This is a genomic window from Telluria sp. GW821-FHT07G12, from assembly GCF_059418525.1.
This window is the reverse complement of record NZ_JBWKQA010000004.1, coordinates 230,687-453,305: the sequence shown is the minus strand read 5'-3', so window position 1 is coordinate 453,305 and position 222,619 is coordinate 230,687. Positions and strand designations below refer to the sequence as shown.

Sequence of the window (222,619 nt, the reverse complement as noted above, 5' to 3'; positions counted from 1 at the left end):
GTTGATCAGGTCTTCCAGCACCGCCGCCGACTGCGTGCGGGTGATGCGGTCGCCTTCGGCCAGGTTGTTGGTGTCGCCGCCGGCTTCGATGCCGACGTACTGTTCGCCCAGCAGGCCGGAGGTCAGGATCTTCAGCGAGCTGTCTTTCGGAAACTTGTAGGCCGGATTCATGTCGAGACGCACCATTGCGGCGAAGGTCTTGTCGTCGAAGCTGATGTCGCCGACGCGGCCCACGACCACGCCTGCGCTCTTGACCGGCGACTGTGGCTTCAAACCGCCGATGTTGTCGAACTTGCCAATGATCGCATACGTCTTCGTGAACGAAATAGTGCTCATGTTACCCGCCTTAAGTGCGAGGAAAAGGAGCGATACCGCACCCAACAGGACGAAAAGTCCGACCCAGACGTCAATAGTTTTGCGATGCATAAGATTTCCTAATATATAGCGGCGATTAATCAGCCAAAGTTCTAATTACTTGTTGAACATTAACGCAGTCATGACGAAGTCGAGCGCCAGGACCATCAGCGAGGCGATCACCACGGTGCGGGTCGTCGCGCGCGACACGCCTTCCGGCGTCGGCTGCGCTTCATAACCCTGGAACAGCGCCGTAAAGGTGACGGCCACGCCGAACACGAAGCTCTTCAGGACGCCGTTCAGGATGTCGCGGCGCACGTCGATATTGCCCTGCATCTGGGACCAGAACGCGCCCTCGTCCACGCCGATCAGCTGCACGCCGACCAGGTAGCCGCCGATGATGCCGATGGCGGAAAAGATCGTCGCCAGCACCGGCATGGCGATCATGCCGCCCCAGAAACGCGGCGCCAGCACGCGCTGGATCGGGTTCACGGCCATCATTTCCATCGCCGACAGCTGCTCGCCGGCTTTCATGAGGCCGATTTCAGCGGTCAGCGAAGTGCCGGCGCGGCCCGCGAACAGCAGCGCGGTGACGACCGGGCCGAGTTCGCGCAGCAGCGACAGCGCCACCAGCTGGCCGAGTTTCTCGTCGGCGCCGAACTGGCTCAGCGTGTAATAGCCCTGCAGACCCAGCACCATGCCGACGAACAGGCCGGACACGACGATGATCAGGAGCGAATAATTGCCGATGAAGTGGACTTGTTCCGAGATCAGGGTCGGGCGCTTCAGCGCGCCGGGCAGCCGGCCCAGCAGCTTGACGAAGGAGCGGGTGACGAAGCCGATGCGGGCGATGGTGTCCAGCACGAAGGCGCCGATGAAGGCCAGGAAGCGCGCGATCATTGCTTGCCTCCCAGGCCCAGGTCTTCCGCCAGCGATTTACCCGGATAGTGGAAGGGCACCGGACCGTCCGGCTCGGCATTGACGAACTGTTTTACGTACGGATCGTTTGAAGCGCGCATTTCCGCCGGCGTGCCCTGGGCGACGATCTTGCCGCCGGACAGGAAGTATACGTAGTCGGCGATGCTGAAGGTTTCGTTCACGTCGTGCGAGACCAGGATCGAGGTCGAGCCCAGGGTGTCGTTCAGGTTACGGATCAGGTTGGCGGTCACGCCCATCGAGATCGGGTCCAGGCCGGCGAAGGGCTCGTCGTACATGATCAGTTCCGGATCGAGTGCGATCGCACGGGCCAGCGCCACGCGGCGCGCCATGCCGCCCGAGATCTCGTTCGGTTTCAGCTTGGCGGCATTGCGCAGGCCCACGGCGTTGAGGCGCATCAGGACCAGGTCGCGCAGCACTTCTTCCGGCAGGTCGGTATGTTCGCGCAGCGGGAAGGCCACGTTTTCGAACACCGTCAGGTCGGTGAACAGGGCGCCGAACTGGAACAGCATGCCCATCTTGCGGCGCAGGCGGTACAGGTTTTCCGTATCGAGCTGGTGGACGACTTCGCCATTCACCGAGACCGTGCCGCGCTGGGGACGGATCTGCCCGCCGATCAGGCGCAGCACCGTCGTCTTGCCGGAGCCGGAACCGCCCATTACGGCAATCAGCTTGCCGCGCGGGAAATCCATGCTCAGATTCGACAGGATGGGGCGATCTCCATACGAAAAATGCAGATCGCGGATTTCGACAAGGTTGGACACAGTGAATATTGGTATTTGGTGAATCTCGTATTGTAGTGCAGAAACGTTAATCCCTGCTGGAGGCAGCCCAATTCCGGCGCGTCAATCGACGTGATATTACAACATTGCTGAACAATGAGTCAGATAATTTCTTTACGTAAGTATTTGTTTTAAATGAGATATGCATACCTCACATTGTTGCATCATGATAAATTTTCTTAACAAATTCCCTATGGAAACAAGGACATAGTCTAGCGCGCCGTGGCCCACAATTCCCCTATCAAAGGGGGCGTACGTGGGCTGAATTTTTGGGCGTATCATGGGTCGAATGAGGTGGGAGGGCGCCGTGAACGCCAAGGCCTTGATCCACATCCAGCACGACGACACCAACATGGAAGGCATGCTGGAGCTTCCGCACGAGCCGCTCGGCATCGTCCTGTTCGCCCATGGCAGCGGCAGCAGCCGGCTCAGCCCGCGTAATAACTACGTGGCCCGCATCCTGCGCGAGGCCGGCATCGGCATCCTGCTGCTGGACCTGCTCAGCGCCGAAGAAGAAACCCACCCCGACACCCGCTTCGACATCGCCCTGCTGACCCTGCGCCTGCGCACGGCGGCGCGCTGGCTGGCGCGCGAAACGGCCACCGCGCAGCTGCCGCTGGGCCTGTTCGGCGCCAGCACCGGCGCCGCCGCGGCCCTGCGCCTGGCGGGCGAGCCGCATCTGGGCGAGCCCTACCTCGGCCAGCTGATCCCCGGCCATCCCGGCCCCTACCCCTCGATCGCCGCGGTGGTCTCGCGCGGCGGCCGGCCGGACCTCGCCGGCCTCTCGGCCCTGCATGGCGTGACGGCGCCGACCCTGCTCATCGTCGGCGGTAATGACGATGGCGTGATCGACCTGAACCGGCACGCCTTCGATCAGTTGAACTGTCCGCGCGAACTGGCGATCGTCCCCGGGGCCACCCATTTGTTCGAGGAGCCCGGCACCCTGGAAGAAGTGGCGCGCCTGGCGAGCGTGTGGTTCAGCGGGCATTTTGCCCGCACGGGTGTGTCAGGTGACGCAGCTCATTGATGTCAGCTTGAAGCCGCAATCCCGTTCAGCTTTTGCACAGCGTCGGCCGGCAGTTGCAGACTTGCCGCCGCGATGTTCTGGCGCAAATGGGCCACCGACGATGTACCGGGAATCAGCAGGATGTTCGGCGAACGCTGCAGCAGCCAGGCCAGCGCGGTTTGCATCGTGGTCGCCCCGAGTTCTTCTGCGACCTCCGCCAGAATCGAGGACTGCAAAGGCGAAAAGCCGCCCAATGGAAAGAAAGGCACGTAGGCGATGCCATCCTTGGCCAGTTGGTCGATCAGTGCATCGTCGCCGCGATGGACCAGGTTGTACTGGTTCTGCACGCAGGCGATATCGGCAATGCCGCGCGCCTGCCTGACCTGGGCCGGCGTAGCATTGCTGAGGCCAATGTGGCGGATCAGGCCGCGCTGTCGCATCTCCGCCAGTTTGCTGATCTGCGCTTCGATGTCGCCTTCCGCCGGGCCCATCACATCGAACATCAGGCGCATGTTGACCACATCGAGTACGTCCAGTCCGAGATTGCGCAGGTTGTCGTGGACCGCCGCCTCCAGTTCTTCCGGCGATTGCGCCGGCAGCCAGGCGCCGTCGGCGCCGCGCCGCGCGCCGATCTTGGTGACGATGGTCAGATCCTCGGTGTACGGATGCAGGGCTTCGCGAATCAGCTGGTTGGTGATGTGCGGGCCGTAGAAATCGCTGGTATCGATATGATCGACGCCGCTGGCCACCGCTTCGCGCAGGACATCCAGCGCTTCCTCGCGATTTTTCGGCGGCCCAAAGACGTGGGGACCGGCCAGTTGCATGGCGCCGTAGCCCATGCGCTTGACGCTCAGATCGCCGATGTGAAACCTGCCTGCCTGTTTTGCCGTGTCCATGTTTTCTCCTTGAAGCGTGAGTGAATGAACGCAGTCTAGGCCGCTGGGTGTTGTGCGACAATATCTAGCAATTGCACAACTTGTGCCGAAATCAGGACAATCACCATGGCCGATCTGCAGGATATCGGCGCCTTCGTCGCGGTCGCCCGGTATGGCGGCTTCCGCGAAACGGCGCGCATCACGGGCAGCAGCGCCTCCCAGCTGAGCGAAGCGGTGCGGCGGCTCGAGAGCCGGCTTGGCGTGCGCCTGCTGAACCGCACCACGCGCAGCGTCGCCGCGACCGATGCCGGCCAGCGCCTGCTCGAGCAACTGACGCCGGCGCTCGATGCGGTGGAATCCGCGCTCGACGTCGTCAATGGCTTTCGCGACCGGCCCGCCGGGCGGCTGCGGCTCAACGTGCCGCTCAGCGCTTCCCGGCTTGTGCTGCCGCGTATCGTCCCGCCCTTCCTGGCGGCCTACCCGGATATCGTCCTCGATGTGGTGGTCGAGGACAGCTTCGTCGACCTGCTGCGTTCGGGCTGCGACGCCGGCATACGCTACGAGGAGCGGATGGAGCAGGACATGGTGGCGATACCCATTGGCCCGCGCCGCCAGCGTTTCGCCCTGGCCGCAGCGCCAGGCTATCTCCAGAAGCATGGCCATCCGAAGCGGCCCGAAGATCTGCTGGACCATGTCTGCCTGCGCGGACGCTTTCCCAGCGGGTCCATGCCCGCCTGGGAGTTCGAACAGAAAGGCAGGAAAGTGAGCATCGAACCCAAGGGGCCGCTGATCGTCACCCTGGGCGCCGCGGCCGATCTGGCCGTCGATGCCGCCACTGCCGGCAGCGGCCTGGTGTATCTGTTCGAGGACTGGCTCAGGCCCAGCTTCGATCACGGCGAACTGGAACCGGTGCTCGAGAGCTGGTGGCCTTCCTTCTCCGGACCGTCGCTGTACTATCCGGGACGCCGCTACCTGCCCGCACCCTTGCGCGCTTTCGTCGATTTCATCCAGACCATGCGCTGGTAAAAAAAAGCGGCCCGAAGGCCGCTGAAAAGGGAAAGCCCTTTACTGCAATCAGCGCGGCAAGTCCGACGTCCCCATCAGGAACTCGTCCACTGCCCGCGCGCACTGCCGTCCTTCGCGAATCGCCCACACCACCAGCGACTGGCCGCGGCGCATGTCGCCCGCGGCGAATACCTTGGCCACAGAAGTCTGATACGAGGTCTCGCCGTCGACGGTCGCACGCGCATTGCCGCGCGCATCCTTCTGCACGTCGAAGGCGTCCAGCACCTGCTGCACCGGCGATACAAAACCCATCGCCAGCAGCACCAGGTCGGCCTTCAGTTCGAATTCGGTGTTCGGGACTTCGCTCATCTTCCCGTCCTTCCACTCGACGCGGCAGGCGATGACCTTCTCGATCTTGCCGCCCTTGCCTTCGAAGCGCTTGGTCGCGACCGCGAAATCGCGCTCGCAGCCTTCTTCGTGCGAGGACGAGGTGCGCAGCTTGGTCGGCCAGTAGGGCCAGACCAGCGGCTTGTTCTCGTGCTCCGGCGGCATCGGCATCAGTTCGAACTGGGTGACGCTTGCGGCGCCATGGCGGTTCGAGGTGCCGACGCAGTCGGAGCCGGTGTCGCCGCCGCCGATCACGACCACGTGCTTGCCGGTGGCCTTGATCTGGTCCTTGACCTTGTCGCCGGCGTTCACGCGGTTCTGCTGCGGCAGGAAGTCCATCGCGAAATGCACGCCCTTCAGGTCGCGGCCCGGCACCGGCAGGTCGCGCGGCTGCTCGGCGCCGCCGGCCATCACGATCGCGTCGTAGTCCTTGACCAGGTCTTCCGGGAAGATGGTCTCGCGCGCCATGTTGCTGACCGTGGTCGGGAAGTCCTTGCCGATCAGGGTGCTGGTGCGGAAAGTCACGCCCTCGGCCTGCATCTGTTCGACGCGGCGGTCGATCAGGCCCTTCTCCATCTTGAAGTCGGGGATCCCGTAGCGCAGCAGGCCGCCGATGCGGTCGCTCTTCTCGAACACCGTCACGTCGTGGCCGACGCGCGCCAGCTGCTGGGCCGCGGCCAGGCCGGCAGGGCCCGAGCCGACGACCGCGACTTTTTTACCCGTCTTGGCCGCTGCCGGTTGCGGCACGATCCAGCCGTTTTCCCAGCCCGCATCGGCGATCTTGCGCTCGATCGACTTGATGCCGACCGGGTCCTCGTTGATGCCCAGCGTGCAGGCGGCCTCGCAGGGTGCGGGGCAGATGCGGCCCGTGAATTCCGGGAAGTTGTTCGTCGAATGCAGGTTCTCGACGGCGTTGCGGTAATTGCCGTGATAGACCAGGTCATTCCAGTCGGGGATCATGTTGTTGACCGGGCAGCCCGTGTTGCAGAAGGGGATGCCGCAGTCCATGCAGCGCGCACCCTGGACCTTGGCCTGGTCGTTGGTGAGCGTCAGCGTGAATTCCTTGTAGTTCTTCAGGCGCGCGGCAGGTTCCAGGTGGTCTTCTTCCTGGCGCTGAAATTCCATGAAGCCGGTGATTTTACCCACAATATTTTCCTTATCAGTTCTTAGGCAGCCAGCTCGATCTTGTCGTTCGCCTCTTCCATGCTGGAGTTGTGCATCTCCTCCAGCGCGCGCTTGTACTCGGTCGGGAAGACCTTCACGAACTTGCCGCGGCTGGTGGCCCAGTCGTCCAGCAGGTTGCGGGCGCGGGTCGAGCCGGTGTGCTTGAAGTGGCGTTCGATCAGGCGCTTCAGGATCGCTTCGTCGGATTCGCGCTCGCCGTTGCGGGTCTGGGCGTGCCAGGTCGACTTGTCGCCCTGCTCCTTGGTGGACAGCACGCGCTCCAGGTTCACCATGGTCATGTTGCACTTCTGCTCGAACTCGCCCTTCGGGTCGTACACGTAGGCCACGCCGCCCGACATGCCGGCTGCGAAGTTGCGGCCGGTCTCGCCCAGCACGACCACGGTACCGCCGGTCATGTACTCGCAACCGTGATCGCCCAGGCCCTCGACGATGGCCGTCGCGCCCGAGTTACGCACCGCGAAGCGCTCGCCGGCCACGCCGTTGATGAAGGCTTCGCCGGAGATGGCGCCATACAGCACCGTGTTGCCGACGATGATGTTGTCGACCGCCCAGCCGCGGAATTCCGTGTTCGGACGCACGATGATGCGGCCGCCCGACAGGCCCTTGCCGACGTAGTCGTTACCCTCGCCGACCAGGTCGATCGTGATGCCGGCTGCCAGGAAGGCGCCCGCCGACTGGCCCGCGGTGCCCTGCAGCTGGATGTGGATGGTGTCGTCCGGCAGGCCGGCATGGCCGTAGCGCTTGGCGACTTCGCCCGACAGCATGGTGCCCACGGTGCGGTTCAGGTTCCGTACCGGCGAGATGAAGGACACGCGCTCGCCGCGCTCCAGCGCCGGTTTCGCCTGCGTGATCAGCTTGTGGTCCAGTGCGCGGTCCAGGCCGTGGTCCTGGCCTTCGCTGTGCAGCAGGGCGCGCGGGCTGTCGACCTTCGGCTGGTAGAAGACGTTGGTGAAGTCCAGGCCCTGCGCCTTCCAGTGCTTGACCGCCTTCGACTTATCCAGCAGGTCGGCACGGCCGATCAGTTCGTCGTAGGTGCGGATGCCCAGCTGCGCCATCAGCTGGCGCGCTTCTTCGGCGACGAAGAAGAAGTAGTTCACCACGTGTTCCGGCTTGCCCTGGAACTTGGCGCGCAGGACCGGGTCCTGGGTTGCCACGCCCACCGGGCAGGTATTCAGGTGGCACTTGCGCATCATGATGCAGCCCTCGACCACCAGCGGCGCGGTGGCGAAGCCGATTTCGTCGGCGCCCAGCATGGCGGCGATGACGACGTCGCGGCCGGTGCGCATCTGGCCGTCGGCCTGCACGCGGATGCGGCTACGCAGGCCGTTCAGCACCAGCGTCTGCTGGGTCTCGGCCAGGCCCAGTTCCCACGGCGTGCCGGCATGCTTCACCGACGACAGCGGCGAGGCGCCGGTGCCACCATCGTGACCGGCGACGACCACGTGGTCGGCCTTGGCCTTCGAGACGCCGGCGGCGACGGTGCCGATGCCGACTTCCGACACCAGCTTCACCGAGATCGAAGCGCTCGGGTTGGCGTTCTTCAGATCGTGGATCAGCTGTGCCAGGTCTTCGATCGAATAGATGTCGTGGTGCGGCGGCGGCGAGATCAGGCCCACGCCCGGCACCGAGAAGCGCAGCGAGGCGATGTACTCGGACACTTTATGGCCCGGCAGCTGGCCGCCTTCGCCCGGCTTGGCGCCCTGCGCCATCTTGATCTGGATCTGGTCAGCCGACGCCAGGTACTCGGCGGTCACGCCAAAGCGGCCCGATGCCACCTGCTTGATCTTCGAGCGCAGCGAGTCGCCCGCTTCCAGCGGGATGTCGGCGACCACGCGGTCCGAGCCCAGGATCGAAGCCAGGGTCTCGCCCTTGGCGATCTTGATGCCCTTGAACTCGCCCATGTAGCGCGCCGGGTCTTCACCGCCTTCACCGGTGTTCGATTTGCCGCCGATGCGGTTCATGGCGATCGCCAGGGTCGCGTGGGCTTCGGTCGAGATCGAACCCAGCGACATCGCGCCGGTGGCGAAGCGCTTGACGATTTCCTTGGCCGGCTCGACTTCGCCCAGCGGGATCGCCTTGCTCGGATCGATCTTGAATTCGAACAGGCCGCGCATGGTCAGATGGCGCTTGCTCTGGTCGTTGATCAGCTGCGCATACTCTTTATAGGTGCTGAAGTTGTTCGAGCGGGTCGAGTGCTGCAGCTTGGCGATGGCGTCCGGCGTCCACAGGTGGTCTTCGCCGCGCACGCGGTAGGCGTATTCGCCGCCGACGTCCAGGTTATTCGCCAGCACCGGGTCCTTGCCGAAGGCCAGGTGGTGCAGGCGCAGAGCTTCCTCGGCCACTTCGAACAGGCCGATGCCTTCGACCGTCGACGAGGTGCCGCGGAAGTATTTGTCGACCAGCGACTTGTTCAGGCCAATGGCTTCGAAGATCTGCGCGCCGCAGTAGGACATGTAGGTCGAGATGCCCATCTTCGACATCACCTTCATCAGGCCCTTGCCGACTGCCTTGGTGTAGTTCTTGGCCGCGTCTTCGGCCGACATCGGGTGCGGCAGGTGGGCCGCCAGGTCGACCAGGGTTTCCAATGCCAGATACGGGTGCACGGCTTCGGCGCCGTAACCTGCCAGCAGCGCGAAGTGGTGGGTCTCGCGTGCCGAACCGGTTTCGACGACCAGGCCGGTCGAGGCGCGCAGGCCGCGCATCACCAGGTGCTGGTGGACGGCGGACGTCGCCAGCAGGGCCGGGATCGCAACCTGCTCGGCCGACATGCCGCGGTCCGAGACGATCAGGATGTTGTGGCCGGATTTGACAGCATCGACGGCTTCCGCGCACAGCGAGGCCAGGCTCGCTTCGATGCCTTCCTTGCCCCAGCTGACCGGGTAGCAGATGTTCAGCTCATACGACTTGAACTTGCCGCCGGTGTGCAGGCTGATCGAACGCAGGCGCGCCATGTCGTTGAAGCCGAGGACAGGCTGCGACACCTCGAGGCGCATCGGCGGGTTGACGTTGTTGGTGTCCAGCAGGTTCGGCTTCGGGCCGATGAAGGACACCAGCGACATCACCATCGCTTCGCGGATCGGGTCGATCGGCGGGTTGGTCACCTGCGCGAACAGCTGCTTGAAGTAGGAGTACAGCGGTTTCAGCTTGTTCGACATGACCGCCAGCGGCGAGTCGTTGCCCATCGAGCCGGTCGCTTCCTCGGCCAGCACGGCCATCGGCGCCATCAGGAACTTCAGGTCTTCCTGGGTGTAGCCGAAGGACTGCTGGCGGTCCAGCAGCGAAATGGCGGCCTTCTCGCCCTGGGCCGGCGTGTCCTTCACGCGGCTCTGCGCCAGCTGGCTCTCGGTGACCTTGATTTCGTTGAGCTTGATGCGCACCGACTTGATCCAGGCCTTATACGGCTTGGCGTTCGAATAGGTGTCCTTCAGTTCCTTGTCGTCGATGATGCGGCCGGCTTCCAGGTCGATCAGGAACATCTTCCCGGGCTGCAGGCGCCACTTCTTGACGATGCGCGATTCCGGGATCGGCAGCACGCCGGATTCGGAGGCCATCACCACCAGGTCGTCGTCGGTGACGACATAGCGCGCTGGGCGCAGGCCGTTGCGGTCGAGGGTGCCGCCGATGTGGCGGCCGTCGGTGAAGGCCATCGCGGCCGGGCCGTCCCACGGTTCCATCATTGCGGCGTGGTATTCGTAGAAGGCGCGGCGGTTCTCGTCCATGGTCGCATGGTTTTCCCAGGCTTCCGGGATCATCATCATCATCGCCTGGCCGATCGGGTAGCCGGCCATCACCAGCAGCTCGAGCGCGTTGTCGAAGCAGGCGGTGTCGGACTGGCCTTCATAGATCAGCGGGAACAGCTTGGGCAGGTCCTCGCCCAGTACGGCCGACTTCAGCATGCCTTCGCGCGCGCGGGTCCAGTTGAAGTTGCCCTTGACGGTGTTGATCTCGCCGTTGTGCGCGATCAGGCGGTACGGGTGGGCCAGCGGCCATTCCGGGAAGGTGTTGGTCGAGAAGCGCTGGTGCACCAGGGCCAGCGCGGAGACGCAGCGCGGATCCTGCAGGTCCTTGTAGTAGACGCCGACCTGGTCGGCCAGCAGCAGGCCTTTATAGACCACGGTGCGCGCCGACATCGACGGCACGAAGAACTCCTTGCCGTGCATGAGCTTCAGGGCCTGGATCGCGTGGCCCGACGATTTGCGGATCACGTACAGCTTGCGCTCGAGCGCGTCGGTGACCATCACGTCCGGGCCGCGGCCGATGAAGATCTGGCGGATGATCGGTTCCTTGGCGCGCACGGTCGGGGACATCGGCATTGCGTCGTCGACCGGCACATTGCGCCAGCCCAGCACGACCTGGCCCTCGGCGCGCACGGCACGCTCGATTTCCTGTTCGCAGGCGATGCGCGACGCGTGCTCCTTCGGCAGGAAGACCATACCGACGCCGTATTCGCCGGGCGGCGGCAGCTCGACGCCCTGCTTGGCCATCTCGTCGCGGTAATACTGGTCAGGGATCTGGATCAGGATGCCGGCGCCGTCGCCCATCAGCGCATCGGCGCCGACCGCACCGCGGTGGTCCAGGTTCTTCAGGATCATCAGACCCTGTTCAATAATCGAATGACTCTTGTTGCCCTTGATGTGGGCGATGAAACCGACGCCGCAGGCATCGTGTTCATTGGCGGGATCGTATAAACCTTGGGCAATCATGAGGGACTCCACGGCATTTTGAATAAGTTGAGGACCGAGAATAGTGCAGAGCACAATAAACATCAACCATAACAATTAGGGTCGGAGTCGAATTAAATTTGGAAACTCGTCCTTTAAAAATAAATAGGGACACAGTCGATTCGGGTCTGATCCGGGCTTGCTCAGTACTTGAATCGCAAATTAAATCAATGACTTAGGAGGCGTCGACCGTCTTATCGGAGGTCTGTTCTACGGTTTTCACTTTGAAAGGCCTGCCACGCTTGGCTGGCAGAATCTGCCGTTTGGTCTTTTTTTCGAGCTCGGTCTTGAACGCCAGCGAACCCACAGGCCAGCCTTTCGACAAGGCAGTGCCGATCAACGTCTCCTCGTCGCGGCCGCCGCCCTGCTGCACCAGTTCCGTGTAGGCGGCTTCGCGCTGGAAGGGGGTATTACCGAGGCCCCAGTACAGCATGTGGTCGGTGATCAGCGGATCGGCGCGCACGCCGGCATGGTGGGCGTAGCTCGACCAGCGGTAATCGACGGGGTCGGCCACGAGGCGGGCCTGCACCGGCGCCAGCTCGAGGTAGTGGCTGCAGGCCAGCAGGTAGGATGCGGCGTCGACCAGCGAGGTCCGGAAGCGCCCCTCGAACAGGGTGCCCGAGCGGCCGTACTTCTTGTTGAACCAGGGGACGTAATGGCGGCCGACCTTCTGCATCATCAGCGCCAGCCCGTCTTCGTCCTGGGGCGTGGCCAGCAGGATGACGTGATTCGGCATCAGGACATAGGCATGCACGGCCACCCTGTACAGCCGGGCGCATTCCTGCAGCCAGCCGTGGAAGCGTTCCTGGTCTTCGTCCTCGCGGAAAATCAGCTGGTTGTCGTTGCCGCGCTGGAGGATGAGGTGGGGCTGGTTCGGCAGGATCAGTCGGGGTTGGCGGGCCATGGCGTCTTGGGAAATGAACTCTGTCCCCAATTATATTGGAATGCACGAAAATTGTGCACCGCTATGTCCCTAATTATCGAAAATCGGCTTGAAGATGCCGTCGAAGGGCGGTTCCGGCCACACCAGGCGCCAGGTTTGCCGGCTCTGCAGGTGGATGTACCAGACCTCGACCAGCATGAGGCCGCCATCGCCGTGGCGGTAGGGACTGCCGACCGGCACCTGCCTGGCCAGCCCGCCGCTGACCTGGCCGGTCAGCCAGCGTTCGAAGCTGCGGAATTCGGCCAGGCTGCGGAATCCGTCGACTTCTTCCCAGGGACAGGGAAACCTCATGGCCAGCCTCGTTCGATGACGCGCGAGGTCCCTACTCTAAATGAAGAACCTCGCCGGCCGCATCATGCCAGCGTAAACCCGGCCGACAGGCTGTAACCCTCGCCGTAGGCGCTGCGCAGCGGCAGGTCCTGGCCAAGGCCGGTTCTCGCCTTCTTGCGCAGGCGGTAGACCAGCATGTCCACGCGGCGGCTGGCGTCCGGGTCGTCGCCGCCCATGCCGGCCACGATCACCTGGCGCGGGACCGGCCGGGTATTGATGGTCAGCAGGTGCAGGAAGTTGCATTCCTTTTCGGTCAGGTCGATGACCTTGCCCATCAGCTCGAGCTGGCGGGCGGACACGCGCAGCGTCCACTTGCTCGGCGCCGGCGCCGGCTCTTGCGGGCGCACGCGGCGGTCGAGCGCCTCGATGTGGGCGGCAAGCTCCGGGAACTTGATCGGCTTGGTGAGATAGTGGTCCGCGCCCAGGCGCAGGCCGAGGATGCGGTTGTCGAACGCCACCCGTCCCGTCAGGACCAGCAGGCCGATCTCGGGATACAGCTGGCGCATCCGCGGGATGACATTGAATCCGTCTTCGTCGGGCAGGCCGAGGTCGAGCACCACCACTGCGGCGGGCGTGCGGGTCAGCGCCGCCCACATGTCGCCGGCGGTCGTCGCGATCGTGACCTCGTGGCCGAGCTCCTTGAGGAAGTCAGCCATGTCGCCGGCGTACTCGCCATTGTCTTCAACTATCAGTATTTGCGTCATGGGTTCTTATTTATTATTCCCGAATCTCTCTCGTCGGGCGGCTACCCCCGTAGGCCGCCCCGATTATCACTGCTGGTTTCGCTTGAGGCAAGACCTTTCCCCGGAACATCCTGTACCGGCAGCCACAAGCGGAACTCCGCCCCACCCTCCGGCGGTGTCACGTGCTCCAGCGTGCCGCCATGGACCTCGATAACGGAACGGGCCATGTACAGGCCCAGGCCGCTGCCCGGCAGGCCGGCGGCATTGCTGCCACGATAGCCCTTGTCGAAGATGCGCGGCAGGTCGGCCGCAGGTACGCCCCGGCCGGTATCGCGCAGCGCCAGCTCGACACCATTGCCGGCGCGCCGCCCCAGCACGGCAAGAACACTGTCGGGCGGCGTGTAGCGCACCGCGTTTTCCAGCAGGATCTTCAGCGCCAGGCGCAGGCCGGCGGGTTCGCCGCGCAGCTGCGCGGGCAATGCATCCGCCGCCAGCGTCACCTTGCGGCCGGCCACGCGCGCCTGCGCCACCACTTCTTCCAGCAACAGGCGCGGCGCCACGGTATTCGCCTGGCGCTGGCGCCCGATCGCCGCCATCCGCTCCGGCGACAGGTACTCGTCCATCATCGCGATCAGGCGGTCGGTGGCGGTAGCGATCTTGCGGTGGCGCTGGCGCGTCGGCTCGTCGGCGTTCGCGTTCGTCGCTTCCAGGCGCTGGATGGCGCCGTCGATGGTCGACAGCGGTGTGCGGAACTCGTGGTTCAGCATGCTGGCAAAGCGCTTTTGTTCGCGTTCCTGCTCGCGCCGCGCCGACAGGTCGCGCACGACGCCGGCCAGCGCCTGCGCCCTGCCCGTCTCGTCCAGCAGCAGGGTCGAGATCACTTCCACCGGCACCTCGCGTCCATCCGGGCGCCGCAGGTCGAACTCGCGCGCGACGCGCAGGCGCGAGCCGTCGCCGGCGGCGAAGCGGCGCAGGCGTTCCTGCAGGCCGGCACACAGCGGCGCCAGAGGGCCATCGGCATTAGTTGACAAATGTTCATGAACATCAGGAACGCCATAGCCCAGCATATCGTTGACATGCGGGCTCAAATACACGGGCAGGCCGCTGGCGCAATCGATGATGAAGACGAGATCGCCGCCGAGTTCGGCGATGGTGCGAAAGGCATCGGCTGTGGCCAGCGTGGTCGTGGGCTGCGCATCGTCGGGCGGAAGAACGGAAGCGCTGCGGGCCATGGATACCTTCACGAAAGTTAATAAATTTCAGTCAAGAAGTATAGTGCGCTGTTTAGCGATTTGTATAGAACAGCTGCTCCAGACGTTGCTTTGGGCACGCAGAGTGCATATTTTGGCATGTTTTGTAAGGACAAAAGCAACATTAGAGGTGCTGAGCCTTGCAAATCGGGAGTTTTCGAGCAGATTGTTAGCGCAAAGATGCTAAGTACGCGGAGGCGGGGAGTCGTGCCGGGCGATGCCCGCCACGACGATCGATCAGTCTTCCAGCGGTGCAAAAATCGCCTGCAGGTCTTCCTGCGTCAGCGCCATCTTCTGCGATTCGCCTTCGGAGAGGATGGACTGCGCCAGCTCCGACTTCTTCTGCTGCAGCAGCTGGATTTTCTCTTCCAGCGTGCCCTTGGCGATCAGCTTGTAGACGAACACCGGCTTGTCCTGGCCGATGCGCCAGGCGCGGTCGGTGGCCTGGTTCTCGGCGGCCGGGTTCCACCACGGGTCGTAGTGGATCACGGTGTCGGCCGCAGTCAGGTTCAGGCCGACGCCGCCGGCTTTCAGGCTGATCAGGAAGATCGGCACCGCGCCTTGCTGGAAGGCGGCCACCTGGGCCGAGCGGTCGCGGGTTTCGCCGGTCAGCAGCGCGTAGCGGATGCCGCGCGCTTCCAGCTCTTCCTCGATCAGCGCCAGCATGCTGGTGAACTGCGAGAACACCAGGATCTTGCGGCCTTCGCCCAGCAGGTCGTCGATCATCTGCATCAGGTCGATCAGCTTGGCCGACACCGCCGCAGTGTTCTTCTTCCCCGGCATGGCTTTCACCAGGCGCGGGTCGCAGCAGACCTGGCGGAGCTTGAGCAGCGCCTCCAGGATCACGATCTGGCTGCGCGCCACGCCCTTGCGGTCGATTTCCTCGCGCACCTTCTTGTCCATCGCCAGGCGCACGGTCTCGTAGAGGTCGCGCTGCGGACCGGAAATCTCGATGCGGCGGATCATCTCCGTCTTTTCCGGCAGTTCCTTGGCCACATTGTCCTTGGTCCGGCGCAGCAGGAAAGGCTTGATGCGGCGGTTCAGCAGCATGCGGCGCACCGGATCGTCCTGGCGTTCGATCGGGTGGCGGAACTGGCTGTTGAAGGTCTTCTCGTCGCCGAGCAGGCCCGGCAGCAGGAAGTGGAACTGCGACCACAGCTCGCCCAGGTGGTTTTCCAGTGGCGTGCCGGACAGGCACAGGCGGTGGCGCGCGTTCAGCGAACCGGCCGTCTGCGCCGCCTTCGAGCGGGTGTTCTTGATGTAGTGCGATTCGTCCAGGATCACCAGGTGGTACTGGTGCTCGCGCAGCTTTTCCTCGTCGCGCGGCAGCAGGGCGTAGGTGGTCAGCACGATGTCGGCGCTGTCGATCTGGTCGAACAGCTCCATGCGCTCCTTGCCCTGCAACAGCAGCACTTTCAGGCTGGGGGCGAAGCGCGCGGCTTCTTCCATCCAGTTCATCATCAGGCTGGTTGGCGCGATGACGAGTGCCGGGCTGGTCAGACGGCCCGCTTCCTTTTCGGTCAGGATGTGGGCGATCGTCTGCACGGTTTTACCGAGACCCATGTCGTCGGCCAGGATGCCGCCCAGGTCGTACTCGCGCAGGAATTGCATCCAGGCCAGGCCGTCCAGCTGGTAGTCGCGCAGGGTCGCCTGCAGGCCGGCCGGAGCGTCGACCTTTTTCACCTTGCCGAACTGGCTCAGCTTGCGGCCGGTTTCGCGCAGGCGTTCGCCGCCGGTCCAGGTGAACTCGGCGCCGCGCGCCAGCTCTTCCAGGCGCGCCGCGTCCAGCGTCGACAGCCGGACCTTGGCCTTGATCTTGTCGTTGAAATACAGCTCGCCCAGGGTCGACAGGATGGGTTTGACGCGGCCCCAGGGCAGCGCCACGCGCACGCCGTCGGGCAGGGTCGCCAGCATCTGGTCGGCTTCCTGGTGCGCGGCCAGCACTTCCGGATTGAAATCCAGCGGCGCATTGCGGATCAGCTGGACCAGCACCGGCAGCAGCGGCACCCGCTTGCTGTTGACGACGATGCCCAGTTCCAGCTCGAACCAGGCATTGCCCGCTTCCGCCGGCTCGTCGATGTCGGCATACCAGTCCTCGACCGGCACCACATCGTAGCGGTACTTGGCCGATTTCTGCACTTGCCAGCCGAGATCGGTCAGGGATTCGAGGTCGTTGCCGGCAAAGCGCAGCCACTGCGCCTGGCCGTCCAGCAGCAGCGCGCCGGACAGGGTGCTCAGCGGCGCCGTGGCCGGCTTGCGGAAGCCCATCTTGTTCAGGATGTCGAGCGCTTTCGCCTCGGCGGCTTCGTCGCGCGCGATGATCTCGGTGACGTCGCCGATCTGGCGCACCACGCGCTGGGCCGGGTCGAAGGAAATGCGCTGGCCGTCGTAATCGAAGGCCAGGACCGCGAAGTCCTGCCAGCGCTGGCCGGTGCCCTCCGCGACAGGGATGGCGTCCAGCATCAGGTGCGGCACCGGTTTGACGTCGTCGCGCAGGCGCTGGGTGAGCGGCTGCGGCAGCGGCATCAGCTGTTGCAGGCCATGCGCCAGCAGCAGCTGCGAGACGCGCTTCTTGTCGTTGCCACCCAGCGCCGGGGCTTGCGCCACCAGTGCCTGCAGCTCGGCCAGCGAGATGTCGATGCCGCCACGGTTGAGCTCGAGGGGACCGCAGGACAGGTTGTCGATATACCACGGCGGATCGGTCGGCAGCATGTAGTCGACCAGGTCGGCGCCGGCATGGGTCGCGCCCTTGGCCGGTTCCACCGACCAGCCGAGCTTGGCCGTGCGGCCTTCGTCGCGCCAGGCCAGGCTGGCCTTGCGGATCGGACCGGCCTGCAGCGGATACAGCAGGCCATTGGTCATGTCCGACCACGAATTCGCCCACAGCAGCTTGCCCTGCGCCAGCAGCTGCTGCAGCAGGATGGCGCCGACTTTACCCTTGGGCTCGGTGGCGCTGGTGCTCTGGTTGGAACCGCTGCGCATGGCGATGAAGAAACGGACCAGGTCCTCGTCGTCACCTTCCAGGTAGGCGGGCGGCGCCGACAGCAGCGAAAACACTTCGCCGACCGGGCTGGCCGCGGCCACGTCGCCGTTCGGGCGCAGGCGCGCCTTGCACAGGCACACCGCGACATGGCGGCCGCCGCTGGTCGGGGCCATGACATAAACGAATTTGTACTGGACGGCTTTGGGGTCGGCGACTTCCGCGGTCAGCTTGGGCTGGGGATGTGCTGCCGCTTCGACCCTTTGCAGCCAGCTCAACACCGGGGCGGGCAAGGCCGGGGCGCGGGCAGGCGCTCGGGCTGGTGGTGCCTCGCTGGTGTCGTCGCGATGAAGATCAACTGTGTGCATGGGTCTCACGAGTCTGTATGAAGAAAAACAACAACCGATATTATCGTTCATGCGATCCGTTCTGTTTTGTTCGGAATCGCACCTTGCCAAGAAATCTTTACCGCTCGAAAGAATGCAAAAGAGAGAAAAGTTACACGGTTCCGCGCTTTTGCACCACCCCCACACGAACGAGCACGGCCAATATATTGATGGACAACGACAGGCTTTCTGCGGTTCCGTTAGTTTCCTGCCTGAATTTTAAGCAGGACCAGTCCGGCAGCCCACGCATGACTGGAAAGGGCTGTCAAGACTGGCGCATCCGGCGGGTTTGCGTATCATTGCCCGTCTGACTCACGCTCATCGTCCCTGATATCCGCACCATGCTGCCTTCGATCGAACAACGCCTCGCCCAAGAACTGTCCGCCAAACCGGCCCAGGTGGCTGCCGCCGTCGCCCTCCTCGACGAGGGTGCAACGGTCCCCTTCATCGCCCGCTACCGCAAGGAAGCCACCGGCGGCCTGGACGACATCCAGCTGCGCCTGCTGGAAGAACGCCTGCGCTACCTGCGCGAACTCGAAGAGCGCCGCGCCGCGGTGATCGCCTCGATCACGGAACAGAACAAGATGACGCCGGAGCTGCTCGAGGCCATCGCCCACGCGGAAGACAAGACCCGCCTCGAAGACCTCTACCTGCCCTATAAGCAGAAGCGCCGCACCAAGGCCCAGATCGCGATCGAGGCCGGGTTGGCGCCGCTGGCCGATTCGCTGCTGGCCGACCCGGCGCAGACGCCGGAAGAAGTGGCCGCACGCTATATCCGCGACGCCTTCACGAATGCCGACGGCGTGAACAACCCGGGCGTGCCGGACACCAAGGCGGCGCTGGACGGCGCGCGCCAGATCCTGATGGAGCGCTTTGCCGAAGACGCGGAATTGCTGCAGTCGCTCCGCGAATACGTGCAGGATCACGGCGTGGTCGAATCGAAGGTGGTCGAGGGCAAGCAGGAAGAAGGCGAGAAGTTTGCCGACTACTTCGATTATTCCGAGCCGCTGTCCAGCGTGCCCTCGCACCGCGCGCTGGCGCTGATGCGCGGCCGCCGCGAAGGCATCCTGGACGTGACCCTGCGCCTCGACACCGAAGAGGAAAAGCCGAAGTGGGACGCCCCGCTGAACCCCTGCGAAAACCGGATCGCGGCGCGCTTCGGCATCAAGGGCGCGGGACGCCCGGCCGACAAATGGCTGCTCGACACCGCGCGCTGGACCTGGCGCGTGAAGAGCTTCATGTACATCGAGACGGAACTGATGGGCGCCTTGCGCGACAAGGCGGAGCTGGATGCGATCCAGGTCTTCGCGCGCAACCTGAAAGCCCTGCTGCTGGCGGCGCCGGCCGGCCCGCGCGCCACCATGGGCCTGGACCCGGGCCTGCGCACCGGCGTGAAGGTGGCCGTGGTCGACCCGACCGGCAAGGTGGTCGACACCGCCACCATCTACCCGCACGCGCCGCGCAACGACTGGGACGGCGCGCTGCACGTGCTGGGCAAGCTGGCGGCGAAGCACAATGTGTCGCTGATCTCGATCGGCAACGGCACCGCCTCGCGCGAGACCGATAAGCTGGCCCAGGACCTGATCAAGCAGAATCCCGAGCTCAAGCTCACGAAGATCGTGGTGTCCGAGGCAGGCGCCTCGGTGTATTCGGCTTCGGAATTCGCTTCGCGCGAACTGCCGGACCTCGATGTCTCGATCCGCGGCGCGGTGTCGATCGCACGCCGCCTGCAGGACCCGCTGGCGGAACTCGTCAAAATCGACCCGAAGAGCATCGGCGTCGGCCAGTACCAGCACGACGTCTCGCAGACCCAGCTCGCGCGCCAGCTCGACGCCGTGGTCGAGGATTGCGTGAATGCCGTCGGCGTGGACGTCAACACGGCCTCGGCGCCGCTGCTGGCGCGCGTGTCGGGCTTGTCGAGCAGCGTGGCGCAGAGCATCGTCACCTACCGCGACATGAAGGGCGCGTTTGCCTCGCGCGCGGCGCTGAAGAACGTGCCGCGCCTGGGCGACAAGACCTTCGAGCAGGCGGCCGGCTTCCTGCGCGTCATGAACGGCGATAACCCGCTGGACGCCTCGGCGGTGCACCCGGAGTCGTATCCGGTTGTGGAAAAAATCCTGGCCGACATCAAGCGCGACATCAAGACCGTGATCGGCGACGGCTCGCTGGTCAAAACCCTGAACCCGGCCAAGTACGCGGACGAGAAATTCGGCGTGCCGACCGTCAGCGACATCCTGAAGGAACTGGAAAAGCCGGGCCGCGACCCGCGTCCGGAATTCACCACCGCCACGTTCAAAGAAGGCGTGGAAGAAATTGCGGACCTGCGCCCGGACATGATCCTGGAAGGCGTGGTGACCAACGTCGCCGCTTTCGGGGCTTTTGTGGACATCGGCGTGCACCAGGATGGCCTGGTGCACATCTCGGCGCTGTCGAATACCTTCGTCAAGGATCCGCACACGGTGGTGAAGGCCGGCCAGGTGGTGAAGGTCAAGGTGCTGGAAGTCGACGTCAAGCGCAAGCGCATCGCGCTGACCATGCGCCTGTCGGATTCGGCGCCGCAGGCGGGTTCGCAGCCGCAGCAGCGCGGCGACCGTGACGACCGCAAGCGCATGGGTCAGCAGCAGCAGCGCCAGGAACGTGCGGCGCCGGCGGCGGGCGGTGCGATGGCGGCGGCGTTTGCCAAGCTGAAGAAGTAGTAGGGTGGGCACACCGTGCCCACGCGAACGCTGGCATAACGCGAACGTACGCGTGGGCACGGGGTGCCCACCCTACCCCCGTTCAGGTTTTCTTATAAAATGCCGCCATCACCCAAATTTCACCCCGAAGGCAAAACCAAATGAGCGACGTACAAAACTGGATCAAAGAGACCGTGACCAAGACGCCGGTCGTGCTGTTCATGAAGGGCACCGCCCAGTTCCCGCAATGCGGCTTTTCCGGCCGTGCGATCCAAATCCTGAAGGCTTGCGGCGTCGATAACATCGCCACCGTGAACGTGCTCGAAGATGCGGAAGTCCGCCAGGGCATCAAGGAATTCTCGAACTGGCCGACCATCCCGCAGCTGTACGTGAACGGCGAATTCGTCGGCGGCTCGGACATCATGACGGAAATGTACGAATCCGGCGAACTGCAAGCCCTGATCAACAAGCAGCAGAATGGCTGACCCACGGCCGCGCCGTATCGTCGTTGCCATCACCGGCGCGACCGGCGCGGTCTACGGCGTGCGGCTGCTCGAGCGGCTGCGCGCCATTCCCGGCGTCGAGACCCACCTGGTCATTTCCGACGCCGCTACCCTCACCCTGCATCAGGAAGTCGGCCTGCAAAGGCGCGACGTGGAAGCGCTCGCCCACGTGGTGCACAAGAATCGCGAGATCGGCGCCTCGATCGCCAGCGGCTCGTTCCAGACCGACGGCATGGTGATCGCGCCCTGTTCGATGAAGACCCTGGCGGCGGTCGCCCATGGCATCTCGGATAATTTGATCGCACGCGCGGCCGACGTGATCCTGAAGGAACGCCGGCGCCTGGTGCTGATGGTGCGGGAGACGCCGTTCAACCTGGCGCACCTGCGCAATATGACGTCCGTCACCGAGATGGGCGGCATCGTGTTCCCGCCGCTGCCGAGCTTTTATAACAAGCCGGGCAGCATAGACGAGATGGTCGACCACACGGTGGCCCGCGTTATCGACCTGCTGGGGATCGAGAACGATCTCGCGCCGCGCTGGGGCGGCATGTAGAGCGCGCTTTAATCAGCGCGGCTCCCCGTACCTTTCCTGCTCTTCTTTCCTTGCTTCTCGTGCGTCTTCGATTTTCCTGCGTTGCTCGTTCCGCTTACGCATGATTTCTGCGTGTTGCGCCGCTGTCATCGGCGGCGCGGTCATGAGGTCTTTCAACTGCGCGGTACTGCTGTAGTTATTAATCATGAGGGCACTGCATCCTTATATGACCGATAACATTGAGGGCGACACATGCTGATTATGCGCGAGACTCGGCCATTTGTGCCGTCCCGTTGAACAAAAATTGCAGCTAGGAATAAAAATGACAACGGCCCGGCCAGGAGAGCGTCTCCGGGCCGGGCCGTTCTTCTATGGACAGGAATTACTTCGGCTGGTGGTTCATGCGCACCAGCATGCGGATGAACTCGCGCGCCAGCTGCTTGTGATGCTCGTCCAGGCGCTGCAGGTCGGCGATCAGCTTGACGTCGGCCGATTCGAAACGCGCCGAGGTGTCGGCGGACTCGCCGTTGGCCGGGGCATTCTCGGAACCGCCGAAGCGCAGCCAGTCGGCCGGCACGCCCAGCCACTGGGCGATCATGCGCAGCTTTTCCTGGGTCGGAATGGCTTCGCCAACCAGCCATTTGCGGGCGGCGTGGACCGTGATCGGGCGGCCTTCGAAACGAATGTTAAATTCGCGCGCCAGCCGTGTCGGGCTGTCCGGCGAGTAGTGGGCATTCTTCAGCGCTTGCTGTAAACGCTCGCTGAAGCTCTCACGCTCGTTGGTCGAATTCATCGGGGGTACTAGTGGTTCATGCAGGGCTGTCATGGTTTCTCCATGGTTCAGACCTTATGTAAAGCGGGAAAGTCTGAAAGTAACAAACATGTGAGTATTGACCGATTCTCACAGTGCTGTCCAGCAATTATCGTGCTTTCAGGTAAGAGAATAGGTAAGTGTGAAAAATATCCTACAGGAAAAAGAAAACGTTTGCTTGCGGAAATTCAGTCGTGTAAACGAAAACGGGCAACCACAAGGATTGCCCACAGGAATTCCCGACAGCCGAAAGCGGCTGAAATCAGCTTAATTGAAAGCGAATAATGCCGTCGGCGCCGGTTACACGCGTGAGGATACCGCTGTACCAGAGCGTATGCAGGTGAGCCAGCGCTTCGCCGACTGCAAAGCTGAGCTGGTGGGCGTCCAGTTGGCGCCGGAACATCAGCGGGACAATGTCAACTGCGGAGCGCGGTTCGGTGCAGGCGGCGCGGACTTCTTCCAGCCGCGCAACGTGGTGTGCGCGCAACTGTTCGATGCGCACGTGCAGGCCGCGGAAGGGTTTACCGTGCGACGGCAGTACCAGGGTGTCGTCCGGCAGGCCGGCAAACTTGTCCAGCGAGCCGAGATATTGTGCGAGCGGATCGCCTTCCGGCTCGACCGCGAACACCGACACATTGGTGGAAATGCGCGGCAGCACCATGTCGCCGGAGATCAGGATCCTACCCTCCTCCGCATACAGCGACACGTGCTCGGGCGAATGACCAAAGCCCGTGATCACGCGCCATTCGCGGCCGCCGATCTGCACCCGCTGGCTATCCTGCAGCCGGGTATAGGCGGACGGCACGGCCGGCACCAGGGACGGGTAATAATTACGGCGGCCCTGCATCTGCTCGAGCATGCCCGGATCGACCAGGCCGTGGCGCTGGAAATGCGGGATCGCCGAGGGCCCGTCGACGCCAGGCAGTGCGGCCGCCATCATGCGCGCAAAGCCGAACTCTGCGGCACTGGTCCAGAACGGCGCCTTGAAACGCTCGCACAGCCAGCCGGACAGGCCGACATGGTCCGGGTGGCAGTGGGTGGCGAACACGCGCAACAGCGCCTGGCCGCCCATCGCTCCTTCGAACAATTGCTCCCACGCGGCACGGGTGGCGTCGGTGCTGGCGCCGCAATCGACCAGCGCCAGCCCTTCCCTGCCCTCGACCCGGTCGTCCATCAGCCACAGGTTGATGTGGTCGAGGGCGAAGGGCAGCGGCATGCGCAGCCAGCGCAGGCCGGGAGCGATGCCGTGCACGGTGCCGATGGGCGGGATGGTGTCGCCGAAGGGATAGCTGAGCTGGGATTCGAGTGGGTTCATGCCGAGAATCTTTCGTAACAGGACGGCGCCGCAGGCTACAATGCAATCAACATTGACGTTGACGTTGACGTAAACGGAAACAGAGGCGCAGACTGCGATTCTATGTGATTTTCGACCATGCAGAATAATATGGGCACTACCTACACCATCGCCGAACTGGCGCGCGAATTCGACATCACCGCCCGCGCCATCCGCTTCTACGAAGACCAGGGCCTGCTGAGCCCGATGCGCGAGGGCCAGGGCGGCCGCAACCGCGTCTACACCCCGCGCGACCGCACGCGCCTGAAACTGACCCTGCGCGGCAAGCGCCTGGGCCTGACGCTGTCCGAGATCAAAAGCATCGTCGACATGTACGAGTCGCCCAAGGACACGGTGGCCCAGATCGACCGCTTCCTCGGCGTCCTGGCGCACCAGCGCGATACGCTCGAGCAGCAGCGGGCAGACATCGAGATGTCGCTGGCCGAGATCGCCGTCCACGAGGAAGAATGCCGGCGCCTGCTGGCGGATGCAGCCCCGGACGATACCCAGCGCGACGCAGCCTGACGAAACAAGGCCACGGTTTTCGATCAATCGTCCGCGCTGTACTGGTACGCCAGTTGGCGTGCCTACCCCACGTTTGCATGGATTGCGAGTGCCGTCCGGTCGCTCAGGGTATTGCGCTGGCCGGGCCGGCATCGCGAGCTGTGCAGTCTTGACATCTACCGGCGCTACATCGCCACCGGAGGCAACCATGACATCTTCCACCACCTGAGTCACCGGCATTATCTGTCCCGCCACCTGCGCCCCGCCCAGCGCGTCGCCTGCATTCTCGACCACTACCATTTCGAGAACGCCGCATTCGACGACGACTACAAACGCAAGGTCTACCGCGGCCGCGGCCTGCGCCTGTGGCAGCATGCTGCCGGCGTACACCTTTGTTCGATATGGCTGAGGGCAGGCCAGTCCTATCTCGGTGAAGGCGACCTGGACCTGGTCTTGTATCTTGGCGAAGAACTCTTGCACCGGATCGGTTTCAGCTGGGTCAAAGCCAGCATCGCCGGCCTGCGACCAGCCGTCGTCCCCTTCATCGCGCGTAACCAGGGCCGCTGGCGCGACGACAAAACCGATGCGTTGTACGCGGCATTCGCCGCGGCCTTTCCTCACAATTCACCCGCGTATTTCTGTGCCTCAGCCATGCACGGACTGGCGCTGGGCGTGGCGGCGCCGCAGCTGCTGTGCGTCCGGAGCGAACTGGCGCCCTCCTTCCGGCCCGGAGCCGGCGACGGGCTGGCGGCCGCCTATGACCAATTCTGGGATGCATTCGGCGGCGCCAGGCCCGGCGCTGGGGTGCACGTGATCCCGGTCCCCTTCCAGTTCAAGGACCTCGCCGAGCTGGCAAACAAGCATCGCAAGCGCGCCGCCACCCGCCGTGCATACTGGAACGGGATCGGCGAGGCGGCACGGTCGACCTTGCAGCAATACCTTGTCTCGCCAGAACGAACAACACAGGATGTCGCTTGACGTTTACGTTAACGTCACTCCGCGCTATCATCCCGTTTAGCCATTCCAGCCATTCCAGCCATAACGACACACGAGACAACGAGAGGACGACATGCTGCATCTTCCAGGCTTGACCTTTGACCACGGCGAAGACATCGCCGCGCTGCGCGAAGCAGTACAACAGTTCGCGGCCAGCGAGATCGCGCCGCGCGCTGCCGAGATCGACCGTACCGACCAGTTCCCGATGGACCTGTGGAAGAAGATGGGCGAACTGGGCCTGCTGGGCATCACCGTCGGCGAGGAATACGGCGGCGCCAACATGGGCTACCTGGCCCACATCGTCGCGATGGAAGAGATCTCGCGCGCTTCGGCCTCGGTTGGCCTGTCGTATGGCGCCCACTCGAACCTGTGCGTCAACCAGATCAAGCGCAACGGCAGCGAAGAACAAAAACAGAAATACCTGCCCAAGCTGATCTCGGGCGAGCACGTCGGCGCACTGGCCATGTCCGAGCCGAACGCCGGCTCCGACGTCGTCAGCATGAAGCTGCGCGCCGAGCTGAAGGGCGACCGCTACGTCCTGAACGGCACCAAGATGTGGATCACCAACGGCCCGGACGCCGACACTCTGGTCGTCTACGCCAAGACCGACATCGAAGCCGGCCCGCGCGGCATGACCGCCTTCCTGATCGAAAAAGGTTTCAAAGGCTTCTCGATCGCGCAGAAGCTGGACAAGCTGGGCATGCGCGGCTCGCACACCGGTGAGCTGGTGTTCCAGGATTGCGAAGTGCCGGTCGAGAACGTGCTGGGCGGCGTGGGTAAAGGCGTCAACGTGCTGATGTCGGGCCTGGACTTCGAGCGCACCGTGCTGTCCGGCGGCCCGCTGGGCATCATGTCGGCCTGCATGGACGTGGTCGTCCCCTACATCCACGAGCGCAAGCAGTTCGGCCAGGCCATCGGCGAGTTCCAGCTCATGCAGGGCAAGATCGCCGACATGTATTCGACCATGATGGCTTGCCGCGCCTACGTCTACGCGGTCGGCCAGGCCTGCGACCGCGCCGACAACGCCGCCGCCGTGCGTGCGCTGCGCAAGGACGCCGCCGGCGCCATCCTGTACAGCGCCGAGAAGGCCACCTGGATGGCAGGCGAAGCGATCCAGACCCTGGGCGGCAATGGTTATATCAACGAGTATCCGGTCGGTCGTCTCTGGCGCGATGCGAAGCTCTACGAAATCGGCGCAGGTACCAGCGAGATCCGCCGCATGCTGATCGGCCGCGAGCTGTTCGGCGAAACCGCGTAACTCCTTCAAGGCGAGAGCGGAGAGGAGACGCGGGCTGGCGATAGAGCTGTAAAAGCCGCCGCCAGCCCGCAACCCGATTACAAGCCAAAACCGCAGCATTACAATAGCCGCCCACCTTACACCGCGCGACAGACACCGATGACACAGGCAAGTTTCCCCAAACTGCTCTCGTCGCAGATCGCCTTCGACATCGCGCGGACCATCCTGGACGGCTTCGACCGCCACTACTCGCTGTTCCGCCAGGCCAGCCAGGCGGCCAAGGGCCATTTCGAGAACGCCGACTGGGCCACCGCCCAGCGCGCCGCGCGCGAGCGCATCGATTTCTACGACAGGCGCGTGAAGGAATGCGTGCAGGCCCTCGAGGACGAATACGCGCCCGAAGAGTTCAAGGACGGGACCTGGCGCGAGACCAAGCTCCATTACATCGGCCTGCTCACTGGCCACAAGCGCCCGGAACTGGCCGAGAGCTTTTTCAATTCCGTCAGCTGCCGGCTGCTGCACCGCAGTTACTACCGCAACGAGTTCATCTTCGTGCGCCCGGCCGTCTCGACCGAGTACATCGAGACCGACGAATTGCAGCCGACCTACCGCGTGTACTATCCGGCGGCGGACGGCCTGCGCTTTGCGCTTCGCCGCATCGTCACCAACTTCCAGCTGGCCTGTCCGTTCGCCGATCTCGATCGCGACGTCGCCCTGGTCGAGCAGCGCATGGTCGACCAGTTCGGGCTGAACAAGGCGGAGCCGAACCAGCAGTTGCAGGTGCTCTCCAGCCTCTTCTTCCGCAACAAGGGGGCGTACATTGTCGGCCGCGCCATCAACGGCGCGCGCGAATATCCCTTCGTGGTGCCGGTCCTGCACGGCCGCGATGGACAGCTTGCGCTCGACACCGTGCTCACCGAGCCGGACCAGGTGCTGACCCTGTTCTCGTTCACGCGCGCCTACTTCATGGTCGACATGGAAGTCCCATCGAGCTATGTGCAGTTCCTGCGCAGCCTGATGCCCAGGAAGCCGAAAAGCGAGATCTACACTGTGCTCGGCCTGCAGAAACAGGGCAAGACCCTGTTCTACCGCGACTTCCTGCAGCACCTGAAGCACAGCTCGGACGAGTTCCGCATCGCCCCCGGCATTCCCGGCCTGGTGATGCTGGTGTTCGAGCTGCCGTCCTTCCCCTACGTGTTCAAGGTGATCAAGGACTGGTATCCGCCGCCCAAGGACACCACGCGCGCGCAGATCAAGGAAAAATACCTGCTGGTGAAGCACCACGACCGCGTGGGCCGCATGGCCGATACCCTCGAGTACTCGGACGTGGCCTTCCCGCTGGCGCGCTTCTCGGACAAATTGCTCGAGCAGCTGCGCCGCGACGCCCCCTCGCTGCTCGAGGTCGAAGGCGACCGCATCGTCATCAAGCACCTGTACATCGAGCGCCGCATGCTGCCGCTGAACCTGGCCTTGCAGGACGCCGAGCGCAGCGGCGACCAGGCGCGCCTCGAACATGGCGTGATCGAATACGGCAATGCGATCCGCGATCTGGTGGCCGCGAATATCTTCCCCGGCGATATGCTGTACAAGAATTTCGGCCTCACCCGCCAGGGCCGCGTCGTGTTCTACGACTACGACGAGATCGAGTACCTCACCGACTGCCAGTTCCGCGACATCCCTGCCCCGCGCAACGAGGAGGACGAGATGGCGGCCGAGCCCTGGTACCCGATCGGCAAACACGACGTCTTCCCCGAGCAGTTCGAGCGCTTCCTCCTTGGGAATCCGAAGATCCGCACCATCTTCATGCAGCACCACGCCGAACTGCTGACGCGCGCCTGGTGGCAGTCGCACAAGGAGCGCATCCAGGCAGGCATCGTCGAGGACGTGTTCCCGTATCCGCAGCAGATCCGTTTTAACAAGACCAACCCGGCGGCCAGTCCGCAACCTTCCTTTTTGGAGCACACACAATGAATGATCCAGTCGTTATCGTCGGCGCAGCCCGTACCCCGATGGGCGCCTTCCAGGGCGATTTCTCCTCGAAGACCGCAAGCGATCTGGGCGCAGTGGCCATCAAGGCCGCCGTCGAACGCGCCGGCGTCGATCCGCAAAAGGTCGAACACGTCTACTTCGGTAACTGCCTGATGGCCGGCCAGGGCCAGGCCCCGGCGCGCCAGGCGCTGATCAAGGCCGGCCTGCCGATGTCCACCGGCGCCGTGACCCTTTCCAAGATGTGCGGCTCGGCGATGCAGGCCGCGATCTTCGGCTACGACGCCCTGGCGGCCGGCAGCGCCGACGTGATCGTCGCCGGCGGCATGGAGTCGATGACCAACGCCCCCTACCTGATCCCGAAAGCACGCGGCGGCTACCGCATCGGCCACGCGCCGATGTTCGACCACATGATGCTGGACGGCCTCGAAGACGCCTACTCGCGCAACGAGAAGACCGGCGAAGGCCGTTCGATGGGCACCTTCGCCGAAGAGTGCGTGGCCACCTACCAGTTCTCGCGCGAAGACCAGGACAACTTCGCGATCGAATCCGTCAAGCGCGCGCAAGCCGCCAACGCCGACGGCAGCTTCGCATGGGAAGTCGCGCCGGTCACCGTCGCCAACCGCCTGGGCGAGCAGATCATCGAAAAGGATGAAGGCCCGCTGAAGGCCAAGGTCGACAAGATCCCGTCGCTGCGTCCGGCATTCAAGAAGGACGGCACCGTGACCGCCGCCTCGTCCTCGTCGATCAACGACGGCGCCGCCGCACTGGTCATGATGCGCGAGTCGACCGCGAAGGAACTGGGCCTGACCCCGATCGCCCGCATCGTCGGCCACGCCACCCACGCGCAGGAACCGAACCTGTTCACCACCGCGCCGATCGGCTCGATGCAGAAGCTGTTCAAGAAGACCGGCTGGAAGGCCAGCGACGTCGACCTCTTCGAGATCAACGAAGCCTTCGCCGCGGTGCCGATGGCCGCCATGCGCGACCTCGACATCCCGCACAGCAAGGTCAACATCCACGGCGGCGCCTGCGCGCTGGGCCACCCGATCGGCGCTTCGGGCGCACGCATCATCGTCACCCTGCTGGGCGCGCTGAAGAAGACCGGCGGCAAGCGCGGCGTGGCGTCGCTGTGCATCGGCGGCGGTGAGGCGACTGCGATGGCGATCGAGATGGTGTAAATGTAGGGTGGGCACACCGTGCCCACGTTCGGCGTTTGCGTGGGCACGGTGTGCCCACCCTACGCTATGCTGGCGGTTTCGAACATTCCTCCAAGGAGAAGTCCCATGTCCACCGCACTCATCATCGGCGCTTCGCGCGGCATCGGCCACGAAATGGTCCGCCAGTACCGCGCCGACGGCTGGCGCGTGATCGCCACCGCCCGCAAGCCGGAAGATTGCGAGGAACTGCGCCAACTGGGCGCCGAGGCGCATCAGCTCGACGTGACCGATCCGGAAGCGATCGGCGGCCTGGGCTGGAAACTGGACGACGAGAAGATCGACCACGCCTGGCTGGTGGCCGGGGTCTACGGACCGCGCCATGACGGCTTCCCGACCCAGCAGGAATTCGACGAGGTCATGCACACCAACGTGCTGGCGGCGATGCGCCTGCTGCCCATCGTCGGCCCGCTGGTGGCGAATGCGCGCGGCAAACTCGCGGTGCTCTCCTCGCGCATGGGCTCGATCGGCGAACGCACCAGTACCTCGGGCTCGCTGTACCGCGCCAGCAAGGCCGCGCTGAACTCGGTGCTGAAGGATGCCGCGCTGAGCTTCGGGCCGCAGGGCGTCACCTGCCTGAGCTTCCACCCGGGCTGGGTGCAGACCGACATGGGCGGCGCCGGCGCTGCGCTCAGCGTCGAAGAAAGCGTGCGCACGCTGCGCGCGACCCTGGCGGGCGCCAACCGCTCGCAGAACGGCGCCTTCCTGAATCACGACGGCACGCCCATCGCGTGGTGAGCCGTTACTGAATAACGATAACGACACACGAGACAAGATGATCTTAAGCGAAGAACACCAGATGATCCGCGACGCCCTCCGCAGCTTTTCGCAGGAGCGCCTCGCGCCGCAAGCTGCGCGCTGGGACCGCGAACAGCATTTCCCGAAGGACGAGCTGAAGGAACTGGCCCAGCTGGGTGCCTTCGGCGTGGCGGTGCCGGAACAGTACGGCGGCGCGGGCCTCGACTACGTGTCGCTGGCCCTGGTGCTGGAAGAGATCGCGGCCGGGGACGGCGGCACCTCGACCATCATCTCGGTGAACAACTGCCCGGTATGCTCGATCGCGATGATGTACGCGAACGAGGCGCAAAAGGAAAAGTGGCTGCGCCCGCTGGCGCAAGGCGAGATGCTGGGCGCCTTCGCCCTCACCGAACCGCACACCGGCAGCGATGCCGCCGCGCTGCGCACCACCGCCGTGCGTGACGGCGACCATTACGTCATCAACGGCACCAAGCAGTTCATCACCAGCGGCAAGAACGGCGACGTCGCCATCGTCATGGCGGTCACCGACAAGGCCGCCGGCAAGAAAGGCATCAGCGCCTTCTGGGTGCCGACGAATACGCCCGGCTACATCGTTGCCGGCATCGAGCACAAGATGGGCCAGCACTCGTCGGACACGGCGCAGATCGTGTTCGAGAACTGCCGCATCCCGCCTGAAAACCTGATCGGCGAAGAGGGACAAGGCTACAAGATCGCCCTGTCCGGCCTCGAGGGCGGCCGCATCGGCATCGCCTCGCAATCGGTCGGCATGGCGCGCGCCGCCTTCGAGGCGGCGCTGGCCTATGCCAAGGAGCGCGAGAGCTTCGGCACCCCCATCTTCGACCACCAGGCCGTGCAGTTCCGCCTGGCCGAGATGGCGATGCAGATCGAAGCCGCGCGCCAGCTGATCCTGCACGCGGCATCGATGAAGGACGCGGGCCTGCCCTGCCTGAAGGAAGCGGCGATGGCCAAGCTGTTCGCTTCCGAGATGGCCGAGAAGGTCGTGTCGAGCGCGATGCAGGTGTTCGGCGGCTACGGCTACGTGGCCGACTTCCCGGTCGAGCGCATCTACCGCGACGTGCGCGTGTGCCAGATTTATGAGGGCACCAGCGACATCCAGAAGATCCTGATCGCGCGCGCATTGTGAAGATCCGGCCGGCGGATGCGGCCGATCTGCCGGCCTTCTTCATCTACCTCGACGACCATCTGCGCGACAACGGCCGCGATGGCGCGCCGCTGTTCCAGCCTTTGTCACGCGCGCAGTCGCAGCTGCCGCCGGGTTTGAAAGTGTCTTTCATCGAGGGCATGGCGATTCCGGTTGGCGAAGCACGCTGGCGTCGTTTGTGGCTGGCGCTGGATGTGCGCGGGTCGATTGCCGGCCACGTCGATTTGCGCGGGCGGCCGGAACCCGGCGCGCGGCACCGCGCGATGCTGGGGATGGGCGTGCATCGGGCTTACCGGCGCCGCGGTTTGGGCGCTCAGCTTTTGAGCACCTCGGTCGATTGGGCGCGTGCCGAGGCTGGGCTGAAGTGGATTGACCTCGAGGTGCTGTCCGAGAATCGGCCGGCCGTCGCGCTCTACCTGCGTTCAGGGTTCACGATGACGGCGCGGATCGAGGACATGCTGGAGATCGATGGGGTGAGCCATGATCTCAGCTACATGAGTTATCACCTGCGGTAGTTCAGAAGCCCTCCAACACAATCTTCCCCTGCGCCGTATTCGACTCGATCAGCGCATGCGCCCGCCGCAGATTCTCCGCATTGATACGCCCGAAGTTCTCGTTGGCCGTCGTCCGGATCGTCCCCGCATCCACCAGCTCCGCCAGACGGTTCAGGATGTTGTGCTGTTCGATCATGTCCGGCGTGTTGAACAGCGAGCGCGTAAACATCAGCTCCCAGTGCAGAGAAATCGCCTTGCGCTTGAACTTCATGATGTCGAGCGGCGTGGTCGGATCGTCGATCAGGCTGTACTTGCCCTGCGGTGCAATGGCTTCGACTACCTGGTCGAAGTGAAGGTCGCTGTGAGTCAGGCTGGTCACGTATTCCGGCGCAGGCAGCCCGGCGGCGGCGATTTCCGCGGCCAGCGGCTTGCTGTGGTCGATCACGTGATGCGCGCCGAGCTCGCGCACCCATTCACGCGTCTCGGCACGCGAAGCGGTGCCGATGATGGTCAGCTGCGTCAGCTGGCGCGCCAGCTGCACCAGGATCGAGCCGACGCCGCCGGCCGCGCCGATCACCAGCAGGGTCTTGCCCTTGCCTTCGGGACCGGTCGGCACCTGCAGGCGGTCGAACAGCATCTCCCAGGCCGTCAGGCCGGTCAGCGGCAGCGCCGCAGCGGGGCCGAAGTCCAGCGAGGCCGGCATGCGGCCGACGATGCGCTCGTCGACGAGCTGCAGCTCGCTGTTGCTGCCGGCGCGGGCGATCGAGCCGGCGTACCAGATGCGGTCGCCCGGCTTGAACAGGGTCACGTCCGGGCCGACTGCTTTCACGATGCCGGTAGCATCCCAGCCCAGTACCTTCCATTGTCCCGATTCCGGCTTGGCGCTTTTTCTCACCTTGGTGTCGACCGGGTTGACGGATACGGCGCGCACCTCGACCAGCAGGTCGTGGCCCTCGGCGACAGGGTCGGGCAGTGTGATGTCGACCAGCGATTCGGCCTGGGCGATAGGGAGGGGGTTCTGGTATCCGACGGCTTTCATGTTGAAACTCCTGATCTGGTTAAGCTTGCGATGGATGCCATTCTGACCAGCCGGCGCTTTTTGATAAACTGGGCAATCCCGAAATCACTTTCAATATTCCTTTGAAAATCCCGCTGTGAAGATCAATAAGCTCCAGGATCTCGCCACCTTCGTCGCCACCGCCGAGCAGGGCAGCCTGTCCGCCGCGGCAAGAATGCTCGACATCTCCCCCGCCGTCGCCAGCGCCAGTCTGAAGCGCCTCGAGGCCGACCTCGGCGTCGCGCTCTTCATCCGCAGCACCCGCAGCATGCGCCTGACCCTGGCGGGCGAGCGCCTGCTCGGGCGCAGCAAGGCTTTGCTGGACGGCCTGCGCGAAGTGGAAGACGAGGTGCGCGCCGGTCAGGACGCCATCGCAGGGCAGTTGCAGATCTCGATGCCGTCCGACCTCGGCCGCCATGTGGTGCTGCCCTGGCTGAACGAGTTCCAGGCGCGCTACCCGGGCATCAAGCTGCGCCTGCAGCTGACCGACCGCCTGGCCAACATCTACCGCGAGCCGGTCGACATCGCGCTGCGTTTCGGCGTGCAGCCGGAGTCCAGCATGGTGGCGCTGCCGCTGCTGGCCGAGAACCGGCGCGTGCTGTGCGCCTCGCCTGCCTATCTGGCGCGGCGCGGCGTGCCGGCCTCCCCGCATGAGCTGGAAGGCCATAACTGCCTGTGCTTCATGCTGGACGAAAGCGTCAACGACCGTTGGCGCTTCCGCAAGGGAGACGAAGAGGTCGAGATCGCGGTGCAGGGCGACCGCCTGGCCGACGATTCGGAGGTGGTGCGGCGCTGGTCGCTGGCGGGACTCGGCATCTGCTACCGCTCGCGCATCGACGTGCACGCCGACCTGGCCAGCGGCCGCCTGCGCCTGATCCTGCCGGAGTGGGAGGGCGTGAATGCGCCGCTGACCATGCTGGTGGCGAATCGCAAGCAGGTGTCGCCGGCGGTGCGGGTGCTGCGCGAATTCCTGGTGGCGCGCTGCAAGACGCTGCTGGGCGCCTGAAGACGCCACCACAGGACGCGACTACAAGGCTTCCAGCGCCAGTGCGATGCCCTGCCCGCCGCCGATGCACAGCGTGACGACGCCGCGCCGTGCGAGGCCGCGCCGCATCGCGTGCAGCAGGCGCACCGTCAGAACTGCCCCGGTGGCGCCGATCGGGTGCCCATGTGCGAGCGCCCCGCCGTCGACATTGATCACCTCTTCCGGCAAGGACAGCTTGCGGGCGACGGCAATCGGCACCGCGGCGAAGGCTTCGTTGATCTCGTAGCGATCGACGTCGCCGACGCCCCAGCCGGCGCGCTCCAGCGCTTTACGCACGGCCGGCACCGGTCCCAGGCCGAACATGCCGGGTTCGACTGCCGCCACGCCTGACGCGACCAGACGCGCCAGCGGCTGCAGGCCGAGACGCTCCGCTTCCGCCCGATCGGTCACGATCATTGCGGCGGCGCCGCTGTTCAGTCCCGGCGCGTTACCGGCGGTGATGGTGCCGTCGGGACGGAAGGCCGGCTTGAGCCTGGCCAGCGCCTCGGCGGTGGTGTCGGGGCGATTGGCCTCGTCGGTGTCGAATACTTCCACACCCTTGCGGCCGCGGATCTCGACGCCAACGATCTCGTCCCTGAATGCGCCGGCCGCCTTGGCCGCGGCGAAGCGCTGCTGCGAGCGCTCCGCCCAGCGGTCCTGGGCAAGGCGGCTGATGTCGGCTTCCTTCACCATGTCTTCCGTATGCCAGCCCGAGTGCTTGCCCGAGAAGGCGTCGTTCAGGCCATCGTGCAGCAGGCTGTCGTAGGCCTGGATGTCGCCCATCCGTGCACCCCAGCGCGCCTGCGGCATCAGGTAAGGCGCCTGGTCCATGTTCTCCATGCCGCCGGCCAGCACGATGCGGGATTCTCCTGCCAGGATCTCGTGCGCGGCCGAGACGATCGCCTGGGCGCCCGAGCCGCAGACGCGGTTCAGGGTCATTGCCGGTACGCTGACAGGCAGGCCGCCGTGGATGCTTGCCTGGCGCGCGGGGTTCATGCGGTTGCCCGCCTGGACCACGTTACCCATCAGGACCGAATCGACCTGCTCGGGCTGGAGCCCGGCGCGTTCGAGCGTGGCGCGCACCACGGCCGCGCCCAGCTCGACGGCCGGTACGGTTTTCAAGGACCCATTGAAGGCGCCGATGGCGGTACGCACCGGTGCACACAAGACGATCTCACGGGAAGACATGACCACTCCTTTCAGGTTGAGGACAACACAAATAGGAGTATATACACTTATTTCGGGTTCGATCGCGGCGCGGTCGATTGCATGGCCGCGGGGCTTATTCTTCTTCGGTATCCGGATCGACGATGCCAATGGCGACGACGGCGCTCAGCACCTCGCGCAAGTCCTTGGCGCGCGATGCGCCAAAGCGCTCCTCGAAGCCCTGCTGGGCCTTGCGCCACAGCGGCAGTGCGGCCTTGACTTTGAGCTTGCCGGCCGGGCTGAGCGAAATCACGCGCTCGCGCCGGTCCTGCTCGCTGGGGCCCGTCTGCACCAGGCCGTCGCGCTCGAGAGGCTTCAGATTCCGGGTGAGCGTGGTGCGGTCCATGACCAGTTCACGCGCCATCTGGTTGACGGTCATCGGCCCGAGGTGCGAGAGCTTGAACAGGATCGAGAACTGGGTCACGCGCAGCCCTGCTTCGCCCAAGGCCTGGTCGTAGGCGGCGGTGATGGTGCGCGACGCCTGCCGCAAGGCCAGGCAGTTGCAGATCAAGTCGGTCGGTTTGGCGTGGGCGTTCATGGTGACGGCAGTATATACCGGCCTTCCGGCGGCGTTTGCCGACACAGGCTAGAATACCTGCATATACACCCAAATCGGCACAGGAGGCAGCATGGATGCACAGGCGACGATCGATCAATGGCAGCAGGAGCTGGACGCGGTACGTGCGCGCGCGCAGGACAACGGCGCGCAGGCCGGCGTGGTCCCCTTCGCACAGGCACGTGAGATGACGGGCCTGGACATCATGCAGGCCCTGCTCGAAGGCCGCTTCCCCTATCCGCCGATCGCCGAAACGCTGGATTTCTTCCTGGTGAAGGTCGAACGCGGCCAGGCCACCTTCCAGGGCACGCCGCAAATGAAACACCTGAACCCGATGGGCACCGTGCACGGCGGCTGGTACGCCACCCTGCTCGACTCGGCGGTCGGCTGCGCGGTGCAGACCATGCTGGCGCCCGGCCAGGGCTACACGACGGCGGAACTGAGCGTGAACCTGGTGCGCGGCGCACGCCTGGATGGCGGGCCGCTGCGCGCGATCGGCACGGTCCTGCACTGCGGCCGCCAGCTGGCCACGGCCGAGGGAAAAATCGTCGATGCGCAGGGCCGGCTGATCGCCCATGCGACCACTACCTGCCTCGTCTTCGAGACGAAGGCCAGCTAATCAGCTGACCGCCGGCTCCAGCAGGGTCAGCGTCTGCCGCTCGGTATCGAGCGTGGCGCGCACGCCGACCGGCATCGTGAACTGGTTGCGGATGTGGCCGAAGGAGTAGCCGGTCACCGCCGGCACGTGCAGCGGCTGCAAGTGCACGTCGAGGGTCTCGTCGAGACTTAAAGACGAACCGTTGCCCTGCGGGCCGCAGTTCTCACAGATGCCGATCATGACGCCGGCCGCCTTGTCCAGGCCGACGGCCAGGTCGAGCTGGGTCATCCAGCGGTCGATCCGGTAGGGTTCTTCGTTGACCTCTTCGATGAACAGCAGGCTGTCCCTGAAATCCGCCGCATAGGGCGTGCCGGCCAGCGCGGCCACCAGCGACAGGTTGCCGCCCATGAGCGGACCGGTCGCCGTGCCGCCGTGCACGGTGCGCACCGCGTAGTGCGGTTCCAGCGCGGCGCGACGGGCATTTTCCGGCGCCATCGGAATCGTGTAGGTCGCGCGTGGGTCGCTCAGCACCGCCAGCATGTGCTCGTTCGAATACTCGGACGGCGTGCTCGATGCCACCGGGCCGTGGAAGGTCACGACGCCGGCATGGCGGTGGATGGCCAGGTGCAGGGCCGTGATGTCCGAGTAGCCGAGCAGGATCTTCGGGTGCTTGCGGATCAGTTCGAAGTCCAGGTGCTTCAGCAGCGAGATGCAGCCGGAACCGCCGCGGATCGCCCAGATGGCCTTCACTTCCGGGTCGCGGAACATGCCGTGCAGGTCGGCGATGCGGGCCGCGACGGTGCCGCCGTAATTGCCCCAGACCTCGCGCAGGTAGTTGCCCGGCTTGACGCGGAAGCCCAGCGCCTCGATGTTTTTCACGGCCTTCTGAATCGAGGCGTCGCTGGTGTAGCCGCCGGGCGCAATCAGGCCGACCATATCGCCTTTCTTGAGGCGTGGAGGTTTGATCAGGTGTGTCATGGAAGATGAGCGCGGGCGTTTGGCCGCGGCGCTGGAGAATGAGGCCGGCAGCAGCAGCGATGCAGCCGCCAGCTTGCCGAAACCGCGCCTGCTGATTCTGCTATTGCTCGACATGTCCGCGAAAGTCCAGGTTAAACAATGAAAAACGGCCCGTGGGCCAGGGAGACGAACTCCCCGGTCGACGGGCCGCAGCTGGCAATACCGATCAGAAGAACTTGTGGTTCACCATCAGCGTGAACGAACGGCCACGCGGGTCGGCCACACGCGGCTCCCAGGTGCTGCCCGCACCCGAGTTGCTGTCGTAGGTGATCGCGAACGGCGGATCCTTGTCGAGCAGGTTCTTGATGCCGGCCGTGATCGACGTGCCCGGCACGCCGGTGTAGGTCAGCGACAGGTGGAAGATCGAGTACGGCTTGACGTCCGGATCGAGGTCGGCCGGCTTGACCACACCGTTGGCCACGCCCGGCAGCACCTGGTCCTTGTAGCCTGCACGGTAGACGTTGGTCAGCGTGGTGCTCCAGTCGCCCTGCTTGTAGGTCACGAAGGCGGTGTGCTTCCACTTCAGGCCCAGATCGCCGGTGAACAGGAACTTGCCGATTTCGCTAGGACCGAAATCGCTGGTCGTGGTGGCGCGCGATTTCTTCTCCAGCAGGCGGGTGCCGTCGATGCTAGCGGTCCAGGTGCCCAGACCCAGCTTGCCGTTGGTGCGGGCGCCCAGTTCCAGACCGCGGGTGATGCGCTCACCGGCGTTGACCCAGCGCTGGTCGACGGCGATCAGGTTGCCGGATGCGTCACGCAGGAACTGGTCCTTGAACAGGCCGTAGTTCGCGGTCATGGTCGCCAGCGTGAACGAGTCGATGGTGTTCTGCTTGCGGATTTCCCACAGGTCGGCATTCATCGAGAAGTTATCCAGCGGCTGCCAGACCACGCCCAGGGTACCCTGCTTGGCGGTCTCCGGACCCAGGGTAGTTTTGCCACCCGTCAAAATCACCGGGGTGATCGATTCGCAGCCCGGCTTGGTGCTATCGACCTTCAGGGTCGGGCACTTGGCCGGATCGGCCAGGTCCTTGCCGGCGTACTGCGACTCGGTCACGCCGTTGAACAGCTGGTTGAACGACGGTGCGCGGAAGCCGGTGTTGTACGAACCACGGAACATCAGTGCGTCGATCGGCTGGAAGCGGAACGAGTACTTCGGGTTGAAGGTGTTGCCGAAGCCCGAATAATGGTCCTGGCGGCCGGCAATGTTCAGCTCGAACGACTTGGTGACCGGAATCAGGAATTCGAAGTACACGGCCTTGACGTCGCGGTGCTTTTCGTTCAGCGCGTTCTGGTCGTCGAAGGGCGCGTTCAGGATGGCCGGACGGGCTGCGGCTGCGCGGCCGTCGCCGTTGAACTCATAGCCTTCGCGGCGCAGGTCGGTACCGATCGCGGCCATGACGGCGCCGGCCGGCAGGTTGAAGATTTCGCCCGACAGCGCGGCGTCGGCCTGCGTCAGGGTGGTCTTGCCGCCGTACATGGTGACGCCTTCGGCCGAGGTGCTGTTGATCAGGTCGATCGCGGCCTGGCTCTGCTTCTCGCCCGGCAGCAGGAAGGGGTTGATGATGCCGGTGCCCAGCGCATTGGCCAGGGCGACGGTGTAGTTATAACCCTTGCCCAGGTGCGATTCGGCTTCGCTGTAGGCCTTCGACGCGCCGATGCGGTAGTCGAAGCGGCGGCCGAACAGGGTCAGCGGACCATCGGCGCCGACTTGCAGGCGGCCTGCCTTGCTTTCGGTCTCGATCTCGCGGTTGCCGCACTCCATGCAGCGCCAGCGGTAGGCGATCGGCGCACCGTAGTTGGCGGCGATGCTCGGGAACACCTTGACCAGCTCGTTGTACACCATGTTATAGGCGGAGCCGGTGCTCGGGTAGAACGAGCTGTACGGGAAGTTGGTGGTCGACGGCGAAATCTGGTTCGGCGAGAAGCTCTTCTTCGAGGTCACTTGCGAACCGACCAGTTCGGCGAACAGCTGATGCTCGCCGCGCTGGATGGTCAGGCGCGCCAGGCCGTTGTTGCTGGTCACCGGCTGCTGCAGGACGGCCGCACGGCCCGTGTCCCATGCGCAGCCGTAGGCGGCGCCCGGGGTATCCCACAGTTTCTCGTCATAGGCCTGCATGCCGTCGATGCTGTTGCAGCCTTTGCCGCCCGGCAGGTCGAGGATGCTGATGCCGTTGTACAGCTGGGTGCCGCCCGGCAGCGCCACGCCGCTGGCGTTGGTGCCCAGCAGGGTCTTGCCGTACGAAGTCGGCGAGACGCCGAACACGTTCGCGAAAGGCGCGCCACGGGTGTCGACCGACACGCCGCGGTTCGGCTGGAAGGTCTGGACGAAGTCGCGCTGGTTGCCTTTCAGGGCATTGTTCTCGGCGCGCGCGCCGGTCGCCAGCAGGTTCCAGCCATCCTTCTCGAGGTCGCCCCAGCCGCCGGTCAGGGAGGCGCGCGCGATGTTCGAGCCGCCGTGCTGGGTGGCGTCTTCGAAGACGTTGGCTTCCAGGCCGTGGTAATTCTTCTTGGTGATGAAGTTGATCACGCCGCCGATCGCGTCGGTACCGTAGATCGCGGAAGCGCCGTCCTTCAGCACTTCGACGCGCTCGACCGCCGCGAACGGGATGGCGTTCAAGTCGACAGCCGAACCCTTCATGCCGTAGGTCGCCACGCGGCGGCCGTTCAGCAGGACCAGGGTCGAGTCGGCGCCCTGGCCGCGCAGGTTGGCGCTCGAGGCGCCGTTGTTGCCGCGCTGGGCGCCGGTGGTGACGTCGGAGTTCGACGCCAGGTTATCGGAACCGTTACCGTTGACGTTCAGGTTGGCGATCAGCTGCTCGGCGGTGACGATGCCCTGGTCTTCCATCTGCTTGCGGCTGATGATTTCCAGCGGCAGTGCGCCTTCCTTGGCGATGCGCTTGATGCTACTACCGGTGATTTCGACGCGTTGGATCGGTGCCGCCGGTTGCGCTTCCTGTGCGATGGCCGGGCTGACGATGCCGATCAGGGCAATCATCTGTGCTAACTTCTTTAACTTCACGCGTCTCTCCTTGGTAGTGCCGCGACGTTTGTCTTGGGGATAGTTGTTACTGTCAAGTAATGTCTTTGCATTACGTTATTATTAATTTCGAGGGTACGCGGACGTATTTGCGCGTTCCAATGAAAAATCCGGAATCGAGTATAACTACAGGGAATGTTTGGCTAGGGAAAAACTAGCCAAATCTCTCATTTCACTCGGGTAGCCCGTGCTCTTTCCGCAACATCGACGTCCAGATAACGCCATTGCGTGAATTCCACGGGGTGGCGTTTGTAGTTTTTCAGCCACGGTTGGCGGATATCGGCGGATAACACATGGGTCAGCGGCACCCAAGGGTTATAGGCGTGGATCAGCTGGTTCATCTCGAAATACAGCTTCTGGCGCTCGGGGCTGTCCTGCAGGGTGCGCGCTTTTTCATAGCGCTCGTTATAGGCCGGCAGGTTGAAGCGTGCGTAATTGGCGCGGCCCGCGTTGGGGCCGTACAGCAGCTGGTAGAAATTGTCGCCGTCGGGGAAGTCGGCCACCCAGTTACTCTCGAACATCTGCACCTTGCCGAGGCGCGAGGCCTTGATGATCTCGGGCTTCTTGTCCGACTTGAACACCACGCGCAGGCCGATCGCATTCAGGCATTTTCTCCACAGCTCGTCGCGCAGGCGGCCGCCGACGGTCGCTTCGCTGCTCATGACCAGGGTCAGCGGCTCGCCGTTCGGCTGGCGCCGGAAGCCATCCTCGTCGCGCTTGCTGTAGCCGTAGCGGTCCAGCAGCGCGTTGGCCAGCGCGGGGTCGTAGGCCACCGGGCTGTGGTAATTCGGGTCATAGCCGAGCACGCCCGCCGGCAGCGGCGAATTGGCCTTCATGGCAAAGCCCTTCTTCAGCAGGGCAATGTCCTCGGCATTGTTATAACTCAGCGAGATAGCCCGGCGCAGCGCCACCTTGTCCTTGCCATAGCCGCCGATGACCGGGTCCTGCATGTTCATCCACATGTAGTAGGTCTGCAGCACCGGGAAGCGGTACAGCTGCATGCCGCGCGCCGTCAGCTCGGGTTTCAGCTTGCCGTCCCGGATGACCATGTCGGTCATCGATTCCGGCACCTGCTCCATATAGTCGTACTCGCCGTTCAGGAAGCCCAGCATGCGGCCCTGGAATTCCTCGGCGATCTTGACCTCGACCTTGTCCACGCGCGGCAGGCGCTGGTCCTCGAGGCTGGCGGCCAGGGCCTTGTCGCCGGCATCGTTGTCGGCGCCCAGGCTGGCGTGGAACACGGCGCTGGACTCCGGGTTTTTCAGCAGCACGATGCGGTCGCTGTGTTTCCAGTCGCCGATCATGAAGGGGCCGGTGCCGACCGGGTGGTTGCCGGCCTGGCCCGGATAGGCTTCCATCACCTCGCGCGCGACCACCGAGGCGGCCGGCATCGCCATGTAGAACAGGAAGTTGTTGTCCGGCTCTTTTAAACGGATGCGCAGGGTGTAGCGGTCGACCGCCTGCAGGCCCGGGATCTCGGTGGCGTAACTGAATTGCTTCTTCAGCGCTTCGTCGCCGACCAGCTTGCCGTCGAAGATATAGCCGAAGGGCGAGTGCAGGCTCGGGTCGTACAGGCGCTTGAAGCTGTACACGTAATCCTGGGCCGTGACTTCGCGTTTTTTATCCTTGAAGGCAGGATCCGGCGTGAAATAGATGCCGGGACGGATCTTGAAGGTGTAGCTGCGGCCGCCGTCCTCCACCGTCGGCAGGCCCGTCGCCGTGTTCCCCTGCAGTTTCACGGGGCGCGCCAGGTAATCGTAGCGCAGCAAGGGATCGAACAGGTTTTCCAGCAGCGACAGCGTGGCCAGGTCCGAGCCGACCGCCGGATCGAGGCCGGCTTCGCTGGTCGACAGGAACATGTGCAGGACCTTCGGTTCCGCGGCCTGGGCCGGCTGGGCGGGCAGATGCAGCAGGGAGAACGCCAGCGCGGCGGTGGCGAGGGAAGGGAGTTTCGGCATGGCGGCTATCATAGGCCGAGCGCTTAGCGACAAGCAATACATAACTTTTTTACATAGCCCCGGCGCATTCTTTCATCATGGCAGCTTGCACTGCGCCTATACTCTCCGCTGCACAATCGAGCGCACGCTCGCCCTGACTACATCACATGGCTCTGAATTACATCTGGATCGGCTTTTTCCTGGTTGGCTTCGTTGCGGCGCTGGCCCAGTGGATCTTCCTTGGAGATACCGAGATCTTCAAGCGCATCATCGACGGCACCTTCGATTCCGCCAAGATGGGCGTGATGGACATCGCCCTGCCGCTGGCCGGCGTGATGACCCTGTGGCTGGGCATCATGAACATCGGCGAAAAGGCCGGCGCGGTGGGCTGGCTGGCGAAGGTGATTTCTCCCTTCTTCTCGCGCATCTTCCCGGAAGTGCCGAAGGACCACCCGGCCACCGGCCACATGGTGATGAATTTCTCGGCCAACCTGCTGGGCCTGGACAATGCCGCCACCCCCTTCGGCCTGAAGGCGATGGAAAGCCTGCAGACCCTGAATCCGCAAAAGGACACGGCCAGCAACGCCCAGATCATGTTCCTGGTGCTGCACACCTCGGGCCTGACCCTGATCCCGCTGGCGATCATGGCCCAGCGCGCCATCCTCGGCGCCAGAGACCCTTCGGACATCTTCATCCCCTGCATGATTGCGACCTATGTCGCCACCGTCACCGGCATCATCGCCGTCAGCATCCGCCAGCGCATCAACCTGCTCAACGGCGTTGTGCTGAGCTGGCTGGGCGGGATGACGGCGGCCATCGTCGCCTTCATCTGGTACATCACGACTTACCTGAGCAAGCCGGAAATCGAGACCTTTTCCAAGGTCGCCAGCAACCTGATCCTGTTCACCATCATTGTCGTCTTCATCGTCGGCGCGGTGCGCAAGGGCGTGAACGTGTACGAGGCCTTCATCGAGGGTGCGAAGGGCGGCATCCAGACCTCCCTGACCATCATCCCCTACCTGGTCGGCATGCTGGTGGCCATCTCCGTGATCCGCAATTCCGGCGTGCTGGGCTTCGTGGTGCAGGGGCTGGAGTGGCTGATCCGCCTGGCCGGCATCGACACCGCCTTCACCCCCGCGCTGCCGACCGCGCTGATGAAGCCGCTGTCCGGCAGCGGCTCGAAGGCGATGATGATCGACGCCATGAAGACCTACGGCGTGGATTCCTTCGTCGGACGCCTGGCCTGCATCTTCCAGGGCTCGGCCGACACCACCTTCTACATCGTCGCCCTGTACTTCGGTTCGGTCGGCGTGAAAAAGACCCGTTACGCCATCTCCTGCGGCCTGATCGCGGACCTGGCCGGCATCATCGCCGCCATCTCGGTGGCCTACGTGTTCTTCGGATAATTTTTACTAAAGGACCAGCATGTTCCGTCTTCGCTCGCTCGCCCTCGCCGCCACGCTCTGCGCTACTGCATTCGCCCACGCCCAGCTGCCGGAACCGGTCGCCCAGGCGCTGCGCACGACCGGCATCGCGGAAGACGCCGTCAGCATGCTGGTGCTGCGCGACGACCAGACCGTGCTGTCCCATCTGGCCGACCGTCCCATGCAGCCGGCCTCGACAATGAAACTGGTGAGCACCCTGGTCGGCCTGGAGACCCTGGGCCCCGTGTTCCGCAGCCGCACCGAGCTGCGCACCACCGGCGAACTGCAGGGCGAAACCCTGAAGGGCGACCTGGTGCTGCGCGGCGGCGCCGACGCCGACCTGTCCGGCGAAGCGCTGGAAAACATGCTGCGCAGCCTGCGCTACCAGGGCATCCGCAAGATCCAGGGCCACCTGGTCATCGACCGCCAGCTGTTCAATCCGACGCGCGCCGACCTCGGCGCGCCGCCCTTCGACGAGTCGCCGGAAGCGTATTACAACGTCATTCCCGACGCGGCGATGATCAACAAGAACATGCTGCAGCTGGACCTGCGCTCGACCGGCTCGCACCTGAAAGTGCAGATGCAGCCCGAGCTGCAGGACGTGACGATCGCGCACGACATGAAACTGATCGACGCCAACTGCGAGAACTGGGAGAGCGGCTGGAAGCTGCCGGAAGCCGTGCCGCAAAAGGACGGCGGCATCAAGGTGATGCTGCACGGGACCTTCCCGAAGAACTGCAACCAGAGCTATTCGATCAATATCGTCGACCGCCAGGAGTACGTGGACCGCCTGTTCCGCGCCACCTGGAAGCGCCTCGGCGGCAGTATTTCCGACACCACCATCGAAGGCGCGACGCCGCCGGGATCGCGCCAGCTGGCGGCCCACCTGTCGCGCACGCTGCCGGAAGTCGTCCGCGACACCAACAAGCCCTCCGACAACCTGCTGGCGCGCCTGATCTTCCTGAGCCTGGGCGCGCTCGAAGCCGACCCGGCCCTCGGCAGCCGCCCGCAGGCCGGCAGCGCCGAGACCACTTTCTCGCGCAGCGACGCCGCCGTGCGCAACTGGATGCGCGCCCACGGCATCAACGACAGCGGCCTGGTGCTGGAAAACGGTTCCGGCCTGTCGCGCACGGAACGGATCACCCCGGTGCAAATGGGCGGCCTGCTGCAGGCCGGCCTGCGCAGCCCCTGGGCGCCCGAATTCCAGTCCAGCATGCCGATCGTCGCCGTCGACGGCACCATGCGCCGCCGCCTGCACGGCAGCCCGGCGGCCGGCCGCGCGCGCATGAAGACCGGCACCCTCAGCAACGTAGTCGCCCTGGCCGGCTACGTGCCGGACGCCACCGGCAAACAGCTGGTGGTGGTGGCCATGGTCAACAGCAACCTGGCCGGCAACGGCCGCGGCCGCGCCGTGGTCGACAGCCTGGTCGACTGGGTGACCCGCCTGGGCGGCCCTGCCCTGCCCCTGCTGGCCATACCGGGACAGGCCGCGCCCAACCAGGTGACGCCGGGACCGCAGCCGAGCCCGCAGGGCGTGCTGCCGACCCCGCCGGCCCAGCCCGCGCAGCCGCTGCAGCCGGCCCAGCCGCAAGCCCTGCCCCAGCAAGGCGCCCTGCCCGTCCAGCCTGCCGAAGCGGGCCGATGAGCGAGCCCGAGCACGCAGCCGGCATCCGCATCCGCCGCTTCACGGCCCGCGAGTGGCCGGCCTACCGCGCCCTGCGCCTGCGTTCGCTGGCCGACGCGCCCAAGGCCTTCGGCAGCAGTCATGCCGCCGAGGAAGCCTGGGCGCACGAGCTCTGGATGGCGCGCCTGACCGCGGCCGAGGTCTCCGGCCGCGATTGTCCGCTGGTGGCTGAATCGACAGCCCCGGACGGCGCCATGCTCGGCCTGGTCTGGGCCAAGTGCGATGCTGAAGACGCCGGCATCGTCAACCTGTTCCAGATGTGGGTCGCGCCGGAAGCACGCGGCCGCGGCGTGGCCTCTGCCCTGGTGGATGAAGCGGTGACTTGGGCACGCTCTGTCAAAGCCCGCCTCGTCCAGCTAGGCGTAGTGACCGACAACCAGGCCGCAATCCAGCTCTACCAGCGCAAAGGCTTCGCCCATATCGGCACGCCCGAGCCGATCCGCCCGGGCTCACCGCTGCTCGAGCAGACCATGCACCTGCAGCTCGTGCACTAAACCCTCACGGCACTGAACTCGGCTTTGCCGCACCGGGCGCACTACCCGGCTGCGCAGCAGTCGTCGCTGTTGCCGCGCCGGTCGCGGTGCTGGCCTGCGCGTTCGTACCCGGTTCCAGCCAGGGCGTGCCCGCCAGGTTCGGTTTCGCTTCCACCAGCGAGACATTGGCGCCGGTGCCCTCGCGGATGGAACGCACCACGTCCATCATTGTCGACTCGGTGAATTTTTCCGGCGTACCCAGGAAGACGCTGCCCAGGCGCCGCGGCCATTGCATGATGCCGCCTTCGGGCTTGGTGAACACGGCATACATGTCGAGGTGATAGCCGTTCTTGTAGGGGAACAGGCAGGCGACCAGGTTCATGTCCTCGGTGCCGCGCACGCGCGGCGTCGCCTTGGCGGTCCAGGACGCGCCGTCGCAGCTGGGCCCCTTGGCCACCGGAGAACCCGGCGGCGCGCTGGTCGGATCGGCGATCTTGAAGTGGCCGGGCAAGTCGGTCGCCTCGACCCCGGGCGGCGTCGCCACCACCGCATCCTTGACGTTGCGGTTGATGCCGTCCGTGGCCGCCTTGGCGACCGTCGGCGCGGGGACGTCGGTCTTGATATCGAAGACCCGGTAGTACTCCACCGTGGTACTGCGCGAAGCCAGCGGATTGCTGCCGCTCTCGGTGCTGCATCCTGCCAGCGTGGCTGTCGCGGCGGCCACCGCGCATGCCATCTTCAATCCTCTCATCTCGCCTCCCTGTCATTGGATGTATGTGGAGGCTTCGATTTTCGCGCTCGCTCATGCAGGACGCATGAGTTAGCTCAAGCGTGCGCGGGAACCTCTAGGATCAAAGTACGCGGCGGAAGGTCTGGCGCACCAGGTTGCGGTCGCCGCAATCGAAGTGCCACCACTCGGTGTTGATGCCGACAAAGCCGGCCTGGAACATGGCTTCGCGCAGCAGGCGGCGGTTCGCCACCTGTCCTTCGCTCAGGGCGCCGGTTTGCAGGAAACCTTCTTCCAGCTTCGGGTGCGAGAGTTCGGTCATGTCGTCGAAGCCGGTGCCCATATCGAGCTCGCGGCCGTCTTCGTCGAGGATGGTGATGTCGAGCGCCATGCCGTAGGAGTGGATCGAGCCGCGCTCCGGATTGGCGAGATACATCTGCAGGCCGGTGCCCTCCAGGGCATCCCACAGCTGCTGCTGCACGCGCTGCGGGCGCAGGGCGTCGAGGATCAGGGCGGTGCAGCCGGGACGCCGTGCGGCCAGCCAGGCCACCACGCGTTCGAGCGCGGCGGCGGCATCGACGTGCAGCCAGGCGCAGTCGTAGGGCGAATACAGGTCGCGGCCGATGAAATTATGGGGTGTGGCGTAGCGCAGGTCGACGGCGATGCCGGCGATGGTGGAGAGGTGACGGAACTCGGGATCGCCGGCGATGTCCTCACTGGCGACCGTCAAGGGACCGGTGTTGCTCATGAACTTCCTTTACCTTTGTCTAATAACGCACGCGCAGTCGCGCCGATGCAGTTGGCCAGCTCGCGCGCCCCATGCGACAGCGGCGCATGGCTGGCCGTCAGCAGGTAGAGCTGGACCGGAATCGCCGGCGCCCACTGGCGGCACTGCACCTTGTCGCGCGCCGCCGATGCCGCCGTGAACGGATCGAGCACCGCGCTGCCGGCACCCGCCTCGACCAGCGAGCGGGCGATCTGGTAGGTCTGCACCACGGTGTGGAACACCGGATGCACGTCCTGGGCTTCGCAGGCTGCCACCACCATCTCGCCGAGCGGGTCGCGGTCGGCCATGCCGATCAATTCTCCTTTGAGGCCGCTGGGCGTCATCGGTTCACGGCATTCTTCCTCGGACCAGGTGCCCTTCGGCGCCATCACCATCAGGTTGCCCGAGGCGATAGGCTCGGCTTCGATGCCGGGGTGGCGCGGGTCCTGCAGCGACAGCGCCAGGTCGGCCTCGCCCAGGCGCAGCGCGTTCACGATCTCGCTGGTGTGGAAGGTGGCCAGTTCGCACCGGGTCTGGGAAAAATCGCGGCGCCAGTCCGTCAGGGCCGCCGGCAGCACGCTGATGGCGATGGTCGGCGTCGAGATCAGGCGCACGGTCTCGCCGGCGCGGTTCTTCAGGCTGGCGGCGAGGCGGCGGATACCCTGCAAGTCGCGGTTCAATTTCTCCGTCTCGGCGAACAGGCGGTGCGCTTCCGGCTTCGGATACAGCTTGCCGCGCACGCGTTCGAACAGCGGCATGCCCAGCTGCAGCTCGGCATGCTGCAGCACCTTGGTCACGGCCGGCTGCGAGATGTGGAGAACCTGGGCGGCACCGCTGATGGTGCCGACCTGCATGATGGCGTGGAAAACTTCGATATGGCGCAGGCGCATCGCTTCATCCCTTCAAGGTGAAAGGAGAAGGATACGTAAAACTGGCGCTGCCGGAAAGCATCAATGCTGGACTTTTGCTGGCGGTGTTGCGGGAACGGCAGCCGGATCGACCACGGCCGGGGCCGGCACCGGCTCTGCGGGCGGGGCCACCGGCGCCGTGATCACCGGCGGTACCGGCACCGGCGGCAGCGGTCCCGTCGGGTTGGTCAGCGCTTCCAGCAGGGCGGCAGTTTCGACGTCCGGCATGCCGTCGATGTTGGCAGGACGGTATTTCATCTGGAAGGCCGACAGCACGGTGCGGGTCTGCTCGTCCAGGTTGCCGGACTGGACCAGGCCATAGCCCCAGGTGGCCAGCTTCTTCTGGTACCAGGCCACGTCCGGCAGCTGGGTCTGGAAGATCGGCGTCACGACGGCGACGCGGGCGGCGTCCGGCCACACGACCAGGCCGGCGTCGGCGAACTGCTTCCACGGGAACATCGGACCCGGGTCCTGCTTGCGCAGCGGGGCGATGTCGCTGTGGCCGAGCACGTTTTCGGGCGCGATGTGGTGGCGCGTGACGATGTCGCGCACCAGCGGGATGATGGCGTCGATCTGCGATTGCGGGAAAGGCGCGTAGACGCGGCCGTTCGGCGTGTCCTTCCAGCCCGCGTTGACGATCTCGATGCCGATCGAGCTGTTGTTCAGCTGGGTGTAGTTCTTCCAGCTCGAGTTGCCGGCATGCCAGGCGGCGTTGTTCTCGTCGACCAGGTTGTAGATGACCGGCTTGGCATCGTCGGTGACCATGTAGTGGGCGCTCACCTGCTGCTCGGTCAGAGTCTTCAGCGACGACGCGCGGTCGCCGACGGTGTAGTGCAGCACCAGGAAGCGGGAGCGCGAGCTCTGGCCCTTGGCCGTATAGGTCTTGTCGTATTGCGGGCCGGTGGCGCAGCCTGCCAGCAGGGCGATCAGGAGGGTGGCGGCAAGGGTCTTCATGGGTGGTCGTCTCGTCGAGTGTTCAGTAATTATTATTATGCCGCAGGGCTGGCCGGCGGCTCGAGCGCCATGCGCGCCGCCGCGTAGTGGGCGCCGCCCGAGGTCTGGCTGAATTCCAGTCCGGCCGGCAGCAGGTCGCGCATTGCCGCCACGATGGACGGGTGCAGCTCGGCGGCGCGGCCCGACACCGCCACCGGGCGCGGCCCGAAGCGGCTGATCAGGGCCCGCGCCAGGCGCGCCAGCTCGCGGCCAGCGTTGCGCAGGATGGTGCTGGCGGCCGGGTCCTGGTCGGCGGTGGCGGCCACGGCCAGCGCCAGCTTGCCGACGGCGCCGCGTTCCTGGCCATAGATGAACTGGCGAGAGTATGCCCAGTCGTCGCCGCCGACGTAATCGAACACGGCCTGCGCCATCTTCGAGGCGCGCCAGGCGCCGGGACGCTCGTCCTCAAGGCGCCAGATGTGGCGCAGCGCCTCTTTCGCGATCCAGAAGCCGCCGCCGCCATCGTCCAGCACCACGCCGCGGCCGCCGGCCCGGTGGAAAGTGCCGTCAGCATCGATGAAGGCGCCGATCGAGCCGGTGCCGGCGTAGACCAGGTAGCCCTCGCCCGGCGCAAAGCTGGCGCGGTAGGCGATTTCCATGTCGCTGCAGAAGTGGATGTCGGTCGCCTGCATGTGCAGCAGCTCGGCCAGCCAGCGCTGCAGCTGTTCGCTGTCGCCGCCGAAGCCGGTCAGGCCGGCCTGGACGCGCGTCGGCATGCCATGCGGCAGCACGTTCGTGGCGAGCTCGGCGAAGGTGGCGCGCACGGCGTCGCGGCCGTGCGGCGTGCCCATCTGCAGGGCGGACAGTCCCGCCACCGTGCCCTCGGCCAGGATGCCGCCACCCGGCACGGCAAGCGCCCAGCGGGTCTGGGTGCCGCCGGCGTCGATGCCGAGGCCGAGCGCGGGGGTGGAGGAAGATTCAGGTTGGATCATGGTCGAAGCGAAGTGTACGCCCCCCGAGCCCATGCACGCGAATGAAAGGGGCGCGTATGCGCATGACTAAAGGTTATGACGGTCCTGGGTTCGATATCGAACCGAAGCAGCCGGCAAGGCAGGGTAAGTTGAACAATCCGGGCTGGACCTTCACATTTCGAGGCGAACTTCATGCAAAAACACAAAGCGGCAATAGTGGGCGGCCTGATTGCAGGCGTGGTGACGACAGGCTTCATGATTGCGGGCCGCAAGAGCGGTGCGCTGACCAAGACGCTCGATCGCGACGCCGTCGACTGGATCGATGCGAAGACCGGCTCGCGCGCACTCATCGGCGACACGGGCACCAGCCTCGTCGAATTCGCAAATCACCTTGGCGCTTCGGCGGCTTTCGCCGCGGCCCTGCCGATGCTGCGGGAGCTGGCGCCGTCCCTGTCGCCGACGGCTCTCGGCACGCTATACGGTACTGCCTTGTATGCCATCAATATCGGCTGTATCGCTCCCGTACTGGGCATCACCGAAGGTGAGATCGAAGCTGGGCCGCGCAAGGCCACTGAGCGCTGGGCGGTCCACGTCATTCAGGCGGTGGTCTCCGCCGTCCTGGCCGAGCGCCTGGCTGGCGGCGAAAGCAACTGAAGGGTCGGCGCGCGATCAGGACTTTTTCCAGGCCTTGACGCGGGCACTCTCGTTCCCCAGACGGTCGACGCCGCTGACCACCACCAGATCCGCCGCCCCGAGCGTTGCATCGTCGGCAATCAGCCATTCGCTCAGGCCCGCCGGCACCACCGTGAACTTCCACTGCCCGCCAAAGCGCGACCACACCGCATACAGGGTGTTCTCCTTGCCCGCCGCCAGCTTCAGGCGCACGGCATTGCCCTTGCGGGTCGCCGCCACCGAAGGCGCTGCCGGCACCGCCTTGCCCAGCCATGGGGTGGACGGCACCAGCGCCGGCGTGGCGTAGGAGATGGTGCGCAGCTGGTCGCCGATGCCCTTGCGGTTCTCCATCAGCGCGACCATGCTGAAGTGGACGTGGCCGCCCGCGGTCGGGCGCGAGCGCGTGACGGCGATCTGCTCGATGATTTCCTGCGGCGGATAGTCCTTGGCCGGCGGCGCGATGCCGATGCGGCTGGTGTACAGGCCCGGCCAGATGTGGCGGCCCAGGGTGTTCTGCCCGATCCAGTAGTCGAGCAGCTGGTCGTAAGCCTGGCCCGGCTGCTTGAGCGACCAGTAGAGCTGCGGCGTGAAGTAATCGAGCCAGCCGTTCTGCAGCCAGGTCTCGGCGTCCGCGTACAGCTTGTCGTACTGCGAGAAACCGGTGATGCCGGGCGGGCGGCGGTCCGGGCGGCCCAGGCCGAAGGGGCTGATGCCGAAGCGCACCCAGCTCTTTTCCTTGTGGATGCCCTCGTACATGGCCTGGATCAGGTGGTTCACGTTCTGGCGGCGCCAGGAGGCGCGGTCCAGTTTTCCGCCCGTGGCCAGGTAGCGCTGCCAGGACGGCTCGTCCGGGAAGTCGAGTTCCGCCTTGGCGGCCTTGCCGGTCAGCGCGGTCTCGTTGCCGGCCGTGGCGTTGGGCGCCTCGATCGGGTAAGGATAAAAATAATCGTCGATGTGCACGCCGTCGATGTCATAGCGGCGCACCACGTCCATCACCACGTCCAGGGTCTGCTTGACGGCGGATTCCTCGCCCGGGTCCATCCACTCGAATTTGCCGTAGGTTTTGACGGCGGCCGGGTTGGTGCGGGTGATGTGGTTGGGCGCGGCCGGCGATTTCGCGATGTTGTGGCGCGCACGGTAAGGGTTGAACCAGGCGTGCAGTTCGAGCCCGCGCGCGTGCGCCTGCGTGACCCAGAATTTCAGCGGGTCGTACCAGGGCTGCGGCGGCTTGCCCTGGGCGCCGGTCAGGTACTCGGACCACGGTTCGATCTGCGAAGCGTAAATGGCGTCGGCCGACGGGCGCACCTGCAGCACGATGGCGTTCAGGTTCATCGCCTTGGCGCGGTCGAGGATGGCGATGGCTTCCGCCTGCTGCTGGGCGGCGTTCAGGTTCTGCTTGCTGGGCCAGTCGATGTTGGCGACGGTCGAGACCCAGACGGCACGGAATTCGCGCGGCGCGGGCGGCGGCGTGTCTCCACCGCCGGCGCCGGCCGTGGCGATCGTGCCGGCGCCCGGGGTTGTGGTACAGGCCGAGAACAGGCCGCTCAGCGCCAGCGCGCCGGCGACTCCCGCAAGCGCGAACGCGCGTCGTTGTTGATTAGCTTGCACCACCACTCCTTCTTAAACTTTGACGAACCACTTCTTGCGCCACATGGCCCAGGCCACCGCGAACATCAGGGCGTTGAACAGCACCGCATGCAGCAGCGAGGTGTTCACGGGCCCGATCGGCAGCGCGGCAAGCGGCGCATACAGGGTCTTGCCCAGCGAACGCAGGCTGCCGTCCGGCTGGGTGAACTTGATAAAGCCGAACATCTTGGCCAGGAATCCCGACAGCGCGAAGATGAACAGCGCATTCATGCCATAGATGATGAAGGGCTTGCTCCAGCGCGCCGCAGCCTCGCGCACGGCATTGTAGGGGTTCACGTCCAGCAGCCAGTAAAAGGCGGAAAACACGATCAGGGCCCAGCCCGTCATCAGGAAGCAATAGGACGGGGTCCACAGGCTCTTGTTTATTGGCATCAGAATGGTATCGAAAATCACGCCGATCCAGACGCACAGCAGGCCGGCCAGCAGCATCCAGACGGTCTGCTCGGCGCGGTTCACATTGGTCGCCAGCCAGCGCCCGGCCAGCACGCCGAACAGCTGGCTGCACAGGGCCGGCAGGGTCGAGACCAGGCCTTCGGGATCCCAGGTTTTACTTTGCACCCACAGGTGCTTGCCCAGCAGGGAACGGTCGATCCAGGCGCCGAAGTCCTGGCCCGGCTCCAGCACGCCGGCGCCGATGCCGGGCACCGGCACCAGCAGCATCAGCACGCTGTACAGGGTCAGCAGCGCGGCGATGATGGCCAGCTGCATGCGCCAGCCGCAATACACGACAATGGGCGCGGCCAGCAAGGTGCACAGGGCAATCCGCTGCAGCACCCCGGGAATGCGTACCTTCTCGACGTTAAAGTAGGGCATGAAGTTGAGCAGGAAGCCGATCAGGAAGATCAGCGCGGCGCGCTTGGCCAGTTTCATCAGCAGCCTGGGCTTGTCGGCGCCCGCAGCGGCCAGGCGGCCCAAGGACAGCGCCATGGCGACGCCGCCGATGAAGAGGAAGAAAGGGAAGATGCAGTCGGTGAAGGTCCAGCCGTTCCACTTGGCGTGTTCGAGCTGGGAGTACAGGTTGCCCCAGTCGCCAGGGTTATTGACCAGCACCATTGCCGCGATCGTGAAGCCGCGGAAGGCGTCGAGCGAAGCCAGGCGGCTGCTTGTGTCGCGCATCTTGGTGGTATCCCCTTATTTCTTCCCGAATTCCGGATCGATCTTTACCAGCGCCGCCATCGCGAAAGCCGGAATCGTTGCGATGCACACCCAGATGAAGAAGTGCTGGTACCCCAGCATCTCCTGCAGCTTCCCGCTCCACATGCCCGGCACCATCATCCCCAGCGCCATCAGGCCGGTGCAGATCGCGTAGTGCGCGGTTTTATATGGGCCCTCGCAGACCATGATCATGTACATCAGCATGGCGGTGAAGCCGAAGCCGTAGCCGAACTGCTCGATCGCCAGGAAGCCGGAAATGACGCCGAAATTCTGTGGCTGCGTCGAGGACAAATAGACGAAGACCAGGTCCGGCAGGTGCACCGCGGCCACCATCAGCCACAGGCAGCGCTTCAGTCCGAGGCGCGAGATCAGCCAGCCGCCGGCCAGGCCGCCGATGGTCAGGGCGATGATGCCGATGGTGCCGTAGGCGGTGCCGTATTGCGCGGTTGTGAGCCCCAGGCCGCCCTTCTCGACCGGGTCCTTCAGGAAGGGCGCGACGAGTTTCAGCAGCTGGGACTCGCCCAGGCGGAAGGTCAGAATGAAACCGAGGATCAGCCAGATATCGCGCTTGCCGAAGAAGCTGCCGAAGGTAGCCAGAAAGGCGCGCAGCGGGTTGGTGCCTGGCGCCGCCGGCTGGTCGGCTTCGGGCCGCGGCAGCACCGCCTGGTGCCAGGCGAACAGCGCGAAGAACAAACCGGCCAATACGAAGAACACGATGGCCCAGGCCTGGTGCACATCGTTCAGCGACACCGCCAGCGTGCCGGCCAAAATCACCAGCGGCCCCTGCCCCGCCAGCGTCGCGAGCCGATAGAAAGTGGAACGCACACCCACGTAGGCCGCCTGCTGCTGCGGGCGCATGCCGAGCATATAAAAGCCGTCGGCCGAGATGTCGTGGGTGGCGGAAGCGAAGGCCATGATCCACATGACGGCCAGGCTGACCATGAAGAAGGCGGGTAGATGCAGCGTCGCCCCAACCGCGCCCAGGCCGGCGGCCAGCACCAGCTGCAGGGCGACGGTCCAGCCGCGCTTGGAGCCGAACATGTCGACCAGCGGCGACCACAGCGGCTTGATCACCCAGGGCAGATACAACAGGCTGGTGTAGAAGGCGATGTCGGTGTTGGAGATCCCCATGTCCTTGTACATGACGACCGACAGGTTGTTGGCGACGATGTAGGGAATGGCCTGGCCGAAGTACAGGGAGGGCACCCACAGCCACGGGTTCTTTGCTTGCGATGTCTGCATAACTCTTTCGTGATCCCAGGCCGGCGGCGCGCCCCGCCGCGTGCTTCAGCCGCCCAGCTTCAGCTGGCGAGAGCGTCGCGCACGCTGCCGTTGGCGCTGTCCAGCAAGGCGCGGGCCTGCTCGACCTGGATTTTCTTGGACAAGGCCACGATCGCAACCTTGACGTGGAAGCCGCACTGCTCCAGCACCTGGCGCGCCGATTCGTCGTCGGCGCCCGTCGCGAAGGTGGTCAGGCGGATCGCCCGGCGCACCAGCTTGGCGTTGGTCGCCTTCAAGTCTACCATCAGGTTGCCATAAACCTTGTTCAAACGCACCATCAGGGCGCTCGAGAAAGAATTCAGCGCGATCTTCTGCGAGGTGCCGGCCTTCAGGCGGGTGCTGCCCGAAATGGCTTCCGGACCGGTGTCCAGGGTGACGCCGATTTCGGCCTCGGTGGCGACCGGCGCGTCCGGGTTGTTGGCGAAGCCGACGGTCAGGGCGCCGGCGGCGCGTGCCGCGCGCAGGGCGCCCAGCACGTAGGGCGTGCCACCGGATGCCGCGATACACAGAACCACGTCGTCCTTGCCCACGTTCACGCTCTGCAGGTCGGCCGCGCCCTGGTCGATATCGTCCTCGGCGCCTTCGACGGCGACGAACATGGCGTCCGTGCCGCCGGCCAGCAGGGCCACCGCACGGCCATGCGGCCAGGAAAAGGTGGGATAGAGTTCGACGCTGTCCAGCACGCCGAGGCGGCCGGAGGTGCCGGCGCCGACATAGATCAGGCGTCCGCCCGCTTCCATGCGCGGCAGCGCAGCCGTGACGGCGGCGGCGATGCGCGGCGCGGCGGCGCGTACCGCCTCCACGGCCTTGAACTGGTCATCGACCAGCACGTTCACCAGCTCGGTGGTGGGGTATTGGTCCAGGGAAGCGTGTTGCGAGGCGGGGGTTTCGGTGTTCAGCATAATAAAACCAGTGTAATACCAATCACAACAGCCTGCCATGAAAGGATCGGCCGTTATCATTCCGAAAAGTTATGCACAGGCGCGGCCTATTCATTGGCAGGGCTTGCGGCGACTCCGTATGCTGGAAATGATAAGACAAGGAGACGGAATGAATCACGGCAGACGCACTATGCTTGGCATGGCTTTATTGGGCATGATCGATCCGCTGATGGCGGCCACGCCGGCGTCCGGACGCGCATCCTCTTCCGCCATGCCGGCCGCGCTGAAGGCGAAACTCGACCAGGAACTGGCTGCGATCGCGGCGAATCCTGCCTGCGAACTGGCCAGCCTGTCGGTGCTGGCGATCCGCGACGGCCGCATCGCCTACGAGGGCCAGTTCGGCCAGCGTTATATCGGTATTGGCGGTGTCGGCAGCAAGCCGGTGGATTCGCATACCCTGTTCCGCATCGCCTCGATCTCGAAGATGATGACCACGCTCGGCCTGATGCGCCTGGTCGAGGCGGGCAAGGTCGACCTGGATGCGGACGTCTCGGGCTATCTCGGTTTCAGTCTGCGCAACCCGCACTTCCCGGACCAGCCTATCCTTCTGCGCCACCTGCTGAGCCACACCTCGTCCTTGCGCGACGAAGCCGGCTATTCCTGGGGCGTCGATACGGCGCTGAAGGACGTGCTGGTCCCCGGCAGCCGCCTGCACTTTGATGCCAAGATGTGGGCGGCGAACGCCGGTCCGGGCGCCTATTTCACTTACTGCAATCTCGGCTGGGGCGTGATCGGCACCATCATGGAAAAGGTGACGGGCGAGCGCTTCGACCGCCTGATGCGGCGCCTGCTGGTCGAGCCGCTGGGCCTGCACGCCGGCTACAACCCGTCCGAGCTGCCTTCGGGGGACGTCGCCAACATCGCGGCCCTGTACCGCAAGCGCACCGTCGATACCGAAGTCTGGGATGCGAACGGCCCCTGGATCGCCCAGGTCGACGACTACAGCAGCAAGCCGCCGTCTCCGCCGGCCGGCATCGAGCGCTACGTGATCGGCGCGAACGCCACGCCTTTCAGTCCGACCGGCGGCATGCGCATCTCGGCCCACGACATGGGCGTCATCATGCAGATGCTGATGAACGGCGGCGTCCACGAAGGAAAACGCATCCTGCGGCAGGCGAGCCTGGACCGGATGTTCGCGCGCCAGTGGACCTACGACGGCAAAGACGGCAACGGCGACAGCCTCGACGGCCTGTTCAATTGCTGGGGCCTGGGCAACGAGCAGTTTCCTGACGACCCTGCCACCCGCACCCGGCTGGTCGAGGGCGGCGGCTTTGCGGCGGTCGGCCACCTGGGCGACGCCTACGGTTTGATGTCCGTGTTCGCTGCCGATCTCAAGAACCGGAACGGCATGGTGGCGCTGGTGGGCGGCACTTCGACCGATCCGCTGGCCTATAAAGGAACGTATTCCTCGCTGGCCCGTTTCCAGGAACAGATCCTCACGGCGATGCATCGGCGCGCCATCCTGGTGCGTGCATGACTGGCGGTTATGCCTTCCTGCGCTACATTCATTAGCGAAAGCAGGGGCCAGCCCCTAAGCTCTCACGTATTGTCGAATAAAAATAGTGTGCGCGGATGCAAGAAATAATCGTGATCGGCGGGGGTGTTGTCGGACTGACCTCGGCCTGGTGGCTGCTCGAGGCGGGCCACAAGGTCACGCTGCTCGAACGTGCACCACAAGTGGGCACCGGCACCAGTTTCAGCAACGGCGGCCAGCTGAGCTACCGCTACGTCTCGCCGCTGGCCGACGCCGGCGTGCCGCTGAAAGCGCTGCAGTGGATGTTCCAGGAGTACGGCCCGCTGCGCTTCAAGCCCCAGTTCGACCTGCACCAATGGACCTGGCTGGCGGCCTTCCTGGCCAACTGCCGCGCCGACGCCAACCGCCAAACCACCCATAAGCTGCTGCAGCTGGGCGAACTGTCGCGCCGCGCGATGGCCCAGCTGGAACCGGTGGTGCCGCCCGAATCCTTCCAGTGGCGCGACGCCGGCAAGCTGGTGGTCTACCGCACCCGCAAGGCCTTCGACGCCGCCACCGCCAAATCCGATTCCTCCAGCACGACCCAGGTCTGGAGCGCGGCCGAATGCGTGGCCCGCGAGCCGGCGCTGGCCGCCATGGAGGACAAGCTGGAAGGCGGCATCTACAACGGCGGCGAAGCCGTGGCCGACTGCTACGCTTTCTGCGTGACCCTGGCCGAACGCATCGCCGCCCATCCTCGCTTCAGCGGCTTCCTGCACGCCGACGCACTGCGCTTCGTCAGCGCCGGCGACAAGATCACCGGCCTGCAGACCAGCACTGGCCTGGTGAAAGCGGACGCCTATGTGCTGGCAGCCGGCATGCAGAGCCGCGCGCTGGCGAAAAGCGCCGGCATCTCGCTGCCGATCTACCCGCTCAAGGGCTATAGCCTGACGGCGCCGATCCGCCCGGACGACGTGGCGCCGGAGATCAGCGTCACGGACTTCGAGCGCAAAGTGTTGTACGCACGCATCGGCGACAAGCTGCGCGTGGCGGCCATGGTCGACATGATGGGCGAAGACCTGAGCCTGGACGCCCGCCGCCTGGCCAGCCTGACGCGCCAGGTGCGCGAAACCATGCCCAACGCGGCCGACTACAACAGCGTCGTCCCCTGGGCCGGCCTGCGCCCCGCCACCCCGAACAGCGCCCCCATCGTCGGCCGCTCGCCCTACTCCAACCTGTGGCTCAACATCGGCCACGGCCCGCTCGGCTTCACCTTCGCCTGCGGCACCGCCACCGTACTTGCCGACCTGGTGCAGGGCAAAGCGCCGCCGTTCGCGCTGGACGGCCTGACCCTCCGCTAATTTTTTAAAATTCGGGGTCAGAGCACTTTTTGGCCTTAATTCGGGGTCAGAGCACTTTTTTGGGCAATTGCTCAGCGCTTAAGCACGCTGTGCTTCCTCTGGGAGCGCTTCGGCGATTTGTGCCTGGCAGTCACAAATCCGCCGTTTTCCAGCAAAACCGGAAATGTGCTCTGACCCCGAATTTGCTCCAAAAAGTGCTCTGACCCCGAATTATTTTCGGGACGGTTGAATTTATTTTCGGCAAAAGATGGCCGAAGATGCGGCAACGCCAAGCAATATGCTGTCTTCTCGGAAATTCCGAACAGGCACGCCCTTTCACCTGAGCCCCTGAAATGGCGGATAATTGCCGCCATGTCTACCCCGCCGAAAACCGGCTGCCCCTGCGGCAGCACCTTGCCCATCCTGCGCTGCTGCGGCCCGTTCATCGCCGGCGCCGAGTTGCCGCCCACGGCCGAGAAGCTGATGCGTTCGCGCTACACGGCCTATGTGATGGGGGTGGAGGATTATCTGCGCGCCACCTGGCACCCCAGCACCCGGCCGACCGAGCCCATCATCGACAAAAATGAAAAGATTCAATGGCTCGGACTTGAGATAAAATCTGCTTTACGTTTACGTCAACGTAAAGCAGATCTGCCGGAACAGACAGACCAGGACACCGTCGAATTCGTCGCCCGCTTCAGGGTCAATGGCCGCGGCCAGCGCCTGCACGAGATCAGTAACTTCGTGCGCGAACCCGAGACGCCCGGCGGCCCGGGTTCGACCATGCGCTGGTTCTATGTGGACGGCAGCTTCCCCGAGCAAGGAACTAAATAGAATACGCAGGAGACGCGATGCCCCAGATCGAAACGAAGCTCAACCCGCGCGGCGAGGATTTCAAGGCCAATGCCGCGGCCATGCAAGCCGTGGTCGACGACCTGCGCGCCAAAGTCGCCGCCATCGCCAAGGGCGGCGGCGAAGCGGCAAGCGCCAAGCATGTCGCTCGCGGCAAGCTGCTGCCGCGCGACCGCGTGCAGATGCTGCTCGATCCGGGCACGCCCTTCCTGGAACTGTCCCAGCTGGCGGCCTACGAGATGTACGACAACGCGGCCCCGAGCGCCGGCATCATTACCGGCATCGGCCGCGTGGCCGGCCAGGAATGCGTGATCGTCTGTAACGACGCCACCGTCAAGGGCGGCACCTACTACCCGATGACGGTGAAAAAACACCTGCGCGCCCAGGAGATCGCCGAGCAGAACAACCTGCCCTGCATCTACCTGGTCGACTCCGGCGGCGCCAACCTGCCGAACCAGGACGACGTCTTCCCGGACCGCGACCACTTCGGCCGCATCTTCTATAACCAGGCCAACCTGTCCGCCAAGGGCATCCCGCAGATCGCCGTGGTGATGGGCTCCTGCACCGCGGGCGGCGCCTACGTGCCGGCGATGAGCGACGAATCCATCATCGTCAAGGAACAGGGCACCATTTTCCTCGGCGGCCCGCCATTGGTGAAGGCGGCGACCGGCGAAGTGGTGAGCGCCGAAGACCTGGGCGGCGGCGATGTCCACACCCGCCTGTCGGGCGTGGCCGACCACCTGGCGCAGAACGATACCCACGCGCTGTCGCTGGCACGCACCATCGTCTCGAACCTGAACCGCGTCAAGCCGCAACAGGGCGCGCTGCGTGAAACGGCCGAGCCGAAGTACGCGCCGGAAGAGCTGTACGGCGTGATCCCGGTCGATACCCGCAAACCCTTCGACGTGCGCGAAGTCATCGCCCGCATCGTCGACGGCAGCGAGTTCGACGAATTCAAGGCACGCTACGGCACGACGCTGGTGTGCGGCTTCGCCCACATCTTCGGCATGAAGGTCGGCATCATCGCCAACAACGGCATCCTGTTCTCGGAGTCGGCGCTGAAGGGCACGCACTTCATCGAGCTGTGCTGCCAGCGCAAGATCCCTCTCGTCTTCCTGCAGAACATCACCGGCTTCATGGTCGGTCGCAAGTACGAGAACGAAGGCATCGCCCGCAACGGCGCCAAGATGGTGACCGCGGTGGCGACGGCCTCGGTGCCGAAGTTCACCGTGATCATCGGCGGCAGCTTCGGCGCCGGCAACTACGGCATGTGCGGCCGCGCCTTCTCGCCGCGCTTCCTGTGGATGTGGCCGAACGCGCGCATCTCGGTGATGGGCGGCGACCAGGCGGCCTCCGTGCTGGCGACAGTGAAACGCGACGGCATCGAAGCCAAGGGCGGCCAGTGGTCGCAAGAGGAAGAAGCCGCGTTCAAGCAGCCGATCAAGGACCAGTACGAGCACCAGGGCCACCCATATTTCGCCAGCGCGCGCCTGTGGGACGACGGCGTCATCGACCCGGCCGACACGCGCATGGTGCTGGGCCTCGGCCTGTCCGCCGCGCTCAACGCCCCGATCGAAGACACGAAGTTCGGCGTATTCAGGATGTAAGAAGGGAGTAAATGCGATGGACACTTACGAAACCCTCGAGATTACAGTTGCCGACAAGGTCGCGACCATCACCCTGAACCGCCCGCAGCTGCGCAACGCCTTCAACGAAGTCACCATCGCCGACCTGACGATGGCCTTCGATGAAGTCAGCCAGGATGCGGACGTGCGCGCCATCGTGCTGGCTGCGAACGGCCCGGCCTTCTGCGCCGGCGCGGACCTGAACTGGATGAAGAAGATGGCCGGCTACTCCCACGAGGAGAATGAAGCCGACGCCCTGCGTCTGGCCGACATGCTGCGCACCATCTACTTCAGCCCGAAGCCGGTGGTGGCGAAAGTGCAGGGCGACTGCTACGCCGGCGGCATGGGCCTGGTTGCGGCCTGCGACATCGTGGTGGCTGCCGACGGCGTCAACTTCTGCCTGTCCGAAGTGAAGCTGGGCCTGATCCCGGCGACGATCTCGCCCTACGTCATCAAGGCGATGGGCGATCAAGCCTCGCGCCGCTACTTCCTCACCGCCGAGCGCTTCGACGCGCAGGAGGCCAAGCGCCTCGGCATGGCCCACGAGGTCGTGCCAGCCGAAGAACTCGACGCCACCGTGGCCGGCATCGTCAAGGCCCTGGTGAACAACAGCCCGAATGCGGTGCGCGAAGCGAAGAAGCTGGTGCGCGACATCGCCGGGCTGCCGATCGACGATGTGTTGCTGGCCGATACGGCCGGACGCATCGCCACTATCCGTGCATCCGCCGAGGGACGCGAAGGGGTCGCGTCCTTCCTCGAAAAGCGCAAACCCGCCTGGCTGGAATAAGTATCTTGACTCACCCGAACCACAATCGGTCTTCCGACTGGATCGCGCGCAGCCTGCGCAGCGTCTGGCACCCATGCACGCAGATGCAGCACCACGAAGAGGTGCCGCTGATCGCTGTCAGCCACGGCAAGGGGCCGTGGCTGTACGACCATGAGGGCCGGCGCTACCTGGACGGAATCAGCTCGTGGTGGGTCAACCTGTTCGGCCATGCCAACCCGCGCATCAACGGCGCCCTGAAAGACCAGCTGGATAAACTGGAACACGCGATGCTGGCCGGCTTCACGCACGAGCCGGTGGTCGAACTGTCCGAGCAGCTGGCCGCGCTGACCGGTCACGCGCTCGGCCACGCCTTCTATGCGTCGGACGGCGCTTCGGCAGTGGAAATCGCGCTGAAGATGAGTTTCCACTACTGGCGCAACGCCGGCTACCCGAACAAGAAAGAATTCGTCTGCCTGCAGGGCTCCTACCACGGCGAGACCATCGGCGCGCTGGCCGTTACCGACGTCGCCCTGTTCAAGGACGCCTATGGCCCGCTGCTGCGCGCCGCCCGCACCGTGGCCTCGCCCGACGCCCGCAATGCCGTCGACGGCGAGTCGGCCCAGGACGTGGCGCGCCGCGCGATCAAGGATGTCGAGCAGCTGTTCGCGGAAAGCGGCGACAGCATCGCCGCCATCATCGTCGAGCCGCTGGTGCAGTGCGCGACCGGCATGGCGATGCACGACCCGCTCTACCTGGAACTGCTGCGCGAGCTGTGCGACCGCTACCACGTGCACCTGATCGCCGACGAGATCGCGGTCGGCTGCGGCCGCACCGGCACCTTCTTCGCCTGCGAACAAGCCGCCATCTGGCCGGATTTCCTTTGCCTGTCGAAGGGGATCAGCGGCGGCTACCTGCCGCTGTCGCTGGTGCTCAGCACGGACAAGATCTACGAAGCCTTCTACAGCGAAGACATCACGCGCGGCTTCCTGCACTCGCACTCCTACACCGGCAACGCCCTGGCCTGCCGTGCGGCGCTGGCGACCCTGCAGATCTTCCGCGAGGACGATGTGCTGAACAAGAACCGCGAAACGGCTACCCGCCTGATGCTGGAAATGGCCCCGCTGCTGGAACACGAGCGCGTCACCAACTTCCGCCAGCGCGGCATGATCCTGGCTTTCGACGCCGTCGAGCCGGACGCCAGGCGCGCCTCGAGCTTTTCGCGCCGCTTCTTCACCAGCGCGGTCGAAAACGAACTGCTGCTGCGCCCGATCGGCCGCACGGTCTACCTGATGCCGCCGTATGTGCTGGACGAAGAGGACATCGCCGGGCTGGCCGCGCGCACGCGCACGGTGTTCGAAAAGGTGATTGCGGAATGACTCTGGACCTGATCGCGGGCGTCAAGCGCCAGCTGGAATCGCTGGCGGCGCAAAGCCTGACGCGCCGCCGCCGCACCGCCGACTCGCCCACCGCGCCGCGCCAGATGGTCGACGGCCGCGACATGCTGGCCTTCTGCAGCAACGATTACCTGGGCCTGGCTTCTCACCCGCACGTGGTCGCGGCCCTGCGCGAGGGTGCGGAACTGTATGGCGCCGGCAGCGGCGCCTCGCATTTGGTGTCCGGCCACAGCCGCGCGCATGCATTGCTGGAAGAGCGCCTGGCCGCTTTCGAGGCGCCGCACCTGGTCGATGCGCGGGCGCTGTACTTCTGCACCGGCTACATGGCCAACCTGGCCGTGCTGACCGCCTTGGGCAGCGATCCGGATGCGATGATTTTTTCGGAGGCGCTGAACCATGCGTCGCTGATCGACGGTGCGCGCCTGGCGCGCGCCGGCGTGACGGTCTATCCGCATGGCGACGTCGCTGCGCTGGAAGCGAAACTCGCGGCCAGCACGGCCGCTTCCAAAATCGTCGTCACCGACAGCGTGTTCAGCATGGATGGCGACCTGGCGCCGCTGCCGGAATTGCTGGCCCTGTGCGAACGTCACGGCGCCTGGCTGGTGGTCGACGATGCCCACGGCTTCGGCGTGCTGGGACAGAACGGCCGCGGCGCGCTCGAACATTTCAATCTGCGCTCGCCGAACCTGGTCTATGTCGGCACGCTGGGCAAGGCGGCCGGCGTCGGCGGCGCCTTCATCGCGGCACACGCCTCGGTGATCGAACTGATGATCCAGCGCGCCCGCCCCTATATCTACACGACGGCGACGCCGCCGGCACTGGCGCATGCGCTGCTGGCCAGCCTGGACATCATCCAGGGCGAGGAAGGCGCACAGCGCCGCGCGCACCTGGACAAGCTGATCGCACTGCTGGACCGCGAGCTGAAGCTGACGCGCTGGCAGCGCCTGCCGTCGCACACCGCGATCCAGCCCATCGTCATCGGCAGCAATGAGGAAGCCCTGCACGCGGCGAGCCGCCTGCACGAGCAATGCCTGTGGGTGCCGGCGATCCGCCCGCCGACCGTGGCGCCCGGCACCTCGCGCCTGCGCGTGACCCTGTGCGCGGCGCACACGGAAGACGAGGTGGCACAGCTGGCCACCGCATTGAATGAGCTGGAAACCGAGCGGCTCGAACACCAGCTGGAAAGGAACGCAGCATGAGTCTCAACGACCCCGATCAAACCGGCGGCACGCAGCCCGATGTCGGCTACGCCGAACCGGCCACCGCCAGCGCACCCGCCATCGCCACCATCCCGGCGCCGCTGGCGGCGGAAGGCGTACCGACGCGCTTCGCCTGCTTCGTCACCGGCACGGACACGGAAATCGGCAAGACCCTGGTCAGTGCCGCGATCCTGCACAAGCTGGTGCAGCATGGCCAGCGCGCCTGCGGCATGAAACCGATCGCGGCCGGCGCCGAGGAGCGCGACGGCGAGCTGCACAACGAGGACGCCGCCATGCTGCGCGCGGCCGGCAACGTGCACCTGCCGCAGCACATCACCACGCCCTTCCTGCTGCGAGAGCCCTGCGCCCCGCACATTGCGGCGGAACTGGAAGGCGTGCGCATCGAGCCGGTGCCCATCATCACCGCCTATGCCGAGATCCTGGCGGCCTCCGACGCCACCGTGGTCGAGGGTGTGGGCGGCTTCTGCGTGCCCTTCTCCGACGACTTCGACAGCGCCGACCTGGCAGTGCAGCTCGGCCTGCCGGTGATCATGGTGGTCGGCCTGCGCCTGGGCTGCATCAACCACGCGCTGCTGACCGCCGAGGCCATCGTCGCGCGCGGCCTGGTGCTGGCCGGCTGGGTCGCCAACCAGGTCGATCCCGACATGCGCTTCGCCGACGAGAACGTGGCGGCGCTCGAACAACGCATGCCCGCGCCCCTGCTGGGACGCGTGCCGCGACTGGACCAACCATCGGCTGCCGACGCGGCAGCCTACATCGAGCTCGCGGGCGTGCCGGGATGGCCGTCACGCGGAGCCTGATTTTCAAAACGAGGATTTCAAGATGACCCAAGTCGTTACCCTGCACCCGCCCGCCACTCCGGCCTCGCTGCCGAAAGACGCCACCTGGCCGCTGGCCGAAGTGCTGGCCCTGTTCGAACTGCCGCTGCCGGAGCTGATGTTCCGCGCCCAGCAGGCGCACCGCGCCAACTTCCCGGACGGCGACGTCGAACTGGCGACCCTGCTGTCGATCAAGACCGGCGGCTGCGAGGAAGACTGCGGCTACTGCCCGCAGGCCGCGCGCTACGACACCGGCGTCGAAGCCAAGAAAATCCTGGACCTCGACACCGTGCTGGCCGCCGCGAGCGAAGCCAAGGCCAAGGGCGCGACCCGCTTCTGCATGGGCGCCGCCTGGCGCAGCCCGAAAGAGCGCGACATGGAGAAAGTCGAAGCCATGGTGCGCGGCGTGAAGGCGCTCGGCATGGAGACCTGCGCCACCCTCGGCATGCTGGAAGAGGGACAAGCCGAGCAGCTCAAGAATGCGGGCCTGGACTACTACAACCACAACATCGACACCTCGCCCGACTTCTACGGCGACGTCATCTCGACCCGCGAATACAACGACCGCCTGGATACCCTGGGCCGCGTGCGCAACGCCGGCCTGAAGATCTGCTGCGGCGGCATCGTCGGCATGGGCGAGACGCGCTCGCAGCGCGCAGGCCTGATCGCCCAGCTGGCGAACATGAACCCGTATCCGGAATCGGTGCCGATCAACCACCTGGTGCAGGTCGAAGGCACGCCGCTGCACGGCCTGCCGCCGCTGGACCCGATCGAATTCGTGCGCACCATCGCCGTCGCCCGCATCACCATGCCGAAGGCGCGCGTGCGTCTGTCGGCCGGCCGGCGCGAGCTGGGCGAGGCGGTGCAGGCGATGTGCTTCATGGCCGGCGCCAACTCGATCTTCTACGGCGACAAGCTGCTGACCACGGACAACCCGGAAGCGAACGACGACCGCGCGCTGCTGGAAAAGCTGGGACTGAAGACGCGCTCGGCGACCCTGGAATCGGTGCAGAAGGAAAGCTGCGGCTGCTGATTCCTTAACTTTATAAACAATATAAAAGACGAGACACCACATGTTCACCAAGATCCTCATCGCCAACCGCGGCGAAATCGCCTGCCGTGTCGCCGCCACCGCGCGCCGCATGGGCATCCGTACCGTTGCCGTTTATTCGGAAGCCGACGCCGGCGCGAAACACGTCGCGGTCTGCGATGAGGCGGTCTTGATCGGCCCGGCCGCGGCCAAGGACAGCTATCTGCGCGGCTACAAGATCATCGAGGTCGCGAAAGCCACCGGCGCCCAGGCCATCCACCCGGGCTACGGTTTTCTGTCGGAGAACGCGGAATTCGCCGAAGCCTGCGAAGCGGCCGGCCTGGTCTTCATCGGCCCGCCGGGTTCCTCGATGCGCGCGATGGGATCGAAGTCGGCAGCGAAGCAGCTGATGGAGCAAGCCAATGTGCCGCTGGTGCCGGGCTACCACGGCGACGACCAGGATCCGGAACTGCTGCAGAGCGAGGCGAACCGCATCGGCTACCCGGTGCTGCTGAAGGCCAGCGCCGGCGGCGGCGGCAAGGGCATGCGCGTGGTGGAGCGTTCGGAAGATTTCCAGGCGGCGCTGGCCTCCTGCAAGCGCGAGGCGATTTCCTCCTTCGGCGACGACAAGGTGCTGGCCGAGAAATACCTGACCCGTCCGCGCCACATCGAGATCCAGGTGTTTGCCGACAAGCACGGCAACTGCGTCTACCTGCACGAGCGCGACTGCTCGGTGCAGCGCCGCCACCAGAAGGTGCTGGAAGAAGCGCCGGCGCCTGGCATGACCGATGAACGCCGCGCCGCGATGGGCGAAGCGGCGGTGGCGGCCGCGCGCGCGGTCGGTTACGTGGGCGCGGGCACCGTCGAATTCATCGCCAACCAGGACGGTTCCTTCTACTTCATGGAGATGAACACCCGTCTGCAAGTGGAGCACCCGGTCACCGAAATGATCACCGGGACCGACCTGGTCGAATGGCAGCTGCGCGTGGCCGCCGGCCAGCCGCTGCCGAAGCAGCAGCATGAACTCGGCATCAACGGCCATGCGATCGAGGCGCGTGTCTACGCCGAGAACCCGGAAAAAGGTTTTCTCCCCTCGATCGGCACGCTGCGCTTCATGGACGTACCTTCGCACGTGTCCTTCGAACTGGGCGGCTCGGCAAACACGCCGGCCGGCGTGCGCATCGATTCGGGCGTGCGCGAAGGCGATGCCATCTCTCCCTTCTACGACCCGATGATCGCCAAGCTGATCGTGTGGGGCGCGGACCGCACCCAGGCGCTGTCGCGCATGGCGCAGGCGCTGTCCGAGTTCCACATCGTCGGCCTGGCCACGAATATCGCTTTCCTGAAACGCCTGGTCGAGGGACAGGCCTTCTCCAGCGCCGACCTGGACACCGGCCTGATCGAGCGTAACAACGCCTCCCTGTTCCCGGCCGCCGGCCCGGCGCCGAAAGGTGCGCTGGCCCTGGCCGCCGTCGCCCTGGCCGATGCCGAGCAAGCGCTGTCGGTATCGAACAACCCGGCCGACCCGTGGACCAGCACCCACGGCTGGCGCCTGAACGGCACCTACCGCCGCCAGCTCTCCTTCGGCGACGAGTACAGCGCCACCCTCGACGCCAAGACCTACGACCTGAAACTGGCCTATCACTCGCACGGCTGGGTGCTGGACCTGGACGGCGTGGCCCACCCGCTGGCGCTGGTATCGAAGCAAGGCGGCGAGTATGCGATCCGCCTCGACGGCGCCGCCCTGCACGGCACCGTGCGCCGCGACGGCGAACTGCTGCACGTGTTCACCGGCGGCCAGCACTACGCACTGAACTACAACGATCCGATGGCGCACGCCGGCGAACTTGAGGCCGCGGGCGGCCGCCTGACCGCGCCGATGCCGGGTAAAGTAGTCGCCGTGATCGCCAAGGATGGCCAGACCGTCAAGAAGGGCGAGCCGCTGGTGATCATGGAAGCGATGAAGATGGAGCACACGATCGCGGCGCCGAGCGACGGCCTGGTCGAGGAAATCCTGTACCAGGTCGGCGACCAGGTAGCCGACGGCGCGCCGCTGCTGGCCTTCAAGGCTGCGGCCTAAGGAGGCCTCTTGCGCATCCTCCTGTACCGCGGCGACGGCGTGATCGAGCCGTGGGCGCGCGACTTCGCGCAGGCACTGCCGCAGGCCGAGACGGTCGTGTGGCAGGAGGGACAAGCCCTCGAAGCCTGCGACTACGCGGTCCTGTGGGCGCCCACCCCGGCGCTGCTCGACCAGCTCGCGCGCGTCAAAGCGATCTTTCTGATGGGCGCGGGCGTCGACGCCGTCCTGAAATTCGGCGATGCGCTGCCCGACGTGCCGGTGATCCGCCTGGGCGATGCCGGCATGGGCGAGCAGATGGCCGAGTATGTGGCGTATGCGGTCCTGCGCTACTTCCGCCGCTTCGACGACTACGAGCAGCAGGCGCGCCAGGGTCTGTGGAATCCGCTCGTCGCACGTAAAAAGGAAGAGTTCACGGTCGGCGTGCTGGGCCTCGGAAAACTCGGCATCCCGGTGGTGCAGGCGCTGCGCCAGCTCGGCTTTCCGGTGCGCGGCTGGAGCCGCACGGCGAAGGACTTGCCCGGCGTGGACTGCTACGCCGGCATGGCATCGCTCGACGATTTTTTAGGTGGCACGCGCGTGCTGGTCTGCATGCTGCCGCTGACGCCGGAGACGAATAACCTGCTGGACCGCGCGCGGCTGGCCAAACTGCCCGAGGGCGCCTACCTGGTCAACGTCGCGCGCGGCGCCCTGGTGGCCGAACCGGACCTGCTGGCCCTGATCCGCGCCAAGCACATCGCCGGTGCCACGCTGGATGTGTTCCGCAACGAACCGCTGCCCGCGCCGCATCCGTTCTGGGACGAGCCGCGCATCACCATCACGCCGCACATCTCGGCGCTCACGCTCCGCGAGGAAGCCGTGCGCCAGATCGCGCACAAGATCACAATGCTGGAACAGGGCGAGCATGTCGCCGATGTCGTAGACCGCAACCGGGGATATTGAATGAATACGAACCTGCCCAAACAAGTAAAGATCGTCGAAGTCGGCCCGCGCGACGGGCTGCAGAACGAAAAAGAGAATGTCTCTGCCGCCGTGAAAATCGAGCTGGTCGACCGCCTGTCGCTCGCCGGTTTTATGAATATCGAGGCGGCGTCCTTCGTCTCGCCGAAGTGGGTGCCGCAGATGGCGACCAGTGCCGAAGTCATGGCCGGCATTGCGCGCCGCCCGGGTACGATCTATTCGGCGCTGACGCCGAACATGCAGGGTTTCGAGGCGGCGTTAGCAAGCAAAGCGGACGAAGTCGTGATCTTCGGCTCGGCCTCGGAAGCCTTCTCGCAAAAGAACATCAACTGCTCGATCGCCGAATCCATCGCGCGCTTCGAAAGCGTGGCGAAAGCCGCCAAGGAACACGGCCTGCGCCTGCGCGGCAGCATCAGCTGCTCCTTCGGCTGCCCGTATCAGGGCGAGGTGCCGCTGGAGGCCGTCGCCGACGTGGTGGCACGCATGCGCGACCTGGGCTGCGACGAGATCGACATCGCCGACACCATCGGCGTCTCGACTCCGCGCAAGACGCAAGGCGTGATGGAGACGGCGGCGCGCGCGTTCAGGCTGGACGGCATTTCCGGGCACTTCCACGACACCTATGGTCAGGCATTGGCGAACATCTACGCCAGCCTGGAAGTGGGCGTATCGATCTTCCATTCGTCGGTGTCGGGCCTGGGCGGCTGCCCGTATGCGAAGGGCGCAACCGGCAACGTCGCCACCGAGGATGTGGTCTACATGATGAACGGCCTGGGTATCGAAACCGGCATCGACCTGGATCAGGTGGTGGATGCGGGCGCCTTCATCTCGCAGCAGCTGGGGCGCAAGGGTGTGAGCCGGGCGGGAAATGCGCTGCTGGCGAAGCGGGCGGGTTGATTTGTCGTGTGGACGTGGGCTCGGGGAGCCCACCCTACCCGGCAACGTGAACGTAGGGTGGGCACCACGTGCCCACGCCATCGCTACGCGGAAATGAAAAAGGCCGACAGCATTCACTGTCGGCCTTTTCGGTATACTTGGTCGGAGTACAAGGATTCGAACCTTGGACCCTCTGGTCCCAAACCAGATGCGCTACCGGGCTGCGCTACACTCCGAAGACAGCCATCATAACGTCCGCGGAGGCTGCGGTCAAGGAAAGCGCCCGTGAATGTGTGCGCTTGAGGCTTTCCGGCACAGGAATCGATGGAGCTGCACATGAATGCTGTAATCGACGGTTTTCCGAACACGGGTTTTAGCCCTCTGTCCGACCGCAAGACGACGACGCGGGTGGCGGCGGGCATCGCCATCTCGCTGGCCGTGCATGCGCTGCTGCTCGCGATCTACCGCCAGCCGCAGCAGGCGGCCTTGCCGGCGGTCGTCAGCGAACCGCTTAAAGTCCGCCTGCAGGCTGCGCCGGAAAAACCGGCACTTGCCGAACCTGCGCAATCGACAACCCAGCCCGAAGTCCAGCCGAAACCGGCAGCGGCGCCACGCAAGCACGCACCGCGCCGCATCATCGCCGTGCCGGCCCAAGCCGCCGCGCCGGAAGAGAAACCCTTCACCGTCGATACCCCGCCGCCTGCGGATACGGCGCCAAAAGAGGCGCCACGCTTCAACCTGGACGCCGCACGCAGCGTCGCCCGCAAGGTAGCGAACGAGCCGGATCCGGCCAAGATAGGCACCGCGCTGGAACGGCTGCCGCCCCCGCCGCTGCAGACCGAAACGAAGCTGGAACGGGCCATCAAGGGGGCCAAGCGGCCGGATTGCAAGGATGGCGTGCCGGGGGGATTGCTGGCGCCGATCTTCCTGGCGATGGACAAGAAGGACAGCGGCTGCAAGTGGTAGCGCCTACCACGTCATTCCCGCGAAAGCGGGAACCCATGCTGAGGCACTGATCACGGGACGTATGGATTCCCGCTTTCGCGGGAATGACGGCAAGTCAAGCGTTGCCTTTGATCTCCAGCGCCCGGTCATACAAGGCATTCTTCTTCCGCCCCGTAATCTGCGCCGCCAAATTTGCCGCCTGCTTGACCGAGCATTCCGCCAGCAGGATCTGCAGGATCCGTTCCGCCTCCGCCTCGCCTTCGTCTTCCGCGGCGGCTGCGCCTTCGACCAGCACCACGAACTCGCCGCGCTCGCGGTTCGGGTCGGCCTTGACCCAGGCCAGCGCCTCGCTCAGCGGGCAACGGTGGATTTCTTCGAACATCTTGGTCAGCTCGCGCGCGAACACGACCTGGCGGGTCGGCTCGAATACCGCCGCCAATGCCTCGACGCAGTCGATGATGCGGTGCGGTGCCTCATAGATCACGAGGGTCGAGGTGTCGAGCTTGAGCTGGGCCAGTTCCGTTTCGCGCTGCTTGGCCTTGGCCGGCAGGAATCCGACAAAATGGAAGCGGTCGTTGACGAAGCCGCTGGCCGACAGCGCCGCCACCGCCGCCGAGGCACCCGGCACCGGCACCACCTGCAGGCCGGCGTTGCGCACGGCGTCGACGATGCGCGCGCCGGGGTCGGACACGGCCGGGGTGCCGGCGTCCGATACCAGCGCCACGCGTTCGCCCGCGCGCAGGCGCTGGATCACCTTTTCGGCGGCTTCCCGTTCATTGTGCTGGTGCGCCGCCACCATCTGCTTGTTCAGGCCGAAGCGCGTCAGCAGGGCGCCGGTCTTGCGCGTGTCCTCGCAGGCGACGACGTCGGCGATCAGCAGCACGTGCAGGGCGCGCAGGGTGATGTCGGTGACGTTGCCGATCGGTGTGGCCACCACGTAAAGCGTTGCGGTAGGATAGGACTGCTGGGCTGCCTCGCCCAGGACGGGCAAATTGGCGATCTGGGTGGACTGAGTGGCGGTCATGGGGGAATCGGATGCTGATTAAAAAACTCAAAGCGCTGGGCGCGGGACTGACATTCCTGCTGCTGGCCGGCTGCAGCACGGTGAGCCTGGACGAGCCGCAGGGATTGTGCGCGCCCAAGGGCGCAAACACAAGTCCCAGGAGCGGCGACTACGCCTGCCCGGAACCCGAACCTGTGCGGACGCCGGCCTATGCGCCGCCGCGTGGCGAGGTGGAAACCGCGCCGGTACAGACCGCGCCCATCCTGCTGCCGGGCCAGGAACCGAACGCCGGGGCCGCGCCTGCCGCCAGGGGCGCCGGCCCGGTCCGCATCGCCCTGCTGCTGCCGATGAATTCTTCCGCGCTGGGCGGCGCCGCCGAATCGGTGCGCGCCGGCTTCATGGCCAGCGTCGAGCGCGACGGTACCGGCACCCAGGTCGACCTCGTCCCCACCGGCGACAGCGCCGACGATGCGCTGTCCGCCTATTCACGCGCCGCCGCTTCCCACGACGTCATCGTCGGCCCGCTGGCCCGCCCCGCGGTTTCCGCGCTGGCCGCCGGCGGCGCCGTCAGCCGTCCGACCGTCGCCCTGAACCATCCCGAAGCGCGCGGCAACCTGCCGCCGGGCATGCTGGTGGCCGGCCTCTCGATCGAGGACGAAGCCAGGCAAGCCGCCGAGTGGGCGGCGCGCGAACATCCGCAAGGGCGGGTGCTGATCCTCACCGGCAACGCGCCCTGGGCCCAGCGTGCGGCGGCCGCCTTCGAGGCGCGCTGGAGCGAGCTCGGCCATACGGGCCAGCGTTTCAACGTTCCCTCGGCCGACGGCCGCGTGGACCAGGCCGTCATTGCCGACCTGAAGGCGCGCCTGGACGTCGATCCGCCCGAACTGCTGTTCGCCGCGCTCGACGTGGTCGAACTGCGCCAGGTACGCGGCCGCACCGGCACCGCGATTCCCTGCTATGCCGGCAGCGCCAGCAATCCGGGCCGCGCGCCCGGCATGGCGATTAGCGAGCTGGACGGCCTGCGCGTGGTCGACGTGCCCTGGCTGGTGCGCCCGGACCATCGCGCGGTGATGATGTACCCGCGCCCGCTCGACACCGAACAGCCGCTGACCATGAACCGCCTGTACGCGCTCGGCATCGACGCCTTCCTGGTCGCACGCGAACTGGCCCTGCGGCCGGGCGGGCCCTTCGTCATCGACGGCGTCACCGGCCGCCTGGAAGTGGATACTAACGGCCCGCGGCTGCAGCGGCGCGAAGCCATGGCCATCTACCGCAACGGCAACTTCGAAGCCGTCGACGCGGGGCCCTGAAATGTGGCCGGCCCGCCTGTCGCAGAAGCAGGAACAGGGTCGAAAAGGGGAAGAATCGGCGCTGGCGTATCTTCAACGCCACGGTTTAGTGCTGATCGAAGCGAACTTCCGGTGTAAATTGGGTGAGATCGACCTTGTCATGCGCGAGGGCGAGACCCTGGTCTTCGTCGAGGTGCGCCAGCGCGCCGACCGTTCGCGCGGCGGAGCCGCCGCCAGCATCACCCCAGCGAAAATCCGCCGCATCCTGCGCGCCGCCCAGGTCTACCTGCAGCGTTTCAGACGCCTGCCGCCCTGCCGCATCGACGTCGTCGCCATCGATGGCTTCAAGCTGGAATGGTTACGGAACGCCATCCAGGCCTATTGAAGTGTAAGCATTTTTTACCCCACTTGCGCGGTGGACCTTGCCGCTGCACTATAATCTTCGACCATGAATACTCAACGCATCCTCGCCCATTTCCAGGAAAGCGCCGAACTCAAACTGAAGTCGGGCCAGCTGCTGGCACAACCTATTTCCCAGGCCATCGAACTGATGTTCAATGCCCTGTCCAACGGCAACAAGATCCTGGCATGCGGCAATGGCGGTTCCGCCGGCGATGCCCAGCACTTTGCTGCCGAACTGGTCGGCCGCTTCGAGCGCGAGCGTTTCCCGCTGCCGGCGATCTCGCTGAGCACCGACACCTCGATCATCACGGCGGTCGGCAACGACTACAGCTTCAACGAGATCTTCAGCAAGCAGGTCCAGGCCCTGGGCCAGGCCGGCGACATCCTGCTGGCGATCTCGACGTCTGGCAATTCCGCCAACGTTCTGGCGGCCGCCGAAGCGGCGCTCGAGCGCGAAATGCGCGTCGTCGCCCTGACCGGCAAGGACGGCGGCAAGCTGGGCGCGCTGCTGACCGAGGCTGACGTCCATATCAACGTGCAGCACAGCCGTACCGCGCGCATCCAGGAAGTTCACCTGGTGGCGATCCACAGTATTTGCGACGGCATCGACGTCGCCCTGTTTGGAGAAGAAGATGCAAGTTAAGAAAGCCGTCCTGACCGCCGCCGTCCTCGCGTCCCTGCTAGTCTCGCTGCAAGGCTGCGTGGCCGTGGTGGCAGGCGGCGTGGTCACGGGTGCCTTGGCCACCACCGACCGTCGCACCCTGGGCGCCCAGACCGAAGACAAGGCGATCGCCGTGAAGGCCGAGACCCATCTGCCGCAGCTCGTCGGCGATGCCGGCCACGTCAACATCAACAGCTACAACCGCAAGGTGCTGCTGACCGGCGAAGTGCGCGACGAAGCCATGAAGCAGGCTGTCGAAAAGGACGTCCGCAGCATCACCAACGTCGACAACGTCATGAACGAGCTGATCGTTGCCGGTCCGTCGAGCTACACTTCGCGTTCGAGCGACGCCCTGATTACCAGCAAGGTCAAGATCAGCCTGGCCGACAAGAAGACGGTGTCGGCCAATTCCTTCAAGGTCGTCACCGAGCGCGGCAATGTTTACCTGATGGGCCTGGTGACCCAGCGCGAAGGCAATATCGCGGCCCAGGTGGCGCAAGGCGTATCGGGCGTCATGGGCGTGACCAAGATGTTCGAATACATCAGCGAAGAAGACCTGCGCGCGATGCAGCCGCAGCAGCCGCCGCAAGCGCAATAATCTGTCAAGGCAGGGAAAAGGTGGCGGATCTATAATGATTCGTCACCCGCTCACGGATGAGATGAACCCATGACCGCATCAGCTTCCCCCCGTTCCTGGATCAAACCGGCTGCCGTCGGCGCCGCCGTGCTCGCCATCGCCGGCATTGGCTTCGCCACCTTCAGCGGCCGGACGGCGGCCCCGGACGTCACCTTCATCAGCATCGACGGCCAGAAGATCAGCTCGCAGGACTTGCGCGGCAAGGTTGTGATGGTCAATTTCTGGGCAACTTCCTGCGCCACCTGCGTGAAGGAAATGCCGCAGATGGTCGATACCTATAACAAGTTCAAGGGCCAGGGCCTGGAATTCGTCGCCGTCGCGATGAGCTACGATCCGCCGAACTACGTCCTGAACTATGCCGAGACCCGCAAGCTGCCGTTCAAGGTCGCGCTCGATTCCGGCGGCGACCTGGCGAAACAGTTCGGCGACGTCGCCATGACGCCAACCACCTTCGTCATCGGCAAGGACGGCAAGATCCTCAAGCGCTACCTGGGCGAACCGGATTTCGCCTCGCTGCACGCGCTGCTGCAGAAATCGCTGGGCGCCGGCTGAGTGACGTTCGCGTGGGCACGGAGTGCCCACCCTACAGCGCACCCGCGCACGCCTGACTTCCCGCAAACTCATCCCGTTCGCCTGGTCCCAAGCTTGACGCGTTCGCTGGAGACCCTCAATGCGCAAGCCGTTCAAGTCCCTGCTCTTGCTTTCCTGCCTGCTGGCAGCCGGCTGCACGAGCGTGGACCCCGGACTACGCGACACCGTCGTCCTGCATTACCAGCACGTCGCCAACGTGCACCGGGTCGATTTCCACAACCCGGTGCCCCTGCGCCGCAATGAAGCGATCCACTTCGTGCAGCCGCTGGAATCGCAGGGTTTCTGGGCCGTGTTCGTGCTGTGCAGCATCGACGTCACCGCCGCTAACGTCCCGGCCTTCTACTACGACATCGACCGTTTCCGCGTGCAGTTCGGCGGCCACCGCTTCGGCCCGCTGCGTCCCTACACCTTGCGGCTGGACGACAGCATCGATCTGAACACCCGCACAGACACCGCCGCCATCGTCGACGCCATCGCGGCCGAGATCCACGAAGGCCCGCCCAGCCAGGTGTTCCGCCACGGCTTTTATACGAACCTCGATTACCGCTTCGCGATCTACGTGCCGCAGGGCCTGAACGATTATGCGGGCGAGGAGCTGCCGCTGCGCTATGTCGGCGGCAACACCATGGTGCTGGGCAATGGCACGCCACCCTCCGACATCCCGGTGGCGGGCGCGGACGGCACCGGGATCGCGGCGCGCTGCCGGCCTTGATCGCAGTAAGCTGTGGTCATCGAAGGAGGTCGAACATGAACGCAGCGGACAACACGATGACGGTCGAGCAGGCTTACCGGGCCATGCTGGCCTTTCTTCAGCGCGAAGTCGAGCTGACCGAATCCAGCGACCTGGCGGACTTGGTGAGCGAGTACAAGCTGGGGGCCGATGGGCAGACGCGGGATCCGGCGCTGTGGGAGGAGTGGCTGGAGGCGGTCGGGAAGGTTATTAAGTCACAGGCTTCGGAAAGTCAGCATGGATCCCCGCCTGCGCGGGGATGACGTGCATGAGCTAACTCACCAGCGCCCCCTGCTCGATCGCTGGATTTACCACCGCTCTCGCTTTTTCGACTGCTTTTTGCGTGCCGCCGCATTCTGCTGCTGCAACAGCGAATCCACCCGCTCCGACGCCTCGCGCGCCAGCTGCTGGGCCAGCTCGATGCTGGGGAAGAAGTCAGGCATCCGGTAACCCAGCCAGGCATAGGCCGAATACATGCGGCAGGTGTCCTCGACTTCCTGCAGGTTTTGCCAGAACAATTCCTGAGGATGCGGCTGCAGCTTGCAGATTTTTTTCTTGGCCAGCGACTGCGCCCAGTGGCTCCAGGCGCTTTCCAGTGTCGGCACCCGGGTCGAGATCGGCACCAGCGACATCGTGAATTTCTCGGCCACCGACAGATCGAGGGTGTCGAGCCACTCGGCGCGCTCGTTCTGCTCCTCCGTAATGCGCGGGTAGAAAAAGCCGTCCGGCACGTCGATGTTGTGCACGAAGCGGCGCAGCAGTTTGACCAGTGAGGTTTCGCCGGTCACCGAGGCAATGCGATGCAATTGTTCCAGCGAAGGCGCCACCGCGAAGCCGCTGGCTTTGACGGGTGGGATCTTTTCCTTCATCAGGGAGCGCATGATGTCGTGGGTATCGTCGTCGTAGCCAGCCACAAAACCTTCCTCGTGCACGCCGTAGCGCCCGGCCCTGCCGGCGATCTGCTTGGCCAGCGCGGCCGAGATCTCTTCTTCCTCGACCCCGTTGTATTTCACCGCGGTCGTCATCACGATGCGCTGGATCGGCATGTTCAGGCCCATGGCCAGGGCATCGGTGCCGACCACGATGTCGGCCTGGCCCTCGCGGAAGCGCTCTGCCTGGGCGCGCCGCACCTCCGGCGACAGGTTGCCGTAGACGGTCGCCACCGAGAGGCCGATGTCCGTGATCATGTCACGCCACATCAGCACGTCGCGCCGCGAAAAGGCGATGACGGCGTCGCCGCGCCGCAGATTCCGGATCTTGCGCACGGCGCCCGGTTCCATCGACAGCGGTGCCTTTCTCTTCAAGACGTGCACTTCGAGCGGGCATTCCAGGCGCTCGGCCAGGGCCTCGATCGCGCGCCGCGCTTCCGGCGCCCCGACCAGATAGACGGTCGACGCCGGCGCGCCGCACACGGCCGCGGTCCAGGCGGCGCCGCGGTCGCGATCGGCCAGCATCTGGATCTCGTCGATCACCGCCACTTGCACCGGCGTCTTCGTATCCAGCATCTCGACCGTGCTGGCGACGTGGGTGGCGTTTTCGGCCAGGCGCCGCTCCTCGCCCGTGATCAGGCTGACGGCCAGCGGCTTGCCATCCTCGGTCACCACGCCCTGAAGGCGCTCGTAGTTTTCCAGCGCCAGCAGGCGCAGCGGCGCCAGGTAGACGCCGCTGTCGGCCTGGGCCAGATGCTCCATCGCGCGGTGGGTTTTGCCGGAATTCGTCGGGCCGAGCAGGGCGATGAAGCGGCGCGCCATCTTGCTGGCGACCTCGAAGGATTGCGGATATTCCGCCAGGTTGATGCTTTCCTTGGTGCGCGCGGCATGGCGCTCTTCCTGGTCGCGCTCGATGGCGTGCTCGAGGCGCTGGTGGATGCGCTCGAACACGTATTCGGCCGGCTCGGAGGTTTCCAGTTCTTCCAGCACGTGCAGGAACAGCATCGGGTCGAAGCCGGCGTCGTCGCACTGGTCGGCGATGTCGCGCACGAATTCCTCGACCTCCTGGTTCAGGTCGTCGATGGCGTCGCGGGTGGCGCGTTCTTCGATCAGTTCGCGGCGGGCGCCCAGGTCCATCTTGCGCCATTTACTTGGCTTGGCCAGCACGCCGCGCGCCGGCACCAGGCGGTAGTCGACGTGCAGGCCATCCACGCGCACCGCGCCACTGAAACGCAGGAACACGCGGCCTTCCATCTTGACCAGTTCGACACCGCGCTCGTGCAGCTTCAGTTCGCGCTCGAGGAAGGTGTCGTCGTCTTGGGTGTCCCTATCGTTGTCGTACTGACCTGAATGATGTTGGTTCATGTTCTTGATGCACAGGCTTGGTATGTCGCCAATATAGCGTGGAAGGCGGGCAGCTTACGTTCGACAAACCACAGACTAAAAAAACGGTGGGCGGAGGCCATCCACCCTACGAGAATCGTTCCCGGTAGGGTGGGCAGCTTCCGCCCACCGTAGTCTGCTCGAAAAGACGGCTTTAAGCAGCCACGCCCGCCTCATGCGCCTGCTGGTCCGCGTGATACGACGAACGCACCATCGCGCCCACGGCCGCGTGCACGAAGCCCATCTCGTAGGCCTTCTCTTCGAACATTTTGAAGGTGTCCGGGTGCACGTAGCGGCGCACCGGCAGGTGCGAGTTCGACGGCGCTAGATACTGGCCGATGGTCAGCATGTCGATGTCGTGTTCGCGCATGTCGCGCATCACTTCAAGGATTTCCTCGTCGGTCTCACCCAGGCCCACCATCAGGCCGGACTTGGTGACGGCGCTCGGGTACTTGGCCTTAAACTGCTTCAGCAACTCGAGCGAGTGCTTGTAGTCGGCGCCCGGACGCGCTTCCTTGTACAGGCGCGGCACGGTTTCCAGGTTGTGGTTCATGACGTCCGGCAGGCCGTCGGCGAAGATGTTCAGGGCCTTTTCCAGGCGGCCGCGGAAGTCCGGCACCAGCACTTCGATCTTGGTGTTCGGGCTCAGGGCGCGGGTCTTGGTGATGCACTCGACGAAGTGGCCGGCGCCGCCGTCACGCAGGTCGTCGCGATCGACCGAGGTAATCACCACGTAGGACAGGCGCAGGTCGGCGATGGTCTTGGCCAGGTTGCCCGGCTCGTTGACGTCCAGCGGGTCCGGACGGCCGTGGCCGACGTCGCAGAACGGGCAGCGGCGGGTGCATTTGTCGCCCATGATCATGAAGGTCGCGGTGCCCTTGCCGAAGCATTCGCCGATGTTCGGGCAGCTGGCTTCTTCGCAGACGGTGACCAGGTTATTCGCGCGCAGGATGTCCTTGATCTCGTAGAAGCGCGAGGAGGCGGTGGCGGCCTTCACACGGATCCAGTCCGGCTTTTTCAGGCGCTCGTGCTGCTCGATCGGTACGATCTTGATCGGGATGCGCGAGGTCTTGCTCGCGCCTTTTTGCTTCTCGCTGGCGTTGTAGGCTGCTGCTGCGGCGGCGCCGGATTCGATTTCGGAAGTCATGTGCTCTTTACCCCGCTAGGGTCTCGGTTGGTTTGTTCGTTGCGGCGGCCGGCGTTCCGGCTTGGTCTTCGTCCGGAGACAGGTAGTCGGCCAGGGCCTGCGCCAATGCCTGCTGCACATCGTGCAAGGGCGCTTCCACGCCCATGGTGCGCATGTCCACCGTGGCCAGCCCGGAATAGCCGCACGGGTTGATCCAGGTGAAGGGCGCCAGGTCCATCGCCACGTTCAGCGACACGCCGTGGTAGGTGCAGCCGTTGCCGCGCACTTTCAGGCCGAGGGCGGCGATCTTGGCGCCCTTGCGCGGTCCGTCGGCCATGTAGATGCCGGGGGCGCCTTCGACACGTTCACCCGCCAGATTATACGCCGCCAGCACATCGATGACCGCCTGCTCGATCTTGTTGACGAACTGGCGCGCATACAGTTTGCCGCCCGGTTTGTTGCGGCGCAGGTCCATCAGCAGATAGATCACGACCTGGCCGGGGCCGTGGTAGGTCACTTCGCCGCCACGGTCGGTCTGCACGACGGGGATGTCGTGCGCGCTCAGGATATGGCCGCGGTCGGCGCCGAGGCCGAGCGTGTACACCGGCGGGTGTTCGACGATCCAGAGTTCGTCGGGGGTGTCGGGCGTGCGCGCATCCGTGAAGGCGCGCATGGCGGCGAAGACGGTGTCGTAATCGGCGCGGCCGAGCTCCCGGATGGCAGGGCGGTTCGCTGGCATGGAAACTGTGGGGACAGGAATGGAATGCCTCGACATTATAAGCCAGGCTCATTTCCTGCGCCCGCAGGACCTCCGATACTGTTGCTTAGAGGACGACTTTGACCATCGGATGCTTAGACAGCTCGGTGTACAGCTTGTCCAGCATCTCGCGGCTGGTTGCACGAACGGTAACAGTCAGGCCGGTATAGTTGCCTTTGCCCGAAGGACGCACTTCCATCCTGCCTTCATGGAAAGTCGGGTCGTGCAGCACGATCAGCTCGAGGATGGTCGGGGCGAAGGACTCATGCGTCGCGCCCATCACCTTGATCGGGAAATCGCTGGGGTATTCGATGAGGGATTCTTTCGGGTCCATGGCCACTCCTGTAAAACCCGCATTGTAGCCAAAGTCCCGTGATCGCGTATCCGCGTGGGCAGCGTCGATGACGCCGGCTGCCCACGCGGCAGGTGCAGCTGCCTGGCTCTAGCGATCCTGCTCGCCGCGCTTGCGCTCCTCGACGCGCGGATTGGACGCACGCGGTGCAGGTGCACTGGCCTGCGGCGCCGCTTGCGGCGGCGGAGCAGGGCGCGCCACCGGGGCCGGTGCGGGCGCTGCTGCCGGCGCCGGGGCCGGAGGCGCCGCGCGCTGCGGCGCTTCGCGGCCACGTTCGCCGTCGCCGCGCTGCGGACGCTCGAAGCGCGCCTCGGGCACCGGCCGCGGGGCCGGCTGGGGCGCCGCCATCACGGCGGTTTGCTGGACCGGTGCGGCCGGCGCCGCCATCGACACCGGCGGCTGCTGCGGACGGTGGCGCTCGCGGCGGTCGTCGTCGTCGCGGCGCTCGCGGCGCGGCTCGTCGTTGCCACGGCCGTCGCGATCGTCGCGGCCATCGCGCCGATCGCGGTTCGCCTCGTTCCAGCCGCCGCGTTCCTGGCGCTGCCAGCCCGGCCCATTCGGCGCCTGCAGCGGCGGCGTGTTGGCCGTCACCGGCTGCGGGGTTCCCGCCACGTGCGGGGTCGGGCTCACCACCGGCTGGGCCGCCGGCGGGATGTGCGGCGTCGGGCTGACCACAGGCTGGGCCTGGACCGGCGCGGCCGGCGGCACCATGCCGGGCGCCTGCTGCTGCACGGTGCCTGGACGCGGGCGCGCAAAACCGTCGCGCTCGACGCGGGCGGTCTCGATCCGATCCGGAACGCCATTGCCGTTGCGGTCGACACGGCTGGTCTCGATCCGGTCCGGAACGCCGTTGCCATTACGGTCGGCACGGTTGCCCTCGAAACGGTCCGGCACGCCGTTGCCATTGCGGTCGGCACGGTTGCCCTCGAAGCGGTCCGGGCGGCCATCGTGGTCGCGATCGGCCATATTACCGCGGTGCGGACGCTCGGGCGGCGCCGGCGGCGCGCTGGCCGTCGGGATGCCGATGTTCCTGCCGTTATGCGTCATGGCCGGCGGCACGGTGGCGATCGGCGCCTTCGGCACGTTGACCCGGCCGCCGGGGCCGAAGCGGTCCTGCGGCACCACGGTCAGGCCGTTCGGACGGTAGTCGCGCGGGCGGCGCGGATCGGGCCGCACGTGGTGGTTCAGCCAGCGCAGGCGGTCTTCGGACACGTGGTAGGAGGGCACGTAGCGGTCGTGCGGCGACAGCGGGTACCAGCCGAAGCCGGGACGGCGGCTGCGGTCGCGGAAGGTGATGTTCCAGTCGATTCCGCCGACCCAGCCGACTAGCGCCGGCGCCCACACCAGGCGTTCGGCGCGGCCGCCGGGCGCCCAGGCCCAGTGGCGGTTCACGTAGACCCAGCGTCCATAGTGGAAGGGCGCATAGCCCCAGGGCGCGTTGTCGACCCAGGTCCAGCCCCAGGGCTCGATCCAGGTCCAGCTGCCATCGCGGTAGGGCACCCAGTCGGCGGCCACGCTCGGCGTCCACAGCGGGCCGTACTCGCTGTCGGACTGCCAGCGGCCGTAGCGGTCGAGGTCTTCGTAGCCGGTCATCTCCGACGTCACGTAGCGCGCCGAGGCGGCGTTGTCCTCGATCCGGTCGCGCGAGGCCGACCAGCTGTCGAAGGCATCCTGCATGGCGCTGGCGGTGCGCATGTCGTCGTCCGTCACTTCGGCGCGCTTGCCGGCGCGGACCGTCAGCTGGGAGCCGCCGGATTCGACCAGGGCCACGCCGTCGAACACGCTGACGGCGCTGGTGTCGCGCACGCGCTCGGTGTCGACGCGCACCCGGCCCGGCTGCTGCAGGCGCACGCGCGCCTGCGGGGTGACCAGTTCGAAGCCGCGCAGCACCTCCGCATTCAGCACGCGTACGTTGGCGCTGCCGTAGTGCAGGCGCAGGCGGATGCTGTCGTCGTCCAGTTCGATCACTTCGAGCGAGGAATCGCCGTCCAGGCGGATCGAGGTCGAGCCGATCCGCAGCTCGGTGCGGGCGCCAGGGGCAGTGGTGACCAGATTGCCCGAGGTGACCGGCCAGTTGACCTGGGCCTGGGTCATTTCGGAGCCGAGATCGCCGCCGATGCTGACCGCGCCCTGGGTCAGCGCAACGCGGCCGACGCGGCCCGGCGGTTCATCCGCGGCCACGGCCAGCGTGGACAGGGTCGCGAAGGCCAGCGCCAGGGCTGTCTTCAAAATCGAATTGGACATCGTGGTCTCCAGCGTGGGATTGTTATTAGGGTTTATACCCGCTTACAACGCATCAGGAAGCGGGCCAGACGACGCCAGTTACAAATCGTTGCGAAACAGCTATTGACGTTACACAGCGCAGAGCTCTTAGCCGTGGCTGCGCTTTACGAGGAAGAGCAGACACCCCATCACGATCAGCACCGCGCCAAAGAAGCGGTTCTGCATCTTGACCGCATGCTCGTCACGGAAGAAGCGCTGCATGGACGAAGCCAGGAAGGCGTAGCCGTGCATCACGGTGGTATCGATGGTGACCATGGTCACGCCCAGGATCGCCAGCTGCAGCAGCATCGATCCTTCTTTCGAGATGAACTGGGGCAGCACCGCGACCATGAAGATAATGCTCTTCGGGTTGGTCGCGTTGGTCAGGAAGCCGGTCAGCACGCGCTGGCCGAAGGAAGGATGGGCGGCCAGGCCGGCAGCCGAGACCTCGGTCGGGCGGGCCTTCGAGCGCCACTGGCCGATGCCCAGCCAGATCAGGTAGAGCGCGCCGGCGATCTTGACCGCGGTGAACACGGAATCGGAGGCCAGCACCAGCGAGCCGACGCCGGCGCCGGCGATGACCAGCACCAGGATCAGGCCCAGCTGCAGTCCCAGCACGGTGGCGCTGGCCTTTTTCAGCCCGTAGGCGAGGCCGTGCGACATCGACAGCACGGCGCCGGAACCCGGAGAAATGGCGATCAGGACGCCGGCGATGACGAATGCGATCCAGGTGGAGAGCAGCATGCTGGGATGGGAATAGGGGGATGAAACGGAAACGGGCGGGGCGCGCAGCAACCGGCATGCTGCCGGAGCCGCGGCCCGCCGCGGTGGAGCACCTGAGCGCTCCAGAGCGGAGCTTACTTCTTCTTCGGATTGACGGCGGCCTTCAGGGTCGCACCGGCAGCGAAGCGCGGGGTCTTCGATGCGGCGATCTTGATGACTTCGCCGGTTGCCGGGTTGCGGCCTTTGCGGGCAGCGCGTTTGGTGACCGAGAAAGTGCCGAAGCCGGTGATACCGACCGTGTCGCCCTTTTTCAGGCGCTCGGTGACGATGTCGATGATGGTGTTCACTGCCTCGTTGGCAGCGGCACCCGACATTTCGGTACGCTTCGCAAATTCAGCGATCAGTTCGCCTTTTTTCATAAATCCTCCGGGTTGAAAGAGCCGGAAGATTAGCATAATTACTTGCTCTATGTAATCTACAAACAAGGCGTACGTTTGTCGTACGCCCTGTCGTGGCAGGCTTCCTGCGTTTTTTGCAGGTTCAGGCCGGCACGAACGGTGCCTCCTGCACAGCCAGACGGGTGCGCAGGGCGGCGTTGATCAGGGTCTGGTAGCCGGTGCCGGTGCGCTCGGCGCGCGAGCGGAACTCGTCCAGGACCTCGTCGTCGAGGTAGATCGTGATGCGGGTCTTGCGCTTCGGCGGACGGGCGCGGCGGCGCGGCGCGAGCGGCAGGTCGAGGGCTGCGAAATTGGCGAGGTTCGTGGTCATGGCATCTCCTTCGTCGGCAAGGCTGCTGTACCGCAGCCAATGTTGTCACTATACGTAGGGTCCGCCGGACGCTCCGCCGGAAAGCGACGAGATGCAGATTTCCGGGGATGAAACGCAAAAAACGCGTCTGAACCGTGTGAAGAAGTCGTGAAGCCTCGGTTAAGATGTGGCCATCTTGATATTGGAGGCGGAACAATGGCTGCAGGCAGTTTGCTGGCGTTAATCGACGACATCGCGAGCGTTCTCGACGACGTCGCCCTGATGAGCAAGGTGGCAGCCAAGAAGACGGCTGGCGTGCTGGGCGACGACCTGGCCCTGAATGCCCAGCAGGTGACCGGCGTGAACGCCGACCGCGAACTGCCGGTGGTGTGGGCGGTCGGCGTGGGCTCACTGAAGAACAAGGCGATCCTGGTGCCGGCCGCGCTGGCGATTTCCGCCTTCCTGCCGCAGGCGATCACGCCGCTGCTGATGGTGGGCGGCGCCTATCTCTGCTTCGAAGGTTTCGAGAAACTGGCCCACAAATTCCTGCACAGCGCCGCCGAAGATGCCGCCCACGAGGAGGAACTGGCGCAGGCGCTGGCGTCCAACGCCGACATGTGCGAAGTCGAGAAGGAGAAGATCAAGGGTGCGATCCGTACCGACTTCATCCTGTCGGCGGAAATCATCGTGATCGCGCTGGGCGTGGTCAACGCGCAGGGCGCCTCCTTCGGCGCCCAGGTGGCGGCCCTGGTCGCGGTGTCGATCGCGATGACGGTCGGGGTCTACGGCATCGTCGCCGGCATCGTCAAGATCGACGACCTGGGACTGTATTTGAGCCGCAAGAGCGGCAGCGCCACGCGCGCCATCGGCAACATGCTGCTGAAGGGCGCGCCGATGCTGATGAAAGCGCTGTCGGTGATCGGCACCGTCGCCATGTTCATGGTCGGCGGCGGCATCATCGGCCATGCCTTCGAACCGCTGCACCATGTTGCGGAAAGCGCCGCGCACGCCGTGGCCGGGGTGCCGGCGATCGGAGGCCTGCTGGCGGCAGTGACGCCGACCCTGATCGATGCCGTGGCCGGCGTGATCGTCGGCGCCGTGGTCCTGCTGGCCGTCACCATCGTCCAGCGCCTGCGCGGGAAAAAATAGCTTACGCCTTCCTTACATGCAAATTGAATAACTACGGTGTTGCGTAATTACATCTAAGCAATTAGGCGAATTGACAAGGCCAAACCCGCGCGACAGTATCGTTGGCATCCCAACAAGAAGGACCAAGAGATGAAACAACGATTTGCACCGGAAAGAACCGTACTCGCCTTATCGATTGCCTCGCTGTTCGCCGGCGCCGCGGCGCAGGCCCAGGAAACCGTGGACAGCGCCAACGCCACCCCTGCCAACGCCGCCACCGTGGTCGTCACCGGCACCCGGGTTGCCAACCGCACCGCCCTGGACACCGCTTCGCCCGTCGACATCATCTCCGCCGACTCCCTCAAGACCAGCGGTTCCACCGAGCTGAACCAGGCTCTGTCGGTGGCCCTGCCTTCGCTGAACTTCCCGCGCCCCGCGCTGACCGACGGTACCGACACGATCCGCCCTGCCACCCTGCGCGGCATGGCGCCGGACCAGTCGCTGGTGCTGGTCAACTCGAAGCGCCGCCACGCTTCCTCGCTGGTCAACCTGAACGGCAGCATCGGCCGCGGTTCGGCCTCGGTCGACCTGAACACGATCCCGTCGGGCATGGTCAAGACCATCGAGGTGCTGCGCGACGGCGCCGCCGCCCAGTACGGCTCGGATGCGATTTCCGGCGTGGTCAATGTCCGCCTGCGCACCGACCGCAGCGGCGGCGAGGGCACCGTGGTCTACGGCCTGCACAAGACCGAATACGATCTGCTGAACGACGTCGCCCCGGCCGGCGCCACCTGGACCGCACCGAGCTCGCGCAAGCGCACCGACGGCCAGACCACCACCGTCAGCGCCTGGAAGGGCCTGCCATGGGGCGAAAGCGGCTTCATCACCCTGGCCGCCGAATACAAGAACCAGGAGCACACCGAACGCGCCGGCTACGACATGCGCCAGCTGTACCCGAAGGTCGGCACCGCCTATGACCCGCGCGAGCTGACCATCAACCGCTTCGACGCCTGGTACGGCGAGCCGGAAGTCAAGCAGTCGACCCTGTTCGTCAACGCCGGCAACAACCTGAGCGGCGACGTCAAGATCTACGGCTGGGCCAGCTACCAGAACCGCGACGCCCGTTCGGCCGGCTACTTCCGCACACCGCAGGATGTGCGCAACATCCCCTCGATCTACCCGGACGGCTTCCTGCCGATCATCGCCCCGACCGTCAACGACTACAGCGCCGCCGGCGGCGTGACCTGGACCCTCGGCGACTGGGACATGGATGCATCCATCGTCTACGGCAAGAACACGATGGATTACGAAATCCAGAACACCCTGAACCGCTCGATCGGCCCGACCAGCAAGACGGTGTTCGACGCCGGCGGCTACGGCTACGACCAGACGGTGCTGAACCTGACCGGTGTGCGCAAGGTCGACATGCCTTCGCTGGCTTCGCCGCTGAACGTGGCGGTCGGCATCGAAGCGCGCCGCGAAGGCTACCAGCTGAACGCCGGCGAACCGGATTCCTACCGCTACGGCGGCGTGGTACTGGCCAACGGCACCCCGGCCGCACCGGGCGCCCAGGTGTTCCCGGGCTTCCGCCCCAGCAACGAGACCAACGCCCACCGCAATGCGATCGGCGCCTTCGTCGACCTGGAAGCGAACGTCACCAAGGAACTGCTGCTGTCGGCAGCGGTACGCGGCGAGCATTACTCTGACTTCGGCAGCAACCTGTCGGGCAAGCTGTCGGCGCGCTACGACTTCAGTAAAACCTTCGCCCTGCGCGGCGCGGTGCAGAACGGCTTCCGTGCGCCTTCGCTGCAGCAGCAGAACTTCACCTCGACCTCGACCAACTTCATCAACGGCGTGCCGTTCGAAATCACCACCTTCAAGCCGACCGACCCGGTGGCGGTGGCGCTCGGCGCCAAGCCCTTGAAAGCCGAGAAGTCGACCAACTACTCGCTGGGCGCGGTGATGCGCTTCGACCCGCTGACCGTGACCGTGGACGCCTACCGCATCGACGTCACCGACCGCATCATCCTGTCGGAGAACCTGACCTCGGCGGCGGTGCGCAACTACATCGTCTCGCAAGGCTTCACCGGCGTGGGCGGCGGCCGCTTCTTCATCAACGGCGTCGACACCAAGACCACCGGCGTCGACATCGTCGCCAACTACCCGCTGAACCTCGGCGCCAGCGGCCGCTTCGACTTCACCCTGGCCGGCAACTTCAACCACACCGAAGTCACCAAGGTGCCGACCACGGCCCAGCTGGCGGCCCTGAACCCGGCGCCGGTGCTGTTCGACCGCCTGAACGTGCTGACGCTGGAGAAAGGCCAGCCGAAGAACAAGATCACGGCGAGCGCGAACTGGAAGCTGGCGCAGTGGGGCGCAACCCTGCGCGCGACCCGCTACGGCGAGGTGCTGTCGCCGGGCACCACGGCTGCCTTCGACTTCAATCTGGGCTCGAAGACCATCGTCGACCTGGAAGCCCGCTATGCCCTGACGCCGAAGATGAACCTGGCCGTGGGTGTGGATAACGTGTTCGACCAGTATTCGGAGACCTTGCCGCCGTCCCTGAATACGACCAGCAACACGCCGTTTGCCAACTACACGCCGTTCGGTACGGGCGGGCGTTACATCTACGCTCGCGCGAACTACAGCTTCTGATCCGTGTTACCCGTCGTTCCCGCGCAGGCGGGAATCCATACGTCGCGTGCTTAGTGCCTCCGTATGGATTCCCGCTTTCGCGGGAATGACCTCATGAGCGCCGGTTAAGCATCGCCCCCAGCGCCAATCCCATCCCGAACATCGCATACACCGCCGCCAGCGATGGCCGCGACAAGTGCTTCTCATACCCCGGCTTCAACCGATCCGGCGTAAGCTGGTAGTCGACGAAGCAGGCCACCGCCGACGCCGCGGTGCCGACGCCAAGCGTCAATGCGGTATTCTTACGGTCGAGCAGCTCGCCGCACAAACGCTCGACGATCACCGACCAGAACGTGGCGCTGCCATGGTGGATCAGGTAGCCGGGCAGGGTGTAGCGCGCAGAGGGTTCATGGTGATGCGCCGCCTTGTCGCCATAAATCCAGTGGCTGACGGCGTTGGTCGGCGCATAGGCGCTGCCCGCTTCGCGTTTGCCGAGGGCAGCCAGCGCCGCGGTCGACAACAGGCTGGAGGTGGCGCCGCCGACCAGGCCGCGCTGCAATGCGGTTTTCCAGGCTTCCATATCGTCTCCAAGAAAGGTGTGCATGCGGATTTTATTGACGGGCGCCAGCGGATTTATCGGGCACCACCTGCTGCAGGCGCTGCTGGCCGAAGGCCATGAAGTCGTCTGCGCGGTGCGCCGGCCGAAACAAAGCACCGATCCCCGCCTGTCCTTCATCCATGCCGACTTCACCAACGATACCGACAAATCCGTGTGGCTGGCGCGCCTGTCCGGCATCGAGGCCGTGATCAACACGGTCGGCATCCTCCGCGAAAGCGGCCGGCAAACCTTCGACAAGCTGCACGTGCAGACCCCGCGCGCGCTGTTCGCGGCCTGCGCCGAATCGCACGACGTGCACATGGTCGTGCAACTGTCCGCGCTGGGCGCCGACGCCCAGGCCGATACCGCCTACCACCTGTCGAAGAAGGCCGCCGACGACTACCTGGCCTCGCTGCCGCTGCGCGCCGCCATCGTCCAGCCCTCGCTGGTGTACGGCAGCGACGGCGCCAGCGCGCGCTTGTTCAAGGCGCTGGCGTCCATGCCTTTTGCCGTGCGCTTCGGCGATGCGCTCCAGCTGGTGCAGCCGATCCACGTCGACGATGTGGTCGCCGCCATCGTCGCCCTGCTGCGCCGGCGCCTGTACGTCGACCAGGGAGATGCGCTGGGCCAAACCGCGTCCGCCGGCACCGCCCAGCGCATCGCCCTGGTAGGACCGGAAGCGCTGCCCTTCACCGATTACCTGGCGGCCTTGCGCCGCGCGATGGGGATGAACAGGCTGCGCGTGCTGCGCCTGCCGGGCAGCATCGCGCGCGCGCTGGCGCGTGTGGGCCGCTGGCTGCCGGGCGGCCTGCTCGATCCCGAAGCCCTGCGCATGCTCGACCGCGGCAACACCGACGACCCCGGTCCCACCCTGCGCCTGCTGGGACGGCCCGCGCGCAGCATCGCCTCCTTCGTCACCGATCCGCGCGCCGAGCGTGCGCGCGCCAAACTGGACTGGCTGCTGCCCGTGCTGCGCATCAGCATTGTGCTGGTGTGGATCGCTACCGCCATCGTGTCCGCCTTCGTGTATCCGGCAGCCGGCAGTTACGAGCTGCTGGCACGCACCGGCATCCCGCCGGAACTGCAGCCGCTGATGCTATATGGCGCCTCCGCCTTCGACATGCTGATGGGCCTTGGCATCCTGTTCCTGCATGGCCGGCACCGGCGCTGGCTATGGCTGGCACAATTGGGGCTGATCGGTTTTTACACGATCGCGATCACGATAAAACTGCCGGAGTTCCTGGTCCATCCCTACGGGCCGCTCACCAAGAACCTGCCCATGCTGGCCGCCATCTGGCTGCTGTATCAACTGGAAGATGAGGAAACCTGATGGAATACCTGGTCGTGAAATGGCTGCACATACTGTCGTCGACCTTCCTGTTCGGCACCGGCCTTGGCTCCGCCTGGTACATGCTGTTCGCGAACGTCAGCAAGGATGTACGCGCAATCGCCGTGGTCAGCCGGTACGTGGTCATTGCCGACTGGCTGTTCACGGCCACCACCGCGATCGCCCAGCCGGCCACCGGCTTTTACATGATGCACCTGGCCGGCTATCCGATGAGCAGCAAGTGGATCATGTGGTCGCTCACCCTGTACGTGCTGGCCGGCGCCTGCTGGCTGCCGGTGGTGTGGCTGCAGATCCGCATGCGCGACATCGCGGCGGAGGCGGCGCACAGCGGCGCCGAGACGCTGCCGCCGCTGTACTGGAAATACTTCAAAACCTGGGTCGCGCTGGGCATTCCGGCCTTCATCGCCTTCGTCTTCATTTTCTGGTTCATGGTCAGCAAGCCGGTCTAGAATGCGGGGTCGCCCTTTCAAAGGATAGTCATGTCCCGCTTCAAGCTTGGTCTTGCCTTCGTTCTCGCATCCGGCAGCGTGCTCGCCGCCCCACCGGCCTGGGTCGCACGCAGCGACGCCTATACCCAGCCCGTCCTGAAGGACACCGGCAAGTATCACCCCGAGGATTCGACCCAGCTGGGCGACGAGAGCTTCGACACCATGGTCGCCGACTTCAAGCCGCGCGACTACGAACGCGAACTGGCCGACACCGAAAAGCGCCTTGCCGATCTGCGCCGCCAGCGCACGCTCGAAAAGGACCCGAAGGTGCGCCAGGACCTGGACATCCTGATCGACTCGCGCGAAAAGCAGGTCGCGACCATGAAGCTGGAGCGCCAGTACCTGCTCGACTACACCAACGTCGGTGAACTGGTGTACGGCGGCCTGCGCGCTTTGCTCGACCCGCGCAACAAGCCGGAGCGCCAGAAGCTGGCCCTGGTGCGCCTGAAGCGCTATGCCGGCAAGGAAGCCGGCTATGCACCGATTGCGACACTGGTGCGCGCCCGTACCGAGGAGCGCCTGGCGAACAAAGCGCTGATCGGCCCGTATATCGAGGAGGTCCAGAAAGGGCTGAACAACAACGCCACCTACCTGGACGGCATCGAAGACCTGTTCAAGAAAGCGAAACTGACGGGCTGGGAAGCCGATATGGCAAGCCTGCGCCAGCAGGTAAAAGACTACGACGCCTTCGTGAAGAGCAGCATCCTGCCGCGCGCGCGCAAGGAAGTGCGCCTGCCGGAAGCGATCTACGTGAACCGCCTGCGCAACGTCGGCGTCGACATCGCGCCGGAGCAGATGATCGAACGCGCCAGCTTCGATTTTCAAGAAGTGCGCGACCAGATGCAGGTGGTGGCCAACACCATCGCCGCCCAGCGCGGCCTGCCTTCGAGCGACTATCGCGACGTCATGCGCGAGCTGAAGAAGACCGCGATCCCGTCCGACCAGCTGCTGCCCTACTACCGCGACAGGCTGAAAGACATCGAGGCCATCATCCGCCAGCACGACCTGGTGACCCTGCCCACGCGCGAAGCAAATATCCGCACCGCGACCCCGGCCGAGGCGGCGCGTTCGCCCGCGCCCTTCATGAATCCGCCGCGCATGATCGGCAACACCGGGGAATACGGCGAATTCGTGATCCCGCTGGCCAACCCGAACGCCAAGTCGAAGGAGAAGATGAACGACTTCGACTTCGCCGCGATGTCCTGGACCCTGGCTGCGCACGAGGCGCGCCCGGGCCACGAGCTGCAGTTCGCGTCCATGGTGGAGCAGGGCATGTCGGTGGCGCGCGCCCGCTTCGCCTTCAACAGTACCAACGTCGAGGGCTGGGGCCTGTATTCGGAAGCGCTGGTGCTGCCCTACATGCCGCCCGAAGGCCAGCTGGTGTCGCTGCATGCGCGCCTGCTGCGCATGGCGCGCGCCATGCTCGACCCGCAGATCAATCTGGGCCGCATGACGCCGGAAGAAGCGAAAAGCTTCCTCATGAAGGAAGTGGTGCTGTCCGAGCCCTTCGCGCAGTCGGAAGTGGACCGCTATTCCTACCGCAGCCCCGGCCAGGCCACCGCCTACTACTACGGCTATGTAAAACTGCGGGCTTTGAAGACCCTGGCCGAGATCGAGCTGGGCGAGCGTTTCAAGTTAAAAGCCTTTAACGACTTCGTTATCGCCCAGGGCATTCTGCCGCCGAAGCTGATGCGCGAGGCGGTGCTGAACGATTTCATTCCGGCGCAGAAACGATAAACCTATCTTGCGCCGCCGCCCCGGGGTTTTTCGGTAAGCTTGTCTCCAACCCTTTTATCTACAGGACGGAGATAATTATGCGCAAGATGATCATGATGGCCATTGCCGGCTTTCTGCTGAAAAAAGTGCAAGCGAAATACATGAAACAGACCTACCACGGCAATCCGGTGCGCCGCGCCTGACACCACTGCCACCTCAGTCACGAGCCCGTTCCTGCTGCAGGGCGGGCTTTTTTTAACGGAGGGCAACGATGCGGGCTTACCAGATTCTCCCCGGCGATGGCATCGACGGACTGCAGTGCGTGGATTTTCCCGAGCGTGAACTGGGCCTTGGCGAGGTGCGCGTGCGCGTGCATGCGGTGTCGCTGAACTACCGAGACCTGATGGTTGCGAGCGGCAACTACCTGGTCACTGTCGACGATCCGATCATTCCCTGCTCGGACGGCGCCGGCGAAGTGCTGGCGGTGGGCGCGGGCGTGAGCCGGGTGCAGGTGGGCGACCGCGTGGCCGCCTCCTTCTTCCCCTGGTGGCAGGACGGCCCGACCGGACCGGACAAGATCCGCCACGCGCTGGGCGGCGACATCGACGGCATGCTGGCCGAGGAAGTCGTGCTGCCGGAAGACGCGCTGGTGAAAGTCCCGCCGGGGATGAGTTTCGTCGACGCTTCCACCATGCCCTGCGCCGGCGTGACCGCCTGGAACGCGATCTTCGAATCGAGCAATGGCATCCGCCCCGGCGATACCGTGCTGCTGCTGGGTACCGGCGGCGTTTCCGTGCTCGGCCTGCAGCTGGCCATCGCGGCGGGGCTGAACACCATCATCACCTCGTCCAGCGACGAGAAGCTGCAGCGCGCCAGAGAACTGGGCGCGCACCACACGATCAACTACCGCACCTTCCCGGAATGGCAGGAAGAGGTGCTGCGCCTGACCCATGGCGTGGGCGCGCACGTGGTGCTGGAAGTGGGCGGGCAGGGCACCGTGAACCGCTCGGTGGCGTCGACGGCGATGGGCGGCAGCGTCGCCATCATCGGCGGCGTCAGCGGTTTTGGCGGAGAAGTGAATCCGGCCACCCTGCTGGCCGGGGCCAAGCGCATGGTCGGCATCTACGTCGGCAGCCGGACCATGCTGGACAAGGTGATGCGCTTTGCCGATACCAGCGGCCTGCAGCCGGTGGTCGACCGCGTGTTTACGTTTGACCAGGTAAGGGAGGCTTATCGCCACATGGCATCGGGCTCGCACTTCGGCAAGGTGGTGATCGCCGTCGCGTGATGGCGGTAGGGTGGGCACACCGTGCCCACGCGTGAAGCCGGCTTAGCGGCGAATTTGTACGAGCTCGATCTCGTACAGCTTCGGCCACAGCTTGCCGGTCACGTACAGCTTGCGGTGCTTGCCGTCATACGCGATGCCGTTCAGGACCGCGTCGACCGAGCTGGTGCCGCGCTGCGCCGGCGGCAGCAGGTTCGTCAGGTCGATCCAGCCGACCACGTTGCCGCTGGCCGGGTCGATGCGCGCGATCACGTCGGTGCCCCAGACGTTGGCATAGATCTCGCCGTCGACGATTTCCAGTTCGTTGAGCTGGGTAATCGGCTTGCCCTCGGCCGTCACGCGGATGCGGCGCCGCTCTTCCAGCGTCTTCGGATCGAGGATGCGGATCTCGGCGCTGCCGTCGCTCATGTAGACGTTCTTCTCATCGCTGGCCAGGCCCCAGCCTTCGCCCTTGTAGTTGAAGCGGCCCTTCAGCGCGAAGGTCTTCGCATCGTAGATGAAGCCGACGTTCGACTGCCAGGTCAGGCCGACGATGGTGTCGCCGACCGGGGTCGAACCTTCGCCGAAGTACTCGTCCGCGAGCGCCTTCTTCTGCAGCACCTTGCCGGTCTTGAGGTCGACCTTGCGCAGTGTCGACTGGCCCTTCTGGCCGGTGCTCTCGTACAGCTGGCCGTCCTTGATGAACAGGCCCTGCGTAAACGCCTGCGGATCGTGCGGGTAAGTGTTCTTGACCACGAAGCCGTAGACCGGGATGGCGGCCTGGGCGAAGCTGGCGCCAGCAAACAGCACGGCGGCGAGGGCGAAGGATGCGGATTTCTTCAAGGTGGAGACTCCTGGTGCGGTGACGGCATAGTATGCCAGCAACGCGCCACCGCCGAGCCGGTTGACTCACGCGCGGCGGCGGCCGATGTTAAGCTTGCGCCATCATGCAAAAGAAGATCCTGACTTACCTGCAGCTGCCGCCCGGCAGCGAGCCGCCTTCCCTGGACCACCTGTCGCCCTTCCTTGCCATCGTGCTGGCCGAGGAAGAGGTCGATGAGCTGTGGCAGGCCGAGATCAGCCGCTGGCTGGTGGCGTCCGGCTGCCGTTACCTGCTGGCCTGGGGCAAGGATTGCAAGGCCTGGCACGACATGGTCGAGGATGCGGCGCTGGAAGCCTTCGATTACGAAGAGGTCCCCGAGGAGCACGCCGTGATCGCCACCTGGCACGAGGACGAGGACCGCGAAGAGGTGTTCTGGTTCGCCAAGCACCGCGCTGTCCACCCCAGCCACAGCTTCAAGGCCACCGTCATCCTCGATATCTCGTCGCTCGGCCGCAAGGACGAGATCGAGCAGGCATACGCCGACGCGTGAGCGCAGCCGTCCGGAGCGCCTTGCGGATTTGCGTTAGCATGCGGTCTGCATCTGCTGCTGAATAAAGGAACCGGAATGGACAGTATCGACCTCGAAGTGCTGCACGCCTGCGCGCAATGGATCCGCGACGGATTTCAATGCGAGTACGTGACCGTGGTGCGCACCTGGGGCTCGAGCCCGCGTCCGGAAGGCGCGACCATGGCGATCCGCGCCGACGGCCTGGTGGTCGGTTCCGTCTCCGGCGGCTGCATCGAGGACGACCTGATCGCCGCGGTGCGCGAGCAGGGCATCACCCGCACGCGGCCGGAAGTCGTCACCTATGGCATCTCGGCCGACGAGGCGCACCGCTTCGGCCTGCCCTGCGGCGGCACGATCCAGTTGGTTGTGGAACCGCTGGGCGCGCACAGCCGCATGGACGAACTGCTGGCGCTGGCGCAGCGCCGCATGCTGACGCGCCGCAGCCTGCAGCTGGAGACCGGCGCGGTCGAGCTGTCCGCGGCCGCGCCCGAAGACCAGCTGCGCATGGCGGAGGGCGTTCTGGTCACCGTGCACGGCCCGCGCCTGCGCATGCTGATCATCGGCGCCGGCCAGCTGTCGCAATTCCTGGCGCAGATCGCGGTCGGGCTGGAATACCAGGTGACGGTGTGCGACCCGCGCGAGGAATACCGCGGCAGCTGGAGCCTGCCGGGTGTGGACGTGGTCCACGCGATGCCGGACGACGTCGTGCTCGAGATGAAGCTCGACAGCCGCAGCGCCGTGATCGCCCTGACCCACGACCCCAAGCTGGACGACCTGGCCCTGATGGAAGCGCTGAAAACCGACGCGTTTTATATCGGCGCGATCGGTTCGCGCGTGAACAATGCGCGGCGTCGCGAGCGCCTGCGCGAATTCGACCTGACGGAAGCGCAGATCGCAAAGCTGCACGGCCCGATCGGCATCTACATCGGCAGCAAGACGCCCTACGAGATCGCAGTGTCCATCCTGGCCGAACTGACCGCCGTGAAGAACGGCGTGGCGCTGCCGGTGCAGATGTCGGTGGAGGGTGGCAAGGCGCTGGCGCGGGATCTGCCCGAGAATCCACTGGCCGCCTGAGTCCTTGACGCTTCAGGCATCCTTCAACAGCAGGATCGCCAGCACCAGCATCGTCGTTCCCGTAAAAGCCTCGATCGCACGCCACACCATCGGCCGCCCCAGCACGAAGGCGCAGCGGCGCGCGCCCAGGCCGAGCAGGGAAAACCACAGCAGCGAAGCCGTCATCGCACCAAGCGCGAAGGCGTCGCGGTGCCCGGCCGCCAGACTGCCGCCGACGGCGCCCAGCAGCACCACGGTGTCGAGGTAGACGTGGGGATTCAGCAGCGACATCGCCATCACCGTCACCAGTGCGCGGCGCGCAGTGGGTGGCTGCTGCCCGGCGGCGGCCGGCCCGGCAGCGCCGCCGCGCACGGCGCTGGTCCAGCAGCGCAAGCCGTACCACAGCAGGAACAGGGCGCCGCCATAGCGCGCGGCCGCCAGCAGCCAGCTCGAAGATTCCACTAACTTGCCCAGTCCCGCCATGCCAAGCGCGATCAGGGTGACGTCGACGACGATGCAGGCCGCCACCGTCAGTCCCACGTGCCGGCCGCTGACCCCGGTGCGGATCACGTGCGCGTTCTGGGCGCCGATCGGCATGATCAAGCTGGCGCCCATGCCCAGCCCCTGTAGAAATACCTGCTGCGAAAACATCGTGCGCTCCTGTTCGTAAGATCGACAGGATCGCTGCTCGATCATGAATCTTCAATTACATTAACGAAATCTAAGCCATCGTAAATTTCGCTAACCCATGAAGATCGATCCGCGCCGCAGCGAGGCCTTCCTCGCCGCCGTCGACAGCGGCAGCCTGGAAGCGGCCGCCAGCCGGCTGAAGGTCACGCCCTCGGCCGTGTCCCAGCGCATCTCCGCGCTCGAGCAGGACCTCGGCACGCCGCTTCTGATCCGCACCCGTCCCTGCCGCCCGACCGCGCCCGGCATGCGCCTGCTGCAGTTCCTGCGCCGGCGCGAGCTGCTCGAAGCCGAGTTCCTGGCCGAGTCCGAGGACGACACGGTCCCGGTGCGGATGCCGCTGGCCGTCAACAACGACACCCTCGCCACCTGGCTGCTGCCCGTGCTGGCGCCGGTGCTGGCGGAAGAGGGCCTGCTGGTCGAATTCGTGCTCGACGACCAGTGGCACACGTTCACCATGCTGGAACAGGGCCGCGCCCTGGCCTGCATCTCCGGCGAGCCGGAACCGATGCGCGGCTGCACCGTCACGCCGCTGGGCATCATGCGCTACCGCCTGGTGGCATCGAAGGATTTCGCGCTGCGCTGGTTCCCCGGCGGTTTTACGCGCGAGGCGGCGAGAAAGGCGCCGGTGGTCGTATTCGACCGCAAGGATTCGCTGCAGGCAGTGTTCCTGCTGCAGCACTTCGGGCTGCCGGAGGGCTCGTATCCCTTCCACTACGTGCCGGCCAGCGATCCCTTCGCCCGGGCGATCCGGCTGGGCCTCGGCTATGGCCTGCTGCCGCTTGAGCAGTGCGCGGCGATGCTGCAGGCCGGCCAGCTGGTCGACCTGACCCCGCATCTGCACATGGACGTGAACCTGCACTGGCATGCATGGCGGATTCAGCCGCCGAGGCTGGAGCGCATGGGCGCGGCCCTGGTCAAAGGCGCGCGGGCCGTGCTGCTGCAATCCTGAGCAGCCGGGGCGGCGAAGGGCAGCCACTGCACGACGCCCCACGCAAATTCCGGCAGCACGAACAGCCACAGCAGCGGGGCGCCGGTCATGGCCAAAGTCCAGGCCATCCACGACGCGAACAGGAAGCGGGTGACGCCGTCGTAGCGTCCGAGTATTGCCTCGGTCCGGCGCAGGCGCAGCACGCTCCAGGTCAGCACCACGCTGCCCATCAGGCCGGCGAAAAAGATGTGGAAGGGCGTGAACGCCGGCAGGGCGCCGCCGCCCAGCGCCTGGTTGAGCGCGGACAGCTGGGCGTGCATGAGCGCAAAGGTCCAGGGCGTGGCAAACGGCGCGGTCAGCAGCAGGTCATACCAGGCGCTGGCGCGGACGATCTTCAGGTAAGTAGGCAGCTTCATGATGGCTCCATCGATGGGATGCCCGCATCATCAAGGCTGGAGTACACTCCAGGGTCAAGCCTTTTGATCGCCGCCTATGAAAATCGGAGAACTGGCATCCGCCACCGGCCTGAGCCGGGACACCCTGCGCTTCTATGAAAAGCGCGGGCTGCTGCAGCCCCGTCGCCGCGACAACGGCTACCGCGACTATCCGCCCGAGGCCGTGCAATGGCTGTGCTACCTGCGCAGCGCCCAGCAGCTGGGCTTCACGCTGGCCGAGATCGAAGCCGGCATGCCGCTGCTGGAATCGCCTGACGCCTCCGCCGCCGAGCTGCGGGACGCGCTGCGGCGCAAGCTGGCCGACATCGACGCCCGCATCGCCGCGCTGGGAACGCTGCGGGCCGAGCTGGCGCGCGAACTCGAGGAACCGGGCGCCTGTCCGCTACGGCAGTAGGAATTTGTTACAAGAACATGTCCGCGTGCTACTCTCCTGCCGCGTTAGAGACATGGGCGCCACTCACAGGCGCGCGTAGAACAATTCGAGGAGAGATCACATGAAACGCCTGTTAGCCGCCGCCGCCGTGCTGGCCACCCTTGCCCAAGCCGCCGCCGCCGGCGAGATCACGCTGTTCACCGACAGTAACTTCCGCGGCCCGCGCGTGACCATCGACCGGGATGCCTACAACCTGGCGGACATGGGCTTCAACGACCGCGCCTCCAGCATGGTCGTGCGTTCGGGCGTCTGGCAGGTGTGCGAGAACAAGGACTTCGGCGGCTACTGCGCCGAGTTCGGCCCCGGCGAATACCGCGAACTGCCGCGTTTCAACGACCGTGTGTCCTCGGTACGCGAGATTTCGCGCGGCGGCCGCGGCGGCTACGATCGCGATGACCACCGCGGCGGCCCGGGCTGGCGTGGGGACCGCGACGAGCGCCGAGATGAGCGCCGCGGCGACTGGCGCGACGATCGCGGCGGACGCGGCGACGCGGTCCAGCTGTTCTCCGGCCAGCGCTTCGAAGGCCCCGCCGTCAGCCTGTCCGGCGACGTCCGCGAGCTGAACGACGTCGGCTTCAACGACCGCGCCGGCTCCATCGTCATCCACGAAGGGCGCTGGGAATTCTGCGAGCACGGCGACTTCCGCGGCCAGTGCGTCGTGTTCGGCCCGGGCCGTTATCCCTTCCTGGAAGGGATGAACAACCGCATCTCGTCGATGCGCCGGGTGCGCTGATTTATGCAAACACCCCGCTGCGTGGCGCCGGTTCGCCCTCCAGCAAGGCGCGCAAGGTAAAACGCAGCGGATAGATGTCGACGGGCGATTTTCCGAGCTCGCTGGCGGTGCTGGTCTTGTAGCGCAGCGGCGTTTTTTCGCCGTGCGCCGCATAGATGTACGCGCCCATGCTCAGCAGGCTGGCGCCGTCGAACGCGATCTCTTCATCGGTCGACAGCGCGACGATGCCGACGAAAGGCGTGCCGTCGGCCGTGATGAAATCGGCCGCCACCGACAGCGCATCGGCTTCGCGCGGGATCGTGCTGCGTTCCAGCGGGCGGATTCCATCCTCGTCCTGTTCCCAGATCGGAAAGGCGGCCAGGTCTTCGGGCGTGAGCGCCTCGACCGGTTTACGGGTTTGCAGGGTAATGTCCATGGCCGTGCCTCCTTCGTGGGTATCACAGCAGTGTAGTTCGCAAGTTGCAATGATGCAATGTTTGATGGATAGGCTATTCAGGCCGCCACCGCCAGCAGTTCGAGCTTGAGCTCCTTCATCCCCGAGGGCACGTAGATCGCCACCGACTGCGCCTGCAGCATGCGTTCGTACATGTTCCCCTTGGCGTCGAGCATGAAGTAGCAGGTGTCCGGCCGCACCGGCACCGCGGCCGGCAGCTGCGGCGCGTACTGCAGGCGTACGCCGGGCAGGGCGGACAGCACGCATTTCTCGACGTCGTCCGGGGCGCCAACCTTGAAGCGCAGCGGCACCGTGTCGACCAGCTCCAGCGCCGGGATATCGGCCGATACCGCGATGTAAAAGGTGGTCTTGTCGTCGATTTTTCCCGAGTCGAGCATGCCGTGGTGGTAGCTGGGCCGCACCTCGTTCAAGACGATGGCGAAGTACTTCGACGAGATCACGGTGTCCAGCAGTTCGCGGATGATCTGGTGGACTTTCAGGAAGGCCGGGCCGGGATCCTGGTGCTGGTAGGGCGGCAGGTCGGCCAAAGTCCAGCTTTTCGAGAACGTCATCAGGGCGCCGGCGGTGGCCAGCAGCTGCTCGTACAGGCGCTCCGGGTGCAGGTCCGGATGGTGCAGGTAGTGAGTGAGCGCGGCGCAGGCGCTGCTGGCCGTGTGCAGCAGCCAGAACGAGGACATGTCGCCGGAGCGGAACTCGATCACGTTGCGGCTCGGCTCGCGGTGATGGCCGTACAGGGCGCTGACCTTGGCCTGCAGCGCGTCCAGCAGGCGGCGCAGCTGCAGGAACAGCATCGGCGCCGATCCCACCGACAGGCTGGGCGGCACGAAGCTCGGATCGAGTTCGAAGCCGCCGGTGGCGGCGCGGCGCAGGCGCAGCAGCGGGAAGCAGGTGTAGGCGTCGCGCGGCTCGAATTCGGCCACCAGGCGCACCGTCTTCTTCAGGTAGGCCAGGTGCGCCGGCGAGGCCTGGGTGTAGAGGTCGGGCGTCTCCTGGTTGGCCTGCACGAAGCGCGCCGTGTTGCTGTCCTGGCCGGGCTGGGCGAAGTTGCCGCTAAAGGGTTTCAGGCCGGGCAGGGCGGCGTAATACGTCACGCTCTGCTGATTCGGCGCTTGCAGCTGGCCCAGGTCGACTGTGGGCGGCAGCTCGTCGGGGCCCGGAGCGTCGACCAGCTCGCCGTCCTGGAAGCGCAGCGACAGCGCCAGGATGCGCAGCACATTGCTGCCGAGGGCGTCGCGATCGATCTCCAGCCGCTCCACGCCCCATGCATACGGGTGCACCGCATCGATGCTTTTATGCAGGCGGTGCTCGTGGTATTGGTCCTGGCGCTGGAAGTGCTGCGGACGCAGCAGCAGGCCCTCGCCCCAAAGTACCTTGCTGTTCATGTCGCGTTCCCTCCTGTCGAGTCCACAACCATAGCTTTTTCGTGGCGGCCTTTTTACCGCAACCCCCTTGTGTCTTGCTCCTGCTCAATGTTTTGGTAGCGCGGTCCCAACTGAACTATTTTTTCGGCCTCGTCTATGTAAGACTTTCCCCTTGATCACGCGAGGGGATAGCGATGAAAGGGTTCACGCCTGGTTTATTCGATCGCCTGCTCGGCACACCGGCGCGACATGCCGCCGGCGGCAGCGCCACCGTCTCGCGGATTTCGGCCGACGACCTGAAAGATGCAGTGGCGCGTGACCTGGAAGCCCTGCTGAATACGCGCGCCGTGATCGACGAGGAGCTGCTCAAGGACTATCCTGAATGCAGCCGCTCGATCCTGAACTATGGCCTCAGCGATTTCGCCGACCGCTCGCTTTCCAGCCCCTCCGACCGCGCCCACATCTGCGCCTGCCTGGAGAAAGTCATCGCGCGTCACGAGCCGCGCCTGCGTAATGTGAAGGCTTCGCTCGAGATCCGGGAGGGCGCCGTGAACCGCCTGAATTTCTCGATCACGGCGCTGCTGGTGGCCAGCAGCTCGCAGGAGCCGGTCAACTTCGACGCCATCCTGCAGCGCTCGACCCTCCAGTACAGCATCAGCAAGGCCGGCCGCGCAGGGTCGGCAACGTCAGCCGCATCGAGCGCGCCGGCGGGAGCCTGAGATGGAGCAGCTGCTGCCCTACTACGAACGCGAGCTGGGCTACCTGCGCCGCAACCTGCGCGACTTCGCCGAACGCTATCCGAAGATCGCCGGGCGCCTCCTGATCAGCGGGGAGGTCTGCGAAGACCCGCACATCGAGCGCATGATCGAGTCCTTCGCGCTGCTGAATTCGCGCATCGCCAAGCGCCTCGACGACGACTATCCGGAATTTACGGAAGCCCTGTTCGAGGTGCTGTATCCGCACTACCTGCGGCCCTTTCCCTCCTGCTCGATCGCGCACATGGACGTCGCCGGCGCCGCCAAGCAGCAGACCGGCGCCAGCACCATCCCGCGCGGCACCCAGCTGAACACGCGGCCGGTGCGCGGCGCCGCCTGCACCTTCCGCACCGTGTATCCGGTCACTGTGGCGCCGCTGGCGCTCAGCGAAGCATCGTTCAGTTCCATCATCCGCTGCCCGGAAGCGGTGCGCCTGCCGGGCGGCGCCAGCGCCGGCCTGAAGCTGACCATCGCCGCCACCGGCGAACAGGCGCCCGGCCTGCTGCAACTGCCGCAGCTGCGCGTGTTCATCGACGGCGAACCCTCGTTCTGCGCGGCGCTGCGCGATGCGCTGTTCATGCGCACCGTCGCCGCCTGGGCCGAGGGCGAGCGCAGCGGGCGCTGGGTGCCGCTGGATGCGGTTCCGATCCACACCGCCGGCTTCGACGACGAGGATGCGCTGATCGATTTCCCGGCCCGCTCGCATCCGGCCTACCGGCTGCTGACCGAATACTTCTGCTTCCCCGAGAAATTCAACTTCTTCGACATCGACCTGGCTACTCTGGCGGCCAGCCTGCCGGCGGGGACCAAGACACTGACCCTGCACCTGGCCATGACCGGCCTGCGCGCGGACTCGAACACGGCGCGCATGCTGGAGACGCTGTCGACGAATAACGTGCTGCTCGGCTGTACGCCGGTGGTGAACCTGTTCCGCCAGAAGGGCGAGCCGATCCGCCTGACCCACACCAGCGCCAGCTATCCGGTGCTGGCCGATGCGCGCCGCGCCTTCGCCTACGAAGTGCAATCCATCGATTCGGTCTCGCTGGTGCGCCAGACGCCGCAGGGCGAAACCATCATCGCCTACCAGCCCTTCTATTCGCTGAAGCATGCGCAGGCGCCGGAAAGCAGCGGCCATTACTGGGCCATGCGGCGCGACGAAACCCTGCTCGACAAGAGTCCCGGCTTCGAGACACAGATCACGATCGTCGACGTCGACTTCGATCCGGCGGCGGTGGAGACGGACACGCTGAACCTGGAACTCACCTGCACCAACCGTGACCTGCCCTCCCAGCTCGCCTACGGCCAGCGCGGCGGAGACTTGTTCCTCGAAGGCGGCTCCAGCGTGAAGACGGTCAGCTTCCTGCGCAAGCCGACGCCGTCCTGGCGTTTCGAGCACGGACGCGGCACCCACTGGCGTTTGATCTCGCACCTGTCGCTGAACCATTTGTCATTGACGGCGGACGGCATCGACGCCTTCCGCGAGATGCTGGCGTTGTACGACCTGCCGCGCTCGGCCTCCTCGCAGCGTCAGATCGCCGGCGTCATCGGCATCGAACAGAAAGCCGCCAGCGCCTGGCTGCCGGGGAACCCGTTTACCTGCCTGGTGCGCGGGGTCGAGGTGCGCCTGAGCATCGACGAGGAAGCCTTCATCGGCAGCGGCATTCACGCCTTTGCCCACCTGGTCGAGCGCTTCCTGGCCCTCTACGTGCACGCCAACAGTTTTACCAGACTGACCATCATCTCGCACAAGACCGGAGAGGAGTTACTCGCATGTTCGCCAAGAAGCGGCGATTCGAGCCTGCTGTAATCGAGCGCCTGTTCAAGGAACCCTGGCGCTTCGAGTACTTCCAGGCGGTGCGCCTGCTCGAGCTCTGGCTCAGGCGCCGGCGCGAAGCCAGGCCAGACCCGGCGGCCGGAGACCCCGTGGCCAACGTGCTGCGCTTCCGGAATTCGATCTCGCACCGCTTCCCGGCCAGCCAGCTCGAAGCCATCGAGCTCGAGACCCGCGACGACGAGAGCCTGCGCTACGTGCATCTCACGCCCGCCTTCATGGGCCTGCTGGGCTGCAGCGGCATGCTGCCGGCCCACTACAACGAGCGCATTGCCGAGCACGAGACGCAGCACAAGGACGAAGGCCCGCGCGCCTTCCTCGACACCTTCTCGAACCGCTCGCTGGCCCTGTTCTACGAGGCCTGGCGCAAATACCGCCTGCCCCTCAAATACCAAGCCGACGGCAGGGACAGCTTCCTGCCGCTGCTGCTCGGCCTGGCCGGCTTCGGCAATGCCGGGCTGCGCAAGCGCCTGGCGCAGGACAAGCATGGCGAAGTGCTGGACGAATCGATCGGCTACTTTGCCGCCGCGATCCGGCACCGGCCGGCGTCCAGCGCCCAGATCGCGCGCGTGCTGACGGAATACTTCGGCCAGCCGGTGGCGGCCGAGCAGTTCGTCGGCCAGTGGTACGAGGTGCCGCCGGCGCAGCAGACCATCCTCGGCGAGCCCACCGCCATCCTCGGCGCGGGCGCGATGACGGGCGTGCGCGTGTGGCAGCGCGACCTGCGCCTGCGCCTCGTGATCGGGCCGCTGGACCGCGCCAGCTTCGACGCCTTTTTACCGGGCGGCCTGGCGGCGCGCGCGCTGCACGCGATCCTGACCCTGTTCACCGGCGTCACGCTCGAATACGAAGTGGAGCTGGTGCTGCGCGCCGCCGACGTGCGCGAGGTGAGCTTGAAGGAGAGGTCCACCATCGGCCGCCTGGGCTGGGATGCCTATCTAGTCGAGGGTGAGCAGGCGCAGGACCGGCGCGACGTGCGCTACGAGCTGCACGCGCTGTAGGCGTCATCGCCGAAGAGGCCTCGGCCATCCCATATCTGCAAACCGGCTGCCGCCTGTGCCGACACGGCTTTTCCCGCAAGGCCCAGGCTTTTCACCAGGCGAGGAAAGGCGCGGCAGTAAGTGGACTGCACCCCGGCCAGGCGCGCCAGCTGGGCATAGGTGAGCACCATCCCATCCGGCACCGCGCACAAGACCCGCGCAACCCGCTCTCGCCAGTCGTCGGACCAGGCTGCTAGCTGCCGGCCCAGGTCGCGGATCCGGTCTCCTCGGTAAATCTCGCCGCCGGCCAGCACGCGCGCCAGCATGCCGCGGCGCCGGCCGATCCGCGCCGCCACGCCGGCTTTGTGCGCATCGAGGTAGCCGCAGGCTTCGCACTGGAACATCAGGCGCAGCTGGACGGCGTCACCGACCTGCAGCACGGTGCCGGAGCTTAGATCGGCCGTTTCGAGGTCGAGCAGCAGGTTCTCTCCCAGCGCCTGCGCGGGCAATGCCAGGTCGGCGTAGACGGCAGCGCTGGCCAGCAACACCTGGCGCGGCGACAACGGATCGGCGTGGCGGTCGCCGGCCAGGCCCGTATCGGCCAGCGCCTGCACGGCGTCCACCGCCATCGGCCTGTCCGTCCGCGGAGGCCGGAGCGCCAGCGCCTCTACATATCCAATATTCATGAGAGAAGCATACCCTCGATGAGTTCGCTTGCGCCATGCCAGCGACAGCTAAAACAGACGAGCTAGTCTGATCGGGTATGCCCGTTGGGTTCGCATCTTTCCTGGATGCACGACGACCATATCTCATTCGGAGAGCACGCCATGATTCGACAACTACGCCATGTGTTCAGTCCGTCCCGCCGCACCATCCTCAAAACCGCAGGTCTTTCCCTGGGCGCCAGCATGCTGCCGCTCGCCTCCTCGTTCGGGCAGGCGGCCGCCAAGCCGGCGCGCTACCGCCGCTACAACGCGTCCGGCTCGAAAACGGGGGCGCGGATGCTGGAAAGCTATGCCCGCGCCGTGCGCGCCATGCTGGCGCTGCCGCCCGAAGATCCGCGCAACTGGTATCGCCATGCCATGGTGCATACGCTCGACTGCCCGCACGGGAACTGGTGGCTGCTGCCCTGGCACCGCGGTTACCTGGGCTGGTTCGAGCAGATCTGCCGCGAGCTGAGCGGCGATCCGCAATTCGCGCTGCCCTACTGGGACTGGACGGCGGAGCAGAAGGTCCCCAGCGGCATGTTCAACGACGTGCTCGACCCGCATCACCCCGCCTACATCCCGAACGCCCAGGAATTCGAGAACCGCCTCAGGACGGCGCTCGCGAACACGGATTACTGGACCTCGCCCGGCGGCGTGTTCGACAGGAATACCCGCTACGGTCAGCTCCTGATCCGCAAATTCCGCTTCGCCGACGACATCATGTTCGACATCGTCGGCGATCCTTCCGGTCCGCTGTACTACGACCTGGCGAACGCGCGCGGGATACGGCGCGAGGCCCCTGCCCTGTCGGCCACCACCATCGACGCGGTATCGACTGCGACCATCCATGCCGCGCTGGCGGCGCCGGACTTCCCCACTTTCGGCAGCCTCAAAAGCGCGAACCACCACACCATGGCCGGTTTCAGCGTCATCGAGGGCAGGCCGCACAACTCGATCCACCGCTGCGTCGGTTCGCGCGACTGCAACTTCATGGATGCCCAGGGCTTCATGACCAACTTCCTGTCGCCGGTCGACCCGATTTTCTTCCTGCACCATGCGAACCTGGACCGCCTGTGGGACGTCTGGACCCGCAAGCAGCAGTTGCTCGGCCTGCCGGTGCTGCCCAGCGGCTTTGATCTGCGCACCGACCTGCCGGACGACCAGAAATCGGCGGAAGAAAAGAACACCGACTACTACCGCTGGGCGCGCGAACCGGTGCTGTTCTTCGTCGACAGCAAGGGCAGGGAGGTGACGAAGACGCGCGCCGAGGACTACACCTGGATGAGCGCCTTCGACTACGATTACGAGCCCGGATCCGGCGAGGAGGTGGTGCGCTGGGCCGGCAGCCAGCCGCGTCCAAGGCTGGCGGCGCGCCGGGTCTACGCCGGCAAGGTGCAGAGCCGGCTGGTAACGGGGACAAAAGCGGCCAGTGCGACGGTCCAGCTGCCGGCGAGCAGCATCGGCCAGGCCGGCACCATGGGGTCGACCATGGTGGCCAACGTCACCCTGAACTTCTCGGAGCGGACCTGCGAGGCCTTCGTCGTCATCCTCAACGGGCCTGAGGCCCCGACCCAGGTCGAGCCGGGCAGTCCCTTCTACCTCGCGACCATCACCATGATCGGCGGCCACGGCACCTGCGGCGCCCTGTCGTATGCGCTGCCGCTCGGCGACAAGCTGGGCCAGGCCGGCGCCGCCCAGGCATTGGCGGCGGACGGCTCGCTGCGGCTGCGGGTGCTGCCGATGCACGCGATGATGGGCCATGGAGGGATGGTCAGCGACACCTCGGTGGAGCTGCTGGCCGTGAACGTGGAGAGCTACTAGTCTTGCTCTGCGCTAGCGGTAGGTTGGCGCCTGGAGGTGCTCGCCAATGAAGCCGTTCAGGTCCATCGAGTTGCTGAAAACCGTCCGGGTGGCCCGTCCGTTCTGGATGATCCACTCGGCGGCATAGGTACCGCCGGCATCGCCGAAGACGCCGCGGACGGTGCAGTTGTCCACCTCGTCGCAGGCCAGCGCCAGCCGTGAGGATGCCGCTTTGGCATCACCGAGTAGCGGATCGACCATGCCGTCGGTCGGCAGCTTGTAGACCCGGCCATGGCGTCTGAGCGTCAGCGAGGACAGCATGGTTTTCGGCCGTTGGGTGCCAAGGATCGCATAGTGCATCGCTCGGCACTGCGCACTCTTGCAGGCGTTCGCCTCGCGATAGGGCAGCTCCTCGATGCTGATCTCGCCATCGCCGCTGCGGAAGCTGAGCGGCGCTGACCATGCCGGCAGCGCGGTGAAAAAGCAGGCCACAAGCACCAGCGCCGGGCGAAGAAGCTGAAGTGTCGCTGTCATTGCTTGCTCCCTCCCTGCGCCATCACATTCAACACGGCCAGGCTCATCGCCTGCGCGGCCGTCTTGATCGACGGTTCCGGCACCGGCGCATAGAAGGGCGAGTGGTTGAAGGCGATCGGCGTGCCGCCGGGACGCTGGGCCTCCGCCACCGCTTTCGGCTCGTAGACGCCGGTGAAGAAGAACATCGAAGGAATGCCCTGGTTGGCGTACAGCGAGAAATCCTCGCTGGCCGTCATCGCCGGCATGCGCTGGGCGTTGGCGGCGCCGAAGGCATCCTTGAACACGGCTTCCGTCCTGCGCACCAGCTCCTCGTTGTTGACGATGGCCGCGCCGCCCGCGATCAGCTGGACCTCGGGCGCCGGCGCGCCGGCCATCGCGGCCGACGCATTCGCCACGCGGCGCACGCCGTCCAGCAGCTTCGCCCGTACTTCCGGGCTGTAGGAGCGGATCGTGCCGCGCACCTGCACGGTGTCCGGGATGATGTTGCCGACCGTGCCGCCGTGGATCGCACCGATCGTCACCACGCCGAACTCCTTCGGATCCTTCTCGCGGCTGATCACGGTCTGCACGTCGGTCACGAAGTGGGCTGCGATGGCGATCGGATCCAGCGCCTTGTCCGGCGCCGAGCCGTGTCCGCCGCGGCCTTTGAAGACGATCTCGATGGCGTCCGAGTTCGAGGACACCGCACCGTCGTTGAAGCCGACCGTGCCATAGGCCAGCGGCCAGGAGTGCAGGGCGAAGGCATAGTCGGGCCTGGGGAAGCGTTTGAACAATCCATCGTCCAGCATGGCCTTCGCGCCGGACACCGTCTCCTCGGCCGGCTGGCCGATGAACACCAGCGTGCCCTTCCACTGCGCCTTCAGCTCCACCAGCGTGCGCGCGGCGCCCAGCCAGCTGGCCATGTGCACGTCGTGCCCGCAGCTGTGGGTGGCCGCGCCGCGGCTGGCGTAGGGCAGGCCGGTCTTCTCCTCCATCGGCAGGCCATCGAGCTCGGTGCGTACCAGCACCGTCGGCCCGGCGCCGTTGCGCAGCACCGCCACGATCCCGGTCTTGCCGACCTTTTCCGTCACCTCGAAGCCGAGTTTGCGCATCTCGGCCGCCAGCTTGCCGGCGGTGCGCACTTCCTGGAACGCGGTTTCCGGATGCGCGTGCAAGTCCTTGTAGACGGCGTCCAGCCAGGGGTACATGGCGTCGACGCGGGCGCCGACCTGGGTTTTCAAAGGCTGCTGGGCCTGAGCGGCAAGGGAGAGCAGCGCAAGCGATGCTGCGGCGGCGAGTCGGGAGATGATCAAGCTGGCCTCTTCGTGGTGGATACGGGTAAGGGCTAGCCTAGCACAGCCCCTTATTTTTTTGTCATGAGCCTGTCATCGACGCTTCCTAGACTGTGCGCTTTCCATTCGAGAGGTCACCATGTCGCTTCCACGCGTTTCGCCCCTGTGCCTGGCCGTCCTGCTCGCCGCTTGCGGCGGCAGCGACGATGCGCCGGCCGTCACCACGCCTGCCAAGACCCAGATTACCGGCGTGTTCTACGACGCCGCCGTCGAAGGCCTCGAGTACACGGCCGGCACCGCCGCCAAGGCGAGCACCACGGCGAAAGGCGAATTCACCTGCTTCCAGGGCGATACCGTCAGCTTCAGCCTGGGCGGCATCGCCCTCGGCAGCGCCGCCTGCGCGGCCACCGTCACGCCGCTGCAGCTGGCCGGCGTCAGCGACGCCAAGGATATAAAAGTGGCGAATCGCCTGCTGGCCCTGCAGCTGCTGGACGAGGACAGCGATCCCTCTAACGGCATCAGGATCGCCGCCGACGTGAAGACCGCGCTGGCCGCCAAATCGCTGGACTTCAATGCCGCCGCCGACAGCTTCAACACGGCCCTGGCGAGCATGCTGTCGGCTGCCGGCGGCAAGTACGCAGCGCGCAGCGTCGACGCCGACCGCCGCCAGCTGGCCGACGAGCACTTCGCCGACACCCTGGCCTCGAAGCTGGGCGCCCCGGTGGCCGACAAGTTCACGCAGGGCGCGGTCGAGGTCAGCGTCACCCGCTACCAGATGCAGGCCGACAGCAAGTACTACATCCCCTACGAAGGCAGCAATGCGCTGGTGAAGCAGGACTTCCCGCTCGGCTTCCTGCCCTCCTACGGTTCCTCGCTGGCCTTCAAGGGCGCCAACGCGAACGGCGACCTGGAATTCTATGGCCTGACCGACCGCGGCCCGAACGGCGACGGCCCCAACGTCCCTTCGCTGAGCGGCAGCGGCACTACCGGCAGCAAGATCTTCCCGTCCCCCAGCTTCACGCCCTCGATCGGCGTGATCACGGTCGGCAAGAACGGCGCGGTCCTCAGTTCGGTCATGCCGATCAAGGCCAGCGCCACCGTCAACAGCAGCGGCCTGCCGATCCCGGAAGGCACGCTTGGCAACTCGGCCGAGATTCCGGTCATGGACGCGATGAAGTTCGACCCGAACGGCAAGGCGGTCTTCAACGCGAATGGCCTGGACAGCGAAGCCATCGTCCTCGACAAGAAGCGCAACACGCTGTGGATCAGCGACGAATACGGTCCCTTCATCGTCAGGCTCGACCCGGCCACCGGCGTGATCCAGGCGAAGTATGCGGCCGGCAGCGGCCTGCCGAAGATCTTCGCCAAGCGCCGCGCCAACCGCGGCATCGAAGGCATGGCGCTGGACACCGCGACCGACCGCCTGCACGCCTTCCTGCAAAGCCCGCTGAGCGACGGCAGCGCTGCGTATGCGGTGACCGGCAAGAACGAGCAGGTCGAACGCTTCGCCCGCTTCACGCGCTGGATCGAATTCGATCCGAACACCGGCGCGACCACCCGCATGTTCGCGTATCCGATCGCCGCCTCCGACTACCAGGACGGCCGCACCGGCAACGCCAAGCTGGGCGACATGGTGGCGCTGGGGAACGGCAAGTTCATCGTGATCGAGCAGGGCGCCGACCCCAAGGGCAAGGTCTTCAACAAGCTGATGCTGGTCGAAATCGGCAACGCCACCGACATCGGCGCCGCTGCCTTCAACGCCGATACCTCGGACCTGGAAAAGAGCTCGATGGCGGGCGCGCCCGTCAACGGCACCGACTGGAGCAAGGTGGTCGCACTGAAGAAGACCCAGTTGCTGGACCTGAATGCGATCGGCTGGCTGGCCGAGAAAGCGGAAGCCTTGAGCATCGTCGATGCGAACACCCTGGCGCTCGCCAACGACAACGACTTCGGCCTGAAGACCAAGGTGTACACGCCGGACGGCGTGGCGGTGGCCGACGCCGATGTCACCAAGTGCAGCATCGATGCGAATGGCGCGATCGTCACCGGCAGCTCGGCCGGCTGCACGGCAGGGAACACGATCCGCGTGGCGCGCGGCGAGGACCGCGAGCGTCCCAGCCGGCTGTGGCTGATCAAGTTCGGGAAAGCGCTGACCAGCTACTGATCCGGCAGACGAAAAAAAAGCCAGTCCACTACGGACTGGCTTTTCTCATTTGACTCTCATCAGGCCAGCGAAGCCAGCGCCTGATTGAAGGTCGCGCTCGGACGCATCACGGCTTTCACCTTGGCGTTGTCCGGCTGGTAGTAGCCGCCGATGTCGACAGCCTTGCCCTGGATTTCCAGCAGTTCCGAGACGATCTTCTGCTCGTTCTCCGCCAGGTTCTTGGCCAGCGGCGCGAAGTAGGCTGCCAGTTCGGCATCCTCGGTCTGCGCGGCCAGTTCCTGGGCCCAGTACATAGCCAGGTAGAACTGGCTGCCGCGGTTGTCGAGTTCACCGGTCTTCGGCGACGGCGACTTGCGGTTGTCCAGCAGCTTGCCGGTGGCGGCGTCCAGGGTCTGGGCCAGGATCTTGGCCTTGCTCGAACCGGTCTTGATGCCCAGGTCTTCCAGGCTGACGGCCAGCGCCAGGAACTCGCCCAGCGAATCCCAGCGCAGGTGGTTCTCTTCGACCAGCTGCTGCACGTGCTTCGGCGCCGAGCCGCCGGCGCCGGTTTCGTACATGCCGCCGCCCGCCATCAGCGGAACGATCGACAGCATCTTGGCGCTGGTGCCCAGTTCCAGGATCGGGAACAGGTCGGTCAGGTAGTCGCGCAGGATGTTGCCGGTCACCGAGATGGTGTCCAGGCCGCGGGCCACGCGCTCCAGGGTGTAACGCATCGCGCGCACCTGCGACATGATCTGGATGTCCAGGCCGGTGGTGTCGTGATCCTTCAGGTAGGTCTTGACCTTCTTGATCACTTCATTCTCGTGCGGACGGTACGGGTCCAGCCAGAACACGGCCGGCATGCCGGAGTTGCGGGCGCGGGTAACGGCCAGCTTGACCCAGTCGCGGATCGGCGCGTCCTTCACCTGGCACATGCGCCAGATGTCGCCCTGCTCGACGTTCTGCGACATCAGCACTTCGCCGGTGGCGAGGTCGGTGATGTTGGCGACGCCGTCTTCCGGGATCTCGAAGGTCTTGTCGTGCGAACCGTATTCTTCCGCCTGCTGCGCCATCAGGCCCACGTTCGGAACGGTGCCCATGGTTTTCGGATCGAAGGCGCCGTGCCATTTGCAGAAGTTGATGATCTCCTGGTAGATGCGGGCAAAGGTCGATTCCGGAATGACGGCCTTGACTTCCTTCAGGCGGCCATCGGCGCCGTACATCTTGCCGCCGGCACGGATCATCGCCGGCATCGACGCGTCGACGATCACGTCGTTCGGCGAGTGGAAGTTGGTGATGCCCTTGGCCGAGTCGACCATGGCCAGCGCCGGACGGTGTTCCTGGCAGGCGTGGATGTCGCGGATGATTTCTTCACGCTGCGAATCCGGCAGGGTGGCGATCTTGTTGTACAGATCGGCCATGCCGTTGTTGACGTTCACGCCCAGGCTGTCGAACAGTGCGCCGTGCTTTGCGAAGGCGTCCTTGTAGAAGGTGCGCACGGCGTGGCCGAACACGATCGGGTGCGAGACCTTCATCATGGTCGCTTTCACGTGCAGCGAGAACATCACGCCGGTCTTGTGTGCGTCTTCGATCTGCTGCTCGTAGAAGTCCAGCAGGGCCTTGCGGCTCATGAACATCGAATCGATGATTTCGCCGTCCTGCAGCGCCACTTTCTGCTTCAGCACGATGGTCTTGCCGCTCTTGGTCAGCAGTTCCATCTTGACGTCGCGGGCTTTGTCGAGGGTCATCGACTTTTCGCCGTGGTAGAAGTCGCCGTGGGTCATGTGCGACACGTGGGTGCGCGATGCCTGCGACCATTCGCCCATCGAGTGCGGGTTCTTGCGTGCGTATTCCTTGACGGCCTTCGGCGCGCGGCGGTCGGAGTTACCTTCGCGCAGGACCGGGTTCACGGACGAGCCGATGCACTTGCCGTAGCGTGCCTTGATTTCTTTTTCTTCGTCGGTCTTGGGATCGGCCGGATAGTCGGGCAGGTCGTAGCCCTTGCCCTGCAGTTCCTTGATGGCGTTGACCAGCTGGCCCACCGAAGCGCTGATGTTCGGCAGCTTGATGATGTTGGCGTCGGCTTCGAGGGTCTTCTTGCCCAGCTCGCTCAGGGTGTCAGGCACACGCTGTTCGGCCGTCAGGCGCTCGGGGAACTGGGCCAGGATACGGGCGGCGACCGAAATGTCGCTTTCCTGGATACGGATACCAGCGGGTTTGGTAAACGTGCTGACGACGGGCAGGAAGGCGTGAGTAGCCAGCAGGGGCGCCTCGTCGGTTAAGGTATAGATGATGGTCGGATCGCTGCTCATACGCTTTTTCCTCGGTGTTCGCGAAGGTAAGGGAAACTAATACTAAAATGACATCGACTGTCTGGACTCGCGGGTCTATGCACGCTGTTAGGCGATGATCCTAACCGATCTAACCCGATACGAGGCGCTTTTTCCAAGTCTTATATAAGACAGAAGACAAGCGCCATATTATGCACCGCTTTTGGAGCGGACACCACCTTTTCGCACCGGGCGCCAATCGCGCGCCACAGCCTGCAAGCCTGGCGCATCCTGCGACAACACGAGTCTGGCAACCAATCCGGAGGCGGAAATGCGTTCCTGGCGCAGGCGTTTGCCCTTGTCGTTTTTGCTGGCGGGTGTACTCGGCGCCCTGTTCGCTGCCTGCGGCGGCGGCGGTGGAGGCGGCGGCGCGAGTACGCCTCCCGTCGCCGGCGGCCCGGTCATCCAGCCGCCGACGCCACCGACGCCACCCGCACCGCCGCCCGCCGCCCTGACGCTGGCCCTGGCGCCCTTCGCCGGCAATCTGCCCAGTCCCACCTTCCTGACCGCGCCGCCGGGCGATACCCGCCAGTTCATCGTCGAGCGCGCAGGCCGCATCCTGCTGATGCAGAACGGCGCGCTGCTTGCACAGCCCTTCCTCGACCTGCGCACGGTCACCGACGTCGCCGGCGAGGGCGGCCTGCTGTCGATGGCCTTCGATCCCGGCTACGCCACCAACGGCCGCTTCTACGTCTACCGCACGAATCTGAACCGCGACATCGTGGTCGAGCGCTACACCGTGTCCGGCGATCCGAACCGGGCCGACGGCGCCTCCGGCATCACCATCATCCAGATTCCGCACCCGACGTTCACGAACCATTTCGGCGGCCTGGTCGCCTTCGGCCCCGACGGCTACCTGTACCTCGGCACCGGCGACGGCGGCTCGGCCGGCGACCCGCCCGGCAATGCGCAAAATCTCAATTCCCTGCTCGGCAAGCTGTTGCGCCTGGACGTCAGCACGTCCAGCGCGTCCGTCCCCTACACGATCCCGGCCACGAATCCCTACCGCAGCCAGACCGGGGCCCGCCCCGAGATCTGGGCCTACGGCCTCCGCAACCCCTGGCGTTTCACCTTCGACGGCGACAAGCTGTATATCGCCGACGTCGGCCAGGCCGAGCGCGAGGAAATCGACCTCGAAGCGGCGGCCCAGGGCGGTCTGAACTACGGGTGGAACAGGATGGAAGGCACGGCCTGCTACCAGTCGTCCACCTGCGACCGTACTGGTCTGGCGCTGCCGGTGCTCGAATACAGCCATGCGGACGCCGGCAGTCCGTGCTCGATCACCGGCGGCTATGTGTACCGCGGCGCGGCGATCCCGGAGCTGGCCGGGCGCTATTTCTATTCCGATTACTGCGCCGGCTTCCTGCGCAGTTTTCTGGCGACTGAGCGCACGGTGTCGGAGCAGCGCGACTGGAGCGTGAGCAAACCCGGCCAGGTGATGTCCTTCGGCCGCGACGGCCAGGGCGAGCTGTATGTGCTGACCGCGACCGGGATCTGGAAGATCGTCAAGGGATCGTAGGGGATACTCAGGCCGCCTGCTTCGTGGCGAAATCGGCAATCGCCTCCAGCAAGACCTTGGCGCGGAAGGGTTTCAGGATGACGCGGTTGATGCCGCGGCCCTGCAGCTCCTTCACCAGTTCGGCCGTCGCCCGGTCCGCCATGATGGCGATCGGCATGCCGGCATCGCTGAGGGTCAGGCCCTGGCGTATCAGCTCGACCAGGGTCATGTCGTAATGGCGCTGCCCCTCGCGCTCGACGCACTCCACCGCGATCACGGCGCCGTCGAAGCGGCGCTGGCCCAGAAGTTGGCGCGCCGCGTCGACGCTGGCCGCTTCATGGACCAGGCCCAGTCCCAGGGGGCGCGCCGTCAGCGACACGGTGCGGCGCAGCAGGGTTTCCGGTTCCACCAGCAGCATGTGCAGCGCGCTGTCAGGCATGCCCATCTCCCTCCTTCCTGGCCAGCTCCAGCACCGCCAGGTCGCGCAAGGTGGCCAGGATGCCGAGCTCCATCGCATCCAGCGTGCGAGGGCGGCGGTCGATCAGGCATAGCGTACCCAGCGCGGCCCCGGACGGCAGCACCAGCGGCGCGCCCGCATAGAAGCGGATGCCGGGCTCGCCGGTGACGAGGGGATTGTCGGCAAAGCGCGGGTCTTGCAGCGCATCCGGCACCACCATGATGTCCTGCGCCAGGATGGCATGGCCGCAGAAGGAGATGTCGCGCCCGGTCTCGCAGACGTCCAGCCCGGTGCTGGCCTTGAACCATTGGCGCTCGCGGTCGACCAGGGTGAGCAGGGCGATCGGCACATCGAATTCAGTGCTTGCGAACTCGATGATCTTGTCGAAACGCTGTTCGGGCGGGGTATCGAGGATCAGCAGCGCATACAGCGCGGCCAGGCGCTCGGCTTCGTTGTCGGGCAGGTCAGGTGCTTGCATCGGTACATTATGCACGTCCCGCCAATGAGAAACCAGCTCCGTGCACGTCCTCGATGCGCGGGCGGCTCCAGCAATCCGGCTCCGCCATGTACACCTGGTCGGCACTGGTGCTCACGACCTGGCCGGCGCCGTTCCATCCCCGTACCGTGACGCGTCCGTCCGCGGCGGAGGCGCTCAGCTTGCGCAGGTCCTGGAACAGGGGATCGGCGAGCAGCTGCACGGCTTGCGCGCCGTCGAACTGGTTGGCGGCGGAGAAAAAATACAGCGCGCCCCCGGCCGTGGCGAACAGGTCGGAGGTGTTGTCGGCATTGCGGCAGGCGGCGATCGTCTCGGCGGCGAGTTCGCCGGGCAGCGCAAGGCGCCGCGACTGCGTCGGCAGCGAAGGAATGAAGGGATTGCAGAGCGGGGAATAGAGCAGCTGCGGGGTGTCGCCCACTTTGGCGGCCAGATAAACGCCGTCCACATTCCAGCTGCCGCGGCTGCGGCCGAGGCAGGAAGCGTACACCTTCGCCTGTGGATTGCCCGGCGCATCGTGCGCGACCCAGGCCGGCCTGCCGCGCCGGCCGGTATCGATGTAATAGCGCGACGGCAGCGGTGCGGCGGTGCCGGGATTGCCCGCCATGTCGACGACGATGAAGGTGCCGTCGCTCGCGTCGCCGATCCGGACCGCCGTGATGGTCGGCCGCGCCTGCGGCACGCCGTCCTCGAACGGGCAAGCCGTCCACGCCGGCGCGGCGCGCCAGGCCAGTTCCGACGCCGGATTCGACAGACTCAGGTACAGATGGTCGCCATTGCCGTCATTGACGACCATCGCCAGATGGACCAGGCCGGCCCGGCCGGGACCGGCAATCGTGCGCGCGCTGGCGACATGCTTGCACCGTCCATTCGGGTGATCGCGCCGGATCTGCGCGTCGATGGAAAACAGCAGATCGCCGCCGTAGCTGCCGATAGCGAAGTTGCTGCACGCCGATCCCATCGAGTTCTCCCAGTAATAGACGCTGCCCGGCGCCTGCGGTCTACTTACGATTGCAAATCGCATGCCATGACCAGGAAAACCTGTTTCGCTAGGGAAATTGCTGCACCACGGTAGCTGTCCCATGTAAATTGACATGTCAACAGCCGCGCTTTACATTCGTTTTTTACACTTCGACATGGCTACAGCTGCATGGATGACGCGGATATCACCCTGACCTCACCGCTTCCAGGGGCCACCGGCTCGGGCCCGGCCATCCTGGCGCTGACCGTGCTCTGGCATCCCGACCCCAGCCGCATCGGCGCGCAGTACCTGGAACCGGATGCGCGCGCCGTGGTCGAGCTGAGCCGCTTCCTGCCCCTGTTCGCCCATGCCGGCGAAGACGGACTGGGTCTCGGACACGGCGGCGTATCGCGCCTGCCCGTGCGGATTGCGCGCGAGGCCGGCGGCGCTCTGTCGCTGACGCCGCCGGAAAGCCGCATGGCGGTCGAAGTCAACGGCGTCGAGATCCAGCAAGCGGTCGTGCTCGACGCTGCGCAGCTGGAGAATGGCGTGGTGCTGGGACTAGGACGGGCGATCCTGCTGTGCATTCACTGGACCGACCGGCTGCCGCGCAACAACACGGTACCGGGCCTGCTCGGCGTGAGCAGCGGCGCGATCAAGGTGCGCGAACTGATAGGCGCGGTGGCCTCGACCGAGATGCCGGTACTGCTGCTGGGTGAAACCGGCACCGGCAAGGAAGTGGCGGCGCGCGCCATCCACGCCCTCGGCCGGCGTGCCGCCGCGCCCTTCGTGGCCGTGAACATGGCGGTGATGAACGAGGGACTGGCGGCGGCCGAGCTGTTCGGCGCCGCCCGCGGCGCCTATACCGGGGCACAATCCGCGCGCGCCGGCCTGTTTGCCGAAGCCGACGGCGCCACCCTGTTCCTCGACGAGATCGGCAACACGCCGGCCAACGTCCAGCCGATGCTGCTGCGGGTGCTGGAAACCGGCCAGTACCGCGCGCTCGGCGGCGACACCGACCGGCGCAGCAGCGCGCGCGTGATCGCCGCCACCGACCAGGATTTGAACACGCAGGACTTCAACCAGGCCCTGCTGCGCAGGCTAGAGCGCTTCGTGATCGCGCTGCCGCCCCTGCGCGCGCGGCGCGAGGATATCGGCGTGCTGATGCTGCATTACCTGGAACGGGCGCGCGAGGACGGCGCTCAGCCGGCGCCGCTGCCCTTCGCCTTTGTCAGCGCCTGCGCCAACTACGATTGGCCGGGCAATGTGCGCCAGCTGGCGCACGTGCTGGGGCGCGCCCTGCTGGAATGGCAGGCCGGGCAGGAACCGGTGTTCGAGGCATTCGTGAAGGTCCGCCGCGCCGCGCCGGCGGCGCCGGCCGCCGTGCCGGGCAAACGGCGTGCGCTCGGCGAGTTCGATGAAGACGAGATCCTGGCGGCGCTGCACAACAACGGCTGGCGCATCCAGGGCGCGGCCGGCGAACTCGGGATTTCGCGGCCGTCGATGTACAAGCTGGTCGAGGCCCATCCCGCCATCCGCCGCCCCGAGGACATCGGTGCGGACGAACTGGCGGAGAATCTGGAGAAAAGCGGCGGCGACGTCGAACGCTGCGCCGCTCTCCTGTTGACGCCGCTAGAGGCCTTGCGCCGTCACCTGCGCGGGCTCGGCTTGTTAAGCTGAGGGCGCGATGTCATCGCCAGGCGGCGTGTCGCCATCATCTGGCGGGACCGAGCCGTTTCCAACCTGGGTTTCCGGGTCGAAGGAGAACACGCGGTATTCAAGGCCCTTCGCCGTCTCGATCGCCACAGTCATGATGAATGACATCTGCCAGCGTCCCCGGTTTAGGATGGTCAGCGCGGCGTCGGAATCCCAGCTCATCTGCGATTGCGTGCCGGTGGCTTGGCCCTGGCCGAAGCTGAAAGTAGCGCCTTGGCCGTTCGCCATGGTGGCCGGATTGAAGAAGGGCGAAGGATAAGGATATTTGCCGGCAAGGTGCGCGGGATTCCCGCGGCTGGAGAACATCACCGGGCGATGGATTAGGTGGCAATCGATGATGTGCACCGACGTCAATTGTTTCAGGTAACTGTTAGCCACCACGTTCAAGCGCATCGTGTCATTGACGTCAAGCATGAACTGGCCGGTTTCCAAGCCCGTGGATTTCTGCACGGGCTGATGTTCCGAGTCCAGGATGGTCCAGTCCAGCCTTTCGCTTTCCTGGGAAATATCGAAACTCACCATCAGATAATAACTATTCTTGATCACCTCAAAATTCCCTTTGCTTTAGTGTGATTGGTAACGCGCATCGCGGCGCAAGGCGACGAAATCGGGTTCGGCCTCGATGGCGCTGGCGGAATAGCCGAGCTGCTTCGCCCGGGCCAGCGCATCAAGCGCCAGCTCCCTGTGATGCAGCAATTCGTATGCCAGAGCGGCGCGGAAGTGCACGTCCGCGTTGGCCGACGCCATGGCCAGTGCTTTGGCCGTCATCTGCATGGCGCCAGAGTCATCGCCGCTGCGGGCTGCATACAAGCCCATACGCGACACCAGGGTCACGTTGTCCGGGGTGCGCGCCAGCCGCGGCGCCAGCAGCTCCCTGGCCTTGGCATAGGCCTTGCGCGCATCCGCCTCGCGACCGGGAATCCACAGCAGGGTATCGCCCAGGTTGGCCCAGTTCAGGTACCTGTTCGGGGTGCCCGCCGGCGGCGTTACGGCCCGCTCGAAGGCGCTGGCCGCACCCACGTAGTCGCCGCGCTGGAACAGGGCGTTGCCCAAGTTGGTGTACAGCATGGCGTTCGGCCGGACCCGCAAGCCCTGTTGGACCACTTGTAAGGCTTCGTCGCCGCGGCCTTGGCGCAGCAGCACTGCATTGAGATTAGCGTAGGCGACGCTGGAGTCAGGCTGCAGCTGAATGCTGAGGCGGAAAGCCTGCTCGGCGTCCTTGTAGTGGCCTTGCAGAAAATGCACGGTACCAAGGGAGTCGGCAAAGACACGTTGGCCAGGATACCGGCGCAGCATGGCCTCTCCCCACCCACGGGCCTCGTCGTAACGGCGCAGCTTGGTCAGACAGTTGATCTTGCCGAGGGCCGCAAAATAATTGTCCGGCTCCAGACCGAGTGCCTCGTCCATCGCTGCCAGTCCCTGTTCCGACTTGCCGTGGTTGTAAAGCACCCAGGCCTGGGCCACGTGGCTGAGGGCCAAGGTCGGTTCCAGCCGCATTGCTTGCTGGGCGGCCGCGTCAGCGCGCTTCAGCCAGGTTTCGTCCTGGGTATCGCCGGCGTAGCGGAAACTGTCCACCAGCGACATCCCCGCCACCGCGGCGGCATTGTTGGGGTCCGTGGCCAGCAAGGCCGCAAAATCGGCGCGCGCCGCTTCCAGTTTCTCGGTCTGGTCGAAGGATTCGAGGGCATGCAGGGCGCGGGCGATGGTCGCCGCACGTGAAAAGACGGGTACCGAGTTGCGCACCTGGTCGATGGCCAGTACGCCGCCCAGGCCCAGCGTCAGGACCAGGCCGGCGCCCAGCCAGGCCTTGCGCGAGCGCAGCAGGCGTGGCTTGGGCATGGGCAGCGGCGCGGGTTCCGGTACGGGCTCCTCTGCCGCTTGCGGAGAAGCTGCGACCGGCGCGCCGGCGCGCCAGGCAGCCAGGGCGGCGCCGACTTCTTCCATTCCGCCAAGGCGCTGCTCGGGCTGGCGCGCCGTCATCGAACGGATCAGCTCGATGAGCGGGGCCGAGGTCGAGGCCGGAAACACCCAGGACGCCGAACTCGATTGCATCTGCGCCGCCGCCAGCGCCAGGCCTGACAGGTTCGCGAACGGCCGCGCGCCGCTGATCATCTCGTAGAACATCACCCCCAGCGCATACACGTCGGACAAGCGGCTGGCCGGTTTGCCCAGCAGGCATTCCGGCGCCATGTAGGCGATCGTGCCCTGCTGGTCGAGCTGCATGACCGAGGTGGTTGCCTGGGGGTCGTCGTGGAATGCCAGACCGAGGTCGAGGATGCGCAGCTTGCCGGCCTCGTCGACCATCAGATTCGAGGGTTTCAGGTCGCCGTGGACGAGGCCGCGGGCATGGGCTGCCTGCATCGCCGCTGCCGCCTGGTCGACGAGGTCGAGCACGCGTTCCGTGGCGATCGGTCCCTGGGCAATCAGTTCGCGCAGGGTCAGGCCGGAGATCAGCTCCATGACGATCGCGTGGCCGCTGCCGTCTGCCTCGATCGAATAGATCTTCACGAAGGCCGGATGCTCCAGCGAGGCCGCCAGCCGCGCCTCCTGCAGCAGGCTGCCCGGATGGCCGGGGTGACCGGCGGCCTTGAGCCGCTTGATCGCAACGCGCCGCTGCAGCGTGTCGTCCCAGGCCTCGCGGACTTCGCCAAAGCCGCCCGCGCCCAGCTGCCGTCCCAAGCGGTAGTGCCTGAACTGTTCTGCGGGGGTGGAAATGCTGTCGTCGATCTCTGTGCTGGTATCCATTGGCGGTGGATGGGTAAAACGAGACGACGAGTCTGGCACAACATTCCGCTCTCGGCCAGAAAAATCTTGCCGTAGTGATACATCCACAACGCGTATTCAGCCGCCGATCTGCCTGAACGGATCCAGTGCCATGTCGATCAGGCGCCGCTTGCGCACCACGATTTCGGCCGCCGCCGTCATGCCGTAGCGCAGCGGATACGCTGTGTCGCCGACCGTGTAGTGGTCGCGGTCGAGCGCGATGCGGCCTTCGTACACCGGCTGCTTGGTCTGGGTGGAAGCCTTGGTGGCCGGCGAGATGGTCTGCAGGGTCCCGCCGATGATGCCGTAGCGCTGGTAGGGGAAGGCGTTGAACTTCAGTTGCACCGGCAAGCCCTCGCGCAGGAAAGCGCGGTCCTGCTCGGCGATCTCGATTTTCAGGATCGGCCGGGTGTTCTTCGGCGCGATGCCGCCCAACGGGGTATTCGCCTGGATCTTGTCGCCCGGCTGGGTCGAGGTCACTTCGGTGATCACGCCGTCCACCGGCGCCAGGATGCGCAAAAAATTGTCCTTGTCGATGTTCTCGAACTGGATGCGCGAGGCGGCGTCGGCCACCAGGCGCGCCGTCTGCACCTGTAATCTCAGCTTTTCCTCGACATTGGTCGCCTCGCGCGTGGCCGCCTCGTACTGCAGGCGCAGGCTGGACAGCTGCTGGCCGCTGGTTTCCAGCTGCGACCTGGCTTGCGTCGTTTCCAGGCTCTGGCGCGCGCTTAATTCGCCGACCCGCGATTCCGCCACCCGCAACGCGTTCTCGGCGGCCTGCAGCGCGTTCTTCTTGCCCTCGACCTGCAGCTGCGAGACGCCGCCGCCGCCCGGCAGCGCGAACAGGCGCTCGTACTTGGCCGCCTCGTCGCGTGCGGCGGCGACGGCGCGGCGCGCGTCCTCGAGGTTGGCGCGTGCTTCCTGGGTCTGCGCGCGCTGGCCTTGCGCCAGCTGGCCGGTGCCCTCGGCCAGGCGGCGCTGGTGCTGCCGCTCCTCGGTCTCCATCGCATCCTTGAGCGCCGCCACGCGCTGGTCCAGCAGCGCTTTCTTCTGCGGGAACTCCTTCCATTCGCGCTCGGCGTCCTCGAGTTTCAGACGCGCCTCGAGCGCATTGCGCGCGGCCTCGATCGCGCCGCGCGCGTACAGGCGCGCCACCACGTCGCCCTTCAGCACGGGCTGGCCCTCGGCGATGTAGATGTTCGCCAGCTCGCCGTCGATCGGCGCATACAGGCGCCGCACCTCGGAGGCCGGCACCAGGGTCCCGGGCGCGGTGACCAGCACGTCGGCGCGGCCGAAGAAGGACCAGGCCAGCCCTGCCAGCACCAGGCCCACCATGATCTGGATCGCCAGGCGCGTGTAGCGCCAGGGTTCGGCGGTCAGGATGCCGATGCCCTCGTCGCTGTGGTCTTCGAGCGCGCCGATCAGCGGGCGCAGTCCTTTCTTATCCATCGTTGCCATTCGTTCCTCCCACCAGCGCCAGCTTGCGCAGGTCGCTCGCCACCTGGGCATAGGTGTCGCGGAACGCCGGCACATGGGCCGCGATGGTCGCGGACGAGCGCTGGTGCGCGTGCTGCTCGTCCTGCCATTGCGCGAGGATCCGCTTGATGCGGGCGCCGTCGGCCGGATTGCGCACCGGTGCATCGGCGCCGCCGCGCGCAGCGACGAACTGTTCCACGTCGCCGATCCACGCGATCTCGGCCACCAGCGGCGCGGCGTCGGCATTGCTCCGGCTCAGTCGACGCATGCGCGCCACCGCCTGCGCGGCGGGCCCGAAGCGGCGCGCCTTCAGCTGCGCCATCCAGGGCGGCAGCTCGGCCCGCAGCAGCGCCTCGGTGCCCAGCGCGCGCAGTTCGGCGTTGTCGGGGTCGCGCGCCAGCAGATTGGAGGCCAGCGTGCTGGCGGCGGCCACCTTGCCGCTGTCGAGCAGCCCCTGCAAGCGGCGCTGCGGGGCGCCGGCCAGGTGGAAGGCCAGCACGGCGGCCAGCGCCAGCGCGCTCAGGATCATGACCCAGCGCCGCAGCCTGGCCTGGTCGGCTTCGCCGGCGGCGCCCAGGGCGTCGAGCAGGCCGGCCGCCATCATCGCCGCCTTGCTGCGCGGCTGCTTGCCCGGCTGCTGCGCCGCGCCGCCTGGGGGCGCCTCCGCCGGGTTGATTTCATCCTCCTGGGCGGCGGCGCGGTCGACGCAGAAGATGTCGAGGAAGGAGCCGGCCGAGGCGACGAAGGTGGTGTGGTCGGCCTCCTCCGCGCCGGCCGAGGCGGCCGCCGCGGACCTGAAACGGGTGACGGTCGGCTCCGGCGCCGGCTCGGCGGGCTGCTCCCACTGCAGGCCGACGCGGTACACGAAATGGTGGCCGCCGAAGGCCAGCACGTCGCCATCCTCGAGCGCGTGCGCATGCTCGTCGAGCCGGACCGCGCCGATGAAGGTGCCGTTGGTGCTGCCCAGGTCCTCGATCCAAGGCACGCCGTTCTTGAGGAAGATGTGGGCGTGGCGGCGCGACAGGTAGCCGACCTGGTGCGGCTCCGTGCTGCGGTAGCGGGCGAAGGTGTCGTCGGCCTTGCTGATCAGGAAGGGGAAGCTGCTGACGACAATGGTCTCCAGCCCCAGCTCGGCGCGCTCCGGGGTCAGGCTGAGGCTGGCCAGCCGCGCGGGCGGCATCGAGCCCTGCGCCGCGGCCTGCAGGCGCACGCGGTAGGCCAGCACGCGGGCGAAATCGACCTCGTCGCCTTCGTGCAGGCGCACGATGGCCTGCCGCACCAGCGTACCGTTGACGGTGGTGCCGTTCTTGCTGTCCAGGTCCGCCAGATACGCATCGCCGCCCTCGATGAAGATGCGCGCATGGCGGCGCGACAGGTCGGCGACGACCTCGGGCGGATAGCCGGCAAAGGGCTGCTCGGTACGGCCGATGGCGAACACGCCGTCGTCGATGGCGAGCGGCCCGAGTTCGGGATGGGTCAGCGCTTCCAGCACGATCGCGACGCGCTGGGCGGCCGGCGTCTGCCTGCTTGCCTGCCCATGCGCGGCCACGGCTTCCTCAGGCGCCATCATTTGCCCGCCACATCGCGCACCTCGGCCGGCGGCCAGCCGCCGCCCAGCGCCTTGTACAGCGTGACGGTGTCGGACAGGATCTGCTGCTGGTTGGCCAACAGCGCCAGCTGCGCGGACAGCAGCGAGCGCTCGGTCTCGAACACTTCCAGCTGCGACACCACGCCTTCCTTACGCTGCGCATCCGTGGTCGTGGCCACCAGCTGCAGCTGGTCGACCTGCTGCTGCAGCTCGGTACGCTGCTTCTTGTGCGCCTCGAGGTTGACCAGCGCGTTCTCGACGTCCTCGAAGGCGGCCATTACGGTACTGCGGTACTGCTGCTCGGCGACTTTGGTCTGCGCCTCGCTGGTTTTGACGCGCGCCTTCACGCCGGGGTCGAGGATGGGGAAGTTGATGCTGGGGAGCAGGCCGAAGGTAAACGACTTGAGCAGGGAGCCCAGCGCAAAGCTCGATGTGCCGCCGCGCCCGGTCAGGCTGATCGAGGGCAGTTGCGCCAGCTTGGCCTGCCCGGTCAGGTTGTAGGCTTCCAGCACCCGGTATTCGGCGGCGACGACGTCGGGCCGGCGCTTGAGCAGCTGCGAGGGCAGGCCGCCCGGCACTTCCGGCACCTTGACCCGCTCCTGCAGGCGCCCGGTCGGCAGCTGGTATTCGCCGGCCGGCACGCCGAGCAGGGTGGCCAGCGCATTGCCGGCCAGCGCGCGCAGGCGCCGCAATTCGATCAGGTCCGTGCTCAGGCGGTTGACCTCGGCCGACTGCTGCAGCACGCGCGTGTGCGGGATCAGGCCGTTCTGCTCCATCGCGCCGTAGGTCGCCAGGATTTGCCGGTTCTTTTCGAGGGTTGTCTGCTGCTGGTCGATCTGCTCGTCGAACTGCAGGATCTGGAAATAGGTGGTCGAGACGTCCGCCACCAGTTTCAGATAACCGGCGCGCCAGTCGGCCTCGGTGGCGGAAAACTCGGCCTTCTGCGCCTGCACGCCTTTCTCGACCTTGCCCCAGATATCGATGTCCCAGTTGGTTTGTGTCGCCAGGTTGAACTGCTTGGTGAACTTCTGTCCGGTGCTCTTCTCGAAGCTCGCGCCCGCTCCCGCGTCCAGGGTCGGCAGCGCCCCGGCACGCGCTTCGCCGATCTGGGCGTTGGCCACGCCGATGCGCGCCGCCAGCACCGCCAGGTCGATGTTGCCGCTAATCGCGCGGCCGACCAGCTGGTCGAGGGTCGGGTCACCGAAACCGCGCCACCAATCGGGGACGATCAGGTCCGTCCTGGAAATCGGCACATTCGCCGAATTCGACCACGCGGCCTTGCCCGGCGTGTCGGGGGTCTGGTAGGGCCGCATGCTCACATCCGCGCAGGCGGACAGCAGCAGGACGGCGATCGCGGCCAGGATGCGCTTCATCATGTTGTCCACGCCCTGGCGTCGACGAAGACCTGGAACAGATTGCCGTCGATATGCCCGGCATCGCACTCTTCGCGCATGATGTCGAGCGCCAGTTCCACCGGCACCGCCTTCTTGTACGGCCGGTCGCCCGCAGTCAGGGCGTCGTAGATGTCGCAGATGGTCAGAATGCGGGTCTGGACGCTGATCTGCGGCCCCTTCAACCCCATCGGATAGCCGGAGCCGTCCAGCTTTTCGTGGTGGCCGTGGGCGATGGCCGGCACGCCGCTGAGGTCGCGCGTCCATGGGATCAAGACCAGGAAGGAATAGGAATCGACCACGTGCTCTTCGATCTGGCGCCGTTCGTCCGCCGTCAGGCAGCCCTTGGCCAGGCTCAGCGCAGCGACTTCGTGCTCCTCGAGCAGCGGCAAGGGCAGGCCGTCCAGATCGCGGCAGGCATAGTGGACGATGTCGCGCAGGTCGGGCAGCGGGCTGCCGCGCGAGACTGCCGGCTCGTTGGCGCTGTGGATGGTGGCCAGGAAGGCGTCGAGCCGCCCGGCCTCGTCGAGCAATTGCACCTCGATACCTTCCTTCTCGCTGCGGAACCTGGCCGCGCTCCAGCCTTCCTCGATATGCCGCTGCGCCAGGCTGCGGTAGGCGTGACGTTCCATGCAGGCGCGCGCATAGCGGAAACGCTGTTCCAGCAGGCGCATGTCGGCGTGGTGCAGCTTTTTCTCCTTGCGCAGCACGTGTTCGCGCACGCCGACCTTGCCGAAGTCGTGCAGCAGCGCGGCGTAGCGGATCTCGCGCAGCTGCTCCTTGCTGAAGCTGATCCGGCGCAGCTGGGGGTCGCCGGCGCGGTCGAGCGCGACGGCCAGCGACTCGGCGTAGGTGGCCACCCGGAACGAGTGGCCGGCGGTGACAGGGTCGCGTTCCTCGATCGCCTGCACCGAGGCGCGCACGAAGCCGTCCAGCAGGCGCTGGATGTCCGTGTACAGCTGGAAGTTTTTCAGGGCGACGGCAGTTTCGGCGCACACCCCGGTCAGCAGTTCGAGGTCCGCTTCCTGGAAGGCGTGCGGGTCCGAGGAACTGTCGACCTGGATCAGCCCCAGCACCTCGTCGCCGACGATCAGCGGCGCGCACATGGCGCTGCGAATCGCCTGCGACACGATCGAATCCTGGGAGGCGAAATGGCGGTCGGACATGGTGTCGGCGGACAGGATCGCGCGCTTCTTGCCCAGCACTTCGTCGACGATGGTGTGCGACAGCCTGGCCTGGCGCGGGTCCTCGCAGACGCCGTTGCGGCGCCGCGCCGCCACCGGCACCGGCGGGTCGCGTTCGCTCTGGCGCAGCAGGATGAAGGCGCGCTCGGCCAGCGGGAACAGGTCGAAGATGAAGTTCATGATCTTCTCGCTGAGCGTCTCGCGGTCGGTGACGACGCCCAGCGCGATGCTGACCTGGGCCATGGCGTGCAGTTTCATCACCGACTGCTCGAGCTCGCCGCGGGTGGCGTCGTGCGCGGCCGATGCGCTCATCGGCGCGGACATGGGCGCCGGCGCGTACAGGGTGGCGTCGACGCTCTTCCTGATCACGGTCGGCATGCTGGCGGCGCTCGGGGCCACCAGCGAGCGGAACACCAGCGGCGTCGACGCCAGCGACAGCTCGTCGCCGTCGCTCAGCTCGCGCCAGGAGCCGGGCAGCAGGCGCTCGCCGTTGACGAAGGTGCCGTTCGAGGAGTGCAGGTCTTCGACCGACCAGGCCACGCCGCGGCGGCGCAGGCGCACGTGGCGGCGGCTGATCGTGTGCAGCGGGATGCAGACGAACTGGTCGGAGGGCAGCGCGTCCTGGCGGTCGCGGCCGATCACGATTTCGTCGTGCAGCGGAAAAAGCTGGGGCTTGGCCGCCCGGTTGCCGAGCAGCTCGAGATAGGCGCTGACCCCGCCGCCCGCCTGGTCAGGTGCTGCTTGTGTAGTCATGCGCCCTCCCGAACGCGCGCATCGGCCGAATTGATAAGACAGCGGCGGCGCGCCACAGTTCGCGGCCGGGCTCGCATGGCGGCTCCCGTGAAGGCTCACTTGACCGTGATAGTGATCTTTTTCGACTGCACCGAGGGCTCGAAGGTGAAGTGCTGGTCGTCGCCCATCACCAGCTGCAGCGTGTGCTTGCCGGGCGGGAGCTCGACCGTGGTTTCGGTCTCGCCGGTCCCGAAGTGCAGGTGATTGCGGTCGTTCGGGATCTCGGCGCCCGGGCCGGGAGTCTCGGCGTCGATCAGCAGGTGGTGGTGCCCGGTTTTCGGGAACTTCACGCCCTTCGGCGCCACGCCCATGTTGCGCAGGCCGAACCAGACCCGGATCGGCTTGCCGGACGAAACTACCTGACCGTTGTTGGGCCAGCCGATGTACAGATAAGCGTCGGGCGGGGCCGGGGTGGCGGCCGTAGCGGCGCCGGCCGGCATGGCGGCGAGGGCGGCAACGATGGCCGCGGCGGCGAGTGGCTTGCGCATGAGGTGCTCCTGGCTCACTTGACCGTGACGGTGATCTTCTTCGAATAGACCGGCGGATCGTGCGGGATGTGATCCTTGTCGGCCAGCAGCAGCTGCAGCGTGTGCTTGCCGGGCGGCAGTTCGACGCGCGCCTCGGTTTCGCCGGCGCCAAAGTGCAGGTGATTGCGGTCGCTCGGGACCGGCTCGTTCATGTTCTCGGGCAGGTCGGTGTCGATCAGCACGTGATGGTGTCCCGTGTTGGCGAGGTCCGTGCCCTTGGGCGCCACCCCCATGTTGCGCAGGCCCATGCGCACCCACAAGGCGCGGTGGATGACCATGCCGTCGCTGGGCCAGATGAAATACACCTGGGCGTTCTCGGGCGCGGGGGTGCGCGCCAGCACCGGCAGCGACGCCAGCAGCGCCGCGCCTAGTATCAAAACAAGTGTTTTTCTCATCGCGCGTCTCCTGCCCGATATGCGTTCCGGCAGCATCCTCCAGGCGCGGCCCGCGCTACCTGTGGCAGCACAAAGGTATGGACGGCACAATCGCGGCGCCTGGTGGTCTAAGCGGTTTGATGCGAACTTTAGAGGTGTTCCAGTGCGGACCAGACTCTCGATCCTGTGCGGCCTGGCCGCAATGACGGCGATGGCAGCGATGACAGCGATGACAGCGATGACCATGGCGGCCGCGGCTGAAGTAGCGCCTGCGCGCCGGCAGGCCGCGGACATCCAGCTTGCCGGCGTGGTGCCCAAGAACAGCGCCGAGCAGTTCGAGCTGGCGTTCTGGAACTCCGTCAAGGACAGCAAGCAGGTCGGCGACTACGAGGCTTACCTGAAAGCCTACCCCAAGGGACGCTTCGCCGCGCTGGCACGGGCGCGCATCCAGCAACTGAAAAGCGCGCCGCAGCAGGCGCCGGCGACGGCGCCGTCACCCGTACCGAAACCGGCCGCACAGCCTGCCAAGCCCGCCGAGACCAAGCCGGCGCGCGAGCAAGCCCAGGCCAAGACGGCAACGACCAACAAGCCCCAGCAGGGCAAGGCGCGTCCGGTGCCGGCCGGCGCCCCCGACGACGACCAGGAAGAGGTCGCGGCGCCGGGCACGGTCGGCGCCGTGGCCACGGTCAAGGATTGCGATACCTGCCCGACCATGGTGGTGCTGACGCCGGGCCCGTTCACGATGGGCAGCAACAGCAGCGACCCCAGCGAGCGGCCGGCGCACAAGGTGGCGCTGCGCACACCCTACGCGATCGGCAAGTACGAAGTCACCGTGGACCAGTGGCGGCAGTGCATCAAGGCGAATGTGTGCCCGACCGTGCCCTTGCCGGACGATGCGCCCGGCAACATCCCGATGCGCGACATCAGCTGGGACGAAGCCCAGCTCTTCGTCAAATGGCTGAGCACGGCGAGCGGCAAGGCCTACCGGCTCCCCACCGAGGCCGAGTGGGAATACGCGGCGCGCGGCGGCACTGCCACCCGCTACTGGTGGGGCGACGAGATGAAGGGCGGGAATTCCAGCTGCAAGGATTGCGGCCAGCCCTGGAAAATGGAAGAGCCGCCGCCGGTCGGCAGCTTTCCCGCCAACCCCTTCGGCCTGCACGACATGAACGGCAGCGTGTGGGAATGGGTGCAGGATTGCTGGCACAGTTCCTACAAGGGCGCCCCCGCCGACGGCAGTGCCTGGGCCGAGCCGAATTGCCAGTCGCGCGTCATCCGCGGCGGCTCCTGGCGCGAAGACGGCAGCTACATGCTCTCGACCACCCGCTTCAAGTATGACGCCAGCGTGCGCCAGTCGCAGAACGGACTGCGGGTGGCGCGCTCGCTCAAGTAGATCTAGCGCTTCGAACGCTTTGTATTTGGGTGCGTGGTAATTTGCAAGAACTCCACGGCGACCGCACCCGCGCCGTACGACTTGGCCACCCGGTCCAGCTGGCCTTCCAGCGCGCGCAAATAGCCAGGCCCGGCTTCCGGGTTCGGACGTATGCCATTGAACAAGGGCACGGGCGTGGCCAGCAGCACCACCATTTCCGTGCCGAAGGGTGCGCCGACACCCCAGTTGTTCAGGCTGCCGACGGTGACGGTATAGTGCGGCGGCGCAAAGGTTTCGCGCTCCAGCAAAGTGGGCAGCATGTGCACGACTTTCGCATCGAGCGTGAAATAATCGACCGCCAGGTAGGACTGATTGGCCGGCGACGTCACGTCGAACAGCAAGGTGGCGCCCTCCTTGAGGTCCGTGCCGCGGCCGCTTTCCTTGTTCACGCGAAGTGCGCTCGCGTCCGCGCCCGCGCCCGGCGTCATGTGGTAGGCCACCCAGTAGCGGCCCAGCACGCGCAGCAGCGGGCACTTGTCCTCATCGACCTCCTGCACCGCCACCTCGACTTCGCTCACGCCCGGCAGCGCCGCCAGCGTATTCTTCACGTGCGCCTTCCCGACACTGCGTCCCAGATAGCCCTGCACGCGCACGGCATGCCCTTTGATTGCCGGTACGAGCGCCGCGCAGGGCAGCTCGGCCAGGGCGGCGCCGATCGCCGGCAGGCCGGGCGCAGGCGCGGGCTTGGGTACGGCCGGCGCGGCCTGAGGCTGCGCCTGGGCTTGCGATGGCGCCTGAGCCTGAGGCGCTGCGCCTGGCGTGTCTGCGGTGGCGGCAGGCGCAGACGGCGCCGGGCCCGCCCGCTCGCCGCCATCCCACAGGAACAGGCGCAGCACCACGAACACCGCCAGCGCCGCCGCCGCCGACAGGCCCACGCCCACCAGGAAGGATGGCCGCTGCCACACATCCTGGGCGCCGATCTCGTGCAGGAACTGGTTCACGCTGGGGGTGCGGTGTTCGCGCTGGAAGGACAGCGCGCAGCGCAGCGCACGCCACTGGCGATGGCCGAGCCTGGGCGGGCGCTGGGGGCGCAGGCCGGCGTCGCGCGCCTGGGTGGCGGAGAGGCGGTTGAACGGGTGCTTGCCGGTCAGCAGCTCATAGGTGATGCAGCCGAGCGCATAGATATCGTCGCGCGGATCGGGCTCGCGGTTTTCCAGCATTTCCGGGCTGGCGTAGGCCGGCGTCAGCGCGCCCAGGCTGCCGGGATCGAAGACGGTGACGTCGGGCGCTTCCTCAGCCTTCTGGAATACCCGCGCAATGCCGAAGTCGATCACCTTGACGCCGCCGGTGTCGGTGAGGATGACGTTGGCCGGCTTGAAGTCGCAGTGCACGAAGCCGCGCTCATGCGCATAGGCGAGCGCCTTGCCCATGCCGCGCACGATCTTCATCGCTTCCTCGAAGGGCAGGGCGCGGAAGTCCGGGGCGCGCAGCAGCTGGCCCAGCGATTTGCCGGCCAGGTATTCCATCGTCACGTAAACCATCGACCCGTCGCGGTCGAAGTCGTACACCTGCACGATGTTCGTATGGGCCAGGGTCTGCGCCTTGCGCGCCTCGCGCTGCAGGGCGATCAGCGACTTCGGGTGTCCCTGGAACTGCACGTTCAGGACCTTGATCGCGATATACGGGTGGCGGTCCGACGCCTCCAGCTTGCGCAGATCGAGCGCTTTATAGACGGTGCCCATGCCGCCGAAGCCGATGCATTCCTCCAGCACGAAGCGGCCGTTGAGGGTGTCGCCGACACCTTTCATGCGCTCGGACGGCGCATCGCTGGCGCCGCCCGCAAAGCTGCCGGGCTGGGTCGGCTGCAGGGGCTTGGTCTGAACAAAGGTTTCCTCTTCGCCCACGCGCTGGCCGATGCGCTGGCCGCTTCTCTGGCGTACTTCGATCGCGCGGGCAATGCGGCGCTCGACCTCACCGTAGACCTCGGCCGGCAGCGGCGAGCGCCGGTGCGCCTCGTTGAGGGTCTTCAGCAGGCTCGAGACGCTTTCCTGCGTGTCCGCGAGGAATCGGTCGACGCGCGCAAACATCTCGGCCTGCCCGAGGGAGCCGCTCTGGAACAGGCGAAGGGTATCGGCAAGGCTTTCCATGTCACTTGCTCAGACACTGGAGCGCGCCGCGAATTCACCGCAGAGCCATTGTGTTGTGACCGGCCAAACAGTGCGCTGACAAGTGTTGGGACAAAGCCGCCGCTTCGAGCGCTCATCGATGGCGAACGCACAAGTAAACCGGCCAAAACGGGGTTTTCGGGGCTTGGCACGCTTCTCGCAAAGAGTAGGGTGAGCACGACGAAACCGGCTCACCAACCAATCCACACTTTAGGAGAACTGACATGAAAACCCTGACCATCAAAGACCTGGCCGTGACCTGCGAACTGGACCGTGGCGCCATGGCGCGCGTACGCGGCGGTTACAAAATGCAGCAGCAGGGGCACTCGCTGGTACCGATGCCGAGCTACAGCCCGAGCTTCGAGTCGTCGATCAAGGTCGACCAGAGCCTGCAGCAGCTGCAGGACGTGGTGAACGCCACCGCCAACGGCTCGGCCTTCATCGATGGCGTGACCGTGCACAACAACACCGACCAGTTCGGCCAGAACAACGTCGCTGTCTACCGCTAATAAAAAAAGAACCAAAGGAGAACCAATATGTCTTCCATTCAGATCCACGACCTCGCGCATGCACAGCGCCTCGACCGCCATGCGATGGCAAGCGTACGCGGCGGCATGCTTGGCGCGCCGAACGTCAACGTCAACATCGCGCTGAATCAGCAGATCGCGCAGTTCCAGGACATCGGCGTGAACGTGCTGAACAACAACGGCGTGATCGGCGCCGGTTTCGTCGGACCCAGCATCGAGCTGAGTCCGCTGCAGTGGGCGAAGAACGAGGCGCACCTGCCGAAGTTCTGAACCACACTGTCCCATCCGCGCCAGCCCGGCCATCTTCACGATGCCCGGGCTGGCACCCCTTTTTCAAGGAGATAAACATGGCCACCATCGTTATCAAGGATCTGTCCGACAACCTCGAGCTGGACCGCAAGGTGATGCAGGCGATCAGCGGCGGCTCGCGGCTGCGCTCGCAGGTGCGGGCGGCCGGCACCGTGCCGGCATCCTCGCCGCGCATCGTCGATTTCAAGACCCGCGCCGTGCCCAGGGGCACACCCGGCAAGCAAACAAAATAAACGGTTTATCTAATTTGACGGCTGTTACCGATGCCGCCCAGTCCGCAAGGCTGGGCGGCTTTTTTTCGTTGTCGTCCCGGTGGGTGTTGGGGCGCTCCGCACAGCGCTTATCCGCTGTTGGGCCGCGCCCACCAGATTCCCCGCTCAACAGGCCCAAAACGAAGACAGCCCGTCAACAAAAGGCCTGTTTCAAGCCGGTTCGGGCCCTGGCACGCATTCTGCTCATATCCAAGTGAGCGCAAATCAAAGTGCTCTTAACCAAATGACCTACTCAAGGAGAACTGACATGAAAACCCTGATCATCAAAGACCTGGCACTGAGCAACGAACTGGCCCGCAGCGACATGGCTGCCGTGCGAGGTGGACATGGCAAGAGCAGCATGCCCTGGCTGCCGGTCTACAGCCCGTCCTACAACTCGTCGATCAAGACGGACCAGAACCTGCTGCAAATGCAGGACGTGCAGAACCTGACCGCGAACGGCTCGGCCTTCGTGTCCGGCGTCCACGTCACCAACAACACCGATCAATTCGGCCAGAACAACATCGCCGTGCTGTAAAGGAGAACCGACATGAACACCCTGACGATCAAAGACCTGGCCGTTTCGTCCGACCTGAGCCGCAAAGAAATGACCGCCGTGCGCGGTGGCCACAAAGCCGGCTACACGATGGGCTCGCCCTCGTACTCGCTGTTCCCCATGCCTTCGACCACGAAGTCGATCGATGCGTCGCAAGACCTGCGCCAGGCGCAGCAGGTGGTCAACGAAACCGCCGACGGCTCGGCCTTCATCTCCGGCGTGCACGTCACCAACAACACCTCGCAGTTCGGCCAGAACAACCTGCTGATCGGTTGACGCGGTACGAACAACCAAGGAGAAGATCATGTCATCGATCGTGATTCAAGACCTGCACCGCAGGTGCGAACTGGACCAGCGTTCCATGTTCGCGATCCGCGGCGGCAGCAAGGGCCTGGCCAGCTTCGGCCCGAACGTCAACGTGAACCTGAACCTCGACCAGCGCATCGGCCAGGTGCAGGACATCAAGGTCAACGTCCTGAACAACAACGGCGTGATCGGTCCCGGCTTCGTCGGCCCCGATGTGACCCTGAACCCGCTGCAATGGGCCACCAACAACGCTGCAATCCCGCTGTAACTCAATTTATTTTCTTTAAGGAGCATCATCATGAAAAACCTGACCATCAAAGACCTGACCCGTAGCCAGGAACTGGCCCACGCCGACATGGCTGCCGTGCACGGCGGCCACGGCAAGAGCAGCGCCCCCTGGTTCCCCCAGTACGAGCCGAAAGTGAACTCGTCGCTGGAAGCGAGCCAGGACCTGACCCAGCTGCAAAAGGTCGTCAACGCGACCGCCAACGGATCGGCCTTCATCGACTGCGTGGACGTGACCAACAACACCCACCAATTCGGCCAGAACAACATCCTGGTTGGCTGACCCTGACCGGTGGAGGCCGCAAGTAACAAACACTTGCGCAGCCTCCACCAAAATATTGAACCAAAGGCGATTTCGACTTGTCTTCCCACTGTCCCGAGACGCATCCAGGAGACGCATCATGGCCACCATCCGCATCAATGACCTACGCTGCGACCGCACCCTCGACACCAGGGCCATGGCGCACATCCGCGGCGGCGACGGGGCGGCCTGGTGCTTCGGCTGGATCCAGCCCTACCTGCCCGCACAGTCGCGTGGCGTGACGCCGGTCATCAACTTCTACCAGATCAACAACTACGCCGACCAGATGATCAACCAGTTCCAGTCGGTCAGCGTGAGCAACTCGGCGCCGAATTCGGTCCTCACCGTCGGCGTGGATGAACGGAGCACCAACAACGGAACCGTCTAATGGGCGAAGAACCGCAGTTACGCTGGACCTCGGCGGCGCGCACCGATACCGGACTGGTGCGCAGCAATAACGAGGACATGGTGCTGAACCGGCCCGAGCGGCGCATATGGGCCGTGGCCGACGGCATGGGCGGACACGCCTATGGCGAAGTGGCCAGCAGGATGACCGTCGAGGCGCTGGACGCGCTGCCCGCGGGCGAACCGCTGCAGCAGGCGGCCGCGCAGGCGCGCGTGTGCCTGCTGGGCGTGAACAACGCGCTGGTGGCGGAGGCGGTCGCGCGCAACGTTCCCGTGATCGGCACCACGCTGGTACTGTTGCTGGCCTCCGGCCGCAACTCCACCTGCATCTGGGCCGGCGACAGCCGCATCTACCTGTGCCGCGGCGGCAGCCTGCATCAGCTCACGCGCGACCACAACCAGCTCGAGGAATTGCAGGTCAGGAACCATCTGTCGCGCGAAGAAGCGCAGGCCTGGCCCGGCGCCAACATGATCACGCGCGCGCTCGGCGCGGCCACCGGGCTGGAGCTGGACGAAATCCAGGTGCAGGTCTGCGACGGCGACATCTTCCTGCTCTGCAGCGACGGCTTGAGCAATATGGTCAGCCCGGACGCGATGTTCGACGCCCTGACCGGCGGAGATTGCGCGCAGGCGGCCGATGCCCTCATCGCGCTGGCCCTGGCCGGGGGCGGGCGCGACAACGTGTCGGTGGTGGTGGTGCGGGCGGACGATGTGGAGCCGGATCAGACGGTGATGAATCCGTCGTTGTAGTGCTCAATGCGCGCCGGGATCCCGCTGCTGTCGAAAATCCTTCGAATGCAACCCATGCTTCTTCAGCAGGATCTGCAGGTGCGAGCGGTTCATGTCCCAGCGCCGCGCCAGTTCGGCCACGGTGCCGCCGACGTCCTTCAAACCGCGCTCCAGGCAGGCGCGCTCGGCTTCGTCGCTGGCGGCGCGCTTGGCTTCGGCGAGCGAGGCCGGGGCCTGCGCAACAGCTGAGGCATCCAGGCCGGCCGTGTCCTTGACCGGCGCCTGCGCAGCACGCGGACGGATATCTTCCGGCAGCTGCGCCAGGTCGGCAACATCGCCGGCCAGGCAGGCCAGGCGGTACATCAGGTTGCGCAATTCCCGGATATTGCCGGGGTAGGAATACTCGAGCAGGAAATCGCGCAGGCGCGGGGTCAAGGCGACCGGGCGCCGTTTCAGTGCCTCGGCGGCCTCGTCGCCATACCAGGCAAGCAGCAGCGGGATTTCATCCTTCCGCTCGCGCAGCGGCGGCAGGCTGACGTGGATCACGCTGAGGCGGTAGAACAGGTCTTCGCGAAACTGCCCGAGCTCGATCAGCTTGCGCAGGTTCTTGTTGGTGGCGGCGACGATGCGGGCGTCCACCGAAATCGTCTCGTCCGAGCCGACGCGCTGGATCTCGTGCGACTGCAGCACGCGCAGCAGCTTGACTTGTCCCTGCAGCGGCAATTCGCCGATCTCGTCCAGGAAGATCGTGCCCTTGTGGGCGCTCTCGAATTTGCCCTTGCGGTCGGTGGCCGCGCCCGTGAAGGCGCCGCGCTTGTGGCCGAACAGTTCCGATTCGATCAGGCTCTCGGGAATCGCGCCGCAGTTGACGGAGACATAGGCCTTGTCGGCGCGCACACCGTTGGCGTGGACCACCTTGGCCATGAGTTCCTTGCCGGTCCCGCTTTCGCCGTCGATCAGCACCGGCAGATCGGTCGGCGCCGCCTTTTCCGCGATCTCGAGGGCGTCGAGCAGGCGCGGGTTGTCGCCGAAGGTGCCCTCGAACACGAAGCTGCGCGCGAGCAGCGCCTGTTTCCGGTCGCCCGGCGTCTGCTCGGGCGCGGGCGTGGCCTGGCTGCCAGGCTGGCTGCCGACCTCCGTGCCGACCGCCTGCACGAAGCGCTCCTTGTGCGAAAGCTGCATCACCTCGTCGCGCACGGCATTCGCCTGGCGCAGCAGCTTTTCGATCTCGGGCCGGTCCAGGCTGTTCGCCCAGCGCAGGGTCGAGCGCAGGATTTCGAGCCGCTCCAGCAGGCCGGCATACGACATCATGGTGCCGCGCGGCGGCAGGTTTTGATTGAACAGCTTCATGCCGCCGCCAATTGTTTTTGGACTAGCTCGTAATACATGCCACGCTTCGCCAACAATTCCTCATGCCGTCCCTGCTCGGCGATATGCCCCTCATACAGCACCACGATCTTGTCGGCCCGCATGATGGTGCTGAGCCGGTGCGCGATGATCACGGCCGTGCGGCCGGCCAGGATGTCGTGCATGTTGGCGATGATGTTGCTCTCGGACTGGGTGTCGAGGGCGGAGGTTGCTTCGTCGAACACCAGCAGGCGCGGGTCGTGGTAGAGCGCGCGGGCAATACACAGTCTCTGCACCTGGCCGCCGGACAGGCCGACGCCGCGCTCGCCCACCACCTGCTCGTAACCCAGCGGCATCTTGCTGATGAAGGCATGCGCATCCGCCATCTTGGCGACCTGCTCGATGCGGCGGCGGTCCGGGCTCTCGTCGCCGCTGGCGATGTTCTCGGCGATGGTGCCGGAAAACAGCAGATTGCTCTGCATGACGTAGCCGACCTGGGCGCGGTAGTAATTCTTGTCGATGGCGGCCATGTCGTAGCCGTCGACCAGGATCTTGCCGTCGGTCGGCATGTAGAAGCCCACCAGCAGCTTGGCCAGCGTGGTTTTACCGGAACCGCTGCGGCCCACGATGGCGATCAGCTCGCCGCGCCGCATGTCGATGCTGATATTGTCCAGCACGTAGGCGGTATCGTCGCCGCCATAGCGGAAGTACACGTTCTCGAGTTTCAGGTCGCCCTGCAGGTCGGGCAGCACCACCCGGCTGGCGGCTTCGCTGGGTTTCTGTTCCGGCTCGATGTCGAGCACGTCGCCGAGCCTCTCCATCGCCACGCCGGCGTCAGCCAGGCGGCTCCACAGCGCCACCAGGCCCATCAGCGGCGCGAGGACGCTGCCCATCAGGGCGTTGAAGGCGATCAGCTGGCCGATCGTCAGTTCGTGCTCCAGCACCAGGCTGGCGCCGGCCCACAGGATGGCGATCGTGGTGCCGGCGTTGAGAAGCTGGCTGGCCAGGCCCACCAGGATATTGAATTGCTGCGCGCGGTACTGGGTGTCGAGCGCCTTGACGTATTTCTTTTCCCATTTCAGGCGCACCGGGCGCTCGCTGCCCATGCCCTTGATGGTCTCGACGCCGCCCAGTGCCTCCATCAGGAAGGCGTGCGCGTCGGTCGAGGCATTGAAGACCTCGCGCGCGTACTGCTTGATGTGCGGAGTCGTGAAAATCGTCAGCGCCATGATCGGGATGACGAAGGCGATCAGGATCAGGGTCAGCTTGACGTTGTAGACGAACAGGATGGTGAAATAGATGAACACCATCAGCAGGTTCAGCATCGTGGTGACGGTCGACTCCGTCAAAAAGGCACGGATGGTCTGGTTTTCCTGGAAGCGCGCGATGATGTCTCCGGTTTTCCGCTTGGCGAAGAAGGAAAAGGGCAGCGACATCGTGTGCTTGAAGAAGCCCGCCATCATGGAAAAGTCGAGGTTGCGCACCATGTAGTTGGCCAGGTAGGCGCGCACGGTCGCCATCAGCTGCGAGAACACGTTCGATATGACCAGCCCGCCGATCAGCAGGTGCAGCAGGCTCACGTTCTGGTGCACGACCACGCCGTCGAGGATGTTCTGGATGATCAGCGGTGGCACGATACCCAGCATCTGGATCACGAAGGTGGCCAGGAACAGGTGCATCAGGATGGTACGGTAGGGCCGCAGATAGGCGACGAAGCGCAGCCAGGGCGAGCGCTCGACGGCGGCCTGCGCCATGTCCTGGCTGGGCGTGAAGACCAGGCAGGTGCCGCTCCAGCCGCGCTCGAATTCCTCGACCGAGAGTTTGCGGAAGCCCACCGCCGGATCGGCGATCCACACCTGGCGCTTGGAGACGCCGTACACGATCACGTAGTGGTAGCCCTCCCAGTGCACGATGAAGGGCAGCTCGAAACCCTGGAGAGCGTCGAAAGTGCATTGCACGCCGCGGGCGGAAAAGCCGAGGGTCTCGCCGGCGCGCGCCAGGCTGTCCAGGGTCGCGCCCTGGGTGGTGACGTTCGCCAGTTCGCGCAGTTTTCCCAAAGTGACCTGCAGGCCGTAGTGGCGGCACAGCATGGCCAGGCAGGCGGCGCCGCAATCCATCTCCTCGGCCTGCTCGACCAGGGCGAAGCGGCGGATCACCTTTTCGCCCAGCTCCGGTTTCGATTCGAGGTCCAGGCGCAGCGGGCGCTTGCGGCGCTCGGCCAGCTTCTTCTGGCGCTCCAGTTCGCGCTCGATGAAACGGATGCGGTCTTCCAGCACCTCGCGCAGGCCGGCGTTGCGTTCGAGGATGGCGTGCGCGGTCTTTTCAGGAATCACCAGCAGGGTGGCGGGCGTGACGGCCACCGCCGAGGCCATCTGCTCCTGGCGCATCAAACACGCCTTTTCGCCGAAGGTCTCGCCGGCCTGCAAGGTGGCCAGCGTGAACTCGTCGCTGCCGTCGTGGTAGACCAGTTTCACCTGTCCCTGGCGCAGCACGTACAGGCGGCGGTCCTCGCGCCCGTCCTGGGTCAGGATTTCCTTGCCGGCGGCGACGCGCTTGACGCCGACGCTGCGCACGAATTCTTCCAGCTCGTCCTTGCCGACCTTGCCGCGCAGGTCGAACAGGCGCGCCACCAGGCCGCCGGCGGAACTGATCGCGACATAGCTGGTGACGAAGTCGCGCGCCACCGGGTTGCGCACCAGTACCGGCTCGATGGCCGTGCGCGGGATGAACCACAGCTCGGTTTTCAGGGACGCGCGCGCCGACAGTTCGTGGTGGACTTCGCGCAGCATGGCGATGTCGCCGATGACTTCGCCGGCCTTGCGCACGCCGATGCTGACCTCCTTGCCGTTCTCGTCGGAGAACACGCGCACCGAGCCGGATTTCACCACGAATACGCCCTCGGCCGGCTCGCCGGCCTTGCAGACCGTGTCGCCGAAGGCGTAATGGCGCACCTGGATCGCTTCCGCCAGCTGTTCCAGGTCGTCCTCGGTGAAGGGAGACAGGAGGTCGACCGATGACAGGAATCTGGCGGGCGACTGCGCCTGGGACTGTGCTTCTTCCATATCGGTCTACCGGGCCGGCGCCTAGCGCACCGGACACGCTTCGATGATGTGCTCCTGGGCGCGCGCCATCAGCCATTCCTCACGCAGCAGGCGGCGCACCTCGGCGGCGGTGTCGGCGTCGAGCGCGGCCGGGTGCCTGGCGTTGACGCAGAAGATCTCGTAGAAGGCGCCGTCGGGCGAGGGGAAGGGCCCGAGCAATTCTCCTTCGCGGGCATTGAACACGCGTGCCTCGATGTCGCCCTTGAGCGAGCCGCGCAGCACCTTGCCAATCACGCCGCCCTGCTGGCGGGTGCCATCGTCGATCGAGTGTTCACGCGCCATCTCGGCAAAGGCCTCCGGCTCTTCCTGCAGCACCGACATCATCTCGCGGGCCGCGCCCTCGGTGTCGAGCACGATGTGGCTGACCTCGACGCTGTCGAAGCGCGGCGAGTTGAGCGTGAAGTACTGGGACACGGCGGCCTCGTTGCAGACCTGTTCCAGCATCTTTTCCTGATACAGGCTGTCCGTGATCCAGGCCTCGAATTCGTCCAGCGAGACGCCCAGCGCATCGAGATAGTGGTTGGTATCGGCGGCGCGGTGCAGGCCGAGCGCGCGGCGGAATTCGTCGGCGCGTTCCTGGATCTGCTCAGGTGCGAGCTGCAAGCCGGCCTGTTTCGCAGCGCGCGCGGTGAGACGGTCGCGCACCATCTGCTCGACCAGTCCTTCGAACTGCCCGCTCAGTTTCAAGGTACGGATGAAGTCGTCGGTAGTGATGACCTCGTCGTCGATGCGCACGATACCGGACATGCTTGCGCTCCTGCCTCCGGGTGAGGTCCGGGGCAGGAGTTAGAGCATGCGGGCTGGGTGAAGGTTCGCGAAGCATGCATTGAACTTCTTCACCCATGCATTCATTTACAATGCCCGCATGACACCCGACATTCAATCCAATTATGAGCAGCAGCTGCAAGGTTATCTGGAAATCGTTTCAGAAGACCTTGTGCCGAAAGTCGCGCTGTATGTCGCTATTTCCAAGCGATACGAGCAAGACCAGCAAACCTTCGTGGAAAAGGTCCCCCTGTTCTGGTATTTCATGCAGTCCCTGGAACTCGATATTTTCTTGACCTTGGCGAAGCTGTTGGACAATAAGAGATCGGACCGGAATATCCTAAAATTCGTGAATTATTGCGAGACCCACAGGGAGAAAATCCATTGGAAAAGCGGTGTCATACCAATGGAAATCATCAGGAAGCACAAAGCTGCCATGGAGGAGCATGCGGCCGTCATCACCAGAATTACGACGCGGCGCGATAAATTTTTTGCTCACATGGACATGGAATATTTTCTCAACCGAGAGAAGCTGGATGCCGAATTTCCGATCGATATGCATGCGGTGATCGAGCTGGTCAGATGCTTCCAACGAATCCTTAGCAATCACACCCACGGATTAAGTAACCAGGGACGCATCTCGACCGATGGCTTTTTCTATATTGCCGCGGACAATTTGCTGAACCAGCTGATGTATGCCGCGCCGGAGGCAGTGCAGCGGGATTGATTTTGCGATGATCGTGGTGAGACAAGCCTCATGCTCATGCCTATGCCCGCCATTACCGCCTGCGTGCTGGTCGGCGATTCGGTGGAGGTGATAACAGCCCTGCTTCAGCGCTGCACGCACTCTTCAAGGCCGTGGTTGCCGCCCTTGAACTGCGGTTCATAGTAGAACTTCTTGAAGGTCCACTTCCCGTTCCGGTTCTTGCTGAAGGTGGCGATCCCGGTGCCGAAGTCCTTGGTCGCCGGATCGGTGTTGGCGAAGTAAATCGCCATCTCATTGCCCTTGGCCGCGCCGTGGCCGGGATAGGCGCCGTAGCCTTCCACCTCGAGCTTGAAGTCATAGGCGGCGTACTGCCCGCTGCTCTGGGCCTTGACCAGCGCGAGCGTGACTTTACCCGTGTACTTGCCTTCGTGCGCATCGTCGCCGGTGCAGGCATACATGCCGCTGTAATCGGGGCCGCTGAAGCCGGCACCGCTGGATGGCTGCGCGGGGCTGGCGGCAAAACAGGCGGGGGCGGCGATCAGGCATGCCAGGACGAGGATTGGTTTCATGTTTTTATTCCCTTTGTTTGGACTGCGCCATTCATACCACACAAATTCAAGCGTGCCATCATACGCTGCGCACGCCTCTATGCTGGTCGACCTGGTGATGAGTGATCCCTGACTTGTACAAGGATAAAAGGAGATCCGCCATGAAGCTGCTCGCCCTTGTCGCTGCCCTCGCGCTGGCCGGTTGCGCCTCGACACCTGAGAATCCCGGCAAGACCTACACCCACGTACCGCGCACCGAAAAATGCAAGCCGACGTCCGAAAAGAAGATCGCGGCCCTGTTCGAGCGCTGGAACGATTCCCTGCAGACGGGCGATCCGCACAAGGTCGCGGCCAACTACGCGGAAGACTCGATCCTGCTGCCGACCCTGTCGGACCAGCCCAGACTAACGCCGGCGGAAAAAGAAGAATATTTCGAGCACTTCCTGCTGAATGAACCGTCCGGGGTGATCGACCTGCGCCGGATCTACCTGGGATGCAATGTCGCCGTCGATGCCGGGTTGTACACGTTTACTTTTGGCAGAACCGGGCAGGTGGTGCCTGCGCGGTATACCTTTACTTATCGGTGGGATGGGGAGGAGTGGCTGATTACGAGCCATCATTCTTCGGCTTTGCCGGAGCAGGAGTAAAAGCCTGCGCCGAGGCGAAAAAAACAGGCCGCGAACTGTTCGGTTCGCGGCCTGTTTTTTCTGTGGATAACTTAGACGCTTATTCCACCGTCACCGACTTAGCCAGATTACGCGGCTTGTCCACATCCGTACCACGCGCCAGCGCCGTGTGATAAGCCAGCAGCTGCAGCGCCGCCACGTGCAGGATCGGCGACAGCAAACCATAGTGCTCCGGCAAACGAATCACGTGCAGGCCTTCGCTCGAAGTGATCTGGGTATCGACGTCGGCGAAGCAGTACAGCTGGCCGCCGCGGGCGCGGACTTCCTGCATGTTCGACTTCAGCTTTTCCAGCAGAGCGTCGTTCGGGGCGATGGTCACCACCGGCATCTCTTCGGTCACCAGCGCCAGCGGGCCGTGCTTCAGCTCGCCTGCCGGGTAGGCTTCGGCGTGGATGTACGAGATTTCCTTCAGCTTCAGCGCGCCTTCGAGGGCAATCGGGTAGTGGATACCGCGGCCCAGGAACAGGGCGTTTTCCTTGCGTGCGAATTCTTCGGCCCAGGCGATGATCTGCGGCTCCAGTGCCAGCACCGAGCTCAGCGCGACCGGCAGGTGACGCATCTGTTTCAGGTAGGTCGCTTCTTCCTCGTCGCTCAAGCGGCCGTTGACTTGCGCCAGGGTCAGCGTGAGCAGGAACAGGGCGGCCAGCTGGGTCGTGAATGCCTTGGTCGAGGCCACGCCGACTTCGACGCCGGCACGGGTGATGTAGGCCAGCTTGCACTCGCGCACCATGGCGCTGGTCGAGACGTTGCAGATGGTGAGCGTGTTGGTCATGCCCAGGCTGCGCGCGTGCTTCAGCGCGGCCAGCGTGTCCGCGGTTTCGCCGGACTGCGAGATCGTCACCACCAGAGTCGACGGGTGCGGCACGCTGTCCCGATAACGGTATTCGCTGGCGATCTCGACGTTCACCGGGATCTTGGCCACCGATTCGATCCAGTACTTGGCGGTCAGGCCGGCGTAGTAGCTGGTGCCGCAGGCCAGGATCAGCACGCGGTCGATTTCCTTGAACACGCGGAAGGCTTGGTCGCCGAACAGTTCCGGCATGATGCCGGTGACGCCTTCGAGGGTGTCGCCGACCACGCGCGGCTGCTCGAAGATTTCCTTCTGCATGTAGTGACGGTAGGGGCCGAGCTCGGCGGCGCCGGTGTGGGCGTGCACGGTTTTCACTTCGCGCTCGGCCGGGCGGCCGTCGACGTCGACGATCCAGTAGCGGGCCAGCTGCAGGTCGACTACGTCGCCTTCTTCCAAGTAGATGATCTGGTCGGTGGTGCCGGCCAGCGCCATGGCGTCCGAGGCGACGAAGTTCTCGCCTTTGCCCAGGCCGACGATCAGCGGCGAGCCCTGGCGCGCAGCCACCACGCGGTGCGGCTCTTCGCGGCAGAATACGGCGATGGCGTAGGCGCCGTGCAGGCGTTTGACGGCCTGCTGCACGGTCTCGAACAGGTCGCCGTTGTACATGTGGTCGACCAGGTGGGCGATGACTTCGGTGTCGGTCTGGCTGGTGAAGTTATAGCCGAGCTCGGTCAGTTCGCGGCGCAGTTCGTCGTGGTTTTCGATGATGCCGTTGTGGACCAGGGCGATGCGGGCGTTCTCTTCGGTCGGCGAGAAGTGCGGGTGGGCGTTCCGGGTAGCCGGGGCGCCGTGCGTGGCCCAGCGGGTGTGGGCGATGCCGGTGAAGCCTTCCAGATGCGTTTCCTTGATCTGGGATTCGAGCTCGGCCACGCGCGAGGTGCTGCGCGAACGCTGCAGGCGACCATCGACGTGCAGGGCAACGCCGCAGGAATCGTAGCCACGGTATTCAAGGCGCTTCAAACCTTCGATCAGGATAGGGGTGATATTGCGCTGGGCTACTGCTCCGACGATACCGCACATGATGAACTCCAATGAAAATTAACAGATGTCACTAATGTAGAGTAGGCGTCATGAAATAAGCTTTCTAAATTCGGCTTATTTTGATAGATTATTTCATGACATCGTAAGTATGAAATATTCTTTCAAATATCACGAAAAACTTTATAAAAATGTCGACAGAGCCAGAAATCCTGGACGATCTTGATCGTCGCATCTTGAATACCTTGCAAGTTGACGCCTCTCACACCAATGCCGAGTTGGCGGAATTGGTACATGTGTCGCAGCCAACTTGCCTGCGGCGTGTCAAACAGCTGACCGAGAGCGGTGTTATCGAAAGGCAAGTAGCCATCGTTTCGCCGGACAAGGTGGGCGCGCGCCTGACCGCCATCGTCGAGATCACGCTGGACGTGCAGGCGGCCGATCGCATGGCCGAGTTCGAAAGCGCAGTCGCCGACGAGGCAGCCGTACTCCAGTGCTACCGCGTCGCGCCCGGACCGGACTTCGTGCTGGTGGTGCAAGTGGCGGACATGCCGTCCTACCACGCGCTGGCGCACCGCCTGTTCACCACACATAAGAATGTGCGCAACGTGAAAGCCTATTTTTCTACCTTCCGCAGCAAGTTCGAGACCCGGATCGTGGTCTAGCGAGCACCGTCACGCACAGCCTATCCACAGGGGGCTGTGAATAATGTGGATAAGCTGTTTACCTGTAAACTTTGCCTTCGCATAAGTAATGCACAATTCATCCACAACCTGATGTGGACAAATTGTGACACTGCTGAATTCCTGAGCAACGGGCCAAGGGAGTACGCATGAGAGCCCGTTTGCACCGATCGGCAGCCATTTCAAGCACTGTGGATAAGTCATGCATCCCGCATGCCGTCCAGCTGACGCCATCTGCACCGCTTTCCAGCAAAACCCACGCAGAACAAGCCGCAATAAAGACAACAGGCCCGCCGGAATACCGTGCGGGCCTGTGGATGACTTTGTGGATGACTGCCTGAAAACCCTGTGCACAGCAAGTGGAACACCCTGTGCAAAGCCGGTGGAAGAGCCTGTGTTTATCCTGTGATTCCCCTGTGGTTTTGCTGTGGGTTTGCTGTGCCCATTCAGTGGATTACTTCTTCTTGACCGGACGCTTCCAGTTCTCGATCGTCAGCTGGCGCGGACGGGAGATCGTCAGCATGCCGGCCGGCGCATCCTTGGTCAGCGTGGTGCCGGCGCCCAGGGTCGCGCCCTTGCCGACGCGCACCGGGGCCACCAGCTGGGTGTCGCTGCCGATGAAGGCCTCGTCCTCGATCACCGTGCGGAACTTGTTGGCGCCATCGTAGTTGCAGGTGATGGTGCCGGCGCCGATGTTGACCTTCGAACCGACGTCCGCATCGCCGACATACGCCAGGTGGTTGGCCTTGCTGTGGGCCGCGATCTTGCTGTTCTTCACTTCGACGAAGTTACCGATGTGGACATCCTCGGCCAGCTCGGTGCCCGGGCGCAGGCGCGCGTAAGGGCCGATCTGCGATTTTTCGCCGACGATCGCGTCTTCCAGGTGGCAGAAGGGTTTGATCTGGACGCCGGCGGCGACTTTCGTGTTCACCAGCACGCAATTCGCGCCGATGGTGACGCCGTCCGCCAGTTCGACCCGGCCCTCGAACACGCAGCCGACGTCGATCGAGACGTCGCGGCCGCAGATCAGCTCGCCACGCACGTCGATGCGGGCCGGATCCAGCAGATGCACGCCCTTCTCGAGCAGGGCATTGGCGATGTTCAGCTGGTGGCGGCGCTCGAGTTCGGCCAGCTGCACCTTGCTGTTCACGCCGGCGACTTCCCACTCGGCCGACGGATGCGCGGACACCACCGGCACGCCGTTCGCGACCGCCTGGGCCACGATGTCGGTCAGGTAGTATTCGCCTTGCGCATTGTTGTTCCCCAGCGCGCCAAGCCAGCCGTTCAGGTGTTTGGTCGGAATGACCATGATGCCGCTGTTGATTTCCTTGATCGCGCGCTCTTCCGGCGTGGCGTCCTTTTCTTCGACGATGCGGACGATATTCCCGTTTTCGCGGATGATGCGGCCCAGGCCGAAGGGGTTGTCCTGCACCACGGTCAGGATCGCCAGCTTGTCGTCGCCGGCGGCCTCGACCAAGCGCTGCAGGCTGGCGCTGGTGGTCAGCGGCACGTCGCCGTACAGCACCAGGGTCGGCGCCTTTTCATCGATCTGGGGCAGGGCCTGCATCACGGCGTGGCCGGTGCCCAGCTGGGGCTGCTGCAGCGCGGTATCGATGACGAGGCCTGCTTCCGTGCTCCATTCGTGTACCGCACTCGGCACCGCTGCGCCGCCGTGCCCGTAAATAACGCATAATTTAGTCGGGTTAAGACTGCGGGCCGTGTCGATGACATGTTGCAATAGCGGCTTCCCAGCCAGAGGATGCAAGACTTTTGGCAGAGCGGATTGCATGCGCTTTCCCATGCCAGCGGCGAGGATGACTACGTTCATATGTGCCGTTCTCAATAGAAAATGTAGTTGAATAATATGAAAAAGTTTAACACGCCCCAACCCCTGTTCTACCGTGCGCGACTGCTGTTTCTGGTGGCGCTGATGGCCTTGCTGAGCGCCTGCAGCACGATCCGCTTCACCTACAACCACGGCGATACGCTGGCGTACTGGTGGTTGAATGCTTACCTCGACCTGGACAGCGACCAGTCCGACTGGGTCAAGAAAGACATCGATAACCTGTTCCAGTGGCACCGTTCGACCCAGCTGCGCGATTACGCCGGCCTGCTGAGCAAGATGCAGCGCCAGATGGGCGACGGCAATGTCACCCAGGAAGAACTGCTGTCCGACTACCGCGACATCAAGGCCCGTACCGAGCTGCTGGCCTTCAAGGCGCTGCCCCAGCTGGCCGACCTGGCCATGTCGATCAAGCCCGACCAAATCGGGCAGATGGAGCAGAAGTTCGCCAAGAACAACGACAAGTTCCGCAAGGAGTTCATGAGCGGCAGCGTCGAGGACCAGAAAAAGGCGCGTTTCAAGAAGGCGATGGACCAGTTCGAGCTGTGGTTCGGCAGTTTTAGCCGCGACCAGGAAGCGCAACTACGCCGCGCCTCGGATGCGCGCCCGCTCGACAACGACGTCTGGCTGCAGGAACGCCAGCTGCGCCAGAAGAAGATCGTGGCCCTGCTGCGCCGGGTGCACGACCAGAAGCTGAACAAGGACCAGACCATGTCGGCCATCCACGACCTGCTGCGCGAGATGTTCGACCGCATGGAGGCGCCGGACCGCAAAGCCTTCTTCGACGCCTATGTGGATAACACCTCCAAGTTCATCCTCACGGCGATCAAGCTGACCAATGCGGAGCAGAAGCAGCACGCGCAGAAGCGCATGCAGGGGTGGATCGACGATTTCAACACATTAGCCAAAGGTAAATAATTGGCCGGAACGCGGGCATGTGATGCCCGCCCTACGGTAGGGTGGGCATCACATGCCCACGTCGGACCGTAGCAAGCTGCATGGTATAGTCCCGCCATGCAAAAGAAGTCCTCACACAAACCCTCTTTCCCCCGCCGTCCCGGCCCGCCGCAGCAAGTCCGCATCATCGGCGGCGCCTGGAAACGCACCCCTTTACCCGTGCTCGACGCCTTCGGCCTGCGCCCGACGCCCGACCGCGTGCGCGAGACCGTGTTCAACTGGATCCGCCACCAGACCGACGGCAACTGGGACAGCCTCGATTGCCTCGACCTGTTCGCCGGCAGCGGCGCCCTCGGCTTCGAAGCGGCCAGCCGCGGCGTCCGCTCGGTGACCATGGTCGATACCGTCGGCCCCGTGGTGCGCCAGCTGGAAACCATCAAGGACAAGCTCAAGGCCGACAACGTCAAGATCCTGCGCGCCGATGCGCTGGCCGTGGCGCGCGACCTGGCCCAGCGTGGCCAGCGCTTCGACCTGATCTTCCTGGATCCGCCTTATCAACAGGATTTCCTGAGCCAGGTCCTGCCGCTGTGCGCCGGCCTGCTGAAGGAGGGCGGCCTGGTGTATGCCGAGTCGGGCGCGGCGCTGCCCTTCGCGGAAACGGAACAGGACGAGTCGCCGGAATGGTTGTCGGGCTGGCAACTGGTGCGTGGCGACAAGGCCGGCATGGTCCACTTCCATCTGCTGAAGTTGCACTAAAAAACCGCAAAGCCTGCCCCACAGCGGGGCGGCTGCCGAATTTTCAGGCATAATGCGCGCTTATTCAGGTGCATTCTCCCAGGGAGCCGCAATGGTTGTAGCCGTTTATCCAGGAACTTTCGATCCGCTGACCCGCGGCCACGAGGATTTGGTGCGTCGCGCATCGGGTCTGTTCGACACCCTGGTCGTCGGTGTCGCCGACAGCAAGAACAAGAAACCCTTCTTCTCGCTCGACGAACGCCTGGAAATCGCCAACGAGGTGCTCGGCCACTATCCGAACGTGAAGGTCGAAAGCTTCAGCGGCCTGCTCAAGGATTTCGTGCGCCAGCACGATGCGCGCGTGATCGTGCGCGGCCTGCGCGCCGTGTCCGACTTCGAGTACGAGTTCCAGATGGCCGGCATGAACCGCTACCTGCTGCCCGACGTCGAGACCCTGTTCCTGACCCCGTCCGACCAGTACCAGTTCATCTCCGGCACCATCGTGCGCGAGATCGCGATGCTGGGCGGCGACGTCTCCAAATTCGTGTTCCCTTCGGTCGACCGCTGGCTGCAAAAGAAAATCGCCGCCATGACCGCGGCTGCCGCGCCGAAGGCCTGATCTCTACAGGTTTTAATCAAATGGCTTTGCTGATTACCGACGACTGCATCAATTGCGACGTGTGCGAGCCCGAGTGCCCGAACGACGCGATCTCGATGGGCGCGGAGTTCTACCAGATCGATCCGCACAAGTGCACCGAATGCGTCGGCCACTTCGACGAACCGCAGTGCGTGGCACTGTGCCCGGTCGCCTGCATCCCCTTTAATCCGGAGTGGCGCGAGACCCGCGAAGAACTCCAGGCCAAGTACGAGAAGCTGACCGCCGCCAAGGCCGCAGCCTGAGAGCGGCTAAAAAACCTCCATGGCGGCGTTGCATCGTCTCGCCGTACTAGCGTACTGTCTTCGACGATGCGCCTTGCCCTGAAGGTTTTGTTAGCCGCTCTAATTTTAGAGGGCGTCCTGGCCGGCAGCCTTTATCGCTTTTCCTTATTGATCTGCTGCAGAAGCTTGAACGCTTCGTGCTCGATCGCCGGTTCCGCATCCGCAAGTTGCTTGCTCGCCTGGACATAGGCGGGCCGCTTGCGTTCCTTCTTCTCTTCCGGCGCGACGACTTCCCGCATGCCCGGCATGATGATGCCGCCGCGGTTGTTGTACTTCCTGTAGATGACCTGCTTGCCGTAAGGGGTGTTGTAGAAGCGGGTCATCTCGGTTGCGGTTTCCTGGGAAATGACCGGCACCAGCGATGGCGCCAGGCGCTGGACCACCTCGGCCGGCGGCGTCTTGCCGAGCTTGTCGAACACGGCCTGCTTTTGCGCCTGGCTCTGGTAGCGGCTGCGCGAGGCAACGCCCAGCAATACCTTTTCGATCTGCATGACGCCGAGCAGATCCTGCACGGCCTTGAGGTGGGCGGGACTGGGCGCCGCAGCCTGTCCTGCGGACGCGGCAAAGACCAGAGACAGAGCCAGCACGGCCCGGATGACAAGCTGCATACACGTCCTTTATCGATGATGTGATTTCAACAAGGATCCAGTGTACGAGAGTTATTGCTCTGATGGCAATAATAAGCGGGACGGCTGGCATCTTGGCAGCATGCTATGCTCGGTTCATGGACGACGCCACCAGGGATGGGCACACAGCGGAGAACGGGCTGCCGCCTTCGGTCAACGAGAACATCGGCACCATCGCCGAGTTTTACGCGCGTCATGATGAGCACGCCTCAGCCACCCAGAAGGTGGTCGAGAAGATCGCGCTGTTTCTCGGCAGCCCAGGCTATGTGATCGCCAACCTGGTTCTCATGCTGCTCTGGATCGCCGCCAACCTGGGCGCCGACGAAATGGGCTGGAAAGCCTTCGACGAGCCGCCTTTCTTCTGGCTGCAGGGGATCGTCGGCCTGAACGCCTTCATCATCTCGACCACCGTGCTGATCCGGCAGAACCGGATGTCACGCCTGGCCGACCACCATGCCCACCTCGACCTGCAGGTCAATCTCCTCACCGAAGAAAAGAGCAGCAAGATCATCGCGCTGCTGGAAGAACTGCGGCGCGATATGCCGAATGTGCGCGACAAGACCGACCATGAAGCGGACGAACTGGCCAGGCACGCGGATGCCAAGGCCGTGCTGTCGGCAATCGAACGCGAGCAGGACGACCGTACCTGACACCTTGTTTAGGCATTCACGCAACATCCTCCCCCTGGTAACTCTCGGTTGTGCATCCGCAGCATCGAAATAGTCTCAATTATTTAATTTGGGCAAATTATTTGGTGCTATATTTATTATCAAAAAAATAGCACGTCCATTCTTTTCGATGGGACCAGGAGACAAAATGATTAGAAACATGAGTATCGGCCAGCGGCTGGCCGTGGGCTTCGGCTTCGTGATTGCCTTGCTGATGGTATTGGCGGGGATTTCGTATCTGCGGATGGAAAGCCTGAACAAGGAGATGGAAACGCTGGTGCAGGTGCGCTACGCGAATACCGTGGCCGCCAACCGCGTGAAGGAAGACGTCAGCGAAGCCACCCGCAGCATGCTGAATGTCCTGATCATGAGCGATCCGGACCAGATCAAGAAGGAACTGGGGAATACCGAAGCACGTAGCGCCAAGGCCAGCGCGGCGGTGGCGGAACTGGTGAAGCACACCAGTGATGCCGAGGGCACCGAGATCCTGAAGGCGATCGCCGTCATCCAGGACAAGTTCCTGCCGGCCCAGACCAAATTCATCGGCCTGGTCAACGAGGACAAGAAGGACGAGGCCATGGTCAAGTTCATGTTCTCGCTGCGTCCCCAGCAGGGCCGTTATTTCGAGCAGCTGGATAAATTCGTCGCCTACCAGAACGCGGCCATGAACCGCGCCGGCCAGGACGCCGCCGCCGTCACCCGCCGCACCGAGCTCCTGATCCTGGTGCTGGCCGGCGCGGCCTGCTTCCTGTCGCTGGGCGTGGCGATCCTGTCCACGCGCAGCATCACCGGGCCGCTGGCCCAGGTCGTGCAGATCGCCCAGCGCGTGGCCGACGGCGACCTCACCAGTAACATCGCCGTCGACAGCCGCGACGAAGCCGGCCAGATGATGGAAGCGCTGCGCCACATGAATGACAGCCTGATCCGCATCGTCGGTGAAGTACGCAGCAGCACCGAGTCGATGTCGGGCGTGTCCGGCGAGATCGCCAGCGGCAACCTGGACTTATCGAGCCGCACCGAAGCCCAGGCCAGCTCCCTGGCCCAGACCTCGAGCTCGATGCGCGAACTCACCGACACCGTGCAGCAGAACGCGGACAACGCGCGCCAGGCCAATGCACTTGCGGCCCAGGCGTCGGAGGTGGCGGCGCGCGGCGGTTCCGTCGTCTCGCACGTGATCGCCACCATGGGCTCGATCACGGATTCGTCGAAGAAGATTGTGGATATCATCGGCGTGATCGACGGCATTGCCTTCCAGACCAATATCCTGGCCCTGAACGCCGCCGTCGAAGCGGCGCGTGCGGGCGAGCAGGGCCGCGGCTTTGCCGTGGTGGCGAGCGAGGTGCGCAACCTGGCGCAACGCTCGGCGGCGGCAGCCAAAGAGATCAAGTTGCTGATCAGCGATTCTGTGGATAAAGTGCACGAAGGCAGCCACCTGGTCGAGCAGGCCGGCGTGACGATGGCCGAGGTGGTCGAGAGCGTGCGCCGCGTGACCGACATCATGGCCGAAATCACGGCCGCCAGCGTCGAACAGAGCGCCGGCATTGCCGAAGTCAGCCAGAACATCGTCGAGATGGACCAGACCACGCAACAGAACGCGGCGCTGGTCGAGGAAGCGGCGGCGGCGGCCGCGGCGATGCAGGACCAGGCGGCGCGGCTGGCGCGCGCGGTCAGCGTCTTCAAGCTCGACCAGCCGGCAGCACAGGAAGCCTTGTTACCGGCGCGCGAACCCCGGCTGGCGCTGGGCTGATCCATCAATAAGCATTACAAGAGTGCATTACCGTTCAATCAGAGGAGACACAGACATGACTTCCACCTTCACCACTTCCTTCGCCCGCAGGCTCGTCGTCAAGGGCATGATGGCCGGCGCCCTGCTGGCGGCCGCCGTCAGCCTGCCGGCCCAGGCCTCGGTCGACGTCAACGGCTACAAGTTCGAGGACACCGCCAAGGTCGCCGGCAAGGACCTCAAACTGAACGGCGCCGGCATGCGCACCAAGCTGATGTTCAAGGTGTATGCCGCCGGCCTCTACCTGCCGGAAAAGAAAAACGCCACCGCCGAGATCCTCAAACTGGAAGGCCCGCGCCGCGTGACCCTGCAGATGGCGCGCGACCTGAGCTCCGAAGAATTCGGCAAGGCCTTCATGGATGGCCTGAACGAAAACCTGGACAAGGGCGAAAAGCAGAAGATCGTGGCCCAGATCGGCAAGATGGGCGAGCTGTTCGCCTCGGTCGACGCGATCAAGAAGGGCGATGTGCTGCACCTGGACTGGATCCCGGGCACCGGTACCCAGGCTGAGCTGAACGGCAAGAAGCTGGGCGAGCCGATTCCGGACGTGAATTTTTATAACGCCATCCTGCGCATCTGGCTGGGCGACAAGCCGGTCGACAAGTCGCTGAAGCCGGCCCTGCTCGGCGAAGCCAAGTAATGTAATTCCTCGGCATCCTGGTTTAACGCGGCCCCGGGCAACCGGCGTCGCGTTTTTTTTCGCCCTGATTTTTGACTGCGTGAGGGCCGGATTTTTGGGAGGGGTGGGGCCCCATCTGGGCCTGCGAAGGCTCTGGCGGCTTGTGCGTTCGATTCGATCGATGTGACGATTACTCATCCATACTGAGCGACTATTGTTGAACTTCGTTCTTCATATCGATATCTCATCAATAAGATTCATCAATATGATGTGTTCCTGCTTTCCTTATGAACTTCACCTGCGATCTTGGGGCGCGTCAGACTGACCTGCAATAATCTGCTTAATTCCATCCATTACAGAGCTAAAACTCATCAATATGCATTCATCCTGCATATCAATCAATATTCGATTTCATGCACATCGCATACGATAGCGACTAATTGTTAAATCGATTGGTCATAAAATCTCCTGAAAAGCCGAGCGACCGGAAGTCGACGGCGATTCTTCATTCCCGCTCGTGTCTGGCGGGGCGACGGCGAATAGAGGGGGAAAACGGACGAAAAAAAACGGCGCCCGTTGTCGGGACGCCGTTCAAGGAGAAAGACGGTCTAAATCTTGATCAGGAACGCAGTGCGCGGACCTCTGGGCTGCCGGTGACGGCGGCGGCGGCCTGCTGCGCCAGGCGCAGTTTGCGGCGTGCGGCCAGCTCGTCCTTGGTCGGACGGGGGCGCACCACCAGCACCAGCGCGCGGGCGATGCCGATCAACAGGGGGCGGAAGAACATCAGGACCGCGCCCAGCAGGGTCAGCTGCACCATGCTGATCAAGAGCTGCATGAATGGTACTGCCGTCATCGGGTCCTGGAACAGGGTAGCAGTGAAGGACATGGCTGATTTAAGGCTCTTTAAGCGTGGGAAAATGTTTGATGTTAAGGTTCCATGTAACTATAGTGCAACGCAACATATAAATCTAATCACGTTTTCTGATGGTCCTTATATTGATCGTGAATGGAAATCGGGTACACTAGCCGCAACCCGAACAATGCTGCCCCCGAACGGATCCCATGAGCTTCCTCACGCTTGACCTGAACCTGCTCCGCGTCTTCGACGCCGTCATGACCGAGCAAAACCTGACCCGCGCCGCCGGCCACCTGGCCATGACCCAGCCCGCGGTGTCGAACGCCATCAAGCGCCTGCGCGAAAGCCTCGGCGACGAGCTGCTGATCCGTACCGCCTACGGTGTGAAGCCGACCCCGCGCGCGGAAGCGCTATGGCCGGCCGTGCGCCAGGCGCTGGCCGCGCTGGAAGCGGCCGTGATGCCGGAAACCTTCGATGTCTCCAAGGCCCAGGCCACCTTCCGCCTGGCAATGGCGGACGCGACGGCGGCGCTGTGGCTGCCGTCCCTGGTGCGCTCGATCGAAAAGGAAGCGCCGGGCGTGAACATCCGCATGGTGCCGCTGACCACGCGCGAACCGCGGCCGATGCTGCTGCGCGGCGACATCGACCTGGCGGTCGGCTTCTTCCCCGGCGTGGCGGCCCAGCTGTCGTATGAAACCGGCTCGCCGATCCGGCACGAGCGCCTGTATTCGGGCGAATACGTGGCCGTGATGCGCAAGAATCATCCGCTGGCCAAGGACAAGCTGGACCTGGACGCCTATTGCAATGCGGACCACCTGCTGGTGAGTTTTTCGGGCCGTGCACACGGCCTGGTCGACGAGGCGTTGGCCCAGATCGGCCGCGAGCGCCGCATCCTGCTGACCGTGAACCAGTTCTTCACCGCCGGCCGGGTGGTTGCGAATTCGGACCTGGTGACGGTGCTGCCGCGCCACCTGATCGCCTCGACCGGCGCCGCAGATACCCTGGTGTGGCGCGAACTGCCCTTCCAGCTGCCGGCCGTGCACCTGGACATGCTGTGGCACGAGCGCGATGGCCGCAGCCCGGCGCATCGCTGGCTGCGCACCAATCTCGAACAGCTGTCGATGACGGCGCAGAAGACGCTGCCGCAGAAGTCGGAGATGACCGAGAAGATGGAGAAGATTGCTTAAAAAGCGACACCCCGCCGAGGCGGGGTTTTTTATTTGATCGGCAGCTTGGTCGTGTTCTTGACCTCTTCCATCACCGCATAGGTGTGCGTTTCGCGCACCCCTTTCTGCAGCAAGGTTTTGCCGAGGAATTCACGGTAAGCCGCCATGTCCTTCACCCGCGCCTTGACCAAGTAGTCGAAGCCGCCGGCCACCATATGGCACTCCAGTACTTCCGGAATCAGCTGGACGCTCTGCTTGAAGGCGTCGAACACTTCGGGCGTGGTGCGGTCCAGCACCACTTCGATGAAGACCAGCAGCGACACGTCCAGCAGCTGGGGGTTCAGCTGGGCCGTGTAACCCATGATGTAGCCGGACTCGTGCAGCTTGCGCACCCGCTCCAGGCAGGCCGCGGGCGACAGATTGACGCGTGCGGCCAACTCGACGTTGCTGATTCGCCCGTCGCTCTGCAACTCGGCAAGGATTTTCTTGCTGATCTTGTCCAGCATGTTTGTCGCTCTCCACTATAAATATTATTTGGTGAAATTCTCTCACCAAAAACTATCTATTGCTAGTCTTCTGTAAAAACAGAATTAATCCAGAAGATTTCCCTCTACAATCGAATTCATGTACACACATCGTCGCTTGCGCCGGCCATCACCGATGGACCGGCGCTTTCGCCATGTGGGCTGCCTATTTACTTTTTTGACAAAGCTTCCATGAACATTGCCGCCACCCCGGCCATCACCTTCGTTCCCTTCGACGCCCTGCAGGCGGAAACCCGACGCGAGCAGACGCCGTTGCGCGCCGCCATCACGGCCGCCTACCGCCGCGACGAAACCACGGCCGTCGAATGGCTGCTGGCGCAAGGCGCCGCTGCCTCGGCCGACGCCTACATGCTGGCGCACCGCCTGGTCTCCGCCGTGCGCGAAAAACGCACCCGCTCCTCGGGCGTGGACGCGCTGATGCACGAATTCTCGCTGTCGTCGGAAGAGGGCGTGGCCCTGATGTGCCTGGCCGAGGCGCTGCTGCGTATTCCGGATTCCGATACCGCCGACCGCCTGATCGCCGACAAGATCAGCAAGGGCGACTGGAAGAAGCACCTGGGCGAATCGCCTTCTCTGTTCGTGAACGCCGCCACCTGGGGCCTGCTCATCACCGGCAAGCTGGTCTCGAGCAGCAGCGAAAAGGGTCTCGGTTCGGCGCTGACCCGCCTGATCGCCAAGGGCGGCGAACCGCTGATCCGCAAGGGCGTCGACATGGCGATGCGCATGCTGGGCAACCAGTTCGTGACCGGCCAGACGATCAATGAAGCTTTGAAAAACAGCCGCGACAACGAAACCCGCGGCTACCGCTATTCCTACGACATGCTGGGCGAAGCCGCCCTGACCGAGCTGGATGCCGAGAATTACTACGCTTCCTACGAAGCCGCGATCCACGCGATCGGCAAGGCCTCGAACGGCCGCGGCATCAAGGATGGCCCCGGCATCTCGATCAAGCTGTCGGCCCTGCACCCGCGCTATAGCCGCGCCCAGCACGCCCGCGTGATGGGCGAACTGCTGCCGCGCGTGCGCAAACTCGTGCTGCTGGCGAAGCAATACAACATCGGCATCAACATCGACGCCGAGGAAGCCGACCGCCTCGAGATCTCGCTGGACATGCTGGAAGCGCTGGCCTTCGACGCGGAACTCGCCGGCTTCGAGGGCATCGGCCTGGTGGTGCAGGCCTACCAGAAACGCTGCCCCTTCGTGATCGACTACGTGGTCGACCTGGCGCGCCGCAGCGGCCAGAAGTTCATGGTGCGTCTCGTCAAAGGCGCCTACTGGGATGCCGAGATCAAGCGTGCCCAGGTCGACGGCCTGCCCGGCTACCCGGTCTATACGCGCAAGGTTTATACGGACGTCTCTTACCTCACCTGCGCGAAGAAGCTGTTGAAAGCCACCGACGTGATTTACGCGCAGTTCGCCACCCACAATGCGCACACCCTGTCCGTGATCTACACCTGGGCCAAGGCCGATGGCGTCTCGAATTACGAGTTCCAGTGCCTGCACGGCATGGGCGAAACCCTGTACGACCAGGTCGTGGGCGCCGAGAATCTCGGTAAAGCCTGCCGCATCTACGCGCCGGTCGGTTCGCACGAGACCCTGCTGGCCTACCTGGTGCGCCGCCTGCTGGAAAACGGCGCCAACTCCTCGTTCGTGAACCAGATCGTCGACGAGAGCGTGCCGATCGACACCCTGCTGGCCGATCCCTTCGAGCAGGCGCGCGCCGCCAAGTGCCAGCCGCACCCGCGCATTCCGCTGCCGCTGGACATGTTCGGCCTAGGGCGCAAGAACTCCGCCGGCCTGGACCTGGCCAACGAAAACGTGCTGCGCGCACTGGCTGAGAACCTCGGTACCCCGCGCCATTACCTGGCGGCGCCGCTGGTCGACGGTCCGCTGGACGCCGTGGGCGCGATCAATGTGATCAACCCGGCGCAATCGGCCGATATCGTCGGCCAGGTGACCGAAGCGACGGTCGGCGACGTCGACACCGCGCTGCAGGCCGCCGCCAACGCTTTCCCGGCCTGGGAAGGCCTGGGCGCGAGCGCCCGCGCCGACATCGTCGCAAAAGTCGGCGACCTGTTCGAGCAGAACATGGGCGAGCTGATGGCCCTGGCCGTGCGCGAAGCCGGCAAATCGCTGCCGAACGCCATCGCCGAGATTCGCGAGGCGGTCGATTTCCTGCGCTACTACGCGAATGAAATCCGCGAAGAGGGCGATGCCAGGGCGCTGGGCGCGGTGACCTGCATCAGCCCCTGGAACTTCCCGCTGGCCATTTTCACGGGCCAGGTCGCTGCCGCCCTTGCCGCCGGCAACGTGGTGCTGGCCAAGCCGGCCGAGCAGACCCCGCTGATCGCGCACCGCGCCGTGCAGCTGTTCCACGAAGCCGGCGTGCCGACCGGCGCGCTGCAGCTGCTGCCGGGCCGCGGCGAAACCGTCGGCGCCGCCCTCACCGCCGACTCGCGTGTCAAGGCCGTGATTTTCACGGGTTCGACCGAAGTTGCGCAGCTGATCAACCGCACGCTGGCCAAGCGCGCAGTCGCCGAAGGCTGCGACATCCCCTTGATCGCCGAAACCGGCGGCCAGAATGCGCTGATCGTCGATTCCTCGGCGCTGCCGGAGCAGGTGGTGCAGGACGTACTGAGCTCCGCCTTCGACAGCGCCGGCCAGCGCTGCTCGGCCCTGCGCGTGCTGTTCCTGCAGGAAGACATCGCCGATAAAACCATCAAGATGCTGAAGGGCGCGATGCAGGAACTGCGCGTCGGCGTGCCGGACCGCCTGGCCACCGACATCGGCCCGGTGATCGACCGCGAAGCCCAGCAGAACCTGCTGGCCCACATCGAACGCACGAAAGCCAGCGCCAAACAGTATTTCGCACTGGAGCTGCCGGCCGCCTTGACGGCGCAGGGCACCTTCGTGCCGCCGACCGTGCTGGAAATCGGTTCGATGGCGGAACTGCAGCGCGAAGTCTTCGGCCCGGTGCTGCACATCGTGCGCTACCACCGCGCGGATCTCGGCAAGGTGGTCGACACCATCAACGGCACCGGCTACGGCCTGACCCTGGGCGTGCACTCGCGCATCGACGAAACCATCGATTTCATCACCTCGCGCGCCCACGTCGGCAACATCTACGTGAACCGCAACATCGTCGGCGCCGTGGTCGGCGTCCAGCCTTTCGGCGGCGAGGGTAAATCGGGCACCGGTCCGAAGGCCGGCGGTCCGCTCTACCTGAAACGCCTGCAAAAGGCTGCCCTGCCGCTGCTGCAGCGCGCGCGCCACAGCAATGCGGCGCTGGATGGCCTGATGGGCTGGATGCAGGCGAACGGCCACGGCGACGTCGCCGTGCTGGCCGAGGGCTATACCAACACCACGCTGGACGGCGTCAGCATCGACTTGCCAGGCCCGACCGGCGAGCGCAACGTGCTGAGTTTTACCCCGCGCGGCGCCATCCTGTGCGCGGCCAGCGACGTCAAAGGCCTGCTGAACCAGCTGGCGGCGGTATTGGTGACCGGCAACCGCGCGCTGGTGCTGGCCGATTCGCGCGACCAGGTGCTGGGCAGCCTGCCGCCGGAAGTGAAGGAGCGCGTACGCTTCGTCGGCGAGGCCGAGCTGGACAGCCTGGACATCCAGATGGCGATGGTGGAAAGCGGTATGAAAGGAAATCTGCAAGCGAAACTGGCGGCCCGCACCGGCGCCATCGTCGGCATCGTCGATACCCGGGCGGATCAGCCGGTCGCCCTGTGGCGGCTGGTGGCCGAGCGGGCCTTGTGCGTCAACACGACGGCGGCTGGCGGTAACGCAAGCCTGATGACGCTGAGCTTGTAATCATAAGAAGAAATGACCGGGGCGCATGCCCCGGTTTTCACATGAGCAGTCGTTTGAGTTGTTCAACTTGGAGGAAGACATGCTAGTAGGCGTTCCGAAGGAAATCAAAAACCACGAATACCGGGTCGGCCTGACGCCGCCCAGCGTCCACGAACTGGTGACGCGCGGGCATCAGGTGCTGGTGCAGGCCGGCGCCGGCGCAGAGATCGGTTTGTCGGATGAGCAATACACGACGGCGGGCGCCAGCATCGTCGCCACTGCAAAGGAGATTTTCGAGCGCGCGGAGATGATCGTGAAGGTCAAGGAACCGCAGCCGCAGGAGTGCGCGATGCTGCGCGAAGGCCAGATCCTGTACACCTACCTGCACCTGGCGCCGGATCCGGAACAGACCGCGGCGCTGGTGAAGTCGGGTGCCATCTGCATCGCTTACGAAACCATCACCGGCCCTGGCGGCGGGCTGCCGCTGCTGGCGCCGATGAGCGAGGTGGCGGGGCGCATGTCGATTCAGGCCGGCGCCAGCCACCTGGAAAAATCGAAGGGCGGCATGGGCCTGCTGCTGGGCGGCGTCCCGGGCGTGGCGCCGGGGCACGTGGTGATCATCGGCGCCGGCGTGGTCGGCACCAATGCGCTGCAGATGGCGGTCGGCACCGGTGCCCGCGTGTCGGTGCTGGACAAGAACGTCGACCGCCTGCGCCAGCTGGACCTGGTTTACGGCAACCGGATATCGACCCTGTACTCGAATGCCCATGCGATCGAGGAAGCGGTACTGTCGGCCGATCTGGTGATCGGCGGCGTGCTGGTGCCGGGTGCGGCGGCGCCGAAGCTGGTGACCCGCAGCATGGTGTCGCGCATGAAGAAGGGGGCAGTCGTGGTCGACGTCGCGATCGACCAGGGTGGCTGCTTCGAGACTTCGCATGCCACCACGCACGCCGATCCGACCTTCGTGGTCGACGGCGTGGTGCACTACTGCGTGGCGAACATGCCGGGCGCGGTGGCCCGGACCTCGACCTTCGCCCTGAACAACGCCACCATCGGTCACGCGGTGGCGCTGGCAAGCAAAGGCTGGCGGCAGGCGCTGCGCGACGATCCGCACCTGAAAAACGGCCTGAACGTCTGCCAGGGCAAGGTGACGTATGCGGCCGTGGCCAAGGATCTGGGCTACGACTACGTGCCGGCTGACACCCTGCTGGCCTGAGCCGCCCGCAACTGCGCACAGAACTGCCTGACGACATAAAAGGCATAGCGCGCGGCCACCGACTTCACGAAGCGCATGAAGTCGGTGGCCGCGTTTTCATTGGCATTGTCCGAAATCGTGCGGATTACGCCGAAGGGGATGCCGAGCTCGAAACACACCTGCGCCACCGCAGCACCTTCCATTTCCACCGCCAGCAAGCCGGGCAATGCCCCGCTGAGGGCCTGTATGCGCTCCCTGTGGCTGACGAACTGGTCCCCGCTACCGACGAGGCCACGGTGCACCCGCGGCGCCTGCAGCGCGAATGCGGCCCTTTCCTGGGGATCGATGGCTTTGTCGAACTCGAGCTCGAGGAAGCGCTGGGCGGCATGCGTCAATTCCAGCGCCATCTGGCGATCGCTGGCAAAGTGGCTCAAACCCGTCAGCGGCACTTCATAACGCGGAAACAGCGGACTCGCATCCATGTCGTGCTGGACCAGGTTTTCGGCCACCACGATGTCGCCGACACGCACGGAAACGTCTCCGGAACCGGCGACACCCGTAAACAGGATGTGGGTAACACCGAACTTCTCCACAAGCGTGGTGGCTGTCATGGCAGCTGCAACCTTGCCTATACGCGATAAAACGCACACAGCGTCGATTTCCCAGAGTTTCCCTGTCCAGTACTCACGCATGCCATGGATGAGCTTGTAGGGCCTCTCCATGGCTTCTACGAGCCCCTGCTGTTCTTCGTGCAAGGCACTGATGATCCCTAATCGCATGTTTTTCTGGTCCTGGATGGCCCTTCAGGGCGGTGTGGAAGCGGTTTTGCAGCTCAGTGGTTTAATAAAACAAGATGTATATAAAAACTGGTAGTAGATAGTAAACGCGCAGTTTGCTGTGGATAAGACGAGATTTGTCTACAGCGTCAACGGTTTACGTGCTGCCGGATGAGCTGGAAAAACATTGTATCCAAGCTGAACGGAACTTGGACAAAAACGCTTGGGCGAGCAAAAAAGGGGCTTCTGCACATTTGCTGCTGTGGATATGCAGGCGTTTTTCCACAGACGCGCTGGTTTTGCAGGGTTTGAGGCTGCTGAACTTGTCTGTTTGCATACAGTTCAGCGACCGGTATCCAGCGATCACATCCTATCGTCGGCAGACAGCCGGCGTTCTTCCTTGCGCCGGTCTCGGCTGTTCCACTTTCTTCCTGTAGACAAAAAAACCTTCGAGCAGTGTTGGCCTTGGTATCGGCCAGGTACTGCTTTGACGGGCCCGGTTTTCCACGCGAGGCCGTTTCTTTGTATTAGTTAACTTGAATAGATATATAAATTGGTAGTGATAGTAAACGCCTGCCGATCTGTGGATAAGCTGGATTTTCTCCACAAGCTCAAGGGTTTACGTGCTTTTCAAACTGCTGAACAAGGCTTGCGTCTGGCAGGGACGTTAACTGGACAAAAAAATGGCTGTGTTCAAGTCGCCCGGTTTCGCACATTCGATCCTGTGGATATTCATGGGCTTGTCCACAGAGGCGGGTGGTTTGCCGCTTGCCAGGGCGTTTTTGGCCGTTTGCAAGCAGGGTCGAGGTCGTGGCTGGGTCGACGTCGGCGGCCTTGCCGGAGTCCGAAAATTTTTTTAGCGATCCAGTGATAAGCAGAACTTGCCAGGTTGGTGGTCGAAGCAGAGAGAGCAGAGGAGTGCCGGCCCTGGCCGAAGTCGAAAATTTTTTTTCGGCGAGGCCGTGATTTGAAACCAGTTCGTCAGGTTTACAACTAAAGCTTGTTTATTGAATAGTGGTAGTAGTTAACGGTGGTGCTCATCTGTGGATAAGCCCGGTTTTGTCCACAAGATCAGCAGTTTACCTTCCGCATAAGGCAGTGCACTTGCCTTGCGTTTGCCTGAGGGAAAAAATGGATAAAAATTCGGCCTGTGCGAAAACGACGCGTTCCGCACAATCGGTACCTGTGGATATGCAGAAGCTTATCCACAGTGCCTAAGGATTGACGTTCTGGTAAGCTTGCCCAAACGAAGCATCACCGTATCCAGGATCGGAGGGCGTGCGTGGAATCGGCAGGGGAATACGACTACATCATCGTGGGCGCCGGGACTGCCGGCTGCGTACTTGCGAATCGCCTCACGAGAAAACCGGACGTCCAGGTCTTGCTGATCGAAGCCGGCGGCAAGGACGATTACCTGTGGATCCACATCCCGGTCGGCTACCTCTACTGCATCGACAATCCGCGCACCGACTGGCTGTTCCGCACCGAGCTCGAGCCCGGCCTGGGCGGACGCGCGCTGATCTACCCTCGTGGCAAAGTGCTTGGCGGTTCGTCCTCGATCAACGGCATGATCTACATGCGTGGCCAGGCCGGCGATTACGACCGCTGGGCCGAGCTCAGCGGCGATTCTTCCTGGCGCTGGGAACACGTGCTGCCGCTGTTCCGGCAGAGCGAAGACCACCATGGCGGCGCCAGCGACATCCACGGCAGCGGCGGCGAATGGAGAGTGGAGCGCCAGCGCCTGTCCTGGGAAATCCTGGACGCCTTCCGGGAAGCTGCCAGCGAAAACGGCATCCCAAAAATCGCCGATTTCAATGGCGGCGATAACGCCGGCTGCGCCTATTTCGAAGTCAACCAGCGCCGCGGCATCCGCCTGAACACCGCCAAGGCCTTTCTGAGACCGGCGTCGCAACGGCCGAATCTCACCATCATGACCGGCTGCCACGTCGAAAAACTGTTGATTGACGCAGGCGAAAACGGTAAGCGCTGCCGCGGCGTGCAGTTCACCGGCGGCGGCCGCGCTTTCACGGCCACCGCACGCCGCGAAACTTTATTGGCCGCCGGCGCGATCGGCTCGCCGACCATCCTGCAACTGTCCGGCATCGGACCGGCCGCCAGCCTGGCCAGGCACGGCATCCAGCCGCTGGTCGATGCCCCCGGCGTGGGCGAAAACCTGCAGGACCACCTGCAGCTGCGCATGGTGTACCGGATCACCGGCGCGCCTTCGCTGAACACGACGGCGGCGAGCTGGTTCGGCAAGGCGAAAATCGGCCTGCAGTACATGCTGTTCCAGAGCGGGCCGATGTCGATGGCGCCGTCCCAGCTGGGCGCCTTCGCCCGCTCCGACGACAGCCAGGCCACGCCGAATTTGCAATACCACGTGCAGCCGCTGTCGCTGGAAAAATTCGGCGACCCGCTGCACGGTTTTCCGGCGTTCACCGCCAGCGTCTGCAACCTGCGTCCCACCTCGCGCGGCCACGTGCGCATCGCCGCGAACGACAGCTACGCGCCGCCGAAGATCACGCCCAACTACCTCAGCACGCCCGAGGACAAACGGGTGGCGGCGCGCGCGCTGGCGCTGACGCGCCGCATCGTCGCCTCGCCCGCGCTGGCGAAGTACCGGCCCGAGGAATTCAAGCCGGGCCCGAACTACCGGACGGAAGAAGAATTGGCCGAAGCGGCCGGCCTGATCGGCACCACGATTTTTCACCCGGTCGGCACCTGCAAGATGGGCAAGCTCGACGATCCGCTGGCGGTGGTCGACAGCGAATTGCGCGTCAAAGGCGTGCAGGGGCTGCGCGTGGTCGACGCTTCCATCATGCCTTTTATTACCTCCGGCAACACGAACTCGCCGACCCTGATGATTGCCGAGAAAACGGCACAACTGCTGGCACAACAGGACCATCGCTGAACAAAAATGCACAATCGGTTTGCGCTGACGCAGATGTGACACGGGCGCCAGCGCAAACGATGTGTTGTATCGTGGCGATTCCCGAAAATGTGTAAGATTTGGAAAGTTTTCCACTCATATCACACTCGTCGATGGAGAGGTCATGCCGGACGTTATCCTGGAAACCCGCAAGCTGACGAAGGAATTCAAGGGATTCACGGCCGTCAGCAGCGTGGACCTGCAGGTGCAGCGCGGCCATATCCACGCCCTCATCGGCCCGAATGGCGCGGGTAAAACCACCTGCTTTAATCTGCTGACCAAGTTCCTGGTGCCGACTTCCGGCCAGATCCTGTTCAACGGCGAGGACATCACCAAATTCCGGCCCGCCCAGATCGCCCGCATGGGCATCATCCGCTCCTTCCAGATCTCGGCCGTGTTTCCCCACCTGACGGTGCTGCAGAATGTGCGCATCGGCCTGCAGCGCGCACTCGGCACCAGCTTCCAGTTCTGGCGCAGCGAGCGCAGCCTCGATCAATTAAACCAGCGCGCCATGGCTTTATTGGAAGAGGTCGACCTGGGCGGCTTTGCCGACATGCTCACCGCCGACCTGCCGTATGGCCGCAAGCGCGCGCTCGAGATCGCCACGACCCTCGGCATGGAGCCGGAACTGATGCTGCTCGACGAGCCGACCCAGGGCATGGGCCACGAAGACGTACACCGCGTGACGGCACTGATCAAGAAAGTGTCCACAGGGCGCACCATCCTGATGGTCGAGCACAACATGAACGTGGTGTCCGGCATCTGCGACCGCATCTCGGTACTGCAGCGCGGCGCCATCCTGGCCGAGGGCAGCTACGCCGAAGTGTCCCGCAACCCGCAGGTGCTGGAAGCCTACATGGGCACCGAAGCGCCGCTGCAGGGAGCGCACTAATGGCCGCGGCACTGGAAATTCAAAATTTGCAGGCCTGGTACGGCGAATCGCACATCCTGCACGAGGTCGGCCTGTCCGTGAACGAAGGCGAGGTCGTGACCCTGCTGGGCCGCAACGGCGCCGGCCGCACCACCACCCTGCGCGCCATCATGGGCCTGACCGGCGCCCGGCGCGGCTCGATCCGCATCCATGGCGTCGAGGCGATCGGCCTGCCGACCTACAAGATCGCCCACCTGGGTGTCGGCTATTGCCCGGAAGAGCGCGGCATTTTCTCTTCGCTGTCGGCGGAGGAAAACCTGCTCTTGCCGCCGGTGCTGGCGGCGTCGCAGGGCAGGGCGGCCGGCATGACGCTGGACGAGATCTACGAGATGTTCCCCAACCTCTACGAGCGCCGCCACAGCCAGGGCACGCGCCTGTCCGGTGGCGAGCAGCAGATGCTGGCGGTGGCGCGCATCCTGCGCACCGGCGCTAGATTGCTGCTGCTGGACGAGATCTCGGAGGGCCTCGCGCCCGTCATCGTGCAAGCCTTGGCCCGCATGATCGTGACCCTGAAAGCCAGGGGCTACACGATCGTGATGGTGGAACAGAATTTCCGCTTCGCCGCGCCGCTGGCGGAGCGCTTCTATGTGATGGAACACGGCCGGATCGTGAAAACGGTCCGCGCGGCCGAGCTGCAGGCCAGCATGCCGGAATTGACCGAGCTGCTCGGCGTATGAACAACATCTTTTAAACGGAGACCACAGCCCATGAAACGCACCGCCATCGCCCTCGCCGCCACCGCGGCCCTGTCCTTCAACGCCCAGGCCCAGGTCTCGGGCGACACCATCAAGATCGGCATGATCACCGACCTGTCCGGCGTCTATTCCGACATCGACGGCAACGGTGGCGCCGAAGCCGTGCGCATGGCGATCGCCGACATGGGCGGTGCCGTGAACGGCAAGAAGATCCAGTTCATGGTGGCCGACCACCAGAACAAGGCGGACATCGCCGCCAGCAAGGCCCGTGAATGGTTCGACCAGCAGGGCGTCGACATGCTGATCGGCGGCACCAATTCCGGCGCCAGCCTGGCCATGGCCAAGGTTGCGCAAGAGAAGAAGAAAGTGTTCATCGCCATCGGCGCCGGCTCGGCCAGGCTGACCAACGAGGAGTGCTCGCCCTACACCGTGCACTACGCCTACGACACCGTGGCGCTGGCGCGCGTGGCCGCGCCCGCCATGATCAAGCAGGGCGGCAAGTCCTGGTACTTCCTGACCGCCGACTATGCCTTCGGCCAGTCGCTGGAAAAGGATGCCACCACCATCATCAAGGCCAACGGCGGCACCGTCGTCGGCAGCGTCAAGCACCCGCTGTCCGCCTCCGACTTCTCGTCCTTCCTGCTGCAGGCGCAGTCCTCGAAAGCCCAGGTGCTGGGCCTGGCCAATGCCGGCGGCGACTTCATCAACTCGATGAAAGCCGCCAACGAATTCGGCCTGACCAAGAGCATGAAGATGGCCGGCCTGCTGGTGTTCATCAACGATATCCACACCCTCGGCCTGAACACGACCCAGGGCCTGTATCTGGCCGACGGCTGGTACTGGGACCAGAACGACCAGACCCGCGCCTGGTCCAAGCGCTACTTCGCGAAGATGAAGAAGCAGCCCTCGATGCTGCAGGCGGCCGACTACTCGGCCACCACCAACTACCTGAACGCGGTGAAGGCGGTCGGCAGCGACGATGCCGACAAGATCATGGCCCAGCTTCGCAAGACGAAGATCAACGACATGTTCGCCAAGAACGGCGAGATCCGCCCGGACGGCCGCATGGTCTACGACATGTACCTGATGCAAGTGAAAACGCCGAAGGAATCGAAGGGACCGTGGGACTACTACAAGGTGGTGGCTACGATCCCGGGCGCCCAGGCTTACACGGCCAAGGCCGAGACCAAGTGCGCGGCCTGGAAGTGAGGATGTAGGCCATGCAGGCCATGATGAGCCAGCTCCTGCTGGGGCTGGTCAACGGCTCCTTCTATGCGATGCTGTCGCTGGGGCTGGCCGTAATCTTCGGCCTGCTCAACGTCATCAATTTCTCGCATGGCGCGCTGTACATGATGGGCGCCTTCGCCGCCTACATCGGCGTCACCGCCTTCGGCCTGAACTACTGGGTCATGCTGGTGCTGGCGCCGCTGCTGGTCGGCGTGTTCGGCATCCTGGTCGAAAAGACCATGCTGCGCTGGCTGTACAAGCTGGACCACCTGTACGGCCTGCTGCTGACCTTCGGCATCACCTTGCTGCTGGAAGGCGTGTTCCGCTCGTTTTATGGGGTGTCGGGGCAGACCCTGGAGGTGCCGGCGGCGCTCGCCGGCGCCACCGACCTCGGCTTCATGATCCTGCCGAATTATCGGGCCTGGGTTGTGCTGGCCTCGCTGAGCGTCTGCCTGGCGACCTGGTTCGTCATCGAAAAGACCAGATTGGGCGCCTACCTGCGCGCCGGCACCGAGAACCCGAAGCTGGTCGAAGCCTTCGGCGTCAACGTGCCGCTGATGGTGACGCTCACCTATGGCTTCGGCGTCGCCCTGGCCGGCTTTGCCGGGGTGCTGGCGGCGCCCGTCATCAACGTCACGCCGCTGATGGGATCGAATCTGATCATCGTCGTATTCGCGGTGGTGGTGATCGGCGGCATGGGCTCCATCCTCGGCTCCATCGTCACCGGACTGGGCCTGGGCGTGATCGAGGGCCTGACCCGGGTGTTTTATCCGGAGGCGTCCGAGGTGGTGGTGTTCGTGGTGATGGTGATCGTGCTGTTGCTGCGCCCGGCCGGCCTGTTCGGCAAGGAGAAATAGATGAACAGGAAAACCGGCTACCTGATCGCCCTGGCGCTTGCCGTGATTGCCCCCTTCGTCGGCTACCCGGTGTTCCTGATGAAGCTGCTGTGCTTCGGCCTGTTCGCCTGCGCGTTCAACCTGCTGATCGGCTACACCGGCCTGCTGTCCTTCGGCCATGCCGCCTTCTTTGGCGGCGCCGGCTATGTGGCCGGCTATACGCTCACGACGCTGGGGCTGCCCTTCGAGGCCGGCATCCTGCTCGGCGTGCTGGTGGCCGGCCTGATCGGCCTGGTGATCGGGCTGCTCGCGATCCGGCGCCAGGGCATCTACTTTTCGATGATCACCTTGGCGCTGGCCCAGATGGTCTACTTCGGCGCCCTGCGCGCACCGTTCACCCATGGCGAGGATGGTTTACAAGGCGTGCCGCGCGGGAAACTGCTGGGCGTGCTCGACCTCGGCAACGATTTGACGATGTACTACGTGGTGCTGGCGCTGTTCGTGGCCGGTTTCGCGCTGATCGTGCGCATCGTTCACTCGCCCTTCGGCCAGGTGCTGAAGGCGGTCCGCGAAAACGAGCCCAGAGCCGTTTCCCTGGGCTATGAGGTGGATCGGGTCAAGTTGCTCGCCTTCGTCCTCTCCGCGGCCCTGGCGGGCCTTGCAGGGGCCTTAAAAACGATTGTGCTGGGCTTCGAGACCCTGACCGACGTGCACTGGACCATGTCCGGCCTCGTCATCCTGATGACCCTGGTGGGCGGCATGGGCACCTTAGCCGGACCGATCCTCGGCGCCTTCCTGGTGGTCGCCCTCGAAAACAAGCTCGGCGACGTAGGGAACTTCCTCGCCGAGACGACGCATGTAGAATGGTTCGCGTCACTGGGCGAATCGGTGGGCATCGTTACCGGGCTGATCTTTGTCGCATGCGTGCTGCTGTTCCGGCGCGGCATCGTCGGCGAGATCGCCGCCCGCTTCGATGCCGCCAGGCGCAAGGAAAAAGCAGCGTAAGTCAGAGGAGGTGGCCGTGGTCGACGAATCCCTCATGGTGAACACGAACGGCATCTACATGCACGCCACCTCGAGCGGGCAGGGGCCGGCGATCCTGCTGCTGCACGGTTTTCCCGACACCCATCTCGTGTGGCGCAAGCAGGTGCCGGTGCTAGCCAGCGCGGGTTTCCGCGTCATCGCGCCCGACCTGCGCGGCTACGGCCGCACCGATGCGCCGCCCCACGTGCTCGACTACACGCTGGAAAAGCTGCGCGCGGACGTGCTCGGCCTGCTGGACGCCCTCAAGATCGACAAGGTGCACCTGGTCGGCCACGACTGGGGCGGCATCATCGGCTGGCAACTGGCGGCAATGGCGCCCACGCGCATCGACCGCTTCGTGGCGATGTCGACCGGCCACCCCTCGGCAATTGCTCATGCCGGCATCCTGCAGCACATGCGCATGGCCTATGTGCCCTTGTTCTGCATGCCCGGTGTTGCCGAGCACACGCTGCGGGCCGCCGACTGGTTCGCGCTGCGCCAGTTCACCAGCGAGCCGGGACAGGCCGATTTCTGGAAGCGCGAACTGGACCCGCCGGGCCGCCTGACGGCCGCGCTGAACTACTACCGCGCCAACATGAAGCTGGCGCTGCCACAAGCTTTGCCACGCGTAAAAGTTCCGGTGATGGGCATCTGGAGCGAGCGCGATCCGGCGCTGGGAGAAAAGCAGATGCGCGACTCCGCCCATTACGTCGACGGCGAATTCCGCTTCGAACGGATCCGCGACGCCGACCACTGGCTGCAGCTGACGGCGCACGACAAGGTGAACACGCTGCTGCTGGATTTCCTCGGCGCCAAGAAGCCGCAGAGTACGTTCTAAGCCTGCCTACAAGGCCGCCGCGTAGATGGCGCGCGCATCCTCCCGCGTCAGTTCGCGCGGATTGTTCCCCAGCAGCCTGGTCTGCAGCATCGCATCGTCGGCCAGCCGGTCGAGGTCGCGTTCGACGATGCCGACCTGCTGCAAGGTCGTCTCCACGCCGGTGATCTTGGCGATCTGCTGCATCGCAACAATCAAGGCCTGGGCCCGGGCTTCCTCGCTGCCACTGGCGTGCGGCACGACGATGCCGGCCAGTTCCGCATAATGCCCGCTCGCCGCCGGCAAGTTAAAACGCAGCACATGTGGCAAGACCAGGGAGTTCGACAGCCCGTGCGCCACATGGAAAATACCGCCGATCGGATAGGCCAGCGCGTGCACCGCCGCCACCGGCGCATTGGAGAAGGCCTGGCCGGCCAGGCAGGCGCCCAGCAGCATGGCCTGGCGCGCATCGAGGTCGTGGCCGTTTTCGCAGGCCTTGACGATGTTCGCCGACAGCAGGGACAGCGCCTGGCGCGCCAGCATGTCGGACAGCGGATTCTTCTTGTGGCGGCTGGTATAGGCTTCGATCGCATGTACCATGGCGTCGATGCCGGTGGCGGCGGTGACTACCGGCGGCAGGCCGACCGTCAGGCGGGCGTCGAGCAGGGCCAGGTCCGCATACAGCTGGGGCGACACGACACCCATCTTGGTGGTCTCGCCGGTGGTGACGATGGCGATGTTCGTGACCTCGGAACCGGTGCCGGCGGTGGTCGGTACCTGGACCAGAGGCAGCCGATTGCCGCTGACCTTGCCGATGCCATACATCTCCGCCAGCGGCTGTTCGCTGCCCGCCAGCACGGCGACCAGCTTGGCCACGTCCATCGAGCTGCCGCCGCCCAGGCCGATCACGAGTTCGCTGCCGTGCTGGCGCGCGAACGCGGCCGCCGCCTCGACCACGGCTTCCGGAGGATCGGCCATGACGTCCGAATACACGCTCACCGTCATGCCATGGCGCTCCAGGCTGGCGCGCGGCGGCTCGGCCAGGCCGGTGCGCAGGAAGCCCGGATCGGTCACCACCAGCACCCGCCGCACGCCCGGAAAGCGCTCGGCAACGAACTGGCCGAGGCGCAGCGCGGCGCCGGGTTCGGACACGATGCTGGAAACCGTGCTGAAGCTGAATGCGGGAATGAGGGTGCTCATCGTGGGCGTCTCCTGATGATGTTGTGTTTTCTCAAGCTTACACCAGCTGCCGTGTTCCGTTACCGTACAATGGCGGTTTCCCTCCGATTGCATTTGTTCCCATGTTTGACCTCGTCGTCCTGGCCTGCGCGGCCTTTCTTGCCGGTCTCGTCGATGCTGTGGTGGGAGGGGGAGGCCTGATTCAGATTCCGGCCATCTTTGCCGTGTTCCCGAAAGAAGTGCCGGCCACGCTGATCGGGACCAATAAACTGGCGTCGGTATGTGGGACTTCGGTTGCGGCCTTCAAATATGCGCGCCGGGTGCCGGTGGCGTGGGGCACTGCCGCACCTGCCGCGGCGGCCGCCTTTGCGCTGGCCTTCGTCGGCGCCTGGACCGTGACCCGTGTGCCGGCCGATTTCGTGCGCAGCCTGCTGCCGGTGATCCTGCTGGCGGTTGCCGTCTACACCTTCAAAAAGAAGGATTTCGGTTCGGTGCACGCGCCGGTCCACAGCGGCATGACGGAACGTCTGCTGGCCATGGGCGTCGGCGCCGCCATCGGTTTTTATGACGGCTTCTTTGGCCCGGGTACGGGCAGCTTCCTGATCTTCATGTTCGTGCGTTTCTTCGGCTTCGATTTTCTCGGCGCCTCGGTGGCGGCGAAGATCGTGAACGTCGCCTGCAATATCTCGGCGCTGATCTGGTTCGGCTACAGTGGCCACCTGATCTGGAAGCTGGCGGCCGTGATGGCGGTGTTCCAGGTCGGCGGCTCGCTGATCGGCACCCGGCTGGCGTTGAAGCATGGCAGCGGATTCGTGCGCAAGCTGTTCCTGGTTGTGGTATCGGCATTGATTGTAAAGACAGCCTACGACTCTTTCAGGCACTTAGGCTGGTAATGTTTCACGTGAAACAGTATGTCCTTATCGTGCTGGATTGACGGCGTCACAAGGATCGATAAACGCAACGTGCTACAGTCGGGGAACTGTTGAGCTACGTCTAGCGGCGGCATGGCGTCGCCCAAGCTATCGGCATGAGCCTTACCTAAAATGGGTTGCTTCGCCTCGTATGGCGAGCGCGTTCCTAACCTATCATGAGGCCAACATGTTGAAATGGTTCATAACGGCAGCAGGGGCCGTCACCTTGGCTGTGCTGACTGCGCCAGTCGTCGCGCAGCAGATGACGTTCCCGCGGGGGGCTGCGCCGCAAACCACGCCGAAGAAGGTCGATCTGCGGCCCAAGTATTTCGCCGTACGCGGCAGGCTGCTGATGCGGACCGATAAAAACGGCGTGACGCGGTATGGCTACCAAAACGGGCAGCTGGCGGAGGAAATCGGCCAAAACGATGTCGTCGGAACCTACCAATACGAGTCCGGCAAATTTTCCGGCGTCGTCTACACTGACGGCAGGTATATCAAGGCGTCCTACGGCCCGAACGGCACATTGCTCGGCCTGACGAGCGACACAAGCGCGCGAGTAAAATTCCGCGTCCAAAACAAGCCGACGCGCCTTACATCATTCATGGCAATTCAGGACGGCATTGCCGCGCTTCGCAATCGCGGTGCGTCCAATTACTGCGTCGGGACCGATGACGACGCGACTTGCACCATCATCGTCGAAGATACCCCGCAGCCCGAAGATTGGGGCGGCGGCGGCTTTGGCGGCGGCGGCGTTGATATCGTATCGCGTTGCCTGACGAAGCGCCGATGCCGTCCGGCGAAGGCGACGTTCGAAATCCGCCCGGTGAAAACCCTCAGGACTGCATACAAAATGTATGAAAGCCCGCGACCCAAAATATGGGGCAATACTGCCTTATTATTGCGCCCAATAACTTTGAAACGTGGAAGAAGCGTAATGATAAGGCTACGGAGTATTATTGGAAATGCAAGGACAGCTGCTTCAGTAATGACTGGTCGTGGCTTAACTTTTGGCGTTTCGCTTGGTAATCACTAGCTCTGTAATGACGGCACTCTCTCAGCAACGAGTGCGTTTTTATGGGAGTGAATATGAGAAATTTAGCGGACACATTCAAGGAATCGGCAGACGCCGTTACAGCGGGCGATTTCGCCAAGGCCTTGGAATGCTTGGTCTGGATGCATGACAACCCGGATCTTGCTGACCCGAGGAGCGAGGTATTTCGACGTGCACATGGTTTCTTCGCGCTCGGCGTACTGGCGAGCGTCTATGAACCGGCAAAGACCAAACTGGTCAGCTTGGTAATGACGAAGCGGGAGCAGGTAGCGGCCAGGCAAGCGAACGATGCCATGCAGGCGGATTTGCGGTCGCTGGAGGATGCACTGCGCTACGCGACGGAATGACACCTGGGCAAGAGCCCAGATACGGAGAAAGGGCGCTAAATGCGACTTTTCTTATTGGTGCTCTGGTCTTGAGGCAAATCGGGGCCTAGTTCTGGGGGCCGACAACGAGACCCCAAACAAGCGAGCCATCAAGCACACCGCCGGCATCGAATTCTAAGAATACTTCTTCTTGTGCAATAAGACCTGTCACCGTCCCTACCAAGCGCTTCTTCAAGGCGCGTGGCGAATGCAGCGTTCCCTTGTCAAGATCAGGCGACGCGAACCCCTACCGTAAAGGAACGCAGCGGCCGCCCTGCAGTTCGTAGTTGAAGTGGCTGAGCGTGGTGCACGCGTGGCTGAGGGCGTCGGAGGGAAGGGGCAGTGAAGTGTTTGAAAGCGATGGGCGCACGGGGCTTCCGCGTGTCGTTGAGGAACAAATACACTACCTCAAAATGGTTTCACGTGAAACAATTTCTGTCGTTTTCGACCCCTAGGCGAAGCCGGACGGAAAAAAGAATCTATAATCGCTGCTTAACTCTCCTCGCAGCACATTCCATCATGTTATTTCCGACAGAATTCGACGTGATCGTCGTTGGCGGCGGCCATGCCGGCACCGAAGCGGCGCTCGCGTCTGCACGCATGGGTCAAAAGACCCTATTGCTTACTCACAACATCGAAACCCTCGGTGCGATGTCCTGCAACCCGTCGATCGGCGGTATCGGCAAGGGCCACCTGGTCAAGGAAGTCGACGCCATGGGCGGCGCGATGGCGATCGCCACCGACGAAGCCGGCATCCAGTTCCGCATCCTGAACTCGTCCAAGGGCCCTGCCGTGCGCGCGACCCGCGCCCAGGCCGACCGCGTGCTGTACAAGGCGGCAATCCGTTCGCGCCTGGAAAATCAGCCGAATTTGTGGCTGTTCCAGCAGTCGGTCGACGACCTGATGGTCGAAGGCGAGCGCGTGGTTGGCGCCGTCACCCAGATCGGCCTGCAGTTCCGCGCCCGCGCCGTGGTCCTGACGGCCGGTACTTTCCTCGACGGGAAGATCCACGTCGGGCTGCAGAATTACACGGCCGGCCGCGCCGGCGACCCGGCGGCGGTATCGCTGTCCGCGCGCTTGAAAGAGCTGAAACTGCCGCAGGGCCGCCTGAAAACCGGCACGCCGCCGCGCATCGACGGCCGCAGCATCGACTTCGCGGCCATGGCTGAACAGCCGGGCGACCTCGATCCGGTGCCGGTGTTCTCGTACATGGGCAATGCGGCCATGCACCCGAAGCAGGTGCCGTGCTGGGTCACGCACACGAATGCGCAAACCCACGACATCATCCGCAACGGCCTGGACCGTAGCCCGATGTACACCGGCGTCATCGAAGGGGTCGGTCCGCGCTATTGCCCGTCGATCGAGGACAAGATCCACCGCTTCGCCTCCAAGGAATCACACCAGATCTTCCTCGAGCCGGAAGGTCTGACCACCAATGAGTTTTATCCGAACGGGATCTCGACCAGCCTGCCCTTCGACGTGCAGCTGGCCCTGGTACGTTCGATGCGCGGCCTGGAAAACGCATTCATTCTGCGCCCGGGCTATGCGATCGAATACGATTATTTCGACCCGCGCGGCCTCAAAGCCTCGCTGGAAACGAAGGCCATCGGGGGCCTGTTTTTTGCCGGCCAGATCAACGGCACCACCGGCTACGAAGAAGCCGCGGCGCAGGGCATGCTGGCCGGTATCAATGCCGCGCTGCAGACCCAGGGCAAAGAAGCCTGGACCCCGGGCCGCTCGGAAGCCTACCTCGGCGTGCTGGTCGACGACCTCACGACCCAGGGCGTGGCCGAGCCGTATCGGATGTTCACCAGCCGTGCCGAGTACCGCCTGTCGCTGCGTGAAGACAATGCCGACATGCGCCTGACCGAGATCGGCCGCAAGCTGGGCGTGGTCGGCGACGCGCAGTGGGAAGCCTTCGAGCGCAAGCGCGAATCCGTGGCGCTGGAGCTGGAACGCCTGCGCGCCACCTGGGTCAACCCCCGCATCCTGGCGGTGGCCGAGTCCGAGCGCGTGATCGGCCAGGCCATCGAACGCGAGTACAACCTGGCGGATCTGCTGCGCCGTCCGGGTGTCGAGTACGACAAGCTGATGACGATGCAGGGCAATGAGGGGCAGGCGCTGGCCGGTCCGGGCGTGGAAGATCCGGCAGTGAAGGAGCAGGTCGAGATTCAATTGAAATATTCGGGCTATATCGATCGCCAGGCGCGCGAGGTGGAACGCCACGACTATTACGAAAACCTCAAACTGCCGGAAAACCTGAACTATCTGGAGATCCAGGCGCTGTCGATCGAGGTCCGCCAGAAGCTCGATAAACAGCGTCCGGAAACCCTGGGCCAGGCTTCGCGCATTTCCGGTGTGACCCCGGCCGCCATCTCGCTGTTGCTGGTGCACCTGAAAAAACGCGGCGCCAAGGGCTTTACGAATGTACCGAGCGAGGAAACGGCCGAATGAAGAATTTCGACCGCAACAGCCTGGCGCAGGTACTGGGGGAGGGCATCGCCGAGATGAAGCTCGACGTCTCGCCAAGCCAGCAGGAACAGCTGCTGGATTACCTGGCACTGATGTTCAAGTGGAACTCGGTGTACAACCTGACCTCGCTGCGCGACCCGATGCAGATGGTGACCCACCACCTGCTCGATTCGCTGGCCGCAGTCCCAGCCTTCGCCGGCGCAAAGAATGTGCTGGACGTCGGTGCGGGCGGCGGCCTGCCCGGCATCGTGCTGGCGGTGACACGCCCGGACATGAAAGTGTCCATGATCGACACCGTGCACAAGAAAACCGCCTTCCTCACGCAGGTGAAGGCGCAGCTGGGCCTGGCAAACGTCAGCATCTACACGATGAAGGTGCAGGAACTGGCGGTGAGCGACAAATTCGACGTCATCACCTCGCGCGCGTTTGCCGACCTGTCCGATTTCGTCAACTGGTCTTCGCACCTGCTGGCGGAGCAGGGCCGCTACATCGCCTTGAAAGGGGTGGCGCCACAGGACGAGCAGCAAAGGCTGCCGGCCGAATGGAAGGTGGCCAAAGTGGAGCCCCTGCAGGTGCCCAGGCTGGGAGCGGAGCGCCACCTGGTTTTCATCGAGAGATCGGACTAACCGCGCAGAATAAGCGCGCAACAGGCTAAACGATATAAACAGTTCATACCGTATTACCGAGTAAATCGTATAAATCGTTTTAATGGTATTAACGGTATGGCTTTATAAAGGCATACATGGCGAAAATTTTTTGCGTAGCAAATCAGAAGGGCGGAGTGGGGAAGACCACCACCAGCGTCAACCTGTCCGCCGGGCTGGCCAAGCTGAACCAGCGCGTGCTGCTGGTCGACCTCGACCCCCAGGGCAACGCCACCATGGGCGCCGGCATCAACAAGGCCGGCCTGGCATCCTCGATCTACCAGGTGCTGCTGGGCGAGGCCGACATCGCCGCCGCCCGCCTGCGCAGCGAAGCCGGGCGCTTCGACGTGCTGCCGGCCAACCGCGAGCTGGCCGGCGCCGAAGTCGAGATGGTCGAACTGGACAACCGTGAGCGCCGCCTGAAGGAAGCCCTCGCCAAGGTCGATGCCGACTACGATTTCATTTTGATCGACTGCCCGCCCGCGCTGTCGATGCTGACCTTGAACGGCCTGGTGTGCGCGCACGGCGTGATCATTCCGATGCAGTGCGAGTACTACGCGCTGGAAGGTCTGTCGGACCTGGTCAACACCATCAAGAAGGTGCACGCCAACCTGAACCACGACCTGCGCATCATCGGCCTGCTGCGCGTGATGTTCGATCCGCGCATGACCCTCTCGCAGCAGGTGTCGGCCCAGCTCGAGCAGCACTTCGGCGACAAGGTATTTAAAACGATCATCCCGCGCAACGTGCGCCTGGCGGAAGCGCCTTCTTACGGCATCCCCGGGGTGGTGTTCGATCCGTCGGCTAAGGGCGCGCAGGCATACATCGCCTTCGGCGCCGAAATGGTCGAGCGCATCAAGACCATGTAATCCCTACCTAAAACAAACTAGAACAGACACGGTCCAATCCATGGCAACCAAAAAACTGAAGGGACTCGGCCGCGGCCTCGACGCCCTGCTCGGCGGCGACGCCCACGACACCCCGGCGACGCCCGCCGGCAGCCCATCCACTCTGGCGGTGACCCGCATCCAGGCCGGCAAGTACCAGCCGCGTACCCGCATGGACGACGGCTCGCTGTCCGAGCTGGCCGCCTCCATCAAAAGCCAGGGCATTATGCAACCGGTGCTGGTGCGCCCGATTAACGGCGCGGGTGAGGTCGGCTACGAGATCATCGCCGGCGAACGCCGCTTCCGCGCCGCGCAGCTGGCCGGCCTCGAAGAGATCCCGGTGCTGGTGCGCGAGGTCGACGACCAGAACGCCGCCGCGATGGCCCTGATCGAGAACATCCAGCGCGAAGACCTGAACCCACTGGAAGAGGCGCAGGGCATCGCGCGCCTGATCTCGGAATTCGACTTCACCCACGAGCAGGCGGCGAATGCGGTCGGCCGCTCGCGCAGCGCGGTGTCCAACCTGCTGCGTCTGGTGAACCTGGCCCAGCCGGTGCAGACCATGCTGATGGCAGGGGATATCGACATGGGCCATGCGCGCGCGCTGCTGGCGGTCGACGCCGCCAGCCAGATCGCGCTGGCGAACCAGGTGATCGCGAAACGCCTGTCGGTGCGTGAAACCGAAAAACTGGTCGCCCGCACGCTGGAGGAGCAGAACGCGCCGGCGGCCACCGCGCGCCAGAAGGAAAAGTCGGGCGACATCGTGCGCCTGGAAGAAGAGCTGTCGGACCGCCTGGCGACCCCGGTCGTGTTCAAGATGGGCCAGAAGGGCAAGGGCCAGATGATCATCGATTTTGCCGACCTCGACGTGCTCGAAAGCGTGCTCGCGCGCCTGCGCGGCTGACGCAGCAGGCGTCAAAACGCTGTGGGCAAGTCCGCGCTTGTCCACAGCGCTCCCCGTTTCACCCCCTCCATTGAGCCACGGTACATGCATACGGTGGACTCCCGGTAGATACCGTCGCGTTGCTGCCAATACGAAGAATTTCGTAGGAAATTTAACAGTTTCCGCCAAAAATTCTTTGTCGTTTTTACATCGCCGAGCCCGCGATATAAGGACGGAAGAGTTTGACTACGACGTTCATAAGCCCTTATAATCCCGCTGATTCATGTAATTACCATACCGTAATTCGGTTCCACTACGGCTAGCGCGAAAGAACAATAACAATGCTGCGCTTGGTCTCCCTGCAAATCATGGCAACAATCGTGGCCGGCGTGATCGCCGGCATGATTGGGGGGTGGGCTGCGATGTTTTCGGCGGTACTTGGCGGGCTGTGTTGTGTCGTTCCCAACGGTGTCATGGCGCTGCGCCTGTTCGCCAGTGCGCAAAAGCCGGGCGGCGCGAACCCTGCCACGTTTTTCATCTGGGAATTTGTAAAGATTGCTTTGACGCTGGCGCTGCTCGTACTGGTGGCGCGGGCGTACCACGATCTGAACTGGCTGGCCCTGCTGGTCGGCTTCATCGTGGCGCTGAAAAGTTACATCATCTTATTATTTAGGCATTCACAATGACGAGTCCAACGGTAGAAAACGCCGCGGCGCACGCGCCCAACGCGGGAGAGTACATCACCCACCACCTGGGTCACCTGACCAACATTCATCAGGGTTTCATCGTCGACTTCAGTGTCATCAACTATGACACCGTGTTCTGGTCGATCGCGATGGGCGTGCTCGGTGTGCTCGTCATGTGGCTGGGCGCGCGCAAGGCGACTTCCGGCGTGCCGGGCCGCTTCCAGGGCATGCTCGAAACCGTGGTCGAAATGGTCGAAGACCAGTCGAAGTCGATCATCCACGGCGACCGCAAATTCATCGCTCCGCTGGCTCTGACCGTGTTCATCTGGGTGTTCCTGATGAACTGCCTGGACTTCCTGCCGGTCGACCTGTTCGCCGGCCTGTTCCGCCTGCTCGGCCTGGGCGAGCCGCACTTCCGCATCGTCCCGACTGCCGACCTGAACGGCACGATGGGCATCGCGCTGGGCGTGCTGGCCGTGGTTCTGTACTACAACGTCAAGATCAAAGGCATCGGCGGCTGGATTCATGAACTGTTCGCCGCACCGTTCGGTATTTATATGGCTCCGTTCAACTTCCTGTTGAACCTGATCGAATACGCAGCCCGCACCGTGTCGCTCGGTATGCGACTGTTCGGCAACATGTATGCCGGCGAGCTGCTGTTCCTGTTGATTGCACTGCTTGGTTCCACGTTCACGGTGTTCGGCATCTTCGGCCATATCGTTGCGGGTTCGATCTGGGCAATCTTCCACATCCTGATCGTGCTCCTCCAGGCTTTCATCTTCATGATGCTGACGCTGGTGTACATCGGTCAGGCCCACGAGAGCCACTGACCGACGCGATCGCAAGAACGAACAAGATAGTGGTAGTAAAGAAGTAGTAATTTTTATAGTTTTTTAAATTTAACTTTTGGAGTAAATCTCATGACTGACGTTTCTTTCGTTGCACTGGCTTGCGGTCTGATCATCGGCCTGGGTGCTATTGGCGCATGTATCGGTATCGCGATCATGGGCGGTAAATACCTGGAAGCTTCGGCACGTCAGCCTGAGCTGATGAACACCCTGCAGACCAAGATGTTCCTGCTGGCTGGTCTGATCGACGCGGCATTCCTGATCGGCGTCGGTATCGCCATGCTGTTCGTGTTCGCCAAGCCGTTCACCAGCTAATCACGCTTTTCACGACAAGTGATCTGAAGAGCCGAACCCTCCCGGTTCGGCATCCGTTTTTGTGAGAAGGAATTTACCGTGAATCTGAACGCAACTCTGTTTGTTCAGTTCGTGGTCTTCTTCATCTTCGTTGGCGTCACGATGAAATTCGTGTGGCCGCCGGTGATGAAAGCGCTCGACGAGCGCGCCCAGAGGATCGCGAACGGCCTGGCCGCTGCTGACCGCGGCAAGGCTGAAATGGCTGCTGCCGAAAAACGCATCGCTGCCGAACTGGCTACGACCCGCGAAGAAAGCGCCAAGCGCATCGCCGACGCTGAAAAGCGTGCCGCAGCGATCATCGAAGAAGCCAAGCAGACCGCATCTGTCGAAGCCGCCCGCATCGTCGAAGCTGCGAAGGCCGACGCCGAGCAGCAGGTTACCCGCGCTCGCGAAGAACTGCGCGGCCAAGTCGCTGCCCTGGCTGTTGCCGGCGCCGAGCAGATCCTCAAGCGCGAAGTGAACGCAGCGGCCCACGCCGACCTGCTGAACCGCCTGTCGACCGAGCTCTGATCATGGCTGAGTTCGCAACCGTCGCCCGCCCTTACGCCGAAGCGCTGTTCCGTGTCGCCCAGAACGGCGACATGGCGGCCTGGTCCGGCATCGTCTCGGAACTGGCGCAGATCGGCGCCAATCCGGACATGCAGGCTTTTGCCGGCAATCCGAACGTCACGCCGGCACAGCTGGCCGAGACGATTGCGTCGCTGGTCAAGTCGCCCCTGAGCCCTGAAGCGAAAAACTTCATCGCGATGCTGTCGGAGAATGGCCGCATCAACCTGCTGCCGGAAATCGCGGCGCAGTTCACCCAGCTGAAGAACGCATCCGCCGGCGCCGCTGACGCGACCGTCTTCAGTGCCTTCGAGATGTCGGCTGACCAGGTGAATGCGCTGGCCGCCGCGCTGGAAAAGAAATTTGGCCGCAAGCTCAACCCCACGGTCGAAGTCGATCCGTCGCTGATTGGTGGTGTGCGCGTGGTCGTCGGTGACGAAGTGCTGGATACCTCGGTCCGCGCGAAGCTGCAGCAAATGCACAACGCGCTGGTGGCCTGAGGATCTTGGCACCGTCTACCGCGTCCGAGCCCTTGCCCTACGCATCAAGAAACTATTAGGAGTTAGCACTCATGCAACTTAATTCGTCTGAAATCAGCGAACTGATCAAGAGCCGCATCCAGGGCCTCGAAGGTTCGGCTGATGTTCGTAACCAAGGCACGGTGATCTCCGTCGCCGACGGTATCTGCCGCATCCATGGTCTGTCGGACGTGATGCAGGGCGAGATGCTGGAATTCCCGGGTAACACCTTCGGTCTGGCGATGAACCTCGAGCGTGACTCGGTCGGCGCCGTGATTCTGGGTGCTTACGAGCACATCTCGGAAGGCGACACCGTCAAGACCACCGGCCGCATCCTGGAAGTCCCGGTCGGTCCGGAACTCAAGGGCCGCGTCGTCAACGCCCTGGGCCAGCCGATCGACGGCAAGGGTCCGATTACCGCATCGCTGACCGCCCCGATCGAAAAGATCGCCCCGGGCGTGATCGCACGTGAATCCGTCTCGCAGCCGATGCAGACCGGTATCAAGTCGATCGACGCGATGGTGCCGATCGGCCGTGGCCAGCGTGAGCTGATCATCGGCGACCGCCAGACCGGTAAGTCGGCCGTGGCAGTTGATGCGATCATCAACCAGAAGGGTCAGAACATGACCTGCGTGTACGTGGCGATCGGCCAGAAGGCCTCGACCATCAAGAACATCGTGCGCTCGCTGGAAGAGCATGGCGCGATGGAGTACACCATCGTCGTCGCCGCTTCCGCTTCGGAATCGGCCGCAATGCAATACATCTCGGCCTACTCGGGCTGCGCGATGGGCGAATACTTCCGCGACCGCGGCGAAGACGCGCTGATCGTGTACGACGACCTGTCGAAGCAAGCTGTTGCTTACCGCCAGATCTCGCTGCTGCTGCGCCGTCCGCCGGGCCGCGAAGCCTACCCGGGCGACGTGTTCTACCTGCACAGCCGCCTGCTGGAGCGTGCCGCTCGCGTGAACGCCGACTACGTGTCCGCCTTCACCAACGGCGCCGTCACCGGCAAGACCGGTTCGCTGACCGCACTGCCGATCATCGAAACCCAGGCTGGCGACGTCTCGGCATTCGTGCCGACCAACGTGATCTCGATTACCGACGGCCAGATCTTCCTGGAGACCTCGCTGTTCAACGCCGGTATCCGTCCTGCGATCAACGCCGGTATCTCGGTGTCGCGCGTCGGTGGCGCCGCTCAGACCAAGGTCATCAAGGGCCTGTCCGGCGGTATCCGTACCGACCTGGCGCAGTACCGTGAGCTGGCTGCGTTCGCGCAGTTCGCATCGGACCTGGACGAGTCGACCCGCAAGCAGCTGGACCGCGGTGCACGCGTGACCGAACTGCTGAAGCAGAAGCAGTACTCGCCGCTGCCGATCTCGCTGATGGCCGCTTCGCTGTTCGCCGTCAACAAGGGCTATTTCGACGACATCGAAGTCAAGCGCGTGCTGGATTTCGAAGCCGGTCTGCACAACTTCCTGAAGTCCAGCCATGGCGCGCTGCTGTCGAAGATCGACGACAGCAAGGCCCTGGACAAGGACGGCGAAGCAGCGCTGGCCGCCGCCATCGCCGACTTCAAGAAGTCGTTCTAAGCGCGGCTTTTTGATGGAATGCGGGGCCGGGGCAACCCGGTCCCTATAAGGAGTAAGGGCTCATGGCAGCAGGCAAAGAGATACGTGGCAAGATCAAGAGCGTAGAAAATACGAAGAAGATCACCAAGGCGATGGAAATGGTCGCCGCGTCCAAGATGCGCAAGGCGCAGGACCGGATGCGCGCCGCCCGTCCCTACAGCGAGAAGGTCCGCAACATCACGGCCAACCTCGCCACTGCGAACCCGGAGTACACCCACGCGTTCATGGCGAATGCCAAGGACACGAAAGCGAAAGCCGTCGGCTTCATCGTCGTCACGACCGACAAGGGTCTGTGCGGCGGCATGAACACCAACGTGCTGCGCCAGGTGACGCAGAAGACCCGCGAGCTGGAAGCCGCGGGCAATCGCATTGAAGTCGTTGCAATCGGCAACAAAGGTCTGGGCTTCCTGAACCGCATCGGCGTGAAGGTGGTTTCGAGTGTCACGCAAATCGGCGACACCCCGCACCTGGAAAAGCTGATCGGCCCGATCAAGGTCATGCTCGACGCTTACCAGGATGGTCAGCTGGACGCGGTGTACCTGTGCTACACCAAGTTCATCAACACCATGCGCCAAGAACCGGTGGTCGAGCAACTGCTCCCGCTGCCGGCCGGGCACCTGAAGGCAGATGAAAACGCCCACTCGTGGGATTACATCTACGAGCCGGAAGCGCAAGTCGTCATCGACGAGCTGCTGATGCGCTACGTCGAAGCGCTGATCTACCAGTCGGTGGCCGAGAACCTGGCGTCCGAGCAGTCGGCACGCATGGTGGCAATGAAAGCCGCAACCGACAACGCGGGCAACGTCATCGGCGAGCTGAAGCTGGTCTACAACAAGACCCGCCAGGCAGCGATCACGAAAGAACTCTCGGAGATCGTCTCCGGCGCGGCTGCGATCAGCAGCTAAGCCAGCAAGCGACCTCACGTAACGAAATTAAAACTATATCTGAAGGAACGAACATGGCTGATGGCAAAATCGTTCAGTGTATCGGCGCCGTGGTTGACGTGGAATTCCCGCGTAACGCAATGCCGAAGGTGTACGACGCACTGAAAATGGAAGGCTCCGAACTGACCCTGGAAGTCCAGCAGCAGCTGGGTGACGGCATCGTCCGTACCATTGCGCTGGGCAGCTCGGAAGGCCTGCGTCGCGGCATGATGATCCAGAACACCGGCAACCCGATCATGGTGCCGGTTGGTAACGCAACCCTGGGCCGCATCATGGACGTGCTGGGCAACCCGATCGACGAGCGCGGTCCGGTCAACGCCGAGCGCACTGCATCGATCCACCGCACCGCCCCGCTCTACGACGAGCTGTCGCCGTCGCAGGACCTGCTGGAAACCGGCATCAAGGTGATCGACCTGGTCTGCCCGTTCGCCAAAGGCGGTAAAGTCGGCCTGTTCGGCGGCGCCGGCGTCGGCAAGACCGTCAACATGATGGAACTGATCAACAACATCGCTAAAGCGCACTCGGGTCTGTCCGTGTTCGCCGGCGTGGGTGAGCGTACCCGTGAAGGTAACGACTTCTACCACGAAATGGCCGATGCCAAGGTCGTCGATCTGGACAACCTGGGCAACTCGAAGGTCGCGATGGTCTACGGCCAGATGAACGAACCGCCGGGCAACCGTCTGCGCGTCGCACTGACCGGCCTGACCATGGCCGAAGCCTTCCGTGATGAAGGCAAGGACGTTCTGTTCTTCGTCGACAACATCTACCGCTACACCCTGGCCGGTACCGAAGTCTCGGCACTGCTGGGCCGTATGCCGTCGGCAGTGGGTTATCAGCCGACCCTGGCCGAAGAAATGGGCCGTCTGCAGGAGCGCATCACCTCGACCAAGACCGGCTCGATCACCTCGATCCAGGCCGTCTACGTCCCTGCGGATGACTTGACCGACCCGTCGCCGGCAACCACCTTCGCCCACCTGGACTCGACCGTCGTTCTGTCGCGTGACATCGCTTCGCTGGGTATCTACCCGGCAGTGGACCCGCTGGACTCGACCTCGCGCCAGCTGGACCCGCTGGTCGTCGGTGAAGAGCACTACGCCACCGCGCGCGCCGTGCAGGGCACCCTGCAGCGCTACAAGGAACTGCGTGACATCATCGCGATTCTGGGCATGGACGAACTGGCGCCGGAAGACAAGCTGGTCGTCGCTCGTGCACGTAAGATGCAGCGTTTCCTGTCGCAGCCGTTCCACGTCGCTGAAGTCTTCACCGGCGCACCGGGCAAGTACGTTTCGCTGAAAGACACGATCAAGGGCTTCAAGATGATCGCGTCGGGCGAACTGGACCACCTGCCGGAGCAGGCGTTCTACATGGTCGGCACCATCGAAGAAGCGATCGAGAAGGCCAAGAAGCTGGCTGCTTAAGCGGCTCCTTTAAGGGACACACATGGCAAACACTATTCACGTAGACGTCGTCTCGGCCGAAGAGCAGATCTTTTCGGGCGAAGCGGAGTTCGTCGCGTTGCCGGGTGAATCGGGTGAGCTGGGTATCTACCCGATGCACACCCCCTTGATCACGCGCATCCGTCCGGGCGCCGTGCGCATCAAAGTGCCGGGCCAGACCGAAGACGAATTCGTCTTCGTGGCCGGCGGCATCCTGGAAGTCCAGCCGAAAGGCGTGACCGTCCTGGCCGACACCGCAATTCGCGGCGCCGACCTGGACGAGGCGAAAGCCCAGGAAGCCAAGCGCAAGGCTGAAGAGCTGATGCTGAACAAGGAATCCCAGATCGACTACGCCAAGGCGCAAGCCGAACTGGCGGCGGCGATCGCCCAGCTGGCGGCCATCGCCAAGCTGCGGGCTAAACGTTAATCTCAAGATAACGTGCAAAAAAGGGCAGCGAAGCTGCCCTTTTTTATTTGCATGATGCTTAAATATCGGTATTCAAAAATCGAATCCGCAACACGATTGGAAGGGTAGACTTGTTACCGCAGAATCATCGGGAACTATATCGGAAGGCCCTTGCACTTAGTTCTCTCTCTGCTGACGAGAGTGCAGCATCCGTTTTGACCTATACAATACTGGACGTCTGGCTAGAAGACCGCTATCCCAAGCTCGTAACCTCTCGTGGCAGCGTTGAGTTCAAGAGGAACCCTGCCGTAAAAGCATTTGCAGATGAGCTAGGCAAGCTTCCGTTTATTGAAGCAGCATTCTGGCTATCCTGCGGTTATGCCACTTGGGTAGGGAAGGAAGCGCGAAAAGAAAAAGCGATGTTTTTTACGCCACCAAAGTTAGCAGAACATGTTATTGATACGCTGATTGAACATGGGGCTTCGCTTGAGTACAACAAATGGTTTGATCCAGCATGCGGGGGGGCAGCCTTTATCGCTCCTCTAGCTATAAGAATGCACTCACATTTCGTTAAATTAGGAAAGACCCCGAACGAAATATTGGACTTAGTTCAGCGCAACATAATTGGAATCGATATTGATGACACTTTACGTACGTTAGCAAGCATTTATGTAAAGGCTGTTGTGTATGAAGAAATATTGGAAACAAAGCGCGAACTTGTTCCTAACATAGTATGCGGTAATACCCTTTTAAAAGAAATCGAAAAACTTCCTGCCTTTGATGTCCTAGTATGTAATCCACCTTACAGAAAACTTGTCGCGGAAGACCGTAGATCGATATTGCCGAGTTATCTCAGCGAAGTCGAGGGGCAACATAACTTATATGCTGTATTCATGGCCGGGGCGTCGCGAGCAGCTAAACAAAATGCGTTACTAGCACTGCTTACACCGACGAGCTATATGTCAGGTTTGCATTTTAGTAAATTGCGCTCGCTTATAGCTAAAAACATGGCTATTCTTCAACTTGATATGTTGACAGAAAGAGATTCAACCTTTGTTCAAGTTGAGCAGGAAACTGCCGTCCTTTACGGTAGGCGGCGTAGTGATGAGCAAATGGGTTTGACCCCTGTATCGGTATTGACAACACAGGGAGAAAAAACGTTAATCGGCAGTGTGAATTTAAGGTCCGATGGCTCGGCGTGGTACGTGCCACGTACGCCTAAAGAATACGAGGTTTTCAATAGCATTGCAAATTCACCCTATCGGTTGCATGACTATGGTTACGTACCCAAAATTGGCCCACTAGTATGGAATAGAGATAAGCGAAAACAATTATTCTCTGAGGAAGAAGTAAAATCGGCTAAGTCACTGGTTCCAGTCGTCTGGTCTAGCAATATAACCTCAGATGGAGAATTTCAGTTCGGTCGATCGTCTGGTCAAAAAGAATACTTTAACTTTGTTGACTTTGATGACGGGAAAAATGACGGATTAATAAGAACAGAATGCGTAGTGCTTCAACGCATCACCTCTACTGATCAGACACGTCGTCTAGTTGCGGCAGTGATACCTGAGACATTCGTTAGAAAGTATGGTCATTTTATTGCCGAGAATCATGTTGTTACAGTAGTTCCGATTGTAGCAAAGATCTCCCCGATAAAAATGAAAGAGCTTCTGATGTCAGAGCAAGTAGATCTTTTATTTCGATGTCTATCCGGCACTGTAGGTATAACGGTTTTCGAGTTGAAGCAACTACCACTGCCTGATCCAAGAAAACTGATCGCTGCCCTCGAAAGTGGAAAAGAAATGAAGGACGCTGTAGCGATAGCTTACGAACAAACAATAACAGAACTGGAGAAAAATTATGGCACGTAGTCTGAGTAATCAAGATATAAGTTGGTTTTTGGATCTAGCAGACAAAAACCAACTTAACTTGGACCCGCCTTATCAACGCCGAAGTGTATGGAGTCCAAAGGATAAACGATTCTTTATAGACACAATTTTGAACGGCTATCCTGCACCTCCAGTATTTTTACATAAAACATTAGATGACAGTGGGCGCGCGACATATCACGTTGTCGACGGAAAACAGCGTCTACAAACGATCCTTGATTTTAGGGCTAATAAAATTTCGGTGCCTGAAGATTTTGCTAATGTTAATTTGCAAAAGAAACGTTGGAAAGATTTAGATCGTGATGCTAAAGAAAGTTTTTGGAATTACATTCTTATTGTTGAAATGCTTCCAGAGGTTACGGACGCGTTTGTAAAAAATATTTTCGAGCGAATCAACAGAAACTCACGTAAGTTAATGCCACAAGAACTACGCCATGCAAAATTTGATGGTTGGCTTGTTACAATGGTAGAAGCGGAAGCTGAGAAACCCGTTTGGAAGACGTTTGGTATATCTACTGCAGCCAGAGCAAAACGTATGGCAAATGTGCAATTCATTTCTGAACTTGTGGCTATACAGCTTAGTTCATCAATAATTGGCTTTGATCAAGATTACCTTGACGGACTTTATGCTGATTATGAAGATCTGCTAGATCAGCCGGATTTCGATGAGGATGACTTTTTAGAACGTTTCGAATCTGTTAAAAAAAGGATCGAGGAACTAGTGCGATATGAGCCTAGGCTTGGTCAATACTTAAAAGTTCAAACCCATTTTTATTCTATCTGGGCGATGCTTATATTAGAAGGTCCTCAAATTTCGGACGAAGATTTGGCGAAGCAGTACCTAAAATTTTTGGACGAGGTATCACTTTATCCAGATCAGATTGAAGACATCGAGCCACAAAATCGAGATTCTGTCATAACTTACGCACAAAATGCTAAGGGAGCGAGTACGGAATATCCCCAACGCCAGGAACGGCACAACGTACTTAGAGAAGTATTGCTTGCTTAAAAATGAAAATCAATAACGTAATCCGATTAGCTTACGCGAATAGTGAAGAGCTATATCGGCGCCTTGAAAGCGACGTTAAGGACCGATTAAAGTCTGCGGTCGAGACTAAAAAATGGTTCTTCATTCACAGAGTCAAAGCTCTTGAGAGTTTTGCAATGAAGATGGAGACAGGCAGAGTAAACGACCCAAATAACCTCGAGGATTTTTTTGCCTGTACTATTGTAGTCCCAACAATAAGCGAGATAGCCGAAGCAGAAGCGTTGGTTTATCAACATTATGAAAGGGTCGATCGAAAACCTCCTGAGTCGGCCGAGACTCATAAGCGACCATCTAATTTTGAATTTGATGATCTCCGTTTATATGTAAAACGTATCTCTAGCATGAGTGGATCATCGGAAGATTTAAACGATCTTGTTTTTGAAGTTCAGATAAAAACTGTCCTTCAATACGCTTGGAGTGTCGCCACCCATGATTTAATTTATAAGACAGACTCAGTTAGTTGGACAAAGGAACGCATCGCTTTTCAAGTGAAGGCAATGCTTGAGCACGCGGAACTGGCAATCGCTGAAGCAGCTAGTCTTGCCAACGCAAATGCGTTTCAGAAGCAGGACGATTACACAAAAGAAATTAACTCAGTCATTTCTCTTGTTGAAGGCGTATGGCCAGAGGAACTATTGCCTAGAGATATGAAGCGCTTGGCAGAGAATATAATAAAAATAACACGGGCAATAGATCTTGACGCTATAGAATTACAGGATGTATTGGAAAAGGAAATCGAAAGAAACCAAATTCTGCCTGCTGATCTTTCCCCATATGCTTTTATAGTTCAAGCTCTAGCAAATAATACTGAAGTTGATCTTCAGGCAAAACTGAAATCTAAAAGACGGTTGAAGTTGCTAATACACGGCGGTATGGACTTGCCTGCATGGTGTGATACACATCCGCAGTTTATTTCAATTGGAAGAAACCACTAATTAGTATTGCGTCAGCATAAACTTCAGTATCGAATTGGATTTCAGGTCTTAAGATTACATGCGTTGGTTGTAATAGCGTCCTTGGAATTTGAACACAACTGTGTTTATTATTGTGACGCTTACTACGTAGTCTCAGTTTTAGTGGTCGTACAACAAATATAGCTCTTCTTTACCACTTTCTTTGCTTACAGAATACTTCCCGTTAATCCGTTAAGGAAATTTTTTATTACGTAGCCGTTCTGGAAATACGGTCCCTCGCCCTCATCTAGCGTGGATCACAACGATGGCTTGAAAGGACGGATGATGAAACAAGAAACCGCAATCCTCGCCGGCGGCTGCTTCTGGGGCATGCAGGACCTGATCCGCAAGATGCCGGGTGTGCTGTCGACCCGGGTCGGCTATTCGGGCGGCGACGTGCCGAACGCCACCTACCGCAACCACGGCACCCACGCCGAGGCGATCGAGATCCTGTTCGACCCGGAGAGAATCAGCTACCGGCGCCTGCTCGATTTCTTCTTCCAGATCCACGACCCCAGCACGGCCAACCGCCAGGGCAACGATATCGGCGCCAGCTACCGTTCCGCGATCTTTTATACCAACGACGCGCAGAAGGAAGTTGCGCTGGACACGATCCAGGACGTCGACGCCTCCGGCCTCTGGCCCGGCAAGGTAATGACCGAAGTGAAAGCTGCCGGCCCGTTCTGGGAAGCGGAACCGGAACACCAGGATTACCTGGTCAAGCATCCGAACGGCTATACCTGCCACTTTATCCGCAAGGACTGGCGCCTGCCTCAGCGCGACGAGCGCGCTGCCTGATATTGGCATCGAAGCTGACGAAGTGGATTGACTGGAGGGAATTCCCAGCGGACGGGTGCTCGTGACTGTCCTGGCGTGCTTGCTCATCTACTGGTCGGGCAAGTACATCGGTGAGCCGCTGGGCAAGGCGCTGTATTACCTGACGCATTGACTGCGCCAGGCGGCGCCCGTCTGCCCCACCAATTCGACCGCTCGTCGGCAGCATCGTCCAGTCGTCGTAAACGCATTGCCGCCTGTACTGACAGCTTCTATCTTGTCTCGACCATAACAACCGAGAGAGAAGGAGCCGCCATGTTCAAGCCATCCCCCGTCTGCGCCGCCATCGCCGTCCTGCTGGCGGCGCCGCTGGCCTGCGCCGCGCCGGTGCCCGCCAGCGATGCCGCGACGCGCATCGACCAGATGCTGGCCGCCACCTACAAAGCCGATGCTCCGGGCGCCACCGTCATCGTGGTCAGGGACGGCAAGACCATCCTGCGCAAGGCCTACGGTCTGGCCGACCTCGAGCGCAAGCTGCCGCTGGCGCCCGATACCCCGATGCGCCTCGGCTCGATCACCAAGCAGTTCACCTCGACCGGGATCATGATGCTGGTCGACGAAGGCAAGATCAAACTGGACGACGACATCACGGTCTACCTGCCGGACTATCCCACCCAGGGCAAGAAGATCACCATCGAGCACCTGCTGACCCATACCTCGGGCATCGTCAGCTATACCGGCAAGCCGGGCTATTCGAGCGCCATGCAGAAGGACGTGACGGTGCAGCAGATGGTCGACTCCTTCAAGAACTACCCGCTGGATTTCGCGCCGGGCTCGCGCTACAAGTACAACAATTCCGGCTACTTCCTGCTGGGCGCCATTATCGAAAAGGTGTCCGGGCTAGCCTACGACAAATTCGTCGAGGAGCGCATCTTCGTGCCGCTGGGGATGACCCGCAGCGCCTACGAGGGCCACGAGCGCGACAAGGCGCCCCGCGCGCAGGGCTACTCGCGCACCCCCGAGGGCTTCCAGCCGTCCAAGCCGATCAGCATGACGCAACCCTATGCGGCGGGCTCGCTGGTGTCGACCGTCGACGACCTCGCACGCTGGGACGCCGCCGTCAGCAGCGGCAAGCTGTTGAAAGCCGCGAGCTGGCAGCGCGCCTTCACGCCCTACACCCTGAGCACCGGCAGCAGCACCGGCTATGGCTACGGCTGGGAGAGCGGCAAGCTGCGTGGCGCGCAGATGATCGGCCACGGCGGCGGCATCCCCGGCTTCAATACCTTTGCGTTGCGCCTGCCGGCCGAAAAGCTGTATGTGGCGGTGCTGAGCAATACCGACTCCGGCCTGGCACCCGCCAGCGAGGCCGCGTACAAGGCCGCCGCGATCGCCATCGGCAAGCCCTTCCCGGCCTACAAGGAGCTCAAGCTCGACTCGAAAGTGCTGGATGCCTACACCGGCGTGTACCGGGGAGAGGGCAACGACAGCCGCACCGTGCGCCGTGAGGGCGACCATCTCGTCATGCAGCGCGCCGGCCGTCCGCCCGTGCAGCTGCTGGCGTTCTCGGAAAACGGCTTCTTCATCCCGGACACGCTGCCATTCTTCGAATTCAGCCGCGACGCCCAGGGCAAGGCCACCGAACTGGTCGTCCACCAGCCGACTTCCGATCAGGTCACGCCGCGCATCGGCGACGCGCCGCCCCAGCGTGTCGCCGTCAAGATCGACCACGCCAAGTTCGACGCCTATGTTGGCCGCTACCAGCTGGCGCCGGCCTTCGTGATCGAGCTGTCCCGCGAGGGCGACCGCTACTGGACCCAGGCCAGCGGCCAGTCGAAGGTCGAGGTATTCGCGCTGAACGACAAGACCTTCTTCTCGAACGCCGTGGATGCGGAGCTGCGCTTCGACGACGCCAAACCCGGCCAGATCGTGCTGGCCCAGGGCGGGCGCGAGCTCAAGGGCGCGAAGCTGCCCTGATCGTGGGCGTGGCCGCTGCGGTTTGCTCCTGGGCCAGCCGCAGCGCCACCTTGTGCCTGAAATACCCCTCCTGCACATAGCGATACAAATTGGCGCCAGGGCACACGGTCTGCCGCGAAAAATCGCGGTGGCTGGCGATGTGGTCGAGCGTCACGCCATATTTATGCGCCAGCAGCGCCATGAGTCGAACGACTGCATCCAGCTGCTGCTGGTTCGGCTCGACTTCCTCGAAATTCCCGACCACCTCGATCAGCGCATGCCCGGTCGGGTCGTATTCGGTATTGGTGTCGCCGGCGTAGTCGATCTTGCGGCCTTCGAAGATCTTGCCGTCGAGGTCGATGATGTAGTGATAGGGGATATCCAGCCAGTGCTTAGTCCCGCGCGACCACGTCTGCAGCTTGCGCAGGTACTGCTGCGGATCGGTGCCAGGTTTATAGGGCTCGCCCTGGTGGTGCAGGGTGATGTGGGTGATCGTGTGGCGATGCGCCTGCGCGGGATCGGCCGGGGTGCCGCCCCAGGCGGCGACCGGGACGATGCCTCGTTCGACCTCCGTGAGGCTCTGGGATGAGGTGGGCGTGGCGGCAAACAGCAGCAGCGACAGCGCGAAGGCAGGGGCGAGGGCAGGGCGGATCATCATGGAGGCAGTGTCATGCGCCGGAAGGCGATATAAACCTGATAAGCTAGACATGACGATAACATAGCGAGCCCAGCATGCGAACCATCGAACAAATCCTGAAGTCCGCCAAGACCGTGGCCGTGGTCGGCATGTCGAACAAGCCGGAGCGCGCCAGCTACGAAGTGGCCGGCTACCTCCAGTCCCAGGGGTACGAGATCCTGCCCGTGAACCCGGCCTACGCCGGCCAGGAAATCCTCGGCCGCACCGTCTACGCCACCCTGCAGGAGGCCGCCGACGTGCTGGCGAAGGATGGCCGCCGCATCGACGTGGTCGACGTCTTCCGCAAATCCGAAGACGTGCCGCCGGTCGCCAAGGACGCCATCCACGTGCGCGCCGGCACCCTGTGGATGCAGCTCGGGATCGAGAACCAGGTGGCGGCCGACCTGGCGCGCGCGGCGGGCCTGGACGTGGTCATGAACCACTGCATGCTGGTCGAGCACCGCAAGCTCGGCGACCAGTCATGAACGCCCGCGAGCGCTTCAGGGCGCCCAAGACTCTCAAGCTGCGCGACGAGGATGCCGGCCTGACCCCTCTGCGCGAAAAAAACGGCGACAAGAACGGGGACGACAACGGCGAGAAGAACGGCAAGGGCACGAAGCAGCGTGAGCGAGCGCTTACTGTCGACCTTATCGGCCAAGTGGCGCACTTCCAGGAAATGCTCTTCGCCGGCCACAAGCAGAAGCTGCTGCTGGTCCTGCAGGGCATGGACACCTCCGGCAAGGACGGCACCACGCGTGCGCTGTTCGCGCAGTCGCAGATCAGCCCGATGGGCTTGCACGCCATCGGATTCACCGCCCCGACCGAGCGCGAACGGGCCCACGATTTCCTGTGGCGCGTGCATGCGCATGTGCCGGGCGCCGGCCAGATCGCCGTCTTCAACCGCAGCCATTACGAGGACGTGCTGGTGCCGCGCGTGCTGGGCGACATCGATGGCAAGGAGACCAAGCGCCGCTACGCCCACATCCGCGACTTCGAGCGCATGCTGTTTGAGACCGGCACCACGGTCATGAAAGTGTTCCTGCACATCTCGAAGGACGAGCAGAAGAAGCGCCTGCAGGAACGCCTGGATGATCCGGAAAAGCACTGGAAATTCGATCCGGCCGACCTCGCCGCGCGCGCACAGTGGGACGACTACCAGCGCGCCTACGAGGATGCGATCAACGCCACCAACGTCGACCACGCGCCCTGGTACATCGTGCCGGCCGATTCCAAGACCCACCGCAACCTGATTGTCGCCCACCTGCTGCTGGAGACCATGCAAGGCATGAAGCTGTCATGGCCCGCGCCGAAGGCCGACCTCGACAAGGTCAAGGTGGAATAGAATGGTATTTTTCTCACCCTGACCTTCGCCGCCATGCTCAAGACCACCGCTCTGCTGCTTTCCCTCGGCGCCGCGCTCGCCGCCATCACGCCTGCCCATGCCCAGAGCGCAGCCGCCGCCCCGGCGCCGGCAGCCGCCGCGGCATCCTGCCCGGCCGTGCTGAAGCACACCTTCAAACGCCTGCAGGACGAGGCGCCCCAGGACCTGTGCCAGTACAGCGGCAAGGTGGTGCTGGTGGTGAACACGGCCAGCTACTGCGGCTACACCCCGCAGTACGAAGGCCTGGAAGCCTTGTACGCCAAGTACGCGGCGCGCGGCCTGGTGGTGCTGGGCTTCCCGTCGAACGATTTCAAGCAGGAGTCGGAAGATGCCAAGAAGATCGCCGACCTCTGCTACAACACCTATGGCGTGAAGTTCCCGATGTTCGCCACCACCCCGGTGACGGGCGCCGCTGCGAATCCCCTGTACGTCGACCTGATCAAGGCGACCGGCAACCAGCCGAAATGGAATTTCAATAAGTACCTGATCGACCGTAACGGCAAGGTACTGGACTACTTCCCGAGCAAGGTCACGCCGCAGGATCCGGCGCTGGTGGCCAAGATCGAGCAGGCGCTGGGCGGCTGATCGTTCATTCGCGTAGCCAGGCTGCGCGGACTTCATCCACGTAGCGCCGGCGCGAGCTGCGCGCCACTTCATGCGGCGCGAACGGGGCACTGGCGCGGTCGAGCAGGTCGACCGCGGCCGCCAGCCTGTGGCGCTCCTCTTCATTCAGCCCCTGCGGCTCGCCCGATGCCGTCAATGCGCGGATCAGGACGACGGCCGCTTCCTTGGCCGCGATGTCTTCTGGCAGACCCGAACGCGTGCACAGGCCATAGGTCCCGTCCAGGAAGTGCTGCCATTCGGCGCCGATGTGCGCATCGCCCGCCAGCGCCTGTGGATACGTGAGCTGCTTATCCACAGCCAGCTTACTCAAGGACTGCCGGTAGCGCTGCGCGAACACGGCGTAAGCCTGCTCCGGCCCATTCAGCGTTTCCAGCAGGCCGGCCCAGGCCACATAGCCTTTCGCATACCAGTCGATGGCGTGGCTTTCCGCATGCGGGCCGAAGAAGGAATCGCAGGCCAGGTCCAGGCGCAGGCGGTAGGAGGGGCGCGGCATCATGCCGGCAGCTTGCAGCGCGTCGAGACGGGCGCCAGTTACGCAGGTCTGCGCCAGCAGCTGCTCGCGCGTCAGGAAGTGGTGTTGAAGGTAGTCGATCAGGTTCATGCCCGCCATGCTAGGGCAGGGCTGCGCCGCAACGCTTCGGTGGCGGTCGAAGCATGAAGAAGCAGCTCAGCGCCGGATCGTCGCCCGCAGCGGCCCGCGCAGCGCATTGCACACCACGATCTCCTGCGCGCGCTCCAGGGTCTCGCGCGAGATCGGGCATTCGATCGCATTCCAGGCCGGATCTTCCAGTACCAGGGCCCGCATCACGCCCGGCAGCACGCCCGAAGACAGCGGCGGCGTGTACCAGCGCTCGCCGATGCGCACGAACACGCTGCTGCGGCCGCCCTCGGCCAGTTCGCCGCGCTCGTTGAAGAACAGGGTGTCGAAGGCGCCCACGCTTTCCGCAGCCTTCCAGGCGGCGTCGTAGCGGCTGCGGATATTCGTCTTGTGACGCGCGAACAGGGAGCTCGAGTCGACCGGTTCATCCGACAGCAGCACAGTCACGGGACAATTCGCCGGACCCGCCAGCGGCGCCAGCTCCGAGGTGTGCACGACGATTTCTCCATCCGGCTGCAGGGCCAGGCGCAGGCGGTGCGGCGTGTCTGCCGGCAGCACCGCGCTGGCGGCGATCGCACCCGCCCGCGCCAGCTCCTCGGTGAACGGGTAGCCGAAGTAGGCCGCGGACAGCCGCAGGCGCGCGAGGTGGCGCTCCAGGTGGCGGCAGCCGTCTTCGCGGGTGGCGTAGATGGTCTCGAAGATCTCGAAGTCGTTCGGCAGCCCGGTCAGGAAGCCGGCCTTCAGCCGGCATTCGGCATACTCGGCACCGGGATCGCTGTCGTAGACGATGCCGGCGCCGACCCCGAGCTCGCCATGGCGCACGCCGTTGTGCTCCGGGTGCAGCACCAGGGTGCGGATCGGCACCGATAAACAGAAGTCGCCGAAGCGCGCCCCTTCGCGGCTACCTGCGGCCGGCGGATCGATCCAGCCCAGCGCGCCTGTGTAGATGCCGCGCGGGGCAGGTTCCAGCTCGTGGATGATCTCCATGGTGCGGCGCTTAGGGGCGCCGGTGATCGAGCCGCAGGGATAGAGCGCGTCGAAGATGTCGTTCAACGACGTCCCCTCAAGCAGCTGCGCCTGCACGGTGGAGGTCATCTGCAGCACGCTGCTGTAGCGGCGCACTTCGAACAGGGCCGGCACGCCGACGCTGCCGGTGCGCGCGATCCGTCCCAGGTCGTTGCGCAGCAGGTCGACGATCATCAGGTTTTCGGCGCGGTTCTTCGGGTCCGCCGCCAGGGCGCTGGCGCGCACCGCGTCGACCTTCTTGTCGCCGCTGGCGGGCGCCGTACCCTTCATCGGCCGCGCCAGCAGGCGCCCGGCGTCGTGGCGCACGAACAGCTCCGGCGACAGCGACAGCACCGCGCAGCCGTCCGGCAGCTGAATCAGGGCGCCATACGGCACCGGCTGGCGCTCGCGCAGGCGCGCGTACAGCGCGTAGATCGAGCCGAAGGCGTCGAAGCGGATGCGGTAGGTGTAGTTGACCTGGTAGGTGTCGCCGGCGGTGATGTAGTCGCGGATGCGCTCGATGGCGCGCGTGAACGTGGCCTCGTCAACGTTGCTGCGCACGTCGGCGATGCCGGCCGGGCCTTGGCTGCCCGCGCGTTCGGCCAGCCAGGCCGTCACTTCCTCGCCCGAGAGCAGCTCGTAGCCGCGGAACAGCAGTACCTGGGCCAGCGGCGTCTCTTGCATCTGCGCCGGCGGCACGATCCCCAGCAGCTGCTCGCCCAGTTCATAGCGCAGCACCGGCACCGCGTACAGGCCGGCGGCCAGCGCTTCCTGCAGGCGCGCCAGCAGCAGCGGCCATTCCTCGGCCGCGTGGCAGGCCAGCATGCCGGCGTAGTCGCGGTACAGGCGCGAACGCGCCGGCGGACTGGCGTCCGGGCTGGCGTCGTCGAGCAGGGCGAAGATGTCGTTCATTTCAGCTCAGGCAGCTCAGGCAGCGAGCAGCAGCGCCAGCTGCAGGCCGCTGTTCTCCGCCGGGTGCTGGCGGAAGCCGCTCTTGGCGAAGCGGTGCCAGCGTCCGGTCACATAGGACACCAGCAGGCTGGCGCGCGCGGCCACGTCTTCCTCGCGCCCGTGGCCCTGGGTGACGGCCACCCGCAGCGCACCCTTGAACGCCAGTTCGACCTTGTCGTAGAACTGGTTCATGCGCAGCTGCAGGCGCTCGTCCTCGCCCACCAGCGCGTCGCCGATCAGGACCCGGGTCATGCCCGGATTGTTGGCGGCGAAGCTGAGCAGCATCTGCAGCATCGCGTGGGCCTGGGCCACGCCGTCTTCCTCGCGCTCGGTGATCTGGTTGCACAGCCCGAAGACGCTCGATTCGATGAATTCGATCAGGCCTTCGAACATCTGGGCCTTGCTGGCGAAGTGGCGGTACAGCGCCGCTTCCGATACCGACAGCCTGGCGGCCAGCGCGGCCGTGGTGATCTTTTCGCCCTTCGGTTGTTCCAGCATCGCCGCCAGGGCCTGGAGGATCTGCAGTTTACGTTGGCCCGGCTTGGTGCTTGCCATGTTGTCGCGGTGCTCCGTGTTCAGGTCGAGATTCGGTCGAGATTCAGGTCGATGAACGCAGCCGGCGCAGGTGCGACGGCAGCTGAAGCACGGATTTTACTTTGACATCGACGTAGGCGGGTCGTTTTAGCATCTTCGGCAGAGGCGCTTTTCCGCTCGGGTCGCTGTAGCGCAGGTATTGCGTGACCCAGGCGGTCCGCACGCCGAGGCGCTTCGCGTGCTTCAGGTTGACCAGGGTGTCCTCGACCAGCACGCAGCGCTGCGCCGGCAGGCGGTGCTTGCGCAGCAGGCGCCGCAGCATCAGCGTCGACGGTTTCGGGCGCAGCTGGCGGTGCACGTGCATGTCCTCGATCGCGATGTGGTGGGCGAAATGGCGCTGCAGGCCGATGTGGCGCACCACCGCCTTCGAATACGCGGTCGGCGCGTTCGTCAGCAGGATCTTCTGGCCCGGCAGGCGTTTTAAAAGACACGACAGGCCGCGCTCCCAGCGCACCATGTCATGCAAGGCTTTCAGGTCATGGGTTTCGCGCAGAAAATCGGAGGCGTCGACCTGGTGGTGGCGGATCATGCCGAGCAAGGTGGCGCCGTAGCGCTTCCAGTAGCCGAGCCGGGCCGCGTTGACCGCTTCCTGGCTGGCCGGAGTGACGCCGTCGCCGAGCACGCGGGCGATGTAGGTATTCATGTTGGCGCTGATCGCCGGGAAGATCGCATGAGAGGCGTCGTGCAGGGTGTTGTCGAGGTCGAACAGCCAGACGATGGGGGAGGGAGTAGGCACGGGGCGGGCTTGGTCAGGAAGAGCAGTCTTGCATTATATCGATACCGGTATCTGCGCATGCGTGGAGGATATGGATTATCCATCCCGACTGGAGGCCCTATGCGCCGGCCCTTCTTCAGCTTCCTGCTCAGCCTGTTCTGGCTGCTGACGTCCACCGCTTCCGCCGCCTCCGCCACCGAGCGCGGCGCCCTGTTCAAGGTCAGCCTGGACGGCCACGAAATGCATCTGTTCGGCACCCTGCACGTCGGCCTGCCCGAGTTTTATCCGCTCGAGCCACGCATCGCCGATGCGCTGGGCCAGGCCTCCACGCTGGCGCTCGAGATCGACCCGGCGCAGCCGCAGCGCGAACTGCTGCGTGCGGTGCGCGAGCACGGCATGCTGGACCCCGGCACGCCCGGCTATGAGGGCATGGATGCGCAGCAGCGCGCGCTGCTGGACAAGCTGATCGAGCAGGGCCGCATCGACGCGTCCCGCGCCATGACCTTCAAACCGGTGCTGCTGGCGACCCTGCTGACGATGGCCGAGTACACCAAGCAGGGTTATCGGAGCGAGCTGTCGAGCGAAGCCTGGCTGGCGCGGCAGGCGCGCGCCAAGGGTGCCCGCGTGCTGGAGCTCGAATCGCTGGACCGGCAACTGTCCCTGCTCGACCGCCTGGCGGAACCGGACCGCTGGCGCTTCCTCGACGAGATGATGGCCACCATCGTCTCCGGCGCCCAGCGCAAGGAAGCGCGCACCATGGTGCAGGCCTGGAGCAGCGCCGACCGCGAGGCCCTCGACGCCATCGCCGCGCGCTGCGAGCTCGACGCCAGCGTGTCCGGCAGCTTCGTGACCAGAGTCCTGCTGAAGGAACGCAATGTGGGCCTGGCGGACAGCTTGCTGGACTTGTTGCGGCAGGAACCGAAGACCTTTGCCGCGGTGGGCGTGCTGCACTTGCTCGGATCGGGCAGCGTGCCGGCGCTGCTGCAGGAGAAGGGCGTGCAGGTGGAGCGGATTTACTGAGCGCTGAAACTGAATGCGGAAAATAAAAAAGGCCCGAACAAGTCGGACCTTTTTTATTTAAATCTGGCGGAGCGGACGGGGCTCGCCCACGTCCCGCGGGCCGCGGAATCGCTTGCAAGCGATTCCCTTCGAGCCCGAAACCGGATCTCCCGCAGGGGAGATCCTCCTGTACCTGATGACTAGTCCTGAAATAGGTTGACAGTTAAACGTAGCAAGATTCACTAGATTTTTGCGCTCTTAAAGACGCCCGGTGTACTTCATCGGGCGTTTTGTATTTCAGGGCCAGGTGTGGCCGTTCGTTGTTGTAGATGTCCACCGATTGTTTAACCATGCGCCTTGCCTCAGCGAGGTCTTTAGGACGTGCCAGTAAGTACTCGGTCTTGAGGATTCCGTTGATCCTTTCGGCCAAGGCGTTCTGGTAGCAGTCGTAGCCGTCGGTCATCGAGCAAGTCAGGCCATGCTTCTGATGGATGGCTTGATAGCTGCTCGCGCAGTACTGGATGCCGCGATCGGAGTGATGGATCAATGGCAGGCGCCCAGATCGCGTACGCAGCGCCGCCTTTAGCGCTCGGGCCACTTCTTCGGTTTGCAAAGTAGCGTGGACATGGTACCCGACGATCTTGCGCGAGAAGGCATCCGTGATAAGGCTCAGGTACACGCATTGCTGCTGTGTAGGGATGTATGTGATATCGGCGACCCAAAGTTGCTCGGGACGTTGGGCCACCTTTGCGGTTGTTCCCGGCTTGAGCAGATTGGGGTGTTTGTGGAACCGATGAAAGCTATCAGTCGTCTTGTGGTACGCCCTGGCCCGCGCCACCAGCAGATGGAGACGCTTCAAGGTCGTGAACAAGGCATCGCGCCCCAGCTTGATGCCAGTAGCTGCAAAGCGGTTATGCAAGAGAAAGTGCAGCTTTCGTCCACCGATACGTGGTTGGCGCCGACGGACTTCGCGCACCAGTTCTTCCACTTTGCTGTCGCGTTCCAGCAAGGCTGCTTCAGCCCGGATTTGCTGGTAGTACGCCTGGCGGCTTAAGCCAATAAATTTGCACGCCTTGGCGAGACTCAAGCCCGCTACCTGCCTTTGCTCGATGACTCGCCTGAAAGCTTTTTTGGCAGCTTGACGCCGTACTCCTTCCGGATCACTTCCAGCATCGCTTCAAACAACTGCGCCTTCTGGTTGGCATCCTTGAGTTGCGTCTCAAGATCCTTGATGCGCTGCTCTGGTGTCTGCGGTTTGGATTGCTTGCTCACGGGATCGCTCCTGTGCCGGTTTGGTCCCTTGAGACTACTCCAATCCTGACGCCCATGCTTACGTAGCCAGACCAGCACAGTCGATCGACCTTGAATTCCGTAGCGTCGTTGTGCCTGCTTGTACGTCAGTTCGCCTTTTTCCACCTCGTCAACCACTGCCAGTTTAAAAGCCAGCGTGTAGTCGCGTTGTGTTCGCTTCTCCCTGGTATCCATCGAACACTCCTCAGAAGTGTCAACCTATTCCAGGACGGGTCATGAAAATAAAAAAGGCCCGAACAAGTCGGACCTTTTTTATTTGAATCTGGCGGAGCGGACGGGGCTCGAACCCGCGACCCCCGGCGTGACAGGCCGGTATTCTAACCAACTGAACTACCGCTCCAGATGGTGCCCTTGACGTGGATTGAACACGTGGCCTCTCCCTTACCAAGGGAGTGCTCTACCACTGAGCTACAAGGGCATCAGACATTCATTTCGCAGCACCTTGAAGCGCTGCAAAATTTCAGTGAGACCGGATCATAGTGCCAAAGGCCTGTTCGGTCAAGACTTCCAGCAACAAACTGTGTTCAATGCGCCCGTCGATGATGTGCACGGTATTGACGCCGGACTTGGCGGCATCCAGCGCCGACGAGATTTTCGGCAGCATGCCGCCGGAAATCGTCCCGTCTGCAAACATCTCGTCGATCTCGCGTGCCGACAGGTCGGTCACCAGATTGCCCTGCTTGTCCTGCACGCCGGCGATGTTGGTCATCATGATCAGCTTTTCGGCTTTCAGGATTTCCGCGATCTTGCCGGCGACCACGTCGGCGTTGATGTTGTAGGCCTGGCCATCCTGGCCGAAGCCGATCGGCGAGATGATCGGGATGAAGGCGTCGTCCTGCAGGGCTTTTACCACGGCCGGATTGATCGCCTCGATTTCACCGACGAAGCCGATGTCGAGGAATTCGCCCGGCTTTTCCTTGTCCGGCATCGCCATGCGGCGCGCACGGATCAGGCCACCGTCCTTGCCGGTCAGGCCGACTGCCTGGCCGCCGTAGTGGTTGATCAGCATGACGATGTCCTGCTGGACTTCGCCGCCCAGCACCCACTCGACCACTTCCATGGTCTCTTCGTCGGTGATGCGCATGCCTTGCACGAAGGTGCCCTGCTTGCCGATCTTTTTCAGGGCGTTGTCGATCTGCGGACCGCCGCCATGCACCACCACGGGGTTCATGCCGACCAGCTTCAGCAGGATGACGTCGCGCGCGAAGCCGTGTTTCAGGCGTTCGTCGGTCATCGCGTTGCCGCCGTATTTGATGACGATGGTTTTTCCGTGGAAATTACGGATGTAGGGAAGTGCTTCGGCCAGGATCTGCGCCTTGATCTGCGGCGAGACCGCAGTCAGGTCGTTCTTCTGGTCGTCGCCCGTCATTGAGCTCAGCGTAGCGTTCATTGGGGGTCCAAAAAGAATTTGCGAGATTTTACAGGCAATGGCCCGTCGCAGTGCGCATTATAAAGGCAGCTTGTTGTATTTTCCGGCCCATGCGGCTAAGGTGGGCCCATGAGTACTTGTACCCGTTGCGGCGCCAGCTTCGCTTGCGCCATGGTCGAGGGCGGCGATGCCCCCTGCTGGTGCACCAGCTTGCCGCCGCTTGTTCCGGTTCCTGTTCCCGCGTCCGCACCGTCCGGCACGGACCAGCCCGCGCCCGGCTGCTGGTGTCCGGCCTGCCTGCGCCAGCATATCGCGCATCAAACAGGCGCGTCGTCCGGCACGGGTCCGTAGCCGGATCTTCAGCGTCGCGTCCGGAAAAAACGCATCATCTCGCGGCTCGCGTTCGGGCCCTTGCCGTCCGTGTAGGTGCCGCGCGCATCGCCGCCCGACCAGGCGTGGCCGAAGCCGTGCACCAGCCAGTGTTCCGCGTGAATGCTGCCGTCCGGCTGGCGGTGCACCGTGCGCGTATAGGCGTGGCCATCCGGCACCTGGCCCGGCTCGACCGCGATCTGCTCGCTGGCATGGCGCCGGCGGCGCCGTATGAGTTCTTCGCCATTCGCCGGGTGCACGGTGGTGTCCTGGTCGCCGTGGAACACGATGATCGGCAGCTCGCGCACCTTGTTCCCCTTGGGACGGCGGAAATCGCCTTTCATTGCCGACATCGCGGTCGGCAGGTCGTGCGCGGCCGCGAAGGGCAGGCCGGAATGCACGCCCACCGCCGCGTACAGCTCCGGATACAGTGTGCCCAGGATGGCCGCCATCGCGCCGCCGGCCGACAGGCCCGCCACATACACCTGGGCCGGATCGATCGTGTAGCGCGCCATGATCTCGCGCGCCATGCCGGCGATGATGGACGGTTCGCCCTGGTCGCGCTTCTGGTCGATCGCATTGAACCAGTTCCAGCAGCGGTGGGCGTTGGCCTGCTGCGACTGCGCCGGGTACAGGACCAGGCAGCCATGCTCCTCGGCCAGCACGTTCATGCCGGTGCCGAGCGCGAAGTCGTCGGGATTCTGGGTGCAGCCGTGCAGCATCACCAGCAGCGGCGAGGCCTGGCCGGCATAGGTGCTCGGCACGTAGAGCTTGTAGTCGCGGGTGCCGGCTTCATTGGTAAAGGACGCATCGATGAAATGGCCGGGCATGCCGATCGCGGCCGCACCGGTCGACAGCGGCGGCACATTGAAGGGATTCACGGACTGGCCGATGCGGCTGAGGTCGGCCAGCATGTCGGAGACGGGATCGAAGCTCATCTGGTTCGAGGCCGATTTTTGTTGTGCCGCCGGATGCATGCTCGAGGCGGTCTTGATCGATTCCCGCATCACGGTGCGCGCGACGGAAGGGCCGCGGCGCATCAGGGAACGGGTAGCGGCGCGCATTTGCGCCAGCAGCTTATTGCTTAGAGACATCAGCACTCCTTTGCGTCGACTATGCTTCAGTCTTGGTCTGCAAGCTTGCGTCAACCTGACAGGGCCACGCAAGCGCGATTCGTTCGGATGCGTTAATCTGCGCGCATGAGTCCAACATTCCAGCCCGGTATCCGCTTCGAGTGGCATTACACGGTACCCGAGCGCGCCACCGTACCGCGGCTCTACCACGATACCCCATTCTGTCTCGACATGCCGGATGTGCTCGCCACCGGTTACATGGTCGGCATGATGGAACTTGCCTGCGTGCACGGCATGATGCCCTACATGGACTGGCCGAATGAACAAAGCCTGGGCACCATGGTGAGCTTCCAGCACCTGGCGCCGACCCCGCCCGGCATGACCCTGCACGTAAAAGGCGAAGTCATCGAAGTCGACGGCCGCCGCGTGCGTTTCAAAGTCGAGGCCTGGGACGACGTCGAACGCATCTGCGAAGGCATCCACGAGCGCTGCGTGATCGATCCCGCGCGTTTCAATGCCAGACTGGCGGGCAAGATCGAGAAAGCTGTTTCATGAATCCCGAAGACCGTACGCCTGTTCCTTCTCCCTGCATCAACATCTGCCGCATGGTGCCCGCGACCGGCCTGTGCGAAGGCTGCATGCGCACCATCGACGAGATCGTCGCCTGGGGCCGCGCCGACGACGACTATAAACGCGCCGTGTGGGCCGAGATCCGGCGGCGTGAAGCGCAGCTGTTCGAGTGAGCGCATGATGCGGCTGCCGGCCTCGATGCGGGTGTTCGAACGCGGCTGGCTGTCCGCGAATAACATCCTGTTCACCGGCCGCGACGAAACGACGCTGGTCGACACCGGCTATGTGACGCATGTGGCGCAGACGCTGGCGCTGGTTCGACACGCATTGAACGGGCGGCCGCTGGGCCGCATCGTCAACACCCATCTGCACTCCGATCATTGCGGCGGCAACGCGGCCTTGCAGGAAGCCTTCGGCTGCCGCATCGCGATTCCCGTCTTCGAGGCCGGCAAGGTGCGGGACTGGGACGAAGAAGCGCTGAGTTACCGGGCCACCGGCCAACAATGCGCGCGTTTTACATTCGATGAGACCATCGCGCCGGGTGAGCTGCTGACGATGGGCGAGCTGCAATGGCAAGCGCTTGCCGCACCGGGCCACGATCCGCACGCGCTGCTGTTCTGGTGCGCGGCCGAGGGCATCCTGATCGCCGGCGACGCCCTGTGGCAGAACGGTTTTGGCGTGATCTTCCCGGAGCTGGCCGGCGAGCCGGGTTTCGCTGACGTGAAAGCCACGCTCGACCTGATCGCTTCCCTGCAGGCCCGCCTGGTCATCCCCGGCCATGGCTCTCCTTTTACGGACGTCGACGTGGCCCTGCAGCGTGCCTACGGCCGCCTGGATTACCTGGCCGCCGACCCGGTGCACAATGCGGAGAATGGCGTGAAGGTGCTGCTGAAATTCCTGCTGCTCGAGCGCCGCGCGATTCCGCTGGCCGAGGTGGAATCGCTGTTCGACACGGTGCCGCTGCTGGTGCTGGCGCGCGAACGCTTTTTGCCGCGCCCAGGCGCCGAACTGGCGCAATGGGCCGTGCGGGCGCTGGAGAAGGCCGGCGCGGCGACCGTCCAGGGCGACACGCTGCTGGACGCCTGAGCCCGAATTAGAGTCGGGAATCTAGCACGGTCGTGCTTTTTTAACCCTATAATCGGCAAGCAAGCCCCGATCAACCATCCGCGAGAACATCCATGGCGCTGCCTCCAGTCCTGCAAAACCTTTCCTTACCCGTCATCGCGTCGCCGATGTTCATCGCCAGCGGCCCCGCGCTGGTTGCCGCGCAGTGCAAGGCCGGCATCGTCGGCTCTTTTCCTGCCCTGAACGCGCGCCCGGCCGAGCAGCTGGACGTCTGGCTGACCGAGCTGCAGCGCGAGCTGGCCGATTACCAGGAAGCACATCCGGACAAAAAGGTCGGCCCGATCGCCGTCAACCAGATCGTGCACCAGTCGAACGACCGCCTGGCGCATGACGTCGAGGTCTGCGTGAAGCACCAGGTGCCGATCATCATCTCCTCGCTGCGCGCGCCGCCGCAGGAGATGCTGGACGCGGTGCACGCCTACGGCGGCATCGTGCTGCACGACGTGGTCTCGATCCGCCACGCCGAAAAGGCGCTGGAAGCGGGCGTCGACGGCCTGATCCTGGTGGCGGCCGGCGCCGGCGGCCATGCGGGTGCGCTGTCGCCGTTCGCGCTGGTGGGTGAAGTGCGCAAGTTCTTCGACGGCCCGATCGCCCTGTCCGGTTCGATCGCCACCGGCGATGCGATCCTGGCCGCGCAAGCCATGGGCGCCGACTTCGCCTACATCGGTTCGCGCTGGCTGGCGACCAAGGAATCGAACGTCAGCGAGGATTACCGCACTGCGATTGTGGAGTCCTCAGCCTCCGATATCGTGTACACCAATCTGTTCACTGGCGTGCACGGCAACTACCTGAAGAAATCGATCGTGGCGGCCGGGCTGGATCCGGAGAACCTGCCGGTGTCGGACAAAAGCAAGATGAGCTTTGGCTCGGGCAGCGCCAAGGCCTGGCGCGATATCTGGGGCGCGGGCCAGGGCGTGGGCCTGATGGACGATGTGCCGACGGTGGCGGAGATGGTGGCGCGCCTGACGCAGCAGTACCAGGCGGCGCGGGAAAGGCTGAGTATCAAGTAAGGTCATCCCCGCGGAAGCGGGGATCCATACTGAGGATCAGGATTCGTCATCCTGAAAAGACAGCTGCATGTTCGGGGTTACCAGCTTCGGTAGCTCAGTATGGGTTCCCGCTTTTGCGGGAACGACATCTAAACAGCGGCAGGTGGTGCGTCGCCCACCTGCTTGTCGGCGTCCTTAATCACCCACAGTCCCGGCAGGTTACGCCAGTAGCCATGCGCATCCATCCCGAAGCCGACCACGAACTGGTTCGGGATGCTCACCCCCACGATATCCGCCTGCACCGGCTTTTTCCTGCCCAGGTCCTTGTCCGCGAACACCGCCAGGATCACCTCCGCCGCGCCCATGTCGAGCAGGCGCTGCTTCACGTGGGCCAGGGTTTCGCCTTCGTCGAGGATGTCGTCGACCACGATGATGGTGCGGCCGGCCACGTTCTGGCGCGGGATCACCTTCCACACGACTTCGCCGCCGCGGTCGAGGTCGCCGTAGCGCGTGACGTGGATGTAGTCGAATTCGAGCGGGAAGCTCAGCTGGGTCAGCAGGTGGCCGGTGAACACCACCGCACCGCCCATCACGCCCAGCACCAGCGGGAAGGCGGCCTGGTTTTCCTTGTCGAAGCGGGCGTTGAGCCGGTCGGCCACATCCTTGACGGCGGCCTGGACCTGTTCCGGGCTGACGATCTGGCTTGCGTTGGCGAGCAGCGCACGTGCGCGCTCGTCGTGAAACTCTGGCATCGGAAGTTCTTGCATGGTCATACTGGATGAATTGGTTGCCGGGACATTATGCCTCGTCCCGTTGCGGGATGGCGTTCCCTATGGAATCAGGCTGCGTCGAGGATTTCGCGCTGCAGCTTGCGCGTCAGCTTGGCGAAGACGAGCTCATGCGAGCGCCGCAGCAGGGCGGCCGCTTCCGCGTCGTCGATGTGCGCCTGTGCGCTCACGTGTACCCACTTGGCGCGCGCCAGGTAGGGCGCCGGAATGATGCCGGGGCGGTCGGTCAGTTCGAGGAAGCGATCGTCGTCGACCTTGAAGCTGAAGCCGTCGGCCGGGCCCGCCGCATTGGTCACGGCGAACATCTTGCCGCCGACCGAGAACACGGTGTCGTGCTCCCATTTGATGTCTTCGGTACAGCCGGGGAAGGTCCGGCACAGGTCTTTGGCGGCGTCGAAATCCATGTGGGTCTCCGTGTCGCGGTTTGATGTCGTAACGCAATGCTCGCTCGCGCCACATAGCGGCATTGCGGCGTATCATACGTGCTTGGAAAACAATTCGACAAGCCCATCCATGTCCACCCCCGCGACCCAACACGTTCGCGCCGAACGGCTCGCCGCGCTGCGCGCCGCCATGGCCCGCCAAGGCATCGACGCCTTCATCGTTCCTTCCGCCGACCCGCACCTGTCCGAGTACCTGCCGGGACGCTGGAAGGGCCGCGAATGGCTGTCGGGCTTTACGGGCTCGGTCGGCACCTTCATCGCCACCAAAGATTTCGCCGGCGTCTGGACCGACGGCCGCTACTACACCCAGGCCGAGCAGGAACTGGCGGACACCGAGATCCGCCTGATGAAAATCCCGTCGGGCGCCAGCCTGCTGCACATCGACTGGCTGGCTGACACCATGCAGCCCGGCCAGACCGTCGCCGTCGATGCCCGCGTGCTGGGCCTGGCCGTGGCGCGCCTGCTGGAAGACGCCCTCAAGGCGCGGGATATGAAGCTGCGTACCGACCTCGATCTGCTCGACGAGATCTGGAGCGACCGTCCCGGCCTGCCGGCGGACGCCGTCTACGAACACGAAGCGCCGTACGCGACGACCACGCGCGCCGATAAGCTGCACGCCACCCGCAACGCGATGGCGAAGCTGGGCGCCGAGCGCCATTTCATCTCGACCCTGGACGACATCGCCTACCTGTTCAACCTGCGCGGCGCCGACGTCAGCTACAACCCGGTGTTTGTGGCCCACGCCCTGGTCGAACCGTCCAGCGCGACGGTCTTCGTGGCCGAGGGCAAGGTCCCGGCCGCGCTGCGCGAACGCCTGGAGCGCGATGGCGTGCGCGTCGCCCCCTACGAGCAGGCAGCCCAGGCTTTACAAGCGCTGCCGTCCGACAGCAGTCTGCTGATCGATCCGCGCCGCATCACCGCCGGCATGCGCGCCGCCGTGCCGCAGGGCGTGCGCGTGGTGGAAGCGATCAACCCGACCACATTCGCGAAATCGCGCAAGCTGCCGGATGAAACCGATCACGTGCGCGATGCGATGGAACAGGACGGCGCCGCGCTGTGCGAATTCTTTGCCTGGCTCGAGCCGCAGCTGGCCTTCCCGCAGCGCGAGCCGCTGACGGAAGTGACGATCGACGAGCAGATCACGGCCGCGCGCGCGCGCCGGCCCGGTTTCGTCAGCCCCAGCTTCGGCACCATCGCCGGCTTCAACGCCAACGGCGCGATCATGCACTACCGCGCCACGCCGGAGAACTGCGCCCTGATCGAAGGCGACGGCCTGCTGCTGATCGACTCCGGCGGCCAGTACCTGGGCGGCACCACCGACATCACCCGCGTGGTGCCGGTCGGCGAACCCACACCCGCGCAGAAGCGCGACTTCACGCTGGTGCTGAAGGGGATGATCAACCTGTCGGTGGCGCGCTTCCCGCGCGGTACCAAGGGCCCGATGCTGGACGCGCTGGCGCGTGCGCCGATCTGGGCCGCCGGCATCGACTACGGCCACGGCACCGGCCACGGCGTCGGCTACTTCATGAACGTGCACGAAGGCCCGCAGGTGATCTCGCCGACCGCCATGCCGGAGGCGCACACGGCGATGGAGCCGGGCATGATCACCTCCAACGAACCCGGCATCTACCGCCCGGGAAAATGGGGCATCCGCATCGAGAACCTGGTGCTGGCGCAGGTGGTCGAGACCTCCGAGTTCGGCGAATTCCTCGGCTTCGAGACGCTGACCCTGTGCCCGATCGACACCCGCTGCATCGACATGAGCCTGATGCGCGGCGACGAAGTCGCGTGGCTGAACGACTACCACCGCAGCGTGCGTGCGCGCCTGCTGCCGCTGGTCGACGGCGCCGCCCGCGACTGGCTCGAACTGCGTACCAAGGAGATCTGAGATGGCGGCCGGCATTCGTTCCACCCGCGCCAGCGCCGCCGTCGACCGGCTCAAGCGGCGCACCGGCGTCACCACCTATTCGATGGCGCGTACCGGCGCCGGCCACTTCTTCCTGTCCGAGAAGGCCGGCGCGCCGCCGCTGTGCCCACCGATGGAGCTGGATGACTTCGTGAAGTTCGTCGACGGCCTCGGGCCGCAGCCGGAAAAACGCATCACCAAGAACGACGCGGCCTTCGAAAAACAACTGGTGCGAAAGAAGCAGCCTTGAATCCGGTGACACCGCAGAACGCCGTCCTGACCCTGGCGGACCTGGTCCGCCTGTACTGGTCGCACGCGGAACTGCAGACCAATGCCCTGATCCTGCTGCACCTGATCGGCGCGCTGCTGCTTGGTTTGATGGTCGGCTACGAGCGCTCCTACCACGGCCGCGCCGCCGGCATGCGCACCTATGGCCTGGTGTGCATGGCGTCCTGCGCCCTGACCATCATCGCCGGCTACCCGAACGCCTGGTATGGCGGGCATGGCGCCGCGGTGGCGCTGGTCGACCCGACCCGCGTGATCCAGGGCGTGGTTACCGGCATCGGCTTCCTCGGCGCCGGCGTGATCATGCGCTCGGGCTTCAATATCAGCGGCCTTACGACGGCCGCTTCGATCTGGGCCTCGTCGGTGATCGGCATCATGGTCGGCGTCGGCTTCTACATGGCGGCGATGGGCCTGGCCTTCTTCTCGGCGATGATCATGATCTACCTGAACCGCGCCGTCAGCCTGCTGCCTTCGCGCCAGGCGGTGGCGGTGACGCTGCGCTTCAAACCCGGCGTGCGGCCGCAGGAAGACGAACTGCGCACGATGGCGCTGGAGCGCGGCTACGAGATCGCCGGCGGCTCGCTCACCATCGGCAGCGACAAGGACTGCCAGGAATGGCGCTTCGTGGCGCTGGCGCTGGCAAATCACGCAGGCGCGCCGCTGTCCTCGCTGGCCTCGGAGCTGGCGACCTTCCAGGGCGTGGACGGCTTCCTGCTGTCGCACGCGCGCAACTGACATGGACAACAAGATGACAGCACAGGAAGTACTCGACTTCTGGTTCGGCGCGCCCGGCAGCGCCGCCGCCGGCCAGCTACGCAAGGAATGGTTCGTCAAGAGCGACGCCTTCGACGAGCAGATCAGACAGCGCTTCGGCGCCACGATCGGCCAGGCGATTGCCGGCGGCCTGCGCGAATGGGATGCCGAGGGACCGCAAGGCGTCCTCGCGCGCATCCTCGTGCTCGACCAGTTCACCCGCAACGCTTATCGGAACACGCCGCAGTCCTTTGCCGGCGACGCCCTGGCCCTCGCGGCTGCGCGCCAGCTGGCCGACAGCGGTGCGCACAAGGAGCTGCCGCCCCTGCAGCGCGCCTTCGTCTACATGCCCTTCGAGCATGGCGAGGACGCCTTCATGCAGGAGCGCGCCGTCGAGCTGTTCACGGCCCTGGCCTTTGATGCCCCCGGCTTCGACGACATGCTCGACTACGCGCACCGCCACCGCGGCGTGATCGCGCGCTTTGGCCGCTTCCCGCACCGTAACGAGATCCTCGGCCGCGCCTCGACCCAGGAAGAGATCGAATTCCTGCGCCAGCCGGGTTCGCGCTTCTGATGCTTTCTACAACGCTGAACATTGTCGGCGCCGGCCATGTCGGCCGTGCGCTGGGCCGTTTGTTTTTCAAGCGCGGCGTGTTTGCCATCCAGGACGTGCTGACCCGCTCGAGCGGCAGCGCGCAGGCGGCGGTGGCGTTCATTGGCGCCGGCAGTGTGGCCGGCGCTGTGGCGGCATTGCGTCCGGCGTCCGTGTGGATGCTGGCCGTCTCCGACGATCGCATCGCCGAGGTCGCGCAAGGGCTGGCCGCAGGCTGTGACCTAAGGGGTGCAGTGGTGTTCCATTGCAGCGGCGCCAAGGCGTCCTCGGAACTGGATGCGCTGCGCGCCGCCGGCGCCTTCGTCGCCAGTGTGCACCCGGTGCGCAGCTTCGCCGATCCCGGACAGGTGGCCGCCGCCTTCGACGGCACCTTCTGCGGCGTCGAAGGGGATGCACAGGCGCTGGCGCTGCTGGTGCCGGCCTTCGAGGCGATCGGCGCGCGCGCGGTTCCCATCGACGCCAGCGCCAAGACGGTCTATCACGCGGCCTCGGTATTCGCCTCGAATTATCTGACGACAGTGCTCGACGCCGCCCTGCGCGCCTACCAGGCGGCCGGCATCCCGCCGGAGGTGGCGCGCGAACTGGCGCGGCCGCTGGCGAGCGAGACCCTGGCCAATGTGTTCCGGCTGGGACCGGAGGCGGCCTTGTCCGGCCCGATCGCGCGCGGCGACACCGCCACCGTGGCGCGCCAGCAGGCGGCGCTCGAGGCCTGGGATCCGGCCACCGGAGCATTGTACGAAGCGCTGGCCAGCGCCACCTGGGACCTGGCGCGGCGCAAGCATGGAGAACGAGCATGATGAAGTGGAGTGCATGGGCCACGCTGGCCATACTCGGCGTGTATGTCTGGACCGGCGTGATGGCCGGCTGGGCGAGAGCGAAATACCAGGTGCCGGCGCCGCGGATGGATGGTCCGCTGCCCTTCCAGAGCGCCCAGCGGGTGCAAGCCAACACCCTCGAACAGCTGCCGCTGGTGCTGGCGCCGCTGTGGCTGTGTGCTTACTTCCTGGGCGATACCTGGGCGGCGGCCGGCGGGCTGGTGTGGTGCCTGGGGCGCATCGTCTATGCGCTGGGCTATTACCGCGATCCGAGCAAGCGCGAAGCCGGTTTTATTATCGGCATGCTGGCCTGCGGCGCCCTGGTGGCGGGCAGCGCGGTCGGCTTGCTGTTGCAGTAGAGCAAAACGACAGCAGGCTTTCGTCGACAAAGTTCCCGTAGTGCAATAAGCTGCGAAGTCTAGACCACGGAGGATCGCATGCTGTTTTTGAAGAGTACCAGCGTTACCAAAGCGCCGGGCATTTATGAAGTCGATGTCGCTGCCAAACCGCCAGGCAAGACCTTCGGCGTCTTCCTGGCCACCGACCCGGACAATCCGCCGCAGGCCGTGCTGGCCGCGCTGCAGGAACTCGGGTTCAAGAACACCCATCAACAGGGTTACGTCCACAAGGACAAGGGCAAGGTCCTCGACCTGCACTTCCAGAAAGACGGCACCGATCTGTTCAATGGCTGGAAGACCGACGAGTGCGCTAGCAACCTGGCGGCGCTGGACGCGCTGTTTGGTAACTTTGGCGTCACAGTGACGCCGCGCGTGATGAGTTTGGCTGAAGCCTACGCTTAAGTCTTCACTTCGATGTGATACAGCGCCCAGGGGCAAGCTGCAAAGCGCTGCCCCAGCGGCAGCTTTGCCATCTCCGCTACCCGGTCGGCGTCGTACACGGCCCATAGCGGCCCCAGTCCTCCCAGCGGCATCGGTTTGCCGTCCACGTGCGTGGCGGCGATGAAGCGCCGCGCGCGTGCCTGTGCCAGCGGCAGCTCGACGTTGTAGCCGTCCACCGCACGCAAGATCAGCACCGTCTTGTCCTCCAGCCTGGCGCCGGCTCGCGCCAGCACGTCCACCAGCAGCGGGCCGCGCAGCGTGTGCGGCTTGCCGTCGTATTCCAGGGTCGGCTTGATGGTCTGCGCCGGCAGTGCGCGCAGGGCGGCATCGTCGAACACCCAGGCTTTATCGAAGCGCACGCCGTGCTTGTGCATCATCTGGTCGAGCGCCGCGTCGAAGGGGCCGCGGTTGCTGTGCGCGATGTTGCCGGTGACCGTCAGCAGGGCGGGGCCGTCCGGCGGCGCGGGCAGGGCGGCAGCCGGGGCCTGGCCGGCAAGCGGGAGGGCGCCGGCCGCTGCCGCCGCACCGAGGAACTGGCGTTTGTTCATGCGAAAATGTCCTGGCGATGGGATCTCGCCATCATAGCTTTTACTGCCACTATTGTCTGAATGGATTTATTTTCCGACCAAGCCAGCCTGCAGCCGATCCCGATCGAGGATGGCGAACTGGCGCTGCTGCCCCGGCTTTCTGTGCCGATGAGCAATGCCGACATCTTCGCGCGTCTGGTCCAGGAGACCGACTGGCGCCACGAGACCATCGTCGTGTACGGCAAGCGCCATCTGCAGCCTCGCCTGACGGCATGGCATGGTGAAGTTGGCTATACCTATTCCGGCCTCCACCTCGAGCCGCTACCGATGACGCCGCTACTCGCCCAGCTGCGCAGCGCCGTCGAAGCCGCCACCGGCCACCGCTACAACAGCGTGCTGCTGAACTATTACCGGGACGGCGCCGACAGCATGGGCATGCACAGCGACGACGAGCCCGAGCTTGGCCCCCGGCCTGCCATCGCTTCGCTCAGCTATGGCGCCACCCGGACCTTCATCCTGCGTCACAAGCGCAGCAAACGCACGCTGAAATTCGAGCTCGCCGACGGCAATCTGCTACTGATGGCTGGTTCCCTGCAGCAGAACTGGCTGCACGGCATCAACAAGACTGCAAAACCGGTTGGCGCACGCCTCAACCTCACTTTTCGCTATATCGCCTAATTTATAAGCATCTGCAGCCAATATCAGTCATTTTATTACTGAATAATGGGTCATTAAGTTACATGTGCTTACAGTTCTTACGAAATGGGCACTGACTTGAGCATTTGGCAGCTGATATCTTGACCACATCGCGATTCACTTTGCATCGCGACTCAGTCAAACAAAGTAAAGGATGCCGAATATGAAAAAGCTCATCGTTGCACTGATCGCAGGCGCTGCCGCCATGACCGCCGCACAAGCCCAGAACTTCACCACTGACCAGCCGCACGCTTACGTCGGCGTGGGCGTCGCTTCGGCGAAGAACATCCAGTCGGACGACTACAAGGCTGGCGGCAAGATCTACGGCGGCTACGAATTCAACCGCACCTGGGCTGCTGAAGCCGGCTACACCGATTTCGGCGACCATGACGCCGCCAACGGCACCACCAAGGGCAACGGCACCTATATCGCCGCCAAGGCCACCGCACCGGTCAACGACCAGTTCGCCGTGTACGGCAAGGTCGGCGTCCAGCACAGCGAGCGCAAGTTCAACAGCGCTGCCCTGAGCCTGAAGGACACCGATACCGGCGCCTACGGTGCACTGGGCGTGCAGTACAAGCTGAACCAGAAGGTCGCCCTGACCGCCGAGTACGAGCGTTATGGCAAGGAGAAGGACATCGGCGCCAAGGCCAACGTCTGGACCGTGGGCGCGCACTACAACTTCTAAGTCGCACTCTACGTAAAAAAACAGGACCTTCGTGGTCCTGTTGTCGTTTACAGCGGCGCGTGCATCGGCGCGCTTCGCTGCCCCATCCAGGGTGGTGGCGGCAGCGGCGGCTGCGGGGCGTCGAAGCCGGCGGCAACGAAGCGGTGCAGCGAGGACCAGGGCCAGTCGGATGCCTGCTGGCAGAAGCCGTGGCGCATGGGATTGCTGTGCACGTAGTCGATCAGGGCCGCGTACTCGTCGTCGTCGCCGACGCGGTAGTCCCGGTAATGGCGCTCCCAGATCGTGGCGTCGGCCGCGCTCGCCAGCGCCAGCCCGGTCTTGTGCAAGGCCTTGGAAAAGGCGATCTTGACGGCGCGCCAGCGCGTGGCGCAGTCGTGGTCGCCGGGCGGTAAAGTCCAGATCGCATGCGCGTGATCGGGCAGCACTACCCAGGCATCGACGTGGAAGGGTTTGCGGATCCTGGCCTGGCGCATGGCTTCGCCGAAGGCCGAGAAGTGGTCCGTCAACAAAGTGCTATTCCGGTCCAGCAGGCGTACCGTGAAAAAGTACGTCATGCCGGGAACGCGGTTATCGCGGTAACGTGTCATGAATGATCGTGGCGTGAGCCGACCTCAACGACGCCTGATTCTACACATGAGATGGAAATCGGGCTGATCCATTTCCGCGCGAAAAATCTAGGCACGCACACCCGGGAAACCAAGGCTTCAGGATTGTCCACAAGCGCGGCTGCATCCAGCGATTGGCGAAAAAAAAGCTCCCCGCAGGGAGCTTTTGTGGTGCAAACGCTACTAAATGCGCTGCGATGCCGGCAACTTAGGTGGTCAGCGGCTTGTAGCGGATGCGCTTCGGCTTCGCGCCTTCTTCGCCCAGGCGCTTCTTCTTGTCGGCTTCGTATTCCTGATAGTTACCGTCGAAGAAGGTGACCTGCGAGTTGCCTTCGAAGGCCAGGATGTGGGTCGCGATACGGTCCAGGAACCAGCGATCGTGCGAGATCACCATCACGCTGCCGGCGAATTCCAGCAACGCATCTTCCAGTGCACGCAGGGTTTCGACGTCGAGGTCGTTCGACGGTTCGTCCAGCAGTAGGACATTGCCGCCTTGCAGCAGGGTTTTCGCCAGGTGCAGACGGCCGCGTTCGCCGCCCGACAGGTTGCCGACCACCTTCTGCTGGTCCGCGCCCTTGAAGTTGAAGCGGCCCAGGTAGGCGCGCGAAGGCATCTCGAAGCGGCCCACGCTCAGCATGTCGGCGCCGCCGGTCACGTCTTCGAACACGGTCTTGTTGTTCGCCAGTTCGTCGCGGTGCTGGTCGACCAGCGAGACCTTCGCGGTCTGGCCGATCGCGACTTCACCGCTGTCCGGCTGCTCTTTGCCCGCGATCATCTTGAACAGCGTCGACTTACCGGCGCCGTTCGGACCGATGATGCCGACGATGGCGCCCGGCGGCACCGTGAAGGACAGGTTGTCGATCAGCAGGCGGTCGCCGAAGGCTTTACTGACATTCTTGAACTCGATGACTTCGTTGCCCAGGCGCTCGGCCACGGGGATGAAGATCTCCTGGGTCTCGTTGCGCTTCTGGTATTCGTATTCGCTCAGCTCGTTGAAGCGGGCCAGGCGGGCCTTCGACTTGGCCTGGCGTGCCTTCGGATTCTGGCGCGACCATTCCAGTTCCTTCTGCAGCGCCTTCTGGCGCGCCGATTCGGTCGCTTCTTCCTGCTTCAGGCGCGCCTGCTTCTGGTCCAGCCAGGATGAGTAATTGCCCTTCCAGGGGATGCCCGAACCGCGGTCCAGTTCGAGGATCCATTCGGCGGCGTTGTCGAGGAAGTAGCGGTCGTGGGTGATGCCGACCACGGTGCCCGGGAAGCGCAGCAGGAACTGCTCCAGCCACTCGACCGATTCGGCGTCCAGGTGGTTGGTCGGCTCGTCCAGCAGCAGCATGTCCGGTTTGCTCAGCAGCAGCTTGCACAGCGCCACGCGGCGCTTTTCACCGCCCGACAGCACGGCGATCTTCTGGTCCCAGGGCGGCAGGCGCAGCGCGTCGGCGGCCATTTCCATCTGCAGGTTCAGGTTGCCGCCATCGGCCGCGGCGATGATCGATTCCAGGCGCTCCTGCTCCTTGGCCAGCGCGTCGAAATCGGCGTCTTCGTCCGCATAGGCGGCGTACACGGCTTCCAGCTTGGCTTGCGCCTCGAAGGCCTCGCCCAGGCCGGATTCCACTTCCTGGCGCACGGTCTTTTCCGGATCCAGCTGCGGTTCCTGCGGCAGGTAACCGATGTTCAGGCCCGGCATCGGGCGCGCTTCGCCCTGGATATCGGTGTCGATGCCGGCCATGATCTTCAGCAGGGTCGACTTGCCGGAGCCGTTCAGGCCCAGCACGCCGATCTTCGCGCCCGGGAAGAAGGACAGGGAAATATCCTTCAGGATCTGCCGTTTCGGTGGGACGATCTTGCCCACGCGGTTCATGGTGTAGACGTAATTGGCCATGTAGTGATTGAGTAATGCGATTGAGAGGACGACAGGATACTGTAAAAAATCGGGGTCAGAGCACATTTTCGGCAGCGCGTCGCTCGGAAGCGTGCCGAAAAAAGTGCTCTGACCCCGAATTAAAGATATTGCTCGAAAAAGTGCTCTGACCCCGAATTATTCAAACTTTGGCGGGGGCCGGGCGGCGCAGCAGGCCCTCGGCTGCGAACAGGGCGAGGGCGGCCCAGATCAGCGCGAAGCCGACCAGGCGGTCCGGCGTGAACGGTTCGTGGAACAGCCACACGCCCAGCATAAATTGCAGGGTCGGCGACAGGTATTGCAGCAGGCCCAGCACAGATAAGGGGATCTGGCGTGCGCCCGAGGCGAACAGCAGCAGCGGAATCGCGGTGATCGGCCCGGCCGCCACCAGCAGCAGGCGGGTGCTGGTCGAGTCCGTGTTGATGAAGGCGTTCTGGCCGTTCATCGTCAGCCAGATCACGTAGGCGGCGGCGACCGGGAACAGCACCATGGTCTCGAAGGACAGCCCCTCCAGTGCACCGAGCGCGGCGGTCTTGCGCAGCAGGCCGTAGCCGCCGAACGAAAACGCCAGCGCCAGCGCGATCCAGGGCACGGTGCCCGCCTGCCAGGTCAGCCAGGCCACGCCCAGCGCCGCCACCGCGATCGCCGCCCACTGCGCCGGCCGCAATCTCTCCTTCAGCAGCAGGTAGCCGAGCGAAATGTTCACCAGCGGATTGATGAAGTAGCCCAGGCTGGCTTCGATCACGTGGTTGTTGTTGACCGCCCAGATATAGATCAGCCAGTTCACGCTCAGCAGGATGGCCGAGGCGATGAAGCTGCCGATCACGCGCGGCTTGCGCAGCAGGTTGAGCCAGGCCCACTGCTTGCGCACGGCCAGCACGATCACCAGGAACAGCAGCGACCACAGCATGCGGTGCGCCAGGATCTGCAGCGGCGGCACCTCGCCGATGGCGTGGAAATACAAGGGGAACAGGCCCCAGCACAGGAAGGCCGAGGCAGCGGAGAGGATGCCGGTACGCATGGGGAAGCGGTGTCGATTGCAGGACCGACATTATCCCCGATCGCCCAAAATGCTGCCGGCGGCCCTCCAGCCCGGCTTACTGTGCGATTTACTTGCCGATCGCGAACAGGATGGCGTTATTGATCGCGTACACCGTGCCGTCCGCGCCGATCGCGGTCGGCGTGTAGGACTCGCCCAGGCCGCTCGTCAGGCGTATTTTCTGGCTCAGCGTATTCGTGCTCAAGTCCCAGCGGTATAGCCAGCCGTCCTCGCTGTTGATCAGGATGGATTTCGTGAAAGGATCGACCGCCGCCGTGTTGATGCACCATTCCACCACGCCGCCCGGGAAGTTGGGATCGGGCGTCACGCCCATCACCGCCAGCACCTCCTTCATGACCGGGACCGAAGGCGTCACCATGTCCGGCTGGCTGGCGTTGGGGTCGAGCAGCGCCACCTTGTTCTGCGAATCGCCGCTGCCCGCGCGGCCATAGTTGTTGTACTTGGTGGTGACGAGGTACTTGGACGAGCCGGTATAGCCCGGCACCATGGCCACGGGGACGATCGACGCGGTGTCGTCCCAGCCGAAGGAACCCGGGGTCTTGGCCTGCGCCAGCGCTGCATCGAAATGCAGCAGCCAGCCGCGTCCGTTGTGCTGGTTCTGCGTGGTTTCCAGCACCCCGAAGAAGACGTCGCCGTCCGGGCCGATGGTGGGCGAGGCCGTGCTGTCGTCGGACACGCGCGCCGGCGCCTTGGTCTGCGGATCGAGCAGCAGGGTTTTCGCCTTCGCCTGCAGCGTGGCGGCGTCCAGCGCCACCAGATAGCCTTTCGAGCTCGGCCCGTTGACGGCAACGTACAGCGTCTTCTGGTCGGGCGACAGGCCGGGCGCGCTGTTCATCTGCGCCTTGTCGATGGCATCGTCCTGCGCCAGCGTGCTTGCTGCAACCCAGCTGCCGGCGCCGTTCGCGCCGATGCGGGCGATGCCGCCCTTCAGGCCCGCCGGATTCGAGGGCAGCGCACTGAAGCCGAAATACAGATTGCCCTGCGCGTCGGCGGTGATCGGTGTGTTGATGAAGACCGAGGCGTCGAACGCGGCCTTGGCGCCGTTGTAGGCCGCTTCACCATAGAACACCAGGGTTTTTACCGTGCCGTTGGCCGTATCGGGCGCGTCGCGCAGCATCACCTTGCCGCCGGCGCCGGGGAAGGCCAGCTGGTTGCCGGTGGTGAGGGTGAGGTTGTAGCTCGGCGTCCAACGATGCGCCGGCATGATGTAGTCGCTGTCCAGGCTCCAGGCCAGCGCGCCGCTGCGGCCGTCGTGCGCCTCGACGCGGTACTGATCGGTGATGCTGCGCTTGACCGGCACCAGCACGGTGTTCTTCGAGGTGATGGCCGGCGAACCGTAATGCACCAGCAGGTAGCCTTGCGCGCTGTACTGCGGCGCCGTGTCGACCGCGGTACGCCAGACGATGCGCGACAGGTCCTGCGTCGCCAGCTGCGCCTGGGCCGCGTGCTGCGCGTCGGCGCCGAAGCCCAGCCATGCCGGTCCGTTGACCGGGGTGCCGCCGCTGGTCGGCGGTGCGGGATTGGTCACCACGGCGGTCGAACCGCCGCCGCCGCTGCCGCCGCAGGCCACCAGGACGGCGGCGGTCAGGATGGCAAGCGCTACCAGGTGGCGGGCATGCGGGCGGGCTGGCATCTGCATGGGTGTCTCCAGTGTTGATATTTTGAGCACAGCTTGCCGAACTTCGCTGATAATTGCAAGGTAGCATTGTTGATCTAACCGATCCATTTACCATGCATTCCTGCTGGCGCTTTTTCTTCTTGCCGTTTGCATTCCTGGCTGCGCCGGCGCCTGCTGCCCAGCCGCCATCCGCGGCCGCGCTACGCTACCCGATCCTGTTCGCCGCCCAGGTGCCGCCCCAGCACGACCGCGCCACCCGTTTGTCCGCCTTCGCCAACCATTTGCCGGATGTCGATGCGGCGCCGCGCGGCGGCGACCTGATGCTGCGCTATCCGGACGGCAGTTTGCGCAACCTGACCCGCGAGGCCGGCTTCGGCAGCGAGGGCGAGCAGGGCGCCAAGGCCATCGCCGTGCGCGAGCCCTCGGTACACTGGGATGGAAGGCGCGCCCTGTTCAGCATGGCGGTCGGCAGCGGCCCGCGCGCGTTCTGGCAGGTGTACGAATTGCGCGGCTTGCGCAAGGGCGAGCGCGTCCGCATCGATAAAGTGGCGGGGCAGCCAGCGGACGCCAACAACCTGTCGCCCTTCTATGCCACCGACGGCCGGGTCCTGTTCACCTCGGACCGTCCGCGCAGCGGCCTGCCGCACTTGTACCCCCAGCTGGACGAATACGAAGCGACGCCGACCACCACCGGCATCTGGAGCCTGGAGCCGGACAGCGGCCGCCTGCGCATCCTGAATCACACGCCGAGCGGCGCCTTCAATCCCTTCGTCGACAGTTATGGCCGCATCGTGTTCGTGCGCTGGGACCACCTGCAACAGGACCAGCTGGCCCAGCGCGACCGCGACGCGCAAGGCAATGGCGTCGCGCTGCCGTTCAAGTCTTTCAATTACGCCGGCGAGGCCCCCGGGGCGCCGGCCCTGCCCACGCGGGTCGAAGTATTTCCCGAGTCGCGCACCGGAGACCATGGCCCGTATGGCGCCGTGAGCGCGTTCACCACCAATTTCTTCACCGCCTGGCAGATGAACGAGGACGGCAGCGGCGAGGAGACCCTGAACCACGTGGGCCAGCACGAGCTCTCGTTCGGCCACTTCATCCCCAGTTTCAAGGACGACCCCAACCTCTCTGTCCGCAGCGTCGACCGCCTGCACGCCAATCGCACCAGTCTGCGCCGCGAAGGCGGCTTGTTCCAGCTGTCCGAGGATCCGCGCCGGCCAGGCAGCTATGTCGGCATCGCGGCGCGCGACCGCGACACCTATGCCACCGGGCAGATCGTGCGCCTGGCCGGTTCTCCCGGCCTGGATGCGGAGCGGATGACGGTCGTGCCGCTGACGCAGGGGCATCCCGGCGAC

Annotated in this window: 215 protein-coding genes and 3 tRNA genes (2 of these 218 cut by a window edge); 128 read left to right on the top strand and 90 right to left on the bottom strand. The window is 64.2% G+C overall.

Features of this window, described 5'->3' with window-relative positions; translation table 11 throughout:
• The 3 genes in view from mlaD to AC07PE_RS17875 are tightly spaced (at most 45 nt apart) and all read right to left on the bottom strand, a layout consistent with a single transcriptional unit that may run on beyond the window.
• On the bottom strand, window positions 1-426 hold the 5' portion of the coding sequence (gene mlaD, locus AC07PE_RS17885; RefSeq protein ID WP_498766856.1) for an outer membrane lipid asymmetry maintenance protein MlaD. Its footprint begins 48 nt before the window's first position; only the first 426 of its 474 coding nucleotides appear in the window; its start codon is at window positions 424-426; the stop codon falls past the left edge of the window.
• Window positions 427-471: 45 nt separating this feature from the next.
• Window positions 472-1,254, bottom strand: a complete 783-nt coding sequence (gene mlaE, locus AC07PE_RS17880; protein WP_498766854.1) for a lipid asymmetry maintenance ABC transporter permease subunit MlaE — start codon at window positions 1,252-1,254, stop codon at window positions 472-474.
• The gene (locus tag AC07PE_RS17875) at window positions 1,251-2,054 is read right to left on the bottom strand and encodes an ABC transporter ATP-binding protein (protein ID WP_498766852.1); all 804 of its coding nucleotides are present in this window, start codon (window positions 2,052-2,054) and stop codon (window positions 1,251-1,253) included. Before AC07PE_RS17875 ends, mlaE begins: the two co-directional genes overlap by 4 nt.
• Window positions 2,055-2,361: 307 nt before the next feature.
• Here AC07PE_RS17875 and AC07PE_RS17870 point away from each other — a divergent pair, with 307 nt between their 5' ends.
• Window positions 2,362-3,099 (top strand): dienelactone hydrolase family protein, encoded by a 738-nt coding sequence (locus tag AC07PE_RS17870; RefSeq protein ID WP_498766850.1) that lies wholly within the window; start codon window positions 2,362-2,364, stop codon window positions 3,097-3,099.
• Window positions 3,100-3,101: 2 nt separating this feature from the next.
• Here the strand turns inward: AC07PE_RS17870 and AC07PE_RS17865 are convergent, their stop codons facing one another.
• Window positions 3,102-3,974, bottom strand: coding sequence for an aldo/keto reductase family oxidoreductase (locus tag AC07PE_RS17865; RefSeq protein ID WP_498766848.1), 873 nt, complete (start codon window positions 3,972-3,974; stop codon window positions 3,102-3,104).
• A 105-nt stretch (window positions 3,975-4,079) separates the two neighbouring features.
• On the opposite strand from AC07PE_RS17865, the gene AC07PE_RS17860 reads away from it, so the two are divergent.
• On the top strand, window positions 4,080-4,979 hold the full coding sequence (locus tag AC07PE_RS17860) for a LysR family transcriptional regulator (RefSeq protein ID WP_498766846.1): 900 nt from the start codon (window positions 4,080-4,082) through the stop codon (window positions 4,977-4,979).
• A 48-nt stretch (window positions 4,980-5,027) separates the two neighbouring features.
• On the opposite strand, the gene AC07PE_RS17855 is transcribed toward AC07PE_RS17860, so the two are convergent.
• From AC07PE_RS17855 to AC07PE_RS17825, 7 genes are all read right to left on the bottom strand, one after another.
• Window positions 5,028-6,491, bottom strand: coding sequence for a glutamate synthase subunit beta (locus AC07PE_RS17855; protein ID WP_498766844.1), 1,464 nt, complete (start codon window positions 6,489-6,491; stop codon window positions 5,028-5,030).
• A 20-nt stretch (window positions 6,492-6,511) separates the two neighbouring features.
• The gene (locus AC07PE_RS17850) at window positions 6,512-11,233 is read right to left on the bottom strand and encodes a glutamate synthase-related protein (protein ID WP_498766842.1); all 4,722 of its coding nucleotides are present in this window, start codon (window positions 11,231-11,233) and stop codon (window positions 6,512-6,514) included.
• A 193-nt stretch (window positions 11,234-11,426) separates the two neighbouring features.
• Window positions 11,427-12,155 (bottom strand): transposase, encoded by a 729-nt coding sequence (locus AC07PE_RS17845; protein ID WP_498766840.1) that lies wholly within the window; start codon window positions 12,153-12,155, stop codon window positions 11,427-11,429.
• A 69-nt stretch (window positions 12,156-12,224) separates the two neighbouring features.
• A complete protein-coding gene (locus tag AC07PE_RS17840) occupies window positions 12,225-12,485 on the bottom strand; it encodes a hypothetical protein (RefSeq protein WP_498766838.1) in 261 nt (86 codons plus the stop codon).
• Window positions 12,486-12,547: 62 nt separating this feature from the next.
• Window positions 12,548-13,228 carry a response regulator transcription factor gene (locus AC07PE_RS17835; protein WP_435572718.1) on the bottom strand — a complete coding sequence of 227 codons (681 nt, stop codon included), beginning with the start codon at window positions 13,226-13,228 and terminating at the stop codon, window positions 12,548-12,550.
• 41 nt (window positions 13,229-13,269) lie between these two features.
• A complete protein-coding gene (locus AC07PE_RS17830; RefSeq protein WP_498766835.1) occupies window positions 13,270-14,439 on the bottom strand; it encodes a PAS domain-containing sensor histidine kinase in 1,170 nt (389 codons plus the stop codon).
• A 255-nt stretch (window positions 14,440-14,694) separates the two neighbouring features.
• Entirely contained in the window at window positions 14,695-17,805 is a 3,111-nt protein-coding gene (locus tag AC07PE_RS17825) for a DEAD/DEAH box helicase (RefSeq protein ID WP_498766833.1), read from the bottom strand.
• 359 nt (window positions 17,806-18,164) lie between these two features.
• On the opposite strand from AC07PE_RS17825, the gene AC07PE_RS17820 reads away from it, so the two are divergent.
• The 3 genes from AC07PE_RS17820 (at window position 18,165) to AC07PE_RS17810 (ending at window position 21,554) form a co-directional block, all read left to right on the top strand.
• A complete protein-coding gene (locus tag AC07PE_RS17820) occupies window positions 18,165-20,519 on the top strand; it encodes a Tex family protein (RefSeq protein WP_498766831.1) in 2,355 nt (784 codons plus the stop codon).
• Between the two features lie 140 nt (window positions 20,520-20,659).
• Entirely contained in the window at window positions 20,660-20,983 is a 324-nt protein-coding gene (grxD, locus tag AC07PE_RS17815) for a Grx4 family monothiol glutaredoxin (protein ID WP_498766829.1), read from the top strand.
• On the top strand, window positions 20,976-21,554 hold the full coding sequence (locus tag AC07PE_RS17810) for a UbiX family flavin prenyltransferase (protein WP_498766827.1): 579 nt from the start codon (window positions 20,976-20,978) through the stop codon (window positions 21,552-21,554). Before grxD ends, AC07PE_RS17810 begins: the two co-directional genes overlap by 8 nt.
• Window positions 21,555-21,566: 12 nt before the next feature.
• Here the strand turns inward: AC07PE_RS17810 and AC07PE_RS17805 are convergent, their stop codons facing one another.
• The 3 genes from AC07PE_RS17805 to AC07PE_RS17795 form a co-directional block, all read right to left on the bottom strand.
• On the bottom strand, window positions 21,567-21,740 hold the full coding sequence (locus AC07PE_RS17805; RefSeq protein ID WP_498766825.1) for a hypothetical protein: 174 nt from the start codon (window positions 21,738-21,740) through the stop codon (window positions 21,567-21,569).
• 175 nt (window positions 21,741-21,915) lie between these two features.
• Entirely contained in the window at window positions 21,916-22,359 is a 444-nt protein-coding gene (locus AC07PE_RS17800; protein WP_498766823.1) for a hypothetical protein, read from the bottom strand.
• 247 nt (window positions 22,360-22,606) lie between these two features.
• The gene (locus tag AC07PE_RS17795; RefSeq protein ID WP_498766821.1) at window positions 22,607-23,659 is read right to left on the bottom strand and encodes an MBL fold metallo-hydrolase; all 1,053 of its coding nucleotides are present in this window, start codon (window positions 23,657-23,659) and stop codon (window positions 22,607-22,609) included.
• 129 nt (window positions 23,660-23,788) lie between these two features.
• Here AC07PE_RS17795 and AC07PE_RS17790 point away from each other — a divergent pair, with 129 nt between their 5' ends.
• From AC07PE_RS17790 to AC07PE_RS17755, 8 genes are all read left to right on the top strand, one after another.
• Window positions 23,789-24,202, top strand: coding sequence for a MerR family transcriptional regulator (locus AC07PE_RS17790; RefSeq protein ID WP_498766819.1), 414 nt, complete (start codon window positions 23,789-23,791; stop codon window positions 24,200-24,202).
• 111 nt (window positions 24,203-24,313) lie between these two features.
• Window positions 24,314-25,159, top strand: coding sequence for a DUF535 family protein (locus AC07PE_RS17785; RefSeq protein ID WP_498766817.1), 846 nt, complete (start codon window positions 24,314-24,316; stop codon window positions 25,157-25,159).
• 91 nt (window positions 25,160-25,250) lie between these two features.
• Entirely contained in the window at window positions 25,251-26,435 is a 1,185-nt protein-coding gene (locus AC07PE_RS17780) for an isovaleryl-CoA dehydrogenase (protein WP_498766815.1), read from the top strand.
• Window positions 26,436-26,573: 138 nt separating this feature from the next.
• Window positions 26,574-28,385, top strand: coding sequence for a bifunctional isocitrate dehydrogenase kinase/phosphatase (aceK, locus tag AC07PE_RS17775; protein ID WP_498766813.1), 1,812 nt, complete (start codon window positions 26,574-26,576; stop codon window positions 28,383-28,385).
• Complete coding sequence (locus AC07PE_RS17770; protein ID WP_498766811.1) at window positions 28,382-29,581, top strand: acetyl-CoA C-acyltransferase; 1,200 nt, start codon at window positions 28,382-28,384, stop codon at window positions 29,579-29,581. The genes aceK and AC07PE_RS17770 overlap by 4 nt, the downstream gene beginning before the upstream one ends.
• A gap of 105 nt (window positions 29,582-29,686) precedes the next feature.
• Window positions 29,687-30,355 carry an SDR family oxidoreductase gene (locus tag AC07PE_RS17765; protein WP_498766809.1) on the top strand — a complete coding sequence of 223 codons (669 nt, stop codon included), beginning with the start codon at window positions 29,687-29,689 and terminating at the stop codon, window positions 30,353-30,355.
• Between the two features lie 37 nt (window positions 30,356-30,392).
• On the top strand, window positions 30,393-31,520 hold the full coding sequence (locus AC07PE_RS17760; RefSeq protein WP_498766807.1) for an acyl-CoA dehydrogenase family protein: 1,128 nt from the start codon (window positions 30,393-30,395) through the stop codon (window positions 31,518-31,520).
• A complete protein-coding gene (locus tag AC07PE_RS17755; protein WP_498766805.1) occupies window positions 31,517-32,053 on the top strand; it encodes a GNAT family N-acetyltransferase in 537 nt (178 codons plus the stop codon). The genes AC07PE_RS17760 and AC07PE_RS17755 overlap by 4 nt, the downstream gene beginning before the upstream one ends.
• A gap of 1 nt (window position 32,054) precedes the next feature.
• On the opposite strand, the gene AC07PE_RS17750 is transcribed toward AC07PE_RS17755, so the two are convergent.
• Window positions 32,055-33,071, bottom strand: a complete 1,017-nt coding sequence (locus AC07PE_RS17750; RefSeq protein WP_498766803.1) for a zinc-binding alcohol dehydrogenase family protein — start codon at window positions 33,069-33,071, stop codon at window positions 32,055-32,057.
• Window positions 33,072-33,186: 115 nt separating this feature from the next.
• On the opposite strand from AC07PE_RS17750, the gene AC07PE_RS17745 reads away from it, so the two are divergent.
• The gene (locus AC07PE_RS17745; RefSeq protein ID WP_498766801.1) at window positions 33,187-34,095 is read left to right on the top strand and encodes a LysR family transcriptional regulator; all 909 of its coding nucleotides are present in this window, start codon (window positions 33,187-33,189) and stop codon (window positions 34,093-34,095) included.
• A 21-nt stretch (window positions 34,096-34,116) separates the two neighbouring features.
• Here the strand turns inward: AC07PE_RS17745 and AC07PE_RS17740 are convergent, their stop codons facing one another.
• Together AC07PE_RS17740 and AC07PE_RS17735 are read right to left on the bottom strand one after the other, a co-directional pair.
• A complete protein-coding gene (locus AC07PE_RS17740) occupies window positions 34,117-35,301 on the bottom strand; it encodes a thiolase family protein (RefSeq protein WP_498766799.1) in 1,185 nt (394 codons plus the stop codon).
• A 94-nt stretch (window positions 35,302-35,395) separates the two neighbouring features.
• Entirely contained in the window at window positions 35,396-35,857 is a 462-nt protein-coding gene (locus AC07PE_RS17735) for a MarR family winged helix-turn-helix transcriptional regulator (RefSeq protein ID WP_498766797.1), read from the bottom strand.
• 91 nt (window positions 35,858-35,948) lie between these two features.
• Here AC07PE_RS17735 and AC07PE_RS17730 point away from each other — a divergent pair, with 91 nt between their 5' ends.
• Complete coding sequence (locus tag AC07PE_RS17730; protein ID WP_498766795.1) at window positions 35,949-36,494, top strand: PaaI family thioesterase; 546 nt, start codon at window positions 35,949-35,951, stop codon at window positions 36,492-36,494.
• Here AC07PE_RS17730 and AC07PE_RS17725 read toward each other — a convergent pair whose 3' ends face one another.
• Window positions 36,495-37,451, bottom strand: coding sequence for a S66 peptidase family protein (locus AC07PE_RS17725; protein WP_498766793.1), 957 nt, complete (start codon window positions 37,449-37,451; stop codon window positions 36,495-36,497).
• On the opposite strand from AC07PE_RS17725, the gene AC07PE_RS17720 reads away from it, so the two are divergent.
• Window positions 37,450-37,593, top strand: coding sequence for a hypothetical protein (locus tag AC07PE_RS17720; RefSeq protein ID WP_498766791.1), 144 nt, complete (start codon window positions 37,450-37,452; stop codon window positions 37,591-37,593). The two genes, AC07PE_RS17725 and AC07PE_RS17720, sit on opposite strands and share 2 nt — an antisense overlap.
• Before the next feature lie 63 nt (window positions 37,594-37,656).
• On the opposite strand, the gene AC07PE_RS17715 is transcribed toward AC07PE_RS17720, so the two are convergent.
• Together AC07PE_RS17715 and AC07PE_RS17710 are read right to left on the bottom strand one after the other, a co-directional pair.
• The gene (locus AC07PE_RS17715) at window positions 37,657-40,485 is read right to left on the bottom strand and encodes a TonB-dependent receptor domain-containing protein (protein WP_498766789.1); all 2,829 of its coding nucleotides are present in this window, start codon (window positions 40,483-40,485) and stop codon (window positions 37,657-37,659) included.
• 209 nt (window positions 40,486-40,694) lie between these two features.
• Window positions 40,695-42,485 (bottom strand): ABC transporter substrate-binding protein, encoded by a 1,791-nt coding sequence (locus AC07PE_RS17710; RefSeq protein ID WP_498766787.1) that lies wholly within the window; start codon window positions 42,483-42,485, stop codon window positions 40,695-40,697.
• Window positions 42,486-42,631: 146 nt separating this feature from the next.
• On the opposite strand from AC07PE_RS17710, the gene AC07PE_RS17705 reads away from it, so the two are divergent.
• From AC07PE_RS17705 to AC07PE_RS17695, 3 genes are read left to right on the top strand one after another with little or no spacing between them, the layout of a single operon-like run.
• Window positions 42,632-43,870 carry a nucleoside recognition domain-containing protein gene (locus AC07PE_RS17705; protein ID WP_498766785.1) on the top strand — a complete coding sequence of 413 codons (1,239 nt, stop codon included), beginning with the start codon at window positions 42,632-42,634 and terminating at the stop codon, window positions 43,868-43,870.
• A gap of 19 nt (window positions 43,871-43,889) precedes the next feature.
• Window positions 43,890-45,533 carry a D-alanyl-D-alanine carboxypeptidase/D-alanyl-D-alanine endopeptidase gene (gene dacB, locus AC07PE_RS17700; RefSeq protein ID WP_498766783.1) on the top strand — a complete coding sequence of 548 codons (1,644 nt, stop codon included), beginning with the start codon at window positions 43,890-43,892 and terminating at the stop codon, window positions 45,531-45,533.
• Window positions 45,530-46,066: a GNAT family N-acetyltransferase gene (locus AC07PE_RS17695; protein ID WP_498766781.1), complete on the top strand. Its 537-nt coding sequence runs from the start codon at window positions 45,530-45,532 to the stop codon at window positions 46,064-46,066. The genes dacB and AC07PE_RS17695 overlap by 4 nt, the downstream gene beginning before the upstream one ends.
• Window positions 46,067-46,070: 4 nt before the next feature.
• Here AC07PE_RS17695 and AC07PE_RS17690 read toward each other — a convergent pair whose 3' ends face one another.
• From AC07PE_RS17690 to AC07PE_RS17670, 5 genes are all read right to left on the bottom strand, one after another.
• Window positions 46,071-46,796, bottom strand: a complete 726-nt coding sequence (locus AC07PE_RS17690) for a hypothetical protein (RefSeq protein WP_498766779.1) — start codon at window positions 46,794-46,796, stop codon at window positions 46,071-46,073.
• A 100-nt stretch (window positions 46,797-46,896) separates the two neighbouring features.
• Window positions 46,897-47,520 carry a M15 family metallopeptidase gene (locus AC07PE_RS17685; RefSeq protein ID WP_498766777.1) on the bottom strand — a complete coding sequence of 208 codons (624 nt, stop codon included), beginning with the start codon at window positions 47,518-47,520 and terminating at the stop codon, window positions 46,897-46,899.
• Complete coding sequence (locus tag AC07PE_RS17680) at window positions 47,517-48,428, bottom strand: LysR family transcriptional regulator (RefSeq protein WP_498766775.1); 912 nt, start codon at window positions 48,426-48,428, stop codon at window positions 47,517-47,519. Before AC07PE_RS17680 ends, AC07PE_RS17685 begins: the two co-directional genes overlap by 4 nt.
• 60 nt (window positions 48,429-48,488) lie before the next feature.
• Window positions 48,489-49,400 carry an N-acetylmuramoyl-L-alanine amidase gene (locus AC07PE_RS17675; protein ID WP_498766773.1) on the bottom strand — a complete coding sequence of 304 codons (912 nt, stop codon included), beginning with the start codon at window positions 49,398-49,400 and terminating at the stop codon, window positions 48,489-48,491.
• Between the two features lie 35 nt (window positions 49,401-49,435).
• Window positions 49,436-50,371: an N-acetylglucosamine kinase gene (locus AC07PE_RS17670; protein ID WP_498766771.1), complete on the bottom strand. Its 936-nt coding sequence runs from the start codon at window positions 50,369-50,371 to the stop codon at window positions 49,436-49,438.
• A 171-nt stretch (window positions 50,372-50,542) separates the two neighbouring features.
• Between AC07PE_RS17670 and AC07PE_RS17665 the strand changes: the two genes are divergently transcribed.
• Complete coding sequence (locus tag AC07PE_RS17665; protein WP_498766769.1) at window positions 50,543-51,004, top strand: hypothetical protein; 462 nt, start codon at window positions 50,543-50,545, stop codon at window positions 51,002-51,004.
• Window positions 51,005-51,019: 15 nt separating this feature from the next.
• Here the strand turns inward: AC07PE_RS17665 and AC07PE_RS17660 are convergent, their stop codons facing one another.
• The 4 genes from AC07PE_RS17660 to murQ are packed head-to-tail and all read right to left on the bottom strand — an operon-like array spanning window position 51,020 to window position 56,007.
• The gene (locus AC07PE_RS17660) at window positions 51,020-52,636 is read right to left on the bottom strand and encodes a glycoside hydrolase family 10-like protein (protein ID WP_498766767.1); all 1,617 of its coding nucleotides are present in this window, start codon (window positions 52,634-52,636) and stop codon (window positions 51,020-51,022) included.
• Window positions 52,637-52,642: 6 nt separating this feature from the next.
• Window positions 52,643-53,785, bottom strand: a complete 1,143-nt coding sequence (locus AC07PE_RS17655) for an acyltransferase family protein (RefSeq protein ID WP_498766765.1) — start codon at window positions 53,783-53,785, stop codon at window positions 52,643-52,645.
• Between the two features lie 15 nt (window positions 53,786-53,800).
• Window positions 53,801-55,066, bottom strand: a complete 1,266-nt coding sequence (locus AC07PE_RS17650; protein WP_498766763.1) for an MFS transporter — start codon at window positions 55,064-55,066, stop codon at window positions 53,801-53,803.
• 59 nt (window positions 55,067-55,125) lie between these two features.
• Window positions 55,126-56,007 carry an N-acetylmuramic acid 6-phosphate etherase gene (gene murQ / locus AC07PE_RS17645; protein ID WP_498766761.1) on the bottom strand — a complete coding sequence of 294 codons (882 nt, stop codon included), beginning with the start codon at window positions 56,005-56,007 and terminating at the stop codon, window positions 55,126-55,128.
• Between the two features lie 148 nt (window positions 56,008-56,155).
• Here murQ and AC07PE_RS17640 point away from each other — a divergent pair, with 148 nt between their 5' ends.
• Complete coding sequence (locus tag AC07PE_RS17640; protein ID WP_498766759.1) at window positions 56,156-57,523, top strand: serine hydrolase domain-containing protein; 1,368 nt, start codon at window positions 56,156-56,158, stop codon at window positions 57,521-57,523.
• Between the two features lie 95 nt (window positions 57,524-57,618).
• The gene (locus AC07PE_RS17635; RefSeq protein WP_498766757.1) at window positions 57,619-58,860 is read left to right on the top strand and encodes a D-amino acid dehydrogenase; all 1,242 of its coding nucleotides are present in this window, start codon (window positions 57,619-57,621) and stop codon (window positions 58,858-58,860) included.
• Between the two features lie 71 nt (window positions 58,861-58,931).
• Here AC07PE_RS17635 and AC07PE_RS17630 read toward each other — a convergent pair whose 3' ends face one another.
• Window positions 58,932-59,261, bottom strand: coding sequence for a hypothetical protein (locus tag AC07PE_RS17630; protein ID WP_498767144.1), 330 nt, complete (start codon window positions 59,259-59,261; stop codon window positions 58,932-58,934).
• On the opposite strand from AC07PE_RS17630, the gene AC07PE_RS17625 reads away from it, so the two are divergent.
• Genes AC07PE_RS17625 through AC07PE_RS17580 form a run of 10 tightly spaced genes read left to right on the top strand, consistent with a single transcriptional unit; the run spans window position 59,212 to window position 70,478 of the window.
• A complete protein-coding gene (locus AC07PE_RS17625; RefSeq protein WP_498766755.1) occupies window positions 59,212-59,673 on the top strand; it encodes a YchJ family protein in 462 nt (153 codons plus the stop codon). The genes AC07PE_RS17630 and AC07PE_RS17625 overlap by 50 nt on opposite strands.
• Window positions 59,674-59,690: 17 nt before the next feature.
• Window positions 59,691-61,298: a carboxyl transferase domain-containing protein gene (locus AC07PE_RS17620; RefSeq protein WP_498766753.1), complete on the top strand. Its 1,608-nt coding sequence runs from the start codon at window positions 59,691-59,693 to the stop codon at window positions 61,296-61,298.
• A 16-nt stretch (window positions 61,299-61,314) separates the two neighbouring features.
• Window positions 61,315-62,103 (top strand): enoyl-CoA hydratase/isomerase family protein, encoded by a 789-nt coding sequence (locus tag AC07PE_RS17615; RefSeq protein WP_498766751.1) that lies wholly within the window; start codon window positions 61,315-61,317, stop codon window positions 62,101-62,103.
• Window positions 62,104-62,108: 5 nt separating this feature from the next.
• Window positions 62,109-63,458 carry an adenosylmethionine--8-amino-7-oxononanoate transaminase gene (gene bioA / locus AC07PE_RS17610; RefSeq protein ID WP_498766749.1) on the top strand — a complete coding sequence of 450 codons (1,350 nt, stop codon included), beginning with the start codon at window positions 62,109-62,111 and terminating at the stop codon, window positions 63,456-63,458.
• A gap of 2 nt (window positions 63,459-63,460) precedes the next feature.
• Window positions 63,461-64,675 (top strand): 8-amino-7-oxononanoate synthase, encoded by a 1,215-nt coding sequence (gene bioF / locus AC07PE_RS17605; RefSeq protein ID WP_498767134.1) that lies wholly within the window; start codon window positions 63,461-63,463, stop codon window positions 64,673-64,675.
• The gene (gene bioD / locus AC07PE_RS17600; protein ID WP_498766747.1) at window positions 64,672-65,496 is read left to right on the top strand and encodes a dethiobiotin synthase; all 825 of its coding nucleotides are present in this window, start codon (window positions 64,672-64,674) and stop codon (window positions 65,494-65,496) included. Before bioF ends, bioD begins: the two co-directional genes overlap by 4 nt.
• A 22-nt stretch (window positions 65,497-65,518) precedes the next feature.
• The gene (gene bioB, locus AC07PE_RS17595; RefSeq protein WP_498766745.1) at window positions 65,519-66,547 is read left to right on the top strand and encodes a biotin synthase BioB; all 1,029 of its coding nucleotides are present in this window, start codon (window positions 65,519-65,521) and stop codon (window positions 66,545-66,547) included.
• Window positions 66,548-66,587: 40 nt separating this feature from the next.
• Window positions 66,588-68,624 carry an acetyl/propionyl/methylcrotonyl-CoA carboxylase subunit alpha gene (locus tag AC07PE_RS17590; protein WP_498766743.1) on the top strand — a complete coding sequence of 679 codons (2,037 nt, stop codon included), beginning with the start codon at window positions 66,588-66,590 and terminating at the stop codon, window positions 68,622-68,624.
• 9 nt (window positions 68,625-68,633) lie between these two features.
• The gene (locus tag AC07PE_RS17585) at window positions 68,634-69,563 is read left to right on the top strand and encodes a 2-hydroxyacid dehydrogenase (RefSeq protein WP_498766741.1); all 930 of its coding nucleotides are present in this window, start codon (window positions 68,634-68,636) and stop codon (window positions 69,561-69,563) included.
• The gene (locus tag AC07PE_RS17580; protein WP_498766739.1) at window positions 69,564-70,478 is read left to right on the top strand and encodes a hydroxymethylglutaryl-CoA lyase; all 915 of its coding nucleotides are present in this window, start codon (window positions 69,564-69,566) and stop codon (window positions 70,476-70,478) included. It begins immediately after the preceding gene.
• 138 nt (window positions 70,479-70,616) lie between these two features.
• On the opposite strand, the gene AC07PE_RS17575 is transcribed toward AC07PE_RS17580, so the two are convergent.
• Window positions 70,617-70,693: transfer RNA gene (locus tag AC07PE_RS17575), tRNA-Pro, on the bottom strand.
• A 100-nt stretch (window positions 70,694-70,793) separates the two neighbouring features.
• Between AC07PE_RS17575 and AC07PE_RS17570 the strand changes: the two genes are divergently transcribed.
• Window positions 70,794-71,423: a hypothetical protein gene (locus tag AC07PE_RS17570; protein WP_498766737.1), complete on the top strand. Its 630-nt coding sequence runs from the start codon at window positions 70,794-70,796 to the stop codon at window positions 71,421-71,423.
• A 94-nt stretch (window positions 71,424-71,517) separates the two neighbouring features.
• Here the strand turns inward: AC07PE_RS17570 and rsmI are convergent, their stop codons facing one another.
• Window positions 71,518-72,426: a 16S rRNA (cytidine(1402)-2'-O)-methyltransferase gene (rsmI, locus tag AC07PE_RS17565; RefSeq protein WP_498766735.1), complete on the bottom strand. Its 909-nt coding sequence runs from the start codon at window positions 72,424-72,426 to the stop codon at window positions 71,518-71,520.
• 11 nt (window positions 72,427-72,437) lie between these two features.
• Between rsmI and AC07PE_RS17560 the strand changes: the two genes are divergently transcribed.
• From AC07PE_RS17560 to AC07PE_RS17530, 7 genes are all read left to right on the top strand, one after another.
• The gene (locus tag AC07PE_RS17560) at window positions 72,438-73,715 is read left to right on the top strand and encodes a penicillin-binding protein activator (protein ID WP_498766733.1); all 1,278 of its coding nucleotides are present in this window, start codon (window positions 72,438-72,440) and stop codon (window positions 73,713-73,715) included.
• 1 nt (window position 73,716) lies between these two features.
• Complete coding sequence (locus AC07PE_RS17555; RefSeq protein WP_498766732.1) at window positions 73,717-74,079, top strand: YraN family protein; 363 nt, start codon at window positions 73,717-73,719, stop codon at window positions 74,077-74,079.
• 63 nt (window positions 74,080-74,142) lie between these two features.
• On the top strand, window positions 74,143-74,739 hold the full coding sequence (locus AC07PE_RS17550) for a phosphoheptose isomerase (RefSeq protein WP_498766731.1): 597 nt from the start codon (window positions 74,143-74,145) through the stop codon (window positions 74,737-74,739).
• Window positions 74,729-75,355: a BON domain-containing protein gene (locus AC07PE_RS17545; RefSeq protein WP_498766729.1), complete on the top strand. Its 627-nt coding sequence runs from the start codon at window positions 74,729-74,731 to the stop codon at window positions 75,353-75,355. Before AC07PE_RS17550 ends, AC07PE_RS17545 begins: the two co-directional genes overlap by 11 nt.
• Window positions 75,356-75,424: 69 nt before the next feature.
• Complete coding sequence (locus AC07PE_RS17540) at window positions 75,425-75,946, top strand: peroxiredoxin family protein (protein ID WP_498766727.1); 522 nt, start codon at window positions 75,425-75,427, stop codon at window positions 75,944-75,946.
• 118 nt (window positions 75,947-76,064) lie between these two features.
• Window positions 76,065-76,697, top strand: coding sequence for a hypothetical protein (locus AC07PE_RS17535; protein ID WP_498766725.1), 633 nt, complete (start codon window positions 76,065-76,067; stop codon window positions 76,695-76,697).
• Between the two features lie 35 nt (window positions 76,698-76,732).
• Window positions 76,733-76,978, top strand: coding sequence for a hypothetical protein (locus AC07PE_RS17530; protein ID WP_498766723.1), 246 nt, complete (start codon window positions 76,733-76,735; stop codon window positions 76,976-76,978).
• Between the two features lie 45 nt (window positions 76,979-77,023).
• On the opposite strand, the gene AC07PE_RS17525 is transcribed toward AC07PE_RS17530, so the two are convergent.
• The 8 genes from AC07PE_RS17525 to AC07PE_RS17490 all read right to left on the bottom strand — a co-directional run bounded on the left by AC07PE_RS17525 (window position 77,024) and on the right by AC07PE_RS17490 (window position 85,015).
• The gene (locus tag AC07PE_RS17525; protein ID WP_498766721.1) at window positions 77,024-79,009 is read right to left on the bottom strand and encodes a helicase-related protein; all 1,986 of its coding nucleotides are present in this window, start codon (window positions 79,007-79,009) and stop codon (window positions 77,024-77,026) included.
• Between the two features lie 172 nt (window positions 79,010-79,181).
• Window positions 79,182-80,174 carry a lipoyl synthase gene (lipA, locus tag AC07PE_RS17520; protein ID WP_498766720.1) on the bottom strand — a complete coding sequence of 331 codons (993 nt, stop codon included), beginning with the start codon at window positions 80,172-80,174 and terminating at the stop codon, window positions 79,182-79,184.
• Between the two features lie 7 nt (window positions 80,175-80,181).
• On the bottom strand, window positions 80,182-80,892 hold the full coding sequence (lipB, locus tag AC07PE_RS17515; protein WP_498766718.1) for a lipoyl(octanoyl) transferase LipB: 711 nt from the start codon (window positions 80,890-80,892) through the stop codon (window positions 80,182-80,184).
• 85 nt (window positions 80,893-80,977) lie between these two features.
• Entirely contained in the window at window positions 80,978-81,250 is a 273-nt protein-coding gene (locus tag AC07PE_RS17510) for a DUF493 family protein (RefSeq protein WP_498766716.1), read from the bottom strand.
• 102 nt (window positions 81,251-81,352) lie between these two features.
• The gene (locus tag AC07PE_RS17505) at window positions 81,353-83,506 is read right to left on the bottom strand and encodes a DUF6600 domain-containing protein (RefSeq protein ID WP_498766714.1); all 2,154 of its coding nucleotides are present in this window, start codon (window positions 83,504-83,506) and stop codon (window positions 81,353-81,355) included.
• A gap of 126 nt (window positions 83,507-83,632) precedes the next feature.
• Entirely contained in the window at window positions 83,633-84,268 is a 636-nt protein-coding gene (locus tag AC07PE_RS17500) for a LysE family transporter (RefSeq protein WP_498766712.1), read from the bottom strand.
• Between the two features lie 113 nt (window positions 84,269-84,381).
• On the bottom strand, window positions 84,382-84,666 hold the full coding sequence (locus AC07PE_RS17495) for an HU family DNA-binding protein (protein WP_498766710.1): 285 nt from the start codon (window positions 84,664-84,666) through the stop codon (window positions 84,382-84,384).
• Window positions 84,667-84,787: 121 nt separating this feature from the next.
• Entirely contained in the window at window positions 84,788-85,015 is a 228-nt protein-coding gene (locus AC07PE_RS17490; protein ID WP_498766708.1) for a BrnA antitoxin family protein, read from the bottom strand.
• Window positions 85,016-85,210: 195 nt separating this feature from the next.
• Between AC07PE_RS17490 and AC07PE_RS17485 the strand changes: the two genes are divergently transcribed.
• Complete coding sequence (locus AC07PE_RS17485) at window positions 85,211-86,143, top strand: DUF808 domain-containing protein (RefSeq protein WP_498766706.1); 933 nt, start codon at window positions 85,211-85,213, stop codon at window positions 86,141-86,143.
• Between the two features lie 129 nt (window positions 86,144-86,272).
• Window positions 86,273-88,777, top strand: coding sequence for a TonB-dependent receptor plug domain-containing protein (locus AC07PE_RS17480; protein WP_498766704.1), 2,505 nt, complete (start codon window positions 86,273-86,275; stop codon window positions 88,775-88,777).
• Window positions 88,778-88,868: 91 nt separating this feature from the next.
• Here the strand turns inward: AC07PE_RS17480 and AC07PE_RS17475 are convergent, their stop codons facing one another.
• The gene (locus AC07PE_RS17475; RefSeq protein ID WP_498766702.1) at window positions 88,869-89,336 is read right to left on the bottom strand and encodes a hypothetical protein; all 468 of its coding nucleotides are present in this window, start codon (window positions 89,334-89,336) and stop codon (window positions 88,869-88,871) included.
• 22 nt (window positions 89,337-89,358) lie between these two features.
• On the opposite strand from AC07PE_RS17475, the gene AC07PE_RS17470 reads away from it, so the two are divergent.
• The 4 genes from AC07PE_RS17470 (at window position 89,359) to AC07PE_RS17455 (ending at window position 94,194) form a co-directional block, all read left to right on the top strand.
• Entirely contained in the window at window positions 89,359-90,684 is a 1,326-nt protein-coding gene (locus tag AC07PE_RS17470; protein WP_498766700.1) for an SDR family oxidoreductase, read from the top strand.
• Window positions 90,684-91,151: a DUF2269 family protein gene (locus AC07PE_RS17465; RefSeq protein WP_498766698.1), complete on the top strand. Its 468-nt coding sequence runs from the start codon at window positions 90,684-90,686 to the stop codon at window positions 91,149-91,151. The genes AC07PE_RS17470 and AC07PE_RS17465 overlap by 1 nt, the downstream gene beginning before the upstream one ends.
• Window positions 91,152-91,181: 30 nt before the next feature.
• Window positions 91,182-92,927 (top strand): DUF885 domain-containing protein, encoded by a 1,746-nt coding sequence (locus tag AC07PE_RS17460; protein ID WP_498766696.1) that lies wholly within the window; start codon window positions 91,182-91,184, stop codon window positions 92,925-92,927.
• Between the two features lie 250 nt (window positions 92,928-93,177).
• A complete protein-coding gene (locus tag AC07PE_RS17455) occupies window positions 93,178-94,194 on the top strand; it encodes a zinc-dependent alcohol dehydrogenase family protein (RefSeq protein ID WP_498766694.1) in 1,017 nt (338 codons plus the stop codon).
• A 42-nt stretch (window positions 94,195-94,236) separates the two neighbouring features.
• On the opposite strand, the gene AC07PE_RS17450 is transcribed toward AC07PE_RS17455, so the two are convergent.
• The gene (locus AC07PE_RS17450) at window positions 94,237-95,013 is read right to left on the bottom strand and encodes a glutaminyl-peptide cyclotransferase (RefSeq protein WP_498766692.1); all 777 of its coding nucleotides are present in this window, start codon (window positions 95,011-95,013) and stop codon (window positions 94,237-94,239) included.
• A gap of 104 nt (window positions 95,014-95,117) precedes the next feature.
• On the opposite strand from AC07PE_RS17450, the gene AC07PE_RS17445 reads away from it, so the two are divergent.
• Together AC07PE_RS17445 and AC07PE_RS17440 are read left to right on the top strand one after the other, a co-directional pair.
• Window positions 95,118-95,543 (top strand): DUF7684 family protein, encoded by a 426-nt coding sequence (locus AC07PE_RS17445; RefSeq protein ID WP_498766690.1) that lies wholly within the window; start codon window positions 95,118-95,120, stop codon window positions 95,541-95,543.
• Between the two features lie 75 nt (window positions 95,544-95,618).
• Window positions 95,619-96,635: an XdhC family protein gene (locus tag AC07PE_RS17440; RefSeq protein ID WP_498766688.1), complete on the top strand. Its 1,017-nt coding sequence runs from the start codon at window positions 95,619-95,621 to the stop codon at window positions 96,633-96,635.
• A 12-nt stretch (window positions 96,636-96,647) separates the two neighbouring features.
• On the opposite strand, the gene AC07PE_RS17435 is transcribed toward AC07PE_RS17440, so the two are convergent.
• Window positions 96,648-97,265 (bottom strand): LysE/ArgO family amino acid transporter, encoded by a 618-nt coding sequence (locus tag AC07PE_RS17435; RefSeq protein ID WP_498766686.1) that lies wholly within the window; start codon window positions 97,263-97,265, stop codon window positions 96,648-96,650.
• A gap of 97 nt (window positions 97,266-97,362) precedes the next feature.
• Here AC07PE_RS17435 and AC07PE_RS17430 point away from each other — a divergent pair, with 97 nt between their 5' ends.
• Window positions 97,363-98,253 carry a LysR family transcriptional regulator ArgP gene (locus tag AC07PE_RS17430; RefSeq protein ID WP_498766684.1) on the top strand — a complete coding sequence of 297 codons (891 nt, stop codon included), beginning with the start codon at window positions 97,363-97,365 and terminating at the stop codon, window positions 98,251-98,253.
• Here AC07PE_RS17430 and AC07PE_RS17425 read toward each other — a convergent pair.
• Window positions 98,181-98,648: a hypothetical protein gene (locus AC07PE_RS17425; RefSeq protein ID WP_498766682.1), complete on the bottom strand. Its 468-nt coding sequence runs from the start codon at window positions 98,646-98,648 to the stop codon at window positions 98,181-98,183. The two genes, AC07PE_RS17430 and AC07PE_RS17425, sit on opposite strands and share 73 nt — an antisense overlap.
• Window positions 98,649-98,724: 76 nt before the next feature.
• Here AC07PE_RS17425 and AC07PE_RS17420 point away from each other — a divergent pair, with 76 nt between their 5' ends.
• Together AC07PE_RS17420 and AC07PE_RS17415 are read left to right on the top strand one after the other, a co-directional pair.
• Window positions 98,725-99,081: a MerR family transcriptional regulator gene (locus tag AC07PE_RS17420; RefSeq protein ID WP_498766680.1), complete on the top strand. Its 357-nt coding sequence runs from the start codon at window positions 98,725-98,727 to the stop codon at window positions 99,079-99,081.
• 100 nt (window positions 99,082-99,181) lie between these two features.
• Window positions 99,182-99,853 (top strand): beta/gamma crystallin-related protein, encoded by a 672-nt coding sequence (locus AC07PE_RS17415; RefSeq protein ID WP_498766678.1) that lies wholly within the window; start codon window positions 99,182-99,184, stop codon window positions 99,851-99,853.
• 1 nt (window position 99,854) lies between these two features.
• On the opposite strand, the gene AC07PE_RS17410 is transcribed toward AC07PE_RS17415, so the two are convergent.
• On the bottom strand, window positions 99,855-100,268 hold the full coding sequence (locus AC07PE_RS17410; RefSeq protein ID WP_498766676.1) for a hypothetical protein: 414 nt from the start codon (window positions 100,266-100,268) through the stop codon (window positions 99,855-99,857).
• A 77-nt stretch (window positions 100,269-100,345) separates the two neighbouring features.
• On the bottom strand, window positions 100,346-101,689 hold the full coding sequence (tssK, locus tag AC07PE_RS17405) for a type VI secretion system baseplate subunit TssK (RefSeq protein WP_498766674.1): 1,344 nt from the start codon (window positions 101,687-101,689) through the stop codon (window positions 100,346-100,348).
• Between the two features lie 173 nt (window positions 101,690-101,862).
• On the opposite strand from tssK, the gene tssE reads away from it, so the two are divergent.
• The 3 genes from tssE to tssG are packed head-to-tail and all read left to right on the top strand — an operon-like array spanning window position 101,863 to window position 105,255.
• Entirely contained in the window at window positions 101,863-102,387 is a 525-nt protein-coding gene (gene tssE / locus AC07PE_RS17400; protein ID WP_498766672.1) for a type VI secretion system baseplate subunit TssE, read from the top strand.
• 1 nt (window position 102,388) lies between these two features.
• Window positions 102,389-104,230, top strand: a complete 1,842-nt coding sequence (gene tssF / locus AC07PE_RS17395; RefSeq protein ID WP_498766670.1) for a type VI secretion system baseplate subunit TssF — start codon at window positions 102,389-102,391, stop codon at window positions 104,228-104,230.
• Window positions 104,194-105,255 carry a type VI secretion system baseplate subunit TssG gene (tssG, locus tag AC07PE_RS17390; RefSeq protein ID WP_498766668.1) on the top strand — a complete coding sequence of 354 codons (1,062 nt, stop codon included), beginning with the start codon at window positions 104,194-104,196 and terminating at the stop codon, window positions 105,253-105,255. Before tssF ends, tssG begins: the two co-directional genes overlap by 37 nt.
• On the opposite strand, the gene AC07PE_RS17385 is transcribed toward tssG, so the two are convergent.
• On the bottom strand, window positions 105,234-105,920 hold the full coding sequence (locus tag AC07PE_RS17385; protein ID WP_498766666.1) for an MOSC domain-containing protein: 687 nt from the start codon (window positions 105,918-105,920) through the stop codon (window positions 105,234-105,236). The genes tssG and AC07PE_RS17385 overlap by 22 nt on opposite strands.
• Before the next feature lie 141 nt (window positions 105,921-106,061).
• Between AC07PE_RS17385 and AC07PE_RS17380 the strand changes: the two genes are divergently transcribed.
• Entirely contained in the window at window positions 106,062-107,762 is a 1,701-nt protein-coding gene (locus tag AC07PE_RS17380; protein WP_498766664.1) for a tyrosinase family protein, read from the top strand.
• A 12-nt stretch (window positions 107,763-107,774) separates the two neighbouring features.
• Here AC07PE_RS17380 and AC07PE_RS17375 read toward each other — a convergent pair whose 3' ends face one another.
• Complete coding sequence (locus AC07PE_RS17375; protein ID WP_498766662.1) at window positions 107,775-108,275, bottom strand: hypothetical protein; 501 nt, start codon at window positions 108,273-108,275, stop codon at window positions 107,775-107,777.
• Complete coding sequence (locus tag AC07PE_RS17370) at window positions 108,272-109,567, bottom strand: amidohydrolase (protein ID WP_498766660.1); 1,296 nt, start codon at window positions 109,565-109,567, stop codon at window positions 108,272-108,274. The genes AC07PE_RS17375 and AC07PE_RS17370 overlap by 4 nt, the downstream gene beginning before the upstream one ends.
• Before the next feature lie 118 nt (window positions 109,568-109,685).
• Between AC07PE_RS17370 and AC07PE_RS17365 the strand changes: the two genes are divergently transcribed.
• Window positions 109,686-111,710 carry an esterase-like activity of phytase family protein gene (locus AC07PE_RS17365; protein WP_498766658.1) on the top strand — a complete coding sequence of 675 codons (2,025 nt, stop codon included), beginning with the start codon at window positions 109,686-109,688 and terminating at the stop codon, window positions 111,708-111,710.
• A 59-nt stretch (window positions 111,711-111,769) separates the two neighbouring features.
• On the opposite strand, the gene AC07PE_RS17360 is transcribed toward AC07PE_RS17365, so the two are convergent.
• Window positions 111,770-114,001: an NADP-dependent isocitrate dehydrogenase gene (locus AC07PE_RS17360; protein WP_498766656.1), complete on the bottom strand. Its 2,232-nt coding sequence runs from the start codon at window positions 113,999-114,001 to the stop codon at window positions 111,770-111,772.
• Between the two features lie 289 nt (window positions 114,002-114,290).
• Between AC07PE_RS17360 and AC07PE_RS17355 the strand changes: the two genes are divergently transcribed.
• Complete coding sequence (locus tag AC07PE_RS17355) at window positions 114,291-115,538, top strand: PQQ-dependent sugar dehydrogenase (RefSeq protein ID WP_498766654.1); 1,248 nt, start codon at window positions 114,291-114,293, stop codon at window positions 115,536-115,538.
• A gap of 7 nt (window positions 115,539-115,545) precedes the next feature.
• Here the strand turns inward: AC07PE_RS17355 and AC07PE_RS17350 are convergent, their stop codons facing one another.
• The 3 genes from AC07PE_RS17350 to AC07PE_RS17340 are packed head-to-tail and all read right to left on the bottom strand — an operon-like array spanning window position 115,546 to window position 117,491.
• On the bottom strand, window positions 115,546-115,956 hold the full coding sequence (locus AC07PE_RS17350; protein ID WP_498766652.1) for a response regulator: 411 nt from the start codon (window positions 115,954-115,956) through the stop codon (window positions 115,546-115,548).
• The gene (locus AC07PE_RS17345; protein WP_498766650.1) at window positions 115,949-116,452 is read right to left on the bottom strand and encodes a GAF domain-containing protein; all 504 of its coding nucleotides are present in this window, start codon (window positions 116,450-116,452) and stop codon (window positions 115,949-115,951) included. The genes AC07PE_RS17350 and AC07PE_RS17345 overlap by 8 nt, the downstream gene beginning before the upstream one ends.
• A 7-nt stretch (window positions 116,453-116,459) precedes the next feature.
• Complete coding sequence (locus AC07PE_RS17340; RefSeq protein WP_498766648.1) at window positions 116,460-117,491, bottom strand: hypothetical protein; 1,032 nt, start codon at window positions 117,489-117,491, stop codon at window positions 116,460-116,462.
• Between the two features lie 126 nt (window positions 117,492-117,617).
• Between AC07PE_RS17340 and AC07PE_RS17335 the strand changes: the two genes are divergently transcribed.
• Complete coding sequence (locus AC07PE_RS17335; protein WP_498766646.1) at window positions 117,618-119,108, top strand: sigma-54-dependent transcriptional regulator; 1,491 nt, start codon at window positions 117,618-117,620, stop codon at window positions 119,106-119,108.
• Here AC07PE_RS17335 and AC07PE_RS17330 read toward each other — a convergent pair.
• From AC07PE_RS17330 to AC07PE_RS17295, 8 genes are all read right to left on the bottom strand, one after another.
• On the bottom strand, window positions 119,100-119,690 hold the full coding sequence (locus tag AC07PE_RS17330; protein WP_498766644.1) for a hypothetical protein: 591 nt from the start codon (window positions 119,688-119,690) through the stop codon (window positions 119,100-119,102). The two genes, AC07PE_RS17335 and AC07PE_RS17330, sit on opposite strands and share 9 nt — an antisense overlap.
• Window positions 119,691-119,708: 18 nt before the next feature.
• Complete coding sequence (locus AC07PE_RS17325) at window positions 119,709-121,889, bottom strand: protein kinase domain-containing protein (RefSeq protein WP_498766642.1); 2,181 nt, start codon at window positions 121,887-121,889, stop codon at window positions 119,709-119,711.
• A gap of 96 nt (window positions 121,890-121,985) precedes the next feature.
• Complete coding sequence (locus AC07PE_RS17320; RefSeq protein ID WP_498767132.1) at window positions 121,986-123,356, bottom strand: beta-barrel domain-containing protein; 1,371 nt, start codon at window positions 123,354-123,356, stop codon at window positions 121,986-121,988.
• Window positions 123,349-124,953 carry an FHA domain-containing protein gene (locus AC07PE_RS17315; protein ID WP_498766640.1) on the bottom strand — a complete coding sequence of 535 codons (1,605 nt, stop codon included), beginning with the start codon at window positions 124,951-124,953 and terminating at the stop codon, window positions 123,349-123,351. Before AC07PE_RS17315 ends, AC07PE_RS17320 begins: the two co-directional genes overlap by 8 nt.
• Window positions 124,950-126,347, bottom strand: coding sequence for an efflux transporter outer membrane subunit (locus AC07PE_RS17310; protein ID WP_498766638.1), 1,398 nt, complete (start codon window positions 126,345-126,347; stop codon window positions 124,950-124,952). The genes AC07PE_RS17315 and AC07PE_RS17310 overlap by 4 nt, the downstream gene beginning before the upstream one ends.
• Window positions 126,344-128,299: an HD domain-containing phosphohydrolase gene (locus AC07PE_RS17305; RefSeq protein WP_498766636.1), complete on the bottom strand. Its 1,956-nt coding sequence runs from the start codon at window positions 128,297-128,299 to the stop codon at window positions 126,344-126,346. The genes AC07PE_RS17310 and AC07PE_RS17305 overlap by 4 nt, the downstream gene beginning before the upstream one ends.
• A 95-nt stretch (window positions 128,300-128,394) precedes the next feature.
• The gene (locus AC07PE_RS17300) at window positions 128,395-128,826 is read right to left on the bottom strand and encodes a DUF4399 domain-containing protein (RefSeq protein ID WP_498766634.1); all 432 of its coding nucleotides are present in this window, start codon (window positions 128,824-128,826) and stop codon (window positions 128,395-128,397) included.
• Between the two features lie 14 nt (window positions 128,827-128,840).
• The gene (locus AC07PE_RS17295; protein WP_498766632.1) at window positions 128,841-129,260 is read right to left on the bottom strand and encodes a DUF4399 domain-containing protein; all 420 of its coding nucleotides are present in this window, start codon (window positions 129,258-129,260) and stop codon (window positions 128,841-128,843) included.
• Between the two features lie 142 nt (window positions 129,261-129,402).
• On the opposite strand from AC07PE_RS17295, the gene AC07PE_RS17290 reads away from it, so the two are divergent.
• Window positions 129,403-130,632 (top strand): formylglycine-generating enzyme family protein, encoded by a 1,230-nt coding sequence (locus tag AC07PE_RS17290; protein WP_498766630.1) that lies wholly within the window; start codon window positions 129,403-129,405, stop codon window positions 130,630-130,632.
• A 2-nt stretch (window positions 130,633-130,634) separates the two neighbouring features.
• On the opposite strand, the gene AC07PE_RS17285 is transcribed toward AC07PE_RS17290, so the two are convergent.
• On the bottom strand, window positions 130,635-132,758 hold the full coding sequence (locus tag AC07PE_RS17285) for a serine/threonine protein kinase (RefSeq protein WP_498766628.1): 2,124 nt from the start codon (window positions 132,756-132,758) through the stop codon (window positions 130,635-130,637).
• 242 nt (window positions 132,759-133,000) lie between these two features.
• On the opposite strand from AC07PE_RS17285, the gene AC07PE_RS17280 reads away from it, so the two are divergent.
• The 9 genes from AC07PE_RS17280 to AC07PE_RS17240 all read left to right on the top strand — a co-directional run bounded on the left by AC07PE_RS17280 (window position 133,001) and on the right by AC07PE_RS17240 (window position 136,466).
• The gene (locus AC07PE_RS17280; RefSeq protein WP_498766626.1) at window positions 133,001-133,285 is read left to right on the top strand and encodes a hypothetical protein; all 285 of its coding nucleotides are present in this window, start codon (window positions 133,001-133,003) and stop codon (window positions 133,283-133,285) included.
• 27 nt (window positions 133,286-133,312) lie between these two features.
• Window positions 133,313-133,573, top strand: coding sequence for a hypothetical protein (locus AC07PE_RS17275; RefSeq protein WP_498766624.1), 261 nt, complete (start codon window positions 133,313-133,315; stop codon window positions 133,571-133,573).
• Between the two features lie 77 nt (window positions 133,574-133,650).
• Window positions 133,651-133,845 (top strand): hypothetical protein, encoded by a 195-nt coding sequence (locus tag AC07PE_RS17270; protein ID WP_498766622.1) that lies wholly within the window; start codon window positions 133,651-133,653, stop codon window positions 133,843-133,845.
• A 286-nt stretch (window positions 133,846-134,131) separates the two neighbouring features.
• Window positions 134,132-134,401, top strand: coding sequence for a hypothetical protein (locus tag AC07PE_RS17265; RefSeq protein ID WP_498766620.1), 270 nt, complete (start codon window positions 134,132-134,134; stop codon window positions 134,399-134,401).
• A 12-nt stretch (window positions 134,402-134,413) separates the two neighbouring features.
• Window positions 134,414-134,695, top strand: a complete 282-nt coding sequence (locus AC07PE_RS17260; RefSeq protein ID WP_498766618.1) for a hypothetical protein — start codon at window positions 134,414-134,416, stop codon at window positions 134,693-134,695.
• Between the two features lie 28 nt (window positions 134,696-134,723).
• Window positions 134,724-134,993 (top strand): hypothetical protein, encoded by a 270-nt coding sequence (locus AC07PE_RS17255; protein WP_498766616.1) that lies wholly within the window; start codon window positions 134,724-134,726, stop codon window positions 134,991-134,993.
• Window positions 134,994-135,023: 30 nt separating this feature from the next.
• Window positions 135,024-135,293 (top strand): hypothetical protein, encoded by a 270-nt coding sequence (locus AC07PE_RS17250; protein WP_498766614.1) that lies wholly within the window; start codon window positions 135,024-135,026, stop codon window positions 135,291-135,293.
• A gap of 118 nt (window positions 135,294-135,411) precedes the next feature.
• Entirely contained in the window at window positions 135,412-135,699 is a 288-nt protein-coding gene (locus tag AC07PE_RS17245) for a hypothetical protein (RefSeq protein ID WP_498766612.1), read from the top strand.
• Window positions 135,699-136,466, top strand: coding sequence for a PP2C family protein-serine/threonine phosphatase (locus AC07PE_RS17240; RefSeq protein WP_498766610.1), 768 nt, complete (start codon window positions 135,699-135,701; stop codon window positions 136,464-136,466). Before AC07PE_RS17245 ends, AC07PE_RS17240 begins: the two co-directional genes overlap by 1 nt.
• 3 nt (window positions 136,467-136,469) lie before the next feature.
• Here the strand turns inward: AC07PE_RS17240 and AC07PE_RS17235 are convergent, their stop codons facing one another.
• Genes AC07PE_RS17235 through AC07PE_RS17225 form a run of 3 tightly spaced genes read right to left on the bottom strand, consistent with a single transcriptional unit; the run spans window position 136,470 to window position 141,640 of the window.
• A complete protein-coding gene (locus tag AC07PE_RS17235) occupies window positions 136,470-137,795 on the bottom strand; it encodes a sigma-54 interaction domain-containing protein (protein ID WP_498766608.1) in 1,326 nt (441 codons plus the stop codon).
• Entirely contained in the window at window positions 137,792-140,854 is a 3,063-nt protein-coding gene (locus tag AC07PE_RS17230) for a peptidase domain-containing ABC transporter (RefSeq protein ID WP_498766606.1), read from the bottom strand. Before AC07PE_RS17230 ends, AC07PE_RS17235 begins: the two co-directional genes overlap by 4 nt.
• A 21-nt stretch (window positions 140,855-140,875) precedes the next feature.
• Complete coding sequence (locus AC07PE_RS17225) at window positions 140,876-141,640, bottom strand: peptidylprolyl isomerase (protein WP_498766604.1); 765 nt, start codon at window positions 141,638-141,640, stop codon at window positions 140,876-140,878.
• A gap of 118 nt (window positions 141,641-141,758) precedes the next feature.
• On the opposite strand from AC07PE_RS17225, the gene AC07PE_RS17220 reads away from it, so the two are divergent.
• The gene (locus tag AC07PE_RS17220; RefSeq protein ID WP_498766602.1) at window positions 141,759-142,385 is read left to right on the top strand and encodes an AbiU2 domain-containing protein; all 627 of its coding nucleotides are present in this window, start codon (window positions 141,759-141,761) and stop codon (window positions 142,383-142,385) included.
• 104 nt (window positions 142,386-142,489) lie between these two features.
• Here the strand turns inward: AC07PE_RS17220 and AC07PE_RS17215 are convergent, their stop codons facing one another.
• Window positions 142,490-142,933, bottom strand: coding sequence for a hypothetical protein (locus AC07PE_RS17215; protein WP_498766600.1), 444 nt, complete (start codon window positions 142,931-142,933; stop codon window positions 142,490-142,492).
• Between the two features lie 140 nt (window positions 142,934-143,073).
• On the opposite strand from AC07PE_RS17215, the gene AC07PE_RS17210 reads away from it, so the two are divergent.
• Entirely contained in the window at window positions 143,074-143,559 is a 486-nt protein-coding gene (locus tag AC07PE_RS17210) for an SgcJ/EcaC family oxidoreductase (protein ID WP_498766598.1), read from the top strand.
• A 79-nt stretch (window positions 143,560-143,638) separates the two neighbouring features.
• Here the strand turns inward: AC07PE_RS17210 and glmS are convergent, their stop codons facing one another.
• Window positions 143,639-145,468 (bottom strand): glutamine--fructose-6-phosphate transaminase (isomerizing), encoded by a 1,830-nt coding sequence (gene glmS, locus AC07PE_RS17205; protein ID WP_498766595.1) that lies wholly within the window; start codon window positions 145,466-145,468, stop codon window positions 143,639-143,641.
• A gap of 149 nt (window positions 145,469-145,617) precedes the next feature.
• On the opposite strand from glmS, the gene AC07PE_RS17200 reads away from it, so the two are divergent.
• Window positions 145,618-146,091 (top strand): Lrp/AsnC family transcriptional regulator, encoded by a 474-nt coding sequence (locus AC07PE_RS17200; RefSeq protein ID WP_498766593.1) that lies wholly within the window; start codon window positions 145,618-145,620, stop codon window positions 146,089-146,091.
• Between the two features lie 472 nt (window positions 146,092-146,563).
• Here the strand turns inward: AC07PE_RS17200 and glmU are convergent, their stop codons facing one another.
• Window positions 146,564-147,937, bottom strand: coding sequence for a bifunctional UDP-N-acetylglucosamine diphosphorylase/glucosamine-1-phosphate N-acetyltransferase GlmU (glmU, locus tag AC07PE_RS17195; RefSeq protein ID WP_498766591.1), 1,374 nt, complete (start codon window positions 147,935-147,937; stop codon window positions 146,564-146,566).
• A gap of 36 nt (window positions 147,938-147,973) precedes the next feature.
• Here glmU and AC07PE_RS17190 point away from each other — a divergent pair, with 36 nt between their 5' ends.
• From AC07PE_RS17190 to AC07PE_RS17175, 4 genes are all read left to right on the top strand, one after another.
• Window positions 147,974-148,870 carry a DUF6279 family lipoprotein gene (locus AC07PE_RS17190; protein WP_498766589.1) on the top strand — a complete coding sequence of 299 codons (897 nt, stop codon included), beginning with the start codon at window positions 147,974-147,976 and terminating at the stop codon, window positions 148,868-148,870.
• A gap of 96 nt (window positions 148,871-148,966) precedes the next feature.
• On the top strand, window positions 148,967-149,605 hold the full coding sequence (rsmD, locus tag AC07PE_RS17185) for a 16S rRNA (guanine(966)-N(2))-methyltransferase RsmD (RefSeq protein ID WP_498766587.1): 639 nt from the start codon (window positions 148,967-148,969) through the stop codon (window positions 149,603-149,605).
• A 91-nt stretch (window positions 149,606-149,696) separates the two neighbouring features.
• Window positions 149,697-150,203, top strand: a complete 507-nt coding sequence (coaD, locus tag AC07PE_RS17180) for a pantetheine-phosphate adenylyltransferase (RefSeq protein WP_498766585.1) — start codon at window positions 149,697-149,699, stop codon at window positions 150,201-150,203.
• Between the two features lie 20 nt (window positions 150,204-150,223).
• Complete coding sequence (locus tag AC07PE_RS17175; RefSeq protein WP_258848375.1) at window positions 150,224-150,484, top strand: YfhL family 4Fe-4S dicluster ferredoxin; 261 nt, start codon at window positions 150,224-150,226, stop codon at window positions 150,482-150,484.
• 131 nt (window positions 150,485-150,615) lie between these two features.
• Here AC07PE_RS17175 and AC07PE_RS17170 read toward each other — a convergent pair whose 3' ends face one another.
• A complete protein-coding gene (locus AC07PE_RS17170) occupies window positions 150,616-151,131 on the bottom strand; it encodes a hypothetical protein (protein ID WP_498766583.1) in 516 nt (171 codons plus the stop codon).
• Window positions 151,132-151,247: 116 nt separating this feature from the next.
• On the opposite strand from AC07PE_RS17170, the gene AC07PE_RS17165 reads away from it, so the two are divergent.
• The 3 genes from AC07PE_RS17165 to AC07PE_RS17155 all read left to right on the top strand — a co-directional run bounded on the left by AC07PE_RS17165 (window position 151,248) and on the right by AC07PE_RS17155 (window position 154,240).
• Window positions 151,248-151,799, top strand: coding sequence for a DUF1003 domain-containing protein (locus tag AC07PE_RS17165; RefSeq protein WP_498766581.1), 552 nt, complete (start codon window positions 151,248-151,250; stop codon window positions 151,797-151,799).
• Window positions 151,800-151,977: 178 nt separating this feature from the next.
• Window positions 151,978-153,564 carry a methyl-accepting chemotaxis protein gene (locus tag AC07PE_RS17160; protein ID WP_498766579.1) on the top strand — a complete coding sequence of 529 codons (1,587 nt, stop codon included), beginning with the start codon at window positions 151,978-151,980 and terminating at the stop codon, window positions 153,562-153,564.
• A gap of 55 nt (window positions 153,565-153,619) precedes the next feature.
• Window positions 153,620-154,240 carry a chalcone isomerase family protein gene (locus AC07PE_RS17155; protein ID WP_498766577.1) on the top strand — a complete coding sequence of 207 codons (621 nt, stop codon included), beginning with the start codon at window positions 153,620-153,622 and terminating at the stop codon, window positions 154,238-154,240.
• A 598-nt stretch (window positions 154,241-154,838) separates the two neighbouring features.
• On the opposite strand, the gene AC07PE_RS17150 is transcribed toward AC07PE_RS17155, so the two are convergent.
• Window positions 154,839-155,105 carry a hypothetical protein gene (locus AC07PE_RS17150; RefSeq protein ID WP_498766575.1) on the bottom strand — a complete coding sequence of 89 codons (267 nt, stop codon included), beginning with the start codon at window positions 155,103-155,105 and terminating at the stop codon, window positions 154,839-154,841.
• A 176-nt stretch (window positions 155,106-155,281) separates the two neighbouring features.
• Here AC07PE_RS17150 and AC07PE_RS17145 point away from each other — a divergent pair, with 176 nt between their 5' ends.
• A complete protein-coding gene (locus AC07PE_RS17145) occupies window positions 155,282-156,262 on the top strand; it encodes a LysR family transcriptional regulator (protein ID WP_498766573.1) in 981 nt (326 codons plus the stop codon).
• 29 nt (window positions 156,263-156,291) lie between these two features.
• Here AC07PE_RS17145 and AC07PE_RS17140 read toward each other — a convergent pair whose 3' ends face one another.
• The gene (locus AC07PE_RS17140) at window positions 156,292-156,747 is read right to left on the bottom strand and encodes an Lrp/AsnC ligand binding domain-containing protein (protein ID WP_036171419.1); all 456 of its coding nucleotides are present in this window, start codon (window positions 156,745-156,747) and stop codon (window positions 156,292-156,294) included.
• Between the two features lie 210 nt (window positions 156,748-156,957).
• Between AC07PE_RS17140 and putA the strand changes: the two genes are divergently transcribed.
• A complete protein-coding gene (putA, locus tag AC07PE_RS17135) occupies window positions 156,958-160,605 on the top strand; it encodes a trifunctional transcriptional regulator/proline dehydrogenase/L-glutamate gamma-semialdehyde dehydrogenase (protein ID WP_498766570.1) in 3,648 nt (1,215 codons plus the stop codon).
• A 79-nt stretch (window positions 160,606-160,684) separates the two neighbouring features.
• Window positions 160,685-161,800, top strand: coding sequence for an alanine dehydrogenase (gene ald / locus AC07PE_RS17130; protein WP_498766568.1), 1,116 nt, complete (start codon window positions 160,685-160,687; stop codon window positions 161,798-161,800).
• Here ald and AC07PE_RS17125 read toward each other — a convergent pair.
• Window positions 161,770-162,558, bottom strand: a complete 789-nt coding sequence (locus AC07PE_RS17125) for a 5'-methylthioadenosine/adenosylhomocysteine nucleosidase (protein WP_498766566.1) — start codon at window positions 162,556-162,558, stop codon at window positions 161,770-161,772. The genes ald and AC07PE_RS17125 overlap by 31 nt on opposite strands.
• Before the next feature lie 1,279 nt (window positions 162,559-163,837).
• Between AC07PE_RS17125 and AC07PE_RS17120 the strand changes: the two genes are divergently transcribed.
• The 7 genes from AC07PE_RS17120 to AC07PE_RS17090 all read left to right on the top strand — a co-directional run bounded on the left by AC07PE_RS17120 (window position 163,838) and on the right by AC07PE_RS17090 (window position 171,034).
• On the top strand, window positions 163,838-165,466 hold the full coding sequence (locus AC07PE_RS17120; RefSeq protein WP_498766564.1) for a GMC family oxidoreductase: 1,629 nt from the start codon (window positions 163,838-163,840) through the stop codon (window positions 165,464-165,466).
• Between the two features lie 142 nt (window positions 165,467-165,608).
• Window positions 165,609-166,376 (top strand): ABC transporter ATP-binding protein, encoded by a 768-nt coding sequence (locus AC07PE_RS17115; protein WP_498766562.1) that lies wholly within the window; start codon window positions 165,609-165,611, stop codon window positions 166,374-166,376.
• Window positions 166,376-167,092, top strand: coding sequence for an ABC transporter ATP-binding protein (locus AC07PE_RS17110; RefSeq protein WP_498766560.1), 717 nt, complete (start codon window positions 166,376-166,378; stop codon window positions 167,090-167,092). The genes AC07PE_RS17115 and AC07PE_RS17110 overlap by 1 nt, the downstream gene beginning before the upstream one ends.
• 30 nt (window positions 167,093-167,122) lie before the next feature.
• Window positions 167,123-168,319, top strand: a complete 1,197-nt coding sequence (locus tag AC07PE_RS17105) for an ABC transporter substrate-binding protein (RefSeq protein ID WP_498766558.1) — start codon at window positions 167,123-167,125, stop codon at window positions 168,317-168,319.
• Window positions 168,320-168,330: 11 nt separating this feature from the next.
• Entirely contained in the window at window positions 168,331-169,194 is an 864-nt protein-coding gene (locus AC07PE_RS17100; protein ID WP_498766556.1) for a branched-chain amino acid ABC transporter permease, read from the top strand.
• Window positions 169,195-170,178 carry a branched-chain amino acid ABC transporter permease gene (locus AC07PE_RS17095; protein WP_498766554.1) on the top strand — a complete coding sequence of 328 codons (984 nt, stop codon included), beginning with the start codon at window positions 169,195-169,197 and terminating at the stop codon, window positions 170,176-170,178.
• 16 nt (window positions 170,179-170,194) lie between these two features.
• Window positions 170,195-171,034: an alpha/beta fold hydrolase gene (locus AC07PE_RS17090; protein ID WP_498766552.1), complete on the top strand. Its 840-nt coding sequence runs from the start codon at window positions 170,195-170,197 to the stop codon at window positions 171,032-171,034.
• 6 nt (window positions 171,035-171,040) lie between these two features.
• Here the strand turns inward: AC07PE_RS17090 and AC07PE_RS17085 are convergent, their stop codons facing one another.
• Window positions 171,041-172,198 carry an iron-containing alcohol dehydrogenase gene (locus AC07PE_RS17085; RefSeq protein ID WP_498767130.1) on the bottom strand — a complete coding sequence of 386 codons (1,158 nt, stop codon included), beginning with the start codon at window positions 172,196-172,198 and terminating at the stop codon, window positions 171,041-171,043.
• 113 nt (window positions 172,199-172,311) lie between these two features.
• Between AC07PE_RS17085 and AC07PE_RS17080 the strand changes: the two genes are divergently transcribed.
• From AC07PE_RS17080 to AC07PE_RS16980, 21 genes are all read left to right on the top strand, one after another.
• A complete protein-coding gene (locus tag AC07PE_RS17080; protein WP_498766550.1) occupies window positions 172,312-173,082 on the top strand; it encodes a TSUP family transporter in 771 nt (256 codons plus the stop codon).
• 205 nt (window positions 173,083-173,287) lie between these two features.
• The gene (locus AC07PE_RS17075) at window positions 173,288-174,136 is read left to right on the top strand and encodes a hypothetical protein (protein WP_498766548.1); all 849 of its coding nucleotides are present in this window, start codon (window positions 173,288-173,290) and stop codon (window positions 174,134-174,136) included.
• A gap of 53 nt (window positions 174,137-174,189) precedes the next feature.
• Window positions 174,190-174,501 carry a hypothetical protein gene (locus AC07PE_RS17070; protein WP_498766546.1) on the top strand — a complete coding sequence of 104 codons (312 nt, stop codon included), beginning with the start codon at window positions 174,190-174,192 and terminating at the stop codon, window positions 174,499-174,501.
• 537 nt (window positions 174,502-175,038) lie between these two features.
• Window positions 175,039-176,973: a tRNA uridine-5-carboxymethylaminomethyl(34) synthesis enzyme MnmG gene (mnmG, locus tag AC07PE_RS17065; protein WP_498766544.1), complete on the top strand. Its 1,935-nt coding sequence runs from the start codon at window positions 175,039-175,041 to the stop codon at window positions 176,971-176,973.
• On the top strand, window positions 176,970-177,617 hold the full coding sequence (rsmG, locus tag AC07PE_RS17060; protein WP_498766542.1) for a 16S rRNA (guanine(527)-N(7))-methyltransferase RsmG: 648 nt from the start codon (window positions 176,970-176,972) through the stop codon (window positions 177,615-177,617). Before mnmG ends, rsmG begins: the two co-directional genes overlap by 4 nt.
• Before the next feature lie 116 nt (window positions 177,618-177,733).
• On the top strand, window positions 177,734-178,504 hold the full coding sequence (locus tag AC07PE_RS17055) for a ParA family protein (RefSeq protein ID WP_498766540.1): 771 nt from the start codon (window positions 177,734-177,736) through the stop codon (window positions 178,502-178,504).
• A gap of 40 nt (window positions 178,505-178,544) precedes the next feature.
• Window positions 178,545-179,426 (top strand): ParB/RepB/Spo0J family partition protein, encoded by an 882-nt coding sequence (locus AC07PE_RS17050; protein ID WP_498766538.1) that lies wholly within the window; start codon window positions 178,545-178,547, stop codon window positions 179,424-179,426.
• A 320-nt stretch (window positions 179,427-179,746) separates the two neighbouring features.
• A complete protein-coding gene (locus AC07PE_RS17045; RefSeq protein ID WP_498766536.1) occupies window positions 179,747-180,091 on the top strand; it encodes an ATP synthase subunit I in 345 nt (114 codons plus the stop codon).
• On the top strand, window positions 180,088-180,921 hold the full coding sequence (gene atpB / locus AC07PE_RS17040; RefSeq protein WP_498766534.1) for a F0F1 ATP synthase subunit A: 834 nt from the start codon (window positions 180,088-180,090) through the stop codon (window positions 180,919-180,921). Before AC07PE_RS17045 ends, atpB begins: the two co-directional genes overlap by 4 nt.
• Window positions 180,922-181,011: 90 nt before the next feature.
• Window positions 181,012-181,254, top strand: a complete 243-nt coding sequence (gene atpE, locus AC07PE_RS17035) for a F0F1 ATP synthase subunit C (protein ID WP_091665119.1) — start codon at window positions 181,012-181,014, stop codon at window positions 181,252-181,254.
• A gap of 78 nt (window positions 181,255-181,332) precedes the next feature.
• Entirely contained in the window at window positions 181,333-181,803 is a 471-nt protein-coding gene (locus AC07PE_RS17030; RefSeq protein WP_498766531.1) for a F0F1 ATP synthase subunit B, read from the top strand.
• A gap of 2 nt (window positions 181,804-181,805) precedes the next feature.
• Window positions 181,806-182,339, top strand: coding sequence for a F0F1 ATP synthase subunit delta (locus AC07PE_RS17025; RefSeq protein WP_498766529.1), 534 nt, complete (start codon window positions 181,806-181,808; stop codon window positions 182,337-182,339).
• 71 nt (window positions 182,340-182,410) lie between these two features.
• On the top strand, window positions 182,411-183,946 hold the full coding sequence (atpA, locus tag AC07PE_RS17020; protein WP_379777321.1) for a F0F1 ATP synthase subunit alpha: 1,536 nt from the start codon (window positions 182,411-182,413) through the stop codon (window positions 183,944-183,946).
• A gap of 62 nt (window positions 183,947-184,008) precedes the next feature.
• Entirely contained in the window at window positions 184,009-184,890 is an 882-nt protein-coding gene (gene atpG, locus AC07PE_RS17015) for a F0F1 ATP synthase subunit gamma (RefSeq protein WP_498766527.1), read from the top strand.
• A 53-nt stretch (window positions 184,891-184,943) separates the two neighbouring features.
• Complete coding sequence (gene atpD, locus AC07PE_RS17010) at window positions 184,944-186,347, top strand: F0F1 ATP synthase subunit beta (protein ID WP_498766525.1); 1,404 nt, start codon at window positions 184,944-184,946, stop codon at window positions 186,345-186,347.
• Between the two features lie 22 nt (window positions 186,348-186,369).
• Window positions 186,370-186,792, top strand: coding sequence for a F0F1 ATP synthase subunit epsilon (locus tag AC07PE_RS17005; RefSeq protein ID WP_498766523.1), 423 nt, complete (start codon window positions 186,370-186,372; stop codon window positions 186,790-186,792).
• 110 nt (window positions 186,793-186,902) lie between these two features.
• Window positions 186,903-188,642 carry an Eco57I restriction-modification methylase domain-containing protein gene (locus tag AC07PE_RS17000; RefSeq protein ID WP_498766521.1) on the top strand — a complete coding sequence of 580 codons (1,740 nt, stop codon included), beginning with the start codon at window positions 186,903-186,905 and terminating at the stop codon, window positions 188,640-188,642.
• Window positions 188,632-189,669, top strand: coding sequence for a DUF262 domain-containing protein (locus AC07PE_RS16995; RefSeq protein WP_498766519.1), 1,038 nt, complete (start codon window positions 188,632-188,634; stop codon window positions 189,667-189,669). Before AC07PE_RS17000 ends, AC07PE_RS16995 begins: the two co-directional genes overlap by 11 nt.
• 2 nt (window positions 189,670-189,671) lie before the next feature.
• Window positions 189,672-190,643, top strand: coding sequence for a RelA/SpoT-related domain-containing protein (locus AC07PE_RS16990; RefSeq protein WP_498766517.1), 972 nt, complete (start codon window positions 189,672-189,674; stop codon window positions 190,641-190,643).
• Window positions 190,644-190,943: 300 nt separating this feature from the next.
• Window positions 190,944-191,459 carry a peptide-methionine (S)-S-oxide reductase MsrA gene (gene msrA / locus AC07PE_RS16985; protein ID WP_498766516.1) on the top strand — a complete coding sequence of 172 codons (516 nt, stop codon included), beginning with the start codon at window positions 190,944-190,946 and terminating at the stop codon, window positions 191,457-191,459.
• A 291-nt stretch (window positions 191,460-191,750) separates the two neighbouring features.
• The gene (locus AC07PE_RS16980; protein WP_498766515.1) at window positions 191,751-193,409 is read left to right on the top strand and encodes a serine hydrolase; all 1,659 of its coding nucleotides are present in this window, start codon (window positions 191,751-191,753) and stop codon (window positions 193,407-193,409) included.
• Here AC07PE_RS16980 and AC07PE_RS16975 read toward each other — a convergent pair.
• Window positions 193,387-194,046: a peptidoglycan recognition protein family protein gene (locus tag AC07PE_RS16975; RefSeq protein WP_498766514.1), complete on the bottom strand. Its 660-nt coding sequence runs from the start codon at window positions 194,044-194,046 to the stop codon at window positions 193,387-193,389. The two genes, AC07PE_RS16980 and AC07PE_RS16975, sit on opposite strands and share 23 nt — an antisense overlap.
• A 74-nt stretch (window positions 194,047-194,120) precedes the next feature.
• On the opposite strand from AC07PE_RS16975, the gene AC07PE_RS16970 reads away from it, so the two are divergent.
• Genes AC07PE_RS16970 through AC07PE_RS16960 form a run of 3 tightly spaced genes read left to right on the top strand, consistent with a single transcriptional unit; the run spans window position 194,121 to window position 196,030 of the window.
• Window positions 194,121-194,549, top strand: a complete 429-nt coding sequence (locus tag AC07PE_RS16970) for a CoA-binding protein (RefSeq protein ID WP_498766512.1) — start codon at window positions 194,121-194,123, stop codon at window positions 194,547-194,549.
• Window positions 194,546-195,406: a PPK2 family polyphosphate kinase gene (locus tag AC07PE_RS16965; RefSeq protein WP_498766511.1), complete on the top strand. Its 861-nt coding sequence runs from the start codon at window positions 194,546-194,548 to the stop codon at window positions 195,404-195,406. The genes AC07PE_RS16970 and AC07PE_RS16965 overlap by 4 nt, the downstream gene beginning before the upstream one ends.
• A 33-nt stretch (window positions 195,407-195,439) precedes the next feature.
• Window positions 195,440-196,030, top strand: a complete 591-nt coding sequence (locus AC07PE_RS16960; protein ID WP_498766509.1) for a glutathione peroxidase — start codon at window positions 195,440-195,442, stop codon at window positions 196,028-196,030.
• Window positions 196,031-196,034: 4 nt separating this feature from the next.
• Here AC07PE_RS16960 and AC07PE_RS16955 read toward each other — a convergent pair whose 3' ends face one another.
• The 4 genes from AC07PE_RS16955 to AC07PE_RS16940 all read right to left on the bottom strand — a co-directional run bounded on the left by AC07PE_RS16955 (window position 196,035) and on the right by AC07PE_RS16940 (window position 199,953).
• Window positions 196,035-196,670: a DUF6058 family natural product biosynthesis protein gene (locus AC07PE_RS16955; protein ID WP_498766507.1), complete on the bottom strand. Its 636-nt coding sequence runs from the start codon at window positions 196,668-196,670 to the stop codon at window positions 196,035-196,037.
• 66 nt (window positions 196,671-196,736) lie between these two features.
• On the bottom strand, window positions 196,737-198,584 hold the full coding sequence (gene pabB / locus AC07PE_RS16950) for an aminodeoxychorismate synthase component I (RefSeq protein ID WP_498766505.1): 1,848 nt from the start codon (window positions 198,582-198,584) through the stop codon (window positions 196,737-196,739).
• 15 nt (window positions 198,585-198,599) lie between these two features.
• Entirely contained in the window at window positions 198,600-199,178 is a 579-nt protein-coding gene (gene slmA / locus AC07PE_RS16945; RefSeq protein WP_498766503.1) for a nucleoid occlusion factor SlmA, read from the bottom strand.
• A gap of 43 nt (window positions 199,179-199,221) precedes the next feature.
• Entirely contained in the window at window positions 199,222-199,953 is a 732-nt protein-coding gene (locus AC07PE_RS16940) for an HAD-IA family hydrolase (RefSeq protein WP_498766501.1), read from the bottom strand.
• A 99-nt stretch (window positions 199,954-200,052) separates the two neighbouring features.
• Between AC07PE_RS16940 and AC07PE_RS16935 the strand changes: the two genes are divergently transcribed.
• Window positions 200,053-200,952 carry a TraB/GumN family protein gene (locus AC07PE_RS16935; protein WP_498766499.1) on the top strand — a complete coding sequence of 300 codons (900 nt, stop codon included), beginning with the start codon at window positions 200,053-200,055 and terminating at the stop codon, window positions 200,950-200,952.
• A 202-nt stretch (window positions 200,953-201,154) separates the two neighbouring features.
• Here AC07PE_RS16935 and AC07PE_RS16930 read toward each other — a convergent pair.
• The 4 genes from AC07PE_RS16930 to argB all read right to left on the bottom strand — a co-directional run bounded on the left by AC07PE_RS16930 (window position 201,155) and on the right by argB (window position 203,632).
• A protein-coding gene (locus AC07PE_RS16930) for an IS3 family transposase (RefSeq protein WP_498766497.1) occupies window positions 201,155-202,416 on the bottom strand; the annotation gives its coding sequence in 2 pieces (ribosomal slippage) (window positions 201,155-202,065 and window positions 202,065-202,416; 1,263 coding nt in all).
• A gap of 89 nt (window positions 202,417-202,505) precedes the next feature.
• Window positions 202,506-202,582 (bottom strand) — tRNA-Asp (locus AC07PE_RS16925).
• A 3-nt stretch (window positions 202,583-202,585) separates the two neighbouring features.
• Window positions 202,586-202,660: transfer RNA gene (locus AC07PE_RS16920), tRNA-Thr, on the bottom strand.
• 42 nt (window positions 202,661-202,702) lie between these two features.
• On the bottom strand, window positions 202,703-203,632 hold the full coding sequence (argB, locus tag AC07PE_RS16915) for an acetylglutamate kinase (RefSeq protein ID WP_498766495.1): 930 nt from the start codon (window positions 203,630-203,632) through the stop codon (window positions 202,703-202,705).
• A gap of 108 nt (window positions 203,633-203,740) precedes the next feature.
• Between argB and AC07PE_RS16910 the strand changes: the two genes are divergently transcribed.
• Window positions 203,741-203,962 carry a cysteine-rich CWC family protein gene (locus AC07PE_RS16910; RefSeq protein WP_498766493.1) on the top strand — a complete coding sequence of 74 codons (222 nt, stop codon included), beginning with the start codon at window positions 203,741-203,743 and terminating at the stop codon, window positions 203,960-203,962.
• An 8-nt stretch (window positions 203,963-203,970) separates the two neighbouring features.
• Here AC07PE_RS16910 and AC07PE_RS16905 read toward each other — a convergent pair whose 3' ends face one another.
• Window positions 203,971-205,074, bottom strand: a complete 1,104-nt coding sequence (locus AC07PE_RS16905) for an extracellular catalytic domain type 1 short-chain-length polyhydroxyalkanoate depolymerase (protein WP_498766492.1) — start codon at window positions 205,072-205,074, stop codon at window positions 203,971-203,973.
• 105 nt (window positions 205,075-205,179) lie between these two features.
• Between AC07PE_RS16905 and AC07PE_RS16900 the strand changes: the two genes are divergently transcribed.
• From AC07PE_RS16900 to AC07PE_RS16885, 4 genes are all read left to right on the top strand, one after another.
• The gene (locus tag AC07PE_RS16900; RefSeq protein ID WP_498766491.1) at window positions 205,180-205,608 is read left to right on the top strand and encodes a thioesterase family protein; all 429 of its coding nucleotides are present in this window, start codon (window positions 205,180-205,182) and stop codon (window positions 205,606-205,608) included.
• Window positions 205,605-205,796 carry a DUF1289 domain-containing protein gene (locus AC07PE_RS16895; RefSeq protein ID WP_498766489.1) on the top strand — a complete coding sequence of 64 codons (192 nt, stop codon included), beginning with the start codon at window positions 205,605-205,607 and terminating at the stop codon, window positions 205,794-205,796. Before AC07PE_RS16900 ends, AC07PE_RS16895 begins: the two co-directional genes overlap by 4 nt.
• 4 nt (window positions 205,797-205,800) lie before the next feature.
• A complete protein-coding gene (locus tag AC07PE_RS16890; protein ID WP_498766487.1) occupies window positions 205,801-206,709 on the top strand; it encodes an MBL fold metallo-hydrolase in 909 nt (302 codons plus the stop codon).
• Window positions 206,710-206,801: 92 nt separating this feature from the next.
• Window positions 206,802-207,758 (top strand): NAD(P)H-dependent flavin oxidoreductase, encoded by a 957-nt coding sequence (locus AC07PE_RS16885; protein ID WP_498766485.1) that lies wholly within the window; start codon window positions 206,802-206,804, stop codon window positions 207,756-207,758.
• Window positions 207,759-207,886: 128 nt separating this feature from the next.
• On the opposite strand, the gene AC07PE_RS16880 is transcribed toward AC07PE_RS16885, so the two are convergent.
• Window positions 207,887-208,489 (bottom strand): hypoxanthine-guanine phosphoribosyltransferase, encoded by a 603-nt coding sequence (locus AC07PE_RS16880; RefSeq protein WP_498766483.1) that lies wholly within the window; start codon window positions 208,487-208,489, stop codon window positions 207,887-207,889.
• Between the two features lie 86 nt (window positions 208,490-208,575).
• Complete coding sequence (locus AC07PE_RS16875; protein WP_498766481.1) at window positions 208,576-208,929, bottom strand: MmcQ/YjbR family DNA-binding protein; 354 nt, start codon at window positions 208,927-208,929, stop codon at window positions 208,576-208,578.
• A 109-nt stretch (window positions 208,930-209,038) separates the two neighbouring features.
• On the opposite strand from AC07PE_RS16875, the gene AC07PE_RS16870 reads away from it, so the two are divergent.
• From AC07PE_RS16870 to AC07PE_RS16840, 7 genes are all read left to right on the top strand, one after another.
• A complete protein-coding gene (locus AC07PE_RS16870; protein ID WP_498766479.1) occupies window positions 209,039-210,856 on the top strand; it encodes an aminopeptidase P family protein in 1,818 nt (605 codons plus the stop codon).
• A 1-nt stretch (window position 210,857) separates the two neighbouring features.
• Entirely contained in the window at window positions 210,858-211,124 is a 267-nt protein-coding gene (locus tag AC07PE_RS16865; RefSeq protein ID WP_379777373.1) for a hypothetical protein, read from the top strand.
• Window positions 211,125-211,150: 26 nt separating this feature from the next.
• Window positions 211,151-211,894 carry an MgtC/SapB family protein gene (locus tag AC07PE_RS16860; RefSeq protein ID WP_498767128.1) on the top strand — a complete coding sequence of 248 codons (744 nt, stop codon included), beginning with the start codon at window positions 211,151-211,153 and terminating at the stop codon, window positions 211,892-211,894.
• Window positions 211,895-211,907: 13 nt separating this feature from the next.
• The gene (locus tag AC07PE_RS16855; RefSeq protein WP_498766477.1) at window positions 211,908-212,486 is read left to right on the top strand and encodes a DUF924 family protein; all 579 of its coding nucleotides are present in this window, start codon (window positions 211,908-211,910) and stop codon (window positions 212,484-212,486) included.
• Window positions 212,486-213,322: a Rossmann-like and DUF2520 domain-containing protein gene (locus tag AC07PE_RS16850; RefSeq protein WP_498766475.1), complete on the top strand. Its 837-nt coding sequence runs from the start codon at window positions 212,486-212,488 to the stop codon at window positions 213,320-213,322. The genes AC07PE_RS16855 and AC07PE_RS16850 overlap by 1 nt, the downstream gene beginning before the upstream one ends.
• Window positions 213,319-213,699 carry an MAPEG family protein gene (locus tag AC07PE_RS16845; protein WP_498766473.1) on the top strand — a complete coding sequence of 127 codons (381 nt, stop codon included), beginning with the start codon at window positions 213,319-213,321 and terminating at the stop codon, window positions 213,697-213,699. The genes AC07PE_RS16850 and AC07PE_RS16845 overlap by 4 nt, the downstream gene beginning before the upstream one ends.
• A gap of 78 nt (window positions 213,700-213,777) precedes the next feature.
• Window positions 213,778-214,140, top strand: coding sequence for a hypothetical protein (locus AC07PE_RS16840; RefSeq protein ID WP_498766471.1), 363 nt, complete (start codon window positions 213,778-213,780; stop codon window positions 214,138-214,140).
• Here AC07PE_RS16840 and AC07PE_RS16835 read toward each other — a convergent pair.
• Entirely contained in the window at window positions 214,137-214,727 is a 591-nt protein-coding gene (locus tag AC07PE_RS16835) for a putative pterin-binding protein (protein ID WP_498766469.1), read from the bottom strand. The two genes, AC07PE_RS16840 and AC07PE_RS16835, sit on opposite strands and share 4 nt — an antisense overlap.
• A 60-nt stretch (window positions 214,728-214,787) precedes the next feature.
• Here AC07PE_RS16835 and AC07PE_RS16830 point away from each other — a divergent pair, with 60 nt between their 5' ends.
• Together AC07PE_RS16830 and AC07PE_RS16825 are read left to right on the top strand one after the other, a co-directional pair.
• Entirely contained in the window at window positions 214,788-215,384 is a 597-nt protein-coding gene (locus tag AC07PE_RS16830; protein WP_498766467.1) for an alpha-ketoglutarate-dependent dioxygenase AlkB family protein, read from the top strand.
• A 181-nt stretch (window positions 215,385-215,565) separates the two neighbouring features.
• A complete protein-coding gene (locus AC07PE_RS16825; RefSeq protein WP_498766465.1) occupies window positions 215,566-216,090 on the top strand; it encodes a porin family protein in 525 nt (174 codons plus the stop codon).
• Between the two features lie 47 nt (window positions 216,091-216,137).
• Here AC07PE_RS16825 and AC07PE_RS16820 read toward each other — a convergent pair whose 3' ends face one another.
• The 4 genes from AC07PE_RS16820 to AC07PE_RS16805 form a co-directional block, all read right to left on the bottom strand.
• The gene (locus tag AC07PE_RS16820) at window positions 216,138-216,677 is read right to left on the bottom strand and encodes an REP-associated tyrosine transposase (RefSeq protein WP_498766463.1); all 540 of its coding nucleotides are present in this window, start codon (window positions 216,675-216,677) and stop codon (window positions 216,138-216,140) included.
• A gap of 226 nt (window positions 216,678-216,903) precedes the next feature.
• On the bottom strand, window positions 216,904-218,571 hold the full coding sequence (gene ettA, locus AC07PE_RS16815) for an energy-dependent translational throttle protein EttA (RefSeq protein WP_498766461.1): 1,668 nt from the start codon (window positions 218,569-218,571) through the stop codon (window positions 216,904-216,906).
• Between the two features lie 160 nt (window positions 218,572-218,731).
• Window positions 218,732-219,610, bottom strand: coding sequence for an EamA family transporter RarD (gene rarD, locus AC07PE_RS16810; RefSeq protein ID WP_498766459.1), 879 nt, complete (start codon window positions 219,608-219,610; stop codon window positions 218,732-218,734).
• An 88-nt stretch (window positions 219,611-219,698) separates the two neighbouring features.
• Window positions 219,699-221,288: a hypothetical protein gene (locus AC07PE_RS16805; RefSeq protein ID WP_498766457.1), complete on the bottom strand. Its 1,590-nt coding sequence runs from the start codon at window positions 221,286-221,288 to the stop codon at window positions 219,699-219,701.
• Window positions 221,289-221,407: 119 nt separating this feature from the next.
• Here AC07PE_RS16805 and AC07PE_RS16800 point away from each other — a divergent pair, with 119 nt between their 5' ends.
• Window positions 221,408-222,619: the 5' portion of an HzsA-related protein gene (locus AC07PE_RS16800; protein WP_498766455.1), read on the top strand. It continues 900 nt past the right edge of the window; the window shows 1,212 of its 2,112 coding nt (coding positions 1-1,212); its start codon is at window positions 221,408-221,410; the stop codon falls past the right edge of the window.

Bases quoted from the DNA above. Each gene is read 5' to 3' on its own strand.
- AC07PE_RS17705 (WP_498766785.1), top strand. From the start codon at position 42,632: ATGGCTCTGAATTACATCTGGATCGGCTTTTTCCTGGTTGGCTTCGTT.
- AC07PE_RS17315 (WP_498766640.1), bottom strand. From the start codon at position 124,953: ATGATGGCGCCTGAGGAAGCCGTGGCCGCGCATGGGCAGGCAAGCAGG.
- AC07PE_RS16880 (WP_498766483.1), bottom strand. From the start codon at position 208,489: ATGCCAGAGTTTCACGACGAGCGCGCACGTGCGCTGCTCGCCAACGCA.
- AC07PE_RS16830 (WP_498766467.1), top strand. From the start codon at position 214,788: ATGGATTTATTTTCCGACCAAGCCAGCCTGCAGCCGATCCCGATCGAG.
- AC07PE_RS17535 (WP_498766725.1), top strand. From the start codon at position 76,065: ATGCGCAAGCCGTTCAAGTCCCTGCTCTTGCTTTCCTGCCTGCTGGCA.
- AC07PE_RS17680 (WP_498766775.1), bottom strand. From the start codon at position 48,428: ATGCGCCTGCGCCATATCGAAGTTTTCCACGCCATCATGCAGGTCGGC.
- AC07PE_RS17740 (WP_498766799.1), bottom strand. From the start codon at position 35,301: ATGTCTTCCCGTGAGATCGTCTTGTGTGCACCGGTGCGTACCGCCATC.
- AC07PE_RS17170 (WP_498766583.1), bottom strand. From the start codon at position 151,131: ATGCAGCTTGTCATCCGGGCCGTGCTGGCTCTGTCTCTGGTCTTTGCC.
- AC07PE_RS17800 (WP_498766823.1), bottom strand. From the start codon at position 22,359: ATGACAGCCCTGCATGAACCACTAGTACCCCCGATGAATTCGACCAAC.
- AC07PE_RS17210 (WP_498766598.1), top strand. From the start codon at position 143,074: ATGAAGCTGCTCGCCCTTGTCGCTGCCCTCGCGCTGGCCGGTTGCGCC.
- AC07PE_RS17145 (WP_498766573.1), top strand. From the start codon at position 155,282: ATGAGCTTCCTCACGCTTGACCTGAACCTGCTCCGCGTCTTCGACGCC.
- AC07PE_RS17280 (WP_498766626.1), top strand. From the start codon at position 133,001: ATGAAAACCCTGACCATCAAAGACCTGGCCGTGACCTGCGAACTGGAC.
- AC07PE_RS17350 (WP_498766652.1), bottom strand. From the start codon at position 115,956: ATGCCTGACAGCGCGCTGCACATGCTGCTGGTGGAACCGGAAACCCTG.
- bioB (WP_498766745.1), top strand. From the start codon at position 65,519: ATGACCCAAGTCGTTACCCTGCACCCGCCCGCCACTCCGGCCTCGCTG.
- AC07PE_RS17780 (WP_498766815.1), top strand. From the start codon at position 25,251: ATGCTGCATCTTCCAGGCTTGACCTTTGACCACGGCGAAGACATCGCC.
- AC07PE_RS16980 (WP_498766515.1), top strand. From the start codon at position 191,751: ATGTTCAAGCCATCCCCCGTCTGCGCCGCCATCGCCGTCCTGCTGGCG.
- AC07PE_RS16885 (WP_498766485.1), top strand. From the start codon at position 206,802: ATGGCGCTGCCTCCAGTCCTGCAAAACCTTTCCTTACCCGTCATCGCG.
- murQ (WP_498766761.1), bottom strand. From the start codon at position 56,007: ATGCTGAACACCGAAACCCCCGCCTCGCAACACGCTTCCCTGGACCAA.
- AC07PE_RS16970 (WP_498766512.1), top strand. From the start codon at position 194,121: ATGCGAACCATCGAACAAATCCTGAAGTCCGCCAAGACCGTGGCCGTG.
- AC07PE_RS17425 (WP_498766682.1), bottom strand. From the start codon at position 98,648: ATGAAGCTGCCTACTTACCTGAAGATCGTCCGCGCCAGCGCCTGGTAT.
- AC07PE_RS17255 (WP_498766616.1), top strand. From the start codon at position 134,724: ATGTCATCGATCGTGATTCAAGACCTGCACCGCAGGTGCGAACTGGAC.
- AC07PE_RS16965 (WP_498766511.1), top strand. From the start codon at position 194,546: ATGAACGCCCGCGAGCGCTTCAGGGCGCCCAAGACTCTCAAGCTGCGC.
- mlaE (WP_498766854.1), bottom strand. From the start codon at position 1,254: ATGATCGCGCGCTTCCTGGCCTTCATCGGCGCCTTCGTGCTGGACACC.
- AC07PE_RS17265 (WP_498766620.1), top strand. From the start codon at position 134,132: ATGAAAACCCTGATCATCAAAGACCTGGCACTGAGCAACGAACTGGCC.
- AC07PE_RS16820 (WP_498766463.1), bottom strand. From the start codon at position 216,677: ATGACACGTTACCGCGATAACCGCGTTCCCGGCATGACGTACTTTTTC.
- AC07PE_RS16990 (WP_498766517.1), top strand. From the start codon at position 189,672: ATGAAAATCAATAACGTAATCCGATTAGCTTACGCGAATAGTGAAGAG.
- AC07PE_RS17570 (WP_498766737.1), top strand. From the start codon at position 70,794: ATGAATGCTGTAATCGACGGTTTTCCGAACACGGGTTTTAGCCCTCTG.
- AC07PE_RS16850 (WP_498766475.1), top strand. From the start codon at position 212,486: ATGCTTTCTACAACGCTGAACATTGTCGGCGCCGGCCATGTCGGCCGT.
- AC07PE_RS17735 (WP_498766797.1), bottom strand. From the start codon at position 35,857: ATGAACGCCCACGCCAAACCGACCGACTTGATCTGCAACTGCCTGGCC.
- AC07PE_RS16845 (WP_498766473.1), top strand. From the start codon at position 213,319: ATGATGAAGTGGAGTGCATGGGCCACGCTGGCCATACTCGGCGTGTAT.
- AC07PE_RS17190 (WP_498766589.1), top strand. From the start codon at position 147,974: ATGAAAAAGTTTAACACGCCCCAACCCCTGTTCTACCGTGCGCGACTG.
- AC07PE_RS17710 (WP_498766787.1), bottom strand. From the start codon at position 42,485: ATGCCGAAACTCCCTTCCCTCGCCACCGCCGCGCTGGCGTTCTCCCTG.
- atpE (WP_091665119.1), top strand. From the start codon at position 181,012: ATGACTGACGTTTCTTTCGTTGCACTGGCTTGCGGTCTGATCATCGGC.
- AC07PE_RS17430 (WP_498766684.1), top strand. From the start codon at position 97,363: ATGAAGATCGATCCGCGCCGCAGCGAGGCCTTCCTCGCCGCCGTCGAC.
- AC07PE_RS17490 (WP_498766708.1), bottom strand. From the start codon at position 85,015: ATGACCACGAACCTCGCCAATTTCGCAGCCCTCGACCTGCCGCTCGCG.
- AC07PE_RS16995 (WP_498766519.1), top strand. From the start codon at position 188,632: ATGGCACGTAGTCTGAGTAATCAAGATATAAGTTGGTTTTTGGATCTA.
- AC07PE_RS17840 (WP_498766838.1), bottom strand. From the start codon at position 12,485: ATGAGGTTTCCCTGTCCCTGGGAAGAAGTCGACGGATTCCGCAGCCTG.
- rarD (WP_498766459.1), bottom strand. From the start codon at position 219,610: ATGCGTACCGGCATCCTCTCCGCTGCCTCGGCCTTCCTGTGCTGGGGC.
- AC07PE_RS17355 (WP_498766654.1), top strand. From the start codon at position 114,291: ATGCGTTCCTGGCGCAGGCGTTTGCCCTTGTCGTTTTTGCTGGCGGGT.
- AC07PE_RS17340 (WP_498766648.1), bottom strand. From the start codon at position 117,491: ATGCGATTTGCAATCGTAAGTAGACCGCAGGCGCCGGGCAGCGTCTAT.
- AC07PE_RS17220 (WP_498766602.1), top strand. From the start codon at position 141,759: ATGACACCCGACATTCAATCCAATTATGAGCAGCAGCTGCAAGGTTAT.
- AC07PE_RS17810 (WP_498766827.1), top strand. From the start codon at position 20,976: ATGGCTGACCCACGGCCGCGCCGTATCGTCGTTGCCATCACCGGCGCG.
- AC07PE_RS17560 (WP_498766733.1), top strand. From the start codon at position 72,438: ATGCTGATTAAAAAACTCAAAGCGCTGGGCGCGGGACTGACATTCCTG.
- AC07PE_RS17175 (WP_258848375.1), top strand. From the start codon at position 150,224: ATGGCTTTGCTGATTACCGACGACTGCATCAATTGCGACGTGTGCGAG.
- atpB (WP_498766534.1), top strand. From the start codon at position 180,088: ATGACGAGTCCAACGGTAGAAAACGCCGCGGCGCACGCGCCCAACGCG.
- AC07PE_RS17770 (WP_498766811.1), top strand. From the start codon at position 28,382: ATGAATGATCCAGTCGTTATCGTCGGCGCAGCCCGTACCCCGATGGGC.
- AC07PE_RS17525 (WP_498766721.1), bottom strand. From the start codon at position 79,009: ATGAACCAACATCATTCAGGTCAGTACGACAACGATAGGGACACCCAA.
- AC07PE_RS17835 (WP_435572718.1), bottom strand. From the start codon at position 13,228: ATGACGCAAATACTGATAGTTGAAGACAATGGCGAGTACGCCGGCGAC.
- AC07PE_RS17850 (WP_498766842.1), bottom strand. From the start codon at position 11,233: ATGATTGCCCAAGGTTTATACGATCCCGCCAATGAACACGATGCCTGC.
- AC07PE_RS17285 (WP_498766628.1), bottom strand. From the start codon at position 132,758: ATGGAAAGCCTTGCCGATACCCTTCGCCTGTTCCAGAGCGGCTCCCTC.
- AC07PE_RS16955 (WP_498766507.1), bottom strand. From the start codon at position 196,670: ATGAACCTGATCGACTACCTTCAACACCACTTCCTGACGCGCGAGCAG.
- AC07PE_RS17675 (WP_498766773.1), bottom strand. From the start codon at position 49,400: ATGAAGACCCTTGCCGCCACCCTCCTGATCGCCCTGCTGGCAGGCTGC.
- AC07PE_RS17250 (WP_498766614.1), top strand. From the start codon at position 135,024: ATGAAAAACCTGACCATCAAAGACCTGACCCGTAGCCAGGAACTGGCC.
- AC07PE_RS17540 (WP_498766727.1), top strand. From the start codon at position 75,425: ATGACCGCATCAGCTTCCCCCCGTTCCTGGATCAAACCGGCTGCCGTC.
- AC07PE_RS17325 (WP_498766642.1), bottom strand. From the start codon at position 121,889: ATGGATACCAGCACAGAGATCGACGACAGCATTTCCACCCCCGCAGAA.
- AC07PE_RS17055 (WP_498766540.1), top strand. From the start codon at position 177,734: ATGGCGAAAATTTTTTGCGTAGCAAATCAGAAGGGCGGAGTGGGGAAG.
- AC07PE_RS17385 (WP_498766666.1), bottom strand. From the start codon at position 105,920: ATGAATATTGGATATGTAGAGGCGCTGGCGCTCCGGCCTCCGCGGACG.
- AC07PE_RS17235 (WP_498766608.1), bottom strand. From the start codon at position 137,795: ATGAAGCTGTTCAATCAAAACCTGCCGCCGCGCGGCACCATGATGTCG.
- AC07PE_RS16805 (WP_498766457.1), bottom strand. From the start codon at position 221,288: ATGCAGATGCCAGCCCGCCCGCATGCCCGCCACCTGGTAGCGCTTGCC.
- AC07PE_RS17140 (WP_036171419.1), bottom strand. From the start codon at position 156,747: ATGCTGGACAAGATCAGCAAGAAAATCCTTGCCGAGTTGCAGAGCGAC.
- AC07PE_RS17445 (WP_498766690.1), top strand. From the start codon at position 95,118: ATGCAAAAGAAGATCCTGACTTACCTGCAGCTGCCGCCCGGCAGCGAG.
- AC07PE_RS16910 (WP_498766493.1), top strand. From the start codon at position 203,741: ATGAGTACTTGTACCCGTTGCGGCGCCAGCTTCGCTTGCGCCATGGTC.
- coaD (WP_498766585.1), top strand. From the start codon at position 149,697: ATGGTTGTAGCCGTTTATCCAGGAACTTTCGATCCGCTGACCCGCGGC.
- AC07PE_RS16895 (WP_498766489.1), top strand. From the start codon at position 205,605: ATGAATCCCGAAGACCGTACGCCTGTTCCTTCTCCCTGCATCAACATC.
- AC07PE_RS17845 (WP_498766840.1), bottom strand. From the start codon at position 12,155: ATGGCCCGCCAACCCCGACTGATCCTGCCGAACCAGCCCCACCTCATC.
- AC07PE_RS17670 (WP_498766771.1), bottom strand. From the start codon at position 50,371: ATGATCCAACCTGAATCTTCCTCCACCCCCGCGCTCGGCCTCGGCATC.
- AC07PE_RS17440 (WP_498766688.1), top strand. From the start codon at position 95,619: ATGGACAGTATCGACCTCGAAGTGCTGCACGCCTGCGCGCAATGGATC.
- tssK (WP_498766674.1), bottom strand. From the start codon at position 101,689: ATGAACAGCAAGGTACTTTGGGGCGAGGGCCTGCTGCTGCGTCCGCAG.
- mnmG (WP_498766544.1), top strand. From the start codon at position 175,039: ATGTTATTTCCGACAGAATTCGACGTGATCGTCGTTGGCGGCGGCCAT.
- AC07PE_RS17435 (WP_498766686.1), bottom strand. From the start codon at position 97,265: ATGTTTTCGCAGCAGGTATTTCTACAGGGGCTGGGCATGGGCGCCAGC.
- AC07PE_RS17625 (WP_498766755.1), top strand. From the start codon at position 59,212: ATGTCTACCCCGCCGAAAACCGGCTGCCCCTGCGGCAGCACCTTGCCC.
- tssF (WP_498766670.1), top strand. From the start codon at position 102,389: ATGGAGCAGCTGCTGCCCTACTACGAACGCGAGCTGGGCTACCTGCGC.
- bioD (WP_498766747.1), top strand. From the start codon at position 64,672: ATGAGTCTCAACGACCCCGATCAAACCGGCGGCACGCAGCCCGATGTC.
- AC07PE_RS17615 (WP_498766751.1), top strand. From the start codon at position 61,315: ATGGACACTTACGAAACCCTCGAGATTACAGTTGCCGACAAGGTCGCG.
- AC07PE_RS17410 (WP_498766676.1), bottom strand. From the start codon at position 100,268: ATGGACATTACCCTGCAAACCCGTAAACCGGTCGAGGCGCTCACGCCC.
- AC07PE_RS17480 (WP_498766704.1), top strand. From the start codon at position 86,273: ATGAAACAACGATTTGCACCGGAAAGAACCGTACTCGCCTTATCGATT.
- AC07PE_RS17870 (WP_498766850.1), top strand. From the start codon at position 2,362: ATGAGGTGGGAGGGCGCCGTGAACGCCAAGGCCTTGATCCACATCCAG.
- AC07PE_RS17335 (WP_498766646.1), top strand. From the start codon at position 117,618: ATGGATGACGCGGATATCACCCTGACCTCACCGCTTCCAGGGGCCACC.
- AC07PE_RS17545 (WP_498766729.1), top strand. From the start codon at position 74,729: ATGCAAGTTAAGAAAGCCGTCCTGACCGCCGCCGTCCTCGCGTCCCTG.
- atpA (WP_379777321.1), top strand. From the start codon at position 182,411: ATGCAACTTAATTCGTCTGAAATCAGCGAACTGATCAAGAGCCGCATC.
- AC07PE_RS17095 (WP_498766554.1), top strand. From the start codon at position 169,195: ATGAACAGGAAAACCGGCTACCTGATCGCCCTGGCGCTTGCCGTGATT.
- AC07PE_RS17050 (WP_498766538.1), top strand. From the start codon at position 178,545: ATGGCAACCAAAAAACTGAAGGGACTCGGCCGCGGCCTCGACGCCCTG.
- AC07PE_RS17820 (WP_498766831.1), top strand. From the start codon at position 18,165: ATGCTGCCTTCGATCGAACAACGCCTCGCCCAAGAACTGTCCGCCAAA.
- AC07PE_RS17720 (WP_498766791.1), top strand. From the start codon at position 37,450: ATGGAAGATGAGCGCGGGCGTTTGGCCGCGGCGCTGGAGAATGAGGCC.
- AC07PE_RS17500 (WP_498766712.1), bottom strand. From the start codon at position 84,268: ATGCTGCTCTCCACCTGGATCGCATTCGTCATCGCCGGCGTCCTGATC.
- AC07PE_RS16870 (WP_498766479.1), top strand. From the start codon at position 209,039: ATGTCCACCCCCGCGACCCAACACGTTCGCGCCGAACGGCTCGCCGCG.
- aceK (WP_498766813.1), top strand. From the start codon at position 26,574: ATGACACAGGCAAGTTTCCCCAAACTGCTCTCGTCGCAGATCGCCTTC.
- ettA (WP_498766461.1), bottom strand. From the start codon at position 218,571: ATGGCCAATTACGTCTACACCATGAACCGCGTGGGCAAGATCGTCCCA.
- AC07PE_RS16975 (WP_498766514.1), bottom strand. From the start codon at position 194,046: ATGATGATCCGCCCTGCCCTCGCCCCTGCCTTCGCGCTGTCGCTGCTG.
- AC07PE_RS16960 (WP_498766509.1), top strand. From the start codon at position 195,440: ATGCTCAAGACCACCGCTCTGCTGCTTTCCCTCGGCGCCGCGCTCGCC.
- AC07PE_RS17725 (WP_498766793.1), bottom strand. From the start codon at position 37,451: ATGACACACCTGATCAAACCTCCACGCCTCAAGAAAGGCGATATGGTC.
- lipB (WP_498766718.1), bottom strand. From the start codon at position 80,892: ATGCCAGCGAACCGCCCTGCCATCCGGGAGCTCGGCCGCGCCGATTAC.
- pabB (WP_498766505.1), bottom strand. From the start codon at position 198,584: ATGAACGACATCTTCGCCCTGCTCGACGACGCCAGCCCGGACGCCAGT.
- atpD (WP_498766525.1), top strand. From the start codon at position 184,944: ATGGCTGATGGCAAAATCGTTCAGTGTATCGGCGCCGTGGTTGACGTG.
- AC07PE_RS17750 (WP_498766803.1), bottom strand. From the start codon at position 33,071: ATGAAAGCCGTCGGATACCAGAACCCCCTCCCTATCGCCCAGGCCGAA.
- AC07PE_RS17075 (WP_498766548.1), top strand. From the start codon at position 173,288: ATGTTGAAATGGTTCATAACGGCAGCAGGGGCCGTCACCTTGGCTGTG.
- AC07PE_RS16890 (WP_498766487.1), top strand. From the start codon at position 205,801: ATGATGCGGCTGCCGGCCTCGATGCGGGTGTTCGAACGCGGCTGGCTG.
- AC07PE_RS17005 (WP_498766523.1), top strand. From the start codon at position 186,370: ATGGCAAACACTATTCACGTAGACGTCGTCTCGGCCGAAGAGCAGATC.
- AC07PE_RS17665 (WP_498766769.1), top strand. From the start codon at position 50,543: ATGCAAAAACACAAAGCGGCAATAGTGGGCGGCCTGATTGCAGGCGTG.
- AC07PE_RS17360 (WP_498766656.1), bottom strand. From the start codon at position 114,001: ATGAGCAGCGATCCGACCATCATCTATACCTTAACCGACGAGGCGCCC.
- AC07PE_RS17110 (WP_498766560.1), top strand. From the start codon at position 166,376: ATGGCCGCGGCACTGGAAATTCAAAATTTGCAGGCCTGGTACGGCGAA.
- argB (WP_498766495.1), bottom strand. From the start codon at position 203,632: ATGAACGCTACGCTGAGCTCAATGACGGGCGACGACCAGAAGAACGAC.
- rsmD (WP_498766587.1), top strand. From the start codon at position 148,967: ATGCAAAAGAAGTCCTCACACAAACCCTCTTTCCCCCGCCGTCCCGGC.
- AC07PE_RS17310 (WP_498766638.1), bottom strand. From the start codon at position 126,347: ATGATGAAGCGCATCCTGGCCGCGATCGCCGTCCTGCTGCTGTCCGCC.
- tssG (WP_498766668.1), top strand. From the start codon at position 104,194: ATGTTCGCCAAGAAGCGGCGATTCGAGCCTGCTGTAATCGAGCGCCTG.
- AC07PE_RS17805 (WP_498766825.1), bottom strand. From the start codon at position 21,740: ATGATTAATAACTACAGCAGTACCGCGCAGTTGAAAGACCTCATGACC.
- AC07PE_RS17635 (WP_498766757.1), top strand. From the start codon at position 57,619: ATGCAAGAAATAATCGTGATCGGCGGGGGTGTTGTCGGACTGACCTCG.
- AC07PE_RS17270 (WP_498766622.1), top strand. From the start codon at position 133,651: ATGGCCACCATCGTTATCAAGGATCTGTCCGACAACCTCGAGCTGGAC.
- AC07PE_RS17695 (WP_498766781.1), top strand. From the start codon at position 45,530: ATGAGCGAGCCCGAGCACGCAGCCGGCATCCGCATCCGCCGCTTCACG.
- ald (WP_498766568.1), top strand. From the start codon at position 160,685: ATGCTAGTAGGCGTTCCGAAGGAAATCAAAAACCACGAATACCGGGTC.
- AC07PE_RS17025 (WP_498766529.1), top strand. From the start codon at position 181,806: ATGGCTGAGTTCGCAACCGTCGCCCGCCCTTACGCCGAAGCGCTGTTC.
- AC07PE_RS17125 (WP_498766566.1), bottom strand. From the start codon at position 162,558: ATGCGATTAGGGATCATCAGTGCCTTGCACGAAGAACAGCAGGGGCTC.
- AC07PE_RS17045 (WP_498766536.1), top strand. From the start codon at position 179,747: ATGCTGCGCTTGGTCTCCCTGCAAATCATGGCAACAATCGTGGCCGGC.
- AC07PE_RS17630 (WP_498767144.1), bottom strand. From the start codon at position 59,261: ATGGGCAAGGTGCTGCCGCAGGGGCAGCCGGTTTTCGGCGGGGTAGAC.
- AC07PE_RS17765 (WP_498766809.1), top strand. From the start codon at position 29,687: ATGTCCACCGCACTCATCATCGGCGCTTCGCGCGGCATCGGCCACGAA.
- AC07PE_RS17690 (WP_498766779.1), bottom strand. From the start codon at position 46,796: ATGAGAGGATTGAAGATGGCATGCGCGGTGGCCGCCGCGACAGCCACG.
- AC07PE_RS17420 (WP_498766680.1), top strand. From the start codon at position 98,725: ATGAAAATCGGAGAACTGGCATCCGCCACCGGCCTGAGCCGGGACACC.
- AC07PE_RS17080 (WP_498766550.1), top strand. From the start codon at position 172,312: ATGTTTGACCTCGTCGTCCTGGCCTGCGCGGCCTTTCTTGCCGGTCTC.
- AC07PE_RS17760 (WP_498766807.1), top strand. From the start codon at position 30,393: ATGATCTTAAGCGAAGAACACCAGATGATCCGCGACGCCCTCCGCAGC.
- AC07PE_RS16835 (WP_498766469.1), bottom strand. From the start codon at position 214,727: ATGAACAAACGCCAGTTCCTCGGTGCGGCGGCAGCGGCCGGCGCCCTC.
- AC07PE_RS17455 (WP_498766694.1), top strand. From the start codon at position 93,178: ATGCGGGCTTACCAGATTCTCCCCGGCGATGGCATCGACGGACTGCAG.
- AC07PE_RS17365 (WP_498766658.1), top strand. From the start codon at position 109,686: ATGTCGCTTCCACGCGTTTCGCCCCTGTGCCTGGCCGTCCTGCTCGCC.
- AC07PE_RS17590 (WP_498766743.1), top strand. From the start codon at position 66,588: ATGTTCACCAAGATCCTCATCGCCAACCGCGGCGAAATCGCCTGCCGT.
- AC07PE_RS17555 (WP_498766732.1), top strand. From the start codon at position 73,717: ATGTGGCCGGCCCGCCTGTCGCAGAAGCAGGAACAGGGTCGAAAAGGG.
- AC07PE_RS17415 (WP_498766678.1), top strand. From the start codon at position 99,182: ATGAAACGCCTGTTAGCCGCCGCCGCCGTGCTGGCCACCCTTGCCCAA.
- AC07PE_RS16865 (WP_379777373.1), top strand. From the start codon at position 210,858: ATGGCGGCCGGCATTCGTTCCACCCGCGCCAGCGCCGCCGTCGACCGG.
- AC07PE_RS17215 (WP_498766600.1), bottom strand. From the start codon at position 142,933: ATGAAACCAATCCTCGTCCTGGCATGCCTGATCGCCGCCCCCGCCTGT.
- AC07PE_RS17470 (WP_498766700.1), top strand. From the start codon at position 89,359: ATGCGGATTTTATTGACGGGCGCCAGCGGATTTATCGGGCACCACCTG.
- atpG (WP_498766527.1), top strand. From the start codon at position 184,009: ATGGCAGCAGGCAAAGAGATACGTGGCAAGATCAAGAGCGTAGAAAAT.
- AC07PE_RS17375 (WP_498766662.1), bottom strand. From the start codon at position 108,275: ATGACAGCGACACTTCAGCTTCTTCGCCCGGCGCTGGTGCTTGTGGCC.
- AC07PE_RS17305 (WP_498766636.1), bottom strand. From the start codon at position 128,299: ATGACTACACAAGCAGCACCTGACCAGGCGGGCGGCGGGGTCAGCGCC.
- AC07PE_RS17830 (WP_498766835.1), bottom strand. From the start codon at position 14,439: ATGGCCCGCAGCGCTTCCGTTCTTCCGCCCGACGATGCGCAGCCCACG.
- AC07PE_RS17640 (WP_498766759.1), top strand. From the start codon at position 56,156: ATGAATCACGGCAGACGCACTATGCTTGGCATGGCTTTATTGGGCATG.
- AC07PE_RS17795 (WP_498766821.1), bottom strand. From the start codon at position 23,659: ATGAACCCACTCGAATCCCAGCTCAGCTATCCCTTCGGCGACACCATC.
- AC07PE_RS17730 (WP_498766795.1), top strand. From the start codon at position 35,949: ATGGATGCACAGGCGACGATCGATCAATGGCAGCAGGAGCTGGACGCG.
- AC07PE_RS17495 (WP_498766710.1), bottom strand. From the start codon at position 84,666: ATGAAAAAAGGCGAACTGATCGCTGAATTTGCGAAGCGTACCGAAATG.
- AC07PE_RS17465 (WP_498766698.1), top strand. From the start codon at position 90,684: ATGGAATACCTGGTCGTGAAATGGCTGCACATACTGTCGTCGACCTTC.
- AC07PE_RS17165 (WP_498766581.1), top strand. From the start codon at position 151,248: ATGGACGACGCCACCAGGGATGGGCACACAGCGGAGAACGGGCTGCCG.
- AC07PE_RS17105 (WP_498766558.1), top strand. From the start codon at position 167,123: ATGAAACGCACCGCCATCGCCCTCGCCGCCACCGCGGCCCTGTCCTTC.
- AC07PE_RS17655 (WP_498766765.1), bottom strand. From the start codon at position 53,785: ATGCGCGACACAAGCAGCCGCCTGGCTTCGCTCGACGCCTTCCGCGGC.
- grxD (WP_498766829.1), top strand. From the start codon at position 20,660: ATGAGCGACGTACAAAACTGGATCAAAGAGACCGTGACCAAGACGCCG.
- msrA (WP_498766516.1), top strand. From the start codon at position 190,944: ATGATGAAACAAGAAACCGCAATCCTCGCCGGCGGCTGCTTCTGGGGC.
- slmA (WP_498766503.1), bottom strand. From the start codon at position 199,178: ATGGCAAGCACCAAGCCGGGCCAACGTAAACTGCAGATCCTCCAGGCC.
- AC07PE_RS17790 (WP_498766819.1), top strand. From the start codon at position 23,789: ATGGGCACTACCTACACCATCGCCGAACTGGCGCGCGAATTCGACATC.
- AC07PE_RS17650 (WP_498766763.1), bottom strand. From the start codon at position 55,066: ATGCAGACATCGCAAGCAAAGAACCCGTGGCTGTGGGTGCCCTCCCTG.
- dacB (WP_498766783.1), top strand. From the start codon at position 43,890: ATGTTCCGTCTTCGCTCGCTCGCCCTCGCCGCCACGCTCTGCGCTACT.
- AC07PE_RS17530 (WP_498766723.1), top strand. From the start codon at position 76,733: ATGAACGCAGCGGACAACACGATGACGGTCGAGCAGGCTTACCGGGCC.
- AC07PE_RS17685 (WP_498766777.1), bottom strand. From the start codon at position 47,520: ATGAGCAACACCGGTCCCTTGACGGTCGCCAGTGAGGACATCGCCGGC.
- AC07PE_RS17865 (WP_498766848.1), bottom strand. From the start codon at position 3,974: ATGGACACGGCAAAACAGGCAGGCAGGTTTCACATCGGCGATCTGAGC.
- AC07PE_RS17620 (WP_498766753.1), top strand. From the start codon at position 59,691: ATGCCCCAGATCGAAACGAAGCTCAACCCGCGCGGCGAGGATTTCAAG.
- AC07PE_RS16875 (WP_498766481.1), bottom strand. From the start codon at position 208,929: ATGGATTTCGACGCCGCCAAAGACCTGTGCCGGACCTTCCCCGGCTGT.
- AC07PE_RS16900 (WP_498766491.1), top strand. From the start codon at position 205,180: ATGAGTCCAACATTCCAGCCCGGTATCCGCTTCGAGTGGCATTACACG.
- AC07PE_RS17485 (WP_498766706.1), top strand. From the start codon at position 85,211: ATGGCTGCAGGCAGTTTGCTGGCGTTAATCGACGACATCGCGAGCGTT.
- rsmI (WP_498766735.1), bottom strand. From the start codon at position 72,426: ATGACCGCCACTCAGTCCACCCAGATCGCCAATTTGCCCGTCCTGGGC.
- AC07PE_RS16905 (WP_498766492.1), bottom strand. From the start codon at position 205,074: ATGTCTCTAAGCAATAAGCTGCTGGCGCAAATGCGCGCCGCTACCCGT.
- AC07PE_RS17155 (WP_498766577.1), top strand. From the start codon at position 153,620: ATGACTTCCACCTTCACCACTTCCTTCGCCCGCAGGCTCGTCGTCAAG.
- AC07PE_RS16855 (WP_498766477.1), top strand. From the start codon at position 211,908: ATGACAGCACAGGAAGTACTCGACTTCTGGTTCGGCGCGCCCGGCAGC.
- AC07PE_RS16825 (WP_498766465.1), top strand. From the start codon at position 215,566: ATGAAAAAGCTCATCGTTGCACTGATCGCAGGCGCTGCCGCCATGACC.
- AC07PE_RS17825 (WP_498766833.1), bottom strand. From the start codon at position 17,805: ATGCACACAGTTGATCTTCATCGCGACGACACCAGCGAGGCACCACCA.
- lipA (WP_498766720.1), bottom strand. From the start codon at position 80,174: ATGACTTCCGAAATCGAATCCGGCGCCGCCGCAGCAGCAGCCTACAAC.
- AC07PE_RS17300 (WP_498766634.1), bottom strand. From the start codon at position 128,826: ATGCGCAAGCCACTCGCCGCCGCGGCCATCGTTGCCGCCCTCGCCGCC.
- AC07PE_RS17150 (WP_498766575.1), bottom strand. From the start codon at position 155,105: ATGTCCTTCACTGCTACCCTGTTCCAGGACCCGATGACGGCAGTACCA.
- AC07PE_RS17460 (WP_498766696.1), top strand. From the start codon at position 91,182: ATGTCCCGCTTCAAGCTTGGTCTTGCCTTCGTTCTCGCATCCGGCAGC.
- glmU (WP_498766591.1), bottom strand. From the start codon at position 147,937: ATGAACGTAGTCATCCTCGCCGCTGGCATGGGAAAGCGCATGCAATCC.
- rsmG (WP_498766542.1), top strand. From the start codon at position 176,970: ATGAAGAATTTCGACCGCAACAGCCTGGCGCAGGTACTGGGGGAGGGC.
- AC07PE_RS16840 (WP_498766471.1), top strand. From the start codon at position 213,778: ATGCTGTTTTTGAAGAGTACCAGCGTTACCAAAGCGCCGGGCATTTAT.
- AC07PE_RS17275 (WP_498766624.1), top strand. From the start codon at position 133,313: ATGTCTTCCATTCAGATCCACGACCTCGCGCATGCACAGCGCCTCGAC.
- AC07PE_RS17230 (WP_498766606.1), bottom strand. From the start codon at position 140,854: ATGGAAGAAGCACAGTCCCAGGCGCAGTCGCCCGCCAGATTCCTGTCA.
- AC07PE_RS17860 (WP_498766846.1), top strand. From the start codon at position 4,080: ATGGCCGATCTGCAGGATATCGGCGCCTTCGTCGCGGTCGCCCGGTAT.
- glmS (WP_498766595.1), bottom strand. From the start codon at position 145,468: ATGTGCGGTATCGTCGGAGCAGTAGCCCAGCGCAATATCACCCCTATC.
- AC07PE_RS17225 (WP_498766604.1), bottom strand. From the start codon at position 141,640: ATGTCCGGTATCGTGCGCATCGACGACGAGGTCATCACTACCGACGAC.
- AC07PE_RS17100 (WP_498766556.1), top strand. From the start codon at position 168,331: ATGCAGGCCATGATGAGCCAGCTCCTGCTGGGGCTGGTCAACGGCTCC.
- AC07PE_RS17240 (WP_498766610.1), top strand. From the start codon at position 135,699: ATGGGCGAAGAACCGCAGTTACGCTGGACCTCGGCGGCGCGCACCGAT.
- tssE (WP_498766672.1), top strand. From the start codon at position 101,863: ATGAAAGGGTTCACGCCTGGTTTATTCGATCGCCTGCTCGGCACACCG.
- AC07PE_RS17070 (WP_498766546.1), top strand. From the start codon at position 174,190: ATGAGAAATTTAGCGGACACATTCAAGGAATCGGCAGACGCCGTTACA.
- AC07PE_RS17380 (WP_498766664.1), top strand. From the start codon at position 106,062: ATGATTCGACAACTACGCCATGTGTTCAGTCCGTCCCGCCGCACCATC.
- AC07PE_RS17200 (WP_498766593.1), top strand. From the start codon at position 145,618: ATGTCGACAGAGCCAGAAATCCTGGACGATCTTGATCGTCGCATCTTG.
- AC07PE_RS17115 (WP_498766562.1), top strand. From the start codon at position 165,609: ATGCCGGACGTTATCCTGGAAACCCGCAAGCTGACGAAGGAATTCAAG.
- AC07PE_RS17345 (WP_498766650.1), bottom strand. From the start codon at position 116,452: ATGCAAGCACCTGACCTGCCCGACAACGAAGCCGAGCGCCTGGCCGCG.
- AC07PE_RS17505 (WP_498766714.1), bottom strand. From the start codon at position 83,506: ATGTCCAATTCGATTTTGAAGACAGCCCTGGCGCTGGCCTTCGCGACC.
- AC07PE_RS17580 (WP_498766739.1), top strand. From the start codon at position 69,564: ATGAATACGAACCTGCCCAAACAAGTAAAGATCGTCGAAGTCGGCCCG.
- AC07PE_RS17475 (WP_498766702.1), bottom strand. From the start codon at position 89,336: ATGGAAGCCTGGAAAACCGCATTGCAGCGCGGCCTGGTCGGCGGCGCC.
- AC07PE_RS17260 (WP_498766618.1), top strand. From the start codon at position 134,414: ATGAACACCCTGACGATCAAAGACCTGGCCGTTTCGTCCGACCTGAGC.
- AC07PE_RS17320 (WP_498767132.1), bottom strand. From the start codon at position 123,356: ATGGATAAGAAAGGACTGCGCCCGCTGATCGGCGCGCTCGAAGACCAC.
- putA (WP_498766570.1), top strand. From the start codon at position 156,958: ATGAACATTGCCGCCACCCCGGCCATCACCTTCGTTCCCTTCGACGCC.
- AC07PE_RS16935 (WP_498766499.1), top strand. From the start codon at position 200,053: ATGCGCCGGCCCTTCTTCAGCTTCCTGCTCAGCCTGTTCTGGCTGCTG.
- AC07PE_RS17715 (WP_498766789.1), bottom strand. From the start codon at position 40,485: ATGATTGCCCTGATCGGCATCGTCAGCCCGGCCATCGCACAGGAAGCG.
- AC07PE_RS17295 (WP_498766632.1), bottom strand. From the start codon at position 129,260: ATGAGAAAAACACTTGTTTTGATACTAGGCGCGGCGCTGCTGGCGTCG.
- AC07PE_RS17245 (WP_498766612.1), top strand. From the start codon at position 135,412: ATGGCCACCATCCGCATCAATGACCTACGCTGCGACCGCACCCTCGAC.
- AC07PE_RS17550 (WP_498766731.1), top strand. From the start codon at position 74,143: ATGAATACTCAACGCATCCTCGCCCATTTCCAGGAAAGCGCCGAACTC.
- AC07PE_RS17160 (WP_498766579.1), top strand. From the start codon at position 151,978: ATGAGTATCGGCCAGCGGCTGGCCGTGGGCTTCGGCTTCGTGATTGCC.